Below are 229,082 nucleotides of genomic sequence, written 5' to 3'. Positions count from 1 at the left end.
CGGCCGGCGCACCGGACCGGGCGGGCACGTCGCGCCGGCCGGCCGACGACGACCGCCTGCCCCGCCTCCCTCGCGTCTACGTGCCGCGGCTGCGCCTGTGGCAGCGGCTCGACGCCGCGACCGAGGGCGCCGTGACGCTGCTGGTCGCCCCGGCGGGCGCCGGGAAGACCCTCGGGGTGACCGGGTGGTTGCGGCACGCGGCCCCGGCACACGCCGAGCACGCCGTGTGGGCGCGCGCCGACGCCTCGTGGGACCCCGAGCGGATCGACGCCGCGCTCGACGGCCCGGGCGCGCCTGACGAGCACGCGTCCGGCGAGCGGGAGCCGGGCGAGCCGCCGCGTCTGGTCGTCATCGACGACGCCCACCTGCTGCCGCCGTCGGCCCTGCGCCGCGTCGACGAGCGGCTCAACAACGCGCCGGAGGGCATGCGGCTCCTGCTGCTCAGCCACTGGGTGCTGCCGCTGACCCGTCTCGTGCCCGAGCTGCTCGGCAACTTCACGCTGCTGCGGGGCGACCTGCTGCGGTTGAGCGACGCCGAGGGCGCGGAGCTCGTCGCCGCGCACGCCCGCACCGAGGACCGGCAGGTGATCGACGCCGTGGCCCGGCACGCCGACGGCTGGTGCGCCGCCGCCGTGCTGGCCGCCCGCGACCTGAGCGCGGCGCCCGACCCGGCGGCCGTGGCCCGCCACCTGGCGCACGACGTCACGCCGATGGCCACGCGCGTGGCGGGCGAGGTGTTCAGCACCCTGACCCCGCGGCAGCGGCACCTGCTGCTGTGCATCGCCGGCGACGGCGTGGTCACGGTGGCCGCGGCGGCCCACCTGTCCCACGACCAGCACGCGGGCGAGATCCTCGCCGAGCTGGAGGACACCGGCCTGCTGGTGATGCGCGCGGACCACGGGTGCGACCCGGGGCCGACCGAGGGCACGCCGGCCGAGGGCGGCTTCCGCGTCCACCCGCTCCTGGCGGACGTGGTCCAGCGGCAGCTCGCCGTGGGGGGCGTCGACGCCGCGCGCGCCCGCGCCACCGTGATCCGCGCGGTCAGGCTGGACATGGCGCGCGGCAACCTGACCCGGGCGTTCGCGCGGCTCGTGCGGGTCGGGGCGCCCACCGAGGCGGCCGACGTGCTGGCGCAGGACGGCGTGCGCATGGTGCTGAACCAGTGCGAGCAGGACGAGGTGGGCGAGTTCGTCCGGGCCCAGCCCGAGATCGTGGACCGGCGGCCGGACATCTGGTTCGCCATCGCCCTCGACTGCTGGGTCCGGGACGACCTGGAGGGGGTGCGGCACTGGGGCGACCGGCTGCTGGCCGCCCAGCGGCGCTGGTCGCCGTCCTGGCTGGCGGGCGGGCCGGAAGGCCTGGACGCCTCGATCGCCTGCGTACGGCTGTGGCGCGCGGGGCTCGGGCTCGAGCCGGCCTACGCCGCCGTCGGCCACGCGAAGCGCGTGGTGGTCGCCTCCCAGAGCCGGCCGGCCGTGCGCGAGGCCAACGCCGACGTGCTGCCCGTGCTGGCGGCCGAGCTGGGGGTGACGCAGAACTGGCTCGGCGAGCTGACCGAGGCCGAGACGAGCCTCACCCTCGCCGTCAGCCTGTCCCGCAGCCAGGGCCTCGCGCCGCTCGGGGTCCTCGCCCTGAGCCACCTCGCCTTCACCCAGTACATGCGCGGCCGCGAGAACGCGTGCGTCGAGCTGGCCGGCGAGGTGCTCGTCGCCGCCGACGCCCCGGGGGCGCGCACGCTCCCGTTCGTCGTCGCGCGCGCCCGGCTGGCCCGGCTGCTCGCGCGGCTGCTGGACGTGCCCTCGCCCACGGGGCCGGTCGAGGCGCAGGTCACCGGCGCCGACTGGCACGGCGCGGACCTGTGCACCCGCTTCTGGTTCCGCGTCTGGGACGCCCGCCAGGCCGTCCTGGCGGGCGAGGTGGTCGAGGCCCGGCGGATCCTCACCACCCCGCGCGAGAGCCAGCGCCTGACCGATGACCAGCTCCCGGAGCACCTGCGGGTCGCCCTGCTCATCGAGCAGGCGTTCGTGGCGGTTCTCGCGAGCGACCGCGAGGCGCTCAAGTCGCTGCACGGCACCCTCGACGCGCTCGGTGCCGTGGGCGAGGCGGCGCTCGTGCAGGGCCTGCGCGCCGACCGCGAGGGAGACCGCCGCGGCGCCGCGGTCGCGTTCGAGGCCGCCGCCGCAGACGCCGCCTACTCGCAGCCGCCCACCCGCGCGCTCGCACTCGCGTGCGAGGCCCAGCTCCTGGACGCGCTGGGCGACCCGTCAGGCTCGGAGGAGCGGCTGGCGGAGGCGATCTCCGTCACCGAGGCCCGCCGGAACGCCGCACCGTTCCTGGGCTGGACGCGCCAGGGCACGCCCGTCGCGACGCTGCTGCGCCGCCTGGTCGAACGGCCGGCCGGATCCTGGGCGCGGGAGCTCGCCGCCGCCGCGGCCGAACGGCCCGACGTGACGGTGCTCTATGCGTCGATGACCGCGACGCCCCGCGAGCTCGGGGAGGTGAGCAAGGCCCTCGTCCCGCCGGCCCTGAGCCCGCGCGAGCGGGAGGTGCTCAACGAGCTGGCCCGCGGCGCGACGTACGCCGACATCGCCGCCGCGCTGTTCGTCTCGGAGAACACCGTCAAGACCCACGTCTCGAGCCTGTACACCAAGCTCGCGGCGTCCCGCCGCAGCGAGGCGCTCAAGATCGCGCGGAGCTTCCACCTGCTGTGACGACGGCGCCGCGGGGACGTCGCCGCCGTCCGGCGTGCCTCAGCAGTCGAGCTCGGCCACCACGTCGTCCTTGGCGTCCTTGACGCCCTGCCACTCGTCGCGGAGCGTGTTGATCGCGCCCTCGACCGTGGCCTCGCCCGCGACGTCGTCGACCGCCTTCTGCAGACCGTCCCAGGCCTGGTCGAGCTCCTCGGAACGGTCCGCGACGACGTCGGACGTGGCGGACTCGAACTCCTGCCACGACTGGCTCAGGTCGTCCCGCGCGGCGCGGACGTCGTCGACCGTGGCGTCAGGCGTCAGCGTGGAGCGGAAGTCGTCCAGCGCCGCCGTGAGGTCGTCGGCCGCGCCGCACGCCTGCTCCGTGTTCTGCTCCGGGGTGTCGCCGCCGGAGCACGCTCCCGTCGCCAGGAGCACCAGCCCCACCAGGACTCCTGCTGTCCGTCTCATCTCCGTACCCTCCTGCCTGCGAGAACTCGGTCCGTCAAGACCGGGCTCACGGGAACACGACCGCCCAGTCGTCCTTCATGCTGACGGTCGTCCAGCCGAGGCGGTCGGCCGTCGCCGTGACGGGCTCCGTCGTCTCGAAGCTCTGGGCCTGGCTGGCGTAGGCGAACTCCCGCTCGGGGTCGTCGTGGTCCACCAGCAGGGACAGGTGCGGCCCGTCGGCGGCCGCGGCCCACTCCAGGAGCTCGTGGTCCCCGGCGGAGTTGCCGGCCGCGAGCACCGGCTGCCTGCCGAGCTGGGCCTGGATGTTCGTCACCTTGGCGGCGCCCTCGTTGACGTCGCCCAGCACCCGGGCGGTGCGCCGCAGCGCGGGCCGGCCGTTCGCGTCCTGCCCGAGCTCGTACGCGATCATCGTCCCGACCACCCGCTCGGGCGGCACGCCGTACAGCTCCTGGCTGACCGAGCGGACGAACTCGGTACCGCCGCCCGTCACGACGCCGACGGTGAAGTCCAGCGCCCGCAGGGCGTCGAGAAGCTCCAGCATCGGCCCGTACCGCACCGCGCTCAGCGGCCGGCCCAGGGTCGGGTGGGCGCCGGTGCGCAGGAACTCGCGCACCTCCCGGGTGAACGCGCGCGGGTCGAGCCCCTGGAAGAGGCCCGCAAGGGCGAGCGCCACGCGGGCCAGCCCGATCTCGCCGACGGCGGCGCTGTCGCCCGCGAGCACGGCGCGGAACTCGGCCTCCCCCGCGAGCGACGGGTCCGCCTCGACCCGGCGACGCAGCGCGTCGACGTAGAACTCGTACTGCACGTAGGTGGGCCGCTCGCACCACAGCGTGCCGTCGTTGTCGAAGTAGGCGACGCGGTCCTCGGGCGGGATCGTGACGGCGTCGTCGAGGAACCCGAGCACGGCGTCGCGGGTGCGCCCGGGGCGCCAGGACGGAAGGCGGCCGGCCTCGTTCATCGGGGGCCTCCGGGCGGTCGGACGGCGTCGGGCAGCGCGCGGACGCACCGGAAGCCGATGTGGCTCATCCCGGTGTCGACCGCCTGTGGCCGGCGGGCGGCGGGCCGGTAGCGCCGGCAGTAGGTGTCGGCGCAGAGGAAGGACCCGCCCTTGACGACCTTGCGCGGCACGGCGAACTGCGGTTGGCGGGCGTCGCGGCTGGTGTCGGCGTCGCCGCCCCGGGGGTTGACGGGCGCACAGCAGTCGTGGGCGGCCGCGGCGGGGTGCCGGTCGGTCCACCAGTCCGCCGTCCACTCCCAGACGTTCCCCGCCATGTCGAACAGGCCGTACCCGTTGGGCGGGAACGAGCCGACCGGGGCGGTGCGCGTCCAGCCGGACCCGCCCGTGGACCGCCACGGGAAGTCGGGGCCGTCCCACGTGTTCGCCAGGACCCGCCCACCGGGCCGGGCCTCGTCGCCCCAGGTGAAGGCGGCGCCGTCGAGCCCGCCGCGGGCGGCGTACTCCCACTGGGCCTCCGTGGGCAGGCTCGCCCCGGCCCAGGCCGCGTAGGCGGCGGCGTCCTCGTGCGCGACCTGGACGACGGGGTGGTCGCCGCGATCGTCGATGCCCGAGCCGGGCCCCTCCGGCCGGCGCCACGACGCCCCGGGGACCCAGGCCCACCACTGGCTGAGGTGGCGCAGGTCCACCGGGCCGGGCGTCGGGGTGAACACCATGGACCCGGGCGCGAGGTTCTCGGGCGGGGCGCCCGGGTAGAGGGCGGCGTCCAGCGGCCGCTCGGCCACCGTCAGGTAGCCCGTGGCCGCGACGAAGGCGTCGAACCGTTCGTTCGTCACGGCGTACCGGTCGATCAGGAACCCGTCGACGCGCACGGAGTGGGCCGGCGCCTCCTCGGGGTAGTGGTCGTCGGAGCCCATCCGGAACAGCCCGCCGTCCAGCCGGACGGCATCCAGCCGGACGTCATCCGGCCCGACGGCGGGCGCGGCGCCGCCGGCGGCGCGTCGGTGGTCGGTGTACGCCGTCATGCGCTCGGCGCCCCCGACCTCAGCTTGGCGAGGACCTGGTCGACGCTGAACGACGCCGGCTTCTGGCGGGCGGGGAACTCGGCCAGCGTCGACGCCATCCTGGCCACGTAGGCCTGGGCGGGCACCGCCAGGTAGATGTGGTCCAGCATCCAGTCGTAATAGGTGTTGGACGTGATGTCCGCTCGTTCGAACGGGTCGGTCCGCAGGTTGAAGATCTTCGGGGCCCGGAGCTCGACGTAGGGCTCCAGCCAGATGTCGAGGGTGCCGGCCGCGCGCTGCTCCAGGAACACCATCTTCCAGTTGTCGAAGCGCAGGGCGGTCAGGTCGCCGTCGTCGGACACGTAGAAGAAGTGCTCGCGGGCGGACTTCTCGCTCTCCCCGGTCAGATAGGCGAGCTGGTCGTGCCCGTCGAGGTGCACCTTGTAGCGCGTGCCGCCGAGGTCGGTGCCCTCCCGGAGCCGGTCCGCGATGACGGGTTCCCCCGCCGCGGCCAGCAGCGTGACGAACCAGTCGGCGTGGCTGAAGAGTCCGTTGAGCACCGTGCCCGGCGGGATGTGGCCCGGCCAGCGCACCATCGCCGGCACGCGGTAGGCGCCCTCCCAGTTGGAGTTCTTCTCGTTGCGGAACGGCGTCATCCCGGCGTCCGGCCAGCTGTTCATGTGCGGGCCGTTGTCCGTGGAGTAGATGACGATGGTGTTGTCGGCGATGCCGAGCGCGTCGAGCTCGCCCAGCAGGCTGCCCACCAGGTCGTCGTGGTCGAGCATCGTGTCGTGGTACTCGGACTGCCACCGCCCGGCCCGGCCCTTGCTCTCGGGCTTGCCGTGGGTGCGGAAGTGCATGTGGGTCGAGTTGAACCACACGAAGAACGGCTGGTCGACGGCCGCCTTGTCGCGCATGAAGCCGAGCGCGGCGTCGCGGAACTCCTCGTCGACCGTCTCCATGCGCTTGCGGGTCAGGGGGCCGGTGTCCTCGATGCGCTGGGTGCCGTCGCCGTTCGCCCAGCAGTGGAGCACACCGCGCGGGCCGAACCGCTCGCGGAAGTCGGGGAAGTCCTCCGGCCGCGGGTAGTCGCGCTGCTCCGGCTCCTCCTCGGCGTTGAGGTGGTACAGGTTGCCGAAGAACTCGTCGAAGCCGTGCGCGGTCGGCAGGTGCTCGTCCCGGTCGCCGAGATGGTTCTTGCCGAACTGCCCCGTCGCGTACCCCCGGTCCTTGAGCGCGGTCGCGATCGTGGGATCCTCGGCCTGCAGCCCGAGCGCCGCGCCCGGCATGCCCACCTTCGTGAGCCCCGTGCGGTACGGGTTCTGCCCGGTGATGAACGCGGCCCGGCCGGCGGTGCAGCTCTGCTCGCCGTAGTAGTCGGTGAACCGTGCGCCCTCGTCCGCGATGCGGTCGATGTTCTGGGTGCGGTACCCCATCACGCCGTCGGAGTAGGCGCTGATATTGGTGATCCCGATGTCGTCGCCCCAGATCACGAGGATGTTCGGTGTGTCGGCCACGCTGCCTCCTACGACTCGGCGGCCCAGGCCGCGGTCTGCTCGGGTGCCCCCATGCTCGCCGCGGCGTCCCCGCACGGACTCCCCCAGAACGGGTGAGCCGCACCCTGGCCGGGGCCCGCGCCGTCAGATCGCGGACATCATCAGGGAGACGGCGAAACCGATCGCCACCAGGGAACCGGTCGCCACTCCCTCGACCTTGTACGACTCGGGCAGGAGCGTGTTCGAGACCATCGCGAGCAGCGCGCCCGCCGCGAACCCCTGGGCGGCCGCCCCCGTGCGCCCGGTGGCCGGGTCGAGCAGCAGGAAGCCGAGCGCGGCGCTCACCGCCGAGACCAGCACGACGACGGACCACATCCACAGCACCCGCGACCGCGCCCAGCCCGTGGCGCGCAGCCCGCTGGAGGACGACAGGCCCTCCGGGAAGTTGCTCAGGACGATGCCCGCCAGCAGGGCGACGCTGACGTCCCCCTGGAGCACCGTCAGGCCCAGCACGAACGACTCCGGGACGCCGTCGAGCACGGAGCCGAAGACGATGGCGAGCGGGTTCCCGTCCGCCTGGGCCCCGTCGGCGTCCTTGCGCCCGCCGCCGCCCTTGCGCCCCAGCCACCAGTCCCCGACGGTGAACGTGGCGGCGCCCAGCAGCGTGAGCAGCCCCACGAGGCCGACCGACGCGGTCTTGACCGCCTCGTCGACCAGCTCGAAGGAGACCGACCCGATGAGCAGCCCGGCGCCGAGCGCCATGACGACGGCGATGAACCGGCGGCTCGGCGCCCCGGCGTAGGCCACCAGGGCGCCGACGACCAGCGCCGCCGCGCCGACCGCGCCCCACAGCGCGGCTACGAGCATCGGGGCGCCGTCACGTGCACCGGACCGCGCCGGTCAGGTCGCTGCCGTCGTCTGACAGGTTCATGCACTGAAAAGTAGCCGGACGCCTGCCCCGCCGCTCGGCGAAGCCCGCCGCCCGCCCGTGTCAGACGTACAGGTCACGGAAGGGACCTGTACGTCTGACACGGCACGGGGGTGGGGTCACTCGTAACGCAGCGAGGAGATCGGGTCCTGCCGCGCGGCCCGCAGGGCGGGCAGCGTGCCGGCGAGGAACGCGATGGCCATGACCCCCAGCACCACGACGGCGACCGTCACCGGGTCGAAGGCGATGAGCGTGAGCCCCGGGAGGTTCGCCAGGAGGTCCCCGGAGATCCCGCCCACGAGCTGCCCGACGCCGACCGCCGCGAGCACGCCCAGGGCGCTGCCGACCAGGCCGATGACCACCGCCTCGATGCTGAACAGGGCGAAGACGCGCGGGCTGGACAGCCCCATCGCCTTCATGAGCCCCACCTCGCGGGTGCGCTCCTGGACCGCCATGAAGAGGGTGTTGACGATGCCGATCGCGGCCGCGACCAGCGCGATCACCGCGAACCCGTTGAGCACGAGCACGATGGCGTCGATCACGGAGGTGATCGTGCCGAGCTGGTCCTCCAGGGTGCTGGCCGTGTAGCCGGCGTCCGCCAGCCGGTCCTGGAGGGCCTGGGTCGCCTCGTCGCCCGCCGCGGCGTCGAACGAGACGGACGCCTGCGCGTACCGCGTGGTCTGCGCCTCCGGCGCCCCCGTGGTCTGCAGGTCGTAGAGCGTCCCGGCGAGCGTGTCGTTGGGGATCGCGCCGGCCATGCTGATGACGCCCGGCTCGGCGATGCCCACGACCTCCGCCTCGGTGGTCACCTGCGTGCCCGTGCCGTCGGTGACGGCCAGCACGACGGTCTGCCCGACGGCGTCGGCCGCGCTGCCCAGGCCCAGCGGGTCCAGGTAGCTCTCGGGCAGCACGACCTGCGGGTCGGCGGCGTCGAGGTCGACCTGGGCGCCGGACGCGAGCTCGACCTTCATCCCCGGCACGAACTGGGAGATCGAGAGCTGGAGCTTGTCGCCGCCGTCGTGCTGGACGTAGTCGGTCGTCACGTTCTTGACCGGCTCGACCGACAGCACGCCGTCGACGTCCGCGATCGTGTCGATGTCGTCGTCGGTCAGGGCGGTCGCCGTCGCCCCGGGAGGACCCTCGACGGCGATCTGGTCGGGGTCGTACTCGGCGGGGCCGCCGTCGGCCGGGGCGTCCTCGTTCGTCGCGGTGACGGTCATGACGTCGTCGACGCCCACCGACGCCACCGTGTCGTCGATGTACCGGTTGATGCCGGTGCCCAGGCCGTTGGTCACCGACAGCGTGAACGCGCCGATGAAGATGGCCAGCACGGTCAGGCTGGTCCGCAGCCGGGACCGGAACGCGTTCCGGAACGCCGTGGTGACGACGTCGAGCGCCCTCATGCCGCCACCCCCGCGGGAGCGGCGACCAGGCCGTCGCGGACATGGATGCTCCGGTCGCAGCGCGCGGCGAGCTCCTCGTCGTGCGTGACGACCACCAGGTTGATGCCCTGGCGCCGGTTCAGGTCGAAGAGGATGTCCTCCACGACGGCACCCGTGGCCGTGTCCAGGTTGCCGGTCGGCTCGTCGGCGAAGATCACGCGCGGCTCGTTGATCAGCGCCCGGGCGATGACCACGCGCTGCTTCTGCCCGCCGGACAGGTCGTTGGCCTTGTTTCCCGCCTTGTCGTCGAGCTCGAGCTGGGCCAGCGCCGCCAGGCCGCGGGCGGTGCGCTCGCGGCGCGGCACCCCGGCGATCTTCAGCGGCAGCGTCACGTTGTCCAGCACGCTGGCCTGGGCGTTGAGGAAGAACTGCTGGAAGACGAACCCGAAGGCGCTGTTGCGGGTGTGGTTGAGCTGCCGCGCGGACAGCCGCGACGTGTCGTTACCGTCCAGCGTGATGGTGCCGGAGGTGGGCCGGTCGAGCAGGGCGAGCAGGTGCATCAGGGTCGACTTGCCCGAGCCGCTCTTGCCGACGATCGCCAGGGACTCGCCCGGGGCGATGTCCAGGTCGAGGCCCTTGAGCGCCTCGAAGGCGCCGGGGCCGGACCCGTAGGTCTTGCGCAGGTCATGGACGGAAATCAATGGGGAGGCCACGTCGGCCGCCTCTCTCGTGGTGCCGGAGATGTTGACGTGACCGACTCTCGTCCACGGCGGGCGCGCGCGAATCGTCCCAGCGATGACTCCTGTGTACCCCCCTGGTACTGTTTACTCCCAGACGGCGATGCTGCGGCGCACGGGCACGGTCCCGTCGTCCGCGGCGAACAGCTCGGGCGAGCGCTGCCGGGTCTTCTCGATGTCGTCGAAGACGGCGCGCAGGTGGGCCCGCAGGCTGTCGCGGGCGCTGGAGATGTCCCCGGCGACCACGGCGTCGAGGATGGCATGGTGCTCGTCCACGAACCGGCCGACGCCGTTGGTCTCGTGCAGGCCGAGGCGTCGCGCGCGGTCCAGGTGCCCCTTGGCCGCCACCACCGTCGACCAGGCCCGGCCGTGCCCGCTCAGGCGCAGCAGGCCGTGGTGGAACGCCTCGTCGAGCGCGAAGAACTTCTCGATGTCGAGCCCGGGCTCGCGCTGCTGCTCCAGGTTGGCCCGGAGCTCCGCGAGCAGGTCGGGGTCGAGGGTCTCCGGGATGTCGTCGAACGCGGCCAGCTCGACCGCCTCGCGGAGGAACTGCGCGTCGGCGACACGCTCGGCGTCGACCCGGGACACGAAGGACCCGACCTTGGGGAAGACCCGGACCAGCCCCTCCTCGCCGAGCAGGATCAGGGACTCGCGCACCGGCGTGCGGCTCACGCCGAGGGACGCGGCCAGCTCGTTCTCCGACAGGGAGGCCCCCGGGGCGAGCTCCAGCGTGAGCACCTTGCGCCGCAGCGTCTCGTAGACGACGCTCCGGTTCGATCGGGTCGAGGCTTGCCCCATGCCCGGAGTCTAGACGAGACGACGCCCGGTCCCGCGCCCCGGACGGTTGACACGGACTTGTGGACGCTGCTTACATACAAGGCCTGCCACACATCGGCCGTCGCGGCCGTTCGGACAACGACGTCAGTCAGAGAAGTCAAGGAGCACCTCCCATGGCGGACACCGCTATGACCTCACCGGGCAACACCTCACCGGGCAGCTCGCCGGGCAACGCGGTGACCCGGTCCACCAAGGACCTCACCCGGGCCGCCGTCTCCGGCTGGCTCGGCACGGCCATGGAGTTCATGGACTTCCAGCTCTACTCGCTGGCGGCCGCGATCGTCTTCAACCAGATCTTCTTCCCCGGGGTCAGCCCCGCCATCGCCCTGATCGCCGCGATGGCCACCTACGGCGTGGGCTACGTGGCCCGGCTCGCGGGCGCCGTCTACTTCGGCCGCATGGGTGACCGGATCGGACGCCGCAAGGTGCTGTTCCTGACCATCGCGCTCATGGGCGTCTCGACGACGCTGATCGGCGTGCTGCCGACCTACCAGACGATCGGGATCGCCGCGCCGATCCTCCTGGTCGCACTGCGGCTGATCCAGGGCTTCGGCGCCGGCGCCGAGATCGCGGGCGCCACCGTGATGCTCGCCGAGTACGCGCCCGTGAAGCGCCGCGGCCTGGTCGCGTCGCTGGTCTCGCTCGGCACCAACTCCGGCACGCTGGCGGCGTCCGCCCTGTGGGCCCTGCTGCTGGTCGTGCTCAGCGAGGAGCAGCTCCTGTCCTGGGGCTGGCGCCTCCCGTTCCTGCTGAGCTTCGTGCTGATGATCTTCGCCGTCTGGATCCGCCGGAACGTCAAGGAGAGCCCGGTCTTCGAGGCCCGCCCCGACGTCGTCGACGGCGTCGCCCTGACCCGCGCCGAGGTCAAGAAGGCCGAGGCCGCACCCGTGCTGGAGGCCGCCCTCGCGCAGCGCAAGGGCAAGGCGTTCTTCCTGGCCCTGGCCCTGCGGTTCGGCCAGGCGGGGAACTCCGGCCTGGTGCAGACCTTCCTGGTGGGCTACATCGCCACCAGCCTGGCCATGGACCGGGCGCTGCCCACCGAGGCCATCATGTGGGGCTCCATCGCGGGCTTCGTGACCGTGCCCCTGGTCGGCATGCTCGGTGACCGGTTCGGCCGGCGCGCGATCTACACCGCACTGTCCCTGCTGACCATCGCGTTCGCCTTCCCGATGATGCTGCTCATCACCAGCGGCAGCACCGCAGCGCTCCTGTTCGGCATGATCGCCGGCCTCAACCTCGGCGTGCTGGGCCTGTTCGCCCTGGAGAGCGTGACGATGGCGGAGCTGTTCGGCGCCCGCACCCGGTTCACGCAGCTCGCCCTGTCCAAGGAGATCGGCGGCATCCTCGCCACGGCGATCGGGCCGGTCATCGCCGCGTCGCTGACCGCGGCGACCGGGAGCTGGTGGCCCATCGCGGCGATGCTCATCGTCTACTCGACGATCACCCTGGTGGCCGCACGCCTCTCCCCGGAGACCCAGGGCCGCGACCTGGTCCAGCTCGAGGACGCCGCATGAGGGCCGTCGTCGTCCACGGCGCCGGCGACCTGCGGGTCGAGGAGCGCCCCGACCCCATAGCCGGGCCCGGCGAGGTCGTCGTGGCCATGGAGTGGGGCGGCGTCTGCGGGTCCGACGTCGCCTACTGGCGGAACGGCGCGTCCGGCACCGCCGTGCTGCGCGGCCCGCTCGTGCTGGGTCACGAGGTGGCCGGTCGCGTCGTCGGCAGCGGGCCGGGCGTCACGGGCTGGGCGCCGGGCACGGCGGTCACGGTGCACCCCGCGCAGGCCACCGCCGAGTCCGTGCTGCCCGACCGGCTGGCCGGGCGCACCAACCTGCACTCGCAGGTCCGGTACTTCGGGTCGGCCGCCTTCCACCCCCCTACCGACGGCGGGTTCAGCGAGCTGCGGGCCGTCCCCGCCGCCCAGCTCCGCCGTCTGCCCGACGGCGTCGGCACCGAGCTGGGCGCGCTGGCCGAGCCGCTCGCCGTGGCGATGCACGCGGTACGCCGGGCCGGCGCCGTCACCGGGCGCGACGTGGTGGTCAACGGCGCGGGCCCCATCGGGTGCCTCGTCGTGGCCGCCGCGAAGCACGCCGGCGCCGCCTCCGTCACCGCGGCCGACGTGTCGCACGCCTCCCTGGCCGTGGCCAAGGAGCTCGGCGCCGACCACGTGATCGACGTGTCCGGCGGCGACGTGCTGCCGCCCGACAGCGAGCTCGTCTTCGAGGCCTCCGGCGCCCCCGCGGCGCTCGGCGGCGTGCTGCGGGCCACGGCCCGCGGCGGCACGCTCGTCCAGGTCGGCAACCTGCCCGGCGCCGCGGCGCCGGCCGCCCTCGGCGACCTCGTGACCCGCGAGATCACGTGGATCGGCGCCTACCGGTTCGTCGAGGAGATCAGCGACGCGCTCGACGCGCTGCGCGACGGGCTGGACGTGTCCGGCGTGATCACGCACCGGTTCGGCATCGAGGACGCCGGCGCGGCGCTGGCCGCCGCCGCGGGGCGGGACAGCAGCAAGGTGATGATCCGGCTGGCGCAGGACTGACCAGCCGCCGTCGGCGGGGCTGACCAGCCGCCGTCGGCGGCGCTGTGGCATCGTGGCACCGCAACGCGACGTCGACACCTGAGGGGGAACGATGCGGGGTACGGATCTGCTGGTGGACGCGTTCGGCCGGATCAAGGAGACGGTGCACGGCGCCGTCCGGGGGCTGTCCGCGGACGAGCTCGCCTTCCGGCCCGACGACGGGTCCAACTCCGTCGCCTGGCTCGTCTGGCACCTGACCCGGGTCCAGGACGACCACGTCGCCGACGCCGCCGGCACCAGCCAGATCTGGTCGGACGACGGCTGGGACCGCCGGTTCGGGCTGCCGTTCCCGGCGGAGGAGACCGGCTACCGGCACGACGCCGACCAGGTCGCCGCGGTCCGGGTCTCCTCCGGCGACCTGCTCACGGGCTACCACGACGCCGTGCACGACCAGACGCTACGGTACCTGGACCGGCTGTCCGACGACGACCTCGACCGCGTCGTCGACACGCGGTGGGACCCGCCGGTGACGCTCGGCGTCCGGTTGGTCAGTATCGTCAACGACGACCTGCAGCACGCGGGTCAGGCGTCGTACGTGCGCGGCCTCGTGCTGCGGCGGCGCTGAACCCCACCCGCTCCTCCGGCGGCCGCTCCCCGCGCGCGGGAGTGGCCGCCTGCTGCCTGTGAAGGACCCGCATGCCGTTCACGCTCTCGCACCCCGCCGCGGTGCTGCCCCTGCTGCGCCGCCCGTTCAGCGCGGCCGCGCTCGTGGCCGGGGCCGTCGCGCCCGACCTGCCGTACTTCGCCCGCAGCACGCCGGTCCCCGTGAGCGCCCAGTCCTGGTACGAGCCGTTCCTGAACGCCACGACGTCGCACTCCCTGGCCGGGGCCGTCACGGTGAGCCTGCCGTACGCGCTGGCGCTGTACGGGTTCCTCCGGGTGGCGCGACGGCCGGTCGGGGCGCTGCTGCCCGCCGTGGTGCGGCCCGGTGTCGGCGGGCCGGGTGCGGACGGGCGCGTCGAGCCCGGCCCGGCGACGGCGGGCGAGCTGCTCCGGCGCTCGGGGTGGGTGCTGCTGTCGCTGGTGATCGGCATCGCAACGCACCTGGTGTGGGACTCCTTCACGCACGGCGACGGGTGGGTGGTCACGCACGTGCCCCTGCTGAGCGCCACGGCGTTCGGCGACCTCACGTGGGCGCGGCTGCTCCAGCACGTGAGCACCGTCGTCGGCCTCGTGGTCATCGCGGGGTACCTGTGGCGGCGCCGGGGCCGGATGCCCGGGTGGGGCTCGGGCCGGCGCGGCTCGGCGGGGCGAGGCTCGCTCGCCTGGCGGACGACGCGGCGGGGACTGTGGGCGGTCGCCGGCGTCGCGGTCGCCGGCGCCGTGGTGAACACCCTCGGGTGGTGGTCCGCCGGCTCGTCGTCCGACAGCGTGGGGCTGGCGCCCCGGGACATGGTCGAGGGCGTCCTGTCCGACGTCGCGACCGGGGCCGGGGCGGCCCTGATCGGCGCGCTGCTGCTCTACGTCGTGGGGTGGTGGGCGGCGCGGGGCGCGCGCTCCGTCGCTCGGGGATGACGTCGCTCGGGGATGACGTCGCTCAGGGGTGATCCGCGGGGCGTGGCAGCGTCCCGTGGGCGATCAGCTGGTCGTAGACCCGCTCGAACGCGCTCGCGAGCTGCCGGGTCTGCGCGCCCGAGAGCGCGTCGAGGAAGACAGAGCGCACGAACGCGACGTGGCCCGGCGACGCCCGTCCGAGCAGGGCACGCCCCTCGTCGGTCAGGGTGACGTCCGTCGCGCGGCGGTCCCGCACGCTCGGGGTGACCTCGACCAGGGTCCGGCGAGCCATGCGCAGCACCTGGTGGGACACCCGGCTGCGTTCGGCGCCGATCCGCGTGGCCAGGTCGGAGACCGTCATCCGTCCGTCCGGGTCGCTGGTGAGGGCGACCAGGACGTCATAGTCCGCCAGCGAGATGTCGGCGTCGGCCTGGAGCTGGTGGTTCATCTCGTACCGCAGCCGCAGGTGCACCTTCATGTAGGCGTACCAGGCGCGCGCCTGGTCGTCGTCGAGGAACGCGAAGGGCGACTCCGGAGGGACGTCGTACCCGCCCATGCCGGTCAGCGGAACAGGACGGTGTAGACCTTCGCGAGCAGCCCGTCGCGGACGAAGCCCATGTCCGTCCCGCGGACGACCGGCGGCGCGCCCTCGGGTCCGAGCGCCCACGCCAGGTAGCCCATGTCCTGCACCTGGTAGAAGTCCCCGTCCGGGCGGAACACGAAGCCCGGCGCTCCGTCCAGGATCTCCCGCACCTTCGTGTCGAGCGCCTCGTGCCCCTCGACCTGGCCCTCCGCGTCAGCGAAGACGACGTCCTGGGTGTACGTCCGGCGGATCGCCTCCGCCCGGCGAGCAGGGTCGCGCTCGCCGAAGACCTCCAGCAGGTTGGCGCGCATCAGCTTCTCGAGCCGCGGGTCCGACATGGTTCCCTCCAGATTTACGTGAAGTTTCACTCAAAGTAGATGTCCCCGCACCGCGCGTCAAGCCGATCGTGCGTTGACGCACATTCTGCGGTTCATCGCGCGGCTTCCGCCCGACCTCGGTGGAATGGTCCCCGAACGGGAGGGGATGGACCGGTATGACTGCCGCACGCGCGGTGCAGCTCGACGACTGGGTGGTGCATCGCCCCAACGTCGTACGCTCCGTCGCAGCACGCGTACCCGGCATCGACGCCGAGGAAGCCACCAGCCGCGCCCTCGAGAAGATGGTCCGCATCGTCTCCACCGGCGCCACCATCGACGACCCCGCCCCCTACTGGCGCCGAGCCGCGGTCAACGAAGCCATCTCCATGACCCGCGAGGCCGGCCGCGCCCGCCCCGTCGAGGACGACACCCTGGAGCTGCTGACGCCCCCGGTCGCCGGTACCGAGCTGGGCGCGGAGCGGGCGGCGGATGTCTCCATGCTCCGTTCGGCCCTGTCCGACCTGGCCGACGAGGACCGCAAGATCCTCCTGGACCGCCACGTCCACGACATGGCCGTCGCCGACATCGCCACCGGCCTCGGCGTACGCCCCCACGCCGTGACCATGCGACTACGCCGCGCCGAGGAACGCCTCGCCGGCGCGTTCGCCGCCGCACACGCCCAGACCGTCAACGAACCCGAGTGCCGCACCACCCGCGCCGCCATGCACGACTACCTCAAGGAGCGCCTGCTCCCCCGGCGCCGCGCCCGGGTCGAGGCGCACATGGACGGCTGCGCGGAGTGCACGCGCGCGTTCGTCGATGTCCGCGAGGTCTCGTGGATGCTCCGTGACCTGGGGCAGCACCTCGTCGCCGGCGCCGTGGCCACGGGGGCGCTGGGCGCCGCGGTGGCCGGTGCGGCGGGTGCCGGTGCGGGGGCCGCCGGGGCCGCGGGCGCCCCGAAACCCGCGTTCGGCAAGAAGGAGGCCGCGATCGTCGCCGGTGTGCTCGCCGCGCTCGCGATCGGCGGCGGTGCCGCGGCACTGGTCGCCCACCAGCCCGACGACCCCCCGGCCACCGAGTCGGCCGCGAACCCGGGTACGGGTGAGGGTGCGGGCGGAGGCGCGGGCGACGGCAGGGCCGGGACCGGCGGCAGTGCCGGCGGTAGTGGTACGGACTCCGCGGGGACCGGTTCCGGCGGCGACTCCACGGCCGACGATGGTGCGGAGGGCGGCGGTGCGGAGGGCGGCGGTGCGGAGGGCGGCGGCACTGATTCCGGCACCGGATCCGACCCCGCCGACCTGCCGGGTGCGGACCTCACGGACACCGTGGCGGGGTGGCTGGCCGGCCTGGGGATCCCGGTCGGCACGTCCGAGGAGTCGGGCGGCGGCTCGGCCGACGGTGCCGGGGACGGCGCAGAGGACGGCACCGGGGACGACGGCGGTGACGGACCGAGCAGCGCCGACGGGTCGCGGCCGGGCCTCGGCGCCGAGATGACGAGCTGGTTCGCCCGGCTCGGCGTCGCGGGCGTCCCCGCGTTCCTGCTGCTCGTCTTCCTCCTGTGGCTCTGGGACCGCTGGTCCCGCGCCGACGACTGAGCGCCGCCGAAGGACGTCCACCCCGACGGCGCGGTCCCGGCGTCGGATGCCGGGCGAACGCGGGGGTGACGTGACGGGTGGAGGGGTGGTCGGGTGGGACGAATTTCGTTCGGCCGGGCCCTGCGTTTGCGGGCTCAGCCGGATAGTTCAGGCTGGGTGAACTGGACGGGGCCACGCCGAACGGAGTTCGGCCCACCCGGCACCCACGCCCCAGGTCAGGTGGCCTCCGGACGGTCGATCGACTCAGGCAGTCGGCCGGCTTGCGGGGGCGGCCGATCGACGGAGCAGACGAGAGAGCAAGGGGAAAGATGCGCATCGATCTGACCGGCAGGACCGCGCTGGTGACCGGTTCGACCCAGGGCATCGGGCGGGCGATCGCCGCGACGCTCGCCGACGCGGGCGCCCGGGTGGCGATCAACGGACGCCGCCCGGACGGCGTCGTCGCGACGATCGACGAGCTGCGGGAGGAGTCGCCGGACCGCGAGCTGGTCGCGGCGACCGGCGACGTGACCGACGCGGCGGGGGCCGCGCAGGTGCTCGCGGCCGTGGGCGACGTGGACGTGCTGGTCAACAACCTGGGCATCTTCGGCAGCGTGCCGGCCCTGGAGATCGACGACGACCAGTGGCGCCGGTACTTCGAGGTCAACGTGCTCGCCGCCGTCCGCCTGATCCGCGAGACGCTGCCCGGCATGACGGCGCGCGGGTGGGGGCGCGTGCTGAACATCGCCAGCGACTCCGCGATCGTCATCCCCGCCGAGATGATCCACTACGGCGTCTCGAAGACGGCGCTGCTGGGCGTCTCCCGCGGCTTCGCGAAGGAGGCGGCGGGCACCGGCGTGACAGTCAACTCCGTCATCGCCGGCCCCACCCACACCGGCGGCGTCGAGAACTTCGTCTACGAGCTCGTGGACGAGACCCTGCCCTGGGACGAGGCGCAGCGCGTGTTCATGCGGCTGTACCGCCCGCAGTCCCTGCTCCAGCGGCTCATCGAGCCGGAGGAGATCGCGAACATGGTCGCCTACCTCGCCTCGCCGCTCGCCTCCGCGACCACGGGAGCCGCCGTCCGGGTGGACGGCGGCTACGTGGACTCGATCGTGCCCTGAGCCGCGGCACCGGCTCGGGGGCCGACGTCGTCCACCGGCGATAGCCTGGACGGATCGCCACCACCGACGCCGGCACGACGCGCCCCGGGACCGCGGGCGAGCTGCTGACCCTCGCGGTCGGCGACCTGGTGCGCCGGATCCACGACGACGTCCCCGCCGCCCTGGCGGACGAGCCCGACGCCGTGCACCGGCTGCGCACGTCGGTGCGGCGCCTGCGCAACGTGCTGGCCGCGTTCCGCCGGTACCTCGACCGGGACGCCGCGGCCGCGCTCCGGTCCCGGCTCAAGGAGCTCGGCGACGTGCTGGGCAAGGCGCGCGACCTGGAGGTGCGGGCGCAGCAGGCCGCCGCGGCGGCCGATACCGCGGGGCTGGACGACGCCGCGCGCTCCGCGCTGGTCGACCCGCTGCGGGCGGCCCACCTGCACGCGCACGCCGAGGCGGTGCGCTGGGTCCGGTCTGAGCGCAGCCGGGACCTGGACCGGCTGCTCGCCGAGTGGGCGGCACTGCCCCGGCTCGGTGACCGGGCGGCGCAGCCGGCCAGGAAGGCGGCCCGTCGGACCGTGCGGCGGCAGGCCCGGCGCACCCTCGACGCCGCGCCCCGGCTCGCGGACCCCGAGGCCGCCCACGAGCTGCGCAAGGCGGCGCGGCGGCTGCGGCACACCTGCGACGCGATCACCCGCGAGCCCGTCGGCCTGCTGGGCCGGAAGACCAAGGAGCTGGGCGACGTCGGCCACCGGATCCAGTCCGTGCTGGGCGACCACCGCGACGCCCTGCTCCTCGCCGAGCACGTCCGCGACCACGCGCGGGTGCGCACGGACGACGCCCGCGCGTACGACGACGTCGTGGACCTGTGCCAGGGCCGCGCCCTGTCCGCGCTGGCGGACCTCCCGGCCACCCTGGGCGACCTGGCACGCCGGGCCCACGGCTCCTGAGCCGTTCCTGGCGTTCAGCCGGACGTCGTCGCAGCGCGCTCCACCGCCTCGACGAACTGGTCCACCGTCGTGGACGGGTTGTCGTCCGGAATCGTCGTTCCCGCCGACTCGTGGCCTGCCCGCAACCGAGCGGCCCGCGCCTCGCGCAGCCGGGGATGACTGGTCGGCGACTCGACGTCGAAGAGGCACCAGACCTCGTCCACGTCGTCGGCACCGGCCTTGGCAAGAGCCTTCTGCACAAGGGGGAACGGCACCACGTGGTCACGAGCGATCTCCACCACGATGCTCGTGCTCTCCCGCACGTGGTCGAGCTGCTTGAGTGCACGGACGTAGTCGGGCTCGGTCTTCTTGCCCTCGGTGAAGACCCAGATCGTCTTCTTCAGCCGCCGGGTCCCCGCCCGACGCGTGAGCGGCTTGCTCGGCCGCCGTCCGCGCCCGCGCTGTGCACCCACGCCCTCAGCCGATCAGGCCGAGCGACCGGAGGAACTCGGCCTGATCGACGTCAGGAAGGGCGCCGAACTTCCCGTGGAGGTACGCGCTCTCGAGCTTGACCGACGACCGGACCCGCTCGCCGGCGAAGTCCGAGAGGGCGCCGAGCCTCGTGGACCCGTCCTTGCGCTTCTCCGTGAGCCACACCTCGTCGCGGTTCAGGTGCGCCAGCAGGCTCGTGTCGTGCGAGCTGAAGATCAGTTGCGCCCCCTTGGGGTTGATCGCCGGATCGGCGAAGATCCGCAACAGGTGCGCCGCGAGCGTCGGGTGGAGGCTGGCGTCTAGCTCGTCGAACACGACGGGCGAACCGCTGTGGAGTGCCGGCAGCACCGTGCCGATCGCCGAGTACCAGGTCTGCGTGCCCGCCGACTCCTCGTGGAAGGGCAGCGGCCGACCGGTTCCGCCGTCGTCGTGAATGAGCTGGACGGCGCGATCAGCCTGCTCCGGACCGTAGAGCAGAGCCTCCGTCATCGAACGGAGGTCAAGCATCGGGTTGCGGACATCCACCACCGCGACGTCGCGGATCCCGAGGTCTGCCATCCGCAGCAGCGACCGGGCCTGCTCTCGCTGCCGCGCTCGTTCGTGCGCCGCGATCCGTGGATCCGGCCCGGGCATCGCGTCGTCGAACAACGCGCGCAGGTACCGTCCCGGAGCGAGGGTCCTGCGCACCACCCTCTCCATCCCCGCAGCCTCGAAGCTCGCCAGGCAGTCGACGAAGCTCTGCACCGGGTCGACCCGGAGGCGACTCAGGATCGTGACGGCCAGCGACGTCGGGGTGAGCAGCTCTCGCGTGCCGGCGGGCGAACCGAGAGTCCGATGGAGGCTCAGCTCCTCCGCCTCGCGCTCGAACAGCGTGCGCCGTCGCCGCTCCGGGTAGTGGTGGAGCGCCTCGTAGTGGACCCGCTCGGCATCGAGCCCGAGAACGTACTCGAACCGCACCCCGCCGACCAGCAGGTCGAGAACGAACTCGGTCGTTGTCTCGCCACCCTCGCCGAAGGCGAACGGGTCCACCGGGATCTGGTCGTCCCAGGCATGAAGCGAGTCCGTGACCGCATCTCGCAGCCAGATGAGCGCGACCAGCAGGTTCGACTTGCCGGAAGCGTTCGGACCGTAGATCGCGGCACGGGTCAGGAGGCTCTCGCCCAGCCGCTCGGCCGGGCGGGCTGCCTCCCGATCCTGGTCGATGGCGACCAGCGACAGCGTGACCGGTGCTGCGATGGACCGGAAGTTCTTGGCTTCGAACCGGATGAGCGTGAGACCGAGCCTACCTGGAATACGCAAACAGAGCCTTGTTTTCGTCGTATCACGACGAAAACAGTCATTTATCTGCGTCGATTGGCCCCGCTGCGGCCGCCAGCCGTTCCGCGAGCGTCGCGACCGCGGCGCGCAGCTCCGGGCCGTCCTCGACCCGGAAGGCGAACGGCACGCTCGCCAGCCACTCCTGCGCGTACATCGCGGGGTTGCGGGTGGTGCCCGTCAGCACGCACCGGTCCTCCCCCACGGCCTCGAGGCGCCCCATCTGCGCACCGACCCACGGGGCGACGTCGGCGAGCGGGGCGTCGAACACGACCCGCGTGCTGAACTGCCAGCCGGTGCCGAGATGCTGCTCCAGCGCCGCGACGGGGTCGAGATCGGCGGGCGGCTCGAACGGCCGGTCCGTGTGCTCGACGGCGAGCACCCGGTCCACGCGGTAGGTGCGCACGGCGTCGGCGCGGTGCGAGTGGCACAGGAGGTACCAGCGCCCGTGGCGGACGACGACGGCCCACGGGTCCACCTCGGCGGCCCACTCGCTGCCGGACTCGCCGCGGTAGGTGACCAGCACGCGCCGTCGGGCCGCGACGGCGGCGACGAGCTCGCTGGTGACGGCCGTGTCCGGGCGGGCCGCGTACCGGTCCGGGGCCGCGGACGCGTGCTCGCGCAGGGTGGCGGCCTGCCGGCCGACGTCCTCGGGCAGGGCGCGGATGACCTTGCCGAGCGCGGTGCTGACGAGGTCGTCGGCCTCGGGGTGGCTGTCGAGCACGGCCATGACCAGGCCGAGCGCCTCGGTCTGCGTGAACGTGACCGGCGGGAGGCGGGTGCCCCGCCCGAGCCGGTAGCCGCCGTGCGGCCCCCGGGCCGAGCTGACGGGGATCCCCGCCTCGCGCAGGATCTCGACGTACCGGCGGGCGGCCCGCTCGGTGACGCCGAGCCGGTCGCCGAGCTCGTCCGCCGTCGTGCCCGGGCGTGTCTGCAGGATCTCCAGGGCACGCAGGGCGCGGGCGGTGGGGCTGGTCTCGGACGGCACGTCTGCAGGCTAGACCTCGGCGAGCGAGTGGGCCGCGCCCGGGTGAGGGTGAAAAGACCCGACGGAAGGAGACTCTCGTGGCGAGCATCACGAAGTCGATCGACGTGGAGGTGCCCGTGCGCACCGCCTACAACCAGTGGACGCAGTTCGAGCAGTTCCCCCGGTTCATGGAGGGCGTGCAGGAGATCCGGCAGCTGGACCCGACCCATACGCACTGGAAGACCTCGGTGGGCGGGGTCGAGCGCGAGTTCGACGCCGAGATCACCGAGCAGCACCCGGACGAGCGGGTCGCCTGGGCCAGCAGGACCGGGCCGCAGCAGGCCGGCGTGGTCACGTTCCACCGGCTCCAGGACGACCAGACGCGCGTCACGGTGCAGCTCGACTGGTCGCCGGAGGGCGCCACGGAGAAGGTGGGCAGCGCGCTCAACTTCGACGAGCGCCAGGTCCAGGGCGACCTCGCCCGGTTCAAGGAGTTCATCGAGTCGCGGGGCGGCGAGACCGGAGCCTGGCGCGGCGACGTGAGCTGACCGAACGTCCGCGGCCGCACGCCGGCGCAGGCCGGCGCGCGGTCGCGCGGTCACCCCGTCAGCGCACGACGTCGAAGATCTGCTTCTGGATGCCGTTCTTATAGGCCTCGTGCTCGACCAGCCGGAGCTTCTGGGCGGGCTTGTCGGTGTCGCTGAACAGCGGCTTGCCCTGGCCGAGCAGCACGGGGAAGACGAGCAGGTGGTAGGAGTCGATCAGCCCCGCGTCGGCGAGCGCCCGGGTCAGCGACACGCTGCCGTGCACCTGGATCTCGCCGCCGTCGGTCTCCTTGAGCCGGGCGACGTCGTCCAGCGAGCGCAGGATGGTGGTCTCGCCCCAGCCGTCGGTCAGGTCGGCGTCGGTGAGGGTGGTGGAGACGACGTACTTGGGCAGCTCGTTGTAGCGCGTGAACTCGGCCATGTCGGGCCAGACCGGCGCGAACATCTGGTAGCTGGCGCGGCCGAGCAGCAGCGCGCCGGCCTCCTCCTGCTCCCGGCCCTTGAGCTCGTAGGCCTCGGGGACCATGTCGACGGTCTTGAAGGTCCACGCGGTGTCGTGCAGCTCGGGGTCGCCCCCGGTGGGGTCGACCTTGCCGTCGAGCGAGACGAAGTGCGTGGCGACGATGGTGCGCATGCGGTGGATCTCCTGTCGTGGTGGCCGCGCGGTGCGGCGTGCTGCGGTGCTGCGGGGCCTGCTTCTACGGGATGGACGGGAGCGTGGCAGCAAAGTCATCGGCTCCGCGCGCGATTTTTTATCCGGAAGCAGAACGTCCGGAACCGGTCCTACCGTGGTGGGCACGGGGAGAACGCACCGCCCCGTACCCACCCCCAGCACGACCATCCCGGGAGACGAGAATCATGGACATCCTGCTCATCGGCGGCCTCTGGCTCGACGGTTCGGCCTGGGACGACGTCGTCCCGCAGCTCGAGGCGCTCGGCCACCGGGCCGTGCCGATCACGCTGCCGGGCCAGGGCGACGGCCGGGCGGACGCCACGCTGGCCGACCAGGTGGCCACCGTGGTCGCCGCCGTCGACGCGGCGTCCGGCAGGCCGCTCGTCGTGGGGCACTCCGCGGCCTGCACCCTGGCGTGGCTCGCGGCCGACGCCCGGCCGGAGCGGGTGGCGGGCGTGGTCCAGGTCGGTGGCTTCCCGTGGGACGACGGCAAGCCCTACGCCGACCTGTTCGAGGTCGTCGACGGCGCGATGGCGTTCCCCGGCTGGGAGCCGTTCGAGGGGCCCGACTCGGCGGACCTCTCCGCAGAGGCCCGGGCCGCCTTCTCGGCCAGGGCCGTCCCCGTCCCCGAGGGGGTCGCCCGGGGCGTGGTGCACCTGAGCGACGAGCGCCGGTTCGACGTGCCGGTGGTGGTCGTGTGTCCCGAGTTCACGCCCGCCCAGGCGCAGGAGTGGATCGACGCGGGCGACGTCCCCGAGCTCGCCCGCGCCAAGCACGTCGACCTGGTCGACCTCGACTCGGGCCACTGGCCCATGTTCACGCGGCCGGCGGAGCTCGCGCGCGTCCTGGCGGACGCGGCCGCGACGGTGTGACGGCGGCGCCCTCACGGCGCGGTGACGAGCTCCTGCGGGAGCACCACCGCGTCGACGAGGGCGCCGTTGCGCCACACCGTCACCTCGGTGCGCCGGCCGATGGCGTCGCCCACCATGAGGCGCTGCACGGCCGTGGTCGTCACGACCGTCGCGCCGTCGATCGCCACGAGGATGTCGCCGCGCCGGATGCCCGCGAGGTCGGCCGGAGACCCCGCGATGACCTGCGCCACCTGCATGCCGGTGCGGGAGCCGACCCGTTCGGCGACCGGCTCGGGCAGCACCACCTGCGCGCCGGCGATGCCCAGCCAGGCGCGGCGCACCCGGCCGTCGCGGACCAGGGTGTCGATGATGGCCCGCGTCGTGACGTTGACCGGCACCGCGAGCCCCAGGCCGATGCCCGCCACGGCGGTGTTGACACCCACGAGCCGGCCCGCCGTGTCCGCGAGCGCTCCCCCGCTGTTGCCGGGGTTGAGCGCCGCGTCGGTCTGGACCACCTCGTCGATGATCCGGCCGGCCCCGGTGGGCAGCGAGCGGCCGAGCGCGGACACGATGCCCGCGGTGACGCTGCCCGCCAGCCCCAGGGGGTTGCCGAGGGCGACGACGAGCTGGCCGACCCGGAGGCGCGCCGCGTCGCCGAGGGTCAGGGCGGGTGGCACGTCGTCGTCCGCCCGGAGCACGGCGAGGTCGGAGAGCGGGTCCCGGCCGATCACCCGCGCGGCGACCTCCGCGCCGCCGGAGAAGGCGGCGCGGACGTCGGTGGCCGACTCGACGACGTGCGCGCTCGTGAGCAGCAGCCGGTCGCCCGGGATGACCGAGGCGCTCCCGGCCCCGGCCCCGCGCGCCGTCCGCACCGAGACCGCCGCGACCGACGGCAGCACGGTGTCGACCACGCGCACGATCGACGCCGAGTAGGCGTCCAGTGCCTCCTGATCGTCCATAGGTCCCATCACACACCGTGGGACGGGGGTCCCGGGAGGGGATTCGCCACGGGCAGACGACCTGCCGACGCCGCGGGCGGCGTCTCCGACGAGACGTGGGCCCGGGCCGCCGCGCACCACGACGAGGACCAGCTCGCGGCGCTGATCTCCCTGATCGCGATCATCAACGCCTACAACCGGATCAACGTCATCAACCGGCAGCCCGCCGGGGACTACGTGCCCGGCCAGTTCTGACGCGGAAGCCGATCCCCTTTGAGGCCCGGGTTTCTTCGCTCTGCGTACCGTCAGAGCGAAGAAACCCGGGCCTCGAAGGGGACCGGGCGGCCCCGGCGAGCCGGCCCCGCGCCTGCCCGGGCTTGACTCTGCCCCCGGGGCATGGTTTGGACTGCGCGAGTTCTACCACCCCGCCCGGCTCGAGGTGCTCTACCGCGCGCACCTGATCGTCACCGGAGAGACTGACGAACGGCTCGACGCCGGGGAGCTCGTCGTGGACCGGACACCCCGCCCCTGAGCACCGACCATCCGCAGGCCAGACGACCCCGACGAACGGACGAGACGTTGACCGCACCGACCACGCCCGAGCCCGAGCTGATCGCCGAGGACCTGCTCCTGCTGCTGTTCGACCCCCGGTCGGGCACGATCGCCGGCGAGAACACCCTCTTCTACACCCTGGCGGGCGCGGTGCTCACCGAGCTGGCGCTGGCCGGGCACGTCGAGATCGACGGCCGGCCCGCGCTGACCGGCCCGCGCGTGAGCGCCGTCGCGGGCAACCCGCCCGCCGACCCGCTGCTGCACGAGCCGTGGGACCGCCTCGCCGAGAAGCCGCGCGGCGCGCAGACGTTCCTCGCCGAGGTGGGCCCGCGGCTGCGCGAACCGCTGCTCGACCGGCTCGTCGAACGCGGCCATGTCGGCCGCGAGAAGCGCAAGGCGCTCGGGTTCATCCCCACCACGGCGCTGACCGACGGCGGCACGCCCCGCCGCGCGGAGCTCGTCGCCGCCGTCCGCCCCGTGCTGGCGGACGGCGCCGAGCCGGACCCGCGCACCGCCGTGCTCGCGGCCCTGCTCTCGGCCAGCGGCAGCCTGCCGACGCTGCACCGCGACATCCCCTGGTCGGGCGCCGTCTACACGCGCGGCAAGGCGCTGGAGCACGGCGACTGGGGCGCCGCCGCCGCCGGAGAGGCGGTCCTCCGGACCACCGTCGCGGTCACCACGGCGAGCGCGGCCATCGCGCTCGCCGCCGTCCAGAACAACCCCTGACCCCTCGTTGAGTGCGGGCTATTTGTTGCCCGAACGGCCGTTGGCCCACAAATAGCCAGCACTCAACGAAGGGGTGTGGTGAGGGGGCGGGGGCGGACGGCGTGCAGCTCCGCCGTGCGCACCTCCAACACCGGGGTGGCGGACGACGGGCGTACCCGCGGGTCGACGTGGACGCCGGACGACGGCGACCAGGCGAACGCGCGCAGCCAGAGGCCGCCGGCACGGATCTCGGCGCGATACGGCGCGAGGTCGACGTCGAACCCGCGGCCGGACCAGAACTGGTCGGCGATCAGCAGGTCGCCGGCGTGAACCCGGATCGCGTCGCCCGTCCAGTCGAGACGGAGCAGCACCCGCTCGGCGTCCTCGAAGATGTCGTCGGGTACCGGCACCTCGACGGGGGCGAGGGCCGCGAAGTCGGCGTCGGTCGGGGCGGACAGGCGGCCCGCGCTGCCGCCCGCGCGCACCGGCGCGGTGACGGCGGCGGCGAACCGGGGCACGGCGAGCGGCCGGGACAGGTCCTCGCCCGGGACCACGTACCGCGCGAACAACGACCCCTCGCCGGGCACCCGCGCGCGCCCGCCGGCGGGCAGCGTGGGCAACGCGGTCCCGGCGGGCAGCGTGGGCAGGACGTCCACGGTGCGGTCCTCGGCGTGCGGCACGACGCGGAACGTCTCGCCGTCGAAGTACCCGCTGCCGTCCCACAGCACGACGGAGTCGCGGCCGTCGACCGTGCCCCGCCACACCGTGTCCGCGAGGGCCGGCGGGAGGAAGACCAGGGTCGTGTCGCCGACGACGACCTCGGCGGCGAGCCCCGGCGCGGCCGTCGGTGTCGCGACGACGCGGGTGCCGACGACGCGGGTGCCCGCCGACGGAGGACCGGGCTCCAGCGGCTCCGTCCGGAGCACGTCGGCACCCCGGATCTCCGCGGCGTCGACCCCTTCGAGCTGCAGCTCGACGTCGACGCCGTCGGTGGTCGCGAACAGGAAGACCGGGCCGCGCCCGGTGTCCAGCCGCGTGATCGGCTGGGCCGGCGCCGTGAGCGCCGGGACCGACCCGAACCGCTGCCGCAACGGCCAGGCCGCCGACACCCCGGAGCGCAGGGTGCACGGCGCGGTCGGGACGGTCACGCGGTGCGGTCCGAGCTCGACGTCGAACCGCACCCCCTCGACGTCCGCGAGCGCCGCGACCGCGGGCTGGTGGTTGTTGACGAAGAGGTAGCCGCGCTCGCCGTCGCCCCGCACGGACCAGCGCACGGCGTCAGCCGGACCGCCGTCCGGCAGCACCGCGTCCGGCAGCACCGTCGGGTAGGTCGCGAGCTCCGGACCGAACGTCTCCAGGAACAGGTGCTGGCGGCGCAGCCGATGGTAGTGGGGGCGCTGCCGGCCCGCCGCGCCGATCGGCGCCCAGAAGTCGTAGTCGCGCACGGGCAGGTCGTTGGGGTAGCCCGTCGCGTGCGACTCCTGCGTGGTGGAGCGGTCGCCGAGCACCTGGGTGCCACCGTGGTAGAGGTAGTAGCCCTGCCACGCGGAGCCGCTGCCGAGCTTCGTCAGGGCGAGCGCCGCGACGTCGTCGGCGTCCACGTGGGGGCGCCGGTGGTAGGCGACCTGCATGCCGCCGCCGAGCTCGCAGGTGGCGAACGGCCACGGGTCGTCCGCGCCGTCGCGAGCCGGTTCCGTGGCCGGGCCGTGGCGCAGGTCGGCGCCGACCGTGAGGTCGTCCCGCACGGTGGAGAACGTGTAGTGCGTGGCGCCGAACGCGGGCCAGCCCGTGGTCGACTCCTCCCAGAAGCCGTCGGAGTACCCCGCGTACACGGGAAGCACCCGGCCGCGCGGCAGACGGGCGCCACCCCAGCCGGTCGCGAGCCACAGGGGCACGCGCAGGCCCGCGGACTCGGCGAGGTCGCGCAGCGTCGCGAGGTGCTCGGGCTGGTCGTAGAGCTCGTTGTCCACCTGGATGCCGATCACCGGACCGGGGTGCCCGGGTGCGTGCAGCAGGCCGCGCACCTGCTCCGCGATCGCCGCGTACCAGCCGCGGGCGAGCTCCACGTAGGCGGGGTCGTTGGTGCGGTGCGCCAGGGGCAGGGCCTGCAACCAGTCCGGGAAACCGCCGTTGCGCGTCTCGCCGTGCGCCCACGGGCCGATGCGCAGCACGACGTCGAGGCCGGCGCGGGCCGCGGTCTCCACGAACCGCCGCAGGTCGCGCGGGCCGTCCCAGCGCACCTGCCCGCGCACCTCCTCGTGCACGATCCAGAGAAGGTAGGTCGCGACGACGGTGACACCCCCGGACCGCATCGTGCGCAGCTCGGTCTCCCACCGTTCCGGGTTGTCCCGGCTGAAGTGGTACTCGCCCATGACGGGGAGCCAGGGCCGCCCGTCCCGCTCGACGTACCGGTCGGTCACACGGACGGCGTCCGGGGTGCCGGCGGGGTCGCCGAGGTCCAGCGGCGCCGGCCGCACGGCCGGTGCCGCCGGGACACGGACGCGGCGGACGGTCGGCTGCGCGGGGTTCGGGCTCACCCACGCGACCCTACGAAGCGGCGGCGCGCCGCGACATGCACAGATCGACGCCGCACCTGGACGATCGCGTGGCGACGCCGGGGACCGACCGGGGACCGGGAGGCCCGGTCAGCCCGCCGCGTCGGCCGGCGTCAGCCGCACGAGCGGCGCGGGGCTGTGCACGCCCCGCGGCCGGTAGCCGAGGGAGTCGGCGACGCCGAGGTAGTCGGCCAGGTACCAGACGATGCTCAGCCACATCTCGGTGCCCTGCAGCCCGGGGACGCCGTCGGGGCCGGCGGCGCGCGGGGCGAACGCGATACCCGCGCCGTCCGACCAGGCCTCCAGCGCCCGGTCGAGCTGCTCGCGCGCCCAGGCCTCGCCCTCGGCGTGCCGGTGCGCGGTCTGCTTCGCCGCGAGCCAGAGCGGATGCACGATGTCGAGCACGTTGCACGCGGTCCAGCCCTCGGGGGTCGCGAGCACGGGGTCGGCCGCGTGCTCCAGCACCGTGTCGACCGCCGCGTCCGGATAAGGCAGCGGCAGCCCGAGCTGCGCGTACGAGCCGCGGGTCAGGCGGTAGAACCCGTTGACCGCCTGGAGCCACCGCGGCGCGGGCTGCGGCGCGCCCCACAGGCCCGTCGCCGGGTTCGCCCGCGCGGTCAGCCAGCCGAGCAGCCCGTAGAGGGGGCCGACGCCGCCGTCGGGCAGCTCCTCGGCGAAGTCGGCGATGTTGAGGGCGCAGGCCGTGGCGAGGGAGTCGACGGCGGCGCCGCTCCCCCAGGCCTGCGCGCCCCAGTCGCGCGCCTCCAGGGCGGCGACGACGTCGCGGTCGCCGAGCGCGTGCACCGCGCGGACCGGGTGCGGCAGGCGCGCGCCGAGCAGGCGCACCGCGTAGCCGACGCTGAGCACGTGGTAGGCGGCGGCGCCGTCCGTGGGCGAGAGCGGCTCGCCCGACGCGCGGTCCTCGGACAGGCCAGCGTCGGACAGGTCGCCCTCCGGGATCAGCCCGGTCGCGGGGTCCTGGCGGGCGGTGAGCCGCCGGACCAGGTCGGCGGCCTCGAACCCGGGCGGCGGGGTGCCGAGCAGCAGGTCGGCGACCTCGACGGCGTCCGCCCAGGGCCGGACCGCCGGCGGCAGCGCGCCCGCCGCGGCGGACGGCCGGTCCACGAACCGCCCGTCCTCGTAGCAGCGGGCCAGCACGTCGCCGGCCTGCTCGCGGGCGCGGTCGCCGAAGGCCGCGAGGCGCGCGCCGAGGTCGGGCGCCGGAGCGCCCTTCGTCTCCGCGCGGCGGTCGCGCAGCACCCGGGCGGGGTTGCCCGCGACCACGGCCCAGTCGGGCACGTTCTTCGTGACGACGGCGCCGGCCGCGACGACGACGTGGTCGCCCACGGTCACGCCGTCCAGGATCGTGGCGTTCGATCCGATCCAGACGTCGTCGCCGATGGTGATGCCCTTGCTCCAGGTGCCCTGCTGGAAGACCGGCCGGTCGTTGGCCATCTGGTGGTTGAACCCGAGGATCGAGCTGTGCGCGCCGATCCGCACGCCGTCGCCCATCCGGATCTCCCCGCGGACGACGGCGAACGGGTTGACCGAGCAGTCCGCCCCGATCGTCAGGTCGCCCGAGAGGTAGGCGAGCGCCGCGACATAGGTGCGGTCGCCGAGGGCGAGCCGGTCGCAGTAGACCGCGGCGTTCGGGGCGACGAAGACGCCCGCGCCGAGCTGCGCCCCGGCGTCGACCAGCTCGCGCTGCCGGGCCACCTGCGCCGCGCCCTCCGCCGAGGCGGGGTCGTACTCCCAGGGGAGGAAGTCGACACGTCGGACGCCTGAGGCCGCTGAGTGATCCACGCCGCAAGCCTATCCACGCGCCGGCGCGCCCTCCGGGACCCGCAGCAGCGCGAGCGGGACGTGGTGCTGCCCGGCGTGCACGTCCCGGTCGCGCAGCGAGCCCTGCGAGACCGGGCGGGGGAACGAGATCTTGACGACGTCGAGCGACGGGATCCGGAAGATCCGCACCGAGCTCGCCTCGACCCCGTACAGGCCGGCGATCACGTCCTCGTTGACGAACGTCTCGTCGGCCACGACGCGGTAGCCCGCGGCGTCCCGCATGAAGAGCTCCATCGTGACCCAGAACGGGCCGGCGTTCTTGGACCGCACCTCGTGGGCGAGGTCGGCGATCGTGGGCGGCAGGGCGGGGGCGCCGGCCGCGGCGCCCGTCAGGGGCTCGGTCATCGCTGCACTCCGTACTCGATGCGGAACAGGCTGGTCGGCGTGGGGCTGTCCACCACGTGGTGGAGCACGAACTCGTAGGCGGCGCCGCGCTCGACCTCGGCGGGCGAGGTCGGGAACGCGAGGCTGGGCAGGTAGCCCATGGCGGGCGTCGGCAGGTGCAGCATCAGGGGGTTCACCAGCTTGGCGACCGCCGTCGCCGTGGTCTGGTCGGCGGCGTCGACCAGCAGCATCACGCCCACCTCGCGCGGCGGCCCGCTCTCCGGCTCCAGGTCGCCCAGCACCGCGTCGTGACCGTACAGGCGCAGGTCGAACGCGTACTCGTCGTCGGCGAGACCCAGGGTGTCGCGCACCCACTGGCGGATCATGGTGCGCATCAGGTCGGCCCAGGCGTCGATGTCCCGCAGGATCAGCGGGTCCCGGACCGCCGTGAACGACATGGTCTGGTAGCCCGTGATCCGGGCACCCTCCAGCTTGACCGTGTGCTGGTCGGCCACGTGGAAGCGCGAGCCCTCGACCCGGACGGTCCGCTCGTCGAGCGCCGTGTAGACGGCGTCGCGCACGTCGAGCGTGCCGGCGGGCTCGCGCATCTGGAACGGGTCCACCGTCTCGTAGAGCATGTGGGCCGCGACCGTCCGCGGCGTGCACGCGGTCCCGGGGTCCAGCGGCTCGATGGTGAACCCGGTGGCGTCGATCGTGGTGTACACCCCGCCCGTGCGCGGGTTGGTCGTGGCCTGCCCGCCGCACTCGACGATCTTCGCGGCGTGCCAGGTCGGCCCGGCGGGCATCCCCTGCAGCAGCGGGTACGCCGCGGCGAGCGCCGTGTCCGTGGCCCGGCCGGCCAGGATCACCTGTGCCCCGGCCTCCAGGGCCTCGACGATCGGCTCGTGGCCCATCATGCCCACGATGTGGGTGCAGCTCTCCAGGGTCTCCGCGCTCAGCGCGCCCAGGGGCGGCAGGGCGTGGACCCGCCCGGCGTCGAGGTGCTCCTTGAGGTCGGCGGCGTCCTGCTCGCTGTAGATGCGCGCGACCTTGAGGTCCAGCCCCTCCTCGGCCATCACCCCGGCGGCGAGCCCGGCCACCCAGTCGACGCCGGAGTCGGTGCCGCTGGTGCCGCACGAGCCGATGATCAGCGGCACGTCGGCGCGGGCCGCCGCCTTGAGCAGGCTGCGCAGGTCGCGGGCCACCGCCTGGGCGGCGGTCTTGGGGGTCGACGATCCCAGGTAGTAGGGGCCGGAGTCGGTGGAGCCGCCGTCCAGGGTGATCACGTCGACGCCGAGCGCGAGACCGCGCTCGATCGTCGACTCGTCCCAGCCCGCGCCGAGCATGCCGCTCGGCGTGAGGATCCGGACGGAGCCGGCGGGTGCGTTGTCCATGGTTCTCTTCTCTGTCACGCGCCGGTGGGCGCTGCGGGGATCGCGGCGAGGACGGCGTCGGTCATCTGCCGCGTGGTGGCGGTGCCGCCGAGGTCGGGGGTGCGCACGGCGCCGTCGGCCAGCACCGTCTCGATCCCGGTCATGAGGTCCCGGGCGGCACCGGGCTGCCCCAGGTGGTCGAGCATCATCGACGCGGACCACAGGGCGCCGACCGGGTCGGCGATGCCCCGGCCCGCGATGTCGGGCGCCGAACCGTGCACGGGCTCGAACATCGAGGGGAACTGCCGGGTGGGGTCGATGTTGCCGGCGGGGGCGATGCCGATGCTGCCCGCGACGGCGGCGGCGAGGTCGCTGAGGATGTCACCGAACAGGTTCGAGGCCACGATCACGTCGTAGGCAGACGGGCGCAGCACGAGCTTGGCGGCCAGGGCGTCGATGTGCTCCTGCCGCCAGGTGACGCCGGGGTGCCGGGCGGCGCGCTCGCGGACGATCTCGTCCCAGAACGGCATGGTGTGCACGATGCCGTTCGACTTGGTCGCCGAGGTGACGTCGCCGCGCCGGGTCGCCGCGAGCTCGAAGGCGTGGTCCACGATCCGGGTGACCCCCGGGCGCGTGAACACCGCCTCCTGGACGGCCAGCTCGTCGGGCAGGCCCCGGTTCAGGCGCCCACCGATCTCGCTGTACTCCCCCTCGACGTTCTCGCGCACGACGACGAGGTCGACGGCGCCCGCGTCGCGCAGCGGGCCGGGCAGCCCGGGCAGCACCCGGATGGGCCGCAGGTTGACGTACTGGCGGAACCGCCGCCGGATCGGGATGAGCAGACCCCACAGCGAGACGTGGTCGGGCACGCCGGGCCACCCCACGGCCCCGAGCAGCACGGCGTCGTGCCCGGCGATCCGGTCGAGCCCGTCGTCGGGCATCATCGCGCCGGTGACCAGGTAGCGGGTGCACGACCAGTCGAGGTGGTCGTAGCGCAGCGCGAACCCGTGCCGGACGGCGAGCAGGTCGAGGGCCTCCAGGGCGGGCGGGATCACCTCGGTGCCGATCCCGTCGCCCGGGATCACGGCGATGCGGTACTCCGCCGGGATCGTCATGAGGTCTCCTCGGTGGCCGTCTCAGTGGTCGCCGCCGGGACGGCGAGCAGGTGGGCGTTGACGGCGTGGCGGGCGCGGCCCGCGAGCGCCGCGACGAGCTCGGCCGCGCCCGCCAGGCCCGCGGCGGCGCGCGCCTGGGCGGTCTGCCCGGCGAGGTGGGAGTAGACGACGATGCCGTCCACGCCGCGCAGCGGGCTGTCGGCGGGGAGCGGCTCCTCGGTGACGACGTCGAGCGCGGCCCCGGCGATCTCCCCGTGGCGGACGGCGTCGGCGAGGGCCTGCTCCTGGACGACGGCGCCGCGGGCGGTGTTCACGAGCACCGCGGTGGGCTTCATCTGCCGCAGCTCGGCGGGTCCGACGAGGCCGCGGGTGCGGTCGGTCAGCGCGGTGTGGACGGAGACGTAGTCGGACCGGGCCAGCAGCTCGGGCAGGTCGACGAACTCGACGCGCCCCGCGGACTGCGCGGTGCGCTCCGGCTCCGGCACGCGCGTGGTGCAGAGCACCGTCAGGCCGAACGCCCGGGCCAGGGGGACGACGGCGCGGGCGGCCGCGCCGTAGCCGATCAGCCCCAGGGTGGCGCCGCGCAGCTCGTGGCCGTCGGCGCGCGGCCAGCCGCCGTCCGCCACGCCCCGGGCGCTCTGCACGAGGCCGCGGGCAGCGGCCAGGAGCAGGCCGAGCGTGTACTCCGCGACGGCGTTCGCGTTGATCCCGGGCAGGTTGCTGACCGTGATGCCGTGGCGGGCGGCGGCCACGACGTCGATCGAGTCGTGGCCCACGCCGGTGCGCACCACGACGCGCAGGTGCGGGGCCCGGGCCAGGACGTCGGCCGTCATCGGCTCGTTGGCGACGAGCGCCGCCGCCACGCCGTCGAGCGCGGCGACCAGCTCTGCCGGGTCGCGGCGGCCGACGAGCGGCCGGTGCGTCGTCTCCAGGCCGGCGGCCCGCAGGTAGTGGTCGACGTCGTCGCCGGGGCGCAGGTAGTCGGTGGTGATCAGCACGCGGGTCATCACTCACACCGCCTTCGTGAGGTCGGCGCGCCGCTGCAGGGCCTCGACGCGGGCGACGGCGAGCACGCCGAGCACCGCGACGACGGCGACGTCGACGAGCATCAGCGTCCAGCCCGTCAGGTCGACCATGCCGCCCACGAGCGCCGGGCCCACGAACCCTCCGCCGGCCCAGCCGACGGCGTAGAGCCCGGCGTAGGTGCCCATGACCCGCGCCGAGGGTGCGAGGTTCCAGAGCACGACGACCGCGTTGACCAGGAACGCGGCGGCGCCCGCCGCGCCGACGCAGAAGGCGACGACGGTGCCCGCCGGGGTCTGCGCCACGGTGCCGACCACCATTGCCGCCGCGAAGAGCGACATCCCGATCATCATGGTCCGCAGCCGGCCGATGCGTTCGGCGAGCAGCGCCGTCGGGTAGGCGGCCAGCAGGAACGCGACGCCGCTCGGCAGCAGCAGCCCGCCGGCGTCGCCGCGGGAGAGGCCGAGCGCCTCCATGCCGTACGGCGTGGCCAGGGCGCGGGACGCCGACCAGGCGCTGCCGAAGAGCAGGATCGCGACCATCATGAGCAGCCGGCTGCGGTCCGGGTCACGGACGATGTCGAGGACGACGCGGCGCACGCCCGGCCGCGCCGGTGCGGCGTCCGCGGGGCCGGCGGCGTCCGCGGCGTCCGCGGCGTCCTCGGCCAGGGCCGCCTGGTAGCCGGGCGAGCGGCTGTCGCGCACCGTGAGGCCGAGCACCACGATCGAGACGAGCATGAGCGCCGACGGGATCGCGAACGCCAGGGCGGGGTGCTCGTCGACGACCAGCAGGCTGATCAGCGCGGCGACGATCACGGTCAGGCTGGACGCGATCTTGACCGCGGCGTTGGCCCGGCTGCGCTTCTCGGGGGCCACGAAGTCGGGCACCAGCGACTCGGCGATCGGCTTGAAGGCGTTGGCGACCAGGGCGTAGCAGAACATGACCGCCACCAGCAGGGGCAGCGACGCGGCGGCGTGCGGGATCACCAGGAAGAGCAGGGCGGCGACCGGCATGCCGACCACCAGGTACGGCATGCGGCGGCCCCAGGCCGTGCGCGTGCCGTCGGAGCGGTTGCCGAGCCAGGGCTGGACGAAGACGCCGAGCAGGTTGTCCATGCCCATCAGGAAACCGACCAGAGCCGCGCTGGTGAGGTGCTCCCGCAGTAGCGGCGGCACCTGGGCGTCGTAGAAGTTCCAGGTCGACTCCTGGGCGAAGACGGCGAGCGCGACCAGCACCGTGATCCTGGTCTGCGCGTGCCGCACCGGCGGCGCGGTGGTGGACATGCAACCTTCTCCCTCTGCCACCTCGTCGTGGCCACGTCAGCGTGTGGCGCTCACCGTACTTTTGCTATAGCAAAACTGTCAATGGTTGCAAGCGTGCTCTGCGATAGCACGGGCTCTAGGATGGGCGCGTGACCTCCGAAGCCCTGGCCGCCCTGGCCGGCGACACGCTCGCCGACCGGTCCTACCGCGCCATCCGGGACGCGATCACGACCGGGGAGCTCCGCCCGGGCCAGAAGGTGACCGAGCGCGGGCTGGCCGAACGGCTCTCGGTGAGCCCCACGCCGGTGCGCGAGGCGATCCGACGGCTCGAGCAGGACGGCCTGCTGGAGCGGACCGGACCCCGCACGGTCAAGGTCTCGCCCATCGGCGACACCGCCGTCCAGGACCTGGCCGAGGTCGAGGTGGCGCTGCGCGGCATGGTCGCGCGGTTCGCCGCGCGGCACGCGACGCCGGGCCGGCTCGACCGGCTCGACGCGCTCCTGGACGAGGCCGACGACCTGCTGATCGTCGCCCGGCAGCGGCACGGGTCAGGCGAGGACGTCACCCGGCAGCTCCACCGGCTCCTGGACGTCATGCAGCAGTTCAACGACACGGTCGACGCCTGCGCGGACAACCCCGTGCTGGTCCGGCTGCTCGACCAGACCCGCGTCTTCTCCCGGCCCGAGCAGCGCGCGCGGCGGCTCGAGCGCGTCGCGCACGACGACGAGTTCGGCATGGAGCGCTACGCCACCCACCGGGCGCTCGTCAGCGCGCTGCGCGCGGGCGACGCCGCGGCCGCGGAGGCCCTCGTGATCGAGGACGCCCGCGGCGGGCTCAGCGACCTGCTCGCCGGGACGGACCGGCTGCGCGCCGCGCGGACCGCGCCCGCCTCCTGACGCCCTGCGCCCGGCGGCCCCGCCCGGCTACCGCTTCAGGCCGAGCGCCCGCAGCTCCAGGTCGGCCAGCCGCCGCACGACGTCGGGGTCGCCGTCCCGCCACGCGCGCACCGGGTCGGCGGAGATCCTGGTCAGGGCGCGCAGCGGCCGGTTCGTCAGCGCGCGCAGCGCCAGCAGCGCCGGGTCGGCCGCGACGAGCCGGCGGCCCGCGCTCGCGCGCCGCACGAACCGCACCCGCAGCGGCACGTAGACCACGGCCACGAGCAGCACCGGGACGAGGAAGACGGCGAGCCCGACGAGCAGCGCGACGTCGGCCACCGTCTCGGCCTGGGAGCGGCCCGCCTCGGCCAGGCTCTCCGCGGCGTCCGCGGCCCCGCTGAACGGCGCGGCCAGGTCGTCGCCCACGCCGGGGATGCCGTCGATCCGACCCTCGACGTCGTGGAACCGAGCGGCCATGTCGTCGGCGGCGGTGGCCGTCGCGCGGCCGGGCCGGCCGAGCTCCACGGTCGCCGCCCACACCTCGCGGCCGGCCCACGCCCAGGCCGCGATCCAGGCGAGCAGCAGCAGGTCACCGAGCACCTGGCGGGCACCCCTCGCCGGGGCGGCGGCGTACAACCTCATGGTGCGGACCTCCAGGTCTCGACGTTCGGCACGCCGCACCGTATCGGACTTACCGCCCAGCAATTCCACCACCGAGCACACCGACATGTGGTTGCATACGGTGCGAATTGTTTCCGACTCTGCGAGGTAACAGCATGGCTGCCGACGAGCTCACCCGGACCTTCGTCGAGTTCGACTCCGACGGCGACGGCCGCATCACCGCGGACGAGTTCCGCCAGGCGATGGCCACGCGTGGCGAGGAGACCACCGACCAGGACCTCGACCAGATCTTCGGCAAGGCCGACCACGACCAGGACGGCAAGATCGACCTGGCCGAGTTCACGATCGCCTGGGACGCCTGAGGCGGTCACCCGGCCGCCGCCCGGACGGCGGGGCGCCCCACGCGAGGCACCCCGCCGTCCGGATCCGCTACCCCTTGAGCCCGCCCGAGACGAGGTCGAGGCGCCAGTAGCGCTGCAGGAACAGCACGAGCGCGAGCAGCGGGATGATCGAGACCGCGGCGCCCGTGATCGCCACGGAGTACAGCGCCGGGGAGCTCGACCCCTTGGCCAGCAGGGTGAACAGCCCCACGGTGAGCGGATACCGGCTCTGGTCCGACAGCATGATGTACGGCAGCAGGAAGTTGTTCCAGGTGCCGATGAACTGCAGCAGGAACACCGTGACCATGCCGGGCACCATGAGCGGCAGCACGATCTGCTGGAAGATGCGCCACTCCCCCGCGCCGTCGATGCGCGCGGCCTCCAGGGTCTCCTGCGGCACCGCGGACATCGCGTACACCCGCGACAGGTAGATGCCGAAGGGGCTGACGATGCTCGGCAGCAGCACCGACCAGTGCGTGCCGACCAGCCCGAGCTGCGAGAGCAGCAGGTACTGCGGCACGGCCAGCACGATGCCCGGGATGAGCACGCCCGCGAGGATCGACAGGAACAGGAACGAGCGGCCGCGGAACTCGTACTTCGCGAGCCCGTACCCGGCCATCGTCGAGACGAGCACCGAGAGCAGCGACCCCACGCCGGAGTAGATCAGCGAGTTGAGGCACCACATCAGGTACTGCCCGCCCTCGTAGGCGAACAAGGCCGTGAGGTTCTCCCCCAGCCCGGTGCCGGGCGCGAAGGTGAACGTGGTGAACAGTTCGCCGCGGGTCTTGGTCGCCGCGACGTAGACCCAGGCCACCGGGATCAGGCAGTACAGGGCGCCGACCAGCAGCACGATCGTCGGCAGCACGCCCCAGCCGCCCCGGCGCGCCCGCGAGCGCGCGCGGTCGGAGGGGTCGCGCCGGGTCGACGCCGGGCCCGGGCGGGCGGTGAGCACGCTCATCGTTCGACCCCCGTGCGCTTGCGGTTGACGATCCGCAGGATGACCACCGAGACGAGCACGGTGCCGACGGCGAGGACGGTCGACGCGGCGGCCGCCTGGGGCAGGTCGTCGGTGCCGAACGCGTCACGGTAGATGGTCATCAGCGGCACCCACGTGTTCGAGATGGCGCTCGTCATGGGCTGCAGCGTCGCGGGCTCGCTGTACAGCTGGAGCGTGCCGATCAGCGAGAACACCCCGGTGAGCACGAGCGCGGGCACCACCAGCGGCACCTTGATCCGCAGCGCGATCTGCACCTCGCCCGCGCCGTCGAGCCGCGCGGACTCGTAGATCTCGCCCGGGATGGACCGCAACGAGGTGTAGATGATGATCATGTTGAACCCGACGCCGCCCCAGATCGCGATGTTCGCGAGCGAGCCGAACAGCCCCGGGCCGTCGAGGAACGGGATGGTCCCCAGCCCGAGCGCGCGAGTGACGTACGAGAACGGGCTCGTGCTCGGCAGGTACATGAAGCCCCACAGCAGGGCCGCGACGACGCCGGGCACCGCGTAGGGGATGAAGATCGCCGTCCGGCCGAACCGCTTGAGCCGCGCGGCGGGCGTGTCCAGCACGAGGGCGAACAGCAGCGCGAGGCCGAGCGTCAGGGGCACGGCGATCACGCCGTAGATCGCGAGCCGGCCGAAGCCGGCCGCGAACTCCGGGTCGGTCAGCACCGCGACGTAGTTGTCGAGGCCGACGAACACCTCCGTCTTGCGTCCCAGCAGCGCGCCCTCGATGCGGTAGGCGCGCAGGCTCAGCCAGACGGCGTACCCCACCGGGACGAGCATGAACGTGACGTACAGGATGACCGCCGGGGCGGTGAACAGGTAGGGCGCGACCTGCCGCCGTCGGGGACGGCGGCGGGCCGGCTGCAGGGTGGTCGACATCGCGGGCTCCGGGTCAGCCGTTGCTCACGGCGAACCCGGTCTCCGCCATGTCGGCGACCACGGCCTCCTGGGTGGCGACGAACGCGTCCCGCCAGGGGGTGCCGTTGCGGATGGCCTTGCCCAGCTCGTCCTCGAAGACCGACTTGGCGAGGTTGACGTTCGGCCCCCACGTCACCGGGACGGTCTCGGCGGAGATGTCGGCGGAGACGGAGTAGAAGTCCTTCTGCTGCGGCATGAGGGCCGGCGGGTCGTTGTTCTCCGCCATCTCCTGCCCCAGGCCGGACGCCGGGTACAGGCTCTGCTCGTCCAGGAGCAGCGTGTTGCCCTCCTCGGTGGAGTTGAGCCAGGTGGCGAACTTCGCCGCCTCCTCGGGGTGCTCGCTGTCCTTGGTCACGACCAGGGCGGAGCCGCCCTGGTAGGCGACCGCCGGGTCACCCGGCGTCCACTGCGGCAGCGGCGCCATCGCCCAGCTCCCCGCGGTGTCGGGCGCGACCGACTCGATGACGCCCGGCGCCCAGACGGCCGACGGCCACGAGAGCATGGTGCCCTCGTTGATCATGGCGTTGTACTCGGGGGTCAGCAGCGGCTCCGTCTGGATCAGGCCGTCGGCCGCCAGCTCCTCGAAGTAGTCGGCCACCTCCAGGGACGCCTCGTCGGCGATCCCGACGGTCCACTCCTCGCCGTCCACCCCCCACCACTGCCCGCCCGCCTGCGTGGCCACGCCGGCGAAGAAGCCGAACTCCGTGGGCGGCAAGCTGGCGATGACGGCGTCCGGGTCGGCCTCCTGCACGGCGGCCGCCGCGTCGCGGAACTCCGCCCACGTGGTGGGCACCGGCACGCCGAGCTCCTCGAAGCGGTCCTCGCGGTAGACCAGCGCCATCGGGCCGACGTCCTGCGGCACGCCGAAGACCGCGCCGTCGAACGTCGTCTGCGCCCAGGTGCCCTCGGTGAACGCGTCCTGCACGTCGCTCACGTAGTCCGTGATCTCCAGCGGCACGTCCGCGACGATCAGCGACGGCAGCGTCGTGTACTCGACGAGCGCCAGGTCGGGCGCGTTGCCGGCGCGCGACGCCGTGAGCAGCTTCTGGGACGACTCGTCCCCGCCGCCGGCGTCGGAGAGCTTCACCTGGATGTCCGGGTGGGCCGCGTTCCACGTGTCGACGACGGTCTTGCTGCCGGCCGGCCACGCCCAGTACTCGAGGGTGACGGGGCCCTCGGACTCGGCGCTCGCGGCGCCACAGCCGCTCAGGACGGTGACGGCGGCGACCGTGGCCGCACAGGCCACGAGGGGGCGGATGCGCATCGGGATCTCCTTTGATCGGTACTCGTCGGCGACCGGGCGCCAACTGGACCAGAGTCTGACGGCGCGCCTACCCTTTGTCAATTATCGAAACAAAGGGCTGGATGGATAAGATCCGAGCCCCAGAGACGAGGTAGTGATGTCACGAGGTCAGTCCGCGGCGTCGGAGGGTACGACGCCGGGCGGCGCGACACCGGACGGCGCGGCGGTGTGGCCGGCGCTCGCCGACGCCGAGCGCAGCGTGCTGCGCGAGCTGCTGATCCACGGCCCGCTCCCCCGCGCCGAGATCGCGCGCCGGCTCGGCGTGTCCCGCGCGAGCCTGACCCGCGTCACCCGCGCGCTCATGGACCACGGCCTGGTCACGGAGGGCCAGGTCGAGCTGCGCGGCGCGACCGGGCGGCCGAGCGAGCTGCTCCTGGTGCGGCACGACGCCCACCACCTCCTCGGGGTGAAGCTCACCGGCGACGCCGTGTTCGCCGTCGTGACCGACCTCGGCGCGCGCATCGTGGCCGCCCACGAGGAACCCCTCGCCGACCGGTCGCCGGACGCGGTGATCGAGCAGATCGCCGCCGCCCACGCCCGGTTCGCCGGGCGGTTCGGCTCGATCGTCGCCGGCGGCGTCGCGCTGGCGGGCGACCTCACCGTGGTGGACGGGCGCCAGGTGGTCAAGGACTCCCCGTTCCTGGGCTGGCGGGACGTGCACCTCGCGGAGCTGCTCACCGCACGGCTCGGCATCCCGGTGGGCGCGGAGAACGACGTGCGCGCGCTCACCGCCACCGAGCACTGGTTCGGCGCGGGCGTGGGCTGCTCCTCGCTCGCCCTGATCACCGTGGGCACCGGCGTCGGGTTCGGGTTCGTCGTCGACGACCGGGTGGTCACCGGGCACCACGGGCGTGCGGGCCGGCTCGACCACCTCCGCGTCGACTCGGCGGGACCCATCTGCGGCCAGGGCCACCGCGGCTGCGTCAGCGCGCTGCTGCCCAACCAGGCGATCGTCGACGCGCTGCGCATCCCCGGGCTCGACTTCGACGGCGCGGTGGCGCTGGCGCGCGGCGGCGACGCCGTGGCGCGGCGAGCCTTCGCCGACGCCGGGCAGGCGCTCGGGGTGCTGATCGGCACGGTGGCCAACGCGCTGGACCCGCAGAAGATCGTGCTCGCCGGGGACGGCCTCGTGGTCATGGAGCTCGCCGGCGACCACGTGCGGGCCACGATCGAGGAGGTGCGCTCCCCCGGCATCCCGCCGCTCGCGCTGGACGTCCAGCCGTTCGCGTTCGACGAGTGGGCCCGCGGCGGGGCCGTGGTGGGCCTACGGACGATGCTCCGGTTCTGAGGCCACGTTTGTTCCGCAGATTGACAAACAGTCGCAGGCTCGACAAGTCTGACGCCGGGGGCGCGCTCGTCCCCGCACCGACATCGAAGGAGATGCCCCGTGGCCCGTCGCGCGACCGGACGACCCCCCACCCGCCGTGCCCTGCCCGCCTGGCCGACCGACGGCCTGAGCTACGGCGGCGACTACAACCCCGAGCAGTGGGCGCCCGAGGTGTGGCGCGAGGACGTGCGGCTGATGCGCGAGGCGGGCGTCAACATCGTCACCCTCGGCGTGTTCTCCTGGGGCCTGCTCGAACCGCGCGAGGGCGAGTACGACTGGGGCTGGTTCGACGAGATCATCGGCCTGCTGCACGACGCCGGCATCGCCGTCGACCTCGCCACCCCGACGGCCGCGCCCCCGAGCTGGCTGCTGCACGAGCACCCCGAGGTGCTGCCGATCGACGCCCACGGCATGCGCGAGCAGCCCGGCGGGCGGCTCGGCTGGTGCGCCAGCTCACCGGTGTTCCGGGAGCACGCGCTCCGGATCACCACCGCCCTCGCCGAGCGCTACGGCGACCACCCCGCGGTGCGCCTGTGGCACGTGAGCAACGAGCTCGGCGGCGGCAACGGCCGCTGCTGGTGCGATGTCTCGGCGGCCCGGTTCCGCGAGTGGCTCCGCGCGGAGTACGGCACGGTCGAGGCGATCAATGCCGCCTGGGGCACCGCGTTCTGGGGGCACACCTTCACCGACATCGAGCACATCGAGCCGCCCCGCGGCGACCGGCACAAGGCGACCCCGGGCCTGTTCCTCGCCTTCGAGCGGTTCTCCTCCGACGAGCTGCTGGAGCACTACCTCGCCGAGGCCGAGGTACTGCGCGCGCACAGCGCCGTGCCGGTCACGACCAACTTCATGGTGGGCTCCGGCGGGCACGTCGTCGACTACTCCGACTGGGCCGGCCACGTCGACGTCGTGGCGAACGACCACTACACGATCGGGGCCGACCCGGCGCGCGAGCAGGACCTCGCGTTCGCGGCCGACCGGATGCGGGGGCTGACGCACGCCCGTCAGCCGTGGCTGCTCATGGAGCACTCCACCGGGGCGCCCAGCTGGCAGGAGCGCAACCGCGCCAAGACGCCCGGCGAGATCCTCCGCAACGCGCTCACCCACGTGGCGCGCGGGTCGGACGGCGCGATGTTCTTCCAGTGGCGGGCCTCGACCGCGGGGACCGAGCAGTTCCACTCCGCGATGCTGCCTCACGCCGGCACCGACAGCCGCGTCTGGCGCGAGGTCGTGCGGCTCGGCGCGGCGCTGCGGCAGCTACGCGGGATCGCCGGCGCGCCGGTGGAGCCCGCGAGGGTCGCGCTCCTGGTCGACGAGGAGTCCGCCTGGGCCTTCCAGCAGGGACTCAAGCCGCACCGCGCCCTGCGGTACGCCCACGAGACGCGGCTGTGGCACCGGGTCTTCTGGCAGCGGCAGGTGCTCGTCGACGTGCTCCCCGTCGACGCCGACCTCGACGGCTACGACCTCGTCGTCCTGCCCACGCTGTTCGTGGTCTCCGACGCGCAGGCGGCGCGGGTCGAGAAGTTCGTGCGCGACGGCGGCACGGTGCTCGTCACGTACCTCTGCGGCATCGTCGACGAGACCAGCCGGGTGCGCGGCGGCGGCTACCCGGGCGCGTTCCGTGACCTGCTCGGCGTCTCGACCGAGGAGTTCCGCCCGCTGCAGGCCGACGAGACGGTGCGCCTGTCCGACGGCGGCGAGGTCACCGACTGGAGCGAGGACACCAACCTCCGCGGTGCCGAGGCGGTCGTGACCTACGCCGACGGCGACTCCGCCGGCCGGGCGGCCGTGACCCGCCACGCCGTCGGCGACGGCGCCGCCTGGTACGTCTCCGCGCAGCTCCCGCTCGACTCGGCCACGCGGATCGCCGACCGGCTCATCGACGAGCTCGGCCTGCCCCGCGCGGTCGAGGCGAGCACGGGGATCGAGGCGGTCCGCCGGCGGACGCCGGACGGCGACGTCCTGTTCCTCGTCAACCATTCCGACGCCGACGAGACCGTGGCCGTGTCCGGCCGCTCGCTCCTCGACGACGCGACGTTCGACGGCACGGCGCTCGTGCCCGCGGGCCGCGTGGTCGTGCTGCGCGAGAGCGCCGCCGAGTGACGCTCGACGCGACCGAGGTGACCGGCACGGAGCCCGGCACCGACCCCGGCCCGCTCGTGCACGTGCTGCGGGCGGCCGGCGTCGGCGTCGTGATCGCCCTGCCGCAGGACGGGCTGCCGGAGGTGGTGCACTGGGGCCGGGACATCGGCCCGCTCGACGCGGACGACGCGCGGCGGCTGCTGCGGTCGGTGGCGCGGCCGGCGTCGCCGAGCGCCCTCGACGCGCCGTGGCCGCTCACGGTGCTCCCCGGCGAGCACGACGGCTGGGAGGGCCGCCCGGGTCTCGCCGGCCACGTGGGACGCCGGGCGCTGCTGCCGCGCTGGCGCCGCACCCTGGTGCAGGGCGACGAGCGGCACCTGCGGATCACCGCCGAGGCGGCGGGGCTGCGCGTCGTCGTCGGCCTCGTCCTCGACGCGTCGGGGGTGCTCCGGGTCGAGCACGAGCTGCACAACACGGGCGCCGAGCCGGTCGACCTCGCGATCCTGGAGGCGACGATGCCGGTCGGCGACGTCGCCGCGGAGGTGCTGGACTTCTCGGGGCGCTGGACGCGCGAGCGCACCCCGCAGCGCCGTCCGCTCACCCAGGGCAGCCACGCGCGCGAGTCGCGCCGCGGCCGCACCGGGCACGACTCCCCGCTGGTGCTCGTGCTCGGGACCGCCGGGTTCGACGACACCCGGGGCGAGGTGTGGGCGGCGCACCTCGCGTGGAGCGGCGACGCGGTGCACCGGGTCGACGCGCTGCCCGAGAGCCGCACGCTGCTGGGCGCCGGGCCGCTGCTGCGGCCGGGCGAGATCACGGTCGACCCCGGCGCCTCGTTCCGCACCCCGGCCGCGCTGTTCGTGTGGAGCGACGAGGGCTTCGACGGCGTCGGACGGCGGTTCCACCGGTTCGTGCGCGGCCGGGCGGGGCACCCGCGCCGTCCCCGCCCGGTGACGCTGAACACCTGGGAGGCCGTCTACTTCGACCACGACCTCGGCAAGCTGCAGCGGCTCGCCGGCCTCGCCGCCGACGTCGGCGTGGAGCGGTTCGTGCTCGACGACGGCTGGTTCCTCGGCCGCCGCGACGACTCGGCCGGGCTGGGCGACTGGCGCGTGGACCCCGAGCCGTGGCCGGACGGGCTGCACCCGCTGGTCGACGTCGTGCGCGGCCACGGCATGGAGTTCGGGCTGTGGCTCGAACCCGAGATGGTCAGCCTCGACTCGGAGCTCGCCCGCGAGCACCCGGACTGGCTGCTGCAGCCGATCGAGAACGAGGTGCGGCCCTGGCGCAACCAGTTCGTGCTCGACGTGTCGCGGCCGGAGGTGTTCGACCACCTGCTGGAGGCGGTCTCGGCGCTCGTGGCCGAGTACCGGCTCGACTACGTCAAGTGGGACCAGAACCGCGACCTCATCGAGGCCGTGACCGCCGGCCGCGCGAACGTGCACCGGCACACCGAGGCCGTGTACCGGCTGCTGGCGGCGCTCCGGGCGCGGCACCCGGGCCTGGAGATCGAGGCGTGCGCCTCGGGCGGGGCGCGCGTGGACCTCGGCGTCCTGGAGCACACGGACCGGGTGTGGGCCTCGGACACGAACGACCCGGTCGAGCGGCTCGCCATCCAGCGCTGGACCGAGCTGCTGCTGCCCCCGGAGCTCGTCGGCACGCACGTGGGCCCGCCCGTGGCCCACACCACGCGGCGCGCCACGGAGCTCGACCTGCGGATCGCCGTGGCGCTGACCGGGCACTTCGGCATCGAGTGGGACCTGACGGCGGGCACGCCGGAGGAGCTGGAGCGGCTGCGCGACGGCATCGCCGCGTACCGGCGGCTGCGGCCGCTGCTGCACACGGGCGACGTGCACCACCCGCCGACCGGCGACGCGGGGACGAGCGCGACCGTCGTCGTCGCGCCCGACCGGAGCCGGGCGGTGGTGCGCGTGGTGCGGTCGGTGACCGGCGACCGGGCGCTGCCCGCGCTGCTGCGTGTGCCCGGGCTGGACCCGGCGCGCCGGTACCGGGTGTCGCTGCCGCTGGCCGCCGACCCGCACCGCGACGCGCCGCCGCTGTTCGCCGCGACGGGCGAGGCGGCCGGCTCCGCGGACGGTGCCGCGGTGGTGCCCGGCGCGGCGCTCGGCGCGGTCGGGCTGCGGCTCCCGCTGCTGCACCCGGCGCACGCCGTCGTCGTCGAGCTCGACGCCGTGGACTGATGCCCGCCCCGGGGTGGTCAGGGTGGGTCGTACGACCTGGGTATGACCCAGGGACCGACCAAGACCAGCCCGGGGCGGGACGCGCCGGCGCACAGCCGCTCCGTAACGTCCTTCCCATGGACACCACCGTGTACGCGCCCGGGTCGTCACCCGCAGTGCGCGCCCGTTCCCTGACCAAGACGTACGGCAAGGGTGAGGCGATCGTGCGCGCCCTGGACGGCGTGGACGTGGACTTCGAGCAGGGCAGGTTCACCGCGATCATGGGCCCCTCGGGTTCGGGTAAGTCGACCCTGATGCACCTGCTGGCCGGTCTGGACTCCGCCACCGGCGGGCAGGCCTTCCTCGGGGAGACCGAGATCACCGGCCTGAACGACAAGGCCCTCACGCGTCTGCGGCGCGACCGGATCGGGTTCGTGTTCCAGCAGTTCAACCTGTTGCCGATGTTCACCGCCGAGCAGAACATCACGCTGCCCGTCGAGCTGGCCGGGGCGAGCCTGGACCGGGCGTGGCTGAACACCCTGGTGGAGACGCTGGGTCTGACCGGGCGGCTGACCCACCGCCCGGGTGAGCTCTCGGGTGGGCAGCAGCAGCGTGTCGCGATCGCGCGTGCGTTGATCGCGCAGCCGGACGTGGTGTTCGCGGACGAGCCCACGGGTAATCTCGACTCCCGGTCCGGTGCGGAGGTCTTGTCGTTCCTGCGTCGTTCGGTGCGGGAGCTGGGTCGCACGATCATCATGGTCACCCATGACCCGTCCGCGGCCGCGTATGCGGACCGGGTGGTGCTGATCGCCGACGGCCGGATCGCGGGTGACATCAGCGACCCCACGCCGGAGTCCGCGATGGCCGGGCTGGACGCCCTGCGCACCCTGGAGCCCGCCGTCACCACCGGTCCCGCCCGGACGGGTGCGTGATGTCGAACTCCTTCCCCACCGCACGCCTCACCCTGGGGCAGATGCGCCGCAGCACCGGCCGGCTCACCGCCGCCGGCGTGGCCATCCTGATCAGCACCGCCTTCGTCACCGTGACGCTGCTGGCCGGGGGCGTCATCAACGGCACCACCCACGACATGGTCGCGGCCGGGTACGCGCGGGCCGACGTCGTGGTGACCAGCCCGGAGGGCGACGCCGACGGGATCACCGACGGCGACGTCCGGGCCGTCGCCGCGCTCGACGAGGTCGCGGCCGTCCAGCCGCTCACCGCCTGGTTCGGCGACCTGCGCAACGGCGGCAAGGGCGGCTTCCAGGCCTTCGCCCCGGTGCCCGCCGACCCGCGCCTGTCCCCACTGGAGCTGACCGACGGCGCCTGGCCGGCGTCCGACGGCGAGGTGGCCCTGTCCACGACGGTCGCCGAGCGCATGGAGGTCGGCGTCGGCGACACGGTGACGCTCAACCGGACCGTCTACCCCGACGGATGGGCCGAGAGCGAGGCCGACGACCCGGCCGCGGAGCTCGGCGACCCGAAGGACGTCACCGAGACGCTGACCGTGACAGGCATCGCGGCCGACCCCTACGGCGCCTACACCTCCTACGGCGGCGCCGCCGCGGTCCCGGCCGCGACGCTCGACGCGTGGAACGCGGCCGAGCCCTACGCCGACCCGGTCACCGAGCTGCTCGTCGCGCTCGACACCCCGCTCGGCGGCGACGAGGTCCCGCCGGGGCTGAGCGACGCGCTCCAGGGCGCCTTCCCCGACGCCGCGGGCGACATGACCGTGCAGACGGTCGAGCAGGTGGCGACGGAACAGACCGCCGAGCAGACCGGCGGCCAGGACCTCGTCTTCCTGGTGTTCGTCCTGACGTTCGCCGCCATCGCCCTGCTCATCGCGGCCATGGTCATCACCAACACGTTCCAGGTGCTCGTGGCCCAGCGCACCCGCACCCTGGCGCTGCTGCGCTGCATCGGCGCGGGCGCCGGCCAGCTCTACCGCAGTGTGCTGCTGGAGGCCGCGATCCTCGGTGTCGTCGCGTCGGCGGCGGGCATCGTGGCGGGCGCCGCGCTGGCGCAGATCGCGCTGCTCGTCGCGCCGTCGTTCGACCTCGACGTGCCGCTGCCGACGACCATCGCCCTGACCTGGCAGGCGGTCGTGCTGCCGCTCGCCGTCGGCGTGGGCGTGACGGTCCTGGCGGCGCTCGCCCCGGCCCGCTCGGCCACCCGGGTCGCGCCGCTGGCCGCCCTGCGGCCCTCGGACGCGCCGACGCTGCGCGCCCGCACCGGCCGGGCCCGCCTGGTGATCTCGCTCCTGTGCGTGGTCGGCGGCTTCGCGGGGCTCGCGGTCGGCGTGACGCTCGGCATGAACGGGGCGCCGCAGTTCGGCCTGCTCGCGGCCGTGGGCGGCGGCTCGCTCGCGTTCTTCGGCGTGGTGCTGAGCGCCGTGCTGTGGCTGCCGCGCGTCGCGGCGGGCCTCGGTGCCCTCGTGTCCCGCTCCGGCCCGGCGGCCCGGCTGGCCGTCGCCAACACGCTGCGCAACCCGCGGCGGACGGCGGCGACCTCCACCGCGCTGCTCATCGGCGTCACGCTGGTCACCATGATGTCCACGGGTGCCGCGAGCGCCCGGATGTCGGCGGACAGCCTGCTCGACGAGACGTTCCCGTACGACGTGAGCGCGTCGCCGTCCGACCCGAGGTACGTCGACGACGTGCACGAGGCCGTCGCGGGCGCCGGCGGGGTCACCGACACCGTGCTGGTCACCAGCGCGCTCGTCACGCTCGCCGGGACGGAGGACCTGCAGGTCGCGGCCGCCGACCCGCAGGACCTCGCGGCCGTCGTGAACGTGGCCGAGGAGGCGGAACGGCTGGCCGACGGCTCGATCCTGCTCAGCCAGGACGCCGCGGACTCGCTGGACCTCGCCGACGGCGACCGCACCACCGTGGAGGGTCCCGGCGGCACCGTCGACCTGACGGTCGTCATCACCACGGCCGAGCCGCTCAGCAGCATGATCACGGCCGCGGACTTCGCCCGGCTCGACGCCGCGGACCCGTGGAGCGACGTCTGGGCGCACATCGACAGCTCCGACCCCACGGCGGTGCTCACGGACGTGCAGGACGCCGTGGCGGAGGTCGACGGCGGGGCGTTCGTGATGGGCCCGGCGGCCCAGGCCGCGCAGTTCCGCCAGGTCGTGGACGTGATCCTCGGCATCGTGGTGGGCCTGCTCGCCGTGGCCGTGGTGATCGCGCTGATCGGCGTCACCAACACGCTGTCCCTGTCGGTCATCGAGCGCACCCGGGAGTCCGCGACCCTGCGGGCGATCGGGCTGGGCAAGGACCAGCTGCGGGCCATGCTCGCGGTGGAGGGCATGCTCATCGCGGGTGTCGGCGCCGTGCTCGGCATCGTGCTCGGGCTGGTGTTCGGCTGGGCCGGGGCGGCGACCGCCCTGTCGCTGATGGGCGACGTGCGGTACGCCGTGCCGTGGACGGACATCGCGCTGGTCCTGGGTGTCGCCCTCGTCGCGGGGCTCCTGGCCTCCGTGGTCCCGGCACGGGCCGCCGTCCGCACCTCGCCGGTCGCGGCGCTCGGCGTGGAGTGACGGCATCGCTGGTCGAGCGTGTCGAGACCGTCTCGACACGCTCGACCAGCGCGCTGCCCGTCAGTCGTCCGGCATGCTGCGGCGGTCCCCCACCTGCCCGGCCGCGAGCGGGAACGCGAGCGAGCCGGCGGCGACCCACCACTCCAGCACGTCGTAGGCGAGCCGGCCGGCCGCGACGGACGGGTCGCCGTCGGACAGCCGGGCGGCCTCGTCCGGGGAGCACGCGAAGATCGACATCCCGCGGTACGAGGGGTCACTGCGCAGGTCGAACGGCCCGTTCACCACGAGCACGCCCCGGCGCCGCAGGTCGGCCCGGTAGGCGAGGTGGCGCGCCTGGAGCTCGATCAGGGCGTCGTCCGTGATGTCGGGGGCGTCGGGCGGACGCCGCAGGACCACGACCGTGTACACGTCGAAGGCGTCGGGGACGTCGGGGTCGCTCGCCATTCCCTCAGGCTACTGAGGCCCAGCGCTCCCGGCCTCCGGCGGAGCCCAGTCCCCACCGCACGCCCCGGACCGCGAGCGCCCCGGCGGGCCTGCCGAGGGTCCGGCTGAACCAGGTCTCGACGTCCAGCTCGGCGCGCGCCCAGGCGGGCAGCAGCGCCACGGACCCGGCGGCGAGCAGGCGGTAGGGCGCGCGGGCGACCCAGGGCAGCGGCGGCTCGCGCAGCAGGAAGTGCGCGGTGTCGAGCGCCTCGGGCGTGGCGACCAGCTCGGCGCGGTAGGACCGCAGGCACTCGGCCAGCTCGGCGACCGTCTCCGGGACCACCTCCGCCCCGAGCGCGCGGGCCACCCGGCCGGACTGGGCCACGTACTCGTCCGCCTCGGCGGGGCTCAGCGGCCGTTCGCCGTAGCGCTGGTGGGCGGCCAGGAACGAGTCGGCCTCGGCCACGTGCACCCAGGTGAGCAGGTGGGGGTCGTTCGCGCGGTAGGGGCGCCCGTCGGGTGCCCGGCCCCGCACGCGGTCGTGGACGGCGCGCACACGGTCGACCATCTCCTGGGCGTGCTCGGTGGTGGCGAACGTGGTGGTCGCCAGGAACGTGGAGGTGCGGGCCAGCCGCCCCCACGGGTCGCCGCGGTAGCCGGAGTGGCCGGCCACCCCCGCCATCGCGAGCGGGTGCAGCGACTGGAGCAGGAGCGCCCGGAGCCCGCCCGCGAACGTCGCCGAGTCGGCGTGCACGAGGCGGATCGGGCTGCCGGGCGGGAACCAGCGCGGGCCGGGGGTCAGGTGGATGCGGTCGCGCGCCTCGAACCCGTGGGGCCCGGCCACCTTCGTGAAGAGGGCGTTCCCCACCCGGGCACGCAGGCGTTCGACGGGACTCGTGACGACGGGCATGCCGCCAGTATCCGCCCGGAAGGGCGTCAGCCCGCCGCGAGGTGCGGCATGAGGTCCAGCCGCTCCAGGATCACGCCCTCGCGCAGCGCCCAGGGGCAGATCTCCAGCTCCGGCAGGTCGAACACGTCCATGCACGCCTCCGCGACCAGCGCGCCGGGCACGATCTGGTGCGAACGGCTCGGCGAGACGCCGGGCAGCCCGGCCAGGTCGGCGGGCGCGGTCCGGACCAGCTCGTCCATCCGGGCGCGCAGGTCGTCGAGCCGCAGCGTTCGCGGCACGAGCGGCCCGTCCCCCGCGGGCGCGGCGCCGCAGATCCGGGCGAGCGACCGGAAGGTCTTCGAGGTCGCGGCCGCGCGGTCGGGGCGGCCGGAGCGCAGCAGGTCGCCGGCGTGGCGTGCGATGTCGGCACGCAGGTCCCGGCGCAGGGCGCGCAGCGCGTCGTCGTCCGGCCCGGCGCCGTCGGGCGCGGCGCCGAAGTGCGTGCGGGCCAGGCGCGCCGCCCCGAGCGGGAGCGACCACGCGGCGTCGGGAGCCTCGTCGGCGCCGCCGGCGATCTCCAGGGAGCCGCCGCCGATGTCGAAGACGGCGAGCCGCCCGGCCGACCAGCCGAACCACCGGCGCACCGCGAGGAAGGTGAGCCGGGCCTCGTCCGCGCCGCTGAGCACCTCCAGGAGCACGCCGGTGCGCTCCTGCACGGTCCGCAGCACGTCCTCGGCGTTCACCGACTCGCGCACGGCGGACGTCGCGAACGCCAGCGTCTCGGCGCAGCCCCGGTCCTCCGCGACGCGCACGGCCTGCGCCGTGAACTCCACGAGGGCCTCGACGCCCGCCGGGCCGACGGCGCCGGCGGCGTCCAGGTGCTCCGCGAGCCGCAGCGGCTACTTGTACGACGACGCGGGCAGCGGCGCGGCGCCGCCGTGGGCGTCGACCACCAGCAGGTGACCCGTGTTGGAACCGATGTCGAGGACGCCCAGACGCATGGTCCGAACGCTACCCGGCGGTGCCGGCCGGAGGATCGGCGGTCCACCGGTCCGCGAGCGCCTCCGCACCGCGGGCCAGGAGGGCGACGTCGGCCCCGACGAGCACGAAGGAGGCGCCGTCGTCCAGGTAGGCCTGGGCGACGGCGGGGTCGAAGGCGTTGACGCCCACGGGCTTGCCCACGCTGCGCACGGCCTCGAACGTGCGGTGCACCGCGGCGGTGACGGCGGGGTGCGTCTGCTGCCCGAGCACGCCCATCGACGCGGCCAGGTCGGACGGGCCGACGAAGACGCCGTCCACCCCGTCGACGCCGGCGATGTGCGCCGCGTTCTCGACCCCGGTGACGGACTCGACCTGGACGAACAGCGACACGTGGCGTTCGGCCTCGGCCAGGTAGTCCGGGACCCGGTTCCAGCGGCCGCCGCGGGACAGGGCGCTGCCGACGCCGCGCACGCCGCGCGGCGGGTAGCGGACGGCCCGGACCACGTCGTGGGCCTGCTCGGCGGTGTCGACCATGGGCACCAGCACGTTCTGCGCGCCGAGGTCGAGGAGCTGCTTGAGCACCACGGGGTCGCCCGACGGCGCCCGGACCACCGGGGTGACCGGGTACGGGGCGACCGCCTGGAGCAGGGCCGTGGTGGTCTCCAGGCCGATCGGCGAGTGCTCGCCGTCGATCAGCAGCCAGTCCAGGCCGCCGCCCGCGCAGATCTCGGCCACCACGGGGCTGCCGGAGCACACCCACATGCCGGCCAACGGGCGGCCGGCGGCCTCGATGCGGTCCCGGAACGTGGGCGGGAGGGTCAGACGAATCGGCACGAGACGGTCCCCAGCTCTCGGTAGTCGGCCAGCACCGTGTCCCCCGGCTCCACCCACATCGGCCGTGTGAAGGAGCCGGCCAGGACGATCTCGCCGGGTTCCAGCGCCGCGCCGTGCCGGGCGAGCTTGTTGGCGAGCCAGGCGACGCCGGCCGCGGGGTGGTTCAGCACGGCGGCGGCGACGCCCGACTCCTCGATGACCTCGTTGCGGTACAGCAGCGCGGCGACCCAGCGCAGGTCGGTCTCCCCGACCCTGACCGGGTTGCCGCCGTAGACCATGCCGCCCATCGCGGCGTTGTCGCTGATCGTGTCGACGATGGTGCGGCCGGCCAGCTCGATGCGCGAGGACAGGATCTCCAGCGCGGGCACCACGTACTCGGTGGCCCGCAGCACGTCGAAGACCGTGGCGTCCGGCCCGGCGACGCGCTGGTTCAGCACGAAGGCGAGCTCCACCTCGACGCGCACGTTCGAGAACCGGGAGTGCTCGACGACCGCGCCGTTCTCGAACACCATGTCGGCGAAGATCGCGCCGTAGTCCGGCTCGGTGATGCCGGTGGCCGCCTGCATGACCTTCGACGTGAGCCCGATCTTGTGGCCCACCGGGCGGCGTCCGGCCTCGATGCCGCGCCGCCGCCAGGTGTTCTGCACGGCGTAGGAGTCCTCGATGGTCATCCCGGGGTACCGCGCCGTCAGGAGCGGGACGGTGGCGCGCTCGGCGTCGGCGCGAGCCAGCTCGTCGGCGATCGCGGTGACCGTCGCGTCGTCGAGCGTGCGGCCGTCTGCCGCGGCGCCCGGCTCCGGGCCCGTCACAGCTGGTGCCCCAGCTTGTACTCGCCCTGCTTCCACGACGGCAGCACGTCGGCGTCGTCCTCCGCGCGGGCGGCGTCCTCCGGGCGCGTGTACGAGAACCCGTCCGCGCCGATGGTCACGGCCATCTCGGACGTGTCGGTGCGGGCGACGACGGGCTGCGGGTGCCCGTCCAGGTCCAGCACGGGCGACGCCTCGGTGTACCAGGACGGCACCACCGGGTTGCCCCACCAGTCGCGGCGCTGGTTGTCGTGCACGTCCCAGGTGACCACGGGGTTGTCGGGGTCGCCCGTCCAGTAGTCCTGCGTGTAGATCTCCACGCGGTGCCCGTCGGGGTCGCGCAGGTACAGGTAGAACGCGTTGGACACGCCGTGCCGGCCCGGGCCGCGCTCGATGCGGTCGCTCAGGCGCAGGGCGCCGAGCTTGTCGCAGATCGCGATGATGTTGTGCTTCTCGTGCGTCGCGAAGGCGACGTGGTGCATCCGGGGGCCGTCCCCGCCGGTCATCGCCGTGTCGTGCACCGTGGGCTTGCGGCGCAGCCACGCGGCGTAGGTGGTGCCCTCGGCGTCCTGGATGTCCTCGGTGACGCGGAAGCCCAGGTCCTCCATGAACTTCACCGCGCGCGGCACGTCCGGGGTGACCTGGTTGAAGTGGTCCAGCCGCACCAGCGCGCCCGGGGTGTGCAGGTCGTACCGCCACGCGAGCCGCTCGACATGCTGCACGTCGTAGAAGAACTCGTACGGGAACCCGAGGGGGTCGATCACGCGCACCGAGTCGCCGACGCCGCGCGTGAAGCCCTCCGGCGCGCGCCGCACCTCGCAGCCGAGCTCGGTGTAGAACGCGACGGCGCGGTCCAGCTCCTGGGGGCTGCGCACCCGGTAGGAGAAGGCGGCGACGGCGGCCACCGGGCCCTGGCGCAGCACCAGGTTGTGGTGGATGAACTCCTCGATGCTGCGCAGGTACACCGCCCCGGCGTCCTCCTCGGTGACCACCAGGCCGAGCACGTCGACGTAGAAGTTCCGGGAGGCGGCCAGGTCGGTGACCACGAGCTCCATGTACGCGCAGCGCAGGATGTCCGGCGGGGGCGCCAACGGGGTGGGGATGGCATGGGTCATCGCGTCAGGCTCCCTTGCCGAACGTGGGGTGGTGCGCCGCGCCGAGCGTGACGTGCACGGCCTGCTGGTGGGTGTAGAAGTCGATCGAGCGGTAGCCGCCCTCGTGCCCGAGGCCGGAGGCCTTGACCCCGCCGAACGGCGTGCGCAGGTCGCGCACGTTGTTCGAGTTGAGCCAGACCATGCCCGCCTCGATCGCCTGGCTGAAGGTGTGCGCGCGGCGCAGGTCGTTGGTCCACACGTAGGCGGCCAGCCCGTACCGCACGCCGTTGGCCAGCGCGAGCGCCTCCTCGTCGGTGTCGAACGGCGTGATCGCGACGACGGGGCCGAAGATCTCCTCCTGGAAGATCCGGGCCGACGGCGGCACGTCCGCGAAGACGGTCGGCGCCACGTAGTTGCCGGTCTCCAGGCCCTCCGGACGCCCGCCGCCGGCGACGAGCCGGCCCTCGCCCTTGCCGATCTCCACGTAGCCCATCACCTTGGCGAAGTGCTCGGGGTGCACCAGCGCGCCCACCTCGGTGGCCGGGTCGTGCGGGTCGCCCACCACCACGCGCTTGGCCTGGTCCGCGTACCGCTCGACGAACTCGTCGTAGACGGCGCGCTCCACGAGGATGCGGCTGCCCGCGGTGCAGCGCTCGCCGTTGAGCGAGAAGACGCCGAAGATCGTCGCGTCGATCGCGGCGTCCAGGTCGGCGTCGGCGAAGACGACGGCCGGCGACTTGCCGCCCAGCTCCATCGACAGGCCCTTGAGGTACGGCGCGGCGTTGGCGAAGATCGTCTCGCCCGTGCGGCTCTCCCCGGTGAACGAGATGAGCGGCACGTCGGGGTGCTTGACCAGCGCGTCGCCCGCCTCCTCGCCCAGGCCGTTGACCAGGTTGAACACGCCCGGCGGCAGCCCAGCCTCCTCGAAGATGCCCGCCCAGAGCGAGGCCGACAGCGGCGTGAACTCGGCCGGCTTGAGCACCACCGTGTTCCCGGTGGCCAGCGCGGGCCCGAGCTTCCAGGACTCCAGCATGAACGGCGTGTTCCACGGCGTGATGAGGCCCGCGACGCCGATCGGCTTGCGGTTGACGTAGTTGAGCTGGCGGCCGGGCACCTTGAAGGCGTCGTCGGCCTGGGCCACGACCAGGTCGGCGAAGAACCGGAAGTTCTCCGCGGCCCGCCGGGCCTGGCCCAGCGCCTGGGTGATGGGCAGGCCGGAGTCGAAGCTCTCCAGCTCGGCCAGCCGCGCGTCGCGGGACTCGACGAGGTCGGCGATCCGGTGCAGCACCCGCGAGCGCTCGCGCGGCAGCATCCGGGGCCACGGCCCCTCGGTGAACGCGGTGCGCGCCGCGGCGACGGCGCGGTCGACGTCGGCGGCCTGCCCGGCGGCCGCGCGCACGTAGACCTCGTTGGACACCGGGTCGAGCACGTCGAACGTGCCGCCGTCGAGCGAGTCGACGAGCGCGCCACCGATGTAGTGCTGGATGTGGCCCGGCAGGTCGGCGGGAACGTGGCGGGTGGGCTGGTCGTTCGCTCGGTCGTTCATGGTGCCTCCGGGGTCGTTCGCGAGTCGAGGAACGCCTGCATGGTCGCCCAGCGGTGGTCGCGCGCGGCGATCTCGATCTCGAGCGGGTCTGCCTGGTCACGGATGAGGTCGAGGATGTGGGCGTGCTCGGCGACGGAGTCGTGCGCCCGCCCGGGCACGAACGCGAACGTGGAGTCGCGCAGCCCGGAGAGCTGGGCCCAGCCGCGGTGCACCATGTCGAGCAGCAGCGCGTTGGGGCACGACTCGAACAGCACCGAGTGGAACTGCCGGTTCAGGGCCGTGAACGCGTGCGGGTCGAAGTGGTCCAGCAGCGAGCGCAGCCGGTCGTTGACCTCGGCGGCCCGGTCGAGGTCCGCGGCCGAGATCGCCGGGGCCGAGAGGCCGGTCGCGGCGCCCTCGACCACGCCGAGGGCCTGCATGGCCTCGACGTAGCCCCGCTCGTCGATCATCGCGACGCGCGCCCCGACGTTGCGCTCGAACGTCACCAGGCCCTCGGCCTCCAGCCGCCGGATGGCCTCGCGGACGGGCACGACGCTCATGGCGAGCTCGTCGGCGATGGTGCGCAGCACGAGCCGGTAGCCCGGCCCGAGGTCGCGGCGCGCGATCCGGTCGCGCAGGTAGGTGTAGGCCACCTGGGACTTGCTGATCTCACCGGCGAACGCGGCCTCGACGGCCGAGCCGGCCACGCCGTCGAGCGTCATCGGGAGGCCCGCCATTCCTCGTAGCGGGCCCGCCACGTCGCGTCCGGCGGGAACAGCCCGTCGATCGGGTGGCCCGCGGCGACCTGTTGCGCCACCCAGGCGTCCTGCTCCTCCTGGGCGACGGTCGCGGCGGCGACCTCGGCGACCAGGTGCGGCGGGATGACGACGACGCCGTCGGCGTCACCCACGACGACGTCGCCGGGCAGGACCGTGGCGCCGCCGCAGGCCACGGCGACGTCGGTGTCCCAGGGCACGTGCCGGCGGCCGAGCACCGCGGGATGCGGCCCGCGGCTGAAGACGGGCAGCCCCGTGGCGGCGACGGCGTCGAAGTCACGCACGCCGCCGTCGGTGACCACGCCCGCGGCCCCGCGCACCTGGGCGCGCAGCGCGAGCACGTCGCCGAGCGTGGCCGAGCCGGTCTCGCCGCGCGCCTCGATGACGACGACCTCGCCGGGACCGACGGTGTCGAACGCGCGCTTCTGCGCGTTGTAGCCGCCGCCGTGGGAGGCGAACAGGTCCTCGCGGTGGGGCACGAAGCGCAGGGTGCGGGCGCGGCCCACGATCGTGGCGCCCGGGACGGTGGGGCGCACGCCCTCGATGATCACGTCGTCCAGGCCGCGCCGGCGGAGCTGGGCGGAGAGCCCGGCGACGGGGGCGCGGCGCAGCAGGTCGAGCAGCTCGTCGGTGAGCACGAACGGCTCGGGCTCGGGCTCCGGCTCCAGGCCCGCGGCCTCGGCGCTGCCCCAGGCGTCGGCCCGCTGGGCGTCGTCCACCTCCGGCCCCGCGCCAACCTCCGTGAACGGCACCTCGCCCTGCACCACCGTGGTGACCAGCCGGCCGGACGTCGGCGCGCCGGGCGCCGTCGGGGCGTCGACCTCGACCTCGACCACGTCTCCGGGCACCACCACGCTGGAGCCGGCGGGCGTGCCCGTCAGGATCACGTCGCCCCGCTCCAGCGTGAGGTGCTGGGACAGGTCGGCCACGATCTGCGCGAACGGGAACAGCAGCGCGTCCGGTCCGGTCGTGTCGTCCTGCACCAGGTCCCCGTTGACCCAGGTGCGCAGCCGCAGCGCCGCAGGATCCACCGCCCGCGCGTCGATCAACCCAGGCCCGAGCGGCGTGTAGCCGTCGCGCCCCTTGGAGCGCACGTTGGACCCCTTGTCGGCCCGGCGCAGGTCGTAGACGCCCAGGTCGTTCGAGGCGGTCACCGCGGCGACGTGCCCCCACGCGTCCTCGACGGACACGTGCCGGGCGGGCTCGCCGATCACCAGGGCGACCTCGCCCTCGAAGGCCAGCAGCTCGGTGCCCGCGGGCCGCTCGACCACGCCCCCGCTCACGCCGAGCGAGCTGGCCGGCTTGAGGAAGTACGAGGGGGCGGCGGGCCGTCGTCCGCGCTGGTCGGCGCGGGAGGCGTACGCGAGGTGGACGGCGACGATCTTGCCCGGCCGGCGCGCGAGCGGGCCGGCCGTGGACGTCGCCTGCGCTTCGGTTCCCATGAGCTCCCTTGCTCTCTGGTGCTTCGTATCACAGATCGTATATGGTCTGAGAGGGCCCGGCAACGTCGCCGACCACGGGCAGAACGGACGAACGATGCAGTTCCACCACCACGGCTACGTGACCGGAGACCCGAACGTCCAGCCGGCCGCCGGGTACGGGGTCGACCGGCCGGCCGAGCTGCCGGACGAGGTCGACGTGCTGATCGTCGGCAGCGGGCCCGCGGGCATGATCGCGGCGGCGCAGCTCGCGCAGTTCCCGGATCTGCGCACGCACGTCGTGGAGCGGCGGGCCGGGCGCCTGGAGATGGGCCAGGCCGACGGCATCCAGGCGCGCAGCGTCGAGACGTTCCAGGCGTTCGGCTTCGCCGAGCGGATCACCGCCGAGGCCTACCGCATCACCGAGATGGCGTTCTGGAAGCCCGACCCCGCCGACCCGCGCAACATCGCGCGCGCCGCCGTGCCGCCCGACGACCCCGACGGGATCAGCGAGTTCCCGCACCTGATCGTCAACCAGGCGCGGGTGCTCGACTACTTCGCCGAGGTGGCGGCCCGCGCGCCCGCGCGGGTGACCCCCGACTACGGCCTCGAGGTCACCGGCCTCACCGTCCCCGAGACGCCCGGCGAGCCCGTCACCGTGACCCTGCGGCACACGGCCGGGCCCCACGCGGGGGCCGAGCGCACCGTCCGCGCCCGCTACGTCGTCGGGGCCGACGGCGCGCACTCCGCCGTCCGGCAGGCGATCGGCCGCAAGCCGGTGGGCGACCGCGCCAACCACGCGTGGGGCGTGATGGACGTGCTGGCCGTCACCGACTTCCCGGACGTGCGCACCAAGTGCGCCATCCAGTCGCACGACGGCGGGTCCATCCTGCTCATCCCCCGCGAGGGCGGGTTCCTGGCCCGCTGGTACGTCGACCTCGGCGAGGTGCCGCCCGGCGAGGGCGCCCGCGTCCGCGCCACCACGCTGGACGAGATCGTCGCGCGCGCGAACCGCATCCTGCACCCCTACGCGCTGGACGTGAAGGACGTGCCCTGGCACAGCGTCTACGAGGTGGGCCACCGCGTCACCGACGGGTTCGACGACGTGCCCGCCGAGCACACCGGCACCCGCACGCCGCGGGTGTTCCTGACCGGCGACGCCTGCCACACGCACAGCGCCAAGGCCGGGCAGGGCATGAACGTGTCCATGCAGGACGGCTGGAACATCGCCTGGAAGCTGGCGCACGTGCTCACCGGTCGGGCCTCCGAGGCGCTGCTCGCCACGTACTCGGCCGAGCGGCAGGTCGTGGCCCAGGAGCTCATCGACTTCGACCGGGAGTGGTCCCGCCTCATGGCGACCCGGCCCGAGGACCTGCCCGACCCGACGTACCTCGAGGACTTCTACGTCAAGACCGCCGAGTTCCCGTGCGGGTTCATGACGCAGTACCAGCCGTCCATGATCGTGGCCGACGCCGCGCACCAGGGGCTCGCCACGGGCTTCCCGGTCGGCAAGCGGTTCAAGTCGGCCCCCGTCGAGCGCGTCGCCGAGGGCAACCCCGCGCACCTGGGCCACCACGCCCGCGCCGACGGCCGGTGGCGCGTCTACGCGTTCGCCGACGCCGCCGCGCCCGCCGAGCCCTCGGCCCTGCGCGACTGGGCGCACTGGCTGGGCACCGCGCCGGACTCGCCCCTGCTGCGGCACACCCCGGCCGACGGCGACCCGGACGCCGTGCTCGACGTCAAGGTGGTCTACCAGCAGGACCACTTCGCGGTGGAGTTCGCCGACGTGCCCGAGGTGTTCCGGCCGAAGGTCGGCCCGTTCGCCCTGGTCGACCACGAGAAGGTCTACGCGACCGACCCGGCCCACGACATCTTCGAGCTGCGCGGGATCGACCGCGGCGGCGCCGTCGTCGTGGTGCGCCCGGACCAGTACGTGGCCGCCGTCCTGCCGCTGACCGCGCGCGACGAGCTCGCCGCGTTCCTCGCCGGCGCGCTGCTGCCGAAGAATTCCCGCGGGTGAATTCCTCCCTCGATAGACGGAAAAATCAAGATTTGCTTTCTTTACCGGTCGATTTCCGGTAGGCATGCGGGCGCCGCGACTTTCCGTGGCCTTCTGCCCCTGCCGTCGCGCGACCCCTGTGGACGGCCTGATCTGGGAGAAAACATGAGAACTCCGTCACCCCGTGCCTTGCGGTGCACGATGGCCGCGATACCCGTCCTCGCACTCACCGTCGCCGGGCTCGCCGCGACCGGAGGAGCGACCACGGCGTCGGCCACCGGCAGCGACGCGCCCGCCGTCGAGAGCTCCGAGCACTACATCAACTACGCGGACGTCGCCGCACAGCCCGAGATCGACGACGACGTCGAGATCACGGCCGACGGCAGCACCGTCGTCCACCGGGCGAGGGGGAAGAACGGGGTCGGGGTGGACGCCTCCGTCCAGGCCGCCTCCGACGAGATCGACAAGAAGTTCGCCGGCGGCAACCCCACGGCGGCACGCAAGCTGGCGGAGCTCGAGAACGAGGCCGTCGTCACCGGCTCCAGTCCCAGGGACATCAAGCACTCGCGCTACAAGCGTGCTCCGCAGACCCAGGAGGCCAAGCTCCTGACGATCCTGGTCGAGTTCGACGAGAACGCGAACGACGACTTCACCGACCAGATGGTGCCCACCTACTGGGGCTCCTCGGAGTGCATGCCGGGTAACGTCCAGAACGGGCCGCTGCACAACAACATCCCGGACCCGGCCGACGCCTCGCAGCCGGACAACAACTCGATGTGGGTCGCGGACTTCTCGTCCGAGCACTTCAACAAGATGCTCTTCACCGACAGGGGCATCACCCAGCGGGTCCGCACCGACCTCCGGGGGCCGGACGGCCGGCGGGGCATCGACATCTCCGGCTACACCATGAAGAACATGTACGAGGAGATGTCGCGGGGCGCCTACACCGTCTCCGGCGAGGCCACGCCGTGGGTCACGGTGCCGCACTCCGAGGCGTACTACGGCGCCCAGCGCTGCTTCCTCAACGACGAGGGCGAGTGGGAGGCCGGCGCGTACCAGTCCATGAACGGCCACCCCGACAACCCGCTCGGGGCGGGGCAGCTCCCCATCGACGCCGTGGCGGCGCTCGCCGAGCTGCAGCCCGACTTCCCGTGGGCCGACTACGACATCGAGGACCAGTCCGACCGCGACGACGACGGCAACGTCTACGAGCCGGACGGCGTGATCGACCACGTCGTCCTCGTCCACGCGGGTGAGGACAAGTCGGGCGGCGGTGGCGAGCAGGGCACCTACGCCATCTGGGCCCACTCGTCGGCCGTCGCGGGCGGCGCCGACATCCCGGGCACCGACCTGAAGCTCTCCAACTACATCGTGCAGCCGGAGGACTCCGGCGTCGGCGTGTTCGCCCACGAGTACGGCCACGACCTGGGCCTGCCCGACCTGTACGACACGGGCAGCGGGGGCGACTCCGACGTCGACTTCTGGGACCTCATGAGCTCCGGCTCGCACGCGGGCCCCATCTTCCAGTCGATGCCCACGCACATGGGCATCTGGGACAAGTGGGTGCTGGGCTGGGTGGACCCGGTCGAGGTGAACCCGGGAGACGACCGGACCACGATCAAGGTGGGCCAGGCCTCCCGCCCGCTGAAGGGCACCGAGGACGGCGTCAAGGTCAACCTGCCGGACAAGGAGATCACCCTGGGCACGCCGCACAGCGGCGAGAACATGTGGTACTCCGGCGCCGACCAGGACTGGGCCGACGCGCGGCTCTCCCGCACCGTCGAGGTCCCCGACGATGCCACGTTCTCCTTCTGGGCCGACTACGTGATCGAGGCCGACTGGGACTACGGCTACGTCGAGGTCTCCACCGACGGTGGCGACACCTGGGCGGAGCAGAAGGTCTACGACGACGCCGGCGCCGAGGTCACCACCCCGGACGGGTACGCGGACCCGAACGGCCGCATGGCCGACTTCGGCGACAAGAGGTACGGCCTGACCGGCACCAGCGAGGGCTGGGCCCACCTCAACGTGGACCTGTCCGCCTTCGCCGGGACCACGGTCGACGTCCGCCTGCGGTACGCCACGGACGCGGCCTTCCAGGAGCGCGGCTGGTTCTCCGACGACTTCGAGCTCACGAGCGGTGACACCGTCGTGTGGAGCGACGACGTGGAGACGACCGACCCGGGCTGGACCGCCGAGGCGACGACGTTCGTCGACACCACCGGTGTGGGCTGGCAGACCACGTCCGGCTCGTCGGTCCAGGCGCAGTACTACCTGGTCGAGTGGCGCAACCTGGACGGCTTCGACAAGGGCCTGAGGTACGCGTACGACTCCACGTACGCGGCACCGCAGACCGACGCGTGGAAGGTCGAGAAGGTCGCGTACAACGCGCCCGGCATGCTCGTCTGGTACCGGGACACCACGTACGGCAACGCCAACCTGGTGCTGAGCAACCTCTCCGCGCTCCCGAGCACGGGGCCGAAGGGCGGTCTGCTGCTGGTGGACAGCCACTTCGACCCGCTGCGCCGCGACGACTCGGCCACGCCGGACACCTCCGCGCTGAAGAACGTCCCGTCCCGCGCGCAGTCGTCGAACGTGGCGTTCGGGCTCCGGCCGACGTACCCGTTCACCGAGTGCATCACCGGTGCGGACACCACCCAGGAGTTCTGCACGGACTTCGGGGCCCAGGCACCCGTGCGCACGTTCACCGACGACGCCGGCTGGTACCCCGGCCTCGAGCTGAACGACAACGGCAGCCTGTACTACCGCGACAACGACGCGTCGGCAGTCGTGCCGTCCGTCGGCAACTCGCCCTACACGGTGCGGATGGTCGACGAGCGCGGACAGCTCCTGCCGGAGCTGTTCGGGCAGGACTTCGGCATCGGCGCCGTCACGGGCACCGGGGACCCGGAGGACGACGGCGTCGGCTACGGCACCGTGATCCACCTCAAGAAGGCCCTGCAGGACAACACCTCGGCCCTCATCCAGGTCACGCCGCCGCTCTCGGGGCGGTGACACCCGCCGTCCTGAGCCGGTGACCCCGACGCGGGGTCACCGGCTCAGGGCGGCAGATATACTCAAGACCGTCAAGGCGGGCACCATCGGCAACACCGCCTGCGCTCGAAAAAGGGGCGCGCGACGGGTCCCTGGCCGGGCCCGCACGGGACACATACGGACCGCACCACTCATCCGTCACTGTTTCCCTGGAGGCCCCGTGCCCACCGTTTCCGCACACGTCGCCCGTACCGTCGCCCGCCACGTCGACCACGTCTTCGGGGTCATGGGCAACGGCAACGCCTGGTTCCTCGACGCCCTGGAGCGCTCGACCACGGCGCGGTTCACCGCCGTCCGCCACGAGGCCGGCGGCGTGGTCGCGGCCGACGCCCACTTCCGCGCGTCGGGCCGCATCGCCGCCGCCACCGCCACCTACGGCGCGGGCTTCACCAACGCGCTGACCGCGCTCGCCGAGGCAGCCCAGGCCCGTGTACCGCTGGTGCTCCTGACGGGTGACGAGCCGACGTCGGGCCCGCGCCCGTGGGACGTGGACCAGATCGCCCTGGCGGCCGCCGTCGGCGCGCGCACCTATACGGTGGGCCGCGCGGACGCCGCCGCCACCAGCGTGATCGCCATCGAGCACTCCCTGACCTACCGGGTGCCCGTGGTGCTGGCCATCCCCTACGACGTCGCCGCGCTGGACGCCGGGCCGATCCCCGACGCGCCCGAGCCGGTGCTCCCCCGGCCGCTCGCCCCCGCCGGACCGTTCGACGCCGCCGCCATCACCGACCTCGCCCGGCACCTGTCCGAGGCCGAGCGCCCGCTGCTGCTCGCGGGCCGCGGCGCCTGGCTCGCCGGGGCGGGCGGCGCGCTCGGCGAGCTCGCCGAGACCACCGGTGCGCTGACCACCACCACGGCGCTCGGCCGCGGCGTCTTCCCCGACGGCCGGTACGACCTCGGCGTCGCGGGCGGCTTCGGCGCCCACGACGCCATGGAGCTCGTGCGCCAGGCCGACGTCGCCGTGGTGCTCGGCGCGTCGCTGAACCAGTTCACCATGCGGTTCGGCGAGCTGTTCGCGCCCGGCACGCGTGTGGTCCAGGTGGACATCGCGCCCGCCGCCACGCACCGGCACGTCGGCGGGTTCGTCCGGGGCGACGCCGCCCTCGTGGCCCGCGCCCTGGTGGACGAGCTGCACGCCCTGGGCGCCAAGCCCTCCGGCTGGCGCGAGACGGTCGACGTCGCCGGCGCCCGCACCTACGAGACCGGCCCAGCGGACGGGATCGCGCCCGACGGGCGCCTCGACCCCCGCACCGTCGCGCACCGCCTCGCGGGCCTGCTGCCCGCCGACCGCGTGGTCGTCTCCGACGGCGGGCACTTCATCGGCTGGGCGAACATGTACTGGCCCGTCGCCGCCCCCGACCGCATGGTCATGGTCGGCACCGCCTACCAGTCCATCGGGCTGGGCTTCCCCAGCGTCGCCGGCGCCGCCGCGGCCCGGCCCGACGCCGCCGTCGTGCTCACCACCGGCGACGGCGGCGGGCTCATGGCGCTGGCCGACCTGGAGACCGCCGTGCGCACCGCGCGCGGCCGCGGCCTCGCCGTCGTCTGGAACGACGCCGCGTACGGCGCCGAGGTGCACGTGTACGGGCGGCAGGGCATCACCGAGGAGCCGATGCTCATCCCCGAGGCCGACTTCGCGGCGCTCGCCGGGGCCGTCGGCGCCGAGGGTGTGGTCGTGCGCTCGCTGGCCGACCTCGACCGGGTCGCGGCCTGGGCCGCGGAGCCCGTCACCGACCGCAGCTTCCTGCTCCTGGACTGCCGCGTGTCGGGGTCCGTCGTCGCGCCGTACCAGGAGGAGATCCTGGCCGCGAACCGCGCCCGCTGACCGCCTGACCTCAGGAAACGGGACCAAGGTCCCGTCCGCGCGGGGCGGGCGACTCTGCCGCGTTGCACCGCCCGGCGGGAGGGTGGAGACAGGCGCCGGAAGAGGTCCGGCGCATCCACCGGGAGGACATCATGAGCTCCGTCAGCCACAACCCCGCCGAGTGGGCGCACGGGTCGGGCGCACGGGAGGCCACGGCCGCCACCACCCACGTCACGAGCGAGGCCGTCGCCCGGTACTCCTTCGCGGGGGTCCGGCTGCTGCTCGCCGTCGAGTTCCTGTGGGCGTTCGGCGACAAGCTCTTCGGCTGGGGCATCGCCACCCCGTCCGACGCCGCCTGGATCAACGGCGGCTCCCCCACCGAGGGGTTCCTCGGCAGCGTCGAGGGCACCTTCGCCGGGTTCTTCAACCCGATGGCCGGCAACCCGGTCGTCGACTGGCTGTTCATGCTCGGGCTGCTCGGCATCGGCCTGGCGCTCGCCCTGGGCATCGGCATGCGGATCGCGGCCGGCACCGGCGCGCTGCTCATGCTGCTGATGTGGATGGCATCGCTGCCGCTCGAGAACAACCCCTTCGTGGACTACCACCTGGTGGACGCGGTCCTGCTCATCGGCCTGGCCGCCTTCCTGGCCGGCGACACCGTCGGCCTCGGCACGTGGTGGTCGCGCCGCCGCATCGTCGAGCGCTTCCCCGCGCTGCGATGACGACACGCCCCGCGGTGCCCGTCCCGGTCGCGACCGGGACGGGCACCGCGGCTACGGTGGGGCTCATGGACGTGCGCGTTTTCCTCGTGGACGACCACGAGGTGGTCCGCCGTGGCGTGGCCGACCTGCTGGAGTCCGAGCCGGGCGTCCGCGTCGTGGGCGAGGCCGGGACCGCCCGGGAGGCGCTGGCCCGGGTGCCCGCCGCCGAGCCCGACGTGGTGGTCCTGGACGTGCGGCTGCCCGACGGCGACGGCGTCACCGTCTGCCGGGAGCTGCGCTCGCAGATGCCGGACCTCGCCTGCCTCATGCTCACCTCGTTCGCCGACGACGAGGCGCTCTACGACGCGATCCTCGCCGGGGCCGCCGGCTACGTGCTCAAGCAGGTCCGCGGCACCGACCTGGTCAAGGCCGTGCTGACCGTCGCCGCGGGCGGGTCCATGCTCGACCCCCGCGCCACGGCCCGCGTCATGGAGCGGCTCCGGGCCGACGCCCACCACGAGCCCGACCCGCTGGCCCAGCTCACCGACCAGGAGCGGCGCATCCTCGCCCTGATCGGGCACGGCCTGACCAACCGGCAGATCGGCGGCGAGCTGTTCCTCGCCGAGAAGACCGTCAAGAACTACGTCTCCAGCATCTTCGCCAAGCTGGGCCTCGAACGGCGGGCCCAGGCCGCCGTGCTCGCCGACCGGCTGGAGCACGAGAAGCGCCACCACCCCTGACGGCGCACCGGCCCGGCAGCGGGGGGTCAGGGCTCCAGCGACGCGTCCCGCGGCAGCGATTCGTCCCGCGGCAGCGGCACCCGCCACTCCAGCCGGGTGCCGGTCTGCACCGCCTCGGGGTTCACCGGCGTCACGAGCAGCACACCGCCCGACTCCGCGGCGCGCCGGGCCAGGTTGAGCAGGCCGCTGCGGTTCGCGTCCGGCGGGATGCCCACGCCGTCGTCGCTCACCGTGAGCACCACGTCCTCCCCCACCGTGAGCCGCACCTCGGCCCGCGACGCGTGCGCGTGCCGGGCGACGTTCGACAGGGCCTCGCGCAGGACGGCGACCACGTGCTCGGCGACGTCGGGCGGGACCAGGGTGTCGACCGCCCCCTCGAACCGCAGCCGGGCCGTGAAGCCGAGCGCCGCCGCCGTCGCGTCGACCTCGGCGATCACGCGGGCGCGCAGCCCCACCCGGCGGGCGCCCGCGCCCCCGGGCTGCTCCCCCGACTGGAGCCGGTAGATCGTGGTGCGCACCAGCGAGATGGTCTCGTCCACGTCGTCGACCGTCCTGCTGAGCTGCTCGGCGACCCCTGGCGACGCGTCCCGGGCCACGCGCTGGAGCGACAGGCCCGTCGCGTACAGCCGCTGGATGGCCAGGTCGTGCAGGTCGCGCGCGATGCGCTCCCGGTCGCGCAGCAGGGCCACACGCTCGGCGTCGGCGCGCCCCTCGGCCAGCTCCAGGGCGACGGCGGCCTGCGCGGCGAACGCGCCCAGCGCCTCCACCACCACCGACGAGAACGGCATCCTGCCGCGGAGCCGGCCCGCGGCCAGGACGCCCCGGGCGCTGCCCGGCTGCCCGAGCGGCCAGACGGCGAGCGGGCCGAGCTCGCCGGGGAGGTCCAGCGCCAGGCGGGCGCGCTCGTCCGCGGTCGCGTCGTCCGTCACCATCAGCACGCCCGTGCGCAGCGTCAGGGTGGCGAACGTGCCGTCGGCGGCGAGCACCGACCCCACCTGCGCCTCCGTGCCGAGCCCCGAGGCCGACTGCAGCACCAGGCGCCCCGTCGTGGGGTCGGGCACCGCCGTCGTCGTCACGTCGGCGTCGGCCACCTCCCGCGCCTCGCTGGCGATCAGGGTCAGCACGTCGTGCGGCGACGACCCCGCCAGGACGTGCCGCGAGATCCGGTCGTTCGCCCGCGCCCAGCGCTCGCGCAGCCGCGCGACGTCGTACAGCCGGGCGTTCTCCACCGCCACGCTCGCCGAGGCCGCGAGCGCCTCCAGCACCCGCTCGTCCTCGGCGGTGAACTCGCCGCCGCCGCGCTTGTCCGTGAGGTAGAGGTTGCCGAACGGGGAGCCGTGCACCCGCAGCGGCATGCCGACGAAGCTGCGCATGGGCGGGTGGTGGGCGGGGAACCCGACGGACGCGACGTGCGCCGAGAGGTCGCGCAGCCGCAGCGGCACGGGGTGGCGGATCATCTCGCCGAGCACGCCCCGGCCCGTGGGGTACGGGCCGATGGCCGCCACCTCGTCGTCGGTCATGCCCACCGTGAGGAACCTGGCGATCCGGTTGTCGGCGCCCAGCAGGCCGAGGGCGCCGTACCGGGCATCGACCAGATCGACGGCGGCCTCGACGATCCGGTGCAGCACGGTCTCCAGGTCCAGGCCGCGGCTGACCCCGACGACCGCCTCGAGCAGCACGTCCGTGCGGTCCCGCGGAGCGTTCACGGGGTCCATCGGCACCTCCAGTGGACCCACGCTAGCGCGTGGGCGGGCGCCGTGGCACGCCAGGACCTTGGTCCCGGGCGGCGGGGCCTCCCGGCTCTGCCGGGCGCCACCGGCGGCTGGTGTGCTGGTGGTGAGCACAGGAAGTGCGTCGCGGGAGGAGCACGATCATGAGCATCACCTGGTACCGGGGCATCGTCGTCGGCGTGGACGGGTCGGGCGAGAGCCTGTCCGCGCTCGACTGGGCGGCCCACGCCGCCGACGTGCACGAGGCGCGCCTGACCGTGGTGGCGACCCACCCCACGCCGCCCGCGCCCGTGCCCGGGTTCGGCGACCCGATCCGGGACGGCCGCGACGAGGCGCAGCGGGCCGCGGGGACGGCCCGCACCCGGCTGGGCGGACGCCGGCCGGGCGGGCGCGACGTCGAGGTGGTGGTGCTGCCCGGCACCGCGGCGCACGTGCTGAGCCAGCGGTCGCGGACCTGCGACCTCGTGGTGGTGGGCCGCCGCGGGCTGGACGCGTTCGACCGGGTGTTGCTCGGTTCGACGTCGTCGGCGCTCGCGGCGTCGTCCCCGGGGGCCGTCGTGGTGGTCCCCGCGGGAGCGGCGACCGGCGACCCCCGGCGGATCCGGGTGGGCATCGCGCGGGACGACGAGCCGGACGTCCTGGGGGCGGCCTTCGCCGAGGCGGCCGCGCGCGGGTGCCCGCTGGAGGTGGTCCATGTGACGGGCACGGACCCGATCAACTCGGCCCTGTACGAGATCGACCCCGTCGCCGCGACGTGGCACGAGGCGGCGCGCGCCGAGGTGGCCGACCAGGTGGCCCGCTGGGCGGAGAAGTACCCGCAGGTCACCTGCACGACGGCGATCCGGCGCGGCGACCCGGCGGGCGTGCTGCTGGAGGACCTGGCCCCGGACGACATGGTCGTGGTGGGCGGGCGCCGGCACCCCACGGTGCTGGGCCGCATGCTGCGCAGCGTGCCCGACGCCGTGCTGCGGGCCGCGCCGTGCCCCGTCCTGGTGGTGCACGCTCCCGCGGCGGTGTGACCGGTGTGACCGGCGGGCCGGAGACGCGCACGTTTGCGGGAGGTCTTGTCACGGGCTACCGGATCGGCGCGAACCGGACGTAGCGTCAGCACCGTGAGAGCACGAGCTGGGGCCGTCGTCTGCGCGGCCGCGTTGCTGTTGACCGCCTGCGGCCCGGGCGAGCGGACGTGGCCCGAGTCGCTGGAGCTGGACTACCCGCCGGCGCCGGCGCAGCGCGTGCCCGCGACCGCCGGGAGCGACGGGTCCGACCCGGGCGAGGACGACGCCGTCCCGGTCGCCGACCTGGCCGACCCCGCCTGGCTGCGCGACACCGCGAAGCGCACGGGGATCCCGCGGCGGGCGCTGGCCGCGTACGCCGGGGCCTCGCTCCGGCTGGCCGGGACCCTCCCGGACTGCGGCCTCGGCTGGAACACGCTCGCGGGCATCGGCGCGGTGGAGTCGATCCACGGCAGCTACCTCGGGGCGAGCACGGACGCCGACGGGCTGGTGAGCCCGCCGATCATCGGCATCGCGCTGGACGGCAGCGAGGGGGTCATGGAGATCCTCGACACCGACGAGGGCGAGCTCGACGGCGACATGCGGTGGGATCGCGCCGTCGGCCCGATGCAGTTCATCCCCACCACCTGGGGCGACTACGCGCAGGACGGGAACCTGGACGGCCGGTCCGACCCGCACCAGATCGACGACGCGGTGCTGACGGCGGCGCACTACCTGTGCGAGAGCGGCGGCGACGTGACCACCGACGAGGGCTGGACGGCCGCGCTGGCCGCCTACAACCGCTCGGTGTCCTACGCCCACGACGTCGCGGACCTCGCCACGTCCTACGGCGCGGAGCCGGAGGACGGCACCGACCCCAAGGACGCCGCGGGGTCCGGCGCCTAGCGGCCCGGCGCTGCCGGCAGGTCGCGGCCGATCAGGCGGACGATCGCCAGCTCCGTGGCCTGCGTCATGTCGACCGAGCCGGGCTCCAGCAGCCACTGGAGCTGCAGGCCGTCCATGGTCGCCACGATCACCCGGGCGGTCGTCCCGGTGTCGACGTCGTCCGCGATCTCGTCCCGGTCCCGGGCCTCGTCGAGGGCGTCGACCACGAGGGCGAGGAGCCCCTGGTACCGGTCGCGGAAGTAGTCCTGCGCGGGGTGCTCGGCCGTCACGCTCTCCGCCGCGAGCACGGTGTACAGGCGCACGATCCCCTCGCGCTCGGTGTTGCGGCGCGTGGTCTCCACGAGGTGCCGCAGGAACGCGAGGCCGCGGGGGCGCTCGTTGCCGAGCTCCTCGATGTCGGTCGAGTCGCGCAGGTCGAGCACGCCGGTGAGCAGCCCCGCCTTGGACGAGAAGTAGTGCAGCACGCCCGCCTGGGTCAGCCCGACCCGCGCCGAGATCTCCGCGAGCGACGCGCTCTGGTACCCGCGCTCCGCGAACGTCTCCATGGCGATGCGCAGGATCTCCGCCCGGCGCTCCGCGGGCGGACGCCGCGTCCTGGCGCCCCCGGCTTGTCGTGTCATCCGAGGGAGTCTACGGGTACGTGGATCCACTACCTACCGAGTACTTGGTAGGTAGGAGTAGGGTGGCGCCCACATTCCACCCACCGAGGGAGTCGCAATGACGCGCACCACCCGCACCGGGCCCGTCCGGACGGCGCTCGCCACGCTCGGCGTGCTGGCCGTCGCCGCCGTCGGCGTCGGACCGGCCGTGAGCTCCGCCGCCGCAGCCCCGACCAGCGCACACGTCTGGGTCACCACCGCCGACGGCAGCCGCAGGCTGACGGACGGCGGCACCATCGCGTTCGGCACCGGCCCTCAGGCCACCGACATCCGGGTCAGCCCCGACCAGGTGTCCCAGCGCTTCACCGGCGCCGGCGCGTCGGTGACCGAGGCGTCAGCCGCCCTGATCAGCGGTCTGCCCGCCGGTACCCGGGACACGCTGCTGCGGTCGCTGTTCTCGCGCGGCGGCGACGGCATCGGGCTGAACTACCTGCGCCAGCCGCTGGGCAGCACCGACTTCAACTCCGGCGGCTTTTACACCTACGAGGACACACGCGGACAGTTCAGCATCGCCCGCGACCAGCAGCAGATCCTGCCCGTGCTGCGGCAGGCCCTGGCGGTCAACCCGAACATCCGGTTCATGGGCACTCCCTGGTCCCCGCCCGCCTGGATGAAGTCGGGCGGGTCGCTGAACGGCGGCAGCCTGCGCACCGAGAACTACGGCGACTACGCCGACTACCTGGTCCGCGCGATCCAGGCGTACGCGCAGCAGGGCGTGACGCTGAGCGACCTCACGGTGGCGAACGAGCCGCTGTTCGCCACGAGCTACCCGTCGACGAGCATGTCCGCGGCCGAGCAGGCGCAGTTCCTCCGGGTGCTCGACGCCCGGCTGACCAGCGCCGGCCTGGGCACGCAGCTCTTCGCCTACGACCACAACTGGGACCGGCCCGACTACCCGCTGGAGGTCTTCTCGGGCACTCAGGGCATCTCCCGGGTCGTCGGGGCGGCCTTCCACTGCTACGGCGGGCCGCCCGACAACCAGTCCCAGGTGGTGCAGGCCGGCAAGCGGGTCTACTTCACCGAGTGCTCCGGCACGGACAGCGACAACGTCGCGAACACCTTCGGGGACACGCTGCTCTGGCACGCCGAGAACCTCGTGGTGCGCAACATGCGCAACGGCGGGGAGACCACCCTCATGTGGAACCTCGCGCTGGACCAGAACGGCGGCCCGCACCAGGGGCACTGCGGCACCCGCTGCAACGGCGTCGTCGAGATCGCGGGCGGCACCGTGACCCGCAACGCCGAGTTCTACGTGCTGGGGCACCTCACCAAGTTCGTCGACGCCGGGGCCCGGCGCATCGGATCCACCAGCGAGCAGTCCGGCGGGCTGCAGAACGTCGTCTACCAGAACCCCGACGGCACCCGCGTGGCGTACGTCGTGAACGCCTCCTCCGGCAGCCGCACGTTCTCGATCACGGACGAGGGCCGCTCGCTGACCCACACGCTGCCCGGGCGCGCGGTGGCCACCTACACGTGGGACCCGCAGTCGACCACCACCCCGGCCGACCCGGACCCCGCCTCCTGGTACCAGGTCGCCTCGTCGGCGAGCGGCAGGTGCCTCGACGCCGCCGACTGGGGCACCGCCGACGGCACCGGCCTGCAGCAGTGGGCCTGCGGCGCCGCGAGCCAGGCGAACCAGCGCTGGCGCTTCACGCCCACCTCGGGCGGGTACTACCAGGTGGCCAACCAGCACGCCGGCAAGGTCTGGGACGTCGCCGGCGGGCCGGGCGCCGTGGCCGCCGGCACGGCCGTGCACCTCTGGTCGTACGTGGGCGGCACCAACCAGCAGTGGCGGCCGACGACGACGGGCGGCGGCGTCACCTTCACCGCACGGCACAGCGGCGCCTGCCTGACGCTCGGCGCCGCGACCGGCGTCGACGGGACCCGGTTCACGCAGCAGCCGTGCACCGGGTCCCCGGCGCAGACCTTCCGGCTCACGCGGGTCGGCTGAGCCGCCGCCGTCCGACCGCCCGTGCGGGGATCCGGCTAGGCCGAGGTTCCCGCACGGGCCACCGCGCGCACGCGGACGACGGCCGTCACGCCGAGCACGGCCACAGCCGCGGCGAGCGCCGCGGCGGCGGTCGGGGCCGAGTACGGCGTGCCGTCCCAGCGCTCGACGGCGATCCAGGACAGGCCCCACGCGATGGCCAGGGCCACCGCCACGGGCCCGTTGCCGCGCACGGCCAGGACGACGCCGATCACGCCGACCACCGCGAGGACGCCGACGGCCCACCAGTCGGCGGCGAGCCCGGCACCGTCGAAACCGGCACTGGTCAGCGCCGCGGCGATGTTGGCCGCCGTGGCCACGCAGACCCAGCCCAGGTAGATGCCGAGCACGCCGTCGACCAGGACCCGGTCGAGCACCCCGTGCGCGCGGGTGCGCAGCAGGATCAGGAAGACCCGCACGAGCAGCGTGAGCAGCGCCGCGATGACCAGCACGCTCACCCACAGCCACCCGGCCTGGACCACCAGGATCCACGCCGCGTTCAGCAGCATGGTGCCGGCGACGAGCAGCCGCAGGCGCCGCTGCCGGTCCCGGGCCGCGACGGACGGGGCCGGGAACCATTGGAGCACCGTGTACCCGGCGAGCCCGACGTAGACGACGGTCCACACCGAGAACGCGGCGGACGCCGGGGCGAGCAGCGTGGCGTCCGTGTCCAGCGCTCCCCCGGCCGCCGCGTTGACCGACGTGCCACCGAACACGCCGACGCCGATCATGGAACCGATGACGCAGACCACGAAGCTGACGGTGACGACGATCTGCTGGAACCGGTCGTGCGCCGTGTCGTGGGACCTGCCCTGAGCCATGGAGCCCTCCTCGGGACGGGCCGGGCGCCCCCCTGTACCTGCCCCAGCAGGCAAGCGCCCGGCGAATATGCCTAGCCTATCTAGTAAATCGCTCGGCTTCCTGTTCTGGAGAAAGGTGGGTGCCGTCCCATGTCCCGAGTCCTCGTGACCGGAGCCACCGGCTACATCGGCGGGCGGCTGGTGCCCGAGCTGCTCGCCGCCGGGTACGACGTGCGGGTGCTCGCCCGGCACCCCGAACGGATCGCCTCGCGCGAGTGGTCCGGCTCCGTCGAGGTGGTCGAGGGCGACGCCACCTCGCGCGACGACCTGCGCCGGGCGCTGGACGGCGTCGACGTCGCGTACTACCTGATCCACGCCCTCGGGGCCGGCCCGGGCTTCGCGGAACGTGACCGCGCCACGGCCCGCGGCTTCGCTGTCGTCGCGCGGGAGCTCGACGTCGGTCGAGTGATCTACCTGGGCGGCCTCTACCCCGAGGGCGAACAGCTCTCGCCCCACCTGGAGTCCCGCCGCGAGGTCGAGCAGATCCTGCTCGACGGCGGCGCGCCGACGGTCGTGCTGCGGGCCGCCGTGATCCTCGGCTCCGGCAGCGCGTCGTTCGAGATGATGCGCTACCTCACCGAGCGGCTCCCGGCCATGGTCGCGCCCCGCTGGATCAACAACCGGATCCAGCCCATCGCGGTGCGCGACGTGCTGCGCTACCTCGTCGGCGCGGCGCGCATCCCGGCCGACGTCAGCCGCGGCTTCGACATCGGCGGCCCCGACGTGCTCACCTACCGCGAGATGATGCAGCGCTACGCCGCCGTCGCCGGGCTGCGCCCGCGGGTGATCGGCGCCGTCCCCGTCCTGACGCCGCGGCTGGCCAGCCTCTGGGTCGGCCTGGTGACGCCCGTGCCGCCGGGCATCGCGAAGCCGCTGGTGGGGTCGCTCGTGCACGAGGTCGTGGCCCAGGAGGACGACATCAAGCAGTACGTGCCCGACCCGCCCGAGGGGCTCATCGACTTCGACGGCGCGGTGGCACTCGCGCTCGCCCGGATCCGGGACCTTGACGTGCGCACGAGCTGGCTGTCCGCCTCGGTGCCCGGCGCGCCGTCCGACCCGCTGCCCGACGACCCGGACTGGGCCGGCGGGAGCCTGCTCGTCGACGACCGGTCGAGCGTCGTCGACACCACGAGAGAGGCACTCTGGACCGTCATCGAGGGCATCGGCGGCGCCCACGGCTGGTACTCCTGGCGGCTGGGCTGGGTGGCGCGCGGCGCCATGGACCGGCTCTTCGGCGGGCCCGGCCTGCGCCGCGGACGCCGGCACCCGCACCGTCTCTCGCCCGGCGACGCGCTCGACTGGTGGCGCGTGGAGAAGATCGTGCCGGGCCGCCTGCTGCGGCTGCGCGCCGAGATGCGCCTGCCCGGGCTGGCCTGGCTGGAGCTGTCCGTCGAGGACGAGACCGCCGAGCGGCCGACGTTCCGCCAGCGCGCCGTCTTCCTGCCGCACGGGCTGCCCGGGCAGCTCTACTGGTGGGCGATCAGCCCGTTCCACGGCATCGTGTTCGGCGGCATGCAGCGCAACATCGCCCGCGCGGCGGCCCACGCCGCCGCGGGCAACGGGGAACCAACCCCCTGACTCGGCGGTCGGGGTTCGTCGAGTCAGTGGGTTGGTGTGCACCAGCCGACTGACTCGGCGGTCGGGTTTCGTCGAGTCAGCTCGCCGGCTCGGCTCGCTCCGGGGCCGCGCGGGAACGACGACGCCGGCCGCCGAGCCGCGACGTGCCGCCCGGCACGCTGGCGTCCCAGGCCCGGGCGATGCCGAGATGCCGCAGGTGGGCGTCCGTCACGGTGACGCCGTCGGGCCCGATCCAGTGCTCGACGCCGAAGCGCTCGTCGGTCGCGGAGTCCCAGCGGCGCATGAAGGGCGTGCCGTTGTCGGTGATGACGACCGACCCGTATGTGCCGGGCAGCGGCTCGGCCGGCAGGTGGATCACGGTGTAGACACCCGCGAGGTCGGACGGGCCGACGGACGACACGCTGTACCAGTTGCCGTCCCGGTCCCGTTGGATCGCGTAGCCGCTCGCGTCCAGGGCAACGCTGAGGTGCGGCAGGTCGGCGTCGAGAAGCTCCTGGCTGGTCTGGTAGACGGTGCCGACCTGGGCTGCCTGGGTCATCGCGCGGGTCTCCTTGACGTCGGATCGGTGATATTCACCCATCCAAGCGGATTAATCGCGATTTGGCTGGCCTCAGCCGGCGGCCCCGGGCAATCGGTCAGCCGATCAGCCGGAAGATGGGGAAGACGCGCCCCTCGGCCCTGTGCTCGTACGCGGCGAAACCGCTCGAGGACGCCTTGAAGCGCTCCCACATCGCGTCGCGCTCCTCGCCCACGAGCTCCTCGACCTTCGCCCGCACGGTCACGACCGGGTCGCCGGGCACCTCGACGTCGACCTCCTCGGCGCGCCGCAGCCCGTAGACCCACGCGGGGTTCCTGGGCGAGCCGCCGGCGGTGCCGACCACGTACCGGGCGCCGTCGTCCTGGATCGCGGCGAGCGGCGCGACGCGCACGCCGCCGTCCTTCCGCGGCACGTGCACGAGCACGAGACCCCTGCCGAACCGCACGGGCTCGTTGACCTCGCCCCCGTTGGCGCGGAAGGCGTCGACGATCTGCTGGTTGAAGTCCATTCCCGGGCAACACGGGCGCGGCCGGCCGCATTCCGCGCAGGGCGGTCCCGCGCCAGGTCAGCCGGCGGCGAACCCCTCAGCCCGCGTCGAACCGCTCCTCACCCTCCAGGTCCGGGTTGTCCTCCGGGTCCTCGCCGGGGGCCGCCTCACCCGTGGGGTCCTCGCCCGGGATCGCGGTGTCCGCCGAGCCCGCGGCCTCGGCCTTGAGGCGGTCGGCGTCCTCCTTCGACACCTCCACGTGGTCCCGGCGCTCCGGACCGTCGTCCGCCGTCGTGCTCCCCTGCTCGCCCTCGCTCATGCCGGCTCCTTCCGCGACCCGTCAGGTGGTCGGCCGGGCGCGGTGCGCCCGGCCGGTTCTCGACGCTACGGCAGGCGCCACCCACTCGCACCCACGAGGTCGCGCTACTCCCTCAGGGCGTCGGGGGGTTGCGTAGCGATATATCTTTGATCTATCTTTAGAACGTCGGTCGAGCGGAGACGCTCCCGGCGGGCGGGCCTGACGAGACGCCGTAGTGCGCGATCGCGCACCGCCTCGCCCCGCCGCGACACGGAGGAGACACACCATGCGTACTTACGACGACAACCCCCAGAACACCGGACGCCGCGGCCGCGGCCGCGGCTTCTTGCCCTCGTTCGAGCGCGCCCGGTTCGGCGTCCCCGGCTTCGGCCCCGCGTTCGCGATGGCCGGCGGGCCGGACCTGCCGGACGACCGCGACGACGCCGACGACCGCCGCGGACGGGGCCCGCGCGGCTTCGGCCCCGGCGGCTTCGGTCCCGGCGGCTTCGGTCCCGGCGGCCCGGGCGGCTTCGGCCCCCGCGGACCGCGCGGCGGCCACCACGAGGGCGGACGCCGGGGCCACCGGGGACCGCGCCGCGCCGGCCGCGGCGAGATCCGCGCCGCGATCCTGCTGCTCCTGGCGGAGCAGCCCAGGCACGGCTACCAGATCATCAGCGAGCTGGCGGAGCGGACGGACGGCCGCTGGCGCCCCAGCGCCGGCGCGGTCTACCCCGCGCTGTCCCTGCTCGCCGACGAGGGCCTCGTGGTCCTCACCGAGGACGGCGGCCGCAAGCTCGCCACGCTGACGGACGAGGGCACCGCCTACGTCGAGCAGCACAAGGACGAGCTCGGCACCCCCTGGGAGCAGGTCGGCCAGGGTCACGGCCGCCAGCTCCGGCACGAGCTGCGCGCGCTGGCCGACGCCGTCGAGCAGGTCGCCCGCACCGGGTCGGCCGAGCAGGTGGCCGGCGTCACCGCGCTGCTCGACAAGGCCCGCCGCGAGGTCTACCTGACCCTCGCCGGCGAGGCGCCCACCCAGGACCGCTGACCCTCACCACCGACCCCGACCCAGCACGGGCGGCACCGCGCGACAGCGCGGTGCCGCCCGTCTCCGCGCACCCCGGTAAACGCCTCGTGAACGACCTCTGCCCGGAGAGCGGTTATGCAGCACTCTTGACAGAATGTCCGCATGACCGCACTTGAGGACCTCCTCGACGACTACCTGCTCAGGTCGGAGTCGGAGACCGACCGGGACGAGAAGTTCGAGGAACTGATGAAGGCATTCCTGCGCTCCGACGCGGAGTGGGCGGCCGCCTTCGACACGGTCTGGTCCTGGGACGAATGGCCCGGCCACGAGGGTCCGGGCAACGGGATCAGCCTGGTCGCGCGGGAGCAGGACACCGAGAACCTGGTGGCCGTCCAGTGCGCGTTCCATGACCCGGCGCAGCCCTTGTCGACGCCGGATGTCGCCGCATTCCTCTCGGCGTCGAACACAACCACGTTCGCGACCCGGCTGGTGGTCGCGACGACCGACACCTGGGACACAGAGCTCGAGGAACTGGTCCGGGACGAGAAGATACCCGTCCACCGCGTCGGGCTGACCAGGATGCTGGACTCGTCCGTCGACTGGACCCGGTTCGGACCGGCAGCCGTGGCCGCCGGATAGCACCGGGCAGCACCACCGATCCACCCCGATCCAACCCCGGCGAAGCACCCCCCATGTATCGCTCCGCACGCAGGGTGAGAACTGACCAGATATCCATGTTTTTGCATGGAATTTTCACCCGGAACTCCGCGAGGAGATGTCCGGGCACATGCTATGTGAAGGAGCGATATGCCACTGATCACCACCGCACCCGACGCCGATGTCCTGACGCCCGTCTGCCGGGCCTACGACGAGGACGTCGCCGACGGCTGGTACGCCCGGACGGGCGGGGGCGGCGGAGAGTACGCGGCCGTCGTCGACCGGCCGGCCCTGCCCGGGGCCCTGGAGACCGCCGAGCTCCGCATCTGCCGTGGCGCCGCGGTCGACCTCACGGACCGGTGGGCGTTCTTCGACGACCTCGCCCCGGCCACGGCGTTCGTGCGTGCCGGCCGGCTGTCCAACCTGATGCCGTCGTGGGACCTCTTCGAGGCCGCGGAGGTCCGGGCGTACTGCCCCGAGCACGACCGCGAGGAGGCGGCCCTCCTCCTGGGGCGCCAGGTGCACGAACGGTCCGAGCTGCGCGACCTCGTCGCCCGGTTCGTCGCGTCGTTCACGGCGGGCGCACCAGCGTGCTGACTCGGCAGGAGCGGTCTGCCGAGTCAGCACGCCTGTCCGACCAGCTCAGCCGACCAGGTCGCCCGCGTGCCGCAGCACCGGTCCTCCGCCCTGGACCGTCCCCGCGATCGTCTCCGCGAGCCCCGGGTCCGCTCCCGCGATCCGGAAGGTCGCGGACTCCCCGGGCAGCAGCGTGACGAGGGCGTCGCCCGCCGAGGCCCCGGCGTCGAGCCGGTCGGCGTGCAGCGTCAGGTCGCGCACGAACGTGTCGGTGGTGACCGTGACCTCGACGTCGCCGCCGTCGAGCGGGACCGCCTTCAGGTCGAGCCGCGGGCGGGGGTACGCGAGGTCGCGGTCGACGGCGAAGTAGCGGAACGCCCGGGCCGTGCCGTCGACGTCGGCCACCAGGAGCTCGGCGGAGGCGTCGCCCGGCTCGGCCAGGCGCGGGTCGAGGGCGAGCGTCGTGCCGGCCACGGACCCGACCTCGAACGTGACGGCCTGCTCCGCGAGCACGCGGCCGTCCAGGCCGACGCGGCGCACGGTCGCCGACCCCGCCCACCCTTCGACGCCGTCGTTGACCAGCACGAGCGCGAGCCCCCCGTCGCGCGGCTGGATCGTCGCGAGGCGCGGGGCGAACGCGGCGCGCACCGCGAACCAGGCGGGCCGGCGGTGCCCGGCGGAGTCGACCACGGCCCAGGAGGCGACCGGCCAGCAGTCGTTGAGCTGCCAGACGATCGAGCCCATGTTCAGCGGGCGCAGCGACCGGAAGTGCTCGATCGCGAAGGTCAGGGCGCGCGCCTGGTTGAGCTGCATCGCCCAGTGCCAGTCGGCCATGTCCGCGGGTTCGTCGAAGTACGGCGCGAGGCCGCGCGACAGCTTGAGGGAGCCGTCGACCGCCTTCTGGTGGTGCAGCACGCCCGGCGAGCCCGGAAGCAGGGGGTCGTCGTGCACGGCGTCCGTCAGGGTGCGCCAGGCGGGTGGCCCCTGCCAGCCGAACTCGGAGACGAACCGCGCCCGGTCCTGGAGGAAGACCTGGTAGCCCTGTTCGTTCCAGCCGTCCCACAGGTGCACGACGCCGCGGGAGCGGTCGTTCGAGTACACCTCCGGGGTGCCGGAGTACGGGCTGCCGGGCCAGTAGAAGGCGTGCGGGCTGACGTCGGCGACCACCCGGGGCAGGACCTCCAGGTAGTACCGCTCGCCCCACGGCCGGTCGCCGAGGCGCTCCTTCCAGCCCCAGTCGTCCCAGCCGAGCCAGTTCTCGTTGTTGCCGTTCCAGATCACCAGCGAGGGGTGCGACATGAGGCGCACGACGTTCTCGCGCGCCTCGGCCTCGACCTCCGCCAGCAGCCACTCGTCCTCCGGGTAGGGCGCGCACGCGAACGCGAAGTCCTGCCAGACCAGGAAGCCGAGCTCGTCGCACTGCGCGTAGAAGTCGTCGGACTCGTACAGGCCGCCGCCCCAGACGCGCAGGATGTTGGCGTTCGCCTCGGCGGCGTCGCGCAGCCGGGCGGCGACGTCGTCGTGCGTCACGCGGTGCGGGAAGCAGTCGTCGGGGATCCAGTTGAAGCCGAGCGCGGCGACGGGGCGCCCGTTGACCACGAAGGCGAACGACTCGCCGTCGGCGTCCGGCTCCCGGCGCACCTCGACGGAGCGGAAGCCCACCCGCCGGTCCTCGCGGTCGAGCGACTCGCCCGTGACGTGGTCGAGCAGCTCGACCTCCAGGTCGTGCAGCGGCTGCGCCCCGGCGCCGCGCGGCCACCACAGGCCGGCGTCCGCCACGGGGACCTCGACCACGGCGCGCGCCGAGGTCTCGGCGGCGGGCACGACGACGACGGCCGCGGCGCCCGCGACCCGCACGACCAGCTCGACGTCGTGGGCCGTCGCGGTCCGTTCGAGCTCCACGCCCACCTCGACGACGCCGCGCCACCCGGCGCCGTCCCGCTCGGCGCGCGCCTCGACCCGCGTCTCGGCGAGCCGCGCGACCGACCAGGACTCGACGCGCACGGGGCGCCAGATACCGGCGGTCACCAGGGTGGGGCCCCAGTCCCAGCCGAAGTTGCAGGCCATCTTGCGGATATGGGCCGACGGCGAGTCGAACGCGCGCCGCTCCTCGTCGTCCAGCTCGTCGAAGGGGCCCCAGGGCGCGTCGAACACCACCGCGACGTCGGCGCCGTCCGCCCGGTCCAGCGGCACGCGGTAGGAGCGGAACATGTTGCGGGTGCGCAGTCGCTCGACGCCGTCGACGGAGACCGTGGCGAGCGTGTCGAGACCGTCGAGCACGAGGTCGGTGCGCTCGGCGTCCGGCGTCGTGACCGCCGGCAGCGTCGTCTCGTAGCGCCAGCGCGAGCGGCCGATCCACGGTGTCAGCAGCTCGTTGCGGTCGAGGTACGGGTCCTCGATGAGCCCGGCGGCCAGCAGGTCGGTGTGGACGGTGCCGGGGACCGTGGCCGGGACGGGCAGCCCGGCAAGGACCGTGGCGTCGGCGTCGGGTCCGGCGGTGTCGAGGTGCAGGGTCCAGGGACCGGGCGCGGCGGTGCGCGTGAGCATGGGGTGCCACCAGGGATTCTCGGAGCGGGCAGAGCGGGACGAGCGTTCCAGGAATTTCTTTCCGCTGTCAAGCAAGTGCCGCGCAGCCCTTGCGCGGAGGGTCCGGGCTGTGGTTATTTGATCGCGTCAAAAAAGGACGTATCGCCCGCCGGGCGGCGTCCCGCGCCTGGAACAGTGCCGTTCCGCACGTCGCCAACGCGCATCCTCGTCAAGGATGGAGAGCAGCACCCATGACAAGCCCCCGACGCCTGCTACGGCAGGCGCTGTGCGGACTCGCCCTCGTCGGCCTCGTGGCCGCCGGCTCCGCCGCTCCCGCGGTCGCCACGGCCCCCACGGCCGCCGCCGACCCCGCCCCCACTCCCCCGCCGGCCGTCCCCCGCGTCGAGCCCGGCGACCTCGCCACGGCCCCGTACCTGGGCTGGAGCAGCTTCAGCATGCAGGTCTACAGCGGCGACGGCCGCTGGATCGACGCGGACCAGCTCATCGCCCAGTCGGACGCCATGCACACCAAGCTGCAGCGTTACGGCTACGACCGCATCAACGTCGACGCGGGCTGGAACGACGGCGTCGACGAGTACGGCCGCCCGACCCCGAGCACGTCGCTGTACCCCGACGGCCTCCAGGCCGTGATCGACCACGTGCACGACAACGGCCAGAAGTTCGGGCTGTACTTCATCCCGGGCATCGGGCCCGAGGTGTACGAGGCCGACCTGCCCATCTGGGACGCGCCGGGCTGCAGCACCGGCGACATCGTCAAGCAGCCGCTGACCCGCGCCGACTACTGGGGCATCGGCTGGGCGCTCGACTTCGACAACCCCTGCACCACGAAGTACATCGACTCGATCGGCGCCCTGCTGGGCGACTGGGGCGTCGACTTCGTCAAGTTCGACAGCGTGACCCCCGGCTCCGGCATCTCCGACCTGTCGCTCGACGCGCGGCGCGACGTCGCCGCCTGGTCCGACGCGCTGCACAGCCGCGGCATCTGGTTCGAGCTGTCCTGGGCGCTCGACCCGGAGTACGCGGACTACTGGAAGGACAAGGCCGACGGCTGGCGCCTCGACTGGGACGTCGAGTGCTACTGCGAGAACGAGGCCCTGACCACGTGGCCGAACATCGCGCGCCTGTTCCCGAAGGCCGAGCAGTGGTGGCGGCACACCGGCCCGGGCGGGTTCGGCGACCTCGACTCGCTCAACGTCGGCAACGGCCGGATGGACGGCCTCACGCAGGACGAGCGCCGCACCGCGACCAGCCTGTGGGCCATCTCCGCGGCCCCGATGTACACCGGCAACGACCTCACGCAGCTCGACACGTTCGGCCTGAGCCTGCTCACCAACGAGGAGGTCATCGCGATCAACCAGGCCGCGATCCCGGCGCACCCGGTCTCGACGTCGGGCAAGCGGCAGGTCTGGTACTCGCTGCAGGACGACGGCTCGTACGTGGTCGGGCTCTTCAACCTCGGCTCCACCGACGCCGACGTCACGGCCGACTGGACGGACCTGGGGCTCACCGACGGCGGCCACAAGGTGCGTGACGTGTGGGCGAGGAAGAACCTCGGCACCTTCACCGAGGGCTTCACGGCCACCGACGTGCCGCCGCACGGCGTCCGGCTGCTGCGGGTCACGCCCGCCGCGCGCGCGGCGTCGACCGTGAACGACGACGTGCTCCAGGTGGGCTACGGCGGCGACTGGCAGCGCAACGGGAACCAGGAGGTCGCGGCGACGTCGCAGGACCTGACCGTCACCGTGGTGGCGGACGGCGACGAGCCGCCCGCGCCGGGCGACACCGACGCCCGGGTCCAGCAGCTCAACGACGACGCGGCCGAGATCTCCTACTCGGGGAGCTGGAGCCACAGCACCGGCCGCGGCCTGGGCGACCACGAGGACGACGTGCACTGGACCGAGAAGGACGGCGACGCCTTCGAGCTCACCTTCCGCGGCACCGGCGTGACCTACGTGACCGAGCGCGACGAGTCGCAGGGCGAGGTGGCGGTCCACCTCGACGGCGAGCTCGTCGAGACGGTGGACGCGTCGCTGCCCGCGGGCACGCCGCGCGAGAGCCGGCAGGCCGTATGGTCGACGTCGGACCTCCCGGACGGCGAGCACACGCTGCGGATCGAGAAGAAGAGCGGGCGGTTCATGCTGCTCGACCGGATCGACGTCGAGCAGGAGAACCTGGTGACGCCGAACGCGATCGTGGTGCCCGACGAGCAGGCCGAGGCGGCCCGCATCGAGCTGGCCCGCGACCCGGGTGAGCTCACGGCGATCCGGCACGGCGACACCGCGCTGGAGAAGGGCCGGGACTGGACCGTGGACGGCCAGGCCGTCGTGCTGTCGGCCGGGTTCCTCACGGGGCTGCCCGCGGGCGACACCGCCCTGACGTTCACGTTCCGCGGGGACGGCGCGGACGACGTGCACACGGCCACCGGCGCGGCCTGGACCGACCTCACGTTCACGGGCACCGGGGCGACGTGGATCGCGCCGACGGCGCCGGACCAGGGGCCCGTGCACGTCTACGTGGACGGGGTGCTCAAGCAGACCGTGGACACGAGCACGGCCACGCGCCGGACGCAGCAGGAGCTGTACTCCGTGTCCGGTCTCAAGCGGGGCAGCCACCGCATCGTGGTGGTGAACGGCTCGGACGCGCCGATCCGGAGCGACGGCTTCCGCTTCACGCGCTGAGGCCCCCCGCACGTGTCAGACGCTCAGGTCCCCGGAGGGACCTGGGCGTCTGACACGGTCACGCCGCGGTGAGCTCCAGCACCAGGCCCGACGCCGGCTGGAGCACCGGCAGCGTCAGGCCGGCGCCGGCGAGGATCGCGCCCGAGACCCGGAAGCCCTCGGCCCCGCGGGCCCGCGCGATCCACGCGGGTTCCTGACCGTGCGTCGCGGCCGGGCCGAACGCGTCCGGCACCCGCACCACGTAGTCGCGGTCGCGGTCGAGGCCCGGAAACGGCACCCGCGCGGTCTGCGGCCCGGCCGAGCTCGCCAGCCGCACCCACGCGAACAGCGCCCGCGCGCCGTCCTGCGCCACGGTGCCGTGCAGCAGCGTCTGCTCGTCGGCGAGGTCCGCGTGCACGCGCACTCCCCCGTGCAGCAGGTCCCGCCGCGCCGTGACGAACGCGGCCCAGGACGCCAGCCGCTCCATCTCGTCCTCGGTGCAGCCCGTGATGTCCCACTCGATGCCCGGCGCGGCGAACGCCGCCGTCACCAGCCGGAAGGACAGGTCGGTGACCCGGTTCGTGGTGTGCGCCCGTGCCGCGCCCACGTGCGAGCCCAGCAGCTCCGGCGGCAGCAGCAGCTCGCTCCAGAGCTGGATCTGCTGGCGCTCGACGGGGTCGTTGCAGTCCGACGTCCACACCCGCTCGGTGCGGTCCAGGATGCCGAGGTCGATGCGGCCGCCGCCCGACGCGCAGCTCTCGATCTCCAGGCCCGGGTGCCTCTCGTGCAGCTCGTCGAGCAGGGCGTACAGCGCCAGCGTCTGCCGCCGCACGCCTGGCCGGTCCCCGGCGGCGCCGCCGCGGACCACCGCCTCGTGCAGCTCCCGGTTGTGGTCCCACTTGATGTAGGCGATCTCGTAGCGCTCCACCAGCTTGGAGATCGACTCCAGCAGGTAGGCGTACGCGTCGGGGTGCGCGACGTCGAGCACGTACTGGTTGCGGAAGCTCGGACCCACGCCCGCCGACGGCGCCAGCAGCCACTCCGGGTGCAGCCGCGCCAGGTCGGAGTCGAGGTTGACCATCTCGGGCTCGAACCACAGCCCGAACTCCATCCCCGCCTCGCGCACCCGCGCGACGAACGGGTCGAGCCCGTCGGGCCAGACGTCTGCCTCGATCTCCCAGTCGCCGAGGCCGGCCGTGTCGTCGCGCCGGCCGCGGAACCAGCCGTCGTCGAGCACGATCCGCTCCACGCCCACACGGGCCGCGCGGTCCACGAGCTCGCCGAGCCGGCCCAGGTCGTGGTCGAAGTAGACGGCCTCCCACGTGTTGAGCACAAGGGGCTGCGGCGCCCGGCGCGGACGGCGCGCGCGGGTGCGGCGGTGGAACCGGTCGGCGAGGCCGTCCAGCCCGGCGTCCGACCACGCGAACAGCACGTCGGGCGCCGCGTAGCTCTCCCCCGGGGCCAGCCGCACCTCGCCAGGGCGCAGCAGCTCGCCGCCGCCGAGCACGGCCGCGTGCGCGCCCGCGCCCTCGGACAGGCGCTGCACGATCCAGCGCTGGTCGCCGCTCCACGCCACGTGGGCCGCCCAGACCTCGCCCGTCCGGTGCGCGAAGCCCGGTGTACCGACGGCGACCAGGTAGGGCGAGTCGAGCCCCGGCTTGCCCCGGCGCACCTCGCGCAGGTGTGTGCCGTCCACCAGCGGCTGCCGCTGCGGCTGGCGCTCCCGGCTCCAGCGCCCGCTGAAGTCGAGCACCTCCGTGGCACGCGCCGGCAGGGGCAGCAGCGCCACGACGTGCGCGAGGTCGTAGGGGTCGGCACCGTCCGCTCCGGCGCCGTCCGGCCCCGCGGTCACGGTCCACCGCACCCGCAGCACGCCCGTGGCCTCCAGCTCGACCTCGGCCGCCAGCACGAGGTCCGCGATCGGCTCGCGCACGTCCAGGCGTACCGTGCCGCCGACGCCGTCGGCCGGGACCTCGACGCTCGCCCCCACCAGCTCCGGGCGCGGCGTGGTCGCCGTCCCGCCGCGGTGGCCCTCGAGGCCCGGCAGCCCGGACCAGGTGTCCCGCTCCACGGGCAGGAGCGTGAGCGCGCGCGGCGCCTCCGGGGAGTTGGCGACCCGCGCCGTCAGCCCGGACTCGCGCAGCGCGGCGACGCCGTCGGGGCCGACGTCGCCGAGGTCCTCACCCCAGTGGAGCACCCGGGGCATCTCGCCCGCGAGATCGAGCACGAGCGACACCCCGGCCGCGCGCAGCACCGCGTATTCATCACCAGCAGACATCTTCACCACCCCGAATCGACTTTCTTGACAGCGGAAACTTAGTCGCCCTACGCTCTCGGCAGCAAGCGAGGTGCCTACCTCCTGCACTTCGACGACGAGGGATGAGGCCGATGGCGATCTCCACCACGACCCCGGCGCGCGAACGAACCGCGGCCGGGCGTGCACGCAAGACCGGGCCGGTGCGCCGCGCCGGCTCACCCGCCCACCGCGGGGACGCGCGGCTGGCCTGGGTCCTCATCGCCCCGGCCGTCATCGGCTTCCTGGCCTTCGCGGCCTACCCGACGCTGCGCGGGATCTACCTGAGCTTCACCGACTTCCGGGTGCTCACCCCGCCGGAGTGGACCGGCCTGGACAACCTGAGGCGGCTCGTGGCCGACGAGGTGTTCTGGCACTCGCTCGGCGTGACGGCGTACTTCGTGCTCCTGTCGGTCGTGATCGGCATGACGCTGTCGGTCACGACGGCCGTGGTGCTGCACCGGCTGACGGCCTCCACCATGCTGCGCGGCGTCATCATCCTGCCGTTCCTCATCTCCGGCGTCGTCGCCGCGACCACGTGGTCCTGGATGCTCGACGCGCAGCTCGGCATCGTGAACATCGCCATCCGGCAGCTCGGGCTCGACCCGGTCTTCTTCCTGGGCTCCAGCAAGTGGGCCATCCCCACCATCGCGCTGATCAGCGTCTGGAAGGGCATGGGCTACAACGCGATCATCGTGTTCGCCGGCCTGCAGACCATCCCGCCGACCGTCTACGAGGCGGGGCGGATCGACGGCGCGAACGAGATGCAGATGTTCCGCCGCCTCACGCTGCCCCTGCTGCGTCCCGTGCTGGCGATGGTGCTGGTGCTGACGGTGATCGGCTCGTTCCAGGTCTTCGACCTCGTGGCCGTGACCACGCAGGGCGGCCCGGCCCGCGCGTCCAACGTGCTGCAGCTCTACATCTACGACAAGGCCTTCGGCCAGTTCGAGTTCGGCTACGCCGCCACGATGTCGCTCGCGCTGTTCGCGATGCTCATCGCCATCACCTTCCTGCAGATGCGCCTGCTGCGCGCCGACGAGTCCGACACCGACTGACCCGTCGCCCGTCCGCGCCGCCCCGAAACCAGTGAGGAACCCCCGCATGTCCGCATCCGCATCCGCTGCACCGGCCACCGCCGTCCGGCCCGCCGCCCGTCCCACGAACCGTGCCGGCACCCGCCCGGCGCCGTCCCGCCGCCGCCCCAGCCTGGGGCGCGCCGTCGCCTGGATCTACCTCGGCGGCGTCGTGCTGGTGACGCTCTTCCCGTTCTACTGGATCCTGCGCACGTCGTTCTCGAACAACTACGCGCTGATCACGCACCCGTCGTCGCTGCTGCCGGTCGACTTCACGCTCGGTGCGTTCCGCCGGGTGCTCGGCATCGCCACGTCGGCGGAGTCGCTCGCCGAGGGCGGCTCGGGCGCCAGCATCAACATCCTGCACTTCGCGCTGAACTCGCTGATCTTCGCGACCCTCTCGACCGGCCTGGTCGTGTTCTTCTCGCTGATCGCCGCCTACGCGTTCGCCCGCCTGCAGTGGCCCGGGCGCGACCTGGTGTTCTCGATCCTGCTCACGGCGCTCATGGTGCCCGGCATCCTGACGCTCCTGCCGAACTTCGTGCTGATCAAGGACCTGGGCCTGCTCAACACGTTCGGCGGGCTGATCCTGCCCGGGGCGCTGTTCTCGGCGTTCAACATCTTCTTCCTGCGCCAGTTCATGCTCGGCCTGAGCGGCGAGATCGAGGAGGCCGCGCTGATCGACGGCGCGAGCCGGCTGCGCGTGCTGTTCCAGATCACGCTGCCGATGACGTCGGGCCCCGTGACCACGCTGTCGATCCTGGGCTTCATCGGCGCCTGGAACGACTACTTCTGGCCGCTGCTGGTCACCAGCGACGACAGCGTGCGCCCGCTCACCCTCGCCCTGGCCGTGTTCAAGCAGTCGTCGCCGCAGGCCGCGCCGGACTGGGCGGGCCTGATGGCCGCCACCCTGGTCGCGGCGCTGCCCATGCTGGTGCTGTTCCTCGCGTTCGGCCGCCGGATCGTGGACTCCATCGGCTTCTCGGGGCTCAAGTGAGTACCGCACCGCGCCCCGTCCGCCTGCGCTGGACCGCGCCCGCCGCGCGCTGGGGCGAGGCGACGCCCGTGGGCAACGGAGAGATCGGCGGCATGGTGCTCGGCGACGCCCGCGGGCGCATCGGGCTCAACGACGCGTCGCTGTGGTCGGGCACGCCCGACGGCCCGCGACGTGCGCTCGACGCCGTCGTCGCGGGCGGAGCGGGTCCCGAGCGCCTCGCCGAGGTGCGCGACGCCGTCGCCCGGCAGGACGACGACGAGGCCGAGCGCCTGCTGCGCACCTTCGAGGGGCCGTGGAGCCAGGAGTTCCTGCCGCTCGGCGACCTCGACCTGGACCTCGGCCGGATCGACGCTGCCGGGTACGAGCGGGTGCTCGACCTCTCGTCCGCGGTGGTCGACGAGACCTTCCTGCTGGACGGCGTGCCGGTGCGCCGCGCCACCTGGGTCTCCGCGGCCGACGGCGCGCTCGTCGTCGAGCTCGTGGCCGACTCCCCCGTCTCCGCCGTGGTGCGGCTGCGGTCGCCGCTGCGCGTGGCGGGCTCGGACCCCGGGGTGACCGACGCCGGCGTCGCGCATCTGTCGCTGCTGGTGGAGACGCCGGTCGACGGCGCGCCGAGCCACGAGCCCGACGCCGTCGCGCACGTGTGGCGCGAGGACGGGCCGGCAACCGAGGCCGCTGCCGACGGAGCGTCCGGGTTCGACCCGGCCGCCGCCGTCGCCGTCGCGGTGCGCACGGACGGCGCGGCGACCGTCGTACCGGCCGAGGGTGCCGGGACGCACGAGGTCGTGCTCACCGGGGCGCGCCGCGTCCTGCTCGCCGTCACGACCGAGACCAACGCGCGCCGCTGGTGGCGGCACGAGCCGCAGGCGCCACGCGCCGAGCTCGTCGCGCTCGCGGCCCGGCGCGCGCGGGAGGTCGCGGCGTCCGACGCCGGGGCGCTGCGCGCCCGGCACGAGGCCGCCGCGCGGGAGCTGCTGGGGCGGTCCGGCCTCGAGCTCGGCGTCCCGGGCGATGACGCGCCCGTCGACGTCGCCGCCCTCCTGGCCGACGCGGACGACCGCGCCCTGGCGCGGGTCATCTACGCGTACGGCCGCTACCTGCTCGTCTCGTCGTCGCGGCCCGGCTCGCCGCCGGCCAACCTGCAGGGCATCTGGAACGCGTCGATGCGGCCGCCGTGGTCGTCCAACTACACGATCAACATCAACACCCAGATGAACTACTGGCTCGCCGAGCGCACCGGCCTGGGCGAGCTGCACGAGCCGCTCCTGGACCTGATCGAGCGCGTCGCCGGCGAGGGGCGCGCCGTGGCCGAAGCGCTGTACGGCGCCCGCGGCTGGGTGGCGCACCACAACACCGACCCGTGGGGCTACGCGCTGCCCGTGGGCGCGGGGCACAGCCCCACGTCGTGGGCGTTCTGGCCGATGGGCGGCCTGTGGCTCGCGGACCACCTGTGGCAGCGCTGGGAGTACGGACGCGACCGCGACGAGCTCGCGGGGCGGGTGCTCCCGCTGCTGCTCGGCGCGAGCGCCTTCGCGCTCGACTGGCTGGTGGCCGGCGCGGACGGCACGCTCGGCACCTCGCCGTCGACGTCGCCCGAGAACTTCTTCCTGCGCGCCGACGGTACGTCCGGCGCCGTCTCGACGTCGTCCGCGATGGACCTCAGCCTGATCCGGGCGACGCTCGAACGCACGCTCGCGGCCGCGGAGGCCGTGGGCGGGGCGGACGTCGCTCTGCTCGACGAGATCCGCGCCGCGCTGCCCCGCATCGCGCCGCTGCGCGTGGCCGACGACGGCACCCTGTACGAGTGGGGCGACGACTCGGGCTCGCTCGAACCGCACCACCGCCACCTGTCGCACCTCATCGGGCTGCACCCGCTGCACGCCATCGACGTGGAGCGCACCCCGGAGCTGGCCGACGCCGCCCGCCGGACCCTGGAGGCCCGCGGGCCGGGGGCCATGGGCTGGTCCTGGTCGTGGAAGATCGCGATGCGGGCGCGCCTGGGCGACGGCGACGTCGCGCGCGACCTGCTGCGCGAGGCGACCACCCCCTACCCGGGGGACCCCGACCTCGACGCGCCGCCGGACGGCTCGGAGTGGGGCGGGCTGCTGCCGAACCTGCTCTCGACGCACCCGCCGTTCCAGATCGACGGCAACTTCGGCCTCGCCGCCGCCATCGCCGAGCTGCTGGTCGGCACCGGCGAGGGCACGTCCGACAGCCCGGTCCGCCTGCTGCCCGCGCTGCCGACGGCGTGGCCCAACGGCCGGATCACCGGCCTGCGCACCCGCGGGGGCGTCGCGGTCGACCTCGACTGGCGGGACGGCCGCCCGGTCGCGCTGCGCCTGCACGACGTCGTCGGGGCGGGTCCGCGCGACGTCGTCGTCCGCTTCGCGGGGCGGTCCCGGACCGTTCCCGTGGGCCCGGCCGTGGACGCCGCCGGCTTGTTCGGGGAGGCGTCATGACGACCGTGACCGCGGGCGCTCGCGCGTCCGTCGCGACCCCGGACCCCCGCGAGCCCGCCCTGCGCGCCTACCGCTCGACGCAGGAGCTGCCGGACGACTTCGCCGCGTTCTGGCGCGACACCCTCGTGCAGGCCCGGCGGCACGACGCCCCGCCGTCCGCCGTGCCCGTGGAGACCCCGCTGGCCGCGATCGACGTGCTCGACGTGACCTTCCCCGGGTTCGGCGGCGACCCGGTGCGCGGGTGGCTGCGCCTGCCGCGGCACCGCGACGGTCTGCTGCCCGCGGTGGTGCACTTCACCGGGTACGGCGCGGGCCGCGGGCACGCGATCGACGACCTGACCTGGGCCGCGGCGGGCTACGCCCACCTGGTCATGGACACCCGCGGCCAGGGCGACGGGTCGACGCCGGACGGACCGTGGGGCGACAGCACGGGGTACATCACGCGCGGCCTCGCGGACCCCGCCGGCTACTACTACCGGCGTGTGCTCACGGACGCGGCCCGCGCCGTCGACGCCGTCCGGCGCCTGCCCGGCGTCGACCCCGGCCGCGTGGCCGTGCTCGGCAACAGCCAGGGCGCCGGGATCGCGGTGGCCGCCGGGTACCTCGCCGACGACGTGTGGGCGGTGCTCGCGCAGGCGCCGTTCCTCGCGGACCTCCCGGGCGCGCTCACCCTGAGCGCGCAGGGGCCCTACCGCGAGCTCGCCGACCTGCTGGCCCGGGACCGGGCGCGCCGCGAGCGCGCCCTGGCCACGCTCCGCTACGTGGACGTGGTCAACTTCGCGCGCCTCGCGCGCACGCCCGCCTGGTTCTCCTGCGGGCTCGACGACGACATCACTCCCCCGCACACCGTGTTCGCCGCGCACAACGAGTACGCGGCGCAGCACGACATCACCGTCTGGCCGTCCAACGGCCACGACGCCGGCGGCAGCCTCGACCGGCTGGGCGCGCTCGACGTGCTCGGCCGCCTGCTCGGGACGACCGCCGGCCCTACCAACCCGAACCGAACCCACCCGGTCCCTTGATCGAAGAGGAATCATGAAACCGAAGCACATGCTGAGCATCGTCGCTGCAGCCGCTGTCACCGTCTCGCTGGCCGCCTGCGCGGGCGGCTCGGCCGGCGGAGCGGCCGAGGAGGGCGCCCACGCGGGCGCCGTCAACTGGTGGACCTGGGACGAGAAGCAGGCGGAGTCGTACAAGACCTGCCTGCCCGCGTTCCAGGAGAAGTACCCCGACATCACGGTCAACATCACCCAGTACGCGGTGGACGACTACTTCACCAAGCTCACGGCGGGCTTCGTGGCGGGCAACGCGCCCGACGCGTTCCAGAACAGCGTGGAGTTCCTGGACTCGTACGCCAAGCAGGGCCAGCTCGAGCCGCTGGACGACTACATCGCCGAGTCGGACTACGACCTGGGCGTGTTCAACGTGGGCGTCCCCGCCTTCACGTACACGGACGACAAGCAGTACGCCCTGCCGCTCGACTGGGCCGGGTCGGCGTTCTACTACAACAAGGACATGCTCAAGGATGCCGGCCTCACGGAGGACGACGTCCAGAACATGACCTGGAACCCCGAGGACGGCGGCACCTTCGACAAGGTGGTCGCGCGCCTCACCGTCGACGAGAACGGCAAGCGCGGCGACGAGAAGGGCTTCGACAAGGACAAGGTCGCCGTCTACGGCATCGGGGCGCTCGGCACGGCCGACTACCTGGGGCAGACCACCTGGTACCAGTTCGCCGCGGCGTCCGACTGGACGATGCGCGAGCCGGCGGCCTGGCCGACGTCCTTCGCCTTCGACGAACCGGCGTTCACCGACACCATGGACTACCTGCGTGGCCTGTCCGACCGGGGCCTCGCCCCGGAGTTCGGCCAGTTCACCGTCGGAGACACCGAGCAGCTCGGCTCGGGCTCGGTCGCGATGATCTCCGGTGGCTCGTGGTCGGCGACGACGTTCGCCAAGCTGCCCGACATGTCGGTCGGCATCGCGCCCAACGTGCTCGGCCCGGACGGCGAGACCCGCGTGGTGATGAGCAACTCCAACGGCAACATGCTCTGGTCGGGCAGCAAGGTCAAGCAGGCGGCCTGGGACTGGATGTCGTTCATGGGCACGGCCGAGTGCCAGGAGAGCGCCGCGCTGACGTCAGGCTCGTTCTTCCCGTCCATCCCGTCGGCCATGGACGCACTGGCCGCGGACCAGCTCGACAAGGGCGTCGACCTCAGCGTCTTCGTGGACTACGCGAAGAACGAGGAGCTCGAGCCGTCGCTGGCCTACCGCAACGGCGCGGAGCTCAAGTCGGAGCTGCAGCCGCTGTTCGAGGCGTACTACAGCCACCAGCGTGACGACGACGTGTGGCAGGAGGCCGCGGACAAGGCCCAGGAGATCCTTTCCAAGTAGTACCGGCCGGACTGGGCGCGGCGCCTCGCGCGCCGCGCCCGGTCCGAGGACGAGGTCTTTCATGAGTGCCATGCCGCCCCCGACGACGCCGCGCCGCCCCAAGCTGCGCACGACGACGTCGGCGGAGATCTTCACGCGCATCATCACGCACGGCCCGGTGAGCAGGATCGAGATCGGCCGGCTGACCGGCCTGTCGCAGGCGAAGGTGACCAAGACGGTCAGCCCGCTGATCCGCGACGGGTTCGTGACGGTCGGTGAGCACGCCGAGAGCTCGTCCCCGGGCCGCCCCGTCTACCCGCTGAGCGTGGTGCCCCGCTCCATGCTGGCCATCGGCGTCAAGGTCAACGCCGACGAGATCGTGGCCGTCGCGGTGAGCATCGGCAACGAGGTGCTCACCTCCACCCGGCGCCCGCTCGACCGGCACGACCCCGCGACGGTGGTGCGCGAGATCGTGCGCTGCGCGCGGCGGCTGGTCGACAAGCTCGGCGACACCGCCGACCGGCTCGTCGGCCTCGGCGTCTCGGTGTCGGGCGACATCGACACCGGCTCCGGCGTCGTCCGCCACTCCCCGCTCCTGGGGTGGGCCAACGTGCCCCTGGGCGAGCATGTCGCGCGGCAGATCGACCTGCCCGTGACCGTCGACAACGACGTGCGCGCGCTCGCCCGGTCCGAGCAGTGGTTCGGGCTCGGCGTGGAGGCGGAGAGCTTCGCCATCGTCACGATCGGCGCGGGCATCGGCTGCGGCATCTACGTCAACAGCGACGTCGTGGTCGGTGCGCACGGCGTGGTCGGCGAGATCGGCCACCTGCCCCTGGCCTCCCCCGACGCCGTGTGCGTGTGCGGCCGCCGGGGCTGCGTGGAGGCGGTGGCCTCCTCGGGCGCCATCCGCGACGCCGTGCGGGCGGGCCACGACGACCCCACGCTGACGCTCGCGGACGCCGTGGACCTCGCGCACGCGGGCGACCGCACCGCCGTCGACGCGTTCGACCGCGCGGGCACCGCCATCGGCGCGGCCCTCGCGGTCACCGCGAACCTCGTGGACCCGGAGGTGGTCGTGATCGCGGGCGAGGGCGTCATGGAGTACGACCTGTACGAGCGGCGGATCCGCGAGGAGTTCGCGGCGCACGCGTTCGGCGCGGCGGCGAACTGCCGCCTGGTGGTGCGGCGGCACACGTTCATCGACTGGGCGTGCGGGGCGGCGGTCGTGGCGTTCCGGGAGGCGCTGCTGCCCACGGCTGCCTAGGCGGGTGCGTGCCTTGGGGCGCCGCCCTGTCCAGGACATTCAGCCGGAGAGCTGGGGAAGCACCTGCACCCGCGAGGAGCGTCTGGCACGATCGACGCGACGGGCGGGCACATTCTGGTTGCTCGCCGCCGCATTCTTAGGGTTGTCCACAGGGCGAGCAGCCGTTTTCTGCTGTCGGCGGATCGGGTCGGTTGGACGAGCGATGCGAACGGGCGTGCCATATGTTGATGGCATGACGCGAACGGGTGAGGTGTTGACGGCGACGGGCGGGCGGCCTGTCGGGTCGGTGCTGCCCGGTGCGCTTGACGGAGTCGTTGACGTGGCGGCTGTGCGGGCGATGCGCCAGATGCTGGCGGGCATGATCCTGCCCGGTGCCGCTGACATCGGGTCTGGTGCTGTTGCCTCGAGTGCCGCCCAAGCCGAGTGGGTGGATCTGCTCGGTGAGCTGGAGGCGGTCAAGAACGCGATCACGGCGACCCAGGCCCGGCTCGCGGTCGCTCTGGACGAGGCCACGCGCGCCGACGAGGCCGCGCAGAGCATCCGGGCCGAGCGGCGGGGGCGCGGTGTGCCGAACCAGGTCGGTGCCGCGCTACGGATCAGCCCGCACGCCGGTGCCGGGTTCGTGTCCACGGCCCGGGTCTGGGTCACCCAGATGCCACATACTTTCGCCGCCCTGCAGGCCGGTGTGCTCTCGCCGTGGCGGGCCACGCTCCTGGTCCGGGAGACGTCGCACCTGTCGGTCGAGCACCGTGGCCTGATCGACGAGGAGATCTGCGGACCCGCGCACCTGGCCGAGCTGGCCCGGATGGGCACCCGGCGCCTCGTGGCCCGGATCAAAGAACTCGCGGCCCGGCTGGACGTGCACGCCTGCGTGAAGCGCAACGCGAAGGCAGTCTCCGAGCGGCGGGTCTCGATCCGCCCCGCACCCGACCTCATGGTCTACCTCACGGCCCTGGTCCCGATGGCCCAGGGTGTGCAGGCCTACGCCCAGCTCAAGACCCACGCCGAGACCACCAAGGCGGGCGGTGATGAGCGTGGGGTGGGTCAGATCATGGCCGACACCCTGATCGAACGCGTCACCGGACGCGAACCCGGCCACGCGAACGACGTGCCGGTCACGATCAACCTCCTGGTCTCCGACGACACCCTCCTGGCCGGCGGTGGCCAGCCGGCCGTGATGGTCGAGGGCGCCCCGGCCGGTGCGGGTGTTGTCCCGGCCCCGGTGGCCCGCCACCTCGTAGCGCACGCGATCGACACCGACACCGCCTGGGTGCGGTCGATCTACGTCAACCCCCACGGCCGCCTGCTGGCCACGACGTCCACGTCCCGGTTCCACCCCCAAGGACTCGCAGCGTTGTTGCGCGCCCGCGAGCAGGGCATCTGCGCCAGCCCGTGGTGCGACGCCCCATCCGACACACCGACCACATCACCCCACACGCCCAAGGCGGCCCCACCAGTCTCGACAACGGGCAGGGCCTGTGCGCCCGGTGCAACCACGCCAAGCAATCACCGGGCTGGTCACAGAAGACCACCCGGCATGACGGCCGGCACGCCGTCGAGACGGTCACCCCGACGGGACACACCTACGTCTCGATCGCGCCGACACCACCGACACCAGTCAGAGCAGACGTCACAGCGGTGGTTCGCGACGCGGACTCCGACAGAGCAACACCAGCGTCGACTCCGGCCGTCGGCATGACCGGCCCCGCTCCCGGCCGTATTCCACGTAGCCGCTACTCGATCGGCTGCTACACCACCCCCGCCCACGGCGCGATCGCCTACCGACCGAGCCCACCCCGCCGACCATCTGGTCGAGCCCGCGCCCGATCACGCCGACCCGACCTGTCCTGGACCCATTAGGACAGGCGCGTCGGCGGCGTGACCGCGCGCGCGAAGCACGCCGAGACCGCGACGAGCACCATGACCAGCAGGATCGCGAGCCGCAGGGTCAGGTGCTCGCCGACGAACCCGAGCAGGGGCGGCCCCACCAGGAACGCCGTGTACCCAGCGGTGGCGACGGCGCTGACGCGGCGCGCTGCGTTCAGCGGGTCGTCGCCGGCCGCCGACAGCGCCACCGGAAAGCCGAGCGAGGCACCGATCCCCCAGAAGAGCACGCCCACCGCGCCGAGCACCGCCGTCGGCGCGAAGGCCACCAGCGCGATGCCGGCGATCGCGAGCGCAGCGCTGACCACCATGACCGGCGCCCGGCCGAACCGGTCCAGGAAGAAGCCGCCGCTGAACCGCCCGATCGCCATGGACAGGCCGAAGAAGGAGTAGATCAGCGCGGCCGTGGCGGCCGACAGGTCGAAGCCGTCGACCATGATCAGCGGCAGCCAGTCGTTCGCCGACCCCTCGGCCAACGCCATGCCCAGCACGATCACGCCGATGGCAAGCGTGCGCCGCTCCCGCCAGACCGCGAGGAAGGCCCCGACGGTCTCGCCGAGCGGGCGACGGCGTTGCCCGACGGCGGCTTCCTCGCGGCCGACGGCGGGCGCCAGGTTGGCCACCAGCGCCGCCGAGGCGACTGCCGTCAGGGCGGCCACGGCCAGCAGGTGCGCCAGCACCGGCAGGCCCGCCGCGCTCGCGCCCAGGCCGACGAGCCCGCCCACGCAGACGCCGAGGCTGTAGCTGCCGTGCAGGCTCGGCACCACGGTGCGCCGCAGCGCCCGCTCGACGTCGACCCCCTCCACGTTCTGGCCGATCTCGCCCGAGCCCATGCCGTACCCGAACGACGCGAGGCCCACGGCCACGAGCCAGCCCTGCGCCGTCGCGGTGCCGAGCGCCACCACCGCGACCCCGCTCACGATCGCGGCCATGCCCCAGAGCACGACGAACCGGGCGCCGCGCCGGGCCACCAGCGTGCCGGCCACGGCGATGCCCACCATGGAGCCCGCGGACAGCCCCGCGATGATGAGCCCCATCTCGGCGGTGGTCGAGCCGGTCGCGTCGCGGATGGCGGGCGTGCGGGAGACCCAGGTCGCCATGGACACGCCGGTCATGAAGAAGGACACGAACAGCGCGGCCCGCCGGCGCTGAGCCGACGGCGCAAGGTGCGCGCTCACAGCACCCGGGCCAGTGCGTCGAGCGCCGCCAGCGGGTCGGGACCGGCGGGGATGAACACGCTGGAGGTCACGCCGGCACGCCCGAGCTCGTCGATCCGCGCCCGCACCTGGGCGGGCGTGCCCGCCAGCGCGAGTCGGGCGACCCACTCGTCGGGCAGACGCTCGACGAAATCCGCGCGCGACGCCGAGCCCGCCCGCAGCGCCGCGAACTGGTCGGCGAACGGCAGCGGCGCGACGTGCGGCGCCCAGTCGGGCTCGCCGATCCACTCCAGGCCGGACCGGGCGGTCCGGAGGGCGGCGGCCCCGTCGTCGTCGACGGCGCCGATGTTGTACGCGACCAGCCGGTGCCCGCTCCGCGCGGCGACCGCGCCCAGCGCCGCGGCCGCGTACTCGGGCGCGACGGGCTCCGCGAGCACGGTGCCGTCGGCGACCCGGCCGGATGCCGCCAGGGACCGCGGCCCGCGCACGCCCAGCAGCAGGGGCGGCACGGCGTCGGGCAGGGCCGAGGGGTCGAGCCGCAGGTCGCCGGCCTCCCCGCCGTCCAGCAGGGTCCGGAGCGTCGTCACGTACTCCGCGAGGTAGGTCAGGGGCCGGTCGGGCCAGGCGCCCGCCTGCCGCATCCAGCCCGGCATCCCGTGGCCGACGCCGACGTCGGTACGGCCGGGGTGGAGCTGCTCCAGCGTGGCGATCTCCATTGCCGCGAAGGCGGGGTTGCGCACCGCCGCGGGCAGGATCCCGATACCGACGCGGATCCGCTCGGTCGCGCCCAGCACGGCGGCGGCCTGCACCAGCCCGCCGCGGAAGCCCAGGTCCTCCACGACCCAGAGCTCGTCGAAGCCGAGTCGCTCCGCGGTGCGCGCGTACGGGAGCACCTGGGCGGCGGGCAGGTCGCGCGGGAGCACGACACCGATCTGGGGAGACGTCATGGCGCACGTTCTATCAGATCGATTCGAGGCGTGCCGAACCGCCCGCGGCAGTCGGCGCCCGCCCGCTCAGGTCGACCAGGGTGAGCATCATGCGGCGGCCCCGACGGTGAACCGGTAGCCGCGTCCCCACTCGGTGAGCAGGTAGCGCGGGAACCGCGGCTCGGGCTCGATCTTCTCGCGCAGCCGCCGCACGTGCACGGTCACGGTGGACACCTCGCCGAAGTTCCACCCCCACACCTCGCGCAGCAGGTCGTCCCTCGTCAGGGTGCGGTCCGGGTTCTGCAGCAGGAACAGGAACAGCTCGTACTCCCGGGACGTGAGGGTCATCTCGGCGTCGCCCGCCCAGATGCGCCGGCGCGCCGGGTCCACGCGGAACGGCCCCAGCGTGAACGGCGACGGCGCGACGTGCAGTCCGCGGCTGCGCCGGACCAGGGCGTCGATCCGGAGCTGGAGCTCCCGCAGCGCGAACGGCTTGACCATGTAGTCGTCGGCGCCGTGCTCCAGCCCGTCGATCCGCTGCTCCACGGCGTCCAGGGCGGTGAGCATGATGATCGGCGTTCGCGGCGCGGCCGCGCGGACCTGGCGGCACAGCTCGTCGCCGCTGACCCCGGGCAGCATCCGATCCAGGACCAGCACGTCGGGCCGCGCCGTACGCAGCGCGTCACGGGCCACGAGCCCGTCGCTCAGCGCCGTGACGGCATACCCGCGGCCGCCCAGGTAGTCGGAGACCACGGCCAGGACGGTCTCGTCGTCCTCGACGAGCATGACCTCGACGCGTGCTCCCATGTCCGGCAGCGTAACCGCGAGCGCCCCGGTCGAGAGCCCGGACACCGCCGGGCGCCCGGTCGCCCTCATCAAGTACCGGGCCGGGTTCGGGGCCGCTGCTGGCGACCGGTCTCGGCGTACCCGATAATGGTCAGCGGCCGACGGCGCGGCGGTACGGGTGCGGATGACATCGGTTCTCTCCCCGGGGCCGGAAATCGGTGCGGCCGCGCCGCTACGAGGCACGCGTGGCCGGGCCGTGGCCCCGAGGTGAACGCCGCCCGGGTTGATAGGTCGCATGATCACCTTGACCCTCGGACCGCGCACGCACGAGATTCGACCCCGAACGGCCCGAGCGGTATCCGCGCCGCCGCGCACTGGAGCGCGGCGACCGCCTGGCCTGAGCGGAGTCACCATGGATTCGGACCGAAAGCTCGTGCTCGACCGGCGCAGCCTGCTCGTGGGCTCGGCGGTGCTCGGCTCGGCGGCCGCCCTCGGCGTCGCCGCGCCGCCCCGCGCGGCCGCGGCGATCCCGGGCTTCCCCACCTTCAGCCGGGTCGGCGCGGCCCTGGACAAGTCGGCCCTGGCCTACAACCCGACGGGCGAGCTCATCTTCCCGTCGGTCCGCAACGTCGCGGGCCGGGTCCAGAACCCGCTGGGCAGCTGGTACATGTACTACGCGCCGCACGATGCGCCCGGCGGGATCTGCCTGGCCTACGCCGACTCCCTGGACGGCCCGTGGCGGGAGTACCCGGGCAACCCGGTGATCTCCCGCACCTGGTCACCGCACTACTCGGTGAGCCACGTGTCCAGCCCGCACGCCGTCTGGAACGCTGCGGACGGCCGCCTCTACCTGTACTTCCACGGGGAGAACACCACCACCCGCGTGGCCTCCTCGGCCGACGGGCGCAGCTTCACCTACGAGGGCACGGTGCTGACCACGGCGATGCTGCCCAGAGACGTCACCGAGACGTCGTACGCGCGGGTGTTCCCGCACCCCACGAAGTCCGACACGCAGATCATGCTGTTCATGGGCATGCAGGCCGGGACCCGCAAGATCTTCATCGGCTGGTCCACCCGGCTCACCTCGGGCTGGCAGTTCAAGCCCGAACCGCTGATCTCCCCGGCCGCGGGCGAGGGCGGGCAGCTCTCCGGCGCGCACTACTGGTCGCGCAACGGGGGCGGGCACGTGGTCTACCACGGCGGTTCCGGCAGCATCCACGTGGCCGACGTCGGCACGAGCTTCGACCGCGAGAACCACCTGGGTGTGCTCTACACGGAGCCGCAGGCCACGCGGGCCGCGGCGCCGAGCTTCGCCGAGGAGGGCGGCCGGCTGTACATGTTCTACGAGGCCGGCCAGCGCGGGAACACCAACATCGCGGTGGCCCGCGCCTAGGACGGCACCCGGGCCGGTTGAGCCCCGGCGCTCAGCCGGCCCGGGCGGGTTCGGCGGCCGCCCACCGTTCGGCCCGCAGCAGGAGGAACATCGGCGGGAGCATGAGCAGCACCCACGCGAGCTCCGTCCACCCGAAGAGCCACAGGGCGAGGTAGAAGACGATCACGCACCAGTACGCGAACCGGGTCAGCCGGCCGCCGCACATCGCGAGCACCCCGACCACCGCCTCGAACGCCGCCAGCAGGCCGATGAACAGGACCTGGTCGGGCGCCACGACCTGGTGCCACGTGTCGGTCACCCAGCCGAAGAGGGCCGGGTCCGCGAAGTCGGCGTAGTCGACGCCGGTGACGAGGTTGACCAGGTGCACCACCGCGCCGCCCAGGAGGAACAGGACGCCGACGGCGCCCCGCCCCACGTACCGCGCCACCGCGCTCCGGTACGCCAGCAGGCCGGCGACGACGGTCGCGACCCCGCACGTCACCCACAGGATGATCACGAGCATCTCGTCCTGCACGGCCCTCACCTCCGCCGGGCCCGTGCTGCGCCGTGCCCGTCCTGCGCTCCTGCGCCCAGTCTCCGCCGGTCGCCGCGGGCGGGCACGAGCCGAAGGTCCCGCCACCCGGCGGCATTGGTCCCTGGCCGGCCGGCATCCCCCGGGTGAAGGATCGAGACAGAGAGACGGAGGCGAGCACGATGATGTACTACGGGACCTACGGGATGGGCCTGTGGGGCATGCTGTTCATGCTGGTCGGCAGCGTGCTGCTCTGGGGACTGGTCGTGGGCGGGGCGGTGCTGCTGGCCCACTACCTGCGCAGCCCGGGCCCCCCGGCGCGGCCGGCGGGCGAGGACCCGACGGCCCGGCACCTGCTGGCCCAGCGCTTCGCCCGGGGCGAGATCGACGAGAACGAGTACCACCGGCGGCTGAGCGTCCTGGACGCCACCCCGCCGCGGCCGCCAGGTCGCTGAGCCCGTCAGTCGAGCCCGTCAGTCGAGCGAGCCCGTCAGTCGAGCGAGCCCGTCAGTCGAGCACGACGACGAGGGAGCCCGAGGCCCGGCCGGACCGGAGGTCCGCGAGCGCCGCGCCGGTCTCGCCGAACGAGTAGCGCGTCACGGTCGGGACGATCCCGAGCGCGTCCGCCAGCCGCAGGAGGGCCGCGCCGTCGGCCCGGGTGTTGGCGGTGACCGTCCGCAGGTCGCGCTCCCGGAACAGGTTCTCGGTGTAGGACATCGCGGGGATCTCGCTCATGTGGATGCCGGCCAGGACGACGGTGCCGCCCCGCTCGGTGGCCTGCAGCGCGCACGGGACCAGGGTGCCGGCGGGGGCGAAGACGATGGCCGCGTCGAGCCGCGTGGGTGGTACGGCCGTCGCTCCGCCCACGAACTCGGCCCCGGCCCGGCGGGCGAGCTCCCGGTTCGCCGTGCCACGGGTCATGACGGACAGCCGCGCGCCGCCCGCCACTGCCAGCCGGGCGGTGAGGTGGGCGCTGGACCCGAACCCGTAGATGCCGAGCATGCCGCCGGGCGGCAGGTTGGCCCGGGTCAGCGCCCGGTAGCCGATGATCCCTGCGCACAGCAGCGGCGCGACCGCGCCGGGATCCTGACCGGTGGTCAGGCGGTAGGCGTAGGCCTCGGGCACGGTGGTGTGCTCGGCGAACCCGCCGTGCGCGTCCCACCCGGTGTAGCGGGAGCCGGGGCAGAGGTTCTCCCGCCCCTCGCGGCACCACCGGCAGGTGCCGCAGGTGCTGCGGAGCCAGGCGATGCCGACCCGGTCGCCCCGGCCGAGCTGCCGGACGGCGGCCCCGGCGTCCTCCACCACGCCCACCACCTGGTGTCCTGGCACCACGTGCGGCAGGTGTACGGGGAGCTCGCGGTCGATCACGTGGAGGTCGGTCCGGCACACGCCGCACGCCTCGACACGCACCAGCACCTCGTCGGGTCCTGGCCGGGGCAGGGGGAGCTCGTGCAGCCTCAGGCTGCCCGCCGTGTCCCCCGTGGTCCAGGCCCGCATGGCGCCAGGGTCTCCCGCACGCGCCGCGTGGTGCCAGGGCCCAATGTCCCGGCGTCCCGGGACGGACGGCAGGGACCGCTCAGGACCCGGCGACAGGTTCGGTGCCGGGCCCCGCGGCGGGTTCGACGCCGGTCTCGACGACGACCGAGAGCATCGCGGTGACCTGCTCGGCGAGCAGCGCCGGCGGCGCGTCCCGCAGCGCAGGTGTGGTGAGGACCGTGCGCATCAGCCAGACGCCGGCCAGGAGCGCGAGGCCGAGCTCGGCCCGCTCGTCGGCGTCCGGCCCCTGGAGCGCGCCGGCGAAGCGGGCGCCGACGTGCCGCTCGATGCCGGCGCGGACGATCTCGGCGGCCCGCGGGTTGGCGGCCGAGCGGAGCATCAGCTCGAAGGGGCCGAGGTGCTCGGCGCCGGGTCCGGTCCGCTCGACCAGCGCCTCGGCCGTGGCGCGGGCCAGGTCGGCGGGGCGCCCGGGGTCGGCCGGGACCATCGTCGCCGGCTCGAAGGCGGCCTCGACGACCTCCGTGAACAGCCCCTCCTTGGACCCGAAGTAGCGGTTCACCAGCATCGCCGTGACGCCGGCGTCGGCGGCGATCTCCCGGACGCCCACGCCGTCGTACCCGCGGCGGGTGAACGCGACGAGGGCGGACGACAGGATCGCCTGGCGGGTGGCGGCGGCGTTGCGGGTGCGTGCGGGGCTCGTGTCCATGCGCCAAGTCTACGTGTGTATACTCGAAGCGTAAGTCTACGAGCGTAGACATACGGGGAAGGAACGAACTCATGGATCTGCACCTCGCAGAACGACGCGCACTGGTCACCGGCTCGACGTCGGGCCTGGGCGAGGCGACCGCCCGGATGCTCGCGGCAGAGGGTGCGGCCGTCGTCGTGCACGGCCGCGACGCCGGACGGGCCCGCGCGATCGCGGACGACATCGTCCGCGGCGGAGGCCGCGCGTCCGTCGCGATCGGCGACCTGACCACGAACGAGGGGGCCGACGCCGTCGCCGAGGCCGCCCTCGCGGGCGGGCCGGTCGACGTGCTGGTCAACAACGCGGGCGCCTACGAGCACCTGAGCTGGGCGGACGCGACGTCGGAGGCCTGGGCGGTCACCTACGACCAGAACGTGATCTCCGGCGTCCGGATGATCCAGCGCCTCGTCCCCGCGATGCGGGAGCGGGGCTGGGGCCGCGTCATCACGATCGGCGGCGGGCTCGGCGGCCAGCCGATGAACAGCCACCCGCAGTACAACGCCACCCTGGCGGCCCGGCACAACCTCGCCGTCTCGCTCGCCCGCGAGCTCCGGGGCACCGGCGTCACCTCGAACGTGGTGGCCCCCGGGGCGATCCTCGTCCCGGCCGTGCGGGAGCTGCTGACCGGCATCGCCGGGGCGCGCGGCTGGGGCGAGACCTGGCCGGAGATCGAGGCGGCCTCGGTGCGCGAGCTCGTGCCGAACGACACCGACCGGTTCGGCCGCCCCGACGAGATCGCCGGCGCCGTCGCCTACCTGTGCGGACCGCTGGCCGACTACATCAGTGGCGCGTCCCTGCGCGTCGACGGCGGGACCGTCCGCAGCGTGCAGTGAGCACGTGCGGTGGACGACGCGGGGCCCGCAGCGCACGGCTGCGGGCCCCGCGTCGTCTACCGCGACCTCAGCCGGCCCGGCACGACACGTCCCGCTTCGGCAGGGTGCCGTCCACGAGGAACTTCGTGGTGGTCTCCAGGCCACAGGCGTTGTCGTGCAGCACGTAGGCGCCGTGCCCGCTGCTGTCGACGGTCACCAGGCGCGACCGGTCGCCGAACTGCTCCCGTGCGAGCCGGCCGCCCCGCAGCGGGGTGGCCGGGTCCCGCTCGTTCTGCACGATCAGGATGTTCCGCTTGCCCTCCTGCGAGATCTCCGCCTGCTCGACGGGCTCGTACGGCCAGTAGGCGCAGGGCGTGATGTTGGCCCCCGCGGCACCGAACATGGGGAACTCCGCCCGGTCCGCGGCCGCGGTGTCCTTGTAGTGCTGCACGTCCTCGGCCCAGTCGGAGTCGTTGCAGCTCACCGAGAGGAACACCGTCAGGGCGTTGTCGAACTCCCAGGGCTCCTCGGCCTGCACACCCGGCAGCGCGCCGGTCGGCACGACCGCCGCCAGCTGCTCCGCCACCGCCTCGGTGTCGTCGGCCAGGACGGACTCCCAGAGCTCGGCGATCTTGGAGTACCCCGCCGGGCTGTAGAGGTACCCGAACGTGCCCATCCGGAAGATCACGCCGTCCACCCCGAGCACCGGGTGCTCCTCGAGCCGCTCGGCGAGCTCGAAGAAGGTGGCCCGCACCTGGGCCGGCGTCCGGCCGAACCCGTAGGTGCCGTGCCGCTTGGCGGCCCACTTCGCGAAGTCGGGGAACGTCTCCTCCATCCCCGGACCCCACAGGCGCAGGACGTCCTGGTTCAGGTGCGTGTCACCGATGTTGCTGTCCAGCACCACGCGGTCGGCCCGCTCGGGGAACATCGCGTCGTAGGTGGCGCCCAACCCGCTGCCGTACGAGTAGCCCAGGTAGCTGGCCGTCTCCTCGCCCAGCGCGGCCCGGATCTGGTCCAGGTCGCGCGCCGTGTTGGGCGTGTTCAGGTGCTGGATCAGCTCGGCGTCGGGCGACGCGGCGCACTGCTCCGCGACGTCCTGGACGATCTTCGCCTGCGCGTCCACCGCGGCGTCGTCCACCGCGTACGGCGGGAGGTTGCCGAAGTGCGGGGTCTCCGCGGTGAACCCGCAGCGTGCCGCCGTCGAGTGCCCGATGCCGCGGGTGTCCATCGCGATGATGTCGTAGGTGTCCCGCACGCCCTTGGGCAGGCCCTTGGAGGCCAGCACCGTGGACAGCGTGAGGCCCGAACCCGACGGGCCGCCCGGGTTCAGCAGCAGGATCCCGCGCCGCTTCTCCGGGTTGGTGCTGGCCATCCGGGAGATCATGAGGTCGATCTGCCGCCCGTCGGGCGCGGCGTAGTCCAGGGGCACCTGTACGGTCGCGCACTCCAGCACGTACGGGACGGCCGCCTTCGCGACGTCGGCGGGGCAGGCCTCCCACTCGGCCGGCGCCGGGGTGGGCGCCGGCGCCGTGGCAGCCGTCGCCGTCACCACCGCCGACGCCGACGGCTCCTCGGCCACGGCGGGCAGGCCCGCGGCGGCGCTCACCGAGGCCGTCAGGCCGACGGCCAGCAGCACGGCGATCCCACGCCGCGCTCTGCCGCTCGGCGGCCGGAGCCGTCGGACGCCGCGGGTGTCGCTCGGGTCGGGTACGGGCGCGGCAGACCCGTCATCGGTCGGGGACGGCTTCGCGTGGTGGGGCATCATGACCTTTCCTCCTGCGGAGCGGCTTCACCTCCGGGAGCAGCCGTCCGTGCAGGTCGACCAGCCCCCGAGGTCGGTCCAGCCAGTCTCCGGGCGGTCCCGGCACGCAGCACAGTGACGGGGCGTCACCCGCTCCTGGGAAGATGTCACCCGCGACCCGTGACTTGTGTCACGGGGGCCGGGCACGCCCTAGCATGTGGCCACCGACCGTCGTCGCCGACAAGGAGCCCTTCGTGGACGTCCCGTTCTACTGGGTGGACGTGTTCGCGGCCACGCCGCTGACCGGCAACCCCCTCGCCCTCGTCCCCGACGCCGACGCCCTGCCGGAGCGCACGATGGGCGCGATCGCCCGAGAGCTCAACCAGTCCGAGACGACGTTCCTGGTGCGGCCCGACCGCCCCGGCGCCGACCACCGGCTGCGCTCGTTCACCCCGGGCAGCGTCGAGGTCTTCGGCGCCGGGCACAATGCGATGGGCGCCTGGATCTGGCTGGCGCTGTCCGGCCGGCTGGAGGCGGACCGGGACACGTTCGTCCAGCAGATCGGCGCCGACCTGCTGAACGTGCGGGTGTCCGGACGGCCGCCGTCGGCCGTCGAGGTCACGATGGAGCAGTCCGCCCCGCGGTTCCTGCGCCGCGTCGAGGACCGGGCCGCGCTGGCCGCCGTCCTGGGCCTGGGCACCGAGGACCTCGACGCCGAGCGGGTCGCCGAGGTGGTCTCCACCGGCGCGGAGCACCTGCTCGTGCCCCTGCGGAGCGCCACGGCGGTCGACGCCGCCCAGCCGGACACGGCCGGGTTGCGCGCCCTGCTGGCCGACGCCGGGGCCGAGGGCTGCTACCTCTACACGGTGGCCGACGGCACGGCCGGAGTCAGCGCCTACACCCGGTTCTTCAACCCGACCGTGGGCATCGCCGAGGACCCGGCGACGGGCACCGCCGCCGGTCCCCTGGCCGCCGTCCTGGTCCGCGACGGGCTCGCGGCCGACCCCGCGCGGATCGTCGTCGAGCAGGGGCGCAAGCTCGGTCGCCCCAGCCTCGTCACGCTCGGCGTCGACGGGCCGCTGGTGACGATCAGCGGCTCCGGGATCGTCGTGGCCGAGGGGACGCTGCACCTCTGAGCCGCGGACCGGGGCCCGTCAGGGCACCTCGACCACGAGCTTGCCCAGGTTGTCCCCCGCCGCCAGCCGCGCGAACGCGGCGGGCGCCTCCTCCAGCGGGCAGACGGCGTCGATCGCGGGCACGACGGCGCCGTCGGCCACCAGGGCGGTGACCTCCTCCAGGTCCGCGCGCGACTGGGGCACCATCAGCACGCCCACCCGCTTGCCGGTGGCGCTGCGGAGCACGGGCGCGGCGGCGAACGTCGCCAGCAGCACGCGCGTTCGGCCGCCGACCATGAGGTAGGAGCCGCCCGTCCGGAGCGCCGCGTGCACCCGGTACGGCGAGCGGGAGGCGACCAGGTCCACCACCCGGTCGTACCGGTCGCGCTGGTCGGCCCAGTCGCAGCGCTCGTACGCGATGGTGTCGTCGGCGCCGAGCCGGAGCAGGTGGCCGGCCTTGTCCCCGCGGTCCACGGCCGTGACCCGGGCACCGACGTGCTTGGCCAGGCCGATCACGAACGCTCCGCCCGCGCCGCCCGCCCCGTTGACCAGGAGCCGGTCGCCCTTGTGCAGGCCCCGGGTGGCCCGCAGCGCGATGCACCCGGCCTGCGGGATCGCCGCGGCGTCCACGAAGGAGAGGGCGGCCGGCTTGCGGGCGAGCAGCCCCGGCGACGTCGCGACGTACTCCGCGAGCCCGCCGCGGTAGCCTGCCAGCTCCCCGAACACGTCCTCGCCCGGGGCGAACGCGGTGACGGAGCGGCCCACCGCGACGACGGTCCCGGCCACGTCCGACCCGGGCACCGGGTTGCGCGGCCGGCGCAGCCCGCCCACGCGAGCGTACGCGGGGCGGCCCACGAGGTTCTCGCGGTCCGACCCGTTCAGCGAGACCGCCCGGACGCGGACCAGGACCTCGTCGTCCGCCGGGACAGGATCGGGGAGGTCGCCCACCTCCACCACGTCGGCGCTGCCGTACCGGTCCTGGATGACGGCCCGCACGATGCCCTCCTGTCACGTGGTCGAGGGCCACCAAGGTAGCGGCGCGGGACGTCCGGCGCAGGTGGTCCGGGACGGGTTCACCCGGGTGGTTCGCCGGCCCTGCGGTCCGCTGCATCCTGGCAGTGGCCGCCGTCGAGGTTGCGCACGTCGGAGCCGGGATGGGTCGGCAGCCGTGTGGCCGCGCTGACCCACCTGGCAGTGCACGACGACGGGGCCGTCGGCCGTCTCGACGGTGCCGCGCGCGTGCTGTCAGGCGGTCACACCCTGTGCCGTCCGCAGCTCGTGCAGGCGCGAGCCGTCGGTGCTGATGTGCGCGGTGGCGGTCGCGACCGCCCCGATCACGCAGATCACCGCGCAGTACAGGACCACGGGCCAGATCTGCCCGCCCACCAGCGCGACCAGCGCGGTGCAGATGAAGGGCGCGAGCCCGCCGCCGAGCGTGTTGGAGATCTGGTAGCCGATGTTCACGCCGGTCGTGCGGGCCTCGGGGTCGAACATCTCGGCCAGCATCGTCTGGAGCGTGGCCTGCATGGCCACGCCGGGGATCACGAAGCCGAGGATCATCCCCGCCCAGATCAGCACGAGGTTGCTCGTGCCGAACAGCAGGAATGTGGGCCAGACCAGCAGCGCGAAGCCGATGCAGCCCCCGATGTACACCCGTCGGCGGCCGATCCGGTCGGACAGGGCGCCGTACGCCGGGGCGACGAACACCTGGAGGATCCCCACGATCATCGTCCCGGCGAACCCCTGCCAGGCGGGGACGTGGTTCTGGCTGACCAGGTAGGCGATGCCGAACGTGAGCACCACGTACCCGGCGATGCTCTGCGGCAGGCCGATGAGGATGCCCATGATCGCGTTCCTCGGGTGCCGGAAGACCTCGGCGATCGGGTTGCTGCGTACCCCGGCGTCGGCCTGCGCCCGCCGGGTGTCCTTGAACTCCTCGGACTCCTCCAGCTTGCTGCGCAGCACGACGGCGACGATGGCGAGCACGAGGCCGAGCACGAACGGGATGCGCCAGCCCCACGTCAGGAACCACGACTCCGGGCCGAGACCGAGGCCGGCCATCAGCCCCGCGGACGCGACGTTCGCGATGCCGGCGCCGCTGATGAGGAACGCGCCGTACATGCCGCGTCTCCCGAGGGGCGCGTGCTCGACCACCAGCGTGGCGGCGCCGCCCATCTCGCCGCCCACGAAGAAGCCCTGGCACATGCGGAAGAAGATCAGCAGCAGGGGCGCGGCGATGCCGATGGACGACTCCGCCGGGATCAGGCCGATCCCCGCGGTGGCGATGCCCATGCCGACGACCGTGATCAGCAGCGTCACCTTGCGGCCGAGGCGGTCGCCGATGGGCCCGAACACCAGGCCGCCCACGGGGCGCAGGAAGAAGCCGACCGCGAACGTCGCGAACGACGAGAGCTGCGCGACGATCGGGTCCTCGCCCGTGAAGAACACCGCGGGGAAGATCGCGGCCGAGGCCAGGCCGTACAGGTAGTAGTCGTAGTACTCCATGAGCGTGCCGATCGCGCCGCCGGCGATCGTGCGCTTCTGCGTACCGCTCAGTGGTGCTGGTGCCGTCCCTGCCACGGGGTACCTCCGGGTCGTCGGGTGAAATACCGGGGTGAAATGGTGCGATTATGGCGATCCCCGGACCCGGCGTCTATGCCCCGGGCCGCCGCCCCACCCATGCCTTCGCCGGGTCGGGCCGGCGGTACGGCCCTGCGGTGCTCGTCGTCTTGCCCAGCGCGACGAGGGATTCCGCGAGCCGCACCGCGCTGGTCACGCTGTCGAGCACCGGCACGCCGAGGCGTCGCTCCAGCTCGACGTCGAGCCCCGCGAAGCCGGCGCAGCCCAGCACCAGGGCGTCCGCGCCCGCGGCAACGAGCCGGGCGCCCGCGGACTCCAGGGCCCGGCCGGTCCCGGCGACGTCGCCGATGTCGAGCACGGCGACGTCGGCCGCGACCACGCCCGCGCACCGCCCGAGCACCCCGGCGGTGCGCAGGGAGTCCTCGATGCCGGGCACGGCGGTGGCCACCGTCGTCACCACGCCGAACCGGTGGGCGACGAGGCACGCGAGGAAGGCGGAGGCCTCGGTGATGTCGACGACCGGCACCTCGATCGCCTGCCGCAGGCCCTCCCGGCCGTGCTCGCCGTAGCCGGCCATGATCACGGCGTCGTACGGGTCCGGGTGGGCGAGCACGGCGTCCAGCACCGCGAGCGCCGTCACGTAGCTCTCGAAGTAGCCCTCGGCGGAGGCGGGGCCCCAGGACGGCGTGAGGCCGACGACGGTGGTGCCGGGCGAGGCGGCGCCCGCGGCGACCGCGGCGATCGCCTCGGTCATGGCGCGCGTGGTGTTGCAGTTGACGACCAGGAGCGTCGGGCCCGGCGGGCCCGCGGGGGGCGCGGTCACACGAGCTCGCCGTCGGCGGCCACGACGCGGCCGGCGTGGATCACCGTGCGCCCGGGGAGGCGGTCCATGACCGCCGACGACGGCGTCTCGCCGCGCAGGATCACGAGGTCGGCCGGGTCGCCGACGGCGATCCCGGGGTGGTGGCCGACGCCGGTGAGCCGCGGCGTCCGCACGTCGATGACGGACGCCCCGCCCCAGGTGGCGACGGCGAGGCCGAGCTCGATGAGGTCGTCGCGCGACCAGCCCTGCGAGTGGGCGAGCAGCCAGGCGCGCTCCAGCATGTCGGCGTTGCCCCACGGGGACCAGTAGTCGCGCTGGCCGTCCATGCCGAGGCCCACGCGTACGCCCGCGGTGACCAGACGTTCGAGGGGCAGCTCGAGGCGTCCGCCGGGGGCGATGGTGGTGATCGCGACGTCCAGCTCGGCGAGCTCGTCGATCGTCCGCTCCACGGCCGGGAGCCCGGAGCCCAGGGCGAACGCGTGCGAGACGGTCACGCGGCCCTGCATGCCGAGCGCGCGCACGCGCTCGGTGACCAGGCTCATCGAGAAGAGGCCGAGCTCGCCGGGCTCGTGCAGGTGGAGGTCGATCCCCTTCTGGTGGCGTTCGGCGAGCTCGAACACCGTGTCGAGGTGGCGCCGCGGGTCGCGGTCGATCTCGCAGGGGTCGATGCCGCCCACGAGGTCGCCGCCGGCGCGCAGCGCCTCGTCCATCAGCTCGGGCACGCCGGGTTCGAGGTGGATGCCGACCTGCGGGAACACGACGATCTCGACCGACGCCGACGCGGAGTGCGCCGCGCGCGCGGCGAGCACGCCCTCGAACTTCTCCAGCTTGGAGTCGGCGTCGACCTGGGCGTGCGAGCGCACGCGGGTGGCGCCCAGGGCGATCATGCGGCGGAGCGTCTCGGTGGCCCGGTCGGCCACGGGTGCCTCGGCCGTGCGCCAGTGCGCGCGGTCGTTCATGATCCGGTCCCACCGGGTGGGGCCCGCGGTCAGCGGGCGGAACGGCAGGCCGAGGCGCGTGGAGTCGAGGTGCACGTGCACGTCGGAGAAGGACGGCACGAGGATGCCGTCGTCGCCGGTGACCTCGGCCTCGCCGGCGGCGGCCGTGCCCGCCGGGACGACCTCACTGACGAGGCCGTCGGCGAGCACGACGTCGGCGGGGGCGCCGCCCCACGGGCGGACGGAACGGATGACGGTGCGGGGCATGGGGTTCCTCCGGGGTGACGGTTCGGGAGGTGTCACTGCTGCGCGAAGGTGACGTCCTTGAGCACGTACTCGCCGTCCACGCGGGGCTCCCAGGTGATGTCGGGGCTCACCGCGTAGTCGGCCATCGGGGTGTAGAGCGGGATGAGGTAGGCGTTGTCCCAGTTCACCTCGGAGAGCTCGGCGAACACGGCCTCGCGCTCGGCGCCGTCGACCGTCCGCTGCTCCTCGACCAGTGCCTGCGTCTCGGGCGACCTGGCGTAGTCGTTCTGGCCGCCCGCGAAGAAGTTCGTGGCGGGCATGTCGGCGTCCATCGTGGTGGGCGCCCACGTGTTGAGGAACAGGCCCTCCATGTTCACGGTGCCGTAGATCTTGTTCGACAGGCTGGCCTGGTCCATGCCGACGAGCTCGACCGTGATGCCGACGGCGTCGAGGTAGCCGGCGATCGCCTGCGCCACCTCGGAGCTGAGCGGGATGCGGCCGTCGGTCGCGTACTCGAAGGGGATCGCCTCGCCGTCGTACGAGGACTGCGCGAGCAGCTCCTTCGCGGCCTCGGGGTCGAAGCCGGGGGCCTCGGCGTCCGCCGCGTGGCCGGTGACGTTCGGCGCGACGGGCTGGTCGTTGGCGACGGCCCGGCCGCCGAGGGCCTGCGCCACGAGCTCCTCCTTGTCGATCGCGAGCTGGATCGCGCGGCGCACGAGCGGGTCCTTGAGCGCGCCCTTCGTGGAGTTGGTACCGAGGAAGATCACGCCGTTCGACTCCCGCGACGCGACCTCGGCGCCCGAGCCGTCGAGGGCCGAGACCTGGTTGGGCGAGACGAGCGCGACGTCCAGGCTGCCCGCGATGACGCCGTTCAGGCGCGCCTCCTCGTCGGCCACCGTCTGGAAGGTGAGGGTGTCCACCTCCGGGGCGCCGCCCCAGTAGTCGTCGTTGCCCTCCAGCACGTACTCGACGCCGCGCGTCCAGCTCACGTAGGTGAATGGGCCCGAGCCCACCGGCGCCTCGACGAAGCCCTCCGGCCCGAGCTCGGTGTAGACGTCCTCGGGCACGATCGAGACCGCGGTGGTGATCGACGGCCAGGGCGAGAACGGGGAGCTGAGCGTGAACACGACGGTCGTGTCGTCCGTCGCCTCCGCAGACTCGAGCATGCCCATGTAGCCGCGGATGTCGGAGTCGGGCGTGGCGAGCACCTGGTTGTAGCTGAACGCGACGTCCTCGGCGGTGAGGGGTTCGCCGTTGTGGAAGACGACGTCGTCCCGCAGCGTGAACGTCCACTCGGTGAAGTCGTCGTTCGGCGTCCAGGCGGTGGCCACGGACGGCTCGATCTCGCCGTCGGCATTGAGCGTGGTGAGCTGGTCGTAGAGGTTGTAGTAGTAGTTGAAGCCGGCCAGCGAGCCCTCCACGAGCGGGTCGGGCTGCCGCTCGGGCTCGGTGACGGCGCCGACCGTGAGGTCGTGCGAGACGGCGGTGGAGCCGCTGTCGGCGGAGCAGCCGCTCAGGGCGAGGGCGGCCACGACGGCGATCGCGGCGGCGGGTCGGGTGCGGTGTCGGAGCATGATCTGTTCCTTACGGTTCGGGAGTCAGGGGCGGGGCGGCGCGCCGGGGCGCAGGTAGGGGTCCGGGTGCGGGATCGACGCCAGGAGGGACGCGGTGTACGGGTGCCGCGGCGCGTCGAAGATCTGGTCGCGGTCGCCGGTCTCGACGATGCGGCCCTGCCGCATCACCGCCACCCGGTCGGACAGGTGCCGCACGACGGCGAGGTCGTGGGCGATGAACAGGTACGACAGGCCGAGCCGCTCCTGGAGGTCCATGAGCAGGTTCACCACCTGCGCCTGCACGGAGACGTCGAGCGCGGAGACGGGCTCGTCGAGCACGAGGATCTCGGGGCGCAGCGCGAGCGCCCGGGCGATGCCGATGCGCTGCCGCTGGCCGCCGGAGAACTGCGCCGGACGGCGGTGCTGCACGTCGGCGTCGAGGCCCACCTCGGCCAGCAGCTCCACGACCCGCTCCGGCTCGTACCGGCCGGCGATGCGCAGCGGTTCCGCGACGATGTCGTGCACGCGCATGCGCGGGTCGAGCGACGAGTACGGGTCCTGGAAGACGAGCTGGACGCTGCTGAGCACCCGGCGGCGCGCCGCGGGCGCGAGCCCCTGCATGCGCTGCCCGAGGATCGAGACCGATCCCGACGCCGGGGTGTTGAGCCCGAACACCGTGCGCACGAGGGTGGACTTGCCGCAGCCCGACTCCCCCACCAGACCGAGCGTCTCGCCGCGGCCGAGCGTGAGGCTCACGCCGTCCACGGCGTGCACCACGCTGCGGCCGCGCAGGCCGCGCCGGGAGGTGAACCGCACGTGCAGGTCGTCGATCTCGAGCACGGGGCTCATGCGGTCACCGCCCGGGCGAACTCGCGCGTGCGGTCGGCGTGGTGGCACGCGGACTCGTGCGTGCCGTCGTCCGCCGTCGGCCGCAGCTCCGGGCGCGTCGTGCCGCACAGCTCGGACCGGGCCGGGAGCTCGCAGCGGGTCGCGAACGCGCACCCGGGCGGGCGCCTCGTCGGCGCGGGCGGCGACCCGGGGATGGCGTAGGCACGCGACCCGGCCCGCTCGGCCGACAGCAGGCTGCCGAGCAGCCCGGCGGTGTACGGGTGGTGCGCCTCGTCGAAGACGGTCCACACGCTGCCGCGCTCGACGATCCGGCCGGCGTACATGATGCAGATCTCGTCGGCGACCTGCGCCACGAGGCCGAGGTCGTGCGTGATGAGCACCATCGCGGCGCCCGCCGTCGCCCGCGCGTCGGCGAGCACATCCATGATCTGCGCCTGGATGGTCACGTCGAGCGCGGTGGTCGGCTCGTCGGCGATGAGCAGCGCGGGCCGGTTCGCCATGGCCATCGCGATCACGGCGCGCTGGCGCATGCCGCCCGACCACTGGTGCGGGTAGCTCCGGGCGCGTTCGGCGGGGTCGGGCACGCCCACCTCGGTGAGCAGCTCCTCGACCCGGGCCAGCACCTGGGCACGTGGCGTGCGCGGGTGGTGGGCACGGACGGCGCGGGCGATCTGCGCGCCGACCCGCTTGACCGGGTTGAGCGCCGTCATCGGGTCCTGGAAGACCATCGCGAGCTCGTTGCCGCGCAGCGCCCGTAGCTCGCGCTCGGGCAGCGTGAGCAGGTCGCGGCCGCGGAACCGCACGGTGCCCGAGAACACCTCGAGCCCCTCGGGCAGCAGGCCGAGCACGGCGGCCATCGTCAGGCTCTTGCCCGACCCGGACTCCCCGACCAGGCAGAGCACCCGCCCTTCGTGCACGGTGAAGCCGACGCCGTCGACGAGGCGCACCTCGGCGCCGTCGGCGTCGCGGTAGCCGACGGACAGGTCGTCGACGCGGAGCAGCACGGGCGTGGTCATGTGGTCCTCACTTCCGTCGCCGGGCCGAGCGCAGGTCGCGCTCCGCCGTGAATCGCTGGCTGATCAGGTTGGTGCCGATCACGACCAGGAAGATCGCGATGCCGGGCACCACCGAGAGGTACGGGGCCTGCCGGATGTACTTCTGGCCCTCGCTGATGAGCAGGCCCCAGCTCGGCACGGGCGGCTGCACCCCGAGGCCGAGGTAGTCGAACGAGCTGGTCAGCAGCAGCACGGCCCCGATGTCGCTGGACGCGAGGATGAGCATCTGCACCGCGACCCCCGGGGCGATGTGCCGGCTGATCGTCCAGGTGCCGGAGGCGCCCTGGATGCGCGGGACGAGCACGAAGTCGCGGTCGCGCAGCGTCATGGCCGTGCCACGCGCCACGCGGGCATAGCCCACCCAGTAGGTGGCCGCGAGCGTGCCGACCATGAGCCACACGCTCGGGCCCACGGCCGCCGACAGCGCGATGAGCACGAGGATCACGGGCATCGCGAGCTGTACGTCGGCCCAGCCCATGAGCACGTTGTCGAGGCGGCCACCGTGGTAGCCGGCGAGCAGGCCGACGACCATGCCGATGATCGCGTTGACGACCACCACCAGCAGCACGATGCCGAGCGAGACGAGCCCGCCGAGGGCCAGGCGGCTCGCCAGGTCGCGGCCGAGCATGTCGGTGCCGAGCGGGTGCGCGGCGTCGGCCAGCGGCGGCACGAACGCGCGCGACAGGTCCTGCGCGTACGGCGCGTAGAGCGGCAGGAACGGGGTGACCACGCAGAAGAGCACGACGGCGGCCACGAGCGCGACGCCCGTGCGCTCCAGCGGGGTGAGGCGGGCGGTGACCTGGGCGGTGTGCGTCGTCATGCGCGCCTCACTCTCGGGTCGATGAGCGCGCTCGCGGCGTCGACCAGCAGGTTGGACAGGATGAACAGGCCGGCGACGACGATCAGCCCCGACTGCACGACCGGGAAGTCGCGCGAGTAGACGGCGCTGAGCATGAGCTGGCCCATGCCCGGCCAGGCGAAGACGTTCTCGACGATCACCAGCCCGCCGAGGAACGAGCCCAGGTTGATCGCGGCGATGGTCAGCACCGGCAGGGACGCGTTGGGCAGCAGCTCGCCCACCACCACGCGGAACCGGTTCTCGCCGCGGGCCACCGCCGTGCGCGCGTAGTCGAGCCGCCCCTGCTCGGACAGGGAGTTGTCGAGCAGCCGGGTGTAGACCACGAACTGGCCGGTGGCGATGGTCAGCGCCGGCATGACGATCGCCAGCGGGTCGCGGTTGCCGAGCGAGGGCAGCCAGCCCAGCGTCACCGAGAACACGAGCACGAGCAGCAGCCCGAAGAAGAAGTCGGGGATCGCCTGCCGCGCCGAGCCGAGGCCCAGGAACGTGGTGCGCAGCGTGCGGCTGCGCGCGAGGTGCGTGGTGATCGTCGCGGCGAACGCCAGCACGAGCCCGAGCGCGAGCCCGATCGCGCCGAGGCCGAGCGACGCGGGCAGCCGCTCCAGCACGAGGTCCATCGACGAGACCCCGGCCTGACGGTACGAGTCGCCGAAGTCGCCGCCGAGGATGCCGCGCAGGTACTCGACGTACTGCACCGGCAGCGGCTGGTCGAAGCCGAGCCGCGTGTTCAGCTCGTCGATCTGCTCCCGGGTCGCGTTCTCGGTCAGGAGCAGCGCGGCGGGGCTGCCGCTGAGGCGGCCGAGCAGGAAGGCCACGGTGACGACCACGAAGATCGTCGCGAGCGCCTGCAGCGTTCGGGTGACGAGAAATCTCGCCATGGAGCACTCACCCCCTTCGAGGTTGTTCGAAGTGATCTGTATACAGATTGGGCCGAGTTTGTTTCATCTGCGTATCGGTCGGTTTCGGGTGAGTGAAACCTCCGGAGGGGGTTCGAAGGGCTTGTGACCTCGGAGAATCCCTGGAATTATGCGAGAGTTTCCGGCCCTTCGGCGTGCGGGAGACTGGCTGTGCGGGCGCGCGAACCGGGCCGGCAGAGATCAGGCTCGGCCGAGGGTTGGGCTATCTGGGATACAGAAACGAGTTCAGGAGGTCGCATGACCACACGCGTGCTCACGTCGGAGCAAGTGGAAGGACTGGTGGAGCCGGCAGGGCTCCTCGCCTCGCTCGACCAGGCGCACCGCTGGCTCGCGGCCGGGCTGGCGGTCCAGCCCGCCCCCCACGCCCTCCGGGCGCCGGACGACCGCACCGCGGACGGGCCGGCGGTCGTGCCCATGACCTCGTTCGCCCCGGAGCTCGGGCTGTTCGCGATCAAGGTGCTCGCCGACCGCCCCCGCAACCGGGCCGCCGGGCTGCCCGCGCAGCGCTCCACGATCTCGGTCTACTCGGCCGAGACCGGCGAGTGCGTCGGCCTCCTCGACGGGCGCGCCGTCACCCGGCTGCGCACCGCCGCCGTCACCGCGCTCGCCACCCGCGCGCTGGCCCGGCCCGGCGCCGGCACCGTCGCCCTGCTCGGGGCGGGGGCGCTCGCCCGCGAGCACGCCCTCGCGCTGGCCCAGGTGCTCGACCTCGACGAGGTGCGCGTGTGGTCCCGCTCGGCGACCCGCGGCGCCGAGCTCGCCGACTCGCTCCAGGCGGCCGGCCTGCCCGCCGTCTCGACCGTCGACGCGCGCGCCGCCGTCGACGGGGCCGACGTGGTCTGCACGCTCACCCCGGCAGAGGCGCCGATCCTGCGGGCCGGCTGGCTCTCCCCCGGCACCCACGTGAACGCCGTCGGCTCGCCGCCGCGGCCCGAGTTCTCGGAGGTGCCGCCCGAGGTCTTCGCCCGCGCCGCCGTCACCGTCGTCGACGCACGGGCCGTGGCGCTCACCGACTCGGGCAACGTCCGCAACGCGATCGCGGCGGGCGCGCTGCGGGAGGCCGACCTCGTGGAGCTCGGCGAGGTGTTGGTCGGCCATGCCCCGGGGCGCACGGACGCATCCGGCGTCACGGTGTTCAACTCCGTCGGGATCGGGCTGCAGGACCTCGCCGCCGCCGACCACGTGCTGCGGCGGGCGGCGCAGGCCGAGGCTGGGACGATGGTGCGCACACGGGCGTGAGCCCATCCCCACCGCAGCCCGTCCCCACCCCTGTCCTGGAGGAGCCGCCCCATGACCGAACCACAGCCCGGGCTCGGCGAGCCGCTGTCGGCGCAGATGTACCAGACGCTGCGCCGCGGCATCATCCTGGGCGACTACCCGCAGGGGTCCGCGCTCAAGGAGGCCCGCCTCGCCGACGAGCTCGACGTGTCGCGCATCCCCATCCGCGCGGCGATCCCGCACCTGGAGAACGAGGGGTTCCTGACGACGGCGCCGCGGCGCAGCGCCCGCGTCACGACCTGGACCGGGCGCGCCGTCAACGAGCTGTTCGACGTGCGCCTGTCGATCGAGTCGCTGGCCGCCCGCCAGGCGGCCACGGCGGTGCGCGAGGGGGCGAGCACGGCCGCGCTCACCGCGTCCCTCGACCTCGCGCACGCGGCCGTGGCCGGCGGCGACCGCCTGGAGATCGCCGAGGCGCACACGACGTACCACGAGCGGGTCGTGGAGCTGGCCGGCAACGAGCTGCTGGCCTCGATCATGCGCGGCGTGCTGGGGCGCATGACGTGGCTGTTCTACCTCACCGCGGAGCGCGACCCGGCCGGGCAGTCGCACGAGCACGACGAGCTGCTGGAGGTCATCGCGTCCGGCAACGACCGCCTCGCCGAGTCGATCGCTTTCGCGCACATCGAGAAGGGGCGGGCGCCCTCGCTGGGGATCCTGCTGCACGGCGAGTGAGGCCCGTTTCGGGCGGCGCCGAACCGGATTGAGGGACCGGCGGAGCGGTGCGACAGTGGCACGAAGGAGGGAGCGTATGACCGACACGCTCGCTGTCGAGGCGCGAGGCCTCGTCAAGCACTTCACCAGCCGCAAGTCCGTCACCAAGGCCGTCGACGGGATCGACCTCTCGATCGCCGAGGGCAGCGTCTTCGGCCTGCTGGGCCCGAACGGCGCGGGCAAGACCACCGTGGTCCGGATGCTCGCCACCCTGCTGCGACCCGACGCCGGCACCGCGACCGTGCTGGGCCACGACGTGGTGCGCGACGCCGACGCCGTCCGCTCCGCCGTCGGCCTGACCGGGCAGTACGCGTCCGTGGACGAGGACCTGACCGGCACCGAGAACCTGCTCATGCTCGCCCGGCTCTACGGCTTCACGCCGGCCGCCGCCCGGCGGCGCGTGGCGGGTCTGCTGGAGGCGTTCGACCTGGCCGACGCCGGGTCCCGGCAGGTCAAGACCTACTCCGGCGGCATGCACCGGCGCATCGACCTCGCCGCGTCGCTCGTGCTCGCCCCGCGCGTGCTGTTCCTGGACGAGCCGACCACCGGCCTGGACCCGCGCAGCCGCAACCAGGTGTGGGACATCGTGCGCGTGCTCGTGGACGACGGCGCCACCGTGCTGCTCACCACCCAGTACCTCGACGAGGCCGACCAGCTCGCGGACCGCATCGCCGTCGTCGACCACGGGCTCACCGTCGCCGAGGGCACTGCCAGCGACCTCAAGCGGTCGGTCGGCGAGGGCGCCGTGCACCTGCGCGTCGCCGAGGTGTCCGAGCGCGCACGGGCCGCCGAGATCACGGAGCGCGTCCTGCGCACCGAGGCCACGTTCGGCTCCGACCCGCACACCATCGCCGCGCGCGTGCCCGACGACGGCGCCGACGCCGTCCCCCGGCTGCTGCCCGCGCTGGCCGAGGCCGGGATCAGCGTGCCCGAGTTCACGCTGGGCCAGCCGAGCCTGGACGAGGTGTTCCTCGCCCTGACCGGCCAGCCCCTGCCCGACGATGAGGCGTCCACCGACGGAACTCCCGCCGAACCGGGCGCGCGCAGCACCACGGAGGTGTCCCGATGACCACGACCACCCTCCGCGAGGCCGTCGCCCTGACGGACCGCCCCTCCCGCCCGTCCGCGATGGGGACCACGCTGACGTTCGGCTGGCGCGCGCTGCTGAAGATCAAGCACGTGCCCGAGCAGCTCTTCGACGTGCTGGTCTCCCCCGTCATCTTCACCCTGATGTTCACGTACCTGTTCGGCGGGGCCCTGGCCGGCTCGACGCAGGCGTACGTCCAGTTCCTGCTGCCCGGCATCCTCGTGCAGACCATCCTGTTCGTGACGATCTACACCGGCTACACGCTCAACAACGACATCTCCAAGGGCGTCTTCGACCGGTTCCGGTCGCTGCCCATCTGGCGGCCGTCACCCGTCGTCGGCGCGCTGCTGGGCGACACCGTGCGCTACACGATCGCCTCGGTCATCACCATCTCGCTCGGCCTGCTGCTCGGCTTCCGGCCCGACGGCGGGTTCCTGGGCGTGGTGCTCGGGGTGCTGCTCCTGCTGGTGTTCGCCTTCGCGCTGAGCTGGACCTTCATCATCCTGGGGCTGCTGGTGCGCTCGCCCAACGCCGTGATGGGCATCTCGATGCTGGTGCTCATGCCGCTCACGTTCGCCTCCAACGTCTTCGTGGACCCCGCCACCATGCCGTCGGGCCTGCGCGCGTTCGTCGAGGTCAACCCCGTGAGCCACCTGGTCACCGCGGTGCGCGGCCTGATGGCGGGCAGCGCCGACACCTCCGAGATCATGTGGGTGCTCATCGCGTCCGCCGCGCTCACGGCGGTGCTGGGCCCGATCGCGATGCACATCTACCGCACCAAGTCCTGACTCGTTGACGTGCGCGGACACCGGTAACTAGCCTCCGGGATGGCCGGTGGTGTGCTCCACGGCGACTGCCGGCTCCTTGGCCCCGAACAAAGGAGTTCCGCCATGAGCACCCCGATCTCCCGCCGCACCGTCCTCGTCTCCGGCGCCGCCGTCGGCGCCTCCGCCCTACTGGGCGCGCCCGTCGCCGCCGCGAGCGCCCCGGTCTCCACGGGGCGCGGTCACAAGGACGCCCTGGTGACGCCCGTCGCCGAGGTGCTCGACGGCGGCGAGCAGGTGACCTCGCTCGTCGTGTCCTCGCCCCGGCTCGGCCGCGTGGAGCGGTCGTCGCTGACGGCGTCGACGTTCACGGTGCACGTCACCGCGACCAACCCGCTGACCGGGCTGGTCGCCTACGAGCAGGACCGGGTGGTCACCGCCGCGGGCTGGACGCGCCGCGGCGAGATCCTCCTGGAGCTGGAGCACGGGTGGGGGGTCGGCGGCGGCAGCACGCTGCAGTACCTGGGCGCGTACGGCCGCAACGTGGTCCTCGACCTCGACCACGCCGTGACGCAGGTCGAGCCGCTGCGGGCCCGGGGCGGGGGCGGGGCGGTCGTGCTGGACTCGTTCCGCCAGGGCCGCGTGTCCGACCCGGAGGTCGACGCGTTCGGCTACCACGCGACCGCGTCGGGCCTGAACTACCGGCTGTTCGCCCCGTCGCGGCGGCGCGGCCGGGACCGCGCGGCGCTCGTCGTCTGGCTGCACGGCGGCGGCGAGGGCGGCCTGATCAACGACCAGTACCACTACTACGACAACGAGACGCAGCTGCGGGCCAACCGGGGCGCGCTCGGTTTCGCCACGCCGGAGGCCCAGGAGATCTTCGGCGGCGCCTACGTGCTCGCGCCGCAGGCGACGTCGGCCTGGATGCAGGACGGCGACGGCTTCGCGCCGCTCGTCCTGGAGGCGATCGAGGAGGTCGCCGCGGCGCACCGGATCGACCCGAGCCGGGTCCACGTCGTGGGCTGCTCGAACGGCGGGTACATGTCGCTGAAGATGGTCGCCGAGTACGGGGACGTGTTCGCGACCTCCGCGCCGATCTGCTGCGGCATCGGCCCCCGCGACGGCTCGGGCACCTACTTCATCTCCGACGCCGAGCTCGCCGCGACGACCACGCCGACGTGGCTCGTGGCCTCGGCCGACGACACCACGCTGAACGCCCAGGCGAACACCGTGTACGCCCACGAGCGGATCGACGGCTCGATCATGAGCCTGTACGAGAACGTCACGTGGGACGGGAACACCTATCCCGGGCACTGGTCGTGGATCTACGTGGCCCGGAACGACCCGCACCACGACGGCACGAGCATCTGGGAGTGGATGGCGTCCACGCGGCGCTGACACCTGATTGACGAGTGGGCGTGCGCCCACTAATAATGGGCACATGGTCACTATCGGGTCGTCGCACGACGAGCTGCCCAGGGAAACCGCAGGACCGACCGAGGTCCTCGTCGTCGGCGCGGGGCCCGTGGGCCTCGCGCTGGCGTGCGACCTCGCCCGCCGCGGCGTCGGCGTGCGGATCATCGACCGCGCCGCCACCCACCCGGTCGGGACCCGCGCCCGCGGCGTCCGGGCCCGCACGCAAGAGGTGTTCGAGGACCTCGGCGTGCTCGGCCGCCTGACCGAGCACGCCGAGGCCCCGACCCCCACCCGCTTCTACGACACGGCCGGGAACGTGGTGCGCGAGGCCGTGCTGTACGACGCTCCCCCGGTGCCGGGAGCGCCCTACCCCGGCAGCCTGATGGTCGGCCAGCAGCACACCGAGGCGGCGCTGCGCGAGCGCCTCGCCGCGCTCGGCACCCGGGTGGAGCTCGGCACGGAGCTCGTCGCGCTCGACCAGGACGGCGCCGGGGTGACGGCGTCCGTCCTGGTGGACGGGCGCGTCGACGGAGCCCGGCAGGAGATCCGCGCGCGGTACCTGGTCGGCTGCGACGGCGGCGGCAGCACCGTGCGCAAGCGGGCGGGGATCAGCTTCCTGGGCGAGACGTGGGACCGGCAGCGGATGCTGTTCGGCAACCTCGCCGTCGACGGGCTGGACGACTCGGTGGCGCACATGTGGGCCCAGGGCCCCGACGGGATGCTGACCCTGTCGCCGATGCCGCGGAGCGGTACGTGGTTCTTCACCGCGCCGCTGCCCGCGGACGACGACCAGGAGGCGTCCGCCGCGTCGGTGGAGACCTTCGCCGAGATCTTCGCGCAGCGGGTCGGGCTGCCCGGGGTGCGGTTCCACGACCCTGTCTACCTCTCGGTGTACCAGGCCAACATCCGGATGGTGGACCGGTACCGGGAGGGCCGGGTGCTCCTGGCGGGCGACGCCGCCCACGTGCACACGCCCGCCGGCGGCCAGGGGATGAACACGGGCGTGCAGGACGCGTACAACCTGGGCTGGAAGCTCGCCCGGGTGCTGCGCGGCGCACCCGAGGCGCTGCTGGACACCTATGAGGAGGAGCGCCTGCCGGTCGCCGAGCACGTGCTGGCCTCGACCACCGCCCGGGGCAGGTCCTGGGCCGGCACCGACACCGCGCGCGTGTCGGAGCGCATGGTCGGCGCGTTCCAGGGCCGGGACCCGTTCAGCGACGTCAGCCAGCTCGGTGTGACCTACCGGGGCAGCAGCCTGGCTCGCGACCTGGACGAGGCGCTGGGCGTCCGCGCCGGCGACCGCGCCCCGGACGCCCGGGTCGTCGACCCGGCGACCGGGGACAGCGTGCGGCTCTTCGACCTGTTCCGCGGCACGCACCTCACCCTGCTGGTGTTCGGCTCCCGGCCGGTGCCCCCGGTGGACGACGGCGCGTACGGCGAGGTGCACGTGCACCGGATCCCGCCCGGCGGGGAGGCGCACGACCTCTACGGGGTCGATCGCGACGGCCTGGTGCTGGTGCGCCCGGACGGCTACGTCGCCCTCGCGGGAGGCGACTGGGACGACCGCACGGTGTCCGACTACCTCGGACGCCTGAGCGGCAGCTAGATCGCCGGGCGGTGCCGGCGATACAGTGACCCCGCGCCCACACCCCGTGGTCGAACCCGCCGCGACAGCCGCCCGGAGGTGGACCCATGCCGACCGGTGTCGCACTGCCGGACGCCCGCGCGCAGCTCTTCGCCGCCGTGGAGCGGGTCCTCGTGCGGGACGGCGCCGGCGGGCTGACCAGCCGCTCGGTGACGGAGGAGGCGGGGGTCGCCAAGGGCGTGCTCTACCGGCACTTCGCGGACTTCGACGACTTCCTGGCCGGGCTCGTGCGCAGCCGCGTCGCGCAGGTCGAGGCCGACCTCGGCGCGCTGACCGACGACACCGGCCCGGACGCCGGTCCGGCCACGCTCGTCGACGGCCTGTCCGAGGCGCTGACCCGCATCTTCACGCCGGTGAACCTGCGGCTCGTGAGCGTCGTGATCGCCCGCGACGACCTCCGCGCCCGGCTGCGGGCGGCGGGCACGCCCGGCATCCCGCTCCTCACCGAGGCAGGCACGTCCCTCAGGGCCTACCTGGAGGCCGAGCAGCGCCGCGGCCGGATCACGGCGGGGGCCGACGTCGCCACGCTCGCGCTCACCCTGATCGGTACCGGCCACCTGCTGTTCGCCGGCGAGATCGGCGCGCCGCCCGACGCCGCCGCCCTCCGGGAGGTCGTCGAGGCGATCACGGCCGGCGTGGAGCCGGGCGTCGGGCCCTGAGCGATCAGCCGGCGCCGTCGGCGTCCGCGCCGTCGGCCGGCACGGTGACGACCACCGTGAACGTCTCGTCCCCGCGCCGCACGTCGAGCGCGCCGCCCGCCTCCGCCGCCCGACGCGCGATCCCGTCCAGCCCCGCGCCGGACCGGTCCTCCGCGACTCCCCCGTCGTCGACGGCGGCGCCGACGTCGTTCGAGATCTCGTAGCGCCACACCCCGTCCGCCCGCGTGAGGCTGAGACGGGCCCGTCGCCCGTCGCCGTGGCGCAGCACGTTCGTCGTCGTCTCCCGGATCACCGGCCCCAGGGCGGTGGCCGGGGCCGACGCCGCGTCCGGGTCGACCGTCGCCTCGGCGTCCGTGCCCGCGGCGCGCAGCAGGTCCACGGCGTTGGCGAGCTCGTCGGGCAGCGGGACGGAGCGGAAGCGGGTGGCCAGGTCGCGCGTGCCCTGCCGGGCTGCGTCCACGCTGACGCGCGCGGCGCGCAGCTGCTCCTGGCCCGCCTCGGGGTCGTGCGGCATGAGCCGCTCGGAGAGCTCGAGCTGGAGCGCGATCACCTGGAGGTGGTGCCCCTGCAGGTCGTGCACGTCGGTGGCGACCCGCAGCCGCTCCTGCGTCGCGGCGAGCCGCGCCTCCGATGCCCGGGCGCGGTCGAGCGCGACCAGCACGTCCCACCACCACAGCGACGACACGGTGACGGCCGGCAGCGCGGCGCCCAGGAAGACCAGCTGGGCCCAGCCCGCACCACCCGTCTCCTCCAGGACGACGGCGGAGTCGATCAGGGCCAGCGCCACAAGGAGGGCGGTCGCGGCCAGCACCACGCGGAACCGCACGCCCGGCGGCCAGTTCAGCAGCATCGCCGCCTGGATCACGGGCAGCGCGCCCAGCACCCACAGGTCGGTGACGAGGCCGACGGCGAGGCCGTAGGCCAGGCCGATCAGCAGCGCCGGGAGGTGGCGTCGCCAGACCAGCAGGGGCGCGGCGGCGGTCCGGCGGCGGTAGTCGGCCACGGGGACGAGCGTGGCCAGCCACCACAGCAGCCCTCCGACAGCGACGGCGGCGACCTCGAGGGCGCCCACGTCGTCCCGGACGAGGGTGTCCACCGAGACGACGACGATGATCAGCTCGAAGGCCACGATCGCGACCGCCATGTACCACCACGTCGCGGACACGCTCCGGGTCAGCCGCACCTCGGCGGCCGCCGACGCCGCCGTCACGGCGCCCGCCGACGCGGCCGCGTACCCGGGCTGGATGCTCATCGCGCCAGGCTACGGGCATGACACATGTCATGGACCGGGCCTGCGCTCGGCGTCGACGGCGGGGCCGTTGCCGGGGGCGGGGCCGGGGTCAGGAGACGGGCGCCCCGAGCACCTGGTGCACCGACGCGACGGCGCTGGATCCCTCGCCGACGGCGGCGGCGACCCGCTTCATCGAGCCCCGGCGGACGTCGCCGACCGCGAAGACGCGCGGCACGGAGGTCTCGAACGGGAGCGGGCCGCGGCCGAGCGGCTGCCAGTGCGCGAGCGCCTCCGGCGTGACGTCGGCGCCGGTGCGGATGAACCCCGCCTGGTCTCGGTCGAGCGCAGGGAGCCAGGACGTCGCGGGCTCGGCGCCGATGAAGCAGAACAGGCCCCGCGCCTCGACCCGGCCTGCGGTGTCGATCGCGACGGACTCCAGGTGCCCGTTGCCGTCCAGCCCCACGATGTTCGACTCGCGGTGCACCTGGATGCGGGGGTCCTCGACGAGCCGGTCGACCAGGTAGGAGGACATCCGGGCGCCCAGGTCGCTCCCCCGGACGACGAGGTGCACCGGGCACCCGTTCGCGGCGAGGTACAGGGCGGCCTGACCCGCGGAGTTCGCCCCGCCCACGACGACCACGGGCGACTCCGTGACCTGCTTGAGCTCCAGGGGTGTGGCCGCGTAGTGGATGCCGGCGCCCTCGAAGTCCGCCCAGCGCTCCAGGCGCAGCCGGCGGTAGGCCGCCCCTGACGCGACGATCGCGGCGCGGGCGCGGACGACCCGGCCGTCGGTGAGCGTCACGGCGAGCTCGTCGCCGGCCGGGGCGAGCGCGGCCGTCTCGCACGGGGCGCAGACGCGCACCCCGAACTTGATGGCCTGCAGCGTCGCCTGCCCGATCAGGGCGCCCCCGCTGACCCCGAAGGGGAAGCCGAGGAAGTTCTCGATGCGGGACGTCGACGCGGCCTGCCCGCCGGGGGCGATCGCCTCGAGCAGCAGCGTGCTCAGCCCCTCCGACGCCGCGTAGATCGACGCCGCGAGGCCGGCCGGGCCGCCGCCGATCACGACGAGGTCCACGACGTCCTCGTCGGTGGCCTCGTAGCTCAGCCCGAGCTGCTCGGCGATGATCCCGGGCGTCGCCCGGAGGATCGGCTCGCCCTGGACGAAGGCGATGGGCAGGTCCTCGACGGCGTAGTCGTGCAGCGGGTGCGTCAGGGCGGCGTCCGGGTCGAGGGGGACAGCGGTGTGCACCAGGTCGAGGCGTTCCGCGAAGCGGCGGAGCGCGAGGAACTCGCCCGAGGCCTCCAGCCCCACGAACTTGAGGGTCAGCGCCGCCGGGCCGCGCCGCAGCAGCTCCCGCCGGGCCCACAGGGCGTGCAGCACGGCGTCGCCGAGCTCGTCCTCCTGGGCCAGGATGCGGCGCAGGTCCGGGCGGCCGAGGAACCAGACGCGGCCCGACCCGGTCGCCCGCGCCGAGAGGAACGCGCTCTGGCCGTTGAGCAGCCCCAGCTCGCCGACGAACGAGCGCGGCCCCATGGTGGCGACGACCTCCTCGCCGACCCAGCGCAGCGCGTCGCGGACCACCTCGATCTCACCGGACTCGACCAGGACCATCGGGTAGTCGCGCTCGCCGGACCGGAAGACGTAGTCCCCACGCACGACGTCGCGCGGCGTGGCGTGGGCGACGAGCTTCTGCCACTGGGCGTCGGTGAGCCGCAGGTCGAGAGCCGGATCGGTGAGCTGCTGGTGGGTCGTCGTCATCTCAGCCTTCCTCCGCGGGGCAGGGGGCCATGATATCGCCGGCTCCCCGCCCCCGGCGGGGCGCTCGGGAGGGCCGCCGTCAGGCCCGCCGCTCATTCAGCGACGTCGCCAGCGCGGCGAGCGACCGCCCGGCGACGGCCGGGACCGTCACGCCGGACAGCACGTCCAGGTCCGCCGCCGCCGGGGCGCTCCCCGCGGCGCCGCACAGCGCGCCGACCAGCGCGGGCAGGCTGTCCTGGTGCCGGGTGACCGACAGCGCCAGGGGCAGCGCCGTCTCGTGGTCACCCTCGGCGAGCACGAGGACGGCGACGGCGAGCGGCAGGGTCTCCGCGACCGTGCCGGGGTGGCTGTAGGTGCGCGGGGCGAACCGGGCCACGAGCGGCGGGACCGCCGCGAAGGGCGAGCGCGCGTCGCCCGCGATCCGCAGGGCGTCGCGCACGCCGTCGGCGAGCCAGTCGTCGGCCGCGAGGTCCTCGTCGACGGCGCCCAGGGCGTCACCGACCGGCGCGCCCTGGAGCAGGTGGCCCAGGAGGCGGGCGAACGCGGCGGCCGCGTGCACCCCGACGGCGTCGTGCGTGATCGTCGCGTAGGTGCGGGCCAGCCCGGCTGCCGACGCCGGGTCGGCGGTGGCGATCGCCACGGCCAGCGCCCCGGGCAGCGCCGTGTCGTCGTAGAACGCCGGGTTGTCGGCCCCGGTGTGGGGCGGGCGCAGGCCGGCCGCCGCGTTGAGCAGCGCCGAGCGCTGCGCGGCGCCGGTCCAGGTGTCGGGCGTGTCGAGCAGGGCGCGCCAGGTGTCGAACAGGCCGTCCTGGTCCCACCCCGGAGCCTCCAGCAGCACCCGGGCGGCGACCGCGAACGTCTCGGCGTCGTCCGTCGCCACGAGCGACGGCGAGTCCACGGCGGTCAGGACGAACGGCACCACCGGCCGCAGCACCCTGGACTCGTCCAGCTCCAGCGCCCCCTTGCGCAGCATCTGCCGCACCCACGGGTCGCGGACGGTCCGGTGCTCGCCGGCCGGCGCCCCGAGGGCGTCGCCCAGCGCCAGCCCGTGCACGGCGCCGACGGCGCGGTCGAGACGGTGGGTCATGCTCGGTCCTCCTTGTCCGCGGCCGCGCGCTCGGCCAGCGCGTCGGCCAGCTCTACCAGGTCGGTACCGGCCGTCGCGGCGATGCACTGGCCCGTCACGGACCGCACCTGGGCGACGTGCGCCGGTTCGAACGCGCTCTGCCCGTGCAGCGCGCCGGCGACCGCACCGGCCATCGCCGCGATGGTGTCTGAGTCGCGGCCGATGTTGACGCCCGACTCGATGACGCCCGGCGTCCCGTCGTTCGCCCGCAGCAGGCCGATGGTCAGCGCGACGGCCTCGGGCGCGACGTCGGCCCACATGTAGTGCCGCAGCGGGATCGTCTCGAACAGGGCCTCCTCGGCCTCCTCCGGCGAACCGGCGCGGGCCGCGATGTCGAGCGCGCGGCGGGCCGTGCGGGCCGACCAGGAGTCGGCGGGCATGGCGGCGAGCATCGCGTCCAGCACGGGGTCGACGTCGTCCTCCACCATGGCGACGGCCACGCCGGCGGCGATCGCCTGGGCGCACCAGATGCCGTCGCGCGAGTGGCTGACCTGCGCGTCGGCGCGGGCCATCCGGATCGCGAGGGCGGGGTCGCCGGCGGCGTAGACGCCGATCGGGGCGACCCGCATGGCGGCGCCGTCGCTCCAGGTCTCGGCGTTGCGCTGCCCGCTGGCGGGCGGCGCCATGCCGGCGTGGAGGTTGGCGATCGCGATCATCTCGCTGAAGCCCGCGCGGTTGAACCCGGTGCGCTGCGCCTCCAGCGCCTCCAGCCACGTGTCGGCCACCACCTCGGACGTGAGGTCCGCGCCGGCGCGGAGCACGCCGCGGGCGCACAGGACGGCGTACTCGGTGTCGTCCGTCCCGGCGGCGTCGGGGTCGACGAAGCCGCGCACCCGGCCCCACTTCTCGCGGATCGCGGGAAGGGTCATGCCCTCGGTCGGTGCGCCCATCGCGTCGCCGATCGCCAGGCCGAGCAGCGCTCCGCGCGCACGGTCGTTGTTCATGCTCCTCCGGTCCTCGGCTGTCATTTCTCCGGCGTCGTTGCCGCAGAACGCAACGTTTTGCATGCGGCAAGCAGGCTGAGCATGCGGGGCACCGAGGTGTTTGCGCACCTATTTGCGCTTGTGTCTTGCATCACAGGGTGACTTTGCAGGATGCTACTCCAAAACCTTTTGCGCATGCTGAGGCGAACGACGGGTCGACGAGGAGCGGGTGATGGTCGGAATACGCGAGGTGGCCGAGGTCGCGGGCGTGAGCATGTCGACGGTCTCGCAGGTCGTCTCCGGGAACCGGCCCGTCTCCGCGGCGACCCGGGCCCGGGTCGAGGCCGCGATCACCCACCTCGGGTACCGCGCCCACCCCGGCGCGTCGCAGCTCCGCGGCGGGCGCACCGGCACGATCGCCCTGATCGTCCCGACCCTGGAGAACCCCTTCTACCCGCTGGTGGCCGCCGGCATGCAGGACGTGCTCGTGCCCCGCGACATCCTGCTGACCGTCACCGACGCCAGCGGCATGGACCGGTCGGCGAGCGCCATCCACCGCCTCCTGTCGCGCCGCGTCGACGCGATGGTCGCCGCGCCGTTCGGCATCCCCGCGGCCGGCCTGGCCGAGCTGCACGACGCCGGGATCCCGTTCGTCACCCTCGGCGAGGAGCCGCCGGGCGGCGGCGACTACGTGCACAGCGACGACGTCCGCGGCGCCCGCGAGGTCACGGCGCACCTCGTCGCGCGCGGCCGGCGGCGCATCGCCTTCCTCGGCGGCGAGGAGTCGGTGATCCCCACCCAGCAGCGCCTGGAGGGGTACCGGAAGGCGCTGGCCGAGGCGGGTCTGCCGTTCCGCGACGACGACGTGGTGTTCACCCGGTACACGCGGCAGGGCGGGCGCGACGGCGCCGCCGCGCTGCTGGACCGCGACGAGAAGCCCGACGCCATCGTCGCGGCCAACGACCTGATCGCCATCGGCGTGCTCGACGCGACCCGGGCCCGCGGGCTGCGCGTGCCCGAGGACCTGGCGCTGACCGGCTACGACGACATCGACGCGGCGTCCCTGGTGAACCCGCCGCTGACGACCATCGAGAACCCCGCCCGCGAGATCGGGCGCGCCTGCGCGCGCCTGCTGCTGGAGCGGCTCGACGGCGAGGTCACCGAGGTGACGCGCGCCGTGGGCCTGTCCAACCGTCTGATCGTGCGCGACTCGACCTGACCGCACCCCGCAGTTCGTTCCACCTGCTCTATCCGCCTGGCACCATCCACCCTCGCGAGAGAGACACGAGAACCTTGAGAATCACCCAGCACGTACTGGCCCCTGTCGGCTTCGCCGCCGCGCTGTCGGTCGCCCTGGCCGGCTGCGTGAGCGGCGGCGGCAGCAGCGGCAGCGGCGGCGAGGTCACCTACTGGGGCGCGTTCTACGCGCCGGCCACCGAGGAGGCGTTCCAGGAGATCTTCGTCGACTCCTTCAACGCGGAGAGCGACGTGCAGGTCGACATGGAGGTCAAGGAGCTGACCACCATCGGGCAGCTCACCGACACCGCGGTCTCGGCCGGCCAGGCCCCCGACATCGTGTACTCGGACGGCCCGTCGTCGGCCTCCGACTTCGCCCGCGCGGACCGGACGATCGCGCTGGACGAGTACGCGGACGAGTACGGCTGGAAGGACACGTTCCTGCCCTGGGCCTACGAGCTCAGCACCGTCGACGACAAGGTCTCGTCGGTCCCGGCCAGCTACGGGTCGATGGTCCTGTACTACAACACGAAGGTCTTCGAGGAGCACGGCTGGACCCCGCCGACCACGCTGGCGGAGTTCGAGCAGATCGCCCAGGAGGCGGACGAGGCGGGCATGGTGCCGCTCGGTGGCGGCAACGCCGGCTACCAGGGCATGAGCGAGTGGCTCGTGACGGCCGTCCTTAACGCGGCGGTCGGGCCCGAGAAGATCCACGACGTGCTGACCGGCGAGGCCAAGTTCACCGACCCGGAGTTCGTCTCCGCGATCGAGCTGATCCAGGGCTGGATCGACAAGGGCTGGCTGGCCGGCGGCGCCGAGTCGTACTTCACCACCGACGACACCGCGAACGTGACCGGCCTGGCCAACGGGACCACGGCCATGTACCTGAGCGGCACCTGGTCGTTCAACTCGCTCTCCGAGGTGTTCGAGGACCCGTCGGTGTGGGGCTGGGCGCCCCTGCCGTCGCTGAGCGACGCGGTCGAGCCCGGCGTGTTCCCCCTGGCGATCGGCACCGCGCTGTCGGTCAGCGCCGACTCGGCCGACCCCGACGCCGCGGCCGCGTTCATCGACCACGTGGCCGGCGACGTCGACCGGGCGCTGTCCTACACGGCGGCCACGGGCGAGAACCCGCCGCCGCTGGCCGTGAGCGCCGACCAGTTCCCCGAGGAGGTCGACGAGCGCACGGTCCAGCTCTACAGCCAGATCCCCGAGTCGACCAACGTGGGCTACGCGACCTGGACGTTCTTCCCGCCCAAGACCGACTCCTACCTGATCACCGAGTTCGACAAGGTCGTGACCGGTGACAGCACCGCCGAGCAGTACCTGTCCGGGATGCAGGACGTGTTCGACGAGGAGTTCGAGGCCGGTGCCACCCTGACCCCGTTCACCCCCCAGACCGGGGACTGACGGGTGACCACCGAGACGGCGACCACCGGGACCGCGCTGGCGGCGGCCCCGGTGCGTCGCGGACCGCGGCCGGCCCTCCGGGGCCGGCCGCTGGGGGCCAGGAGGCAGCGCCGGCTGCTCGCCTGGGTGTTCGTGGCGCCGCTGCTCGTGGTCAACCTCCTCGTGATCACGGGGCCGGGACTGGCCTCCGTGTACTACTCGTTCACCGACTGGGACGGGCTGAGCACGCCCCGGTTCGTGGGCCTGGCGAACTACGCCGAGATGCTCCGCTCGGGCGCCGTCGGCGGCGCGCTGGTGCACAACGTCGTGTGGACCCTGTTCTTCCTGGTGGTCCCGATGACGATGGCGCTGGTCGGCGCGTTCCTGCTGTCCCGGCTGCGCCGGCACCAGGCGTTCTTCCGCGTCCTGTACTTCGTCCCGTACGTGCTGGCCACCGTGGTCTCGGCCGCCGTCTGGCGCCAGATCATGGACCCCGACGGCGGGATCGGCGCGGCCCTGGCGACCCTGGGCATCCCGTTCCTCGCCGACGTGAACTTCCTCGGCGACCCGTCGCTCGCCCTCGGCTCGGTGGCCTTCGTGAACACCTGGCAGTGGTGGGGCTTCCTGCTGGTGATCTTCCTGGCCTCGATGCAGTCGGTGGACCCGGCGCTCTACGAGGCCGTGCGGCTCGACGGCGCCGGCCCGGTGCGCGAGTTCTGGCACATCACGCTGCCGATGATCCGGCCGACGCTCGTGTTCCTGGGCCTGATGACCGTGATCTGGTCGTTCCTCGTCTTCGACTACGTGTACGTGCTGACGCAGGGCGGCCCGGCCGGCTCCACGGACGTGCTCAGCACGGTGCTCTACCGCGAGGCCTTCCAGAACCAGCGCCACGGCTACGCCTCCGCCGTCGCGATGCTGCTCTCGGCCATCAGCGCCGCGACCGTGCTCGGCTACCTCGCGCTGCGCCGACGACTGCGATGGGACATCTGATGGTCGCCACCACCGCTCGCCGCGCCCAACCCGTCACCTGGGTCGTCCTCGGGCTGCTCGGTGTCTACGCGCTGGGTCCCCTGCTCGTGTTCGCGTCGAACTCGCTCAAGTCCGCCCGCGAGATCGACGCCAACCCGCTGGGCCTCCCGCAGTCCTGGAGCTGGAGCAACTTCGCCGTGGCCTGGGAGCGTGCCCACATGGGGGGTGCGCTCCTGAACAGCCTGGTCATCGCGGTGGCCACCGCGGCGGGCGTCGCACTGATCGCCACCATGGCCGCCTACGCGATGACCCGGCTGGACCTGCCCGGCGGGGGCGGGTGGATCCTGTGGCTGCTGGTGTCCTCGTCGCTGCCGATCCAGCTCTTCCTGGTCCCGCTCGTGAGCTGGTGGTCGACGCTGGGCCTCTACAACCAGCCCATCGGCCTGATCATCATCTACTGGGCCGTGTACAGCCCGTTCGCCACCCTGCTCGTGCGGGCGTTCCTCATCGGCATGCCGCGAGAGTACGAGGAGGCGGCCCGTCTGGACGGCGCCGGCGAGCTCGGCGTGTTCGCCCGGATCGTGCTCCCCATGATCCGGCCCGCCGTCCTGACCGCGGCCCTCGTGTCCGGGCTGCAGGCCTACAACGAGTTCATGCTCGCGGTCACCTTCATCCAGGACCGCGACCTCCAGCCCGTCGCACTGTCGCTCTACTCGTTCCAGCAGGGGTTCACGACCGACTGGTCCCTGGTCAGCGCGGCCGGCCTGATCATGGCCCTGCCCGTCGTCGTGCTCTTCCTGACCATGCAACGCACCTTCATCGACGGCTACGTCTCCCGCGGAATCGCCGTATGAGCCGCCCGTCAACGCCTCAAGAGCCCCGACCAGCCCAAGGAGTGTCCATGCCTTCCGCGAAGGAAATCCTGCGCACCACCGCGGCCGACCAGATCGACCTCGGCCTGGTGGACCTCGTCACCGTCGAGAACTACAACCGCCTGGTCGGCGCCATGCTGGTGGCCAGCGACAACCACCGCCTCATGATGGAGGACCTCGGCGACGAACGGATCCACCTGTGGTCGTGGACCCCGTGGGTCGACGGCCAGTTCGGCGAGACCGGCATCACCCGGGACGAGGTGGTCGCCCGGTTCGCCGTCCAGCAGTGGCTCACCGACGCGCCGCCGATCCAGCGCGAGCAGGAGTTCGACATCTCGTCGGTGCTGTCGGCCGACGAGGACTGGCGCTGACGGCACCGCGACCCCTGGTCGGTCAGGACTGACCGACCAGGCGCCGGACCAGCAGTGCCGTCTCGTGGGGGACCTCGCCGGCGTACGTCCCGGCCGCGTTTGCACGCAGCTCCGCCGCGGACCGCTCGGCCGCCCGGGCGTCCGCCTCCTCGCCCAGCCGGTCGAGGACGGGCGCGCTCCGGTCGAGCGTCCGGGCCAGGGCGAGCTGCGGCCGCACGTCGTGCTCGTCCGCGAGGCAGGCGTGGTAGGCGAGGCCGACGGCACGGCCCAGCAGCTGGGACGCGTCGTCCCGGTCGCCGGCCCGGGCCTTGAGCCCGGCGAGGTCCAGCAGGGTCGCGCACAGGGGGGCCGTGAAGGACGGGTCGTCGTCGCGCATGACCTCGCCGACGACCATCGCGGCGCCGTGGCAGAACAGGGCCCAGTTCGGCGCACCGCCGCGGTCGAGCTCCCGGCCGGCCTCGTCGCACCAGTGCGTCAGCTCGCGGAGCAGACCGCGCTCGTCGGGGTCGATCGCCTCGCGGACCAGGTCGAGGTGGCCGTGCCGGAACCAGGCGCCGTACGGCGAGTCGATCCCGACCGTGGCGGCGAGGAGCACGCCGGCAACCGTGTCGAGCGGAACGATCAGGCGGGCACCGTCCCGCTCCGCCCGCGCCGAGACGACGAGCGCCTCGGCGAGATAGCGGGCAGCCGCGAACGGGAGCCCCGCCTCGTTGCACAGGTCGCCGAGGGACGCGAGCGCCAGCGCCAGGTTCGGCACGCCCGCCCGGTCCTGCGCCGCGCCGACGCGGGCGACCGCCAGGGCCTCCTCGGCCGGGCCCCTGGCCGCGCGAGGCCCCTCCCGGTCGAGCAGCCGGCGTGACTCGTCCTGGAGGGCCACGAGCCGGCTCGTCATCCGCTCGACGTCCGCGGCAGGCGCGGCGTGGTCGGCGTGGTCGCTCTCCGCCGTCGAGGGCGCGATCTGCCCGGCGGTCAGCAGCGCCCGGGCCTCGTCGACCCGCCCGAGCACGCTCCAGCAGTCGGCCAGGTCATGGAGGGCCCTCCGGGTGCGAGGAGCCCCCGCGCCGTCGAGGTTGGACCTGATGCGCAGGTCGAGCCTCAGCAGCGGCTCGGCGTCGCGGTGCCGTCCGACGAGGTACGCCGACCGGACCGTGCCGGCGAGCGCGTGCAGCTCGTCCTGCACACGGTGCCGGAACTTTCGCAGCCGCACCCGCTCCTCGGCCGTCACCCCCGGGTCGGGGAGGTCGAGCAGGGCGACCGACCGGGCGATCGCCGCGGCGTCGGACGACGTGTCGCTCGCGGTGCCCGGGTCGGCCCCGCGGACGATCGTGCGGTCGACCTGACGGCGCAGCTCCCGGCGGGCGAGCTCGGCGTCGAGGAGGCGCAGCCACGGGGTGCCGACGCCCTCGGCGCCGTCGCCGACCTCGAGGTCGGTGCCCGTCCCGGCGGGCGCGGCGCCCTCCGGCGTGCCGGTGTCGAGGGGCGCGCCCTCGGCGGGCAGCTCCAGCTCCCGGTCGAGCACCCAGTCCCGCAGCCGCCCCAGGCCGTCGATTGTGGTCAGCCCCGCGCCGTCGGGGGCGAGCACGAGGTCCTCCGCCGGGTGCGGCGCCAGGTCGACGGACCCGACCAGCTCGCCTGTGGCCAGGTCCCACAGGTCGACCTGGTGGTCCCGGGCGACGGCGGCCAGGTCGAAGCCGGGCGTGACCGTCACGGCGGTCACGTGGACCACCCCCTCTGCCAGCGTCGTCGTGCACCGTCCGCTGTCGAGGTCCCAGGTGCGCAGGGCGCCCGCCCGGTCGACGGTGAGCGCCCAGCGTCCGTCGGCGCTGATCGCGACCCGCCCGCCCTGCTGGTCGAGGTCCCAGAACTCGGCGCGGCCGGGCTCATGAGTGGTGACGTACCGGGAGTGCGTGCCGGAGCTGGTCGGCCGACCCCCGCGGGGTGCGCTCAGCACGGCGAGCGTGGCACCGTTGCGTGGGCTCCACAGGCGCAGCTCGTCGTCGGTCGTCCAGAGCACGGCGCGGTGCCCGGTGCGGCTCAGAGCGGCCCGGTGCGCCCACGCGTCGTCGAACCGAAGGGTCTGCAGAACCGCCCCGGACGTGAGGTCCCAGGAGCGGACGCTGCCGTCCTCGGCGCTGGAGAGGCCGATCTCGCCACCGGGGGCGATGGCCAGTGCTCGAACGGAACCGGTGTGCGCGTCGCCGAGGGCGAGCAGCCCGCGGCCGACGTCGATGATGCCCACCTCGCCGGCCGGTGAGCCGGTCATCACCACGCCCCGGCCCGCCGCGACGACCCGCGGGGCGCTCCTGTGGGCCTCGACCAGGTGGCGCACCGAGCCGTGCGCCGCGTCCCACACGACCACGCGCGCGTCGGACGCCGCGGACACGGCGACGGCGCCGTCCGCACTGAGGGCGGCGGCGGTGACGGGTCCGGCATGGAGACGCAGCGGCCGGACGGACTCGGGCGTCGTGGTGCGGTCCACGACCCACGGGGTCCGGTACCGGGGGCTGTGGGCGAGGACCAGCGGTCCCTCGGACACGGCGCCCAGCAGCCAGTCGTGGCCCGGCGGCGTCCGCAGCTCCCTGACGGGCCAGGCGTCCTGGACGCGCAGCCGCCGGGCGTTGGTCCCGAGGCGCCGCCACCGTTCGGTGAGCCGCGGGTCGCGGCGCAGGCCAGGGAGCTCGCGCACTTCCCGGACGACCTGGGCCGCCTCCTGGAGGCGGCCGGCGGCGGCGAGGCTCGCGGAGCGTGCGAGTGCCCGGCTCGCCGCGTCGGACTCGGTGGAGAGCAGGACGGCGTCCCGGGGGCGCGTGTAGCTCCAGGGTGCCCGGACCGGCTCCGGCCGGCGCTCCACCGTCGCGCTGCTGCCGGATGCGGTCAGCGCCACCCGCCCGGCGTCGTCGACCGCCGACAGGTCGCCGCGGTGCGTTCCCGTGTGCAGACACCGCCCGACACCGAGGTCCCACCACGCCCCGGACCCGTAGGCGTACCGGCCGTCACCGCTCGGGGTGAGCGGCCAGCGCGCACCCCGGAGCTCGGCCGTCGCCCGCCGGGATGCGGAGCCGTCGGCCTCGCCCGCCGGTGCGAACACGCGCACCGACCCGTCGTCGGCCACGGCGAGCACCGTGCTCCCCGCCGCGGTGAACCGAACGTCGGCGTTCCAGCCGTGCAGCACCTGGCGGTCAGCCGGGTCGCGGATCGTGGAGAGCACGACGCGGGCACCCTCGTGCAGGTCGGCGCGCCGGGTGCCGGTCGGGTCCAGCGCGAGGGGCCGGGCGTCACCGGTCGGAGCGGGCGGCTCCCACGTGTCCTCGAGCGATCCGGTGGCCGGGTCCCACGCGCCGACCCGGCCGTCGACCCCGAGCGTCACGACCCGCGCCCCGCCGGGCGCGACGGCCACGTCGCGGACGCGATCGAGCCGCGACCCGAGGCGCACGGGCGCCGTCGGCGCGGCGAGGTCCCAGACCCTGGCGTACCCGATGCCGTCGACCACGACCGCGTAGGTGCCGTCGGGCGCCAGCACGACGGTCCCGCCGCCGTTCTCGGCCGCCGGGACCGCCGTGCGACGGTCGCCCGTGGCGAGGTCCCAGACGCGCAGCACGCCGCTCCCGTCCAGGGTCGCACCGACGGCGCCGTCCGCACTGACCGCGACCGACACGATGGCGGAGGAGTGCCCCTCCAGGGTCAGTGCGGGGGGCGCGTCGCCGCGTTCCTGGTGCAGCAGACCGAGCAGCTGCTCGAACGTCCCGTCGTCGTCGCCCGGTCCGGCGGCCAGCAGCTCCTGGCGCACCTCGACGTCGTCGGCCCGGCCGTCCCGCCACCGGTGGAGCCCGCGGTTGTACAGCGTGTGCAGGTGCCGCGGGTCCGCGTCGAGCGCCTGCTCCCAGAGCCGCTCGGACTGGTCGGGGCGCCCGAGGTCGAGCATGGACAGTGCGCGGTTCGAGAGCCCGTCGGCCAGCAGCCGCGCCGCCGACGGCAACCGCCGCGCGTACGTGCGGCCCGTCAGCTCGGCGTACAGGGCGACCAGCCGCTCGGCCAAGGCCCCGAGATCGGCCGGCCGTCCGGCGGGATCCGGGTCGAGGCACTCGGCGAGCAGGTCGGCCACCGGTCCGGGCAGCGCCGGCAGCCCGTCGACGGCGTCCCGGCGGCGAAGACCGGCCAGGAGCGCACCCGCCTCCTCGCCGTTCCGGTCCGGGCGCTCGCCCCGGAACATCTCGACGACGGTCACCGCCCAGGACCACGCGTCGGTCGCCGGGGTCAGCGTGGTACCGGCGTCGGCCGCGGCCTGCTCGGGCGAGCGGTACGGCATGCTGAACCCGGCCGGGCGGACGGCGGCGCCGGCCACGCCGTCCGCGGCGCCTGCGCCGTCCGGGGTCTCGCCAGCGAGGCGACGCATCCTGGCGAGGCCGAAGTCCGTCACCTTGACCGTGCCGTCCGCGGTGAGCATGAGGTTGGCGGGCTTGACGTCCTGGTGGACCATGCCCTGGCCGTGGGCGAACGCGAGGCCCCAGGCGGACTGGATCGCGACGTCGAGCACGGACCCGACCGGGTCGTCCGCGTACAGCCTGCCGGAGCGCACGGCCTCCGCGACGCTGCCGCCGGAGGCCCACTCCGCGAAGACGGCGGGGGTGCTGCCGATGCGGCGGACGTAGGCGCAGTTCACGACATGGGGATGGACCCCCAGGCCGGCCCAGGTCTCCGCCTCGGTCTCGAACTGGCGCACCGCCGCCGGGGAGTGCAGCAGGGCCGCGCGCGGCACCTTCACGGCCAGGTCGATCCCCCAGACCGGGTGGTGCACCCGGTAGACCACGCCCATGGCGCCCTTGGCCTTCCCCCGCACCACCTCGTACAGGTCGAGGACGACGTCGCCCGGCCGCCAGTCGGACGAACCGCCGGCAGCGGGCATGTCGTCGCCGGGCACGTCGGCTCAGTCCACCAGGGCGACGTACAGGGGGGTGCCGAGCAGCACCGGCCGCTCGGCGCCGGGGCTGCCGGGGTCGCCGTGCAGCAGGCGCTTGGCGACGAACTCGAACGTCTGTGCCGGGCCGCGCAGGCCCGCCACCGCCCTTCTGACGGTCTCGAGCGCGTCGAGGTCACCGTCGAGCTCGCCCTCGACGGCGTCCACGACGAGCTCGTCCTCCAGCTCCGACGAGGCGATCCCGTCCAGGATCCCCGGGGTGATCGAACCGGCCGAGAACCCGGCGTCCGCGGCACCCCCGCTGAGGAGGTGGCGGCTCGACCCGCCGAGACCGACCGCCATGCCCTCCCAGGTGCCGCCGAAGAAGGCCAGCGGACCGCTGAACTCGGTCGGGATCAGCCGCGAGCGCATCGGCATCATCCCCCAGAAGTAGCTCTCCGGGGCGTCCAGGGACCCGACAGACCGCGTGTCGCTCAGGTAGCGCAGGACCTGTTCCAGCCGGGCGATCTGGGCTGCCCCCGCCTCCGACACGACTGTCCGCCGGCCACCGAACATATGGAGCCCGAAGGAGAGCTCGGTCTGGTGCCCGTCGGTCGAGCCGGGATCGATCTGCTGCAGCAGCATGTCGATCTTGGCGTCCGACACGTACACGTAGTAGCTGGCTGACACCGTGGCTCCTCGTTCGGGTTTCGGGCGCGCTCGGTCAGTGGACCTCGACAACCTCGGCATGAGCGTCAGCGGATCATGCTATCGGCTGCCTCTCCCCCGCGACCTGCGGGAACGGGGGCTGACAACGGCGGGATCTGCGGGATGATAGGGCGCATGCCCTTCGGGACGCGAGGACGCGACGCCGGTGCCAGCCGCCCTGTTCTGCGGACCGACTACCGTCCCGCCGCGGCCTTCGGCCCTCCCGGCGGGGACGGCGCCCCGTACGACGAGCTCTCCCGCTTCGTCGACCACGCGCTCGCCGCGGGCAGCGGCCTCCTGCTGGTGTCGGACGCCGCGCAGGCGGAGCAGCTCGGGGCGCTCGCGAGCGCCCCGATGCACCTGGCCGCCGACCTCTGCGACGGCCCAGGTCGTGAGGGGATCGTCCGGGGGCTGGCCGCGCACGGGACGGACGAGGCCCAGGCGGTCCTGTACGCGATGGCGGCCGCCAACGACGGCGAGACCGAGGAGCTGGCCGGGGCGGCCGCGCAGTCGTTGGCCGCTCCTCCCCTGGACCCGCCCTGGCTGGTCGAGGCCCGGGCGCCGATCCGGCTGATGCGCGTCGTCGGCCTCGTCGGTCGTCGCGACCCGGCCGAGCAGGCCGTGCTGTACGTCTTCCGGCGCGCAGGCCGGACGCACGGCTTCCTGGTCGAGGTCGAGGAGGGCGTCGAGCTGCCCCGCGAGATCACGTGGTCCCCGGACAAGGGCGCGTCGGAGTGGCTCCGGGAGCTCAGGAAGGGGACGTGGACCAACGGGATCCCCTACCGGGTCAGCTTCGACGATGTCGGCCGGGGCGCCGAGCTGCTCGAGGGCATGATGCACAACACCGTCCTGGCCCAGCTCCGGGAGCTGGACGACTGGCCGCTCGCCGCCGACCTGGTGCGCTCCGGGACGTTGCCGAGCCTCCCGTCGCTCTTCGTGCTCCTGCGAAAGTCGCTGACCGCGGCGCTCGGGCTGGACGAGTGGGCCTACCTGCCCGGGACGCCGTGGGCGCCGTGGCGGCCCGTCGGCTCGGCGCGGTCCCGCCCGGCCACCCATACCGCCGAGGGCCGGGTGCTCACCACCGTCTCCACCGAGAAGGGCCTAGGTCCGGTCCGGGAGCTCGCCCGCTCCTCCGCACCGCTCCGGCAGGCCGTGGACGACCTGTACGACGCCGAGGCGCTGGCCCTGGCCGGCGGCGACGGTCCGGCGGCCGCCGACGCGGCGCTCCGGGTGGTGCGGTTCGAGACGCTCGACCAGCCCGACCTCGTTCCCGTGCTGGCCTGGGCGTTGGCGTCCGCGGGGCAGACGGCGCTGGTCCGGTCGTCGTCCGTGGAGGCCGCTGCGCGGTTCACCGAGGCCGAGGAGCTGGTCGCCGGCGACGAGGACCCGGTGGTCGACCGGAGCGAGCTGCGACGTGGGACCAGCGTCGCCGCCCAGCTCCTGCACCTCCGGCTGCAGGGCATGCTGTCGCAGGTCGGACCAGCCGAGGTGCTGGCACGCATGGCCGACCCGGAGGTGGAGCAGGCGCCTTCGCTCATGGACCGGCTCCGGCGGATCGGCGGCGCGTTCGTGGAGTCCCGCCAGTGGGAGCCCGCGACGCTCTGCCTCGACGCCGCGGGGATGCTCGGCTTCGTCACCCGCGACGTCAGCCCCGTGCACCGCCTCGCCTACGTCCAGGTGATCGGCGCGGTCGCCGACTCGAAGGCCCGCCGGGGGGACCTCCTGCTTGGACTGCGGGCGACGTCGGACGGCCTCGGCGAGGCGGTCGAGGCGCTGACGACCGAGCCGGGCCCGGAGAGCATCCGGATCCTGCGTGCCTCGCTGGGCATGGAGGCCCTGATGCCCCTGATCCTTGCCGCACCGACCCGGCTGCCGATCGTCGCGGAGTGCGAGGACCTCCGGCACCGCGTGGACCTCGCCGGCCTCGAGACGGGTCCGGGGCTCGACGAGTCGGCGCGCCGTCTGCTCCACGACGCCAGGGCCCTCAAGGCGACCTTCGACCAGATCATCGCGAACAACGAGCGCCGCTGACGCGGCCGCACCGGCTGCCGGCCCGAGGCGGCCTCAGCGCGCCAGCGCGGCCGCCGTGAACTCCTCCGGGTACGGCGAGCGGGCCAGGGCCTGCTCCCGGCCGAGACAGCCGGCGGCCACCTCCCGGCAGAGCTCGGCGACCAGCGCCAGCTCCGCGCGCTGGGCCCGGACGAAGTCGCGGTCCACCGGGTCGCCGTGGCCCGGCAGGACGATCGCCGCGCCCAGGGCGAGGACGCCGTCCAGCGCCGCGGGCCAGCCCTGCGGGAAGGCATCGCCGAACTGGGGCGGCGCGCCGTGCTCCACGAGGTCGCCCGCGAACACCACGTCTGCGTCCGGGACGTGCACCACCAGGTCGTGGTCGGAGTGTGCGGGCCCGAAGTGCCGCAACCCGACCCGGCGGCCCCCGAGGTCCAGCTCGGCGCCGTCGTCGACCAGGTGATCGGGCAGCACCAGGCGCACGGCGCCGATGCGGTCGGCGAGGTCCGGCTCGCCGCGCTCGCGGTAGCGCCGCGCCCACGTCTCACGTTGCTGGTCGCCCGTCGCCACCAGGTCGGCGCGGCAGCGGCGGTGCGCCCAGACGGCGCAGGGCGCGAAGGCCTCGGTGCCGAAGCTGTGGTCGAAGTGGGAGTGGGTCAGGACCACCTGCCACGGCAGCGGCGTCACCTCGCGGACGGCGGCGGCGAGCTCGGCGCCCTGCCCCGCGTCCCCGCCCGTGTCCACGACCAGGCACGACTCGCCGCCCACCACGAGCCCGACCGAGAGGTCCAGCTCGGTGTACCGCCGCACCAGCACGCCGTCCGCGACCTCGATCCACCGTCCCATGGCCCGACCCAAGCAGACGGACCGGGCCGGATCAACCGGCGCCCCCCCGGGCCACGGTCGGTCGCGTAGGGTCCCGGCCATGAACGAGACCCATCTCGTCGAGCCCGAGGGTGTGCGCTTCAGGCCCGACCGCCCGAACGGGGTCGGGGTGCTCGTCCTGGCCGGATCGAGCGGAAGAGTCGATGCGGCCCGCGCTCGACTGCTCGCGGAACGGGGCGCGCTGTGCGAGTCGATCCAATGGTTCGGCGGCCCAGGGCAGAACCCCGGCCCCTGGGAGATCCCCCTCGAGGTCTTCCTTGAGCGCATCGACTCCCTGGCCGCCGAGAGCGACCGGATCGTGATTGTCGGCACGTCGTTCGGGGCGGAAGCCGCGCTCCTCCTCGGCGCGGTCCACCCACGTGTCAACGCAGTCGGCGCGTTCGCTCCGACCGACGTCGTCTGGGCCGGCGTCAGCCCCAAGGGGCGACAGACGTCGCACTGGACGATGGCGGGCACGCCGCTGCCCTTCGTGCCGTTCGACCCCTCCTGGACGCCCGGGACGGACCCGCCCGAGTTCCGCGGTCTGTATGCCGCGTCCCGCGCAGCCCACCCGGACGCGGCGGCCGCGGCCGCCGTCCCCGTCGAGCGGATCCGTGAGCTTCTCGTGGTGGCAGGTGGAGACGATCGAGTCTGGGACTCGGTCGACCACGCCCGTCGGATCGCGGCGCGGCGCGACCAGGCCGGGCTGGTCACCACGGTCGTCGAGCACCCACCTGCCGGCCATCGAGCGGTCCTTCCTACCGAGTCCGCTCCGGCCGCCGGGCTGCGCATGGCCCGGGGCGGGTCCGCGTCTGCCGATGCCCGGCTCGGCGCGATGGCGTGGCCTGAGCTGGTCCGCATGCTCGACGGCTAGCCGCTCCCGGGGTCGGCGTTCGCCCCAGGGGGTCCGGAATCTCGGTCTACTGGCCGGAGGCACCCCAGCCGCCCTCGATCAGGTGGTACCGCGTGATCAGCTCCCGCGGGTCGACGGCGACGTCCAGCACGAAAGCGCCCGCCACCCCCAGACCCGTCGCGCGAACGGTGGCTTGGACCGTGCCCGTCACCACGGCCCGGTGACCGGAGGCCCGGATCGTCACGAGATCGAACTGCTCGAGATCAACTGCCTCGCGGAGCCGGGCGAAGTGCTCGGCGGCCCGCGCACGGCCGGACCCGCAGCTGCCCCCGGGCGGGTCGCCGTCGCCCCCGCGGACCGTCAGGTCCACGTCCACGTCGAACCGCTGCGCCAGGTCGCGCGGCGAGGCGCCCGCGATCCTGGCCGCGAACAGCTCGATCACTGCCACGCGGACCGCGGACCCGTCAGGTGCTTCCGGCTGCATGGAGGCTGTCTAGCGACCGCCGCCCGCCCGGGGCAAGAGCCCGCCGGACCGGCCCCGGCCACTGGCCGGAACCGGCCACGACTGTTTACCTGCGCGTCACGCGACGGGGCACACGGGCGACCATCCCCATACCTGGACTTGTCCGAATCGTCCGAACTGATCTACCGTCAGAACTCCAAGTCATGAAGTGGCTTTCCGATCCCCGTCGGAGACGAGTACCTCATGATGCCTGCACACCGACAGTCCTGGACCGCGGACGAGCGCGGCCACGAGCCCCAGCCGGCCGTGCAGGACGACCGCGTCGAACCACCCCAGGCCGGCCGGACGGCGGCGCCCGGCCTCGTCGGACAGGTGATGATCGAACGGGCCAAGAGCGTCGTCGTGGTGGCGCGGCGCGTCGACGAGGAGACGGCCGCCCAGATCCTGGCGGACGCCGCCGACGACGCCGGGATCCCCGTGCGGTTGGCGGCCGACCAGATCGTGACCGCGCTGCAGGCCCCGGACAACCGGGAAGGGATCACCCAGGACGCCCTGGCGCACGCCGTGGAAGCCACCCACCCGGTGGGCCCGACCCCGGTCATCCCGGCCCCCACCGACTCGGCGCCGGCCGGCTGACACGCGAAGTGCCCGACACGGAGACCGCGCCGAGCACCGCGCGAGCCCCGTCCCGCACCACGTCACGGAGAACCCTTGACCGATTTCTCCCTGAACAGCCCGGAAGGTGGGAGCCATCTCGCCGCGATTCCCGCCCAGAACGGGAATCGTTAATGTCAAACGTATCAGGCTCGCATTCCATCGCCCTCAGGAAACACCTCAGAGCCCTTCGAGCCACTGCACATTTCAAAAGCCCGATCGCCCGAAATGCCAGCATCCGCAGCGCTCGGAGGGTGCCGGCCAGGAGATTTTCACTGTTTCTTCTCTTCAGCCCAGTAAATATCTCCCCAGCGGGCGGATTCAGCAAGACGGCACGCGTTCCTCATTTCCTCCCATGAAAGCAACGCCCCGCGAGGAACTTCATCCAGTGCGGACCACCCCCGTCCGGACGCGGTGGGTGACAACTGCGGCTGCCGTCCTCGGCGAACGCCTGTAGCACGCCATGCCTACGAGTGAGACCGACTCACGGGGGTCGTGGTCCGCTCGGGCCCTCTCTGCCGCTTCCTGCCGATGTGTCAGCACGGGTCTAGTCAGGCTAGGGTTACCGCGGGTCAGGACGCGGCTCGTCGGCGCACAGCGCACGAGGAGGCTTGCCGTTGACCGCAGAACCGATGGAAGTGGAGCGCGCGCTCACTGTCGGGACGATCCACACCGTAGGGCGCTACCGCTACGACGTCGCCACGGACGAGTGGTGGTGGTCGGACGAGATGTACCGGATCCACGGTTTCGAACCCGGTGACGTGGTGCCCACCACGGCACTGATCCTCGCGCACAAGCACCCCGACGACCTGCCCGCCGCCCGGCAGGCCCCGGCCGGCGTGGTCGCGGCGACGGGTCAGCCCTTCAGCAGCGTCCACCGCATCATGGACGCCCGGGGCCAGGAGCGGACGGTCGCCGTCGTCGGGCAGGGCCGCCGCGACCCGGAGACACGCCGCGTCGTCGAGCTGGTGGGGTACTTCATCGACGTGACCGCCGGGATCAAGGCCCAGGCGAACCGGGCGGCGAACACCTCCATCCGGGCCGCCGCGGCGACCCGCGCCCCTATCGAGCAGGCCAAGGGCATCATCGCCTTCGCCCTGGGGATCGACTCGGCCGAGGCGTTCCAGCGGCTGCGCAGCGCCTCGAACGACACGAACGTCGCGGTGCGGGACGTCGCCCGCCAGATCGTCGAGCTGACCAGCACCAAGAGCGCGGCGGCGGACGTCGTCGCCGTCCTGACCGCGCCCCAGCCGCCCGAGCCGTCGGAGCCGTCGGAGCCGTCCGAGCCGTCCGCGTGACCCCCGCTGCCGGCGGCGACGGGGTCGCGCCGGCCGCCGGCCGTCTCAGGACGGGCTGAAGGACCTCAGGAACTCGTCGACCCGGGCGCGGTTCTCCGCGGTGGCCGGCACGGACGACGACACGAACTCGACCATCGCGTCCGCGATGTCGCGCACGGGGACGTTCGTGTCGTTGGACACCCGCCGCAGCAGCTGGAACGCCATGTCGTGGTCGACGGAGTAGACCATCATCAGCATCCCCCGGGCCTGGTCGATCACCGCCCGGCGCTCCGCGGACGCCTTGATCGAGAGGGTGGCCTCCCGCGCGGCCGCCGCCCGGTGGGAACCCGTCACGTCGATGAAGTACCCGTACAGCTCGGCGACCTGGCCGGTGCTCGCGTCGCGCCGGCCCTGTCCGGTGATCACCAGGACGCGGGTGGCGCCCTTGGCGTCGATGATCCGGTGCACCGAGCTGAACGTCTCACCGGACTCGGCCGCCTGCTTGAGCACGCCGTCGGTCTGCCCCAGGTCGTCAGGATGCTTGTGGGAGAGCATGAGCCCCGTGGTGGGCACCACCTCGCCGGGCTCGAACCCGTGCATCTTGTACACCTCGTCGGACCACGACCACTTCTCCGTGACCAGGTCGAGCAGGTAGCGGCCGACCGGTGGCATGTCGCCCCCGTCGAGCACTTCCTCGATCTTCCCTTCCATCTGCGGCTCCTCACAAGGCGGTGGGGCGGGACGGGCGAGCCCTCGGGGTGCCCACCGCAACTCTCGTCACGCTACTCCGTCACTCGCACCCTAGGCCCGTGCGGCGCCCCGGGGCCGTCGCGCCGCACCCGGCCTAGTCGCGCCCCGCCGTCCGGTAGCGGTGCTCCGGGCGGCCCGTCGAGCCGTACCGCAGCTCGACCACGAGGTGCCCCTGATGGGCGAGCGCCGAGAGGTAGCGCTGGGCCGTCGCCCGCGAGACCCCCACCCGGTCGGCGACCATGGGCGCCGACAGCGCCGACCCGGCCTCGGCGAGCGCCCCCAGCACCGCGGTCTCCGTGGGTGAGCGGCGGGAGGCGCCGTCCCGGGCACCCGCGCCGTGGAGCACCCGGCGGGCGCGGTCGACCGCCTCCTGGTCGAGCTCCGCCTGCGAGTCGACCAGGTTGCGGTAGCGGCCGTACGCGCGGAGCAGCTCGGTGAGGTCGTCGTCGGCGAAGGGTTTGATGAGGTAGCCGAACGCTCCGCGCTGGAGGGCCTTGCGCACTGCGGCGGTGGCGACGGCGGCCGAGAGCACGATGGCGTCGACGTCCCGCCGGGCGACGACGTCGAGCCCGGAGCCGTCGGGCAGGTAGATGTCGGCCAGCACGAGGTCCGGGTCCTCGGCGTCGATCACCGCGGCCGCCTGCGCCGCCGTGCCCGCGGTCGCGACCACCCCGAAGCCCTCGACCGACTCCACGATGCGTGTGTGCAGCCGGGCCACGTGGAAGTCGTCGTCGACCACGACGACGCGGAACCGCACCGCGGAGCCGTTGTCCTTCGTCGTGCTCATCGGCCGTCCTCCTGTTCGAACTGACGCTCCAGGCGGGCCACGAAGACCGCGCCGTGCCGCTCGGTGCGGCCCATCGCGAGCCGCAGCTCGCCGCCGTGCCGACGCGCCACCTCGGCCGACAGGCGCAGCCCGATGCCGTGCCCGTGGGCGGCCCCGGCGGCGCCGGCCTCCTCCCCCGCCCCGGTCTCGCCCACGCCGGTCTCCCCCGGGCCGGGAACCCTGGTCGGCAGCGCCTCCGGCGTGAACGGGTCGGCCGCCGCGCCGTCCCCGGAGTCCATGACGGAGAGGTGGAGCTCGTCGCCGTGCCGGAGCGCCTCCACCTCGACCCAGCGCGGGGTGCGCTCCGAGGCCACGGCCGCCGCGATGCCGTTGTCCACGAGGTTGCCGAGCACGGTGGTGACGTCCTCGGGGTGCAGCAGCGACCCGCTGACGTCGGCGTCGGGCCCGACGCGCAACGTCACGCCCTGGCGCTCGGCCTCGAGCGCCTTGGCCCCGAGGAAGGCCTGCAGGTAGGGCTCCCGGACGAGGCCCGCGTCGTCGATCGGGAAGCGCACCGGGCCGTGCTCGCCGATGCGGCCGAGGTAGTCGAGGGCCTCGGCCGTGTCGCCGGCCCGCACCAGCCCCGTCACCACGTGGATACGGTTGGCGAACTCGTGCCGCTGCTCCCGGAGCGCTCCGGCCAGGGTGCCGACGGCAGTGAGGCGACGGGACAGGTCCTCGACAGCCGTCACGTCCCGCACGATCACCACGCGCCCGAGCAGCCGGCCCTCGCGTCGCACCTCGTGCACGTCGACGTAGACGAGCCGCCCGTCCACGACGAGGGGCGGGTCCGGCGGCGCGTCGGGTCCGGCGGCGGGGCCGCCGTCCGCCGTCTCCGTCGTCGTCGCGGCCGCCCGGGCGCCCTCGATCCGCGCGAGGACGCCGGCGTGCCCGATCGCCTCCTCGACCCGGCGTCCCACGGGGTGGTCCAGGCCCAGCAGGGCGACGGCGCGGTCGTTGCACACCGTGACGACGTCGTCGCCCGACAGCCCGACCACCCCGTCGTCGACCCCCTGGAGCACGGCCTGCTGGTCGTGCACCAGCTCGAGCAGCTCCTCGGGCTGGAGCCCGAGCGTGCGCTCGCGCAGCCTGCGCGTGATGAAGCGGGCGAGCAGCCCGCCGACGCCGAGCGCGAGCGCCGTCGAGAGCACCACCGGGACGGCGTCGGCCAGGACGGTGGACCACACCTCGGTGGGCGGGAGCCCGACGCTCACCTCCCCCACCACGGTGCCGGGGCGGTCGAGCCCGTACACGGGGACCTTGGCCCGCGCCGAGACGCCGAGGGTGCCGCGCTCCCAGCTCACCGTCTCCTCGCCCCGCAGCGCGGCGTCGGGGCTGGTGGACACCGGGTCGCCGATCTCGTCGGGGCGGGGGTGCGCGAGGCGCCGCCCCGTGTCGTCGGTGATGACCACGAACAGGGCGCCGGTGCGGTCCTCGACCTCGCGGGCGTAGTCGTCGAGGGTGCCGGCCACGAGCTCGGCGTCGGTCGACGGCGGCTGCCGCCCCGACTCCTCCTCGGCGCCGGCCCGCACGCCGGGGGTCTGCGCCACGGTCTGCGCGATGCGCAGCGCGGACTCCTGGGTCTGCTGCACGAGCCGGTTGAACCCGGTGAGGGCGAACAGCCCGAGCGTGAGGAGCGACACCACGATCATCGCGGCCACGATCGACCGGTTGACCTGGGTGGTGAACGTCGTCGCCATGCTCGCATGCTTACCACGCGGAAGGCCCCGGCAGCGGCGTGAGCAGAATGCGCACAACGAGTTCTGTGCGGTATTCCGCCAGAACGCGCAGTAGCGCGCGGTGGGGGCCTACCCGTTCCTAGGGTGACCGGGTTATCGCACCTGCCGCCCCCAGCCGGCCAGACGAAGGAGTCTCCCGTGCTCGTCCTGCTCGGATTCGGAATGGTCGCCACCTTCATGGTGCTGATCATGACCAAGCGCATGACCCCGGTCCTCGCGCTGATCATCGTCCCCACGGTCTTCGGGCTCTTCGCCGGCGCCGGCCTCGGGATCGGCGACATGGCGCTGGACGCCATCGGTGGCCTCGCCCCCACCGCCGCCCTGCTGATGTTCGCCATCATCTACTTCGGCCTGATGATCGACGTGGGGCTGTTCGACCCGCTCGTGCGCGTCATCCTGCGGGTGGTGGGCCACGACCCGGTGAAGGTCGTCGTGGGGACCGCCCTGCTGGCGGCGGTGATCTCGCTCGACGGCGACGGCTCCACCACCTTCATCGTGGTGACGAGCGCCATGCTGCCGATCTACCTGCGGCTCGGCCTGAGCCCCGTGGTACTCACCTGCGTGGCGGGCCTGGCGAACGGCGCCATGAACATCCTGCCCTGGGGCGGCCCGACCGCCCGCGCCGCGGCGGCCCTCGACCTGTCGCCGAGCGAGGTGTTCGTGCCGATGGTGCCGTCCTTGGTGGCCGGGCTCGTCGTGATCTTCGCGTTCTCGTGGCACCTCGGGCTGCTGGAGCGGCGCCGTCTCGGCACGATCGACCTGCCCGGGGAGGGCGCGGCCTGGTCCGTGGGCCCGGCCGGCGGCACTGCCACCAGGACGGTCGGCCCGCGCGGCGGTGGAACCGCGACCCGCGTCCGGCCCGTCTCGACCGCCGCCGTCCAGACGCTCGTGCGGCCGGACGACACCGCCATGGCCGACAGCATGCTCGACCCGCAGCGCTCCACCCTGCGGCCGAGGATGTTCTGGTTCAACCTCGTGCTCACGGCCGCCGTGATGGTGCTGCTGGTGGCCGACGTGCTGCCGCTGGCCTACGTGTTCATGGCCGGGAGCGCCATCGCGATCATCGCGAACTTCCCGCGGGTCTCCGACCAGGCACAGCGCATCGTGGCGCACGCCCCGTCGATCGTCGGGGTGGTCTCGATGGTGCTCGCCGCCGGCGTCCTGATCGGCGTCCTGGAGGGCACGGGCATGGTCGACGCCATGGCCGCGTGGGTGTCGGGCAGCATCCCCGACCAGCTCGGCGCGTTCTCGGCGGTGATCACGGGGCTGCTGAGCATCCCGATGACCTTCTTCCTCTCGAACGACGCCTTCTACTTCGGCATCCTCCCGGTCCTCGCGGAGAGCGCCGCGGCCTTCGGCATCGACCCCGTCGACATGGCCCGCGCGTCCATCACGGGCCAGGTGGTGCACATGCAGAGCCCGCTGGTGCCCGCCATCCTGCTGCTGATCTCGCTCGCGGGGGTCAACCTGGGCGACCACCACAAGAAGGTCCTGTGGCGGGCCGTCGTGGTGGCGCTGGTCATGCTCGTGGTCGGCATCGCGGTCGGCTCGATCGGCATCGGCTGACCGTCGGTGTGCGCCCTCCCGGCGCCGGGACCGGAGGACCCGACCCGGGTCGTCACGGCGCTCGCCGACCTGCGCCAGGCATGACAGATGTCATGGACCGGGTGTGCACAACGCCCCGGGAGCTGGTGACAGCCCGGCACTTCTGAGGGACGCGCCCGCGCGGTGGACTGGGGTCAGCGTCGAGGAGACACCCCGGCGGCCGTACTGACAGGAGCACCCCATGGACCTCGTCGACACCCTCCAGAACCTGATCGGGCAGGTGCCCGAGCTTCTGCAGCCGCTGATCGTCGCGCTCGCCGGAGCCATCCCCTTCATCGAGGGCGAGGGTGGGGTGGCCATCGGCATCCTGGGCGGCATCCCGCCGGTCGTCGCCGCCGTGGCCGCGATGATCGGCAACTTCCTGACCGTCGCCGTGCTCGTGCTGCTCAGCACCGGGGCCCGCAACGCCGTCGTGACCCGCCACCGCGCGAAGGTCCAGGCCCGCGACGCCGTGACGGTCGGCGGCGGCACCACCCTGCGGACGGCGTCGGAGGTCCGCGAGAACGACCGCAGTACCGCCCGCCGGGCCAAGTTCCAGCGCGCCTACGAGCGCTACGGCGTTCCCGGCGTGAGCCTGCTCGGCCCGCTGCTGCTGCCGACCCACTTCACCGCGACCATGCTCGCCGCGTCCGGCGTCGGCAAGGCCCGCATCCTCGTCTGGCAGGCCGTCGCGATCGTCGGCTGGACCACGCTGACCGCGCTCATCATCAGCGGTGTGCTCCAGGCCGTCCGGTGAGGCCGGGCCGCCCGGCGCCCGGGACGGGCGGGGGCGGGTACGAGGTTCGCCTCGCACACCGCCCCCGCCCGTCCGGGGACGGACGTCCGGTACGGGTCAGCCGGTGACGACGAGGCCCTGCTCGGGCTCGCCCGGGACCGTCGGGACGGGCCGCGGCTCGCCCTCGTCGGTCGGTTCGGTCTCGGCCGGAGCGGCCGGCGCGGCCGGGGCAGGCGTGGGCCCGCCCTCGTCGGAGGGCCCGGACTCGCTCGGGGCGGCCGGGACGGGCGACGGCTCCCCCTCGTCGGCGGGGGCCGGTGCCGGTGCCGCCTCCGCGGGCTCGGTGTCGGCGGCGACCGACGGCACGGCCGACGGCTCGTCCGGGACGGCGGCGCTGGCCTGCGTGCAGGCCGTGGCCAGCAGCGCGACGGCGAGCGCCCCGCCCGCGGCGGTGACGCCACGGACGACGGAGCTCCAGGTGCCGCGACGGCGAGGGGCCGTGGCGGGGGTCGATGGGACGTGAGTTTTCGGGTTGAGAGTCACGCAGCGGTCAGTGTGCGCCGGGGCGCATCCCGTCACCGTCCCGGGGTGTGGCGTGGTCCACACCGGCAGACTGTGACGACGGGGGTGTTGCCGGACACCGACCCTTGTGCAGACCCGCGCCCGCCATCGCACCGCCACTGGAGACCCACACTGTCCACTCACGCCGAGCCGCGCGACCTCGCACGGGGCACGCTGACACCGGAGCAGACCGAGGCACTGGTCGACGAGCACGCGCGCGCCGTGCACCGTTACGCGCGCACGCGGCTGAGCGCCGCGGAGGCGGAGGACGTCGTGGCCGAGGTGTTCCTCATCGCCTGGCGCAAGGGCGAGGTTCCCGACGAGCCGCGCACCTGGCTGCTCGCCATCGCCCGGCGGGTGCTGGCCAACCAGGTCCGCGCCAACCGGCGGCGGGCCGCGCTCGCGGACCGGGCGATGCGGCATCCCGCGCCGCCCGGCCAGGACGACGCGCGACTGGTCGACGAGCTCGACCTGCTGCACCGCGCCCTGGCGCTCCTGCGCCCGGCCGACCGCGAGGTGGTCGAGCTGCTGGCGGCCGCAGAGCTCAGCACCACGGAGCTCGCCCGCGTGCTCGGCTGCACGGCGACGACCGCCGCCACCCGCGTGTACCGGGCCCGACGGCGGCTCCGGGCCGCCTACCGCACCGTGACCGAAGGCCAGGAGGACTGAGATGAGAGCGCTGAAGAGAGCGCAGGGCGACCCCCTGGCACGTGCCCGCCGGGCGCTGGACCAGGTCGACGACGAGCTGGACCTGGTCCGCGTCCACGCCGTGACAAGCCACGGCGCACCGGGCGCGGAGCCGGATCCGCTGGACGGGGATGCCGAGCCCCGGGTGGAGATCATCCGGTCCGGGCAGCGGCCCACGCACCCCCGCCGCCGGGCGGCCGTCTGGGCCCTGGCCGCCTCGGTGGCGCTGCTGTGCGGCGCGGGCGTGGGCGCGGCCGCGCTGTGGTCCGGTCCCGGCGAGACGGTGCCCGGGACGACGCCGCCCGCGTCGCCGGCACCCGCGCAGACCGGACCGACCCAGCCCCCGGCGCTCGCCCCGAGCACCAACCCTCGCGAGTGCTCGCCGGCGCACCCGACGCCGTCCGCCACCCCGGAACCGTCGGCGGACGAGCAGCCCTCCGACGCCTGCGGCGCGCCCGCCCCGTGACCACCTGCTTGCCTCTGCCCCTCGGGCACAGTGTCCACTCGGAGGTGGACCGCTCCGGTCCGCCTCCGAGAGAAAGATCGTTGATCGTGCGCACCTCAGAACCCGGCGTCGACAGCTCCCGGCCGTTCGGCGCCCACCTGCGGATGAGCTGGTGGAAGCCGCTGCTCGTCCTCGTCGTGCCGGCGCTGGCGATGGTCGCCCTCCAGGTCGCCTTCTACCAGGTCGTCGGCGTCATCGAGGGCAGCGACGACCCGATGTCTCCCACCTTCACGCCGCTCAAGCTCCTCGCGATCAACCTGAGCGTGGCATTGTCGGGCGTCCTGGCGGTCCTGCTGCTGGCCCGGCTGGCCCGGGCGCCGTGGCGCAGCCTCCTCAGCTTCCCCCGGGCGTTCGACGTCCGGCGTCTGGCGCAGTACCTGCTCGGCGCCGCCGTGCTGGTCGGGGCCGGGATCGGCGTCGTGGCGCTGGTCGCCCCCGAGTCCCCGGGCTGGGTCGCGTTCGGCGTCTCCGGGACCACGGTCCTCATGCTGGTGATCACGCTCGTCAGCACCCCGCTCCAGTCCGTGGGCGAGGAGCTCATGTACCGCAGCGCCGTCCTGCCCGCCGCCGCGTCCTGGGTGCGCGCGGTGCGCCCGGCGCTCGCCGTCGGCCTCGTGGTCTCCAGCCTGGCCTTCGCGGTCGTCCACGGCTCCAGCGACCCCTGGCTGTTCGGCTACTACACGTTCATCGGCGCCGCCACGGGCCTGATGGCGATCATCAGCCGCGGCATCGAGGCGCCGGCCGCTTTCCACGTCGCCAACAACGTGCTGTTCTCCAGCGTCAACACCCTGATGGCGGACGGCGAGGGCTACACCATCGACCGCTCCACCGACACCGGCGACCCGTCCCTCCTGATCCTCGCCGCGGTCAACGTCGCCATGGTCGTCCTGGTCTGGGCGCGGGAGCGCCGGGCACGATGAGCGGGAGCACACGATGAGCTGGAGCACGCGTGAGGTCGCCGAGCTGTCGGGCACGACGGTGAAGGCCGTGCGCTACTACCACGAGATCGGCCTGCTGGCGGAGCCCGAGCGCGAGCCCAACGGCTACAACAAGCGCTACGAGGTGCGCCACCTGACCCGGCTCCTGCAGATCAAGCGGCTCACCGGCCTCGGCCTGTCGCTGGCGCAGGTCGCGGACCTGGGGACGGCGGGCGACGGGCACCCGTCGGTGTTCCAGGAGATCGACGCCGAGCTCGCGGCGACCGTCGAACGGATCCAGGGCATCCGGCAGGAGCTGGCCACGCTCGCCCAGCCGGGCGCGACACCCGACGTCCCCACCGCGTTCCACGGCGTCGCGCGCCGGCTGCGCGACAACGACCGTGCGCTCCTGACGATCTACGCCCAGCTCTTCACGCCGGAGTCGATGGACGCACTGAGCGAGCTCCTGCGGGCCAACCCCCACGAGGAGGTCGACGAGGCCTTCCGCGACCTGCCCGCGGACGCGGACGACGCCACGCGGCAGGCGCTCGCCGAGCGGATGGCCCCGTTCGTCGGCGCCAACCGGTCGGTGACCATGGAGCCCCGGGCCACGACGCCGCGCCAGGCCGAGGCCGCGCGGAACGCGGTGGGCCAGGCCCTGCGGGCGCTGTACAGCTCGGCCCAGCTCGACGTGCTGCGCCGGGCGGACGAGCTCAGCGCGGCACGGGCCGACGGCTCGCCTCCCGAGCCGGCGTAGCGTCGGGAGAACGTCGTCGCCGCGGCGCGGCGTCTGGCCGATCCCGCGTAGGCCCGGCTGCCCGCCCCGAGCGGGAGCCGCCGGGTCAGTGTGAGCAGCAGCGCCCCCGCCGGTCCCGTCACCGTCACGTCGGCCGGCTGGCTCCCGTGCTGCCAGACCGCGCCGTCCGGCCGCCGCTCGACGAACCACGCGCCGTCGCCGTCCGCGGTGTCGGTGGCCTGGAGCTGGAGCACCTGCCCGGTGCCCTGGATGGCGTGTGCGGACTCGGGCCGCATCGCCTCCCACGTGGGCGAGGTGAGCATCGCGAGGTGGTGGCCGATCAACTCGGCCGCCACGCCGGCGTCGATGTCGACCCGGTGCGGCCCGCCGGCCGCACCGGCGCCGTCGAACGCGTGCACGACCGACTCGTTGACCTCGTTGATCAACCAGAACCGCGCCCCGGACCGCTCGTCCCCCGCGGCGTTGAAGACCTCCGCGTCGAGCGCGTCGTCGGAGAACGCGGACGCGACCCGCACCGAGGACTCCGCCAGCCACCGGGTCCACTCGCCCGGATCGGCCGGGAGGTCCGGCACGTCCGTGGGCAGCTCCGCGGGGTCGGTGACGCGCCGCTCGATGATCTCCGCGGTCCAGTGCTGGGTCTGGCCCACGTGCGCGACCAGGTCGGTGACGGACCATTCCGGGCCTGGCTGACGGCGGACGCCGGCCGAACTCATCGGTCCGGGTTCGGCCGGCGTACCGGACGGTCAGAGCTCGACGGCCGCCTCGGCGTCGCGCATGTCGAGGCGGTCCAGCAGCCGGTTGTACGGGGCGAAGGTCTGCTCGACCTCGGCGGGGTCGAGGTAGTGGGACAGGTCGTACCGGTGCGAGGGGGTGCCCTTGGGCTTGGCGATCACGTCGGCCAGGTTCTCCTGGTCGCGGGTGGTCCAGGTGGCCCCGATCGCGGCGTACAGGCGCGGCACCTCGGTGAAGGGGTCGGCGGACAGCTTGTGGTACGGCACGTCCACGATGGAGGCCGGGGGCAGGCTCCGGCGCAGCTCCAGGCCCCGCTCGACCTGCGTGAACAGGTGGTCCAGGGCGAACCGCCCGATCTCCGTGCGGTCGGTGTCGTGCTGGTACATCCCCCAGAAGGTCTCCACCAGGCTGCAGAACGACCCGATGACCGTGACCGGGTCGCGGTGGGTCCACACGAACGTCGCGTCCGGGAACACCTTCCGGATGACGTCCATGTCCTCCAGGTGCGCCGGGTACTTCAGGACCCACCGCTTGGCCGGCCGGCCGTGCTGCAGCACCTGCAGCGCCCGCTTGAGGTACTCGTAGTCCCCGGTCACGTCCCGCTCGGCCGCCCACTCGGTGTAGGCGGGCATGAGGCCGTGCAGGATCGGCCAGTGGCTGCCGTGCGGCAGGATGAACATCGACTCCTCGGGCTTGTCGATGTTGATCGGGTGGATGTGCGGGATGTCGGGCGCGAACTTCTCCATCATGGCCGCGCCCTGCTGGAGCTGCTTGATCAGCTTCCGGGCGGACCGCGGGTCGTCCAGTCCGGTGTTCTGCATCTCCCACAGCAGCGGGGCGCGGTGGTCGGGCGAGGCGGACAGGACCCGGTGGGCCAGCGTCGTGGCGGTGCGCGGCAGCCCGCACACGATCACCGGAGCCGTGATCTCCTCCTCCGCGATCCGCGGATGCTCGGCCAGCAGGCGGTCGATCCGCAGCCGGTTGACGTACCGGGCCTTGACGTCGGCGGTGATGAGGTACCAGCCCAGCGGTGACAGCCGGGGCATCTCGGCCGCCGCCCGCACGACCACCGCGAGCTCGGCGGCGAACCGGGGGTCCGCCGTTCCGGCCTCCTTCTCGACCTGCGCGACTGTCCTGGCCCAGGACGCGTCCGGGTCCTGGTAGCCCTTGACGACCGGGGCCAGCACGGTGTTCAGCACGCGGGTCGTGCGGGAAGTGCGACTCACTGATCCTCCGGGGATGAATGTAGATGTGCTCGATGGGGACGTGCTCGGGTCAATCGGCCAGGCCGGTGGGGCGCAGCGTGACCGGGAGCGCCGCGGGGCGGCGGAAGCGGAAGTCGGGCGCCCAGCGGATCTGGTCGGCGCCGGTCGTGAGCACGGGCTCGACCTGGCGCAGGAGGGTCTCGACGGCGGTGCGCACGATGAGCCGGGCCTGCCGGGGTGCGGGGCACCGGTGGGCGCCCGCGCCCCAGGCCAGGTGGGCCCGGTTGCCGAGCCCGTCCCAGGTGTCGTCGCCCCGCACGCTCGGGTCCGAGGCCGCCGCGCCGACGGCCAGGAGCACGGCGTCCCCGGGCTCGACGTAGGCGCCGTCGCCGAACAGGTGCCCCTCCTTGACGGCGAACCGGGGCGCCAGGACGGTCACCGGCGAGGCGTCCCACAGGACCTCGTCCAGCGCCTCGTCGGTCCCGAGCCGGCCGCCGGCCAGCCGCCGGGCGAACTGCTGGTCGCTCAGGGCGAGCAGCAACGCCTGCCCCAGCCACGCCTGCATGCCCAGGCTCGCCCCGGTCACCACCGAGAGCATCCCCGCCACCGCCTCGTCGGTGCCCTCGTAGGCGGCATGCTGCGCGAGCAGGCCGGACGGCGTCGGGGCACCGTGGGCGTCGCGTCCCATGACCTGCCCGCCGAGCACGAAGCTCAGCTCGTCGACGCTCGCGGCATCGACCTCTCCCGCGGCGAGGTCGTCGGCGATCTCGAACACCTGGCGACCGGTGACGGGGTCCAGCCCGAGGACGGTGCCGAAGGCGAGACGCGTCACCGGAACCACGTAGTGGCGCATCAGATCGACCTCCCGGTCGGCCCCGCCGCCGAGCTCGCCGAGCACCTCGTCGCACGCCGCCCGGGTGACCCGGCCGACCTCGGCCGCGTCGACGGCCTCGAGCATCTCGTCCAGGGGTCCGCGCAGCCGGGCGTGGACCGGCCCGGACGCCGTCTCCACCCGCTGCCCGACCCGGGGCCGGAACAACGACCGCAGCGGGGCGGGCAAGGACCCGGCCTCTCCGTTCCAGACGCCGGTGTCGGTCGTGACCATGCCGGAGTCCCGGGCGAGCATGACGATGGTCTGGTACCCGCTCACCAGCCAGGCCCGCGTGCCCGTCCCGAGGTCGACGGGAAGGGCCTCGCCCCACTCCTGCCGCAGGCCGGACCACGCCGCGTCGATGTCGCGCGCCGAGAGCACGTCGCCCAGCACCGGGACCGTCTCGGGGTCGTACAGGCGCATCCGGTACGCGCCGGAGGCCGCCCCGGCCAGCACCGGGCCCGAGCCGCGCGCCGCCACAGTCACGTTCGGATCCGTCATCGTCCTCTTCCGCCAAGGGCCAGGGCGAGATTTCCCAGACGACAGAGACGATAGCGACATATAGGCCGTATCGGGCCTTTTTCACCACCCCCGGTTTCCCTCCCGCACTCCAGGCTGTGGAACCGCCCCGCGGGGCCGTGCGCGTACCGTGGAAGGACGACGGCGACGAAGTCAGGTGTCATGTCCATCTCGGCATTCCCACGTGAGCTGGCCCTCCGGGCAGCCTCCACGCTCGCCCCGGGGATCGACGTCAGCATCACCGTGCGCCAGCTCGGGGTGACCGTACGTGCGGGGAGCAGCTCCGACGCGGCCGCCCGGTGCGACCAGGCCGAGTCCCTCGCCGACGACGGTCCGTGCATCGACGCCATGGACACCCAGGTCACGTGCGTGGTGCCGTCGGTCACCGACGGGCAGGGCTGGAAGGCCTGGCGTCGCCAGGCCGCCCGTGAGGGCTTCGTCTCCGCCCTCGCCGTGCCGGCGAGCCTGGACGAGAGCATCGCCGTGGCGGTGAACCTCTACTCCGGGACACCCGCGCGCTGGACAGCCGAACAGCAGGCCACGGCCGGCGGTTACGCCCGGATCGGCGCGGACATGGTCCGCCTGTGCCTGGCGCGCGCGGAGCTCGACGACGGCACCTCGGGACACTACCGGCGCATGTCCGACCTGGTGGTGACCGAGCACGCCATCGGCGCCATCATGCAGGCGAACGACTGCCCCGAGCACACGGCGAGGCACGTCCTGGAATCGGCGTCCCTGCGCCGCAACATCTCGCGACGCCGGATCGCCGAGACCATCCTGCGCACCCTCGTCGTGAGCGACGATCCCGTCCCCACCGGAGAGGGCCACGAGCATCCCGGGAGCGACGGGCTCAACGCCTGAGCCGAGTGCCATGGAGGGATCGCACGAAACGCTCACGATGCGCGAACCACCCGAGAGCAGCAGGAGCACGTCCTGGCCGTCATGGGTACCGTTCGGTGACGCATTCACCCGGGCCGCCAAGCGCGCAGCTCGGGCGCGGATGGAAGGATCGGCAGCATGACCGACAGCGATCACCGCGACTGGATCGATGTGGTCCAGGCCGACCTCGACGACCCCGAGCTGTTCGATTTCGACGGCAGCCCGGCAGCCCAGCGGGTCATCGGAATGCATGCGCCGGCAATGGCCCGAGCGCTCGCCGCCGTGCTCGACTGGATTGACGACACATCGCTCGAGTACGACGGCATGCCGGTCGTGTTCGTCGACAACATCCGTGACGTCATCGACGAGGCAAGGCGCCAGGAGGAGTGATACGTCCCCGTGGCCTGATCGACACCGTCCGGCAGCCCTGCGCAGCGCAGTTCCAACGCCCGGTCGGCCGGCGAGACCGATGCCGGCCCTCGGTCCCGGACAGGCAGCGGAACGGACAGCCGATCAATGTCCGACCTGCCGGCGTACCCGTAGGCTCGGGGCGATCTGCCGTTGTTCCGCCGTCTCCCTGGGGGTCTCCGATGCGTCCGGTCGTGCCTGCCGCAGCCGTCCTGTTCGACAACGACGGCGTGCTGGTGGACTCCACGGCCGCGGGCGAGGCGGCCTGGCGCGAGTGGGCTGTCCGTCACCGGCTCGACCCTCGTGCCGTCCTGACCGGCGTGCACGGGCGCCGGTCGCGGGAGACGGTGGCCCGGTTCCTGCCCGCCGACGAGGTCGATCCTGCGACGGCCGAGATCGATGCCCTGGAGCTCGACACGGCCGACCAGACCGTGGCGATCAAGGGGGCGAGCGACTTCGTCGCCTCGGTCCCGGGACACCTGAGGGCGGTCGTCACCTCGGCCTCGCGGGCCCTGGCGGTCGCCCGCCTGGCCGCGGCCGGGATCCCGCTGCCCGACGTGCTCGTGGCGGCCGAGGACGTCACGGCGGGCAAGCCCGCGCCCGACCCCTATCTCCGTGCGGCGGAGCTCCTCGGGGTGCCCTCCGCGGAGTGTGTCGTGCTCGAGGACAGCGCCAACGGCATCCGCTCGGCGCGAGCGGCGGGTGTCGGTGCTGTGTTCGGGATCGGCGACGTGGCGGTCGAGCTGGGATGCGATGTCGTCGTCCCCGACCTCACCCGGGTGCGCTGGACGCCGGCGGGGATCGTCCCTGCCGCGGGTCACGAGGTCGGCCCGGGCGCCCCTCCCGGCCGGTAGGACGCGAACCTCGGCAGCCGCTCCAGGTACAGCTCCGCGAGCCGCCTGCGGTTGCCGGGATCGCGTGACGCCGCGCTGGTCGGGACCACCCGGTCACCCTCCAGGTAGGAGCCGGAGGGGACGTCAGCAGCGGCTGCGAACAGCACGCGTTCCGCGCCCGCCGTCGGCGGGCCCCCGGTCGGTCCCGCCATGGCCGTGCTGAGCGGCGTGTCGTTCAGGCCTGGACACAGCGCGACGACCGTGACCGGCTCGGTGCCGAACTCCTTGGCCAGGAGCGAGGACCAGGTCACCATCGCCAGCTTCGCCCGCGAGTACGCGGCGACCGGCGTGTACCCGTACTCCAGGTCGGGGTCGGCGAGGTCGGGATCGGCGACACGGTGTGCCGACGACCCGACGTTGACGATGCGCGCACCCTCCGCGAGGGAGGGGGCCAGCAGGCGCGTGAGTAGCGCGGGCGCGAGGGCGTTGACCTGCAGCGTCCGCTCGAACCCGTCCGTCGTGACCTGCCGCTCCGGAGCCCCGGGTACGCCGGCGTCGTTGATCAGCAGGTCGATGGTCGACACCGCCCCGCGGACGGCACGGGCGGCCTCGGCGACGGCCGTGAGGCTCGTGAAGTCGACCGAGAGGTACCGGACGTGCGCGGTGCCGGACGCGCGGATCCCCGCCAGGACGTCGGCGACCTCGTCCTCCGACTCCGGGCCCTGCACGATCAGGTGGTCGGCCAGGCCGGCGAGCCGCCGCGCCGTCGCCTCGCCGATCCCACTCGTGGCGCCTGTGAGGACGACCGTGCCCCAGCGCGCCTGCCGTGCAGTCATGAGGCACTCCTTGTTCCCAGCGCGTTGCCCAGCACGGTTCCCGGCGCCGTCCCCAGCACCCGGCCGAGCCAGTCGGTCCGTGTCCGCCGCGCCGCCGTCGAGACCCGCGCCCCGGGCACGAGCGCGTCGAATCCATGGAAGCCGCCGGCCCACACGTGCAGCTCCGCCTGACCTCCGGCCGCCCAGATGCGGCTCGCGTAGGTGACGTCCTCGTCCCGGAACACCTCGGCCGAACCGACGTCGACGTAGGTCGGCGGCAGGCCGGACAGGTCGTCGGCCCGAGCCGGCGACACGTACGGTGACACCTCCGGCGCGGGCCCCTCGCCCAGCACGGCCCGCCAGCCGAACGCGTTCATGGCCCGGCTCCACGTGGCGGGGCCGTCGGCGAACTCGTGGCTCGACCCGGTGTCGTTGCGATGGTCGAGCATGGGGCAGACCAGCACCTGCGCGGCGACGGCCGGCTCCCCGCGATCCCGCGCGAGCAGGGTGACGCCCGCGGCGAGGCCACCGCCCGCGCTGGTCCCTGCCACGACGAGCCGGGCGGGGTCCACACCCAGGTCGGCGGCATGCTCGGCGACCCAGGTCAGCCCCCGATAGCAGTCCTCGACCAGAGTCGCGCCGGTCGCCTCCGGCGCCAGCCGGTAGTCCACCGTCACCACCACGACGCCGAGCTGGTCGAGCCACTCCAGCGGGATGTCGATGTTCGAGAACCGGTCCCCCATCACCATCCCGCCGCCGTGCACCCAGTAGACGCAGGGCACCGGGTTCGAGCGGTCCAGGCCCGGTGGGCTCAGGACGGTGAGCGGGACCGGGATCCCGTCCGGTGTGGTGACACCGACGTCACGCCGGCCGACGGTCCGACCGGCGGTGAGGAGGCTCTCGACGCTCTCCGCCGTGGGCGCGGCGAGGTCGCGCACCTGCGGCAGAGTGCTGGCGCTCAGGGTCGTGGCGGGCAGGAGGTCGAGCAGCGGACGCAGCTCGGGATCGATCTCGGGACGGGTACTCGTCATGGCATGTTCCTCTCGGCAAGGGTTCGGGGTCGTCGGCGGGCTCGGCTGCTCGGCTGGGGCATGCGCCTCAGAGCTCGGCCTTGCCGCCGACGGGCACCTGGTCGGTGTACTCGGACTCCCCCGCCAGCAGCTGTTGCAGCTCGGCGACGAGGGCCTGCGCCTCTGCGCTCGCGAAGAACGCGGCGTGCGCCTCCTTCGAGGTCCAGCCCTCGGTGACGTGCACGACGTCGGCGTTGCCCGCCGAACGGCTGATCAGGAAGACAGGGCAGTCGTCGCGGGACAGCGACGGGGCGCTCAGCAGCAGGTCGACCAGGGCGTCGCCCTTGCCGGGCTGCGCGGTCATGGTGGCCTGGAATCCGTGGCGGACGGTCATGCGGGTCTCCTCGGTACGGGGGCTCCGAGGAGCCCGTGTGCTGTGCGTCCATCACACCGTGCGGGCACTCGCCGCCGACAGACCGATCGTCCCGAGCGCTTGCACGATCCTCTCGTCACCGCGAGCATCGTGAATGTGCCATGATCGAGCCATGGACGGTGTGGACCTCGGAGAGCTACGCGCCCTGCTCGCCCGGCACGCGCGGCGCGACAACAGCGCGACGGCGCTCGACGACGTCCTGGTCTCGGCGGTCCACAACACCGCGCCGCCCGCACCGTCCATGTCGGGCGTGGTCATGGCGCTGATCGCCCAGGGCTCGAAGCGGATAGCGCTCGGCGACCGGATGTACGAGTACGGTCCCGGGCAGTACCTGGTGGCGTCCGTCGACCTGCCGGTGACCGGGCTCTTCACGAGGGCCCGCCCCGACGAACCCGCGCTCGGCTTCGGGCTCGTCCTGCGGCCGGCGCTGATCGCGGAGATCCTGCTGCAGGCCGCACCCGGCGACCTCCCGCCGGCCGGCGCCGCGGCCGCTCCCGGCATGGTGGTCAGCGACGCCCCCGCACCCCTGGTCGACGCCGTCGTGCGACTGCTGCGGCTCCTGGACAACCCCCGCGACGCGGCGGTCCTGGCGCCGCTCGTCAAGCGCGAGATCCTCTGGCGACTGATCACCGGGGAACAGGGCGCCACCGTGCGTCAGCTCGGCCTGGCCGACAGCGGGCTCGCCCACGTCGCCCGGGCCGTCCGCTGGATCCGCGAGCACTACGCGCAGCCCTTCCGCGTCCAGGACGTCGCAGCACTGTCGGGCATGAGCGTCTCGGCGTTCTACCGCAACTTCCAGGCCGTCACGGCGATGAGCCCCATCCAGTTCCAGAAGCAGATCCGGCTCCAGGAGGCACGGCTGCTGCTCGCCACGCGACCCGGCGACGTGACGGGCGTGGGACTGCGGGTCGGGTACGACAGCCCGTCACAGTTCAGCCGTGAGTACCGACGCCAGTTCGGCCTGCCGCCCAGCCAGGACGCCGTCCTGCTGCGCGACGCGGCGGCCGACCGCGCTCCGACCCTCGTGTAGGCCGTCGTACCGGCGCCGCCGAACGTCAACCGCGTGGCAGGACACCCAGCAGCGCCGAGGTGAAGGAGATCCGCAGAGCCTCGCGCAGCTCCAGGTGGAGGACGGCGAGGGCGGGCTCCTCCGCGTAGGCCGCGAGCAGGCTGGCCGGCGGTGGGACATACGACGACAGGGCACCCGCCGAGACCAGGCACATGAGGCAGAAGAGCTGCGCGTCGTCGGCCAGCTCCGGTAGATGCCGGCGAACGAGCGCGGACATGGTCTCGAGCCTCGCGAGCGAAGCCCGCTTGTGCTGCTTGACCACCTCGACCGAGACGTTGTGCTCAAGGACGCCGCCCTGTGCGCCGAAGAGATCGCACAGCACAGGACGACTCGCGAGCGACCGGCTGAGGATCTCGGCCAGCTGGGTGGCCCGCGTCTCCGGCGCCGCGCCCCGCTCGATGCCCGCAGCGAGCTCATTCTCCAGCTCGGCGAGCCAGCTCTGCAGGAAGTCGTCCAGCAGCTCCAGCAGCACCGCCTCACGCGACTCGAAATATCGCAGCACGTTCGACTTCGCCAGACCCACACGCCGGCTGAGCTCGTTCAGACTCAGCTCGGCCACTGGCATCTCGTCGAGCATCGCCGTGGCCGCATCCAGGATCGCGCGGCGGCGAATCTCACGCTGCTCCTCGCTACGCGCCCGCTGAAATGTCACGGCTCCACTCTAGCCGACGTTAGAGACCGTCGGTCCCTTGACAGAAGACCGTCGGTCTCTTACGTTCCACTCAAGAGACCGTTGGTTCCTTAGGAGGACGTCATGAGCGAAGTCTGGACAGAGCAGCACATCCCCGACCAGCGCGGCCGGGTGGCGATCGTGACGGGCGCCAATACCGGGCTGGGCTTCGAGACCGCGCGGATGCTCGCCGCGCGGGGCGCGACGGTGGTCCTTGCCGTCCGCGACGTCGAGAAGGGCAAGCAGGCGGCCGGTCGCATCGACGGCGACGTCACCGTCCAGGCGCTCGACCTGGCGTCCCTGGACTCGATCAGGTCTGCGGCGGCAGATCTGCGCGTCGCCCATCCGCGCATCGATCTGCTCATCAACAACGCCGGCGTGATGCACACACCGCGGCGGACCACGGCCGACGGCTTCGAGCTGCAGTTCGGCACCAACCATCTCGGCCACTTCGCCCTGACCGGCCTCCTCCTGGAGCACCTCCTGCCCGTACCCGGCTCCCGTGTCGTGACGGTCAGCAGCACCGGCCACCGCATCCGCGCGGCCATCCACTTCGACGACCTGCAGTGGGAACGGTCCTACAACCGCGTCGCCGCGTACGGCCAGGCCAAGCTCGCCAACCTGATGTTCACCTACGAGCTGCAGCGCCGCCTCGCAGCACACGGCACCACTCTTGCCATGGCCGCCCACCCCGGCGTGTCGAACACCGAGCTGGCCCGCAACCTGCCCGCGCCGCTTCGCCTGCCTGTCACCTGGCTCGCACCGCTGCTCATCCAGGAGGCCGCCATGGGCGCCCTACCCACCCTGCGCGCCGCCACCGATCCGGCAGCCGTCGGCGGGCAGTACTTCGGGCCCGGCAACCGGACCGAGACCCGTGGCTACCCACGACTCGTCAGCTCCAGCCCCGACTCCCACGACCAGGCTGCCCAGCAGCGGCTGTGGACCGTCTCCGAGGAGCTCACCGGCGTGACGTTCCCCCTCGGACGAAGCCGGCCGTAGCAGGGCCGGGGCGCGCACGGGGCCTCGTCGTCGAGAGCTTCTCGCCACCGACTGCGAGGATCGGGATGGTCAGCTTGCCTTCGGCCTGGAACCGCGTGTTCTGCTCCACGTTCTCGTGCAGCGCCCGGTACACCTTCAGCCAGGCGTCCCAACGGCCGGGCTCGCGCTCATCCGCGCGGAGCATGCACGACTGACCGTGTCCGTTCAGCTCGCGAGAGGGTCGCCCGTCGGCGGCAGGTCCCCGCGGTGTGCGCCCCGGTCGAGCGTGCGGTCGGGCAGCCAGATCGTGAAGGTGCTGCCGCGCGCGCCGTGGCCGGTGTGGAGCAGGTGTCCGTCGTGGCTCTCCGCGACCTGGCGGGCGATCGCCAGCCCGAGCCCGGACCCGTCGGGATGGTCCCTGGGGCCGGGGGCGGCGTCGGTGCCGTCACCCTCGTGCTCACCCCGGTAGAAGCGGTCGAAGATGCGGTCCCGGGACCCGGGAGGCACGCCGGGGCCCTCGTCGGCGACCGCGATCCAGGCCCAGCCCTGGTGGCTGCCGACCCCTACCGTGACGACGCTGCCCGGCGGGGCGAGACGGACCGCGTTGGACAGAAGGTTGTCGACGGCGCGCGCCAGCGAGCTCGCGTCGCCGTACGCGACCGGGCCGGAGTGGGTGCGCTCGGCGATCGAGAGGTCGCGCCGCTCGGCGACGGCGCGGTTCTCCCGGGCGGCCGCGGCGGCCACGGCCGCGAGGTCGACCTCGCGGTCGGTGAAGGCTTCGGAGCGCAGCCGAGCCGTGGCCAGCAGGTCCTCCAGCAGCCGGGACATCCGGCTGGTCGCACCGAGCACTGCGGCGGCCGCCTCGGCCCGCTGGGCCGGGTCGGCCCGGTCGTCGGCGAGCACGGCCTCGACGTTCGCCCGCACCACCGTCACGGGGTTGCGCAGCTCGTGGGACACGTCCTCGATGAGCCGACGCTCGGCGCTGAACGCGCGGTCGAGCCGGTCCAGCATCCCGTCGATGGTGTCGGCCAGGGTGCGCAGCTCGTCGTGCGGTCCCGTCGCGCCGATCCGGCGCGAGAGGTCGGTGGCGCCGATCTCCTGGGCGGTGCGGGTGATGGCCTCGACCGGTCGGAGGGCGCGCCCGGAGACCCACCAGCCCACGGCCACGCTGAGCAGGAACATCACCACCAGCGCGATGGCCGAGTAGTCCCGCAGCGTCTGCAGCGCGGTGTAGTTGACGGCGTGCTGCACCGTGTCGAGGTCGGCGGCCTGGAACTGCTCGCCGGGCTTGTAGGCGATGCTGCCGTCGGCCTTCTTCTCGAACCGCTTGACCGTCACGGGGTCCAGCGGCGCGGCCACGATCGTCTGCGACAGCGCGAAGTAGACCCCGGCGAGAATGAGGGCGGTGATGCCGAAGAGCGTCGCGGAGTAGGTCAGGGCCAGCCGCATCCGCACGGTTCGCGCCCACCCGGGAAGCCCCCGGATGGTCATGCGGGAACGCCCTCGACGGGCGTAGGCAGCTCGCGCAGTCGGTAGCCCCGGCCGATGACGGTCTCCAGCGCGGGTTCCTCGGCGTCGACCGTCAGCTTGCGCCGCAGCGTGCCGACCGTCACCCGGACGGTCTGGGTGAACGGGTCGGCGTTCTCGTCCCAGACGTGCTCCAGGAGCTCCTCGGCGGGCACCACGTAGGCGGGCCGGTTCATCAGGTAGCGCAGGACGGCGAACTCCTTGCGGGTCAGCGCCAGCTCGCGGGCACCGCGCCAGGCGAGCTGCCGGGCGGCGTCGAGCCGGATGGGGCCGTGGACCAGGACGGCGGACGGCTCCCGCGTCTCGCGGCGCAGCAGGGCGCGGATGCGCGCGGAGAGCTCGATGATGGCGAAGGGCTTGACCAGGTAGTCGTCGGCGCCCACGTCGAGGCCGGTCACCCGGTCGGTGAGCCGGCCCCGCGCGGTGAGCATCAGGATGCGCGGCGGGTCGCCCTCGGCCAGCGGGACCTGGCCGGCCCGGACCGCGCGGGTCAGGTCGAAGCCCGTCCCGTCGGGCAGGGTCACGTCCAGCAGAACGACGTCGTAGGGGTTCAGCCCGAGCTTCTCGCGCGCCTGGGCGACGGTGCGCGCCTGGTCGACGGCGTAACCCTCCCGGCGCAGTGCCACCTGCAGGGCACTCACCAGGCCAGCCTCGTCCTCCACGATCAGCAGCCGCACAGCAGCACCGTAACCGCCCGGCGCCGGTCCTGACAGGCCCTGCCGGTCCACCCCTTTCGGTCCGCTTTCGCTCCGGTTTCCCGCAGTTTTCTCCCCGGTCGGGTGGAGTCGGTGCCATGGACGACCACAAGCCCGCCACCCAGGACATCCCCGCCGTCGCCAAGCATCCGCCCCTGCGCCCGCCAGCCGCACTCCTGGAGCGCGCCCTGTTCGAGGTCAAGCGCGTGATCGTCGGACAGGACCACATGGTCGAACGGATCATGGTCGGCCTCCTCGCCCGCGGGCACGTGCTGCTCGAAGGCGTGCCCGGCGTCGCCAAGACGCTCGCCGTGCGCACCCTGGCCACCGTGGCCGGCGGATCGTTCGCCCGCCTGCAGTTCACCCCGGACCTGATGCCATCGGACATCGTCGGCACCCGGGTCTGGCGGCCCTCCCGGGAGGAGTTCGACGTCGAGCTCGGCCCGGTGTTCGCCCACCTCGTGCTGGCCGACGAGATCAACCGGGCCCCGGCCAAGGTGCAGTCCGCGCTGCTGGAGGCCATGGCCGAGCGCCAGGTCAGCATCGGGGGCCGCACCTACCCGCTGCCCGACCCGTTCCTCGTCCTGGCCACCCAGAACCCGATCGAGAGCGACGGCGTCTACGCCCTGCCGGAGGCACAGCGGGACCGGTTCCTGCTCAAGGTCGGCGTCGACCACGCGAACGAGCGGGAGGAGCTGACCATCGTGCAGCGCATGAGCAGCGCTCCCCCGCGCGTCGAGGCGCTGCTCGACCCTGCCACGCTCCGGCAGCTCCAGCAGGAGGCCGACCTCGTGTTCGTCCACCACGCCGTCGCGCAGTACGCCGTGACCCTGGTGATGGCCACCCGCCGGCCGCACGAGTACGGCCTGCACCACCTCGACGGGGTGCTGGAGTACGGCGTCAGCGCCCGCGGCAGCCTCGGCCTGATCGCCGCCGGGCGCGCGCTCGCCCTCATGCGCGGCCGGGACTACGTGCTCCCGTCCGACCTGGTCGACCTGGCGGGTGACACGCTCGCGCACCGGCTCGTGCTCACGTTCGATGCCTCGGCCGACGGCGTCGACCCGCGCACCGTCGTCGACGCCGTCCTGGCCGCCGTGCCCCAGCCACGCGTGGCGCCGGCCGAGGCCGAGGTCATCACGCCATGACCGACGCCGCACGCCGGTTCCGCCGGCTCGAGCTCACCGTCCGCCGCCGCGTCGACGGGCTGCTGCAGGGCGACGCCGACGGACACGCGCTCGGCCCCGGCGCAGACCCGGAGGAGCTCACCCTCTACCGGCCAGGCCAGGACGTGCGCCGGATCGACTGGAACGTCACCGCCCGCACCGGGCAGGCACACCTGTGGCGCACCCGCGCCCAGCACGAGCTGGACACCTGGCTGCTCGTGGACCGCAGCCCCAGCATGACCTTTGGCACGGCCCTGGCGGAGAAGGTCGACGTGGCCGAGCAGGTCGCCGCCGCCGTCGGGCTGCTCACGGCAGCGCCCGGCAACCGGGTCGGCGTCGGCCTGCTCGACGCCGCAGGGCTGAGCTGGATCGCGCCCCGCCCTGGCCGGTCCGCCGCAGGCACCCTGGCCAGGCTGGCCGACGCCGGACGGCAGGGCGGTGCGGCACCGCCGCTGGCTGACGCGCTGCGCGGCCTCGGGGCCCGGGCGCGACGGCGCGGGCTGTGCGTGGTCGTCACCGACCTGGTGGACCCCGACGGCGGCATCGACCGGCCGTTCGCATGGGAGGAGCCGCTCCGGCGGCTCACGGCCCGGCACGACGTGGTCGTGGTCGAGGTGGACGACCCGCGCGAGCACGAGCTGCCCGACGTCGGCGAGGCCGTCTTCGTGGACCCCGAGTCCGGGGCGCAGCGCGAGGTGTCCACCTCCGACCCCGCGCTGCGCCTCGCCTACGCCATCGTCGCCGCCCGCCACCGCGACGAGACCGCCGCGGCCGTGCGCGCCTGCCGCGCCGAGCACCTGCGCGTGAGCACCGACCAGGACTGGTCCGCCGCGCTGGCCCGGTTCGTCAGGGACCGGCGACGGCGCCCCGCACGACGCACGAGGAGGACACCATGAGCTTCACCGACCCGCTGATCCTGCTCGCCCTCGTCCCCGTGGCCGGGCTCGCGGCCGCCTACCTGGTGATCCAGCGCCGCCGCACCCGCTACGCCGTCCGCTTCGCGACGCTGCCCATGCTCGACCGTGTCGCGCCCGCCCGGCCCCGCTGGCGGCGCCACCTGGCCACGGGTCTGGTCCTGCTCGCCCTGGCGGCGTTCGCCACCGCCGCCGCCGGACCACAGATGCAGCTGCGCGTGCCCTACGAGCGCGCCACCGTGATCGTCGCCATCGACGTCTCCGGCTCCATGGAGGCCCAGGACGTCATGCCCGACCGCCTCACCGCGGCGAAGCAGGCCGCCGTCGAGTTCGTCCGCGAGCTGCCGCCGACCGTCCAGGTCGGGGCGGTCGCCTTCTCGGGCGAAGCGGATCTGGTCGCCCCCGTCACGTCGGACCGGGCGCTGGTCGAGGACTCCATCGCCGCCCTCCAGGCCCAGGGCGGCACAGCGATCGGCGAGGCGGTGTTCGCCTCGGCGGCAGAAGTCGTCCGCCAGGCGACGGCCGACGCGACGGCACCCGACGACGGCCCGTCCGGCCCGGGCGAGGTCCTTGACGACGCGCCCGCCGACCCCGTCCCGGCCCGGCTGGTGCTGCTCTCCGACGGGTACAACACGGCCGGACGCAGCCCCGCCGAGTCCGTCCGCGCGGCGCTCGACGCCGAGATGCCCGTCTCCACGATCGCCTACGGCACACCCACCGGCGTCATCGACAACGGGATGCGCACCCAGTCGGTGCCGGCCGACGACCAGTCCCTGCGCACCCTGGCCGAGCAGACCGGCGGGCACTTCTACCGCGCGGAGAGCGGCGCCGAGCTCGACCAGGTCTACGAGGACATCGGCTCGGCGATCGGCTGGCGCACCGAGACCACGCTCGTGACCACCCCGCTGGTCCTCCTGGGCCTCGCCCTCACGATCACCGCCACCGCGCTCTCCCTGCGCTGGTTCTCCCGCCTGGTCTGACCCCGTTCGTCCCCACCGTCCCAGCTGTCCGACCCGTTCGAAGGAGCATGCCCGTGAACACCGCCGCCCCGGGGACGAACGACGTCCCGCACGGAATCGGCCGGCCCGCCGGACCGCGACGCTTCGTCCTCGGTGGGCCGGCCACGCCGCCGGCCGTACCGGCGCCCAGGGTGCCGGGCGTGCCGAGCCCCGCGTCGGGCCCCGTACCCGCCCGCCCGATCCGCACGCCGGACACCACGCCTGCCGGCCCCGCTCGTGTGTCTCGCGCAACGCCCCGTCGTCCTCGTCCGCTGCTCACGCTGGCAACCGCCCTGGCCCTGGGTGCTCTGGCCGGTTCGGCGACGACCGGGTTGGTGACCGGGCTCGCCGCCGCACAGCAGGACGTCCCGGCACCCGCCGTCGCCGCTCCCGGTGCCGTCACGACGACCGCGAGCGCCGCCGAGCGGGTGCTGCCGAGCGTGGTGCAGGTGCGTGCGGGGTCGCGTGGCGGTTCGGGGGTGATCATCGACGGCAGCCACGTGGTGACCAACGGTCACGTGGTGGTCGGTAGCGACTCGGTCGATCTTCTGCTCGGCGACGGTCGTACCGTGACCGGGCGGGTGCTGGGCACGGACGAGCGCAGCGACATCGCGGTGGTCGAGGCGGACCTCGGCAGCGCTCCTGCGGCGACGCTGGGCAGCAGCGCCGCGCTGCGGATCGGTCAGCCCGTCATCGCCGTCGGGTCCCCGCTCGGGCTGACCGGAAGCGTGACCGCGGGGGTGGTCAGCGCGGTGGATCGCGATGCGGGCGGCTCGGCCGAGCCGATGGTGCAGACCGATGCGTCGATCAACCAGGGCAACTCCGGTGGGCCGCTGGTCGATCTCGCCGGGAGGGTGGTCGGGATCAACACGTCGATCGCGACGGTGGGCAGCTCCGGGAACATCGGCATCGGCTTCGCCGTCCCGATCGATCGCGCGGCCGAGGTCGCCGGGCGGATCATCAGCCGGTCCTGACCGGCCTAGGTGTCAGCCGACGGGCCGGTCCTGGTGTCGACGCCGGCGGCGATCTCCGAGGCCTGCGCCCGCCACCACGGGGTCTCGACGAACCCGCGTTTGAGGTAGAGCACCTCGAGGGACGCGTTCCAGCCCTCGACGCCGTCGAGCCGGGCGAGCGACCCGGTGATGAAGGCGTACAGCTCCTCGACCGTGGGCGTGATGATCTCGCACAGGAGGGAGTTCTCGTCGAGCAGCGCTGCGAGGTACCGCACGAACGGGTACCGGGCCAGCTCGTGGGCCACGGCGTCGATGCGGGACGGCGCCACCTTGACCGTCATCAGGGCCTCGGAGCTCATGCCGAGCGCGGCTGACGGGACGAGGGTGAGCAGGCTGATGCACTGGGAGGCGCGCAGGCGCTCGAAGCGGCGGCGCACGCTGGACTCGTTCATCCCGATCTCGTCGGCGATGCTCTGGAAGGTGCGGCGGCCGTCGTCGCGCAGGGCGGCGACGATCTGCCGGTCCGCGTCGTCGAAGTGTTCGGGCACGCAGATGACCGGCTCGGCGGCCTCGGCCTCGTCGCCCTCGGCGGGCGGGCCGAGGAGCTCCCGGTAGAGCTGACGGCCCCAGTCGAAGCTGACCTTGTAGACGTGCAGGATCAGGTCGCTGCGCCAGCGTTCCACGCCCGGTACCGACTGCACCTCCTGGAGGACGCGGGCGTGGTGCGCCGCACCGCCGCGCACCACGAGCTCGAGGATCACGTCGTAGCCGCCGGTGACGATGGTGCAGAACCGGACGTCGGGGTTGGCCGCGAGCGCAGCGGCGACCTGGACCTGGGTGCCGGTGGCGCAGTTGATGCGCACCCAGAAGGAGTCGAACGGTCCGTCGGCGCCGAGGGCGGGGACGGCGGCGACGCGTACGACGCCGTCGGCGATGAGCTGTTGGCCGCGGCGGGAGACGGTGGTGACGGAGGCGTCGACGGCTTCGGCGACGGCGCGCCAGCTCGCGCGGCCGTCGTGCTGCAGCGCGACGACGATGCGCTTGTCGAGGTCGTCGAGGTCCTCCAGCGTGGCGAGGTTCATGCGCGGCCGGCGGCTGTCGTCGGGCCGGCTGCGGGGGCCGGTGGGTACGTCTCGTGCAGGAAGTTGCGCACTACCCGGGTCCACTCCTCGGCTTCTTCGATCTGGGGTGAGTGCCCGGAGCGCTCGAAGACCACGAGGCGGGCGTCCGGGATCAGCTCGGTGATGGTCTGCGAGCACGATACCGGGGTGATCCAGTCGGTTCTGCCGACCGTGACCAGGGTGGGGGCCGTGATTCCGGGGAGCTGCGGCTTGAGGTCGTAGGCGGGCAGGTTCACGGAGAACGCGTAGTTGTGGGCCTCGTACCGGTAGGGGGTGGCGGCGACCTTCCGCTCGACGGCGTCGGGGTCGTAGACGAAGTCGTACAGGGGCAGGATCTCGCGCCAGCAGTCGCGCAGGTCGTCGTCGTCCCGGACGCGGCCCTGGTCGATGCGGTCGAACTTCTCCATGTCGACCGTGACGCGGTCGGAGGCCAGGGCGTTGTCCCGGGCCAGGTGGGCGTTGCCGTGGTCGGGTGAGGTGTCGCGCAGCACGACGGCGGCCACCCGTTCGGGGTAGCGGACGGCGTACTCCATGGCCATGAACCCGCCGTAGGAGCCGCCGGCGATGGCGACGCGCTCGGCGCCGGCCCATTCGCGCAGGGCGTCCAGGTCGGCGGCCCACTGCTCGTGGCTGAACGTGCCGGAGCCCTCGGACGCGCCGCTGCCTCGCGCGTCGAACACGATCACACGGTACTCGTCGGCCAGGCGACCGAAGCTGGCGCGCGGCTCGGCGCGGGAGCCGAGGCCCGGCGCGCCGTGGTGGGTGAGGATCACGGGGGCGCCCTCGGGTCCGAGCACCTCGACGGCGAGCTCGTTGCCGTTGATCGTCACGCGCTGGGCGGTGCTGGTGGCGGCGGCGAACTCGGGCGAGACGTCGTCGGTCGCGGTCATGGCGGGTCCTCTCGTGAGGGCAGTCGTGGGGTGGGACGGTCAGCTCAGACCGGGATCACGCAGTCGTCGAGCGAGCGCGGGTAGGTGGTGAGCGGCTGCGAACCGGTGGCGGTGACGACCATGCTGTCGCTGATGCGGTAGCCGGCGTGGCCGGGCACGTAGAGGCCGGGCTCGTTGGAGACCACCATCCCGGGCTCCAGGGGCGTGTGGTCGCCGTCCTCCAGCCACGGGGGCTCGTGCATGCCGAGCCCGATGCCGTGGCCCTGCCGGTGGCGCAGGTACTGGCCGAGCCCGGCGTCCCGGATGACGTCGAGGCAGCGGGCGTTGCTCTCGGCACAGGGCACGCCGGGCGCGATGGCCCGACCGCCCTCGGCCTGCGCGAGCCGCACGGTGTCGTGGTAGCGGCGCTGGTCGGCGGTCGGCTCGCCGAGCACGAACGTGCGCTCGCCCTCGACGAACCGTCCGCCGACGGCGCAGCCGAGGGAGAGCATGAAGGTGTCGCCGGGGCGCAGCCGGTAGCCCGAGGGCAGGCCGTGCGGGATGGCCGAGTTGGGGCCGGCGTACACGAGCCCGCCGGCCAGGGGCGAGACCACCACGACGTCGTCGTGGTCGGCGTACATGGTGGCCGTGCCCACCGAGGTGACGTGCCGTGCGAGCTCCTGCTCGCTGGGCAGGTCGCCGCCCGCCGCGACGGCCTCGGTCACCAGGGTGACGCCGGCGGCGAGCATGAGGTCGGTGATCCGCGCGGCCTCCTGGTGCAGCGCGAGCTCCTCGGGCAGCTTGCGGTACCGGGCCCGGGTGACGAGCTCGGTCGGCACCCACTGCGTCGCCGTCAGCGCGCCCTGGGCGAGGGCGAGCCGGTGCTGCGTGACGAGCGTGGTCACCCCCAGCCGCCCCCGGACGCGCCCGGCGGCCCGGGCCAGGGCCGCGAACGGGTTCTCCACACCGGGGTACTCGGCGTAGGACACGATGTCGGCGCGGGCGTGCTGCTCCTGCGCGTGCTGCCGCTCCAGCTCCGGGACCAGCAGGAGCGCGGGGCCCTCGGGCCGCAGGAGCACGGCCACGGGCCGCTCCCCCGGGTGGTGGAAGAAGCCCGTCAGGTAAGCGACGTCCTCCGGGTCGTCGGTCAGCACGGCGTCGAGGTCCTCGGTGCCGAGCCGTTCCCGGACGCCGTCCTGCAGGCGGTCCAGGACGTCGGCGGGCAGTCGCTGCGGGAAACGGGCCGGGGTGTCGGTCGAGGTGGTCATCGGTCCTGGTTCCTCGGGTTGCGGGCGTCGTTGTAGGCGATCGACAGGAGGGTTGCGGACAGGACGAGCGCGAGGATTGCGAGCGACGGGAACAGGGTGAGCCACCAGGCGCTCACCATGGCCCCGGACTGTTGCGCCTCGTAGAGGATGCGGCCCCACGACCAGGTGGTCGGGTCGCCCAGGCCGAGGAACGCCAGGCCCGCCGCGGAGAGCACGGCGCGCGACGCCGTGACCACGACGGACACCACGACCACCGGGGTGACGGCGGGCACCACGTGCCGGCCGATGATCCAGGCGGCGTTGCGGGTCATCAGCCGCGCGGCGTCGACGTACGGCAGGCCGACGACGGCCAGGGCCTGCGAGCGGACCAGCCTCGTCACCTCGGGCCAGGAGAACGCGGCCACGACCAGGATGATCGTGGTGGTGCTCGGGCCCGCGAGGGCGGCCACGAGGATCATCAGCGGGAGCACCGGGAGCGAGAGCGTCAGGTCCACGAGCACCCCGACCACGGCGTCGACCCGGCGGAAGTACGCGCCGACGACGGCGGCCAGCGTGCCGAACGCGATGGCGATGGCGGAGGCCGCGACGGCGACCAGCACAGACTGGCGGGTGCCCCAGACCACCTCGGCCAGCACGTCGCGGCCCAGGGCGTCGGTCCCGAACGGGTGCGCCCCGCTCGGCGGCTGGAGGACGTCGGGGCTGTAGCTCGCCGGGGGCTGCGACAGGAGCGGGGCGAGCACGCTGACCAGGACGATCAGCGCCAGCACCGCGAGCGAGAAGACGCCCAGCGGCTGGCGCCGGAAGGCACGCCAGGTGGCGCTGCCGGCGCGGCGGGCCCCGCGAGGTCCGTCGCTGCCCGGCGCGGGCGGCGGGGCCGCGGGATTCACGAGGGGCGTGTCGGCGAGGGGCGCTCCGGCGAGGGCCGGGTCGGAGATCGGTGCGGTCACGATGTCTTCACTCTCGGGTCGAGGAAGCCGTAGGCGATGTCGGTGAGCATGTTGGCCGCCACGACAGTCACCGCCAGCAGCAGGAACGCACCCTGCAGCACGGGGAAGTCGAGCTGGGTCACGGCCTCGTAGATGCCGCGGCCGATGCCCGGGTAGGCGAACACCGTCTCGGTCAGCACGGCCCCGCCCACGAGGAACCCGAGCTGCAGGCCGATGAGCGTGGTGGTCGGCAGCAGGGCGTTGCGCAGCGCGTGCTTCCACAGGATCCGGCGGGGCGAGAGGCCGTTGGCCCGCGCCAGGGTCACGTAGTCGTCGCCCAACGCGTCCACCAGCGCGGCCCGCATGGTCAGCACGTACGGGCCGAGCTGGACCAGCGTCAGCGACAACGCGGGCAGCACGAGGTGCGACAGCACCGACCCGTACCACTGCACCCCGTAGACGTCCTGGTCGTAGGCACCTCCGATGGGGAACCAGCCGAGCGCCAGGCCGAACAGGAACAGCAGCACGATGCCGACGCTGGGCACGAACAGGGACTGGCCGGTGACGCCGACCACCTGGACCACGCGGTCCCAGGTGCGCCCCTTGGCCGAGGCGGCCAGCGCGCCCAGCGGCACGCCGACCACCACGGTGAGGGCCAGGGCGGTGAACGTCAGGAGCAGCGTCCACGGCAGCCGGTGCAGGAGCACGTCCAGCACCGGCACCGACTGCGTGAACGACGTACCGAGATTGCCCTGCAGGAGCTGGCCCAGGTACAGCACGTACTGGACCGGCAGGGGCTGGTCGAGGCCGTACTGCACGAGCAGGGCCGCCCGCGCCTCCTCGGTCATGTTCGTGCTCGCCACGGCGAGCGCCGGGTCGCCCGGCAGGAGGCGCAGGAGCAGGAACGTCACGGTCACGGCGAACCAGATCGTCAGCACTCCCCGGCCGAGACGGCGCAGGACGAACAGGGTGAGAGACACGCGGGCGGCCTTTCTTGTCGGTACGTCTGGTCGGTACGGGGTCTACTCGCCGGAGACCCGATGGGCGGACGCGACGGACGGCGCGCTCACGATGGACAGCAGCTCGCTGGGCTTGACCACGAAGCCGTCCCAGTCCGAGCTGTAGGCCATATAGAGGTTCTGCGTGTACATGATGTTGTCGTAGACCTCCTCGTGGACCAGGGCCGCGGCCTCCTGCATGAGCGCGACCTTCTCCTCGGCGTCGGCCGTGACGGCCGCCTGCGCGACCAGGTCGTTGAGCTCGGGGTCGTCCACGTGGGTGTAGTTGATGGCCCCGCCCGGCAGGTACGAGAGCGTGAAGTTGGTGACGGGGTCGTCCATGATGGCGAAGTTGCCGGCGTAGATGTCGTAGTCGCCTTCGTCCGTGCGGGCCAGGTAGGTGTTGCGCTCCAGGCCCTCCAGCTCGATGGCGATGCCGGCCTCGGCCGCGCTGTCCTTGACGAGCTGGGCCCACTGGCTGGTCACGCTGTCCTGCAGCGAGTACAGCAGCCGGAAGGTGACGGGGAACATGCCGTCGGCGTCGGCCTCGTACCCGGCGTCCTCCATGAGGGACCTCGACAGCTCCGGGTCGAACTCGTACTCGGTCAGCGAGTCGTCGTGGTACTGCGACAGCACGGGCATCAGCGGGCTGGAGCCCGTGGAGACCGCCTGTCCCTGGAGCACCACCTGACGGATGGTCTCGTAGTCGGCCGCGTGCGCCAGCGCCTGGCGCACCTCGGTCTTCGCCAGGTCCGGCTGGTCCATGTTGTAGACCATGTGGGCATAGCCCAGCCCGGGCACCTCGGCCACCTCGATGCCCTCGGCGGCGCGCAGCTGCTCCACCTGCGCCGGCGGCAGGGCGTTGGCGATGACGTCGACCTCGCCGCTCTGCAACGCCAGGATCTCGGTGTTGACGTCGGGGTAGACGCGGTAGACCACCCGCGCCGGGACCGGCGTGCCACCCTCGACCAGCGGGTACGGCTCCTCGGTGCGCTCCAGGGTGTAGCTCTGCCCGGCCTGCACGTCGGTGAGTACGTACGGCCCGGCGCTGACCCAGCCGTCCTCGCCGTCGTTCGCGAACTCGGCCACGGACCCGGCCGGCTCGAACACGTGCTGCGGCACGACGTTGCCCCAGAACCCGATCTCCTCGATCACGGACGTGTCGGGCTCACTGAGCGTGACCTCGACCCGGGTGGGCGAGACGGCCTCGGCCGACTCGACGTGGCCCATCTGCCCGAAGAACGTGCCCGCGGGCGCGTCCTGCTTGACGGCGTTCAGGGTCCAGGCCACGTCGTCCGCCGTGAGCGGCTCACCGTCGCTCCAGGTGAAGTCGTCACGGATCTCGTAGAACCCGGTGGTCTCGTCCACGTAGCCCCAGTCGGTGGCCAGTGACGCCTCCTTGCTGCCGTCGTCCGCGATCGACAGCAGGTGCGGGTACATCAGGTTGGTGACCCAGTAGTCGCTGCGGCTGTTACCGATCAGCGGGTTGTAGTTGACCACGTCGGTGGTCGTGGCGATCGTCAGGGTGTCGTCGCCCGCCTCGGCGGGCGCGCCGCTCCCCTCCCCGTCGGACGACGGCGCCTGCGGCGCGCACGCCGCCAGCGCAAGCGCCCCTGCGGCGGCGGTGGCCGCCAGGCTCAGTCTTCGCAGCTTCATCAGATCCAGACCTCCTCAAGAACGCGCAGGGTGTTGCCGCCGACGACGGCGCGGATCTCGTCGTCGGACCAGCCGTGCTTGACCAGCCAGCCGATGATGTTGAAGAACTCCTCGGCCGGGTTCTCGACCCCGTCGACGTACTGGACCTTCTCGTAGTCCACGTGGCCGTGGGCCTGGGAGATGGAGAGGTTGGACGCGAAGGCGTCGTGCAGGCCCACGTGGTCGCCGAACAGGGTGTCGGGACCGAACGTGACGTGCTCCAGACCGACCAGGTCCACGCAGTACTGGAAGTGGTCCATGACCGACTCCAGGGAGTGCCGCGGGTGGTTCGGCGACAGGGTCGTGTGCGGAGCGGCCTCGATGCCGATGACGCCGCCGCGCCGGGCGCACTCGACGATGGTCTCGTCGGTCTTCATCCGGTTGGTGGGCCACAGGCCACGGGCGCCGGCGTGCGTGATGAACACCGGCTTGTCGGAGGTCTTGATGACGTCGAGGCAGGTCCGGTCACCGGAGTGCGAGATGTCGATGGCGATGCCGAGCTTGTTCATCCGCTGCACGGCCCGCTCGCCGAAGTACGTCAAGCCGCCGTCGCCGCGCTCCTTGAGGCCGGAGCCGAGGGTGTTGGCCTCGGAGTAGGCGATGCCCATCATGCGCACGCCGAATCCGTAGAGCACGTCCAGCCGGTCCACCTCGTTCTCGATCATGGTGGCCGCCTCCAGCGAGAAGACGTGGGCGATCCGCCCGGTCTCCTGGGCGTAGCGGATGTCCTTGAGCGTCTCGCCCTTGATCACGAAGTCCTGGTGGGCCAGGTCGGCCATGCGGACGCCCAGGTCGAAGAGCACGTCCTGGTACTTCCAGCCGGCATCGCTGGAGATGCAGCAGGTGCCGTCCATGCCGTTGTCGAACACCGCCGTCAGGCCGGAGCGGCTCAGGCCCTGGTAGCCGGTGCTCTCCCGGCCCTGGCGGATGTAGCCGCGCAGGTCGGTCATGTCCTGCGGGAAGACCTGGAGGTGGTCGTGCAGCGAGATGACGGTCTCCTGCTCCAGGAGGCGCGTGGTGCGCTCGGTCTCGCTCGTGCTCAGGTCGAGCCCGGCGTAGGCAGGGACACGGCCGACCTCCTGCGCGAGCTCGAAGGCGCGGTAGTCCACGCCCGGCTCCAGGTAGTCGTAGGCCCGGTATCCCGCGTAGTGCTTCGCTGGCTCCAGCACTGTTGCCTCCTCGGCATGTCGTTGCATCGGACGGCCGCACCCTCCGACACCCGAGAGAACGGGACGAGAATTCGGCGTGGTGGACCTCACGGTCGCGACTATTCGGCGCACGTGTCAATGCGCATGGGTTAATCCGGCTCCAGAATTCACGTGTGTGAAACATCGGGCATCGGTCCGCAGGGCACCATGGACGGCATGGCACCCCTCTCCGACAGCCCCGCCCCCGTGCTGCGCGTCCGCGGCCTCGACATCGGCTTCCGGTCCGGCACCCAGGTCACGCCGGTCGTGCGGGGGCTCGACCTGGACGTGCGTCCTGGCGAGCTCATGGCCCTGCTGGGCGAGTCCGGCTCCGGCAAGACGGTGACCGCACGCGCCGTCCTCGGCATCCAGGACCCGGCCGCGACGGTGACGGCCCGCGAGCTGAGCGTGGGCGGCACCGACCTGCTCGCCTGCACGGAGCAGGAGCGGCGTGCACTGCGGGGCGAGCGCATGGGCATGGTGCTGCAGGACGCCCTCTCCAGCCTGAACCCGGTGCTCACCGTGGGTGACCAGGTGGGCGAGATCTTCCGGGTGCACCGCGGGCTGAGCCGGCGGCGGGCACGCGAGCGTGCGGTCGAGCTGCTCGACCTGGTGGGCATCGCGGCCGCCCGTACCCGCGTGGACGACTACCCGCACCAGTTCTCCGGCGGCATGCGGCAGCGCATCCTCATCGCCATGGCCATCGCTCTGGAGCCCGAGCTGCTGGTCGCCGACGAGCCGACCACGGCTCTCGACGTGACCGTGCAGGCTCAGATCCTGCGACTGCTGGACGACCTGCGTGGCCGGCTCGGCATGGGGGTGCTGCTCATCACGCACGACATCGGCGTGGTCACCGAGGTGGCCGACCGGCTCGCGGTGATGCGGGACGGCGTGGTGGTGGAGGAGGGGGACGCCGACGCCGTCTTCGCCGCGCCGGCCGAGCCCTACACGAGGATCCTGCTGGGCTCCGTGCCGCGTGCCGGGGCGGCGCGGGTGCTGGAGCCGGCTCCCGCCGGGACCTCTTCGGCGGGGGCTCCGGGGGCGGGCGCCGGCCGCCCGGACGACGTCGTCCTGGAGGTGAGCGGGCTGGGCCGGACGTTCCACGGCGGTTCGCCACTGGCCCGCCGCACGGTCCGCGCGGTGGACGGGGTGGACCTCCTGCTCCGCCGCGGCGAGACGCTCGGGATCGTCGGCGAGTCCGGGAGCGGCAAGTCGACGCTCGCCCGGATGGTCGTGGGGCTGGAGAGCGCCGACCAGGGTACGGTCGCCTACCACGGGCACGACGTCACCCGCCGCACCCGGGGCCCGCGCCCTGTGCCGCGGACCGGCACGCAGATGGTGTTCCAGGACCCGTACACCTCGCTCGACCCGCGCATGCGGGTGCGCGACATCATCGCCGAGCCGCTGGTCGTGACGCGCACCGGCACCGCCGCGTCACGGCGGGAACGGGTGGCCGAACTCCTGGAGCTGGTCGGCATGCGCCCGGAGGTCATGGACCGGTTCCCGCACCAGTTCTCCGGCGGCCAGCGGCAGCGCATCGGGATCGCCCGCGCGCTGATGCGCGACCCCGACGTCCTGGTCTGCGACGAGCCCGTCTCCGCGCTCGACGTGACCATCCAGGCGCAGGTCACCAACCTGCTCGTCGACCTCCAGGAGCGACTCGGCCTGTCGATCCTGTTCATCTCGCACGACCTGTCGGTGGTGCGTAACCTCGCCCACCGCGTGCTCGTGATGTACCGCGGCGAGGTCGTCGAGACGGGCGACGTCGAGCAGATCTTCGACAAGCCCGGCCACGCCTACACCCGCGAGCTGCTCGCCTCCATGCCGCCACTCACCCGCGCCGAGCGCGGACGACTGACCGCGGACGCCGCATAGCCGGGCGTTCTTCGGCGACCGGGCGCCGCCGTCACGACGCCACTGGTTTCAGCAGATGCTAAAGTGCTTCGGTGGACGCACAGCCCCTCTATGCGATCAAGGCGGAACTCTTCAAGAGCCTGGCGCACCCCGCGCGGATCCAGGTACTCGAGGTACTCGCGGCCGCCCCTGACCTGACGGCGCCGGTCTCCCGCCTGCTGAAGGTGACGGGCGCGGAACCGTCTGCGCTCTCCCAGCACCTCGCGGTCCTCAAACGCGCAGGAGTGGTCGTCTCGACACGGTCAGGCAACGCGGTGCAGTACCGGCTCGCCGAACCCCTGGTCGCGGAGCTGCTCCTGGTCGCGCGCGCCTTCCTGCTCCGGCGCCTGGCCGGCCTCGACGCCGACGACGAGCGGCTCACCATCGCGCGCCGCCTGCCCACCCTGCCTGGGGCAAGCGCCCGGGCAGTGCTGGAAGTGGCCCTGACCGAGACGGCCCCGAACCAGGTCGCGGAGTGATGACGGTCCGCGACGCGCTCGTCGGGCTGGACGTCCGTGACCTGCTTCCCCGGCGGCGCGACTACGACCTGCGACCCCGGACGCTCGGAGCCGACCTGCTCGCCGGCACGACCGTGGGTGTCGTCGCGCTGCCGCTCGCGCTCGCCTTCGGCGTCAGCTCCGGCGTCGGAGCGGCCGCCGGCCTGGTCACGGCCGTCATCGCCGGCATTGTCGCGGCGGTGTTCGGCGGTTCCCGGTTCCAGGTCTCCGGCCCGACCGGTGCCATGGCTGTCGTGCTCGCGCCGATCGTCGTCGACCATGGACTCGGCTCTGTCGCCCTGGTCACCGTGCTTGCCGGGCTCCTCGTGCTCATGGCGGGACTGCTCCGGCTCGGGCGGGTGGTGACCTTCATCCCGTGGCCGGTGGTGGAGGGGTTCACGCTCGGGATCGCCACGATCATCTTCCTGCAGCAGGTTCCCGCTGCCGTCGGGCAGGACACAGGAGTCGGAGGAAACACCCTGGTCACGGCGGTACGTGCGATCGGCGACGCGGCCCTGGCCCTCGACTCACTCGCGCTGGACGCGACCACGCTCTGGTCGCTCGGGATCGTGGCGCTGGTCGCCACGTCGATGGTGGTCCTGCGCCGCCTGCACGACGCGATCCCCGCCTCCCTGGTGGCCGTTGTGGTCGCGACCGTGCTCGCCGAGGCCACCCGGGCACCTCTCGCCCGCATCGGGAACCTGCCCGACACTCTTCCCGTCCCGGTCCTGCCCGGTGTCAGCGCGTCCGCCGTCGGAGACCTGCTGAGTGCGGCCGTCGCGATCGCGGCGCTGGCCGCCATCGAGTCTCTGCTGTCCGCGCGGGTCGCCGCGTCGATGGCGCCAGGCGGCTCGGTCTACGAACCCGACCGGGAGCTTGTCGGGCAAGGCCTCGCCTCCCTGGCATCTGGCTTGTTCGGCGGCATGCCCGCCACCGGCGCGATCGCGCGCACCGCGGTCAACGTCCGTTCCGGAGCCCGCACCCGGCTGGCCGCCGTCGTGCACGCACTGGTCATCCTCGCGGTGATCTACCTCGCCACCGGACCCGTGGGGCGCATACCGCTCGCTGCTCTGGCAGGCGTGCTCATGGTGACGTCGTTTCGCATGATCGGTGCCGGGACCATCCGCTCCGTCCTGCGCTCGACCCGGTCCGACGCCACCACCTTCATCGTCACGGCCGTCATCACCGTCGGGTTCGACCTCATCGAGGCCGTGCAGATCGGGCTGGTCGTCGCAGCCTTCTTCACCCTGCGGCGTCTGGCACGCGCCTCGTCCGTGCACCGCGAGCCACTACCGGGCGTCGCGCACGAGGGCGACGAGCATGTTGCGCTGTTCCGGCTGGACGGCGCCATGTTCTTCGGAGCGTCCGACCGGATCCTCGGCGAGGTCACCGACGCCTCGGTCCGCGAGAACGTCCTGGTCGTCATCCTCCGCCTCTCCCACCTGGGCATGGTCGACGCCACCGGGGCGAAGGCCCTCGCGGAACTTGTCACGGCACTCGAACAGCGGGGCATCACGGTGCTGGTCAAGGGCGTGCAACCCCGGCATCGCAAGCTCATGGTCACGGTCGGCGTGCTGGACGAGCTACGTCACGAGAACCACGTGTTCAACACCTTGGCCGACGCCGTCGCGCACGCACGCTCCCACGTGCTGCGCTCCGCGCAGGGCACCGACATCCCACAACTCGACGGACGACGGTGAAGGCTGCCTGATCTCGCCTTCGCCGCCCGTGGCGCCGAGCACGTGCGCAAGCGCAGGTGCCCACGTGCACGAACGCCCCGGATCCCGTGGGAGGACGGGTGGCCTCACCTGGCCACCCCTGTCCACCGCAGTCCCACGGGACCCGAGGCGAAACCACAGGTCAAACTGCCTTTCCGCTGATCAGCCGATCAGCGCGAGCCGTCAGACGTTGAAGCCCAACATCCGCAGCTGCTCCTTGCCGTCGTCCGTGATCTTCTCCGGACCCCACGGCGGCATCCAGACCCAGTTCACGCGGAAGCCGTCCACGAGGCCCTCGAGCGCCTGGGCGCTCTGGTCCTCGATGACGTCCGTCAGCGGGCAGGCCGCCGACGTGAGGGTCATGTCGATGGTCGCGTGGTTGTTCTGGTCCACCTGGATGCCGTAGATCAGGCCCAGGTCCACGACGTTGATGCCCAGCTCGGGGTCGATCACGTCGCGCATCGCCTCCTCGACGTCCACCACGGTGGTGGGCGAGGGGCCCACGCCCTCGGCCGGAGCGGCCGGGGCGTCCTGCCCGACGTCGGTGCTTGCCTCAGTCATCGGTCTCTCCTCAGCTCGTGGCCAGCGCGCCGCTGCGCGCCAGCGAGTCCTTGAGCGCCGCCCAGCCGAGCAGCGCGCACTTGATCCGGGCGGGGTACTGCGACACGCCGGTGAAGGCGGTCGCGTCGCCGAGGGCGTCCTCGGCGTCGTCGTCGCCCAGGCCCTTGCCGCGGGACGACATCAGGTCGTGGAACAGGCCGTCCAGCCGCGCCACCTCGGCGAGGTCGGCGCCCTCGACGAGCCCCGTCATGACCGACACGGACGCCTGCGAGATGGAGCATCCCTGCCCCTCCCAGGAGACGCCCGCCACGGAGCCCTCCGGCGTGACGTCGACCCGGAGGGTCACCTCGTCACCGCACGTCGGGTTCACCTGGTGCGACTCCCCCGCGAGGTGTCCCTCCACCGACGCGACGTCGACGAGCCCGCGGCCCACCGGATGCTTCGCGTGGTCCAGGATCACCTGCTGGTACATCTGCTCGAGCGTGCTCACGACGCTGCCTTTCTAGATCTCACCGAAGAAATCACTCTGCTCCGAAGAACGCCCGGACCCCTGCCAAGGCTTCCCGGAAGGCGACAACTTCTTCGACCGTCGTGTAGACCGACGCCGACGCGCGCGCCGTGGCGGCCACGCCGAACCGGCGGTGCAGCGGCTGCGCACAGTGGTGCCCCACCCGCACGGCGATGCCCTTGTCGTCCAGCACCTGCCCGACGTCGTGCGCGTGCACGCCGTCGACCACGAACGAGACCACGGCGAGCCGGTCGGCCGTGTCGAGGGGGCCGATCACCCGGACGCCCGGGATGTCGGCGATCTTCAGCATCTCGGCGGCCAGCTCGGTCTCGTGCCGGGCGACGCCCGCCATGCCGAGCTCCCCGAGGTACTCCGCCGCGCAGCCCATGCCGACGGCCTGGGCCACCATCTGGGTGCCGGCCTCGAAGCGCTGCGGCGGCGGCGCGTAGGTGGTGGACTCCATGGTCACGACCTCGACCATGGACCCGCCGGTGACGGTGGGCGGCATGGCCTCCAGCAGCTCGCGCCGCCCGTACAGGGCGCCGACGCCGGTGGGGCCGAGCATCTTGTGCCCGCTGAACGCGGCGAAGTCGACGCCGAGCGCGTGGAGGTCCACGGGCATGTTCGGCACGGACTGGCAGGCGTCGAGCACGGTGAGCGCACCGACCCGCCGCGCCGCCGCGACGAGCGTGGCGACGGGCGCGATCGCGCCGGTCACGTTCGACACGTGCCCGAACGCCAGCACGCGGGTGCGCTCCGTGACGATCTCGTCGAGGGTCGAGAGGTCGAGCCGGCCGTCGTCCGCCACCGGGATCCAGCGCAGGACGGCGCCCGTCCGGGCGGCCAGCTCCTGCCACGGGACAAGGTTGGCGTGGTGCTCCGCCTCGGTGACGACGATCTCGTCGCCCGGCGCGAGCCGGAACCGCGCCGCGGCCTCTCCCCCACGACCCAGGGTCGCGTTGGAGAAGGCATACGCCACGACGTTGATCGCGGCGGTCGCGCCCGGCTGCCAGACGATCTCGCCCTCGTCGGCGCCGACGAACGCGGCGACCGCCGCGCGCGCCTGCTCGAACGCCTCGGTGGCCTCCTCGGCGAGCTGGTGCGCGCCGCGGTGGACCGCGGCGTTGCGCTGCTCGTAGAAGTCCACCTCGGTGTCCAGCACCACCTGGGGTTTCTGGGAGGTGGCGGCGGAGTCCAGGTACACGAGGGGTTGACCACCCCGCACCGTGCGCCCGAGCAGCGGGAAGTCCGCCCGGACGGCGGCGAGCTCGGTGGTGGAGAGCGAGCCGCTCTCCGTGGCCTGCGGCGCCGGGTCGCCCGGTCGCACGGTGGTGGTGGTCATCATGTCCCCTCGAAGTGCCTCAGCGGTCGGTCAGGCCGTGGCCGTCGCGCTCGCGCCGACGTACTTGTCGTAGCCCTCTTCCTCGAGGCGGTCGGCCAGCTCGGAGCCGCCCTCCTCCGCGATCCTGCCGTCGACGAAGACGTGCACGAAGTCGGGCTTGATGTAGCGCAGGATGCGCGTGTAGTGCGTGATCAGCAGGATGCCGACCTCGGTGTTCTCCTTGGCGCGGTTCACGCCCTCCGAGACGATGCGCAGCGCGTCGACGTCGAGACCGGAGTCGGTCTCGTCGAGGATGGCGAAGCGCGGCTTGAAGAGCTCCATCTGCAGGATCTCGTGGCGCTTCTTCTCACCGCCGGAGAAGCCCTCGTTCACGGAGCGCTCGGCGAAGGCCGGGTCCATGCGCAGGTTCTCCATCGCGCCCTTGACCTCCTTGCCCCAGGTACGCAGGGCGGGGGCGGTGCCGTCGATGGCGGTCTTGGCGGTCCGCAGGAAGTTCGCGACCGAGACGCCGGTGACCTCGACCGGGTACTGCATGGCCAGGAACAGGCCGGCGCGGGCGCGCTGGTCGACGGTCATCGCCAGCAGGTCCTCGCCGTCGAGCGTGACGGTGCCCGAGGTGACGGTGTACTTGGGGTGGCCGGCGAGCGCCGAGGCCAGGGTGGACTTGCCCGAGCCGTTGGGGCCCATGATCGCGTGGGTCTCACCGCTGGCGATCGTCAGGTCGACGCCGCGCAGGATCGGCTTGGGGCCTTCCTTGGTCTCGACGCTGACATGCAGGTCGCGGATCTCGAGGGTGGGCATATCTGTTACTCCAGGGTTGCGAAGTCAGTGGTTTCAGGAGACGGGGACGGTCACGTCGATGTCGACGAGCACGCGCTCGCCGTCGACGGTCACCGGGTAGACGGGCACGGGGCGCACCGCCGGGAGCTGGACGGGCATGCCGGTCCGCAGGTCGAACTGGGAACCGTGCAGCCAGCACTCCACGAGGCAGCCCTCGACCTCACCGTCGGACAGCGAGACGGCGCCGTGCGAGCAGACGTCCGAGATGGCGTGGAAGGTGCCGTCGGCGTCACGGGCCACCGCGACCGCGACCGGGGCGCCGTCGGCGCCGTCGAGCTCCACGAGCATCGCCTCCTCCGGTCCCAGGTCGTCGGTCATGCAGGCCAGCTGCGCGGTCATGCGGTCGGAGCCTCGGCAGCCGGCGCCCCGGTGATGACGCTCATCGACTTCTCCAGCTCGGCCTCGATGGAGGCCAGCAGGCGCTCCTCGACCGACGGGACGCCGATCTCGTGGATGAGCTCGGCGAAGAAGCCGCGCACGACGAGACGGCGGGCCTCGATCTCGGGGATGCCCCGGGCCTGGAGGTAGAAGAGCTGCTCGTCGTCGAAGCGGCCGGTGGCGCTGGCGTGGCCGGCGCCGGCGATCTCGCCGGTCTCGATCTCGAGGTTCGGCACCGAGTCCGCGCGCGCGCCGTCCGTGAGGACCAGGTTGCGGTTGAGCTCGTAGGTGTCGGTGTTCTCGGCATTCGCGCGGATCAGCACGTCGCCCACCCACACGGTGTGCGCGCCGGAGCCCTGCAGGGCTCCCTTGTAGGTCACGCGGGACTTGCACTCCGGCACCGCGTGGTCCACGAAGAGGCGGTGCTCCTGGTGCTGGTCGGTGTCCGCGAAGTAGAGGCCCACCATCTCGACGTCACCGCCCTCGGCGGTGAACTCGGCGTCCGGCGTGATGCGCACGACGTCGCCGCCGAACGTCACCACGACGTGCTTGAGCTTCGCGTCGCGGCCCAGGCGGGCGCGGTGCGACGAGGCGTGCACGGCGCCCTCGGCCCAGTCCTGGACGCTGACGACGGTCAGGTGCGCGCCGTCCTCGACCACGATCTCGACGGTCTCGGCGAGCGAGCCGACGCCGTTGTGGTCGATGACCACGACGGCCTCGGAGTGGCGCTCGGCGCGGACCAGCACGTGGGCGGCGGTCGCGTCCGTGGACACGCCCTCCAGGCGCACGGAGGTGACGTCGGACGCCACGGCCTCGGCCGGGATCGTCACGACGGTGGCCTGCTCGAAGGCGTTCCACGCGGTGACGGCGGTACGGTCGCCGGGCTTGCCGGCGGTGCCCAGGCGGGCGTCGTCGCGGGCGACGGTCTCCACCTTGACCTCGGGGGCGGCGGTCACCTGGACCGTGACGCCCGCGGAGCCCAGGTCGGCCTGGAACAGCGGCTGGAGGCGGTCGGCCGGGGAGAAGCGCCACTCCTCCTCGCGGCCGTTGGGCACGGGGATGTCGTCCAGGGAGAAGGACGTGAGGCGCTCCGCACGTGAGCCCTGGGGCTTGACGGCGCCGTGGGAGTGGGCGCCGTCGGCAACAGCGCGCGAGTGATCGGTCGTGAGAGTCATGTCAGCCGACGGACCCTTCCATCTGCAGCTCGATGAGGCGGTTGAGCTCGAGCGCGTACTCCATGGGCAGCTCGCGCGCGATGGGCTCGACGAACCCGCGCACGATCATGGCCATGGCCTCGGTCTCCTCCATACCCCGGGACATGAGGTAGAACAGCTGGTCCTCGCTCACCCGCGAGACCGTGGCCTCGTGACCCATGGACACGTCGTCCTCGCGGACGTCCACGTACGGGTAGGTGTCGCTGCGGGAGATCTGGTCCACCAGCAGCGCGTCGCAGAGGACGTTGGACGCGGAGTGGGAGGCACCCTCGAGCACCTGCACCAGCCCGCGGTACGACGTGCGGCCGCCGCCGCGCGCCACGGACTTGCTGACGATCGACGACGACGTGTTCGGTGCCGCGTGGACCATCTTGGCGCCGGCGTCCTGGTGCTGGCCCTCACCCGCGAAGGCGATGGACAGCGTCTCGCCGCGGGCGTGCTCGCCCAGCAGGTAGATCGCCGGGTACTTCATGGTGACCTTCGAGCCGATGTTGCCGTCGACCCACTCCATGGTGGCGCCCTCGGCGGCCGTGGCCCGCTTGGTCACGAGGTTGTACACGTTGTTCGACCAGTTCTGGATCGTCGTGTAGCGCACGCGGGCGTTCTTCTTGACGACGATCTCGACGACGGCCGAGTGCAGGGAGTCCGACGTGTAGATCGGCGCCGTGCAGCCCTCGACGTAGTGCACGTAGCTGCCCTCGTCGGCGATGATCAGCGTGCGCTCGAACTGGCCCATGTTCTCGGTGTTGATCCGGAAGTAGGCCTGCAGCGGGATCTCCACGTGCACGCCCGGCGGCACGTAGACGAACGAGCCGCCCGACCAGACGGCCGAGTTCAGCGCGGCGAACTTGTTGTCGCCCGACGGGATGACCGTGCCGAAGTACTCCTGGAACAGCTCCGGGTAGTCGCGCAGGCCGGTGTCGGTGTCGACGAAGATGACACCCTGCTCCTCCAGGTCCTCGCGGATCTGGTGGTAGACGACCTCGGACTCGTACTGGGCGGCGACGCCCGCGACGAGGCGCTGCTTCTCCGCCTCCGGGATGCCGAGCCGGTCGTACGTGGCCTTGATGTCCTCGGGCAGCTCCTCCCAGGAGGTGGCCTGCTTCTCCGTGGACCGCACGAAGTACTTGATCTTGTCGAAGTCGATGCCCGACAGGTCGGAGCCCCAGCTCGGCATCGGCTTCTTGCCGAACAGGCGGAGGGCCTTGAGGCGCTGGTTCAGCATCCACTCGGGCTCGTTCTTGAGCGCCGAGATGTTGCGGACGACCTCCTCGCTCAGGCCGCGCTGCGCGGACATGCCGGCGGCGTCGCTGTCGTGCCAGCCGTACTCGTAGGCGCCGATGCTGGCGATGATCTCGTCGTCGGAGCGCTGCTCTGGCGCTTGCGTTTCTGCGCTCATCACTTTCCTTCGGTGGGGGTCGTCGCGGGGAACGTTCGCGGGACGCCTGCGCCTGGGTGGGCAGAGACGTTCACGGGGATGTTGGTCGTGCAAGCATGTGCGCCGCCGGCGATGGTCGCCAGCCGCTGGACGTGCGAGCCCAGCAGCTCGCTGAACGCGCGGGCCTCCTGCTCGCACAGCTCGGGGAACTCCTCGGCCACGTGCTGCACCGGGCAGTGCCCCTGGCAGAGCTGGACCGCCGGCGCCACGACACCGGCCGTGGGGCCGGTCAGCGGGGCCGGCACCGGCCGCACGGAGGCGGCGTAGCCGTCCGCCGACAGGAGCTGGACGAGCTGGGCGGCGCGGCCCTCGGCGTCGGGCGCCGTGAGGTGCGGTGCGTAGCTGCGCGCGACGGCGTCGAACCGCTCCTTGGCGAAGCCCGCCACCGCCTGGCTGCCGCCGGTCTCCTTGAGGAACCGCAGCACCTGCCGGGCGATCTCCTGGTAACCGCCCGCCAGCTCGGACTGGCCGCCGCTCGTGACGACGTACCGCCGCGCGGGGCGCCCGCGCCGGGGGGTGCCCGACGGCGTGGCCTCGTGGACGGTGATCTTGCCGTCCTCCTCCAGGAGCGTGAGGTGCCGGCGCACGGCCGGGGCGGTCAGGCCCAGGACGGCGGCCAGCGCGCCCGCCGTGACCGGACCGCGGGAGGCGACGAGCTCGAGCACGCGCCGTCGCGTGGTGCCGTCGGTCTCGTGGCTCGCCGGATGGCTCACCGCGTGGCCGGCGGACACCTGTGTCGGTGCGCTCATGCTGGTCACCTCCTCCTCCGTCGGTCCGGGGGCAGACCTCACCCGGTGGGCACGCCTTCGTAGGCGCCAATGCTTTTGAGAACATCCTTGTTCCCTAATTCGAGATGCGCAAGGAAGGCGACCCTCAGTTGTGGTGGATCGCGACACATCTCACACGGGAGGTCCACCCCCAGGTCACGCCGGACGACCTCGGCCGCGCGCGGTGCCGCCTACGATTGTGCGGTGCCCCTGTCCGACGCGACCGCGATCGACCCCGCCCAGGCGGCCCCCGCGGACGCCGCCACAGCCAGCCCCGCCGGTGCCGACCACGAGGTCGCCGTCCAGGTGCGCGGGCTCGTCAAGCGCTACGACGGCCGCGCCGTCGTCGACGGCCTGGACCTGACCGCCCGCCCGGGCGCCGTCACCGCCGTCCTCGGCCCCAACGGCGCGGGCAAGACCACCACCATCGAGTGCTGCGAGGGCCTGCGCTCCCCCGACGGCGGCACCGTCCGCGTGCTGGGCCACGACCCCGTGGCCGACGCCCGGGCGCTGCGCCCCCGCGTGGGCGTCATGCTGCAGGACGGCGGGCTGCCCACCGGGGTGCGCGCCCTGGAGCTGCTGCGGCACGTCGCCGCCATGTACGCCACGCCCCGCCCCGTGGACGAGCTCGCCGAACGCCTCGGCCTGCACGGTTTCGCGCGCACCACGGTGCGTCGCCTGTCCGGCGGGCAGCGCCAGCGGGTCGCGCTCGCGGCGGCCGTGGTCGGGCGGCCCGACGTCGTCTTCCTCGACGAGCCCAGCGCCGGCATGGACCCCCAGAGCCGGCGCGCCGTCTGGGACCTGGTGCGCGAGCTGCGGTCCGACGGCGTCGCGATCGTGCTGACCACCCACCTCATGGACGAGGCCGCCGACCTCGCCGACCACGTGCACGTCGTGGACCACGGCCGGGTGATCGCGTCGGGTACCGTCCGCGACCTGACGTCCGGGAGCGGTGCGGGTCCGGGCTCGATCCGGGTCGAGGCCACCCCGAACCTGGACCTCACCCCGCTCCGCACCGCCCTGCCGGGTTCCTGGGTGGTCAGCGAGGGCGAGGCCGGGGTGTACACCGTGACGGGACCGGTGGACCCGGCCGCCGTGGCCGCCGTGGCCGCGTGGCTCGCCGGGCAGGGCGTGCTCGCCCGGTCGGTCACCACCGGCAGCCGCACCCTCGAGGACGTCTTCCTCGACCTCACCGGAAGGCACCTGCGATGAGCGCGCCCACCTCGCGGGTCGAGCCCGCCGGAGCCCGGGTCGAGCCCGCCGCCGCGCCGGCGGTGCGCCGGATCGCCGCCCAGGCGTCGTTCGAGACCCGCGCGATCCTGCGCAACGGCGAGCAGCTCCTCGTGACGATCGTGCTGCCCGTCCTGGTGCTCTTCGCGCTGGTGCGCACGTCGTTCATCGACCTGGACACGCACGGCTTCTCGCGCGTCGACTTCGTGACGCCGGGCGTGCTGGCGCTCGCGGTGATGTCGACGGCGTTCACGTCGCAGGCGATCGCGACGGCGTTCGACCGGCGCAACGGCGTGCTGCGCCTCATGGCCACCACGCCGCTCGGCCGGTCCGGGCTGCTGGCCGGCAAGGTGCTCGGCGTGCTCGCCGTCGAGGTGGTGCAGGTCGTGGTCATCTGCGGCGTCGCGGTGACGCTCGGCTGGCGGCCGGAGCTGGGCGCGCTGCCCGCCGTCGTCGGCGCCGTGCTGCTCGGGACCGCCGCGTTCACCGCCCTGGCCCTGCTGCTCGCGGGGACCCTGCGCGCCGAGGGCGTGCTGGCCGTGGCCAACCTGGTGCTCGTGCTGCTCACGGTGGGTGGCGGCGTGCTGCTGCCCGCGCAGCAGCTCGCGGGGCCGTTGGCGCACGTGGCGGTGCTGCTGCCCTCCGGTGCCCTGGGCGAGGCGATGCGCGGCGCGCTGCTGTACGGCTCGGTGCCCCCGTTCTCCGTGGTGGTGCTGCTGGCCTGGACCACGGCGCTCGGCGCGGGCGCGGCCCGCCTGTTCCGCTGGCACTGATCGCTACCTGGGCCTGACCGGGGAACTACCTACCACACACGCATATCTGGGCGGTATGACCTTTTCGAGAGGTTGTCGGGTGAAATTTGCCCCTTTAGGGTCCATTTCACCTACATTCCCCAGGGAGGCAGCGTGACTTCCACTCACAGCAACCGTCGCCGGCTGATCGTCGGTGCCGGTATCGCGATCGCCCTCGCGGCGGCCCCGGCCGCAGCGGCCGTGGCCTCGGCGACGCCGGACGAGGCACCCGCACCCGTCGCGGGCGCGGTCGTCGAGGACTCCTACATCGTGGTCCTCAAGGACAGCGACGTCACCAAGAAGCAGGTCCGGAGCGCCGCGAGCGGCCTGGTGCAGGAGTACGGCGGCGAGGTGCAGCGCTCCTACACCAACGCGGTGCGCGGCTTCTCGGCGTCGATGTCGGCGGCGCAGGCCGAGCGGCTCGAGGCGGACCCGTCCGTCGCGTACGTGGAGCAGAACCGGGTCATGACCGCGACGGACACGCAGTCGCCGGTCCCCTCCTGGGGTCTGGACCGCATCGACCAGGAGGGCCTGCCGCTCGACGACTCGTACACGTACGGGAACTCGGGCTCGGGCGTGACGGCGTACATCGTCGACACCGGCATCCTGACCACCCACGAGGACTTCGGCGGCCGCGCGGTCAGCGGCACCGACACCGTGGACAACGACGACGACGCCACCGACTGCGCGGGCCACGGCACGCACGTCGCGGGCACCGTGGGCGGCTCGTCCTACGGCGTCGCCAAGGACGTCTCGCTCGTCGCGGTCCGCGTGCTGGACTGCGGCGGCTCCGGGACCTACGACGGCGTCATCGCCGGCATCGACTGGGTGACGGCCGACCACCAGGCCGGGGAGCCGGCCGTGGCCAACATGTCGCTCGGCGGCGGCTTCTCGCAGGCCGTGAACGACGCCGTGTCCGAGGCCGTCGCGGACGGGGTCACCTTCGCCCTGGCCGCCGGCAACGACTACGCCGCCGACGCCTGCGACGGCTCGCCGGGCTCCACGCCGGAGGCCCTCACGGTGGGCGCGACCGAGGACACGGACGCCCGTGCCGTGTACTCCAACATCGGCACCTGCGTGGACATCTTCGCGCCCGGTACCGACATCACGTCGGCCTGGTACACCGGCGACACCGCGACGAACACCATCAGCGGTACCTCGATGGCGACGCCGCACGTGGCGGGCGCCGCGGCGCTCGTGCTGGGCGGCAACCCGGGCGCGACGCCGGCCGAGGTCGGCGACGCCCTGACCGGCGCGGCCGTGCCGGACGTCGTGTCCGACCCGGGCACCGGCTCGCCGAACCTGCTGCTGAACGTCAGCGGCCTCTGAGGGTTCCTCCCGCACGTGTCAGACGCTCAGGTCACCGGGGTGACCTGAGCGTCTGACACGTTCCTGACAGGTGGTCCGCAAAGAATCACACCCGGTCCGGGACCGGCACGGGAGGCAGTGCCGTCGTCGGGCACTAGCGTGGGACCCGTGACCGCACCCGCCGCCCCTGTCTCCTGGCTCGACGCGCTCCCCGGCCGCGTGGACCGCTTTCGCCACTGGACCCGCGCGGTCCTCGTCGCGAACCTGATCGGCCAGATCGGCATCATCGGGACGGGCGGCGCCGTGCGCCTCACCGACTCGGGCCTGGGCTGCTCCACGTGGCCGCAGTGCGAGCCCGGCAGCTTCACGCCGCAGTTCCACGAGGCGACGACGCTGCACCCCTACATCGAGTTCGGCAACCGCACGCTGACGGGCGTGCTCGGGGTCGTCGCGGTGCTGCTCGCGGTGCTGGTGTGCACCGACCTGAAGCGCACGGCGTCCTACCGCATGCTCGGCCTGGCGCCCGTCGTGGGCGTGCTGGCGCAGGCCCTGATCGGCGGCATCGTGGTGCTGCTCCACCTGCACCCGGGCTGGGTGTCCCTGCACTTCGCGGTCTCCGGCGCGCTGGTCGCCCTGTCCCTGTACCTGGTGCACCGACACGACGAGGGCGACGGGCCCGCGCGGCTCGTGGTGGCCCCGCGCGTGCGGACGCTCGCGTGGGCCCTGGCCGGCCTCACCGCCGTCGTCGTCGTGCTCGGCGTGCTGACGACCGGTGCAGGCCCGCACAGCGGCGACTCCGAGGTGGGCTACCGGTTCGCCATCGACCCGGCGCTCCTGACCAGGTGGCACGCCGCCGCGGTGTGGGTGTTCCTCGCCGCCCTGGTCGCGTTCCTCGTGGCGGTCCGGCGCGGACCGGCCGAGGTGCGCCGCGCGGCCGTCATCCTGCTCGCCATCACGCTGGCGCAGGGTCTCATCGGGTACGTGCAGTACTTCACCGACCTGCCCGAGCTGCTCGTCGGGCTGCACATGATCGGCGCAGCCGCGCTGATCGCGGGGACCACGCGTGTGTGGCTGACGACGCGGGTGCGGTGAACCGCGGGGTGAGCGCGCCGTGACAGCGGTCTGACAGTCCCGTGCGAGCGGGCCCCCGCACGCTGGGGGCATGAACACGAACGCGATCGAGGCACAGGGCCTCGTCAAGATCTTCGGCGACAACCGCGCCGTGGACGGCGTCGACCTCACCGTCCGCACCGGGACCGTCTACGGGGTGCTCGGGCCCAACGGCGCGGGCAAGACCACGACCATCCGCATGCTCGCCACCCTGCTGCGACCCGACGGCGGCGAGGCCCGCATCTTCGGCCACGACATCGCCCGCGAGGGCGCCGCCGTCCGCTCCCTGATCGGGGTCACGGGCCAGCACGCGTCGGTCGACGAGACACTGAGCGCCACCGAGAACCTCGTGGTCTTCGGGCGGCTGCTCGGGCTCTCCGCACGCGCCGCGCGGGCCAAGTCGGCCGAGCTCCTGGAGGAGTTCTCGCTGACCGACGCCGCCAAGCGGCCGCTGCGCAACTACTCGGGCGGTATGCGGCGCCGGCTCGACCTGGCGGCGAGCCTGATCGCCCGGCCGCCGCTCATCTTCCTGGACGAGCCCACCACGGGCCTCGACCCGCGCACCCGTAACCAGATGTGGGACACGATCCGCCGCCTCGTCGCGGACGGCTCCACGGTGCTGCTCACCACCCAGTACCTCGACGAGGCCGACCAGCTCGCCGACCGCATCGCGGTCATCGACCGCGGCACCGTGGTCGCCGAGGGCACCGCCGACGAGCTCAAGTCCACCGTCGGCGCCCAGTCGCTCCAGGTCGGGCTCGCCCACGCCGACGACCTCGGTACCGCGCTCAGCCTGGTGCAGCAGGTCTTCGGCGCCGCGGGCGTCGTCGCACCCGAGGGTCTGCGCATCACCGTGCCGGTCCCCCACGCCGAGGCCGTCGCCGACCTGCTGGTCCGGTTCCGGGACGCCCGGGTGCCGATCGACTCCGTCAGCCTCGACAAGCCGAGCCTGGACGAGGTCTTCCTCACCCTCACCGGCCACGCGGCGTCCGACGACGCCCCCGCCGGCGGCAGCACCGACAACACCCGGAACGACACCGAGAAGGTGACCGCATGAGCACCGCAGCCCTGGCCCCGGCGCCGCACACCGCCACGATCCAGCCCGCCCGGGTCGGCCTGGCCGCCACCGTGTCCCAGTCGTTCACCATGGCCTACCGCGGCCTGCTCAAGGTGCGCCACACCCCCGAGCAGCTCATCGACGTGACCTTCCAGCCGATCATCTTCACGCTGATGTTCACGTACCTGTTCGGCGGCGCGGTCTCCGGCAGCGTCGGTGCCTACCTGCCGCTGATCATCCCCGGCATCCTGGCGCAGACCGTCATCACGGCCTCCGTCGTGACCGGCGTCCAGCTCCGCGAGGACATGGACAAGGGCGTGTTCGACCGGTTCCGCTCCCTGCCGATCGCGCGCATCGCGCCGCTGGCCGGCGCGCTGCTCGCCGACACGGTCCGCTACCTCGTGGCGACCACCATCACGTTCCTGACCGGACTCGTCATGGGCTGGCGGCCCGGCGGCGGTTTCGGCGGCGTGGTGCTCGCCGGGCTGCTCGTGATCGTCTGCGCGTGGGCACTGAGCTGGATCTTCGCCTACATCGGCGTGATCGCGCGGTCGGCCACGTTCGTGCAGGGCGTCTCGTTCATGGTCCTGTTCCCCCTGACGTTCCTGTCCAACGCGTTCGTCGAGGTCGACACCCTGCCGGGCTGGATGCAGGCGTTCGTCCAGGTCAACCCGGTGTCCCACCTGGTGTCGGCCGTGCGCTCCCTCGCGAACGAAGGCCTGGTCACGGCCGACGTGGGCTGGACGCTGCTGAGCGCGGCGGTGGTCGTGGTGATCTTCGCCCCGATCGCGGTCCGCAGCTACCTCCGCAAGGCCTGAGTCCCGCCCGCCACCCTCCAGCACTGCCTCGCGCGGCGTCGAACGTAGGGTTGGTCGCTCCATGAGCGTTCATGGGGCGACCACCCCTACGTTCGACGCTGCGTCAGCCCGCGGGATCGGGGCCTCCAGAGAACTGAGGGCGTGCTCCGCCAGGTCCGCGCGGGGGACCGCCGCGATCCTCGCCCGCGCCGCGGCCACCGCTTCGGCCCCGTGCCGTTCGGCGGCCGCGGCGAGGACGGGCTCGCGCCGCAGCGCCAGGAAGTCCTGCCGCGAGCCCAGCACCTCGGCCAGGGCGAGCAGCTCCAGCCCGTCGACCGGGCCGGACCGCCCCGGGCCGGACGACCCCGCGTCGGAAGCCGCGGCCCCGTCTGTCCGTGGCCCCGCCGCGAGCACCGCGCCCACGGCGAGGCACACCGTGCCCAGCACGGGGTGGTCGGCCACGTGGCGCATCCACTCCCGGTACAACCGCACGGCCCGACGCCGGACGACGTCGGCCACCTGCCGCGCCCGCGCGACCTGCCCGGCGTCGACGAGCCGCACGACCCAGGCGGACCCCACGATCACCGCCCAGGGCGCAGCCGGGGAGGCGTCGCCGCGGCCGGCCGGGGGCGGCCCGACGGCGGGCGCCGCGGGCGAGCCCTGGCCGACGGGCGGCGCGCCGTCGTCGGCGACGCCCGGCAGGTCCGCGAACACGGCCACCGCCTGCTCGTACAGGTCCAGCGCTCCGGCGACGTCGCCTCGCACCCAGGCGATCTCGGCCCGGCCGACCCGGACCACGGCGCGCGACTCGTCTCCGCCGCGCTCGGACTGGTCCGCGTCCTGCGCGGACCGCTCGACCCGCGCGCAGATCCGTTCGGCCCCGGCCAGGTCGCCGTCGGCGACGGCGGTGCCGAGGTCCACCCAGTCGAGCTGCCGCATCGCGCCGTCGGCCCCGATCACCGTCAGGCCCTCCCGCGCCACGCGCGACCAGTGCTTCGCGGTCCGCGTGTCCCCGGCCCCGAACGCCGTGGTCGCCAGGAACATCGCGGCGCCCGCCCGGCTGGCCACGTCGCCGATGCCCTGGGCCAGGTGGTAGGCGCGCTCCGCACCGTCGAGCGCCTCGGCCAGCCGCCCGGCGTTCTCCGCCTCCTGCGAGGCGACCAGGTGGGCGAGGAACGCGATGAGCGGGTCGTCCGAGTCGCGCAGGTCCAGGACCGCGCCCGGTGCGGACGCCAGCAGCATGTTCGCCACCGCACGCGTCCGCGGGCCCACCGCGTCGCCGTGCTCGCGCAGCACCCGCCGGAGCCGGGCCAGCGCCCGCAGGTTTCCCGTGATCCCCGAGAACGCCGTCGTGGCCGCCGCGTAGGCCAGGGCGAGCGCGGTCACGTCGGCGTCCTCGGCCGGGACGGTCCGGCCGGTGACCGCGTCGAGGACGGCCGGCGCCAGGTCGGCCGCCCGCTCCTCCGCGCCGCGCAGGGTCCACGCGCCGCCGAGCGCGACGAAGCCGTGCACGACGACGTCGGGCCGGTCCGCTCGCGCCGCCTCCCGGATCGCGAACAGCAGGTTCTCGTGCTCGCGCCGCAACAGGTCGACGGCGGCCACCTGCTCCGGCCCGAGCAGCCGGGACGTGCACCACCGCGCCACCCCCTTGCCCCAGCTCAGCAGCGCGTCGCGGACGGCGTCCTCCTCGCCCGCCTCGGCGAGCCGCAGCAGGCCGAACTCCCGGACCGTCTCGAGCATCCGGTACCGCACCGGGGCGGGCCGGGGCGCTCCCCCGGAACCGTCCGCGCCGGGCAGCCCGGGGTCTTCCTCCACGACGAGCAGGGACTGCGTCACCAGACCGTCGACGTCGTCGAGCACGTCGAGCGGCACCACCCCGTCGGGGGCCGTCCCCTCGGGGTGCGTGTCGAGGCGGCCCAGGGCCGCGGCCGCGTGGGCGGACAGCCCGTCGGGCAGCACGCAGACACGGCGCCACACCTCGCGCTGCGACGGCTCCAGCAGGTTCCAGCTCCACTCGATGACGGCCTCGAGCGTGCGGTGCCGGTCGGGCACGGTCCGGTCGCCGCCGCGCAGCAGGGCGAACCGGGCGTCGAGGTGCCGCTCGATCTCCTCGACCGACAGGGTGCGCACGCGCGCGGCGGCCAGCTCGATCGCGAGCGGGAGCCCGTCGAGCCGGTCGCAGAGCCGGGCGACGACGGCGTCGGGCAGCTGCGCCCCGGGCCGGGCCGCGAGCGCCCTCTGCCGGAACAGCTCGACGGCCGGGCCGCGTCCGGTGCCGGACGAGTCCGCGCCGTCGCCAGGTGCACCCGGAGCGCCGGCGCCGTCCGCGGAGCTCCCGCCGCGCGCACCGCCCGAGGCGAGCGGCGCCAGCGGGTACACCTGCTCGGCGGCGACCTGCAGGGGCGCGCGGCTCGTGGTCAGGATCCGCAGGCCGGGAGCGGCGGAGAGCAGGACGTCCGCCCAGCGCGCGGCGCCGTCGGGCACGTGCTCGCAGTTGTCCAGCACGAGGAGGGTGCGGGCGGTGCGGGCGCGCTCCACGATGCGGTCGTGCAGGTCGCCGGCGAGCAGCCGGTCGGACAGACGCGCGGAACCCACCGCCGACACCCCGAGGCCGTCGGCGATCGCGAGCGCCACGTCGTCGTCGGTGCGCACGCCCGCGAGCTCGGCGACCGCGATCGAGAGCCCGTCCAGCGGCCCCGACGCCGTCGCGGTCCGGTCCTCCGCGACCGTGCGCGCCACCTCCTGGGCCAGCCGGGTCTTGCCGAGCCCACCCGCGCCGAGGATCGTCACGAGCCGGTGCCGGGTCAGCTCCCCCACGACGGCGCGCACGTCGTCCGCGCGCCCGATCAGCGGTGTCGCGGCGGCGCGCAGCCCGCGCACGAACCGGCCGGCGCCGGGCCGGGGTGCGGCTTCCGGCGCGCCTTCCGACGGGACGACGGTCGGGCCGTCGCCCCGCGCGGTGCTGCCGTCCGGGGTGTCGGACGGCGGGGTGCCGACCGCCGCGGCGCGGCGGGCCGCGGCAGTCTCGGCGATGCGCGCGTGCAGCGCCACGAGGTCCGGCGCAGGGTCGGTGCCGAGCTCCGCGACCAGGGCGTGCCGCAGCCGTCCGAACACGCGCGCCGCCTCGTCGGGACGCCCCGCCGCCGCGAGCGCCGTCATGAGGTCGCGCGCCGCGTCCTCGTCCAGTGGGTCGGCGGCCAGGGCCGCGTTGGCGAGGACGGTCGCGGTCGCGGCGTCCCCCGCGGCCACGGCGGCCCGACGACGCAGGGCGGTCAGCTCGTCCCGGAGCCGTCCGGCGGTGTCGCGCAGCTCCTGCGCGAGGCCGGGTGTCGCGTCGTCCAGCCCGTCTCCCGGTTCACCGCGCCAGAGCGCGAGGGCGGTATCGACGACGGCGGCGGCCGCCGCGGCGGCCCGGGTGCCGCCGTCGGCCGCATCGTCGCCGGGCAGGCCGGGCACGCCCGCTACGCCGGGCAGGCCGGGCACGCCCGGTACGCCGGGCAGGCCGGGCTCGCCGGGCAGGCCGGGTACGCCCGGTACGCCGCCCGCGCCGTCGGTATCGCCCGGGCGGCGCGGCAGCCCGCCGCCCGGCCCCGCGACGCCGCCCGGACCCGGGACCCGTCCGGGCCCGAGGAGCTCGCGCGCCTCGGTCAGGGCCGCGCGCGCTCGGTCCAGGTCGCTCGGACCCCCGAGCGCGTACCCCGCGGACGTGAACCGCACGACGTCGGGGCCCAGCGAGCGCAGCCGGGAGACGAGACTCTGGAGCGCCGCACGCGGGTTGGCCGGCAGGTCGTCGGCCCACAGGGCGTCGACCAGGGCCGACACCGTGACGGTCCGGGGCGCGGCCATCGCGAGCAGCACCACGAGGGCGGCGGCGCGGGTACCGCGCGGCGCGACCGGACCGGCGTCGGACAGCACGGCCACCGGCCCGAGAACCGCCACGACCGGGTCCGCCCCGGGCGCTCCGGTCGGGCGGCCGGAGTTGACGTGCTGCATGCGCGCCACTCTAGGCGGTGCACCTGGGCCGACGCCGCTGTAGTCGCGCCCGGAGCCCGACGGCGTCAGGTCGCCGAGGTCAGGTCGGCAGCCCCCTGCGAGGTCGGCAGTCCCCTGCGAGGTCGGCAGTCCCCTGCGAGGTCGGCAGTCCCCTGCGAGGTCGGCACAGGCCTGTGCCGACCTCGACGCAGACTGCCGACCTCTTTGCCGATCCCGCAGCCAACCCCGCAGCAAGGTGCCGACCGCAAACAGCCAACTGCCGACGCAGCAGGGCACCGGCCGGCCGTCACCCCACCGGCAGGGTCGGCAGCGCCGGCGGCGTCCAGCTCGCGAAGCGCGACATGCCGTCGAGCATGACCCGGGCGGGGAGCGCCCGCAGCGCCGCGTTCCGCAGCCCCACCAGCGCGGGGCTGGCGAGCTGCTCACCGATCCGGGCGCTCGCCCAGGCCGCGCGCAGCACGCCGGAGGTCCGCGGCCGGCGCACCCGGTCGTAGGCCGCCAGCCCGTCGACCACGGAGTTGCGGCCTGAGCCGTCCGACCCGGCGGAACCACCCGAACCACCCGAACCACCCGTACCGCCCGACACCGACGCGGCCAGCACCACGGCGTCCTCGATGCCCTGGCACCCGCCCTGTCCCACGTTGGGCGGCATGGCGTGCGCGGCGTCGCCGACCAGGGCCACCCGGCCACGGGCCATGCGCGGGACCGGCTTCCGGAACCCGTACAGGTCGAGCTGCTGCGCCTGCTCGGGCGTGGTCGCCGCCAGGACCTGCGGGATCGGCTGGTGCCAGCCGGCGAACGCAACGCGGGCGGCGGCCAGGTCGGCGGCGGCGTCCCCGGTGGGCCGGCCCGCCGGGCCCACCTGCGTGGCGTACCAGTACAGGCGCCCGTCACCGAGCGGGATCAGGCCGACCTCGCCGCCCGGCCCCCAGGTCTGGGACATCTCGGTGATCCCGGGGTTGTCGAGCACGGCGAGCCATGTCGTCGACCCGACATAGACGGGTTCCGCGACGTCCGGGGCGACGGCGGCGCGCAGTCGCGACCGGACGCCGTCGGCCGCCACCACGAGGTCGGCGCTCAGCGTGGTCCCGTCGTCCAGCGTGACCACGGCGGGGTGTGCGGCGTCGCCCGGGTCGACCGCCGCTGCCGCCGCGCCGTAGGTGACCTGCCCGTCGCCGAGCCCGTCGAGCAGCGCCTCCTGCAGCCGGGGGCGGTGGAAGGCGATCGCCACCGTGCCGAGCCGCGCCGCGATCTGCTCGGCCGAGACGTGCACCAGGGCGCGTCCCGCGCCGTCGCGGAGCGTGCCGGGATAGGCCTGCTGACCGACGGCGCGCACGGCGTCACCCACCCCCGCCGCGTCGAGCCCGCGCAGCGCGTTGGCGAGCAGCACGATGCCCGCGCCGGTGGTGCGCGGCTCGGGCGACCGCTCCAGCACCCGCACGTCCCACCCGCAGCGTGTCAGCGCGTTGGCGGCGGTCAGTCCCGCGATCCCTGCTCCGACGACGATCGCACTCCTGCTCATGAGCCCTCCTCGACAGGCCGACGGCGATACCACTACGCTCGTTGTAGTACGCATGATGCCATACTCGGACGATGCCTCGGAGCAACCCCGCACGACGCCGCGACCTCACGGACGCCGCCATCTCGCTGCTCGCGGCGGACGGCGTCCACGGGCTCACCCACCGCTCCGCCGAACGGGCTGCTGGTCTCCCGTCCGGGACGGCCTCCAACTACTTCCGCAACCGCGAGGAGCTGCTGGTCGCCGCCGCCGAGCGGATCGTGGAGCTGCATCTGTCGGACATGGATCGCGCCGACGCCGCGGCGCTCCGGCAGGCTCCGGGCGCAGCCGCACCCGGCATGGTCGAGCTCCTCGCCGCGTCGCTGGAGACCGCGGCCTCGGCGCAGCGCGACCGCTACCTCGCGATCTTCGAGCTGACGCTCGAGGCCCGCCGCCGCCCGGCGCTCCGCGACGCGCTGGCTCGTCTCGCCGGCGGGGCGACCACCTTCACCGCCGACCAGCACGCGGATCTCGGGATCGACGTCCCGCCCGGGGCCGTTCCCCTGCTCGTCACGCTCTACGGCGGCGCGCTGTTCTCCCTGGTCACCGCGCCTGCCGGCCCCGGCACACCGACGGCCCACGACCTGGCACGGGCGATCGTCGCCGGCGCCGTGGCCGCCGCCCCCTCGCCGCCCCCCAACGTGTCAGACCCTCAGGTCACCGGGGTGACCTGAGGGTCTGACACGTTCGGCGAGGCGAGGAGATCAGACCTCGGGCACCCAGAGGTCCTCGCCGTTCGCGGGCGTACCGACCGCGCCGACCCCCACCGGGACGGCGTCGGGCACGTCGCCCAGGGCGCGCTGCGCCACGGCGCCCGACGAGAAGTTCGCGTAGCACTCCGGGCAGTACCAGTCCGGCGTCGGCACCGGGGTGTCGAAGCCGCCGTACACGACGTCCGGCTCCAGCTTCATGTTGTCGTGGATCGCCTGGCCCCACACGATGCGCTTGGTGGCGCCGCGCTGACCGCACGACGGGCACGCCGGGCGCATCTGCGCGCGCTGCGACAGCACCGCGTGCGGGTGCAGCAGGGCGTGGCACGGGCCGCACACCAGGAAGGTCTGCTCGATGAGGTCCGCCAGGGGGCGCTCGCCGGTCTGGCCGGTGTGGGCGCCGTCGTCGTGCGGGCGCAGCTGCATCACGTCGACGAACCGCTCGCACGACGCGCAGCGCTCCTCGCGGCGCAGGTCCGTGCCGGAGACCTGCTTGTGGCCCAGCAGGCGCAGCACGTGCAGGTTGGGCGACAGCTCGTCGGTCTCACAGTTGCCGGCGTCGAGCGTGCCGGTGGCGCCGTGCTTGTACTGGTGGGCGATGCCGTCGAGCACCAGGCGGGCGTGCTCCTGCGGCAGCCAGCCGGACGAGCGCGCGTAGGCGGCCGCGCCGTTGAAGAGGTCGTCCCAGACCACGGGCTTGTCCGGGCCGAAGACCTCGTCGCTGACCCAGTCCTCGCCCTGGCTGGCGCCCATGAGCTCGACCGCGGCGACGATGCCCGGCTCGGAGCCCACGACGGTGACGACGACGTCGCCGCGCTGCGGGCCGTCCGCGCCGCCGGGCAGGCGGTGCTCGTGGCTCCGGCTCGCGATGGCGACCGCCTCGCCCAGCCAGTCCTCGGACCAGTTGAGGTAGACGGACGGAACGAGCCACGCCGGAAGGGACGAAACGTTGGGAAGCATGTCGGGTTCGCTGGTCACGCGGGGAGAATAGCGCAGCCCGGTGACGCCGTTATGACACGCCCGGTAAGCGGCCTTCGGGACTTACCCGGACACTTACCCGAACTCGACCACGACCTGGTCGAACCCCAACGGGGACAACATCGCCTGGAGGGTCGAGGTGGTGTTCGCACGGGCCCGTTCATCCAGGTCGGAGTCCGCCGCGGCGTCCGAGATCCGGTCCTGGGCCGTCGCGAGCGCCTCCTGCCGGGCGTCGGTGTCGGACGCGAAGAGATCACCCACGCGGTCGACCAGACCCCGGTCCTCGGTCAGGGCGCGGCTGGCGTCGAGGTCGATGCGTGGCTCGGCGAGCTCCGGCTCGGGCAGGGTGACCGTGACGGTCGTGCCGTCGTCAGAGATCTCGATCGCGTCCTCGTCCAGGTCGCGGAAGTCCACGTACGCGTCGACCGACCCGTTCACCGCGAGCACGATCCGCTCCCCCGCGAGCCAGCTCGGCACGTACTTCACGTCGTTCTCCAGGTCGACGAGCACCTCGTACTGCGCCTCGGCCGCCACGAAGCGCGCCAGGTCGTGCATGCTGACCAGCACCGGTGTCTCCGACCGGTCGACCTGGCCGGTCGTGAACGGGTTGAGCCCGTCGAGCAGCGTCCGCCAGATCGCGTCGCGGAAGTCGTCGCGCAGCGCGGAGACGGCGCCCGCGACCAGCCCGGCGGTCAGCGCCGCACCCAGCACGAACCCGAGCACCCCCGCCAGCCCGGCGGGCATCCGGCGCCGCGGCGCGGCTCCTCCGCCCGGCGTCGTGCCTTCGCTGCCCGACGGCGCCCGGGCCGGCTCGGACCTGGAACCCACCTGCTGAGTCTGTATCTCGGTGCCCGTCATCGCCGCGCCCCTTCCCGGGGAGATACCCGACATATCTCCCACCCAGGTCTCCCACGCTAGCCCCCACCACCGACACTCGCCCAGAACTGACTCGCGCTCAAGGGGTGCGCCGGAAACGACTTCGGTCGGTTGCTTCGAGATCGGTCCGTCGACGGACCGATCTCGAAGCAACCGACCGAAGTCAGCAACACATGCGGCCTGAGTTTTACCTCAGACCAGCCTCAGTTCTTGCGGTACTCCCACGGGGAGTCCACCGGCCGAAGCGTCTCCCAGTCGGAGGCCCGGCCGATCGCCGCCGCCAGCACGCCCGCGATCGTCGCCGCGTTGTGCAGCCGGCCCGCGAGCGCCAGCGCCGCGGCCTCCTCCAGCGGCACCGGGACCACGACCATGTCGGCCTCCTCGGCCTCGCGCGTGTGCCGCTCGTCGTCGGGCACGGGCGTGAGGTCGCGGGCCAGGTACACGCGGACGGCCTCGTTGCTGCCGCCCGGCGTGGGCAGCAGGTCGAGCAGCACGTCCCAGGAGCCGGCGTTCATGTCCGCCTCCTCGGCCAGCTCGCGGGCCGCGGCGACGTGCGGGTCCTCGCCGTCCAGGTCGAGCAGGCCGGCGGGCGCCTCCCAGAGGAAGGCGCCGACCGGGTGCCGGTACTGGCGCAGCAGCAGCACGTTGCCGTCGTCGGTCAGCGCCACGACCACCACCGCGCCCGGGTGGTCGACGTACTCGCGCCGGACGATGCCGCCGGCCTCGCCGAGGTCGACCTCGTCGGAGACCATGTCGACCACAAAACCCTGGAACGGTACGTCGAGCCGCCGCGCGGGGCGGGGGTCGATGACGTCCGTGACCTCGTCGCTGCTCATGCTGTCCCTCCGCCGCACCGGCCGGCGATCCCCAGCTTCATGAGGACTGCTTCTCGAGCGCCGCCGCGATCAGACCCGCGAACAGCGGGTGTGCCCGCGTGGGGCGCGACTTGAACTCGGGGTGTGCCTGCGTGGAGACGAAGTACGGGTGCGTCTCGGCAGGCAGCTCGACGAACTCCACGAGCGACGAGTCGGGCGACGTGCCGGAGATCAGCAGGCCCGCCTCCTCCAGCTCGACGCGGAACGCGTTGTTCACCTCGTACCGGTGCCGGTGGCGCTCGGTCACCTTCTCGCTGCCGTAGGCCTTGGCCACGACGGAGCCGGCGGCGAGCTGCGCCTCGTAGGCACCCAGGCGCATGGTGCCGCCCATGTCGCCCTCGCCCTCCACGATCGACTTCTGCTCGGCCATGGTCGCCACGACGGGGTGGCTGCTGGTCGGGTGGAACTCGGTGGACGACGCGTCGGCCCAGCCCAGCACGTTGCGCGCGTACTCGATGACCATCGACTGCAGGCCCAGGCAGATGCCGAGCGTCGGCACCAGGTTCTCGCGCGACCAGCGCAGCGCCCCGACCTTGCCGTCGATGCCGCGCACGCCGAACCCGCCGGGCACCAGCACGGCGTCGACGCCCTCGAGGGAGGCCTGGGCGCCCTCGGGCGTCTGGCAGTCGTCGGCCGCGACCCAGCGGATCGCCACCTTCGCGTCGTTCGCGAACCCGCCGGCGCGCAGCGCCTCGGTCACGGACAGGTACGCGTCGGGCAGGTCGATGTACTTGCCGACCAGCGCGACCTCGACGTTGTGCTCGGGCTCGTGCACGCGCTCCAGCAGGCGGCTCCAGCCGTCCCAGTCCACGTCGTGGAAGGGCATGCCCAGGCGGCGCACCACGTAGGCGTCCAGGCCCTCGGCGTGGATGACGCGCGGGATGTCGTAGATCGACGGCGCGTCGGCGCAGTTGATCACTGCCTCGTTGTCGACGTCGCACATGAGGGCGATCTTGCGCTTGATGCTCTCGGGCACCACGCGGTCGGAGCGCAGCACGATCGCGTCCGGCTGGATGCCGATCGAGCGCAGGGCGGCCACGGAGTGCTGCGTCGGCTTGGTCTTCAGCTCGCCCGACGGGCCGATGTACGGCACCAGCGAGACGTGCAGGAAGAACACGTTGTCGCGGCCGAGCTCGTGCCGCACCTGGCGCGCGGACTCGAGGAAGGGCTGCGACTCGATGTCGCCGACGGTGCCGCCGATCTCGGTGATGATCACGTCGACGTCGTCGGACGCCTGCTCGCGCATCCGGAACTTGATCTCGTCGGTGATGTGCGGGATGACCTGGACGGTGTCGCCCAGGTACTCGCCGCGGCGCTCCTTGGCGATGACACGCGAGTACACCTGGCCGGTCGTCACGTTGGACGAGGCGGGGAGCTCGACGTCGAGGAAGCGCTCGTAGTGCCCGATGTCCAGGTCGGTCTCGGCGCCGTCCTCCGTGACGAAGACCTCACCGTGCTGGAACGGGTTCATCGTGCCGGGATCCACGTTGAGGTAGGGATCCAGCTTCTGCATCGTGACCCTGAGGCCACGGGAGCGGAGCAGGCGGCCGAGTGACGACGCCGTCAGACCCTTGCCGAGAGAGGACGCCACACCACCGGTGACGAAGATGTGCTTGGTCGGCGTGGAGGCGCCGGACCGATGACGGGACTGGAGACTGCTTCGGTGTTCGACCACGGAACTCCATCCTAAACGAGGTACGGCGTGCTGGTGGTGTAACGACCAGCACACGCGCGCGTCGCGCGGGAACTATCGACCGGTTTTGGTCGAGTCTGCCCCTGCTGCGCCCTTCGCGCTCGCTAAGTCAGGCCTTCCGGGAGAACTTCCTCCGCACCTTCCCGAGCAGCGGTCCGACGGCGGCGCGCAGGTCCCGGTCGAGCAGCACCGCCACCGCCAGCGCGACCAGCGCGGCCAGCAGCCCGAAGGCGAGCCCGAGGCCCAGCTCGGCGGCGAAATCGCTGCCGTCGAAAGGCAGTTCCTGCAGGGTCCCGCCCGACGACGGGAAGAAGCCGACCTCCGACAGCCCGAGCCGCCACGGCAGCCAGAGCCCGGCGGCGGCGCCGACGGCAGCCGCCCCGAGCACCACGAACAGCGCCCGCCAGACGCCGTCCAGCGCGGGCGCGCCCAGGTGCCGCCGGACGGCCAGGAGCAGCCCCAGCCCGGCCACGACCATCCCGGCCGTGCCCACGGCGCCCAGGGCCGCCATGACGTCCGTCCGCAGCGCGAGGTCCACGCACGACGTCGCGGCGCAGGCCGGCTCGCGCCCGGCGAACAGCACCGGCACCAGCGCCGCGCCGACCGCCGCGACGCCCCACCCGCTCGCCGTCGCGGTCACGGCGGCCCGCCCGTGGTCGACGGCGTACAGGGCGCGCGACAGGTGCAGGATCAGCGCGAACCCGATCAGCCCGGGGGCCAGCGTGATCAGCCCCGCGGCCAGGCCGGGGGCGTCGCCGAGCACGATGAGGTCGAAGACCTGCTCGACGAACGGGGCGGCCGCGATCAGCGCGGCCATGCCCAGGGCCGTCACGAGCAGCAGCGTGCGCGTCGTGCGGGCCACCAGGGCGCGCAGCTCGCCCGTCCGGCCGGCCGAGGCGTGCTCCGCGAAGTGCGGGAACGCGCTCGTCGCGATCGGGAAGGCGAGCACCGCGTACGGCAGCAGGTAGACCTGCTGGGCGTACAGGTAGACCGAGAGCGTGCCGTCGCCGCCCGCGGCGTTGGCCGCCCGCAGCGTGAGGAACACCGAGAGCTGCTGGGCCACCAGCGCGCCCACCCCCGCGAACGCCAGACGCGCGGCGCGCGGCCCCTCGCCGGACGGGAACCGCAGCGTGGGCCGCAACCGCAGGCCGGTGCGCCACACGGGCACCACCAGCGGCAGCGCCAGGAACAGCACGCCCACCGTGGTGCCCCACGCCAGCCAGACCAGCGCCTGCGACGAGAGCGCGGCGACGTCCCGCTGGTCGCCGTCGGCCAGCAGGTAGAAGACCCCGTAGACCGCGATGACCACAAGGCTGGAGACCAGCGGCGCGAACGCCGGCCAGAAGAACCGCTTGTGCGCCTGCAGGATGCCGCCCAGCACGACGGCGATCCCGTACAGCGGCACCTGCACGGCGAAGACCCGTAGGAACGCCGTGGCGACGTCCACCTGCACCGGGTCGTCCAGCCCGGTCAAACTGATGATCGGCCGCGCGAGGAGCGCCGTCAGCCCGGCCAGCGGCACCAGGACCACCAGCGTCCAGCCCAGCAGCGCCGACGCGATCCGGGAGGCCTGCCCCTTCGAGGCCGCGGTGCCGTCGGCGGTGAACGCCGCCCGGGCCAGGGGCCCGGCGAGCAGCGGCACGACGGCGCCCGCGAGCGCACCGCCGGCCGCGACCTCGAACAGCAGGTTGGGCAGCTGGTTGGCCGAGTTGAAGACCGTGCCGACGCCGTCCGACCCGAGCCACGCGCCCTGCGCGAGCCAGCGGCCGAAGCCGACCAGGCGGCTGGCGAGGGTGACGACGGTGACGAGCAGCGCCGCGCTCGCCAGGGACTGGGTGCGGCTCACGCGCCCGGGGTGGCCACGGGCTTGGTCTGGGCGAGCTCGGCGACCGACTCCTCGACCGCGGCCGAGGGGCGCCGGCCGAGCATGTCGGCCTTGTTCAGCCACTCGTTGTCAGCGATCACCTTCGAGAAGCTCACCTTCTCCGACGCCAGCATGAGGCCGACGACGCCGGCGAGCGCCGCCCACCGCACCGCGCGGGGCGCGTTGAACGCGACCTGGCTGCCGACCAGCGCGCCGAGGGCGTTGGCGCCGCCGTCGCCCAGCATGTCCTTCTCCCCCAGGTCGCCGGGGGCCGCCGCCGTGGCGGCACCCAGCACCGCGCCCGCCGCGCCCGTGCCGGCGAGGGCGAACGGCAGGCTCGCCGCGACGCCGGCCTTCAGGGCCCGGCCGGGGCGCAGGTCGAAGAGGTTGATCAGGTTGGCGGTGCCGCCGATGAGCGCGCCGTTGAGGCCGACGTCGACCACGTGGCCGAACGCGCTGCGCGCCGTGCGGGGCGTGCCGACGGCGGACGCCAGCAGCGCGGAGCCGGAGATGCCGAGCACCTTGAGGCCACCCGTGGTCAGGCGGCCCTCCTTGAGCGCGCCGAGGTGGCCGCGCAGGCCCTTGGTGCGGGTCGCGGTGTCCTCGGCGAGGTCGTCGTAGAGGCCGAACCCGCCCGCGGCGGCCGTGGCGAACGCCGTGGCACCGGGGGCCGTGCCTCCCCCGACGGCCGCGCCGGCGACGAGGCCGGCCGTGACCGCCGGCCCCTCCAGCAGGCTGATCGGCTCGCCGCGGTGGTTGGTCCGCGTCCACGTGTCGTCCCCGCCGAGGGCGCCCCCGGCGACCTTCTCGTCGAGCTTGCGGCGCGCGAACGCCGTCGCGATCCCGGCCACGACGCCCGCGACGATGAACCTTCCTGCACCCATGACTACCCCTTGGTCTGTGTGTCGGTCTTTTCGCTGCTCGTACCGTCCGGCCTCGGCTCGTGACCGGTTCAGCCCCCGGTGGTGCCGGCCGGATCGCCGGTCGGGTCGCCGGTCGGGTCCTCGGCGGCGGGCGGCAGCACCGCCGTCGCGTCGTCCTCCAGCCCGTACTGCCCCACGACGCCGCTCAGGCGCGACGCGACCGCGAGCGGCACGTTGATCCGGCCCGCGAGCCGGTCGACGCCGCTGACGGTCGTGACCACCGCGGCGATGTCCTCGTCGTCGCGCACCGCCTGCACCGCGTCGCCGGGGTCGTCGGTCGGGCCGGCGAGGATCGCCGCCCCGGAGACCTCCTGGGCCGCCAGCGTCACGGCCGCCCACACGTCCGGCGTCGGCTCCGACTCCTCGGTGGCGCCGCCCGCCGTCTCCTGCGGCTGTCCGGCCGGCCCCACGAGCAGCACGAGCGCCTGCGCGGCCTCCGTCTGCTCGTCGCCCGGCTCCGCGAAGCCGAACCGCTCCAGCTGGGCCTCCAGGTCGGTGGCCTGCGAGCTGCGGTCGGTGCCGCCGTCGCTGCCGGTGAGCGACAGGGCGAGCGCCGCGCCGAGCAGGGCGTTCGGGTCGTCCGTCTCCGGGACCGCGGAGTCGAGGTTGGCGCGCAGCCCCTCGGCCACGGTCTCGCGGGTCGACTCCTCGGCCGGGTCGGTCCACGCGTCCGTGAGCTCCGTCTTGGCCACGACCGAGGCGCCCGAGGTGTCGAGCTGGTTCAGCACGCCGTCGTGCACCTCCTGCGACACCTCGCCGAGCTGCACCACCGCCACGCGCTCGCCCTCGAGCGAGCCGGGGACCAGCCGCGTGCCGACCGCCTCGATGTAGCGCTCGTCGCCGTCCAGCGCGGTCTGCGTGGCATCCAGCTCGGTGCGCAGGTCGGAACGCTCGGCGCGCAGTGCGTCCACCTGCTCCGTCAGCGTCTCGCCGATCGCCCCCTGCAGGGGCCCGGCACCGAGGATGATGCCGACCGCGAGGGCGAGGAAGACGGAGATGAGCGAGACGAGGTGGTATCGGAAGTCGATCACGGTGGGAAGGAGTCCTTAAGCATGTTCCGGGCGTGAGAGGCCCGGTGTCAGGTCGGGGCGGCGTACGTGCGGGACGGTATCCCCGCAGGTCAGCCGCCGAACAGGTTACCGATCCAGGACACGACGTCGTCGAACCGCGCCCCCATCAGTCCGAAGAAGGTCTGGCCGGCCGAGGTCGACGCCAGGGCCGCGAGCACCGCCGCGACGCCGGCGCCCGACAGCAGCGTGAGCTGGGTGTTCGAGATCCGCGTGCGGTACAGCCGGGACACGCCCTTGGCGTCGACCAGCTTGCCGCCGACCCGGAGCCGGGTGAGGAAGGTGGAGGCCATGCCCGAGCGCCCCTTGTCGAGGAACTCCACGAGGGTGGCGTGCGTGCCGACCGCGACGATGAGCTCGGCGCCCTTGTCGTCGGCCAGCAGCATGGTGATGTCCTCGCTGGTCCCCGTGGCGGGGAAGACGACGGGCTCCACGCCGAGCGCCTTGACGCGCTCCAGCCCGGGCGCCTTGCCGTCGCGGTACGCGTGCACCACGATCTCCGCGCCGCAGGCCAGCGCCCGGTCGGAGACGGAGTCCATGTCGCCCACGATCATGTCGGGCTGCCAGCCCGCGTCGATGATCGCGTCGGCGCCGCCGTCCACGCCGATCAGCACGGGCCGGTTCTCCCGGATGTAGGACCGCAGCTGCGCCAGGTCCTCCCGGTAGTGGTAGCCCCGCACCACGATCAGCACGTGCCGGCCGTCGATGTGGGTCCGGATGTCGGGCACGCCGACGCCGTCGAGCAGGAGGTCCCGCTCGCGGCGCAGGTACGTCATCGTGTTCTCGGCGAACCGCTCGATCTCGGCCGACAGGCCCTCGCGAGCGGCGGCCATGTTCGCCGCCACCGTGCGCGGCGTCTGGAACGTGCCCGTGGCCACGACCTCGCCGTCGACGACGACCTCGCCGCCCACGATCTCGACGTCGGCGTGCTCGTCGATCTTCATGACCGCCGGCCCCAGGTCGTCCACCAGGACGATCCCCGCCTCGACCAGGATGTCCGGGCCCGTGTTGGGGTACCTGCCGGACGTCGACGGGGCGGCGTTCAGGACGGCGACGGGCGCGGCCGCGACCAGGGCGTCGGCCGCGACCCGGTCGATGTCCACGTGGTCGATCACGGCGACGTCGCCGTGGTTCAGCCGGGACGTGAGCTCCTTGGTGCGCGCCCCGATCCGGGCGGGACCGTGCGCCACGGTCTGCGGCAGCACCGGGGCCTGGTCGGCGGCGCTCTTCGCTGCGCCCTTGTCGGCGCGCTTCTCTGGTCGGGAGATCAGCTTCATCCGCTCTATCGTCCCACGACCGAGGACTCCAGGAGCTCCAGCGCGTGGGTACGCGCCGTCTCCGAGTCGTCCTGGCCGGACAGCATGCGCGCCAGCTCGCGGACCCGGGCGTCCGCGGTGACCTCGCGCACGCCCGTGACGGTGATCATCCCGTCGTCGCCGTCGCTCGCGCCGGCCTCGCCGTCCGAGCTCTTGGTGACCACGAGGTGGGCGTCCGCGAACGCGGCGACCTGCGCCAGGTGCGTCACGACGACCACCTGCGTGCTGCGCCCGAGCTGCGCCAGCCGGCGGCCCACCTCGACGGCCGCCCGGCCGCCGACGCCGGCGTCGACCTCGTCGAACACGAACGTGCTGCGCGGGGTGTCCGCGGTGCGCGCCGCGGCCGCGCCGCCCGACGTCGCCAGGGCGACCTCCAGGGCGAGCATCACGCGGGAGAGCTCACCGCCGGACGCGCCCTTGCCGAGCGGGCGCTCCGGGGCGCCGGGGTGCGGCACCAGCAGGAACGTGACCTGGTCGGCGCCGAACGGCCCCGGCTGGTCGAGCCCGTCGACCGTGACCACGAGGTGCGCGCCGCCCATCGCCAGGCCGTGCAGCTCGTTCGTCACGGCCTCGGCCAGCTCGGACGCGCCCCGGCTGCGCTCGGCCGTGAGGATCTCCGCCAGCCGGTCCAGCTCGCCGTCCAGCTCCGCCACGCGGGCGCGCATCGAGGTGAGCCGGTCGCCGCCGTCGTCCAGGTCGAGCAGGCGCAGGCCCGCGTCGCTGGCCCACTGCAGCACCTCGTCGATGGTCTCGCCGTACGACCTGGTCAGGCCGTTCAGCTCCGCCATCCGGTTGTGCGCCGTCTCCAGCCCGGCCGGGTCGGCCTGCAGGTCGTCCACGTAGGCAGCGACGTCGGTCGCCACGTCCGAGAGGAGGTAGCCCACCTCGGCGAACCGGGTCGCGAGCGCGCCGAGCGCGGCGTCGGAGTGCGCCGCCGCGTCCAGGGCGCGCCGCGCCCGCTCGACCAGCGCGATCGCGTTCTCCCGGGCGCCGTCGGCGTCCTCGCCCGCGACGGCCTCGTGCGCCTCGGTGGCCGCCGTGCGCAGGCCCTCCGCGTTGGACAGGCGCTCGATCAGCGCCTGCAGCTCGACGTCCTCGCCGCTGACGGGGTCGACGCGCTCGATCTCCTCCAGGCCGATGCGCAGCAGCTCCACCTCGCGGGCCCGCTCGGCGCCGCGCGCCTCCAGGTCCGCGATCTCGGTCAGCAGGCCGCCGCGCTCGCTCCACGCGGTGCGGTACGCGGCCAGCACGCGCTGGTGGGCGGGGCCCACGAACGTGTCCAGGGCGTCACGCTGCTTCGCGGAGGTGCGCAGCCGGAGCTGGTCGGCCTGGCCGTGCACGGTGAACAGGTCCTCGGCGATCTCCGCGAGCACACCCTGCGGCACGGCGCGGCCGCCCAGGTGCGCGCGGGAGCGACCGTCGGCGATGGTGCGCAGGATCACGACGGTGCCGTCGTCCTCCACCTCGCCCCCCGCCTCGTCGACGCGGTCCAGCACGGCGTCCCGTCCGGAGACGCGCACCCGCCCCTCGACCGCGGCCGACGACGCACCCGGGCGCACCGACTGCGGGTCGGCCTTGGCGCCCATGAGCAGGTTCAGCCCCGTGAGCACCATCGTCTTGCCCGCGCCCGTCTCGCCCGTGATGACGGTCAGGCCGTCCGACAGGGGTACCCGGGCCGAGCGGATGACGCCCAGGTTCTCGATAGCGATCTCCTCGAGCACCTGACTCCTTAATTCTCTGGTGTGGTGTCGGCTGGGTCAGAAGGTACATCCTGCCCTGCTGCCTGCCCCGACCCGACTCGGTCCCGCCAGCCCGAGACGGGCAAGCTGAACTTCGACACGAGGCGGTCCGCGAAGGGCGCGTTCGACAACCGTGCGAGCCGCACGGTACCGCCCTGGCGCACGACGACGCGAGACCCGCGGGGCAGCCGGATCTCCCGGCGCCCGTCACACGTCAGCACGCCCTCGACCGTGGACTGCGGCAGCACGTCGACCGTGTACCGGGAGTTCGGCCCGATCACGAGCGGCCGCGCGAACAGCGCGTGCGCCGACAGCGGCACCATGAGCACGGCGTCGACGTCCGGCCAGATCACCGGCCCGCCGCCCGAGAAGGCGTGCGCCGTCGAGCCCGTCGCGGTGGACATCACCACGCCGTCGCAGCCGAACGACAGCAGCGGGCGGCCGTCCACCCCGATCGCGACCTCGAGCATGCGGTCGCGCGACGCCTTCTCGACGGTCGCCTCGTTCAGCGCCCAGCCGACCACCGGCTCCGCCGTGCCCGGCAGGTGCACCGTCACGTCGACCGTGGCGCGCTCCTCCACGTCGTAGTCCCGGGCCACCAGCCGCCGGACGGCGGCGCCGAGGTCCTCGCGCTCCGACTCCGCGAGGAAGCCGACGTGCCCGAGGTTCACGCCGAGCAGCGGCACGTCCGTACCGCGGGTCAGCTCCGCCGCGCGCAGGATCGTGCCGTCGCCGCCCAGCACCATCACCGCCTCGGCGTTGTGCACGCCCTCCGCGAGGCGCTTGGCCGCCATGTGGTCGCCGAACTCCTCCGCGAGCGCGTCGTCGTGCAGCGTGTACTCGAAGCCGGCGGCCTTGAGCTCGCGCAGCGCCTCGGCCAGCGCTGCGACCGCCTGGGGACGGCCGCCATGGGTCACGATGAGGACGCGCCGGGTCACGGTCGGGGCTCCTTCTTGTCGGTGTGCTGTTCCTGTTGTTCCTGCGGGTGGTGCGGTTCCTGCTGGTCCTGCTGCTCTGCCGGCCGGTCGGCCGGGGGTGCGTCGTCCTGCCGCCCGTGCACGACGACGGCCGGCGGCTCGGGCGGGTGGCCGGGCCGCGTCGCGGGCTCGCCGTGCGCCGGGTCCCAGGCCACCGCCGTCTCGACGGCCGCCGCGAGCGCCAGGTCGTCCCCAGGGGTCCAGTCGGTCGCGCCTGCCGGCGTGAGCCACACGAAGAACTCGCGGTTGCCGCTCGGGCCAGGCAGCGGGCTCGGCACCACGGCGCGCGCCAGCAGGCCCAGGCCCTCGGCGGCGCGCAGCACGGTGGTGACCGCCTCGGCGTGCAGCGCGCGGTCGCGCACCACGCCGCCGCTGCCCAGTCGCTCGCGCCCCACCTCGAACTGCGGCTTGACCATCAGCAGCGCCTGCGCCCACGGGCGCAGCACGGCCGCGACGGCGGGGAGCACGACGGTCAGGGAGATGAACGAGAGGTCGGCGACCACGAGGTCCGGGGCCTGGGCGAGGTCGCCCGGCGTCAGGTCGCGGACGTTGAGGCCCTCGACCACCGTGACCCGGTCGTCGGCACGCAGCGCCGGCACGATCTGGTCGTGGCCGACGTCGACCGCCACCACGTGGGCGGCGCCGCGACGCAGCAGCACGTCCGTGAAGCCGCCGGTCGAGGCACCGAGGTCGGCGCAGAACGCGCCCTCGACCACCGGACCGCCCGGCACGCGCGCCAGGCCGTCGAGCGCCCCGACCAGCTTGAGGGCGGCGCGCGACGCGAACTCGTGCTCCGGGTCGGCGCCGGGGGCGACCGACACCTCGTCGCCGTCGGACACCGCCGACGACGGCTTGACCACCGCCCGCCCCGCCACCGTGACCCGGCCGGATGCGACGAGCTCCGCGGCATGGCGCCGCGAACGGGCCAGCCCGCGCCGGACCAGCTCCGCGTCCACACGCGTGCTCACAGTCGTCGTCACCACCGTCAGGCGTCACCGCTCAGATGCGCGCGCAGGGCGTCGTGGACCGCCTCGAACCGGGCGACGTGCTCGGCCGGGGGCAGGTCGTCGAGCCCGTCGAGCGCGTCGAGCGCATGCCGGACGCCCGCCTCGGGATCGGCCGGGCCGGTCGCGGGTTCCTCGATCTCGTAGAACTCGTCCATCGTGCGTCAACGCTCCACTGTGCTCGGCCGTAGGGTGCTCGTCCGTAGGGTGCTCGTCCGTGACGGTGCTCGTCCGTGACGGTGCTCGTCCGTGCTGGTGCCTGCTCGTGCCTGTTCATCCTGTTCCTCGGCGACGACCCGCCGCGCGCGGACCGTCGGCATGCTGCAAGACACGGTACCTGTCGCCTCCGACAGAACCTGGGAGAATTCCGTCAGGTTCTCTGCGAGGAGAAGCCGGGGCGCCGCGAGGAGACGCCAGGTTCGCCACGCGAAGAAGCCAGGGCGCCGCGGGGAGACGCCGGGCTCGCCGTGGGAAAAAGCCAGGGCGCCGCGGGAAAAGCTGCACGGACCGCCCACACCGACGCACCGCCCCGGGCCGGGCGCCGCCCGCGGCGCCCGCCACGCCCCCGCCTGGTGCCACCCGCGGCGCCCACCATCCCCCCGCCCGGTACCGCACTGCGTACCCGCCATGCCCGCCCGGTACCGGTGTCCCGGACTCCGCCCCGCTCCCCACCGAGGTGCGCTTCTACCCCGCCATTGCGCCCGAAACACAGCTGATTCCGGGCCCGATGACGGGGTAGAAGCGCACCTCCGTACATCGCGTGTGGCCACGGCAAGGTGCGCTTCTGCCCCGCGATTGGGCCCGGAAACAGCGTGTTTCCGGGCCCAATCGCGGGGTAGAAGCGCACCTTCGGGATCAGAGTGCGACCGCGGACGAGAGCGCGACAGGGATCAGAGCGTGAAGTCCGGGACCGACGCCGGGTCCACCGACTCGCCGGCGTCTGTCGCAGCCCAGGACGCGGCGCACGCGGCACGGACCAGGTCGATGCCGGCGCCGTCGAGCCGCAGCTCGCCGTCGGACACACGGGCCGCCGCGCCGCCGGACACGTACCAGCCGTCCGCGAGCTCCGGCGCCGTGTGCGGCTCCAGCAGGGCCCGCAGGTCGGCACCCACGAACGACGGGCGCTCCCCCGGCACGGCCAGCACCGCGTCGCGCGCCGTCGAGACGCCCGTCAGCACGTGCAGCCCCGGGTACCCGCCGCCGCGCGCACCGGCGAGATCCGTGTCGAGCCGGTCCCCGATCACCAGCGGCCGGCTCGCCCGGGCCCGCTCGACCGCGAGCCGGTACATCGTGGGCGAGGGCTTGCCGGCGCTGTCCGGGGTGACCCCCGTCGCCGACACCACGGCACCGACCAGGGCGCCGTTCCCCGGCGCGAACCCGCGCGCCGTCGGCAGCGACAGGTCCAGGTTGCTCGCCACGTGCCAGGCGCCGCGGCCCACCGCGTACGCGGCCTCCGCGAGCTGCGTCCAGCCCACCTCGGGGGCATAGCCCTGCGCGACGGCGTCCGGCTCGTCGTCCGCCGACTCCACCACCGTGAAGCCCGCAGCGCGCACCGCCGTGACCAGGCCCTTGCCGCCGACGACGAGCACCTTCGCGCCCTCGTCCAGCCGCGTGGTGAGCAGCGCCGCGCAGGCCTGCGCGGCGGTCATCACCTCGTCCGGGTCGGTCGGGATGTCGAGGCCGGTGAGCTGGCCGGCGACGTCCTCCGGCTCGCGCGACGCGTTGTTCGTCACGAACAGCAGCCGCATCCCGCCCGTCCGCGCCGCAGCCAGGCTCGCCGACGCGTGCTCGATCGGCAGGTGCCCCCTGTACGCGACGCCGTCCAGGTCGACGAGCGCGAGGTCGTAGGCCTCGGCGAGCGGGACGTCGCTCGCCAGCAGCCCGGCGGTCGCCGTCACTCCTTCTCCTGCCCGACGTCGGACCGGTCGCCCTCGGCGGCCGGCTCACCCTCGGTGTCGGCCGCGTCGGTGTCGGCCGCGTCGGGCGCGGACGTCGTCACCTCGGTCTCCGTCACCTCGGTCGCGGGCGACACGTCGTCGGCTCCGGTCGACGGAGCGTCGGACGCCTCGTCGGACTCGGCGACACTCGGCTCGTCGACGGCGTCGGCCTCGGGCTCGTCGGCACCGTCCTCGTCGCTGTCGGACTCGGCATCGTCGGACTCGTCCTCGGACCCCTCGTCGTCGTCCTCGTCGTCCTCGTCGTCCTCGTCAGCAGAGTCCGCGGAATCTGCTGAATCCGGTGAGTCGGCGGAGTCTGCGGAGTCGGCCGAGTCCGGGGAGTCCCCGGAATCGGCCGAGTCTGCAGAATCCTCGTCCTCGTCGTCACCCGCGAGGTCCTCGTCATCATCCGAGTCGTCCTCGTCGTCCGAGTTCTCGTCGTCGTCCGAGTTCTCGTCGTCGTCCGCGAACTCCTCCGGGTGGTCCGCGGCGTACTCCTGCTCGGCGATCGCCGCGTCCTCCTCGACGTCGAACACGGTGATGTCCTCGTCCGGCGTCTGCGCGCCGATCGCCCGCTCGAGGGCCTCGCTGTCGACCGACGCCAGGAGCGCAGCGGCCTCGTCGGCCCGGCCTGCGGCCTCGAGCGCCACGGCCCGCGCCTGGATCACGCGCAGCCCGAGGTCGCCCTGGGCGTCCTCGGCCGAGACCTTGTCCAGCACGGCCAGGGCGGCGTCGTGCTCACCCAGGTCCGAGCGGGCACCGCTCGCCACGATCGCGAGCTCGATCCGGCCGGTCGCGTCCAGCGTCGCCGCCTCCTCCGAGGCCGCGAGCGCCAGGGCGCGCTCCGGACGGCCGAGGCCGCGCTCGGCGTCCGCCATGATCGGCAGGTGCTCCGACGAGCCGTTCAGCCGGCGGACGGTGCGCAGCTCGCGCAGCGCCTCCGCGTACCGGTTGGTGTGGTACGCGGCGAGGCCGGCGGCCTCGCGCACGATGTCGATGCGGCCGGCGCCGCGCACCGCGGCCTGGGTGTGCTCGTAGGCGCGCTCCGGGTCGACGTCGAGCAGCCGGCCCGCCATCACCAGGTGCAGCCCCACGTACTCGGCGTGGTCCTTGCTCAGTCCGCGCAGGCGCGAGCGCACGTCACGGTCGAGCTGGCTGAACGAGGCATCCTCGGCGATCTCCGGCTCCGGGACGCGCGGTGCGCGCTCCTCGCCGGCGTCCTGCCGCGGACGGTCGTCACGGTCGGCGAAGGGACGGCTCGCGCGGTCGCCGCCCCGCTCGTCGCGCCGGGGGCGGTTACCGCCCCGGTCGTCGCGACGGGGCCGGTCGCCCCCACGGTCGTCACGACGAGGCCGGTCGTCATTCCCGCGGAACGGACGAGCACCCCCGTCGCGCCCGCCGCGGTCGTCGCGCCCGCCACGGGCATCACGGCCGCCACCGGCATCACGGCTGCCGCGGTCGTCACGGTCGCCGTACGACCGACGCGGCCGGTCGTCGTCGTTGCGCCGGAACGGACGGTCACCCTCGTCACGACGGGGGCGGTCGCCCCCGCGGTCCTCGAAGGAGCGGCGCGGCCGGTCGTCGAACGACCGCTGCGGCCGGTCGTCCCGCCCGCGGCCGTCGCGCGCAGCCCGGTCGTCGCGGTCGCCGTACGACCGACGCGGACGGTCACCGCCGCGGTCGTCGAAGGACCGACGGGGCCGGTCGTCGTCACGGCGCGGGCCGCGGTTGTCGCGGTCCTCGAAGGAACGGCGGGGACGCTCGTCGTCGTTGCGCCGGAACGGACGGTCGCCCTCGGTACGACGCGGACGGTCGCCGCCGCGGTCGTCGAAGGACCGACGAGGGCGGTCGCCGCGGTCGTCGAAGCTCCGGCGGGGCCGGTCGTCGTCACGGCGCGGGCCGCGGTTGTCGCGGTCCTCGAAGGAACGGCGGGGACGCTCGTCGTCGTTGCGCCGGAACGGACGGTCACCCTCGGCGCGACGCGGACGGTCGCCCCCGCGGTCCTCGAACGAACGCCGCGGACGGTCGCCGTCGAACGACCGCTGCGGGCGGTCGTCCCGGTCGAAGCTCCGGCGGGGCCGGTCGTCGTCGCGACGCGGCCCGCGGTTGTCGCGGTCGTCGGAGCGACGCGGACGGTCGTCGTTGCCCCGGTACGAACGGTCGTTCCGCGCGCCGCGGTCGTCGCGGCCACCGCGGTCGTCGCGACCGCCCCGGAAGTCGCTGCCCCGGTTGTCCCGGTCGCCGTACGGACGGCGCGGACGGTCGTCGCCACCGCTCCGGTACGGGCGGTCGCCCCCACGGTCGTCCCGACGCGGGCGGTCGCCGCCGCGGTCGTCGAAGGACCGGCGCGGACGGTCGTCGTCGCGCCGGGGCGCGCTGCCTCCGCGGGCGCCGTCATACCGGCGGCCCCGGTCTCCACCGCGCTCACCGCCCCGGTCGTCGCGACGCGGGCCGTCGCTGCGGTAGGCGCCCTTGCGCTCGCCGCGGCGGTCGCCCTCGCGGTCGTTCCCCTGGTCACGGGGCGTTTCGTTCACGGTGTTCCCTTCGATGACAGATGCCCGAACATTCTCCCACGGGAGCCGTCGTCCCCCGGGGTCGAAAGGATGTGACGTGCGCGTCCGCGGCCCCACGACGAGTTCGGTCGGTTGCGCTGAGACCGGTCGGTTGACCGACCGGTCTCAGCGCAACCGACCGAACTCAGTGGCCCGCGCGCCAGGCTCAGCCCAGCAGTTCCTCCGGGCCGGCGCCGCGCAGCGATGCGTCCAGCACCAGCACCATGTGCGCCGTCGGCATGGCGCGCCCCTGCCGCGACAGCGCGTCGGTGATCTGCAGCAGGCACCCCGGGTTGGACGTGACCAACAGCTCGGCGCCGGTCGCCGTCACGTGCGCGGCCTTGCGGTCGCCCAGCTCACGCGCCGGCTCCGGGTTGGTCAGGTTGTAGATGCCGGCCGACCCGCAGCACATGTCGCCCTCGGCGATCTCCTTGACCACGAGCCCCGGGATCGTCGCGAGCACCGCGCGCGGCTGGGCCTTGACGCCCTGCGCGTGCCGCAGGTGGCAGGCGTCGTGATAGGCCACGGTCAGCGGCAGCGGATGTCGCGGCGCGACGGGCTCCAGCTCCGCCAGCACCTCGGAGACGTCCCGGGTCCGCTCCGCGAAGGCGGCCGCGCGTTCGGCGTACTCCGGGTCGTCCGCCAGCAGGTCCGCGTAGTCCTTCATCGTGGAGCCGCACCCCGCCGAGTTCGCCACGATCCGCTCCACGCCGGCGTCCGCGAACACGTCGATCAGCGCCCGCGCGTAGTCCAGCCCCTCGGCCTCGCGCCCGGCGTGCACGGACAGCGCACCGCAGCACCCCTGGTCCTGCGGCACGACGACGTCGCAACCCTCCGCCGCGAGCACCCGCGCCGTCGCCGCGTTGACGCCGGGGTAGAACTCCCGCTGCACGCAGCCCAGCAGCAGCCCGACCGTCAGCCGCCGCTCCCCGACGGCGGGCACGAGCGCCGGCACCGGGATGCGCGGGCCCACGGGCGGCGCGATCGCCTCCATCGTCGCCAGCGTCGGCGACATCCGGGCCAGCGCCGGACGCACCAGCCGCGACAGTCCCGTGCGCTGGTACGCGGCGAGCAGCGGGAGCACGCGCCGCAACCGTTCGGGCCTCGGGAACAGCGCGAAGATCGCCGACCGCAGCAGCCGCTGCCCCCGCGTCCGGTGCTCGGCCCCGCGCCGCTCGACCTGCTGCCGGGTCGCCTCGACGAGCTTGTCGTACCGCACCCCCGACGGGCACGCCGTCACGCACGCCATGCAGCCGAGGCACGCGTCGACGTGCTGGACGAGCGAGGGCGACATCGGCTCGCCCTCCAGCCCCTGCTTCATGAGGTGGATCCGGCCGCGCGGGGAGTCCATCTCCTCGCCCCACAGGGAGTAGGTGGGGCACGCCGGGAGGCAGAACCCGCAGTGCACGCAGTCGTCCACCAGCTCGCGCTCCGGTGGATGGTGCCCGTCAAAGGCACCTTGCCCGGTGAGCCCCGGCCCGTCGGACCCCGCGCCGTCGAACGAGCCCAGCAGGTCCGGCTTCGCCTCGGTCATCAGATGCCTCCCACGAATCGGCCCGGCGCCAGGTTCCGCCCGGGATCGAGCTGATGTTTGATCGCGCGCATCAGGTCGATCCCGCCCACGGGACCCCACGCGTCGAGCACCTCCCGCACCTCGCGCGACGCCCGGAGCACGGTCACGGTCCCCTCCCGCGGACCGGGTGCGGCCGCACGCAGGTGCCCGATCGCGAGCGCGGTCGCGTCGGGCGAGCCCGTCACGGCGACGTGCAGCACCCCGGCGGCGGTCCCGCGCACCGCGATCCCGGCGTCGTACCGCTGCTCGGCGTCTCGCGCCGCCGCGAGCAGACCCGTCACCCCGGTGAGCGTGGCGGTCGCCTTGGCGAGCGTCACCTCACGGGTTTCGACACTGCCACCGGTCGAGCCTCTGCGGGTCGAGCCGGTCGAGACCCCCGGAAGTTCCGCCCACCACGGCGGCGGCCCGGCCTGGACCCGCCCGCCCAGCAGCGCGGCGGCCGCCGCGGCCCGCTGCCCGACGGCGTCCGCCGTCCCCTCCAGCAGCACCGCCACCTCGGCGACGTCGCTCCCCGCGGCCCGGTCGAGCTCGACCGCCGCGGGCGCGAGCTGTGAGGCGACCACGTCCCGCGCCCGCGCGGCGACGTCGGCCAGAGGACCGGAGCCGGTCACGAAGGCCCGGTCCGGCCGGGCCGGATGCAGCCGGAACGCGACCCGGACCACGACGCCGAGGGTGCCGTACGCGCCGGTCAGGAGCTTGGCGAGGTCGTACCCGGCGACGTTCTTGACCACCTTGCCGCCTGAGGAGGCACGGGTGCCGTCGGCGAGCACGACCGTGGCGCCCAGCACGAGGTCGCGGACGGCTCCGCGCTGCAGGCGGCGCGGCCCGGAGGCGCCGGTCGACAGCAGACCGCCCACGGTGGAGCCGCCCGCGAGCCGGCCCGGTGGCAGGTCCACCACCAGCTCCTGGGCGGCCCGACCGACCGTCTCCGACAGCGCGGTGACAGGCAGCCCGGCTTCGGCGACCACCACGAGGTCGCCCGCGCCGTGCTCCACGAGCCGGTCCAGGCCCGTCGTGTCCAGGATCAGGTCGACCCGCTCGGGCGGCGCGCCCCAGTCGAGGGCCGTGCCGGCCCCGCGTGGCACGGTGACGAGTCCCTGCGCGGTCGCCTCGCGCAGCACGGCGGCCACCCCCTCCGCCGACGCCGGCCGCGCGACCGCGGTAGCGGGCACCCCGTCGACGGCGTCCCCCGGACCCGCCTCCCGCACCTCTCCCCCGTGCTGCCGCAGCACGTCGCCGAACCGCTGCAGGTCCGCCATCAGAAGATCTCCGCCACGCCGGACTCCGCCAGCGGGTGCGCACCCTGGTGCCGCCCCGGCCGCTCCCCGCACAGCCGCGGCGTGGGGAACACCTTGCCGGGGTTGGAGATGCCGTCGGGGTCGAACGCGCAGCGCACCGCCTGCATCGTGTCGAGGTCGTCGGCGGTGAACATCCGCGGCATGTGCTTGGCCTTGTCGGCGCCCACGCCGTGCTCGCCCGTGATGGACCCGCCGTGCTCCAGGCACAGGTCGAGGATGCCGCCCGCCACGGCCTCCGCACGCTCGACGGCGCCCTCGACCGCACCGTCGAACAGCACGAGCGGGTGCAGGTTGCCGTCGCCCGCGTGGAAGACGTTCGCCACCCGCACGCCGGCGCTCTCGCCGAGCTCCGCGATCCGCCGCAGCACGACCGGCAGCGCCGTCCGTGGGATCACGCCGTCCTGCACGATGTAGTCCGGGCTGATCCGGCCGACCGCCGCGAACGCGGACTTGCGGCCTTTCCAGATCAGGGCGCGCTCGTCGTCGTCCGCCGCGACCCGCACCTCGAACGCACCGGCGGCCTCGCACAACCGCACGACGTCGTCGAACTCCCCCGCGACGTCCGGCGCCGGACCGTCCAGCTCCACCACGAGCACGGCGCCCGCCCCGTGCGGGTAGTCGCAGTGCACCGCGGCTTCCGCGGCCTCGATCGCGAGCGCGTCCATCATCTCGATCGCCGCCGGGATCACGCCCGCCGCGATGATCGCGGAGGTGGCGGCCCCGGCGTCGTCCATGGTGCGGAAGGCCGCGAGCAGGGTGCGGACCTCCTGCGGCAGCCGGGTCAGGCGCACCGTCGCCGCCGTGACCACGCCGAGCGTGCCCTCGCTGCCCACGAGTGCGCCGAGCAGGTCGTAGCCGGGCGCGTCGGGCGCCTTGCCGCCGATCTCGACCAGCTCGCCGCCCGGCGTCACCAGGTCCACGCCGGTGACGTGGTTGGTGGTGAAGCCGTACTTGAGGCAGTGCGCCCCGCCGGAGTTCTCGGCGACGTTCCCGCCGATCGAGCACACCGACTGGCTCGACGGGTCGGGTGCGAAGTAGTAGCCGTCCGGGCTGGCCGCGGCCGTGAGGTGCAGGTTGATCACGCCGGGGTCGACCACGGCGCGCTGGTTGTCGGCGTCGATCTCCCGGACCGCCCGCATCTGCGACATGACCACGAGCACGCCCTCGGCGTGCGGCAGCGCCCCGCCCGACAGTCCCGTGCCCGAGCCGCGGGCGACGAACGGCACGCCGTGCCGGGCACAGGCCCGCACCGTGGTCGCGACGTCAGCGGCGTCCCGAGCCAGGACCACCACCCCGGGGATCACCCGGTACGCGGCGAGCCCGTCGCACTCGTACGTGCGCCGCTGCTGCCGGTCTGTGACGACCTGCTCGCTCCCGAGCGCCCCGACCAGCTCGCTCACGACACCGGACAGTCCTGACTCGCCTGACTCGCTGGCACCCAAGGCAACCTCCTCGTTGCACGGTCCTCGCCCCCGTCCTTCGTTGAGTGCTGGGTATTTGTTGCCTCCGGGGCCTGGAGGCAACAAATACCCAGCACTCAACGAGGAAGGTCAGGGCATGCGGGCGTAGGCCGGGAGGGTCAGGAAGTCGGCGTAGTCGTCGGCGACCGCCACCTCCAGGAACGTCTGCTTCGCCTCCGCGTAGTCTGCCGGGTCGCCCGGCAGCTTGGCGATCTCTTCCTCGACGATCCGGTCGATCAGCTCGCGCGTGACCTGGTGCCCGCTGTCTGCGAGCGTGACGTCGTTGTGCAGCCACTGCCACACCTGCGAGCGGGAGATCTCCGCCGTCGCGGCGTCCTCCATGAGGTTGAAGATGGCGACGGCGCCGAGCCCGCCGAGCCACGCCTTGAGGTACTGGATGCCCACCGAGATGTTGTTGCGCAGCCCCGCCTCGGTGACGTCGCCGGGGGTGGACGCGACGTCCAGCAGCTGCGCCGCGGTGACGTGCACCTCCTCACGGGTGCGGTCGATCTGGTTCGGCCGCTCGCCCAGCACCGAGGTGAAGACCTCCGTGCAGAGCTCGACCATGCCGGGGTGGGCGACCCACGACCCGTCGAAACCGTCGTTCGCCTCGCGGGTCTTGTCGTCGCGCACCTTGGCGAACGCGGCCGCGTTGACCTCCTCGTCGCGGCTCGGGATGAACGCGGCCATCCCGCCGATCGCGTGCGCGCCCCGGGTGTGACAGGTCTTGACCAGCAGCTCCGTGTAGGCGCGCATGAACGGCACGGTCATCGTGACGGCGTTGCGGTCAGGCAGCATGAAGTCGGTGCCCCGGGTCCGGAACGACTTGATCACGGAGAACATGAAGTCCCAGCGGCCGGCGTTCAGGCCCGCGCTGTGCTCCCGCAGCTCGTAGAGGATCTCCTCCATCTCGAACGCCGCAGGGTAGGTCTCGATGAGCACGGTGGCCCGGATGGTGCCCTGCGGGATGCCGAGGAAGTCCTGGGCCAGCACGAACGCGTCGTTCCAGAGCCGCGCCTCCAGGTGCGACTCCATCTTGGGCAGGTAGAAGTACGGGCCCTGGCCCTTCTCGATCTGCCGCCGGCCCGCCGTGGCCAGGTAGAGCGCGAAGTCCACCAGGCTGCCCGACGCCGGACGACCGTCCACGAGCAGGTGCTTCTCCGGGAGGTGCCAGCCGCGGGGACGCACGATGATCGTCGCCAGCTCTTCGTCCGGCTTGAGCGCGTAGTGCTTGCCGTTGTCGCCCGTGAAGTCGATGTTCCGGTTGATCGCGTCGAGCAGGTTGAGCTGCCCGCCCACCACGGCGCTCCACTGCGGCGTGTTGGCATCCTCGTGGTCGGCGAGCCACGCCTTCGCGCCCGAGTTGAGTGCGTTGATCGTCATCTTGCGGTCGGTGGGGCCGGTGATCTCGCAGCGCCGGTCCTCGATCCCGGGCGCCGCGGGCGCGACGCGCCACGTCGGGTCCTCGCGGATGTGCCGGGTCTCGGGCAGGAAGTCCAGGGTGCCGCCGGCCGCCAGGTCCTCGACCCGCCGTCGCCGCGCCTCCAGCAGCTCGAGGCGCCGGCCGTCGAGCCCGCGGTGCAGGGCGACGATCAGCCCCAGCGCCTGCGGGGTCAGCACCTCCTCCGCGCGGGGTGCGATGTCGCCGGTGATCGTCAGGCCGTCCGGAGTGTCCACGTCGAGTTCCTTTGGTCGATCGGCTAGGCTCCGCGAATTCCACGATGCGGAAACCAAATACTTCCTAGTGAAAACACTAGGTGCCCGACGACGCCCGGTCAACGCGGCCGTCTGGCTCAGCCCCCGGACAGCTCCGCGGCGATCTCCCGGGCGACCTCGTGCAGCACCGGAACAGCACGCTCCCCGAACTCGAACGACACCCGCGCGGCGGGCCCGGACACGGACAGCGCGGTGGGTACGGGCACCCCCGGCACGACGACGGCGAAGCACCGCACACCGACCTCCTGCTCACCGTCGTCCACGGCATACCCGCGCCCACGGATCTCCCCGACGGCGGCGAGCAGCGCGTCGACGTCGGTGATCGTCCGGTCGGTCGCGGGGGCGAGCCCCGCACGTGCGGCGATGTCCCGCACCGCGGCCTCGGGCAGCTCACCCAGCAGCGCCTTGCCCACGCCGGTGCTGTGCAGGTGCACGCGCCGCCCCACCTCGGTGAACATCCGCATCGAGTGCGACGACGCCGCCTGCGCCACGTACACCGCCATCTCGCCGTCGAGCATGGCCAGGTTCGCGGTCTCGCCCAGCTCTCGCGCGACGCGGGCCAGGTGCCGGCGGGCGCCGGCGCCGAGCTGACGACCGGCCGCCTCACCGAGGCCCATCACTCGCGCCCCGAGCGCATAGCGTCGCGAGGGCAGCCGACGGGCGTAGCCGCGGGCGACGAGGGTGCGCATCAGCCGGTGGATGGTCGGCAGCGGCAGCCCGGACTGCTCGGAGAGCTCGCTCAGGCCGGTGTCGCCGTCGAGCGACGCCATGATCTCGAGCAGGTCGAGCGCCCGCTCGACGGACTGCACACCAGGTTCTGCCACGTCGCCCTCCCCGCCGGAACGCCAGACCTGTCGCCTGACGGAACCAGCATTCCACAGGGCGGAAGACGGGACGCGTTTCTGGGCATGCAGGAAGGGGGTGGGATGCTCGACCATCTCTGGTCGGGCATCCCACCCCCTTGCTGGGAATGGTTGTCCGGCGGCGTCCTACTCTCCCACCCCGTCACCAGGGCAGTACCATCGGCGCTGTAGGGCTAAGCTTCCGGGTTCGGAATGGGACCGGGCGTTTCCCCCACGCTATGACCACCGTAACACTATCGAGAACCAGGCAACCCCACACATCCAACACCCCACCAGCGATGAAACCAGTGGTGTTAGAAGGGGTTGGTGCCCGTGACTCGGGAACCGCATAGTGGACGCGTAGCAATCAATCAAATCTTGTTATTACACATGATGTAGGTGATGAAGTTATCGGCAGGTTAGTACCGGTCAGCTCCACAGGTCTTCAGTCCCTGCTTCCACATCCGGCCTATCAACCCAGTGGTCTGCTGGGTGCCT

At 73.6% G+C, this 229,082-nt stretch carries 197 protein-coding genes, 2 rRNA genes and 2 pseudogenes (1 of these 201 running past the window's edge); 83 read left to right on the top strand and 118 right to left on the bottom strand.

Features of this window, described 5'->3' with window-relative positions; all coding sequences use genetic code 11:
- Window positions 1–2,711: the 3' portion of a LuxR C-terminal-related transcriptional regulator gene (locus ACH45N_RS12580; RefSeq protein WP_397394249.1), read on the top strand. 82 nt of this gene lie to the left of the window's left edge; only the last 2,711 of its 2,793 coding nucleotides appear in the window; its start codon lies off the left edge, out of view; it ends in the stop codon at window positions 2,709–2,711.
- 39 nt (window positions 2,712–2,750) lie between these two features.
- Here the strand turns inward: ACH45N_RS12580 and ACH45N_RS12575 are convergent, their stop codons facing one another.
- The 8 genes from ACH45N_RS12575 to ACH45N_RS12540 all read right to left on the bottom strand — a co-directional run bounded on the left by ACH45N_RS12575 (window position 2,751) and on the right by ACH45N_RS12540 (window position 10,458).
- The gene (locus tag ACH45N_RS12575) at window positions 2,751–3,158 is read right to left on the bottom strand and encodes a hypothetical protein (RefSeq protein WP_397394247.1); all 408 of its coding nucleotides are present in this window, start codon (window positions 3,156–3,158) and stop codon (window positions 2,751–2,753) included.
- Window positions 3,159–3,204: 46 nt separating this feature from the next.
- Window positions 3,205–4,116 (bottom strand): haloacid dehalogenase-like hydrolase, encoded by a 912-nt coding sequence (locus tag ACH45N_RS12570; protein WP_397394245.1) that lies wholly within the window; start codon window positions 4,114–4,116, stop codon window positions 3,205–3,207.
- A complete protein-coding gene (locus tag ACH45N_RS12565) occupies window positions 4,113–5,138 on the bottom strand; it encodes a formylglycine-generating enzyme family protein (RefSeq protein WP_397394243.1) in 1,026 nt (341 codons plus the stop codon). The genes ACH45N_RS12570 and ACH45N_RS12565 overlap by 4 nt, the downstream gene beginning before the upstream one ends.
- The gene (locus ACH45N_RS12560) at window positions 5,135–6,634 is read right to left on the bottom strand and encodes an arylsulfatase (protein WP_397394241.1); all 1,500 of its coding nucleotides are present in this window, start codon (window positions 6,632–6,634) and stop codon (window positions 5,135–5,137) included. Before ACH45N_RS12560 ends, ACH45N_RS12565 begins: the two co-directional genes overlap by 4 nt.
- 123 nt (window positions 6,635–6,757) lie before the next feature.
- Window positions 6,758–7,480, bottom strand: coding sequence for a ZIP family metal transporter (locus ACH45N_RS12555; protein WP_377233374.1), 723 nt, complete (start codon window positions 7,478–7,480; stop codon window positions 6,758–6,760).
- Between the two features lie 180 nt (window positions 7,481–7,660).
- Window positions 7,661–8,944 carry an ABC transporter permease gene (locus ACH45N_RS12550; protein WP_397394239.1) on the bottom strand — a complete coding sequence of 428 codons (1,284 nt, stop codon included), beginning with the start codon at window positions 8,942–8,944 and terminating at the stop codon, window positions 7,661–7,663.
- Window positions 8,941–9,636 carry an ABC transporter ATP-binding protein gene (locus ACH45N_RS12545; protein ID WP_397394237.1) on the bottom strand — a complete coding sequence of 232 codons (696 nt, stop codon included), beginning with the start codon at window positions 9,634–9,636 and terminating at the stop codon, window positions 8,941–8,943. The genes ACH45N_RS12550 and ACH45N_RS12545 overlap by 4 nt, the downstream gene beginning before the upstream one ends.
- A 111-nt stretch (window positions 9,637–9,747) precedes the next feature.
- Entirely contained in the window at window positions 9,748–10,458 is a 711-nt protein-coding gene (locus tag ACH45N_RS12540; protein WP_397394235.1) for a GntR family transcriptional regulator, read from the bottom strand.
- Between the two features lie 167 nt (window positions 10,459–10,625).
- Between ACH45N_RS12540 and ACH45N_RS12535 the strand changes: the two genes are divergently transcribed.
- The 4 genes from ACH45N_RS12535 (at window position 10,626) to ACH45N_RS12520 (ending at window position 14,587) form a co-directional block, all read left to right on the top strand.
- Window positions 10,626–12,011: an MFS transporter gene (locus tag ACH45N_RS12535; protein WP_397397437.1), complete on the top strand. Its 1,386-nt coding sequence runs from the start codon at window positions 10,626–10,628 to the stop codon at window positions 12,009–12,011.
- The gene (locus ACH45N_RS12530) at window positions 12,008–13,033 is read left to right on the top strand and encodes an L-idonate 5-dehydrogenase (RefSeq protein WP_397394233.1); all 1,026 of its coding nucleotides are present in this window, start codon (window positions 12,008–12,010) and stop codon (window positions 13,031–13,033) included. The genes ACH45N_RS12535 and ACH45N_RS12530 overlap by 4 nt, the downstream gene beginning before the upstream one ends.
- 91 nt (window positions 13,034–13,124) lie before the next feature.
- Window positions 13,125–13,637, top strand: coding sequence for a DinB family protein (locus tag ACH45N_RS12525; protein ID WP_397394231.1), 513 nt, complete (start codon window positions 13,125–13,127; stop codon window positions 13,635–13,637).
- A gap of 71 nt (window positions 13,638–13,708) precedes the next feature.
- The gene (locus tag ACH45N_RS12520; protein WP_397394229.1) at window positions 13,709–14,587 is read left to right on the top strand and encodes a DUF4184 family protein; all 879 of its coding nucleotides are present in this window, start codon (window positions 13,709–13,711) and stop codon (window positions 14,585–14,587) included.
- A gap of 22 nt (window positions 14,588–14,609) precedes the next feature.
- Here the strand turns inward: ACH45N_RS12520 and ACH45N_RS12515 are convergent, their stop codons facing one another.
- The gene (locus ACH45N_RS12515; RefSeq protein WP_397394227.1) at window positions 14,610–15,122 is read right to left on the bottom strand and encodes a MarR family winged helix-turn-helix transcriptional regulator; all 513 of its coding nucleotides are present in this window, start codon (window positions 15,120–15,122) and stop codon (window positions 14,610–14,612) included.
- Between the two features lie 5 nt (window positions 15,123–15,127).
- Entirely contained in the window at window positions 15,128–15,487 is a 360-nt protein-coding gene (locus tag ACH45N_RS12510; RefSeq protein WP_397394225.1) for a nuclear transport factor 2 family protein, read from the bottom strand.
- 155 nt (window positions 15,488–15,642) lie between these two features.
- Here ACH45N_RS12510 and ACH45N_RS12505 point away from each other — a divergent pair, with 155 nt between their 5' ends.
- From ACH45N_RS12505 to ACH45N_RS12495, 3 genes are all read left to right on the top strand, one after another.
- Window positions 15,643–17,061 carry a zf-HC2 domain-containing protein gene (locus tag ACH45N_RS12505; RefSeq protein WP_397394223.1) on the top strand — a complete coding sequence of 473 codons (1,419 nt, stop codon included), beginning with the start codon at window positions 15,643–15,645 and terminating at the stop codon, window positions 17,059–17,061.
- 308 nt (window positions 17,062–17,369) lie between these two features.
- Window positions 17,370–18,164 carry an SDR family NAD(P)-dependent oxidoreductase gene (locus ACH45N_RS12500; RefSeq protein ID WP_397394221.1) on the top strand — a complete coding sequence of 265 codons (795 nt, stop codon included), beginning with the start codon at window positions 17,370–17,372 and terminating at the stop codon, window positions 18,162–18,164.
- 128 nt (window positions 18,165–18,292) lie between these two features.
- On the top strand, window positions 18,293–19,096 hold the full coding sequence (locus tag ACH45N_RS12495) for a CHAD domain-containing protein (protein ID WP_397394219.1): 804 nt from the start codon (window positions 18,293–18,295) through the stop codon (window positions 19,094–19,096).
- A 14-nt stretch (window positions 19,097–19,110) separates the two neighbouring features.
- Here the strand turns inward: ACH45N_RS12495 and ACH45N_RS12490 are convergent, their stop codons facing one another.
- The 3 genes from ACH45N_RS12490 to ACH45N_RS12480 are packed head-to-tail and all read right to left on the bottom strand — an operon-like array spanning window position 19,111 to window position 21,869.
- Window positions 19,111–19,548: an RloB domain-containing protein gene (locus ACH45N_RS12490; RefSeq protein ID WP_397394217.1), complete on the bottom strand. Its 438-nt coding sequence runs from the start codon at window positions 19,546–19,548 to the stop codon at window positions 19,111–19,113.
- A 4-nt stretch (window positions 19,549–19,552) separates the two neighbouring features.
- Window positions 19,553–20,866: an ATP/GTP-binding protein gene (locus tag ACH45N_RS12485; RefSeq protein WP_397394215.1), complete on the bottom strand. Its 1,314-nt coding sequence runs from the start codon at window positions 20,864–20,866 to the stop codon at window positions 19,553–19,555.
- A gap of 37 nt (window positions 20,867–20,903) precedes the next feature.
- Complete coding sequence (locus ACH45N_RS12480) at window positions 20,904–21,869, bottom strand: helix-turn-helix transcriptional regulator (protein WP_397394213.1); 966 nt, start codon at window positions 21,867–21,869, stop codon at window positions 20,904–20,906.
- Window positions 21,870–21,946: 77 nt separating this feature from the next.
- Between ACH45N_RS12480 and ACH45N_RS12475 the strand changes: the two genes are divergently transcribed.
- Window positions 21,947–22,396, top strand: a complete 450-nt coding sequence (locus ACH45N_RS12475) for an SRPBCC family protein (RefSeq protein ID WP_397394211.1) — start codon at window positions 21,947–21,949, stop codon at window positions 22,394–22,396.
- A gap of 58 nt (window positions 22,397–22,454) precedes the next feature.
- On the opposite strand, the gene ACH45N_RS12470 is transcribed toward ACH45N_RS12475, so the two are convergent.
- Window positions 22,455–23,027 carry a dihydrofolate reductase family protein gene (locus ACH45N_RS12470; protein WP_397394209.1) on the bottom strand — a complete coding sequence of 191 codons (573 nt, stop codon included), beginning with the start codon at window positions 23,025–23,027 and terminating at the stop codon, window positions 22,455–22,457.
- A 224-nt stretch (window positions 23,028–23,251) separates the two neighbouring features.
- Between ACH45N_RS12470 and ACH45N_RS12465 the strand changes: the two genes are divergently transcribed.
- On the top strand, window positions 23,252–23,938 hold the full coding sequence (locus ACH45N_RS12465) for an alpha/beta fold hydrolase (protein WP_397394207.1): 687 nt from the start codon (window positions 23,252–23,254) through the stop codon (window positions 23,936–23,938).
- Window positions 23,939–23,949: 11 nt separating this feature from the next.
- On the opposite strand, the gene ACH45N_RS12460 is transcribed toward ACH45N_RS12465, so the two are convergent.
- On the bottom strand, window positions 23,950–24,876 hold the full coding sequence (locus tag ACH45N_RS12460) for a S1C family serine protease (RefSeq protein ID WP_397394205.1): 927 nt from the start codon (window positions 24,874–24,876) through the stop codon (window positions 23,950–23,952).
- A gap of 558 nt (window positions 24,877–25,434) precedes the next feature.
- Here ACH45N_RS12460 and ACH45N_RS12455 point away from each other — a divergent pair.
- A complete protein-coding gene (locus tag ACH45N_RS12455) occupies window positions 25,435–26,133 on the top strand; it encodes a GPP34 family phosphoprotein (RefSeq protein ID WP_397394203.1) in 699 nt (232 codons plus the stop codon).
- Window positions 26,134–26,195: 62 nt separating this feature from the next.
- Here the strand turns inward: ACH45N_RS12455 and ACH45N_RS12450 are convergent, their stop codons facing one another.
- From ACH45N_RS12450 to ACH45N_RS12420, 7 genes are all read right to left on the bottom strand, one after another.
- The gene (locus ACH45N_RS12450) at window positions 26,196–28,649 is read right to left on the bottom strand and encodes a beta-galactosidase (RefSeq protein WP_397394201.1); all 2,454 of its coding nucleotides are present in this window, start codon (window positions 28,647–28,649) and stop codon (window positions 26,196–26,198) included.
- Between the two features lie 108 nt (window positions 28,650–28,757).
- Window positions 28,758–30,470, bottom strand: a complete 1,713-nt coding sequence (locus ACH45N_RS12445; RefSeq protein WP_397394199.1) for an acyltransferase — start codon at window positions 30,468–30,470, stop codon at window positions 28,758–28,760.
- 9 nt (window positions 30,471–30,479) lie between these two features.
- A complete protein-coding gene (locus tag ACH45N_RS12440; protein ID WP_397394197.1) occupies window positions 30,480–30,854 on the bottom strand; it encodes a DUF4387 domain-containing protein in 375 nt (124 codons plus the stop codon).
- Window positions 30,851–32,227, bottom strand: coding sequence for an acyclic terpene utilization AtuA family protein (locus ACH45N_RS12435; protein ID WP_397394195.1), 1,377 nt, complete (start codon window positions 32,225–32,227; stop codon window positions 30,851–30,853). Before ACH45N_RS12435 ends, ACH45N_RS12440 begins: the two co-directional genes overlap by 4 nt.
- A 14-nt stretch (window positions 32,228–32,241) precedes the next feature.
- Complete coding sequence (locus ACH45N_RS12430; RefSeq protein WP_397394193.1) at window positions 32,242–33,321, bottom strand: tartrate dehydrogenase; 1,080 nt, start codon at window positions 33,319–33,321, stop codon at window positions 32,242–32,244.
- Window positions 33,318–34,328 carry a phosphoglycerate dehydrogenase gene (locus ACH45N_RS12425; protein WP_397394191.1) on the bottom strand — a complete coding sequence of 337 codons (1,011 nt, stop codon included), beginning with the start codon at window positions 34,326–34,328 and terminating at the stop codon, window positions 33,318–33,320. Before ACH45N_RS12425 ends, ACH45N_RS12430 begins: the two co-directional genes overlap by 4 nt.
- Before the next feature lie 3 nt (window positions 34,329–34,331).
- Window positions 34,332–35,627, bottom strand: coding sequence for an MFS transporter (locus ACH45N_RS12420; RefSeq protein ID WP_397394189.1), 1,296 nt, complete (start codon window positions 35,625–35,627; stop codon window positions 34,332–34,334).
- A 128-nt stretch (window positions 35,628–35,755) separates the two neighbouring features.
- On the opposite strand from ACH45N_RS12420, the gene ACH45N_RS12415 reads away from it, so the two are divergent.
- The gene (locus ACH45N_RS12415) at window positions 35,756–36,502 is read left to right on the top strand and encodes a GntR family transcriptional regulator (protein ID WP_397394187.1); all 747 of its coding nucleotides are present in this window, start codon (window positions 35,756–35,758) and stop codon (window positions 36,500–36,502) included.
- A 27-nt stretch (window positions 36,503–36,529) separates the two neighbouring features.
- On the opposite strand, the gene ACH45N_RS12410 is transcribed toward ACH45N_RS12415, so the two are convergent.
- The gene (locus ACH45N_RS12410; protein ID WP_397394185.1) at window positions 36,530–37,123 is read right to left on the bottom strand and encodes a hypothetical protein; all 594 of its coding nucleotides are present in this window, start codon (window positions 37,121–37,123) and stop codon (window positions 36,530–36,532) included.
- Between the two features lie 134 nt (window positions 37,124–37,257).
- On the opposite strand from ACH45N_RS12410, the gene ACH45N_RS12405 reads away from it, so the two are divergent.
- Complete coding sequence (locus tag ACH45N_RS12405) at window positions 37,258–37,464, top strand: EF-hand domain-containing protein (RefSeq protein ID WP_397394183.1); 207 nt, start codon at window positions 37,258–37,260, stop codon at window positions 37,462–37,464.
- 67 nt (window positions 37,465–37,531) lie between these two features.
- Here ACH45N_RS12405 and ACH45N_RS12400 read toward each other — a convergent pair whose 3' ends face one another.
- The 3 genes from ACH45N_RS12400 to ACH45N_RS12390 are packed head-to-tail and all read right to left on the bottom strand — an operon-like array spanning window position 37,532 to window position 40,666.
- On the bottom strand, window positions 37,532–38,440 hold the full coding sequence (locus tag ACH45N_RS12400) for a carbohydrate ABC transporter permease (protein ID WP_397394181.1): 909 nt from the start codon (window positions 38,438–38,440) through the stop codon (window positions 37,532–37,534).
- A complete protein-coding gene (locus ACH45N_RS12395; protein WP_397394179.1) occupies window positions 38,437–39,363 on the bottom strand; it encodes a carbohydrate ABC transporter permease in 927 nt (308 codons plus the stop codon). Before ACH45N_RS12395 ends, ACH45N_RS12400 begins: the two co-directional genes overlap by 4 nt.
- A gap of 13 nt (window positions 39,364–39,376) precedes the next feature.
- Window positions 39,377–40,666 (bottom strand): ABC transporter substrate-binding protein, encoded by a 1,290-nt coding sequence (locus ACH45N_RS12390; protein WP_397394177.1) that lies wholly within the window; start codon window positions 40,664–40,666, stop codon window positions 39,377–39,379.
- Window positions 40,667–40,802: 136 nt separating this feature from the next.
- Here ACH45N_RS12390 and ACH45N_RS12385 point away from each other — a divergent pair, with 136 nt between their 5' ends.
- The 5 genes from ACH45N_RS12385 (at window position 40,803) to ACH45N_RS12365 (ending at window position 49,835) form a co-directional block, all read left to right on the top strand.
- The gene (locus tag ACH45N_RS12385) at window positions 40,803–41,993 is read left to right on the top strand and encodes an ROK family protein (RefSeq protein ID WP_397394175.1); all 1,191 of its coding nucleotides are present in this window, start codon (window positions 40,803–40,805) and stop codon (window positions 41,991–41,993) included.
- A 99-nt stretch (window positions 41,994–42,092) separates the two neighbouring features.
- Window positions 42,093–44,135 carry a beta-galactosidase gene (locus tag ACH45N_RS12380; protein WP_397394173.1) on the top strand — a complete coding sequence of 681 codons (2,043 nt, stop codon included), beginning with the start codon at window positions 42,093–42,095 and terminating at the stop codon, window positions 44,133–44,135.
- On the top strand, window positions 44,132–46,315 hold the full coding sequence (locus ACH45N_RS12375; protein WP_397394171.1) for an alpha-galactosidase: 2,184 nt from the start codon (window positions 44,132–44,134) through the stop codon (window positions 46,313–46,315). The genes ACH45N_RS12380 and ACH45N_RS12375 overlap by 4 nt, the downstream gene beginning before the upstream one ends.
- A 116-nt stretch (window positions 46,316–46,431) precedes the next feature.
- Window positions 46,432–47,226, top strand: a complete 795-nt coding sequence (locus ACH45N_RS12370; RefSeq protein ID WP_397394169.1) for an ABC transporter ATP-binding protein — start codon at window positions 46,432–46,434, stop codon at window positions 47,224–47,226.
- Window positions 47,226–49,835 carry an ABC transporter permease gene (locus tag ACH45N_RS12365; RefSeq protein ID WP_397394167.1) on the top strand — a complete coding sequence of 870 codons (2,610 nt, stop codon included), beginning with the start codon at window positions 47,226–47,228 and terminating at the stop codon, window positions 49,833–49,835. The genes ACH45N_RS12370 and ACH45N_RS12365 overlap by 1 nt, the downstream gene beginning before the upstream one ends.
- 60 nt (window positions 49,836–49,895) lie before the next feature.
- On the opposite strand, the gene ACH45N_RS12360 is transcribed toward ACH45N_RS12365, so the two are convergent.
- The 9 genes from ACH45N_RS12360 to ACH45N_RS12320 form a co-directional block, all read right to left on the bottom strand.
- Window positions 49,896–50,279, bottom strand: coding sequence for a YciI family protein (locus ACH45N_RS12360; RefSeq protein WP_397394165.1), 384 nt, complete (start codon window positions 50,277–50,279; stop codon window positions 49,896–49,898).
- Between the two features lie 4 nt (window positions 50,280–50,283).
- Window positions 50,284–51,168, bottom strand: coding sequence for an oxygenase MpaB family protein (locus ACH45N_RS12355; RefSeq protein ID WP_397394163.1), 885 nt, complete (start codon window positions 51,166–51,168; stop codon window positions 50,284–50,286).
- Window positions 51,169–51,194: 26 nt separating this feature from the next.
- Window positions 51,195–52,043, bottom strand: a complete 849-nt coding sequence (locus ACH45N_RS12350; protein WP_397397435.1) for a Ppx/GppA family phosphatase — start codon at window positions 52,041–52,043, stop codon at window positions 51,195–51,197.
- A gap of 115 nt (window positions 52,044–52,158) precedes the next feature.
- Window positions 52,159–52,962, bottom strand: a complete 804-nt coding sequence (locus ACH45N_RS12345; protein ID WP_397394161.1) for an HpcH/HpaI aldolase/citrate lyase family protein — start codon at window positions 52,960–52,962, stop codon at window positions 52,159–52,161.
- The gene (gene hpaH / locus ACH45N_RS12340) at window positions 52,947–53,771 is read right to left on the bottom strand and encodes a 2-oxo-hept-4-ene-1,7-dioate hydratase (protein ID WP_397394159.1); all 825 of its coding nucleotides are present in this window, start codon (window positions 53,769–53,771) and stop codon (window positions 52,947–52,949) included. Before hpaH ends, ACH45N_RS12345 begins: the two co-directional genes overlap by 16 nt.
- A complete protein-coding gene (hpaD, locus tag ACH45N_RS12335) occupies window positions 53,768–54,883 on the bottom strand; it encodes a 3,4-dihydroxyphenylacetate 2,3-dioxygenase (protein WP_397394157.1) in 1,116 nt (371 codons plus the stop codon). Before hpaD ends, hpaH begins: the two co-directional genes overlap by 4 nt.
- Window positions 54,884–54,887: 4 nt before the next feature.
- Entirely contained in the window at window positions 54,888–56,408 is a 1,521-nt protein-coding gene (hpaE, locus tag ACH45N_RS12330) for a 5-carboxymethyl-2-hydroxymuconate semialdehyde dehydrogenase (RefSeq protein WP_397394155.1), read from the bottom strand.
- Entirely contained in the window at window positions 56,405–57,109 is a 705-nt protein-coding gene (locus ACH45N_RS12325; protein ID WP_397394153.1) for a GntR family transcriptional regulator, read from the bottom strand. The genes hpaE and ACH45N_RS12325 overlap by 4 nt, the downstream gene beginning before the upstream one ends.
- Complete coding sequence (locus ACH45N_RS12320) at window positions 57,106–58,605, bottom strand: fumarylacetoacetate hydrolase family protein (protein ID WP_397394151.1); 1,500 nt, start codon at window positions 58,603–58,605, stop codon at window positions 57,106–57,108. The genes ACH45N_RS12325 and ACH45N_RS12320 overlap by 4 nt, the downstream gene beginning before the upstream one ends.
- 94 nt (window positions 58,606–58,699) lie before the next feature.
- Here ACH45N_RS12320 and ACH45N_RS12315 point away from each other — a divergent pair, with 94 nt between their 5' ends.
- The 5 genes from ACH45N_RS12315 (at window position 58,700) to ACH45N_RS12295 (ending at window position 66,879) form a co-directional block, all read left to right on the top strand.
- Entirely contained in the window at window positions 58,700–60,601 is a 1,902-nt protein-coding gene (locus tag ACH45N_RS12315; RefSeq protein WP_397394149.1) for an FAD-binding monooxygenase, read from the top strand.
- Window positions 60,602–60,781: 180 nt separating this feature from the next.
- Window positions 60,782–63,595 carry an immune inhibitor A domain-containing protein gene (locus ACH45N_RS12310; RefSeq protein WP_397394147.1) on the top strand — a complete coding sequence of 938 codons (2,814 nt, stop codon included), beginning with the start codon at window positions 60,782–60,784 and terminating at the stop codon, window positions 63,593–63,595.
- Window positions 63,596–63,794: 199 nt separating this feature from the next.
- Window positions 63,795–65,459, top strand: coding sequence for a thiamine pyrophosphate-binding protein (locus ACH45N_RS12305; protein WP_397394145.1), 1,665 nt, complete (start codon window positions 63,795–63,797; stop codon window positions 65,457–65,459).
- A gap of 131 nt (window positions 65,460–65,590) precedes the next feature.
- Window positions 65,591–66,160 (top strand): hypothetical protein, encoded by a 570-nt coding sequence (locus ACH45N_RS12300; protein WP_397394143.1) that lies wholly within the window; start codon window positions 65,591–65,593, stop codon window positions 66,158–66,160.
- A gap of 65 nt (window positions 66,161–66,225) precedes the next feature.
- Window positions 66,226–66,879 (top strand): response regulator, encoded by a 654-nt coding sequence (locus tag ACH45N_RS12295; RefSeq protein ID WP_397394141.1) that lies wholly within the window; start codon window positions 66,226–66,228, stop codon window positions 66,877–66,879.
- Between the two features lie 26 nt (window positions 66,880–66,905).
- Here ACH45N_RS12295 and ACH45N_RS12290 read toward each other — a convergent pair whose 3' ends face one another.
- Window positions 66,906–68,594, bottom strand: a complete 1,689-nt coding sequence (locus tag ACH45N_RS12290) for a GAF domain-containing protein (RefSeq protein ID WP_397394139.1) — start codon at window positions 68,592–68,594, stop codon at window positions 66,906–66,908.
- Between the two features lie 158 nt (window positions 68,595–68,752).
- On the opposite strand from ACH45N_RS12290, the gene ACH45N_RS12285 reads away from it, so the two are divergent.
- A complete protein-coding gene (locus tag ACH45N_RS12285; protein ID WP_397394137.1) occupies window positions 68,753–69,628 on the top strand; it encodes a universal stress protein in 876 nt (291 codons plus the stop codon).
- Window positions 69,629–69,721: 93 nt separating this feature from the next.
- Window positions 69,722–70,510, top strand: a complete 789-nt coding sequence (locus ACH45N_RS12280) for a lytic transglycosylase domain-containing protein (RefSeq protein WP_397394136.1) — start codon at window positions 69,722–69,724, stop codon at window positions 70,508–70,510.
- Here the strand turns inward: ACH45N_RS12280 and ACH45N_RS12275 are convergent.
- On the bottom strand, window positions 70,507–71,130 hold the full coding sequence (locus ACH45N_RS12275) for a TetR family transcriptional regulator (RefSeq protein ID WP_397394134.1): 624 nt from the start codon (window positions 71,128–71,130) through the stop codon (window positions 70,507–70,509). The two genes, ACH45N_RS12280 and ACH45N_RS12275, sit on opposite strands and share 4 nt — an antisense overlap.
- 97 nt (window positions 71,131–71,227) lie before the next feature.
- On the opposite strand from ACH45N_RS12275, the gene ACH45N_RS12270 reads away from it, so the two are divergent.
- Window positions 71,228–73,120: an RICIN domain-containing protein gene (locus ACH45N_RS12270; RefSeq protein WP_397394132.1), complete on the top strand. Its 1,893-nt coding sequence runs from the start codon at window positions 71,228–71,230 to the stop codon at window positions 73,118–73,120.
- Window positions 73,121–73,155: 35 nt separating this feature from the next.
- On the opposite strand, the gene ACH45N_RS12265 is transcribed toward ACH45N_RS12270, so the two are convergent.
- Entirely contained in the window at window positions 73,156–73,977 is an 822-nt protein-coding gene (locus ACH45N_RS12265) for a tryptophan-rich sensory protein (RefSeq protein WP_397394130.1), read from the bottom strand.
- Between the two features lie 129 nt (window positions 73,978–74,106).
- Here ACH45N_RS12265 and ACH45N_RS12260 point away from each other — a divergent pair, with 129 nt between their 5' ends.
- Window positions 74,107–75,594 (top strand): SDR family oxidoreductase, encoded by a 1,488-nt coding sequence (locus tag ACH45N_RS12260; RefSeq protein WP_397394128.1) that lies wholly within the window; start codon window positions 74,107–74,109, stop codon window positions 75,592–75,594.
- 76 nt (window positions 75,595–75,670) lie between these two features.
- Here the strand turns inward: ACH45N_RS12260 and ACH45N_RS12255 are convergent, their stop codons facing one another.
- The 3 genes from ACH45N_RS12255 to ACH45N_RS12245 all read right to left on the bottom strand — a co-directional run bounded on the left by ACH45N_RS12255 (window position 75,671) and on the right by ACH45N_RS12245 (window position 76,938).
- Window positions 75,671–76,132 carry a hypothetical protein gene (locus ACH45N_RS12255; protein ID WP_397394126.1) on the bottom strand — a complete coding sequence of 154 codons (462 nt, stop codon included), beginning with the start codon at window positions 76,130–76,132 and terminating at the stop codon, window positions 75,671–75,673.
- 97 nt (window positions 76,133–76,229) lie between these two features.
- A complete protein-coding gene (locus tag ACH45N_RS12250) occupies window positions 76,230–76,640 on the bottom strand; it encodes a nitroreductase family deazaflavin-dependent oxidoreductase (RefSeq protein WP_397394124.1) in 411 nt (136 codons plus the stop codon).
- Between the two features lie 76 nt (window positions 76,641–76,716).
- Entirely contained in the window at window positions 76,717–76,938 is a 222-nt protein-coding gene (locus tag ACH45N_RS12245; protein ID WP_397394122.1) for a hypothetical protein, read from the bottom strand.
- Window positions 76,939–77,203: 265 nt separating this feature from the next.
- Here ACH45N_RS12245 and ACH45N_RS12240 point away from each other — a divergent pair, with 265 nt between their 5' ends.
- The 3 genes from ACH45N_RS12240 to ACH45N_RS12230 all read left to right on the top strand — a co-directional run bounded on the left by ACH45N_RS12240 (window position 77,204) and on the right by ACH45N_RS12230 (window position 79,198).
- Entirely contained in the window at window positions 77,204–77,965 is a 762-nt protein-coding gene (locus ACH45N_RS12240; RefSeq protein WP_397394120.1) for a PadR family transcriptional regulator, read from the top strand.
- Between the two features lie 141 nt (window positions 77,966–78,106).
- On the top strand, window positions 78,107–78,583 hold the full coding sequence (locus ACH45N_RS12235; protein WP_397394119.1) for a hypothetical protein: 477 nt from the start codon (window positions 78,107–78,109) through the stop codon (window positions 78,581–78,583).
- Window positions 78,584–78,751: 168 nt separating this feature from the next.
- Window positions 78,752–79,198, top strand: coding sequence for a hypothetical protein (locus tag ACH45N_RS12230; protein ID WP_397394117.1), 447 nt, complete (start codon window positions 78,752–78,754; stop codon window positions 79,196–79,198).
- A gap of 45 nt (window positions 79,199–79,243) precedes the next feature.
- Here ACH45N_RS12230 and ACH45N_RS12225 read toward each other — a convergent pair whose 3' ends face one another.
- Window positions 79,244–81,724, bottom strand: a complete 2,481-nt coding sequence (locus ACH45N_RS12225; protein ID WP_397394115.1) for a glycoside hydrolase family 2 protein — start codon at window positions 81,722–81,724, stop codon at window positions 79,244–79,246.
- Window positions 81,725–81,954: 230 nt separating this feature from the next.
- On the opposite strand from ACH45N_RS12225, the gene ACH45N_RS12220 reads away from it, so the two are divergent.
- A complete protein-coding gene (locus ACH45N_RS12220) occupies window positions 81,955–84,402 on the top strand; it encodes a X2-like carbohydrate binding domain-containing protein (protein WP_397394113.1) in 2,448 nt (815 codons plus the stop codon).
- Between the two features lie 58 nt (window positions 84,403–84,460).
- Here the strand turns inward: ACH45N_RS12220 and ACH45N_RS12215 are convergent, their stop codons facing one another.
- Window positions 84,461–86,659 (bottom strand): alpha-galactosidase, encoded by a 2,199-nt coding sequence (locus tag ACH45N_RS12215; RefSeq protein WP_397394111.1) that lies wholly within the window; start codon window positions 86,657–86,659, stop codon window positions 84,461–84,463.
- Between the two features lie 110 nt (window positions 86,660–86,769).
- On the opposite strand from ACH45N_RS12215, the gene ACH45N_RS12210 reads away from it, so the two are divergent.
- From ACH45N_RS12210 to ACH45N_RS12180, 7 genes and pseudogenes are all read left to right on the top strand, one after another.
- Window positions 86,770–87,729 (top strand): carbohydrate ABC transporter permease, encoded by a 960-nt coding sequence (locus ACH45N_RS12210; RefSeq protein WP_397394109.1) that lies wholly within the window; start codon window positions 86,770–86,772, stop codon window positions 87,727–87,729.
- A gap of 46 nt (window positions 87,730–87,775) precedes the next feature.
- Window positions 87,776–88,744 (top strand): carbohydrate ABC transporter permease, encoded by a 969-nt coding sequence (locus ACH45N_RS12205; protein WP_397394107.1) that lies wholly within the window; start codon window positions 87,776–87,778, stop codon window positions 88,742–88,744.
- Window positions 88,741–91,203 carry a glycosyl hydrolase family 95 catalytic domain-containing protein gene (locus ACH45N_RS12200; RefSeq protein ID WP_397394105.1) on the top strand — a complete coding sequence of 821 codons (2,463 nt, stop codon included), beginning with the start codon at window positions 88,741–88,743 and terminating at the stop codon, window positions 91,201–91,203. Before ACH45N_RS12205 ends, ACH45N_RS12200 begins: the two co-directional genes overlap by 4 nt.
- A complete protein-coding gene (locus tag ACH45N_RS12195; protein WP_397394103.1) occupies window positions 91,200–92,225 on the top strand; it encodes an acetylxylan esterase in 1,026 nt (341 codons plus the stop codon). The genes ACH45N_RS12200 and ACH45N_RS12195 overlap by 4 nt, the downstream gene beginning before the upstream one ends.
- Window positions 92,226–92,238: 13 nt before the next feature.
- Complete coding sequence (locus ACH45N_RS12190; RefSeq protein ID WP_397394101.1) at window positions 92,239–93,597, top strand: ABC transporter substrate-binding protein; 1,359 nt, start codon at window positions 92,239–92,241, stop codon at window positions 93,595–93,597.
- 61 nt (window positions 93,598–93,658) lie between these two features.
- The gene (locus ACH45N_RS12185) at window positions 93,659–94,840 is read left to right on the top strand and encodes an ROK family protein (RefSeq protein WP_397394099.1); all 1,182 of its coding nucleotides are present in this window, start codon (window positions 93,659–93,661) and stop codon (window positions 94,838–94,840) included.
- A gap of 358 nt (window positions 94,841–95,198) precedes the next feature.
- Window positions 95,199–96,700 (top strand): annotated as a pseudogene (locus ACH45N_RS12180) (DUF222 domain-containing protein).
- Here the strand turns inward: ACH45N_RS12180 and ACH45N_RS12175 are convergent.
- The 3 genes from ACH45N_RS12175 to ACH45N_RS12165 form a co-directional block, all read right to left on the bottom strand.
- Window positions 96,697–97,902, bottom strand: coding sequence for an MFS transporter (locus tag ACH45N_RS12175; RefSeq protein ID WP_397394095.1), 1,206 nt, complete (start codon window positions 97,900–97,902; stop codon window positions 96,697–96,699). The pseudogene ACH45N_RS12180 and the gene ACH45N_RS12175 sit on opposite strands and share 4 nt — an antisense overlap.
- Window positions 97,899–98,828 carry an LLM class flavin-dependent oxidoreductase gene (locus tag ACH45N_RS12170; protein ID WP_397394094.1) on the bottom strand — a complete coding sequence of 310 codons (930 nt, stop codon included), beginning with the start codon at window positions 98,826–98,828 and terminating at the stop codon, window positions 97,899–97,901. The genes ACH45N_RS12175 and ACH45N_RS12170 overlap by 4 nt, the downstream gene beginning before the upstream one ends.
- Before the next feature lie 87 nt (window positions 98,829–98,915).
- Window positions 98,916–99,614, bottom strand: coding sequence for a response regulator transcription factor (locus ACH45N_RS12165; protein ID WP_397394092.1), 699 nt, complete (start codon window positions 99,612–99,614; stop codon window positions 98,916–98,918).
- Window positions 99,615–100,005: 391 nt separating this feature from the next.
- Here ACH45N_RS12165 and ACH45N_RS12160 point away from each other — a divergent pair, with 391 nt between their 5' ends.
- Window positions 100,006–100,986 (top strand): hypothetical protein, encoded by a 981-nt coding sequence (locus tag ACH45N_RS12160; RefSeq protein WP_397394090.1) that lies wholly within the window; start codon window positions 100,006–100,008, stop codon window positions 100,984–100,986.
- A 31-nt stretch (window positions 100,987–101,017) separates the two neighbouring features.
- Here the strand turns inward: ACH45N_RS12160 and ACH45N_RS12155 are convergent, their stop codons facing one another.
- Complete coding sequence (locus tag ACH45N_RS12155; RefSeq protein WP_397394088.1) at window positions 101,018–101,500, bottom strand: hypothetical protein; 483 nt, start codon at window positions 101,498–101,500, stop codon at window positions 101,018–101,020.
- A 179-nt stretch (window positions 101,501–101,679) separates the two neighbouring features.
- Here ACH45N_RS12155 and ACH45N_RS12150 point away from each other — a divergent pair, with 179 nt between their 5' ends.
- A complete protein-coding gene (locus ACH45N_RS12150) occupies window positions 101,680–101,952 on the top strand; it encodes an SHOCT domain-containing protein (RefSeq protein WP_397394086.1) in 273 nt (90 codons plus the stop codon).
- A 52-nt stretch (window positions 101,953–102,004) separates the two neighbouring features.
- Here the strand turns inward: ACH45N_RS12150 and ACH45N_RS12145 are convergent, their stop codons facing one another.
- Both ACH45N_RS12145 and ACH45N_RS12140 read right to left on the bottom strand, forming a co-directional pair.
- Window positions 102,005–102,994, bottom strand: a complete 990-nt coding sequence (locus tag ACH45N_RS12145; RefSeq protein ID WP_397394084.1) for a zinc-binding alcohol dehydrogenase family protein — start codon at window positions 102,992–102,994, stop codon at window positions 102,005–102,007.
- 79 nt (window positions 102,995–103,073) lie between these two features.
- Window positions 103,074–103,700: a TetR/AcrR family transcriptional regulator gene (locus tag ACH45N_RS12140; protein ID WP_397394082.1), complete on the bottom strand. Its 627-nt coding sequence runs from the start codon at window positions 103,698–103,700 to the stop codon at window positions 103,074–103,076.
- A gap of 71 nt (window positions 103,701–103,771) precedes the next feature.
- On the opposite strand from ACH45N_RS12140, the gene ACH45N_RS12135 reads away from it, so the two are divergent.
- The gene (locus ACH45N_RS12135) at window positions 103,772–104,572 is read left to right on the top strand and encodes an SDR family NAD(P)-dependent oxidoreductase (protein ID WP_397394080.1); all 801 of its coding nucleotides are present in this window, start codon (window positions 103,772–103,774) and stop codon (window positions 104,570–104,572) included.
- A 67-nt stretch (window positions 104,573–104,639) separates the two neighbouring features.
- Here the strand turns inward: ACH45N_RS12135 and ACH45N_RS12130 are convergent, their stop codons facing one another.
- Window positions 104,640–106,316: an alpha/beta hydrolase gene (locus ACH45N_RS12130; RefSeq protein WP_397394078.1), complete on the bottom strand. Its 1,677-nt coding sequence runs from the start codon at window positions 106,314–106,316 to the stop codon at window positions 104,640–104,642.
- 230 nt (window positions 106,317–106,546) lie between these two features.
- Between ACH45N_RS12130 and ACH45N_RS12125 the strand changes: the two genes are divergently transcribed.
- Entirely contained in the window at window positions 106,547–107,428 is an 882-nt protein-coding gene (locus tag ACH45N_RS12125) for a PhzF family phenazine biosynthesis protein (RefSeq protein WP_397394076.1), read from the top strand.
- An 18-nt stretch (window positions 107,429–107,446) separates the two neighbouring features.
- Here ACH45N_RS12125 and ACH45N_RS12120 read toward each other — a convergent pair whose 3' ends face one another.
- The 9 genes from ACH45N_RS12120 to ACH45N_RS12080 all read right to left on the bottom strand — a co-directional run bounded on the left by ACH45N_RS12120 (window position 107,447) and on the right by ACH45N_RS12080 (window position 117,188).
- On the bottom strand, window positions 107,447–108,403 hold the full coding sequence (locus ACH45N_RS12120) for an NAD(P)-dependent alcohol dehydrogenase (protein WP_397394074.1): 957 nt from the start codon (window positions 108,401–108,403) through the stop codon (window positions 107,447–107,449).
- A 249-nt stretch (window positions 108,404–108,652) separates the two neighbouring features.
- Window positions 108,653–109,987, bottom strand: a complete 1,335-nt coding sequence (locus tag ACH45N_RS12115; RefSeq protein ID WP_397394072.1) for an MFS transporter — start codon at window positions 109,985–109,987, stop codon at window positions 108,653–108,655.
- A gap of 73 nt (window positions 109,988–110,060) precedes the next feature.
- On the bottom strand, window positions 110,061–110,810 hold the full coding sequence (locus ACH45N_RS12110; protein WP_397394070.1) for an aspartate/glutamate racemase family protein: 750 nt from the start codon (window positions 110,808–110,810) through the stop codon (window positions 110,061–110,063).
- Window positions 110,807–112,015 carry an amidohydrolase gene (locus ACH45N_RS12105; protein ID WP_397394068.1) on the bottom strand — a complete coding sequence of 403 codons (1,209 nt, stop codon included), beginning with the start codon at window positions 112,013–112,015 and terminating at the stop codon, window positions 110,807–110,809. The genes ACH45N_RS12110 and ACH45N_RS12105 overlap by 4 nt, the downstream gene beginning before the upstream one ends.
- A 32-nt stretch (window positions 112,016–112,047) precedes the next feature.
- Window positions 112,048–113,568 carry an ABC transporter substrate-binding protein gene (locus ACH45N_RS12100; RefSeq protein ID WP_397394066.1) on the bottom strand — a complete coding sequence of 507 codons (1,521 nt, stop codon included), beginning with the start codon at window positions 113,566–113,568 and terminating at the stop codon, window positions 112,048–112,050.
- A 24-nt stretch (window positions 113,569–113,592) separates the two neighbouring features.
- A complete protein-coding gene (locus ACH45N_RS12095; protein WP_397394064.1) occupies window positions 113,593–114,396 on the bottom strand; it encodes an ATP-binding cassette domain-containing protein in 804 nt (267 codons plus the stop codon).
- Window positions 114,393–115,412, bottom strand: coding sequence for an ABC transporter ATP-binding protein (locus ACH45N_RS12090; RefSeq protein WP_397394062.1), 1,020 nt, complete (start codon window positions 115,410–115,412; stop codon window positions 114,393–114,395). Before ACH45N_RS12090 ends, ACH45N_RS12095 begins: the two co-directional genes overlap by 4 nt.
- Window positions 115,413–115,419: 7 nt before the next feature.
- Entirely contained in the window at window positions 115,420–116,271 is an 852-nt protein-coding gene (locus ACH45N_RS12085) for an ABC transporter permease (protein WP_397394060.1), read from the bottom strand.
- The gene (locus ACH45N_RS12080; RefSeq protein WP_397394058.1) at window positions 116,268–117,188 is read right to left on the bottom strand and encodes an ABC transporter permease; all 921 of its coding nucleotides are present in this window, start codon (window positions 117,186–117,188) and stop codon (window positions 116,268–116,270) included. The genes ACH45N_RS12085 and ACH45N_RS12080 overlap by 4 nt, the downstream gene beginning before the upstream one ends.
- Window positions 117,189–117,464: 276 nt before the next feature.
- Here ACH45N_RS12080 and ACH45N_RS12075 point away from each other — a divergent pair, with 276 nt between their 5' ends.
- The 7 genes from ACH45N_RS12075 to ACH45N_RS12045 all read left to right on the top strand — a co-directional run bounded on the left by ACH45N_RS12075 (window position 117,465) and on the right by ACH45N_RS12045 (window position 124,790).
- Window positions 117,465–118,466 carry an ornithine cyclodeaminase family protein gene (locus ACH45N_RS12075; protein WP_397394056.1) on the top strand — a complete coding sequence of 334 codons (1,002 nt, stop codon included), beginning with the start codon at window positions 117,465–117,467 and terminating at the stop codon, window positions 118,464–118,466.
- A 51-nt stretch (window positions 118,467–118,517) separates the two neighbouring features.
- Entirely contained in the window at window positions 118,518–119,180 is a 663-nt protein-coding gene (locus ACH45N_RS12070; protein ID WP_397394054.1) for a GntR family transcriptional regulator, read from the top strand.
- A gap of 76 nt (window positions 119,181–119,256) precedes the next feature.
- Window positions 119,257–120,288, top strand: coding sequence for an ATP-binding cassette domain-containing protein (locus tag ACH45N_RS12065; RefSeq protein WP_397394052.1), 1,032 nt, complete (start codon window positions 119,257–119,259; stop codon window positions 120,286–120,288).
- The gene (locus ACH45N_RS12060) at window positions 120,285–121,094 is read left to right on the top strand and encodes an ABC transporter permease (RefSeq protein ID WP_397394050.1); all 810 of its coding nucleotides are present in this window, start codon (window positions 120,285–120,287) and stop codon (window positions 121,092–121,094) included. The genes ACH45N_RS12065 and ACH45N_RS12060 overlap by 4 nt, the downstream gene beginning before the upstream one ends.
- Before the next feature lie 102 nt (window positions 121,095–121,196).
- Window positions 121,197–122,468 (top strand): prolyl oligopeptidase family serine peptidase, encoded by a 1,272-nt coding sequence (locus tag ACH45N_RS12055; RefSeq protein WP_397394048.1) that lies wholly within the window; start codon window positions 121,197–121,199, stop codon window positions 122,466–122,468.
- A gap of 43 nt (window positions 122,469–122,511) precedes the next feature.
- Entirely contained in the window at window positions 122,512–124,092 is a 1,581-nt protein-coding gene (locus ACH45N_RS12050) for an FAD-dependent monooxygenase (RefSeq protein WP_397394046.1), read from the top strand.
- A gap of 86 nt (window positions 124,093–124,178) precedes the next feature.
- The gene (locus tag ACH45N_RS12045) at window positions 124,179–124,790 is read left to right on the top strand and encodes a TetR/AcrR family transcriptional regulator (RefSeq protein ID WP_397394044.1); all 612 of its coding nucleotides are present in this window, start codon (window positions 124,179–124,181) and stop codon (window positions 124,788–124,790) included.
- Between the two features lie 4 nt (window positions 124,791–124,794).
- Here the strand turns inward: ACH45N_RS12045 and ACH45N_RS12040 are convergent, their stop codons facing one another.
- The 4 genes from ACH45N_RS12040 to ACH45N_RS12025 all read right to left on the bottom strand — a co-directional run bounded on the left by ACH45N_RS12040 (window position 124,795) and on the right by ACH45N_RS12025 (window position 129,850).
- Window positions 124,795–126,042, bottom strand: coding sequence for a sensor histidine kinase (locus ACH45N_RS12040; protein ID WP_397394042.1), 1,248 nt, complete (start codon window positions 126,040–126,042; stop codon window positions 124,795–124,797).
- Between the two features lie 88 nt (window positions 126,043–126,130).
- The gene (locus tag ACH45N_RS12035; RefSeq protein ID WP_397394040.1) at window positions 126,131–127,780 is read right to left on the bottom strand and encodes an FAD-dependent oxidoreductase; all 1,650 of its coding nucleotides are present in this window, start codon (window positions 127,778–127,780) and stop codon (window positions 126,131–126,133) included.
- A gap of 79 nt (window positions 127,781–127,859) precedes the next feature.
- Window positions 127,860–128,867: an ADP-ribosylglycohydrolase family protein gene (locus ACH45N_RS12030; RefSeq protein ID WP_397394038.1), complete on the bottom strand. Its 1,008-nt coding sequence runs from the start codon at window positions 128,865–128,867 to the stop codon at window positions 127,860–127,862.
- Complete coding sequence (locus ACH45N_RS12025; protein ID WP_397394036.1) at window positions 128,864–129,850, bottom strand: ADP-ribosylglycohydrolase family protein; 987 nt, start codon at window positions 129,848–129,850, stop codon at window positions 128,864–128,866. The genes ACH45N_RS12030 and ACH45N_RS12025 overlap by 4 nt, the downstream gene beginning before the upstream one ends.
- Before the next feature lie 211 nt (window positions 129,851–130,061).
- On the opposite strand from ACH45N_RS12025, the gene ACH45N_RS12020 reads away from it, so the two are divergent.
- The 5 genes from ACH45N_RS12020 to ACH45N_RS12000 all read left to right on the top strand — a co-directional run bounded on the left by ACH45N_RS12020 (window position 130,062) and on the right by ACH45N_RS12000 (window position 134,666).
- Window positions 130,062–131,048: a LacI family DNA-binding transcriptional regulator gene (locus ACH45N_RS12020; protein WP_397394034.1), complete on the top strand. Its 987-nt coding sequence runs from the start codon at window positions 130,062–130,064 to the stop codon at window positions 131,046–131,048.
- A gap of 74 nt (window positions 131,049–131,122) precedes the next feature.
- Window positions 131,123–132,472 (top strand): ABC transporter substrate-binding protein, encoded by a 1,350-nt coding sequence (locus ACH45N_RS12015; RefSeq protein WP_397394032.1) that lies wholly within the window; start codon window positions 131,123–131,125, stop codon window positions 132,470–132,472.
- Between the two features lie 3 nt (window positions 132,473–132,475).
- Window positions 132,476–133,444, top strand: a complete 969-nt coding sequence (locus ACH45N_RS12010) for a carbohydrate ABC transporter permease (RefSeq protein WP_397394030.1) — start codon at window positions 132,476–132,478, stop codon at window positions 133,442–133,444.
- Entirely contained in the window at window positions 133,444–134,277 is an 834-nt protein-coding gene (locus ACH45N_RS12005; protein WP_397394028.1) for a carbohydrate ABC transporter permease, read from the top strand. Before ACH45N_RS12010 ends, ACH45N_RS12005 begins: the two co-directional genes overlap by 1 nt.
- Before the next feature lie 47 nt (window positions 134,278–134,324).
- Window positions 134,325–134,666 (top strand): hypothetical protein, encoded by a 342-nt coding sequence (locus tag ACH45N_RS12000; RefSeq protein ID WP_397394026.1) that lies wholly within the window; start codon window positions 134,325–134,327, stop codon window positions 134,664–134,666.
- Between the two features lie 22 nt (window positions 134,667–134,688).
- On the opposite strand, the gene ACH45N_RS11995 is transcribed toward ACH45N_RS12000, so the two are convergent.
- Window positions 134,689–139,584 carry a protein kinase gene (locus ACH45N_RS11995; RefSeq protein ID WP_397394024.1) on the bottom strand — a complete coding sequence of 1,632 codons (4,896 nt, stop codon included), beginning with the start codon at window positions 139,582–139,584 and terminating at the stop codon, window positions 134,689–134,691.
- A 6-nt stretch (window positions 139,585–139,590) separates the two neighbouring features.
- Window positions 139,591–140,250: a DUF7019 family protein gene (locus ACH45N_RS11990; RefSeq protein ID WP_397394022.1), complete on the bottom strand. Its 660-nt coding sequence runs from the start codon at window positions 140,248–140,250 to the stop codon at window positions 139,591–139,593.
- A gap of 153 nt (window positions 140,251–140,403) precedes the next feature.
- On the opposite strand from ACH45N_RS11990, the gene ACH45N_RS11985 reads away from it, so the two are divergent.
- The gene (locus tag ACH45N_RS11985) at window positions 140,404–142,299 is read left to right on the top strand and encodes a hypothetical protein (protein ID WP_397394020.1); all 1,896 of its coding nucleotides are present in this window, start codon (window positions 140,404–140,406) and stop codon (window positions 142,297–142,299) included.
- Between the two features lie 33 nt (window positions 142,300–142,332).
- On the opposite strand, the gene ACH45N_RS11980 is transcribed toward ACH45N_RS11985, so the two are convergent.
- Window positions 142,333–143,121 (bottom strand): MBL fold metallo-hydrolase, encoded by a 789-nt coding sequence (locus tag ACH45N_RS11980; RefSeq protein WP_397394018.1) that lies wholly within the window; start codon window positions 143,119–143,121, stop codon window positions 142,333–142,335.
- Between the two features lie 79 nt (window positions 143,122–143,200).
- Between ACH45N_RS11980 and ACH45N_RS11975 the strand changes: the two genes are divergently transcribed.
- Window positions 143,201–144,013, top strand: coding sequence for an acyl-CoA thioester hydrolase/BAAT C-terminal domain-containing protein (locus ACH45N_RS11975; protein ID WP_397394016.1), 813 nt, complete (start codon window positions 143,201–143,203; stop codon window positions 144,011–144,013).
- A gap of 46 nt (window positions 144,014–144,059) precedes the next feature.
- Here ACH45N_RS11975 and ACH45N_RS11970 read toward each other — a convergent pair whose 3' ends face one another.
- A complete protein-coding gene (locus ACH45N_RS11970; protein ID WP_397394014.1) occupies window positions 144,060–144,476 on the bottom strand; it encodes a nuclear transport factor 2 family protein in 417 nt (138 codons plus the stop codon).
- A 222-nt stretch (window positions 144,477–144,698) separates the two neighbouring features.
- On the opposite strand from ACH45N_RS11970, the gene ACH45N_RS11965 reads away from it, so the two are divergent.
- Window positions 144,699–145,091: an ANTAR domain-containing protein gene (locus ACH45N_RS11965; RefSeq protein WP_397394012.1), complete on the top strand. Its 393-nt coding sequence runs from the start codon at window positions 144,699–144,701 to the stop codon at window positions 145,089–145,091.
- Between the two features lie 635 nt (window positions 145,092–145,726).
- Window positions 145,727–146,407, top strand: a complete 681-nt coding sequence (locus tag ACH45N_RS11960) for a PAS and ANTAR domain-containing protein (RefSeq protein ID WP_397394010.1) — start codon at window positions 145,727–145,729, stop codon at window positions 146,405–146,407.
- Window positions 146,408–146,452: 45 nt separating this feature from the next.
- Here ACH45N_RS11960 and ACH45N_RS11955 read toward each other — a convergent pair whose 3' ends face one another.
- The 3 genes from ACH45N_RS11955 to ACH45N_RS11945 all read right to left on the bottom strand — a co-directional run bounded on the left by ACH45N_RS11955 (window position 146,453) and on the right by ACH45N_RS11945 (window position 149,662).
- Window positions 146,453–147,097, bottom strand: coding sequence for a PAS and ANTAR domain-containing protein (locus ACH45N_RS11955; protein ID WP_397394008.1), 645 nt, complete (start codon window positions 147,095–147,097; stop codon window positions 146,453–146,455).
- Window positions 147,098–147,230: 133 nt separating this feature from the next.
- Window positions 147,231–147,923, bottom strand: a complete 693-nt coding sequence (locus tag ACH45N_RS11950; RefSeq protein WP_397394006.1) for a response regulator — start codon at window positions 147,921–147,923, stop codon at window positions 147,231–147,233.
- Window positions 147,920–149,662 (bottom strand): ATP-binding protein, encoded by a 1,743-nt coding sequence (locus ACH45N_RS11945; RefSeq protein ID WP_397394004.1) that lies wholly within the window; start codon window positions 149,660–149,662, stop codon window positions 147,920–147,922. Before ACH45N_RS11945 ends, ACH45N_RS11950 begins: the two co-directional genes overlap by 4 nt.
- A 201-nt stretch (window positions 149,663–149,863) precedes the next feature.
- Between ACH45N_RS11945 and ACH45N_RS11940 the strand changes: the two genes are divergently transcribed.
- Both ACH45N_RS11940 and ACH45N_RS11935 read left to right on the top strand, forming a co-directional pair.
- Window positions 149,864–151,267 (top strand): CitMHS family transporter, encoded by a 1,404-nt coding sequence (locus ACH45N_RS11940; RefSeq protein ID WP_397397433.1) that lies wholly within the window; start codon window positions 149,864–149,866, stop codon window positions 151,265–151,267.
- 220 nt (window positions 151,268–151,487) lie between these two features.
- The gene (locus ACH45N_RS11935) at window positions 151,488–152,042 is read left to right on the top strand and encodes a small multidrug efflux protein (protein WP_397394002.1); all 555 of its coding nucleotides are present in this window, start codon (window positions 151,488–151,490) and stop codon (window positions 152,040–152,042) included.
- 96 nt (window positions 152,043–152,138) lie between these two features.
- Here the strand turns inward: ACH45N_RS11935 and ACH45N_RS11930 are convergent, their stop codons facing one another.
- Window positions 152,139–152,564, bottom strand: coding sequence for a hypothetical protein (locus ACH45N_RS11930; RefSeq protein ID WP_397394000.1), 426 nt, complete (start codon window positions 152,562–152,564; stop codon window positions 152,139–152,141).
- Between ACH45N_RS11930 and ACH45N_RS11925 the strand changes: the two genes are divergently transcribed.
- The 4 genes from ACH45N_RS11925 to ACH45N_RS11910 all read left to right on the top strand — a co-directional run bounded on the left by ACH45N_RS11925 (window position 152,541) and on the right by ACH45N_RS11910 (window position 155,448).
- Window positions 152,541–153,251 (top strand): RNA polymerase sigma factor, encoded by a 711-nt coding sequence (locus ACH45N_RS11925; protein ID WP_397393998.1) that lies wholly within the window; start codon window positions 152,541–152,543, stop codon window positions 153,249–153,251. The two genes, ACH45N_RS11930 and ACH45N_RS11925, sit on opposite strands and share 24 nt — an antisense overlap.
- Window position 153,252: 1 nt before the next feature.
- Complete coding sequence (locus tag ACH45N_RS11920; RefSeq protein WP_397393996.1) at window positions 153,253–153,735, top strand: hypothetical protein; 483 nt, start codon at window positions 153,253–153,255, stop codon at window positions 153,733–153,735.
- A gap of 86 nt (window positions 153,736–153,821) precedes the next feature.
- Complete coding sequence (locus tag ACH45N_RS11915; RefSeq protein WP_397393994.1) at window positions 153,822–154,694, top strand: CPBP family intramembrane glutamic endopeptidase; 873 nt, start codon at window positions 153,822–153,824, stop codon at window positions 154,692–154,694.
- Window positions 154,695–154,707: 13 nt separating this feature from the next.
- Window positions 154,708–155,448, top strand: a complete 741-nt coding sequence (locus ACH45N_RS11910) for a MerR family transcriptional regulator (protein ID WP_397393992.1) — start codon at window positions 154,708–154,710, stop codon at window positions 155,446–155,448.
- A 443-nt stretch (window positions 155,449–155,891) separates the two neighbouring features.
- Here ACH45N_RS11910 and ACH45N_RS11905 read toward each other — a convergent pair.
- From ACH45N_RS11905 to ACH45N_RS11895, 3 genes and pseudogenes are all read right to left on the bottom strand, one after another.
- Window positions 155,892–156,161 (bottom strand): annotated as a pseudogene (locus tag ACH45N_RS11905) (maleylpyruvate isomerase N-terminal domain-containing protein); the annotation flags it as partial.
- Between the two features lie 30 nt (window positions 156,162–156,191).
- Window positions 156,192–157,406 (bottom strand): sulfotransferase family protein, encoded by a 1,215-nt coding sequence (locus ACH45N_RS11900; RefSeq protein WP_397393990.1) that lies wholly within the window; start codon window positions 157,404–157,406, stop codon window positions 156,192–156,194.
- Between the two features lie 49 nt (window positions 157,407–157,455).
- Window positions 157,456–158,757 carry a hypothetical protein gene (locus tag ACH45N_RS11895; protein ID WP_397393988.1) on the bottom strand — a complete coding sequence of 434 codons (1,302 nt, stop codon included), beginning with the start codon at window positions 158,755–158,757 and terminating at the stop codon, window positions 157,456–157,458.
- A gap of 180 nt (window positions 158,758–158,937) precedes the next feature.
- On the opposite strand from ACH45N_RS11895, the gene ACH45N_RS11890 reads away from it, so the two are divergent.
- From ACH45N_RS11890 to ACH45N_RS11880, 3 genes are all read left to right on the top strand, one after another.
- Window positions 158,938–159,636: an ANTAR domain-containing protein gene (locus ACH45N_RS11890; protein WP_397393986.1), complete on the top strand. Its 699-nt coding sequence runs from the start codon at window positions 158,938–158,940 to the stop codon at window positions 159,634–159,636.
- A gap of 156 nt (window positions 159,637–159,792) precedes the next feature.
- Window positions 159,793–160,044, top strand: a complete 252-nt coding sequence (locus ACH45N_RS11885) for a hypothetical protein (protein ID WP_397393984.1) — start codon at window positions 159,793–159,795, stop codon at window positions 160,042–160,044.
- 212 nt (window positions 160,045–160,256) lie between these two features.
- Window positions 160,257–160,916: an HAD-IA family hydrolase gene (locus ACH45N_RS11880; protein WP_397393982.1), complete on the top strand. Its 660-nt coding sequence runs from the start codon at window positions 160,257–160,259 to the stop codon at window positions 160,914–160,916.
- On the opposite strand, the gene ACH45N_RS11875 is transcribed toward ACH45N_RS11880, so the two are convergent.
- The 3 genes from ACH45N_RS11875 to ACH45N_RS11865 all read right to left on the bottom strand — a co-directional run bounded on the left by ACH45N_RS11875 (window position 160,880) and on the right by ACH45N_RS11865 (window position 163,114).
- Window positions 160,880–161,731 carry an SDR family NAD(P)-dependent oxidoreductase gene (locus ACH45N_RS11875; protein WP_397393980.1) on the bottom strand — a complete coding sequence of 284 codons (852 nt, stop codon included), beginning with the start codon at window positions 161,729–161,731 and terminating at the stop codon, window positions 160,880–160,882. The two genes, ACH45N_RS11880 and ACH45N_RS11875, sit on opposite strands and share 37 nt — an antisense overlap.
- On the bottom strand, window positions 161,728–162,741 hold the full coding sequence (locus ACH45N_RS11870; RefSeq protein ID WP_397393978.1) for an alpha/beta hydrolase: 1,014 nt from the start codon (window positions 162,739–162,741) through the stop codon (window positions 161,728–161,730). The genes ACH45N_RS11875 and ACH45N_RS11870 overlap by 4 nt, the downstream gene beginning before the upstream one ends.
- A 67-nt stretch (window positions 162,742–162,808) precedes the next feature.
- Complete coding sequence (locus tag ACH45N_RS11865) at window positions 162,809–163,114, bottom strand: putative quinol monooxygenase (RefSeq protein WP_397393976.1); 306 nt, start codon at window positions 163,112–163,114, stop codon at window positions 162,809–162,811.
- Between the two features lie 151 nt (window positions 163,115–163,265).
- Here ACH45N_RS11865 and ACH45N_RS11860 point away from each other — a divergent pair, with 151 nt between their 5' ends.
- Window positions 163,266–164,183 (top strand): AraC family transcriptional regulator N-terminal domain-containing protein, encoded by a 918-nt coding sequence (locus ACH45N_RS11860; RefSeq protein ID WP_397393974.1) that lies wholly within the window; start codon window positions 163,266–163,268, stop codon window positions 164,181–164,183.
- 25 nt (window positions 164,184–164,208) lie between these two features.
- Here the strand turns inward: ACH45N_RS11860 and ACH45N_RS11855 are convergent, their stop codons facing one another.
- On the bottom strand, window positions 164,209–164,874 hold the full coding sequence (locus tag ACH45N_RS11855; RefSeq protein WP_397393972.1) for a TetR family transcriptional regulator: 666 nt from the start codon (window positions 164,872–164,874) through the stop codon (window positions 164,209–164,211).
- A gap of 102 nt (window positions 164,875–164,976) precedes the next feature.
- Between ACH45N_RS11855 and ACH45N_RS11850 the strand changes: the two genes are divergently transcribed.
- A complete protein-coding gene (locus tag ACH45N_RS11850) occupies window positions 164,977–165,891 on the top strand; it encodes an SDR family NAD(P)-dependent oxidoreductase (RefSeq protein ID WP_397393970.1) in 915 nt (304 codons plus the stop codon).
- Between the two features lie 204 nt (window positions 165,892–166,095).
- Here the strand turns inward: ACH45N_RS11850 and ACH45N_RS11845 are convergent, their stop codons facing one another.
- Together ACH45N_RS11845 and ACH45N_RS11840 are read right to left on the bottom strand one after the other, a co-directional pair.
- Window positions 166,096–167,361: a sensor histidine kinase gene (locus ACH45N_RS11845; RefSeq protein WP_397393968.1), complete on the bottom strand. Its 1,266-nt coding sequence runs from the start codon at window positions 167,359–167,361 to the stop codon at window positions 166,096–166,098.
- Entirely contained in the window at window positions 167,358–168,074 is a 717-nt protein-coding gene (locus tag ACH45N_RS11840; protein ID WP_397393966.1) for a response regulator transcription factor, read from the bottom strand. The genes ACH45N_RS11845 and ACH45N_RS11840 overlap by 4 nt, the downstream gene beginning before the upstream one ends.
- Window positions 168,075–168,190: 116 nt before the next feature.
- Between ACH45N_RS11840 and ACH45N_RS11835 the strand changes: the two genes are divergently transcribed.
- The 4 genes from ACH45N_RS11835 to ACH45N_RS11820 are packed head-to-tail and all read left to right on the top strand — an operon-like array spanning window position 168,191 to window position 172,141.
- Window positions 168,191–169,237, top strand: a complete 1,047-nt coding sequence (locus ACH45N_RS11835; protein WP_397393964.1) for an AAA family ATPase — start codon at window positions 168,191–168,193, stop codon at window positions 169,235–169,237.
- A complete protein-coding gene (locus ACH45N_RS11830; RefSeq protein ID WP_397393962.1) occupies window positions 169,234–170,151 on the top strand; it encodes a DUF58 domain-containing protein in 918 nt (305 codons plus the stop codon). The genes ACH45N_RS11835 and ACH45N_RS11830 overlap by 4 nt, the downstream gene beginning before the upstream one ends.
- Window positions 170,148–171,149, top strand: coding sequence for a VWA domain-containing protein (locus ACH45N_RS11825; RefSeq protein WP_397393960.1), 1,002 nt, complete (start codon window positions 170,148–170,150; stop codon window positions 171,147–171,149). The genes ACH45N_RS11830 and ACH45N_RS11825 overlap by 4 nt, the downstream gene beginning before the upstream one ends.
- Window positions 171,150–171,202: 53 nt before the next feature.
- On the top strand, window positions 171,203–172,141 hold the full coding sequence (locus ACH45N_RS11820; protein WP_397393958.1) for a S1C family serine protease: 939 nt from the start codon (window positions 171,203–171,205) through the stop codon (window positions 172,139–172,141).
- A 5-nt stretch (window positions 172,142–172,146) separates the two neighbouring features.
- On the opposite strand, the gene ACH45N_RS11815 is transcribed toward ACH45N_RS11820, so the two are convergent.
- The 7 genes from ACH45N_RS11815 to ACH45N_RS11785 are packed head-to-tail and all read right to left on the bottom strand — an operon-like array spanning window position 172,147 to window position 180,166.
- Window positions 172,147–173,202, bottom strand: a complete 1,056-nt coding sequence (locus ACH45N_RS11815; RefSeq protein ID WP_397393956.1) for an Lrp/AsnC family transcriptional regulator — start codon at window positions 173,200–173,202, stop codon at window positions 172,147–172,149.
- The gene (locus tag ACH45N_RS11810; RefSeq protein WP_397393954.1) at window positions 173,199–174,131 is read right to left on the bottom strand and encodes an alpha/beta fold hydrolase; all 933 of its coding nucleotides are present in this window, start codon (window positions 174,129–174,131) and stop codon (window positions 173,199–173,201) included. Before ACH45N_RS11810 ends, ACH45N_RS11815 begins: the two co-directional genes overlap by 4 nt.
- 44 nt (window positions 174,132–174,175) lie before the next feature.
- A complete protein-coding gene (locus tag ACH45N_RS11805; protein WP_397393952.1) occupies window positions 174,176–175,378 on the bottom strand; it encodes a M24 family metallopeptidase in 1,203 nt (400 codons plus the stop codon).
- Window positions 175,375–176,325 carry an ABC transporter permease gene (locus tag ACH45N_RS11800; protein WP_397393950.1) on the bottom strand — a complete coding sequence of 317 codons (951 nt, stop codon included), beginning with the start codon at window positions 176,323–176,325 and terminating at the stop codon, window positions 175,375–175,377. The genes ACH45N_RS11805 and ACH45N_RS11800 overlap by 4 nt, the downstream gene beginning before the upstream one ends.
- A complete protein-coding gene (locus ACH45N_RS11795; RefSeq protein ID WP_397393948.1) occupies window positions 176,322–177,284 on the bottom strand; it encodes an ABC transporter permease in 963 nt (320 codons plus the stop codon). The genes ACH45N_RS11800 and ACH45N_RS11795 overlap by 4 nt, the downstream gene beginning before the upstream one ends.
- Before the next feature lie 42 nt (window positions 177,285–177,326).
- Window positions 177,327–178,958 carry an ABC transporter substrate-binding protein gene (locus ACH45N_RS11790; protein ID WP_397393946.1) on the bottom strand — a complete coding sequence of 544 codons (1,632 nt, stop codon included), beginning with the start codon at window positions 178,956–178,958 and terminating at the stop codon, window positions 177,327–177,329.
- Complete coding sequence (locus ACH45N_RS11785) at window positions 178,958–180,166, bottom strand: dipeptidase (protein ID WP_397393944.1); 1,209 nt, start codon at window positions 180,164–180,166, stop codon at window positions 178,958–178,960. Before ACH45N_RS11785 ends, ACH45N_RS11790 begins: the two co-directional genes overlap by 1 nt.
- A gap of 195 nt (window positions 180,167–180,361) precedes the next feature.
- On the opposite strand from ACH45N_RS11785, the gene ACH45N_RS11780 reads away from it, so the two are divergent.
- The 3 genes from ACH45N_RS11780 to ACH45N_RS11770 all read left to right on the top strand — a co-directional run bounded on the left by ACH45N_RS11780 (window position 180,362) and on the right by ACH45N_RS11770 (window position 184,274).
- The gene (locus tag ACH45N_RS11780; RefSeq protein ID WP_397393942.1) at window positions 180,362–182,059 is read left to right on the top strand and encodes a dipeptide ABC transporter ATP-binding protein; all 1,698 of its coding nucleotides are present in this window, start codon (window positions 180,362–180,364) and stop codon (window positions 182,057–182,059) included.
- A gap of 71 nt (window positions 182,060–182,130) precedes the next feature.
- Window positions 182,131–182,556 (top strand): ArsR/SmtB family transcription factor, encoded by a 426-nt coding sequence (locus tag ACH45N_RS11775; RefSeq protein ID WP_397393940.1) that lies wholly within the window; start codon window positions 182,131–182,133, stop codon window positions 182,554–182,556.
- The gene (locus ACH45N_RS11770) at window positions 182,556–184,274 is read left to right on the top strand and encodes a SulP family inorganic anion transporter (protein ID WP_397393938.1); all 1,719 of its coding nucleotides are present in this window, start codon (window positions 182,556–182,558) and stop codon (window positions 184,272–184,274) included. The genes ACH45N_RS11775 and ACH45N_RS11770 overlap by 1 nt, the downstream gene beginning before the upstream one ends.
- A 201-nt stretch (window positions 184,275–184,475) precedes the next feature.
- Here the strand turns inward: ACH45N_RS11770 and ACH45N_RS11765 are convergent, their stop codons facing one another.
- The 8 genes from ACH45N_RS11765 to ACH45N_RS11730 are packed head-to-tail and all read right to left on the bottom strand — an operon-like array spanning window position 184,476 to window position 191,322.
- Entirely contained in the window at window positions 184,476–184,853 is a 378-nt protein-coding gene (locus tag ACH45N_RS11765; protein WP_020012947.1) for a metal-sulfur cluster assembly factor, read from the bottom strand.
- 10 nt (window positions 184,854–184,863) lie between these two features.
- The gene (gene sufU, locus ACH45N_RS11760; RefSeq protein WP_397393936.1) at window positions 184,864–185,343 is read right to left on the bottom strand and encodes a Fe-S cluster assembly sulfur transfer protein SufU; all 480 of its coding nucleotides are present in this window, start codon (window positions 185,341–185,343) and stop codon (window positions 184,864–184,866) included.
- Window positions 185,344–185,374: 31 nt separating this feature from the next.
- On the bottom strand, window positions 185,375–186,703 hold the full coding sequence (locus tag ACH45N_RS11755; RefSeq protein WP_397393934.1) for a cysteine desulfurase: 1,329 nt from the start codon (window positions 186,701–186,703) through the stop codon (window positions 185,375–185,377).
- A 30-nt stretch (window positions 186,704–186,733) separates the two neighbouring features.
- Entirely contained in the window at window positions 186,734–187,504 is a 771-nt protein-coding gene (sufC, locus tag ACH45N_RS11750) for a Fe-S cluster assembly ATPase SufC (protein WP_397393932.1), read from the bottom strand.
- 33 nt (window positions 187,505–187,537) lie between these two features.
- Window positions 187,538–187,882, bottom strand: coding sequence for a non-heme iron oxygenase ferredoxin subunit (locus ACH45N_RS11745; RefSeq protein WP_397393930.1), 345 nt, complete (start codon window positions 187,880–187,882; stop codon window positions 187,538–187,540).
- Window positions 187,879–189,096 (bottom strand): Fe-S cluster assembly protein SufD, encoded by a 1,218-nt coding sequence (sufD, locus tag ACH45N_RS11740; RefSeq protein WP_397393928.1) that lies wholly within the window; start codon window positions 189,094–189,096, stop codon window positions 187,879–187,881. Before sufD ends, ACH45N_RS11745 begins: the two co-directional genes overlap by 4 nt.
- Before the next feature lies 1 nt (window position 189,097).
- A complete protein-coding gene (gene sufB / locus ACH45N_RS11735) occupies window positions 189,098–190,534 on the bottom strand; it encodes a Fe-S cluster assembly protein SufB (RefSeq protein WP_036960043.1) in 1,437 nt (478 codons plus the stop codon).
- Window positions 190,534–191,322: a helix-turn-helix transcriptional regulator gene (locus ACH45N_RS11730; protein ID WP_397393925.1), complete on the bottom strand. Its 789-nt coding sequence runs from the start codon at window positions 191,320–191,322 to the stop codon at window positions 190,534–190,536. The genes sufB and ACH45N_RS11730 overlap by 1 nt, the downstream gene beginning before the upstream one ends.
- A gap of 222 nt (window positions 191,323–191,544) precedes the next feature.
- Here ACH45N_RS11730 and ACH45N_RS11725 point away from each other — a divergent pair, with 222 nt between their 5' ends.
- The 6 genes from ACH45N_RS11725 to ACH45N_RS11700 all read left to right on the top strand — a co-directional run bounded on the left by ACH45N_RS11725 (window position 191,545) and on the right by ACH45N_RS11700 (window position 197,654).
- Window positions 191,545–192,552, top strand: coding sequence for an ABC transporter ATP-binding protein (locus tag ACH45N_RS11725; protein ID WP_397393923.1), 1,008 nt, complete (start codon window positions 191,545–191,547; stop codon window positions 192,550–192,552).
- Window positions 192,549–193,343, top strand: coding sequence for an ABC transporter permease (locus ACH45N_RS11720; protein ID WP_397393921.1), 795 nt, complete (start codon window positions 192,549–192,551; stop codon window positions 193,341–193,343). The genes ACH45N_RS11725 and ACH45N_RS11720 overlap by 4 nt, the downstream gene beginning before the upstream one ends.
- A gap of 132 nt (window positions 193,344–193,475) precedes the next feature.
- The gene (locus ACH45N_RS11715) at window positions 193,476–194,690 is read left to right on the top strand and encodes a S8 family peptidase (RefSeq protein ID WP_397393919.1); all 1,215 of its coding nucleotides are present in this window, start codon (window positions 193,476–193,478) and stop codon (window positions 194,688–194,690) included.
- Between the two features lie 147 nt (window positions 194,691–194,837).
- Entirely contained in the window at window positions 194,838–195,761 is a 924-nt protein-coding gene (locus ACH45N_RS11710; RefSeq protein WP_397393917.1) for a heme A synthase, read from the top strand.
- 70 nt (window positions 195,762–195,831) lie between these two features.
- Window positions 195,832–196,836 (top strand): ATP-binding cassette domain-containing protein, encoded by a 1,005-nt coding sequence (locus tag ACH45N_RS11705; RefSeq protein WP_397393915.1) that lies wholly within the window; start codon window positions 195,832–195,834, stop codon window positions 196,834–196,836.
- Window positions 196,833–197,654: an ABC transporter permease gene (locus tag ACH45N_RS11700; protein ID WP_397393913.1), complete on the top strand. Its 822-nt coding sequence runs from the start codon at window positions 196,833–196,835 to the stop codon at window positions 197,652–197,654. Before ACH45N_RS11705 ends, ACH45N_RS11700 begins: the two co-directional genes overlap by 4 nt.
- A gap of 69 nt (window positions 197,655–197,723) precedes the next feature.
- On the opposite strand, the gene ACH45N_RS11695 is transcribed toward ACH45N_RS11700, so the two are convergent.
- Together ACH45N_RS11695 and ACH45N_RS11690 are read right to left on the bottom strand one after the other, a co-directional pair.
- Window positions 197,724–201,626, bottom strand: a complete 3,903-nt coding sequence (locus ACH45N_RS11695; protein WP_397393911.1) for a BTAD domain-containing putative transcriptional regulator — start codon at window positions 201,624–201,626, stop codon at window positions 197,724–197,726.
- A 286-nt stretch (window positions 201,627–201,912) separates the two neighbouring features.
- Complete coding sequence (locus ACH45N_RS11690) at window positions 201,913–203,148, bottom strand: FAD-dependent monooxygenase (RefSeq protein WP_397393909.1); 1,236 nt, start codon at window positions 203,146–203,148, stop codon at window positions 201,913–201,915.
- Window positions 203,149–203,219: 71 nt separating this feature from the next.
- Between ACH45N_RS11690 and ACH45N_RS11685 the strand changes: the two genes are divergently transcribed.
- Entirely contained in the window at window positions 203,220–203,858 is a 639-nt protein-coding gene (locus ACH45N_RS11685) for a TetR/AcrR family transcriptional regulator (RefSeq protein ID WP_397393907.1), read from the top strand.
- Between the two features lie 30 nt (window positions 203,859–203,888).
- On the opposite strand, the gene ACH45N_RS11680 is transcribed toward ACH45N_RS11685, so the two are convergent.
- The 21 genes from ACH45N_RS11680 to ACH45N_RS11580 all read right to left on the bottom strand — a co-directional run.
- Entirely contained in the window at window positions 203,889–204,872 is a 984-nt protein-coding gene (locus tag ACH45N_RS11680) for a hypothetical protein (RefSeq protein ID WP_397393906.1), read from the bottom strand.
- A 75-nt stretch (window positions 204,873–204,947) separates the two neighbouring features.
- Entirely contained in the window at window positions 204,948–205,700 is a 753-nt protein-coding gene (locus tag ACH45N_RS11675) for a DUF4230 domain-containing protein (protein WP_397393904.1), read from the bottom strand.
- Between the two features lie 251 nt (window positions 205,701–205,951).
- The gene (locus ACH45N_RS11670) at window positions 205,952–206,584 is read right to left on the bottom strand and encodes an NUDIX domain-containing protein (RefSeq protein ID WP_020012930.1); all 633 of its coding nucleotides are present in this window, start codon (window positions 206,582–206,584) and stop codon (window positions 205,952–205,954) included.
- Between the two features lie 37 nt (window positions 206,585–206,621).
- On the bottom strand, window positions 206,622–208,298 hold the full coding sequence (locus ACH45N_RS11665; protein ID WP_397393901.1) for a CTP synthase: 1,677 nt from the start codon (window positions 208,296–208,298) through the stop codon (window positions 206,622–206,624).
- A gap of 127 nt (window positions 208,299–208,425) precedes the next feature.
- Entirely contained in the window at window positions 208,426–210,162 is a 1,737-nt protein-coding gene (gene murJ / locus ACH45N_RS11660; protein ID WP_397393899.1) for a murein biosynthesis integral membrane protein MurJ, read from the bottom strand.
- A complete protein-coding gene (locus tag ACH45N_RS11655; RefSeq protein ID WP_397393897.1) occupies window positions 210,159–211,064 on the bottom strand; it encodes a hypothetical protein in 906 nt (301 codons plus the stop codon). Before ACH45N_RS11655 ends, murJ begins: the two co-directional genes overlap by 4 nt.
- A gap of 68 nt (window positions 211,065–211,132) precedes the next feature.
- Window positions 211,133–212,134 (bottom strand): copper transporter, encoded by a 1,002-nt coding sequence (locus tag ACH45N_RS11650; RefSeq protein ID WP_397393895.1) that lies wholly within the window; start codon window positions 212,132–212,134, stop codon window positions 211,133–211,135.
- Between the two features lie 89 nt (window positions 212,135–212,223).
- Window positions 212,224–213,447, bottom strand: coding sequence for a putative cytokinetic ring protein SteA (gene steA, locus ACH45N_RS11645; RefSeq protein WP_397393893.1), 1,224 nt, complete (start codon window positions 213,445–213,447; stop codon window positions 212,224–212,226).
- 5 nt (window positions 213,448–213,452) lie between these two features.
- A complete protein-coding gene (gene recN / locus ACH45N_RS11640) occupies window positions 213,453–215,207 on the bottom strand; it encodes a DNA repair protein RecN (protein ID WP_397393891.1) in 1,755 nt (584 codons plus the stop codon).
- Window positions 215,208–215,215: 8 nt separating this feature from the next.
- Window positions 215,216–216,163 (bottom strand): NAD kinase, encoded by a 948-nt coding sequence (locus ACH45N_RS11635; RefSeq protein WP_397393889.1) that lies wholly within the window; start codon window positions 216,161–216,163, stop codon window positions 215,216–215,218.
- Window positions 216,160–217,170 carry a TlyA family RNA methyltransferase gene (locus tag ACH45N_RS11630; protein ID WP_397393887.1) on the bottom strand — a complete coding sequence of 337 codons (1,011 nt, stop codon included), beginning with the start codon at window positions 217,168–217,170 and terminating at the stop codon, window positions 216,160–216,162. Before ACH45N_RS11630 ends, ACH45N_RS11635 begins: the two co-directional genes overlap by 4 nt.
- 17 nt (window positions 217,171–217,187) lie before the next feature.
- The gene (locus ACH45N_RS11625) at window positions 217,188–217,364 is read right to left on the bottom strand and encodes a hypothetical protein (protein ID WP_397393885.1); all 177 of its coding nucleotides are present in this window, start codon (window positions 217,362–217,364) and stop codon (window positions 217,188–217,190) included.
- 732 nt (window positions 217,365–218,096) lie between these two features.
- Complete coding sequence (locus ACH45N_RS11620) at window positions 218,097–219,104, bottom strand: HAD-IIA family hydrolase (RefSeq protein WP_397393883.1); 1,008 nt, start codon at window positions 219,102–219,104, stop codon at window positions 218,097–218,099.
- A complete protein-coding gene (locus tag ACH45N_RS11615; protein ID WP_397393881.1) occupies window positions 219,101–221,677 on the bottom strand; it encodes a hypothetical protein in 2,577 nt (858 codons plus the stop codon). The genes ACH45N_RS11620 and ACH45N_RS11615 overlap by 4 nt, the downstream gene beginning before the upstream one ends.
- 184 nt (window positions 221,678–221,861) lie before the next feature.
- Complete coding sequence (locus ACH45N_RS11610) at window positions 221,862–223,229, bottom strand: (Fe-S)-binding protein (protein ID WP_397393879.1); 1,368 nt, start codon at window positions 223,227–223,229, stop codon at window positions 221,862–221,864.
- Window positions 223,229–224,527, bottom strand: coding sequence for an FAD-binding oxidoreductase (locus ACH45N_RS11605; protein WP_397393877.1), 1,299 nt, complete (start codon window positions 224,525–224,527; stop codon window positions 223,229–223,231). The genes ACH45N_RS11610 and ACH45N_RS11605 overlap by 1 nt, the downstream gene beginning before the upstream one ends.
- On the bottom strand, window positions 224,527–225,966 hold the full coding sequence (locus tag ACH45N_RS11600; protein WP_397393875.1) for an FAD-linked oxidase C-terminal domain-containing protein: 1,440 nt from the start codon (window positions 225,964–225,966) through the stop codon (window positions 224,527–224,529). Before ACH45N_RS11600 ends, ACH45N_RS11605 begins: the two co-directional genes overlap by 1 nt.
- Window positions 225,967–226,116: 150 nt before the next feature.
- Entirely contained in the window at window positions 226,117–227,703 is a 1,587-nt protein-coding gene (gene aceB / locus ACH45N_RS11595) for a malate synthase A (protein WP_397393873.1), read from the bottom strand.
- Between the two features lie 116 nt (window positions 227,704–227,819).
- Window positions 227,820–228,566 (bottom strand): IclR family transcriptional regulator, encoded by a 747-nt coding sequence (locus ACH45N_RS11590; protein WP_397393871.1) that lies wholly within the window; start codon window positions 228,564–228,566, stop codon window positions 227,820–227,822.
- Window positions 228,567–228,718: 152 nt separating this feature from the next.
- Window positions 228,719–228,835: ribosomal RNA gene (gene rrf / locus ACH45N_RS11585) — 5S ribosomal RNA — on the bottom strand.
- 148 nt (window positions 228,836–228,983) lie between these two features.
- Window positions 228,984–229,082: ribosomal RNA gene (locus ACH45N_RS11580) — 23S ribosomal RNA — on the bottom strand; the annotation flags it as partial.

The sequence above is a fragment of the Promicromonospora sp. NPDC019610 genome (assembly GCF_044389365.1).
GTDB lineage: Bacteria > Actinomycetota > Actinomycetes > Actinomycetales > Cellulomonadaceae > Promicromonospora.
This window is presented reverse-complemented; position numbering and strand designations above follow the sequence as displayed.

Coding starts and splice junctions, on each gene's coding strand:
- ACH45N_RS11625 (WP_397393885.1), bottom strand. CDS start 217,364: ATGGACGAGTTCTACGAGATCGAGGAACCCGCGACCGGCCCGGCCGAT.
- ACH45N_RS12535 (WP_397397437.1), top strand. CDS start 10,626: ATGACCTCACCGGGCAACACCTCACCGGGCAGCTCGCCGGGCAACGCG.
- sufB (WP_036960043.1), bottom strand. CDS start 190,534: ATGAGCGCAGAAACGCAAGCGCCAGAGCAGCGCTCCGACGACGAGATC.
- ACH45N_RS12440 (WP_397394197.1), bottom strand. CDS start 30,854: ATGACCGAGCCCCTGACGGGCGCCGCGGCCGGCGCCCCCGCCCTGCCG.
- ACH45N_RS11790 (WP_397393946.1), bottom strand. CDS start 178,958: ATGAAGCTGCGAAGACTGAGCCTGGCGGCCACCGCCGCCGCAGGGGCG.
- ACH45N_RS11690 (WP_397393909.1), bottom strand. CDS start 203,148: ATGAGCAGGAGTGCGATCGTCGTCGGAGCAGGGATCGCGGGACTGACC.
- ACH45N_RS11610 (WP_397393879.1), bottom strand. CDS start 223,229: ATGACCGAGGCGAAGCCGGACCTGCTGGGCTCGTTCGACGGCGCGGGG.
- ACH45N_RS12145 (WP_397394084.1), bottom strand. CDS start 102,994: ATGCGGGCCTGGACCACGGGGGACACGGCGGGCAGCCTGAGGCTGCAC.
- ACH45N_RS11885 (WP_397393984.1), top strand. CDS start 159,793: ATGACCGACAGCGATCACCGCGACTGGATCGATGTGGTCCAGGCCGAC.
- ACH45N_RS12365 (WP_397394167.1), top strand. CDS start 47,226: ATGTCGAACTCCTTCCCCACCGCACGCCTCACCCTGGGGCAGATGCGC.
- ACH45N_RS12395 (WP_397394179.1), bottom strand. CDS start 39,363: ATGTCGACCACCCTGCAGCCGGCCCGCCGCCGTCCCCGACGGCGGCAG.
- ACH45N_RS12295 (WP_397394141.1), top strand. CDS start 66,226: ATGGACGTGCGCGTTTTCCTCGTGGACGACCACGAGGTGGTCCGCCGT.
- ACH45N_RS12575 (WP_397394247.1), bottom strand. CDS start 3,158: ATGAGACGGACAGCAGGAGTCCTGGTGGGGCTGGTGCTCCTGGCGACG.
- ACH45N_RS11975 (WP_397394016.1), top strand. CDS start 143,201: ATGAACGAGACCCATCTCGTCGAGCCCGAGGGTGTGCGCTTCAGGCCC.
- ACH45N_RS12460 (WP_397394205.1), bottom strand. CDS start 24,876: ATGGACGATCAGGAGGCACTGGACGCCTACTCGGCGTCGATCGTGCGC.
- ACH45N_RS12500 (WP_397394221.1), top strand. CDS start 17,370: ATGCGCATCGATCTGACCGGCAGGACCGCGCTGGTGACCGGTTCGACC.
- ACH45N_RS11755 (WP_397393934.1), bottom strand. CDS start 186,703: ATGACCACCACCACCGTGCGACCGGGCGACCCGGCGCCGCAGGCCACG.
- ACH45N_RS12250 (WP_397394124.1), bottom strand. CDS start 76,640: ATGGACTTCAACCAGCAGATCGTCGACGCCTTCCGCGCCAACGGGGGC.
- ACH45N_RS12435 (WP_397394195.1), bottom strand. CDS start 32,227: ATGGACAACGCACCCGCCGGCTCCGTCCGGATCCTCACGCCGAGCGGC.
- ACH45N_RS12100 (WP_397394066.1), bottom strand. CDS start 113,568: ATGCTCCGACACCGCACCCGACCCGCCGCCGCGATCGCCGTCGTGGCC.
- ACH45N_RS11670 (WP_020012930.1), bottom strand. CDS start 206,584: ATGAGCAGCGACGAGGTCACGGACGTCATCGACCCCCGCCCCGCGCGG.
- ACH45N_RS11830 (WP_397393962.1), top strand. CDS start 169,234: ATGACCGACGCCGCACGCCGGTTCCGCCGGCTCGAGCTCACCGTCCGC.
- ACH45N_RS12420 (WP_397394189.1), bottom strand. CDS start 35,627: ATGTCCACCACCGCGCCGCCGGTGCGGCACGCGCAGACCAGGATCACG.
- ACH45N_RS11870 (WP_397393978.1), bottom strand. CDS start 162,741: ATGACGAGTACCCGTCCCGAGATCGATCCCGAGCTGCGTCCGCTGCTC.
- ACH45N_RS12230 (WP_397394117.1), top strand. CDS start 78,752: ATGCCACTGATCACCACCGCACCCGACGCCGATGTCCTGACGCCCGTC.
- ACH45N_RS11935 (WP_397394002.1), top strand. CDS start 151,488: ATGGACCTCGTCGACACCCTCCAGAACCTGATCGGGCAGGTGCCCGAG.
- ACH45N_RS12265 (WP_397394130.1), bottom strand. CDS start 73,977: ATGGCTCAGGGCAGGTCCCACGACACGGCGCACGACCGGTTCCAGCAG.
- ACH45N_RS12525 (WP_397394231.1), top strand. CDS start 13,125: ATGCGGGGTACGGATCTGCTGGTGGACGCGTTCGGCCGGATCAAGGAG.
- sufC (WP_397393932.1), bottom strand. CDS start 187,504: ATGCCCACCCTCGAGATCCGCGACCTGCATGTCAGCGTCGAGACCAAG.
- ACH45N_RS12075 (WP_397394056.1), top strand. CDS start 117,465: ATGACCACACGCGTGCTCACGTCGGAGCAAGTGGAAGGACTGGTGGAG.
- ACH45N_RS12045 (WP_397394044.1), top strand. CDS start 124,179: ATGCCGACCGGTGTCGCACTGCCGGACGCCCGCGCGCAGCTCTTCGCC.
- ACH45N_RS12310 (WP_397394147.1), top strand. CDS start 60,782: ATGGCCGCGATACCCGTCCTCGCACTCACCGTCGCCGGGCTCGCCGCG.
- ACH45N_RS11720 (WP_397393921.1), top strand. CDS start 192,549: ATGAGCGCGCCCACCTCGCGGGTCGAGCCCGCCGGAGCCCGGGTCGAG.
- steA (WP_397393893.1), bottom strand. CDS start 213,447: ATGAAGCTGATCTCCCGACCAGAGAAGCGCGCCGACAAGGGCGCAGCG.
- ACH45N_RS12465 (WP_397394207.1), top strand. CDS start 23,252: ATGGACATCCTGCTCATCGGCGGCCTCTGGCTCGACGGTTCGGCCTGG.
- ACH45N_RS11860 (WP_397393974.1), top strand. CDS start 163,266: ATGGACGGTGTGGACCTCGGAGAGCTACGCGCCCTGCTCGCCCGGCAC.
- ACH45N_RS12385 (WP_397394175.1), top strand. CDS start 40,803: ATGTCACGAGGTCAGTCCGCGGCGTCGGAGGGTACGACGCCGGGCGGC.
- ACH45N_RS12360 (WP_397394165.1), bottom strand. CDS start 50,279: ATGGCGAGCGACCCCGACGTCCCCGACGCCTTCGACGTGTACACGGTC.
- ACH45N_RS12510 (WP_397394225.1), bottom strand. CDS start 15,487: ATGTCGGACCCGCGGCTCGAGAAGCTGATGCGCGCCAACCTGCTGGAG.
- ACH45N_RS12520 (WP_397394229.1), top strand. CDS start 13,709: ATGCCGTTCACGCTCTCGCACCCCGCCGCGGTGCTGCCCCTGCTGCGC.
- ACH45N_RS11850 (WP_397393970.1), top strand. CDS start 164,977: ATGAGCGAAGTCTGGACAGAGCAGCACATCCCCGACCAGCGCGGCCGG.
- ACH45N_RS11895 (WP_397393988.1), bottom strand. CDS start 158,757: ATGACGGATCCGAACGTGACTGTGGCGGCGCGCGGCTCGGGCCCGGTG.
- ACH45N_RS12235 (WP_397394119.1), top strand. CDS start 78,107: ATGACCGCACTTGAGGACCTCCTCGACGACTACCTGCTCAGGTCGGAG.
- ACH45N_RS12060 (WP_397394050.1), top strand. CDS start 120,285: ATGACCACGACCACCCTCCGCGAGGCCGTCGCCCTGACGGACCGCCCC.
- ACH45N_RS12025 (WP_397394036.1), bottom strand. CDS start 129,850: ATGAACAACGACCGTGCGCGCGGAGCGCTGCTCGGCCTGGCGATCGGC.
- ACH45N_RS12405 (WP_397394183.1), top strand. CDS start 37,258: ATGGCTGCCGACGAGCTCACCCGGACCTTCGTCGAGTTCGACTCCGAC.
- ACH45N_RS12505 (WP_397394223.1), top strand. CDS start 15,643: ATGACTGCCGCACGCGCGGTGCAGCTCGACGACTGGGTGGTGCATCGC.
- ACH45N_RS12290 (WP_397394139.1), bottom strand. CDS start 68,594: ATGGACCCCGTGAACGCTCCGCGGGACCGCACGGACGTGCTGCTCGAG.
- ACH45N_RS12515 (WP_397394227.1), bottom strand. CDS start 15,122: ATGGGCGGGTACGACGTCCCTCCGGAGTCGCCCTTCGCGTTCCTCGAC.
- ACH45N_RS12390 (WP_397394177.1), bottom strand. CDS start 40,666: ATGCGCATCCGCCCCCTCGTGGCCTGTGCGGCCACGGTCGCCGCCGTC.
- ACH45N_RS11770 (WP_397393938.1), top strand. CDS start 182,556: ATGACGGTCCGCGACGCGCTCGTCGGGCTGGACGTCCGTGACCTGCTT.
- ACH45N_RS12080 (WP_397394058.1), bottom strand. CDS start 117,188: ATGGCGAGATTTCTCGTCACCCGAACGCTGCAGGCGCTCGCGACGATC.
- ACH45N_RS12260 (WP_397394128.1), top strand. CDS start 74,107: ATGTCCCGAGTCCTCGTGACCGGAGCCACCGGCTACATCGGCGGGCGG.
- ACH45N_RS11765 (WP_020012947.1), bottom strand. CDS start 184,853: ATGACTGAGGCAAGCACCGACGTCGGGCAGGACGCCCCGGCCGCTCCG.
- ACH45N_RS12095 (WP_397394064.1), bottom strand. CDS start 114,396: ATGAGCCCCGTGCTCGAGATCGACGACCTGCACGTGCGGTTCACCTCC.
- ACH45N_RS11890 (WP_397393986.1), top strand. CDS start 158,938: ATGTCCATCTCGGCATTCCCACGTGAGCTGGCCCTCCGGGCAGCCTCC.
- ACH45N_RS12105 (WP_397394068.1), bottom strand. CDS start 112,015: ATGCCCCGCACCGTCATCCGTTCCGTCCGCCCGTGGGGCGGCGCCCCC.
- ACH45N_RS12255 (WP_397394126.1), bottom strand. CDS start 76,132: ATGACCCAGGCAGCCCAGGTCGGCACCGTCTACCAGACCAGCCAGGAG.
- ACH45N_RS12130 (WP_397394078.1), bottom strand. CDS start 106,316: ATGATGCCCCACCACGCGAAGCCGTCCCCGACCGATGACGGGTCTGCC.
- ACH45N_RS12055 (WP_397394048.1), top strand. CDS start 121,197: ATGAGCACCCCGATCTCCCGCCGCACCGTCCTCGTCTCCGGCGCCGCC.
- ACH45N_RS11655 (WP_397393897.1), bottom strand. CDS start 211,064: ATGGGTGCAGGAAGGTTCATCGTCGCGGGCGTCGTGGCCGGGATCGCG.
- ACH45N_RS11965 (WP_397394012.1), top strand. CDS start 144,699: ATGATGCCTGCACACCGACAGTCCTGGACCGCGGACGAGCGCGGCCAC.
- ACH45N_RS12040 (WP_397394042.1), bottom strand. CDS start 126,042: ATGAGCATCCAGCCCGGGTACGCGGCCGCGTCGGCGGGCGCCGTGACG.
- ACH45N_RS12185 (WP_397394099.1), top strand. CDS start 93,659: ATGAGTGCCATGCCGCCCCCGACGACGCCGCGCCGCCCCAAGCTGCGC.
- ACH45N_RS11730 (WP_397393925.1), bottom strand. CDS start 191,322: ATGAGCGCACCGACACAGGTGTCCGCCGGCCACGCGGTGAGCCATCCG.
- ACH45N_RS12065 (WP_397394052.1), top strand. CDS start 119,257: ATGACCGACACGCTCGCTGTCGAGGCGCGAGGCCTCGTCAAGCACTTC.
- ACH45N_RS11945 (WP_397394004.1), bottom strand. CDS start 149,662: ATGGCGACGACGTTCACCACCCAGGTCAACCGGTCGATCGTGGCCGCG.
- ACH45N_RS11980 (WP_397394018.1), bottom strand. CDS start 143,121: ATGGGACGGTGGATCGAGGTCGCGGACGGCGTGCTGGTGCGGCGGTAC.
- ACH45N_RS12195 (WP_397394103.1), top strand. CDS start 91,200: ATGACGACCGTGACCGCGGGCGCTCGCGCGTCCGTCGCGACCCCGGAC.
- ACH45N_RS12275 (WP_397394134.1), bottom strand. CDS start 71,130: ATGACACGACAAGCCGGGGGCGCCAGGACGCGGCGTCCGCCCGCGGAG.
- ACH45N_RS12425 (WP_397394191.1), bottom strand. CDS start 34,328: ATGACCCGCGTGCTGATCACCACCGACTACCTGCGCCCCGGCGACGAC.
- ACH45N_RS12000 (WP_397394026.1), top strand. CDS start 134,325: ATGCCTTCCGCGAAGGAAATCCTGCGCACCACCGCGGCCGACCAGATC.
- ACH45N_RS12005 (WP_397394028.1), top strand. CDS start 133,444: ATGGTCGCCACCACCGCTCGCCGCGCCCAACCCGTCACCTGGGTCGTC.
- ACH45N_RS12020 (WP_397394034.1), top strand. CDS start 130,062: ATGGTCGGAATACGCGAGGTGGCCGAGGTCGCGGGCGTGAGCATGTCG.
- ACH45N_RS12085 (WP_397394060.1), bottom strand. CDS start 116,271: ATGACGACGCACACCGCCCAGGTCACCGCCCGCCTCACCCCGCTGGAG.
- ACH45N_RS12225 (WP_397394115.1), bottom strand. CDS start 81,724: ATGCTCACGCGCACCGCCGCGCCCGGTCCCTGGACCCTGCACCTCGAC.
- ACH45N_RS11910 (WP_397393992.1), top strand. CDS start 154,708: ATGAGCTGGAGCACGCGTGAGGTCGCCGAGCTGTCGGGCACGACGGTG.
- ACH45N_RS11825 (WP_397393960.1), top strand. CDS start 170,148: ATGAGCTTCACCGACCCGCTGATCCTGCTCGCCCTCGTCCCCGTGGCC.
- ACH45N_RS11835 (WP_397393964.1), top strand. CDS start 168,191: ATGGACGACCACAAGCCCGCCACCCAGGACATCCCCGCCGTCGCCAAG.
- hpaE (WP_397394155.1), bottom strand. CDS start 56,408: ATGAACGACCGAGCGAACGACCAGCCCACCCGCCACGTTCCCGCCGAC.
- ACH45N_RS12140 (WP_397394082.1), bottom strand. CDS start 103,700: ATGGACACGAGCCCCGCACGCACCCGCAACGCCGCCGCCACCCGCCAG.
- ACH45N_RS12170 (WP_397394094.1), bottom strand. CDS start 98,828: ATGACGTCTCCCCAGATCGGTGTCGTGCTCCCGCGCGACCTGCCCGCC.
- ACH45N_RS12400 (WP_397394181.1), bottom strand. CDS start 38,440: ATGAGCGTGCTCACCGCCCGCCCGGGCCCGGCGTCGACCCGGCGCGAC.
- ACH45N_RS11875 (WP_397393980.1), bottom strand. CDS start 161,731: ATGACTGCACGGCAGGCGCGCTGGGGCACGGTCGTCCTCACAGGCGCC.
- ACH45N_RS11985 (WP_397394020.1), top strand. CDS start 140,404: ATGCCCTTCGGGACGCGAGGACGCGACGCCGGTGCCAGCCGCCCTGTT.
- ACH45N_RS12570 (WP_397394245.1), bottom strand. CDS start 4,116: ATGAACGAGGCCGGCCGCCTTCCGTCCTGGCGCCCCGGGCGCACCCGC.
- ACH45N_RS11940 (WP_397397433.1), top strand. CDS start 149,864: ATGGTCGCCACCTTCATGGTGCTGATCATGACCAAGCGCATGACCCCG.
- ACH45N_RS12470 (WP_397394209.1), bottom strand. CDS start 23,027: ATGCGCACCATCGTCGCCACGCACTTCGTCTCGCTCGACGGCAAGGTC.
- ACH45N_RS11705 (WP_397393915.1), top strand. CDS start 195,832: ATGAACACGAACGCGATCGAGGCACAGGGCCTCGTCAAGATCTTCGGC.
- ACH45N_RS12530 (WP_397394233.1), top strand. CDS start 12,008: ATGAGGGCCGTCGTCGTCCACGGCGCCGGCGACCTGCGGGTCGAGGAG.
- ACH45N_RS12320 (WP_397394151.1), bottom strand. CDS start 58,605: ATGGGAACCGAAGCGCAGGCGACGTCCACGGCCGGCCCGCTCGCGCGC.
- ACH45N_RS12220 (WP_397394113.1), top strand. CDS start 81,955: ATGACAAGCCCCCGACGCCTGCTACGGCAGGCGCTGTGCGGACTCGCC.
- ACH45N_RS12370 (WP_397394169.1), top strand. CDS start 46,432: ATGGACACCACCGTGTACGCGCCCGGGTCGTCACCCGCAGTGCGCGCC.
- ACH45N_RS12540 (WP_397394235.1), bottom strand. CDS start 10,458: ATGGGGCAAGCCTCGACCCGATCGAACCGGAGCGTCGTCTACGAGACG.
- ACH45N_RS11810 (WP_397393954.1), bottom strand. CDS start 174,131: ATGACCGCGACCGACGACGTCTCGCCCGAGTTCGCCGCCGCCACCAGC.
- hpaD (WP_397394157.1), bottom strand. CDS start 54,883: ATGACCCATGCCATCCCCACCCCGTTGGCGCCCCCGCCGGACATCCTG.
- ACH45N_RS11845 (WP_397393968.1), bottom strand. CDS start 167,361: ATGACCATCCGGGGGCTTCCCGGGTGGGCGCGAACCGTGCGGATGCGG.
- ACH45N_RS12035 (WP_397394040.1), bottom strand. CDS start 127,780: ATGACGACGACCCACCAGCAGCTCACCGATCCGGCTCTCGACCTGCGG.
- ACH45N_RS11700 (WP_397393913.1), top strand. CDS start 196,833: ATGAGCACCGCAGCCCTGGCCCCGGCGCCGCACACCGCCACGATCCAG.
- ACH45N_RS12135 (WP_397394080.1), top strand. CDS start 103,772: ATGGATCTGCACCTCGCAGAACGACGCGCACTGGTCACCGGCTCGACG.
- ACH45N_RS11950 (WP_397394006.1), bottom strand. CDS start 147,923: ATGAGCACGACGAAGGACAACGGCTCCGCGGTGCGGTTCCGCGTCGTC.
- ACH45N_RS11695 (WP_397393911.1), bottom strand. CDS start 201,626: ATGCAGCACGTCAACTCCGGCCGCCCGACCGGAGCGCCCGGGGCGGAC.
- ACH45N_RS12430 (WP_397394193.1), bottom strand. CDS start 33,321: ATGACGATCCCGGCGGAGTACCGCATCGCCGTGATCCCGGGCGACGGG.
- ACH45N_RS12270 (WP_397394132.1), top strand. CDS start 71,228: ATGACGCGCACCACCCGCACCGGGCCCGTCCGGACGGCGCTCGCCACG.
- ACH45N_RS12410 (WP_397394185.1), bottom strand. CDS start 37,123: ATGAGGTTGTACGCCGCCGCCCCGGCGAGGGGTGCCCGCCAGGTGCTC.
- ACH45N_RS11815 (WP_397393956.1), bottom strand. CDS start 173,202: ATGAACCTCGCCACGCTGGAGGACCTCGACGACCTCGACAAGCGCATC.
- ACH45N_RS11955 (WP_397394008.1), bottom strand. CDS start 147,097: ATGGAAGGGAAGATCGAGGAAGTGCTCGACGGGGGCGACATGCCACCG.
- ACH45N_RS11605 (WP_397393877.1), bottom strand. CDS start 224,527: ATGGCGGACCTGCAGCGGTTCGGCGACGTGCTGCGGCAGCACGGGGGA.
- ACH45N_RS12070 (WP_397394054.1), top strand. CDS start 118,518: ATGACCGAACCACAGCCCGGGCTCGGCGAGCCGCTGTCGGCGCAGATG.
- ACH45N_RS11970 (WP_397394014.1), bottom strand. CDS start 144,476: ATGCAGCCGGAAGCACCTGACGGGTCCGCGGTCCGCGTGGCAGTGATC.
- sufD (WP_397393928.1), bottom strand. CDS start 189,096: ATGACTCTCACGACCGATCACTCGCGCGCTGTTGCCGACGGCGCCCAC.
- ACH45N_RS11745 (WP_397393930.1), bottom strand. CDS start 187,882: ATGACCGCGCAGCTGGCCTGCATGACCGACGACCTGGGACCGGAGGAG.
- ACH45N_RS12315 (WP_397394149.1), top strand. CDS start 58,700: ATGCAGTTCCACCACCACGGCTACGTGACCGGAGACCCGAACGTCCAG.
- ACH45N_RS11780 (WP_397393942.1), top strand. CDS start 180,362: ATGGCACCCCTCTCCGACAGCCCCGCCCCCGTGCTGCGCGTCCGCGGC.
- ACH45N_RS12555 (WP_377233374.1), bottom strand. CDS start 7,480: ATGCTCGTAGCCGCGCTGTGGGGCGCGGTCGGCGCGGCGGCGCTGGTC.
- ACH45N_RS12205 (WP_397394107.1), top strand. CDS start 87,776: ATGTCCGCATCCGCATCCGCTGCACCGGCCACCGCCGTCCGGCCCGCC.
- ACH45N_RS12215 (WP_397394111.1), bottom strand. CDS start 86,659: ATGTCTGCTGGTGATGAATACGCGGTGCTGCGCGCGGCCGGGGTGTCG.
- ACH45N_RS12090 (WP_397394062.1), bottom strand. CDS start 115,412: ATGACCACGCCCGTGCTGCTCCGCGTCGACGACCTGTCCGTCGGCTAC.
- ACH45N_RS11685 (WP_397393907.1), top strand. CDS start 203,220: ATGCCTCGGAGCAACCCCGCACGACGCCGCGACCTCACGGACGCCGCC.
- ACH45N_RS12565 (WP_397394243.1), bottom strand. CDS start 5,138: ATGACGGCGTACACCGACCACCGACGCGCCGCCGGCGGCGCCGCGCCC.
- ACH45N_RS12160 (WP_397394090.1), top strand. CDS start 100,006: ATGGATTCGGACCGAAAGCTCGTGCTCGACCGGCGCAGCCTGCTCGTG.
- ACH45N_RS12150 (WP_397394086.1), top strand. CDS start 101,680: ATGATGTACTACGGGACCTACGGGATGGGCCTGTGGGGCATGCTGTTC.
- ACH45N_RS12325 (WP_397394153.1), bottom strand. CDS start 57,109: ATGACGCTCGACGGCGTGGCCGGCTCGGCCGTCGAGGCCGCGTTCGCC.
- ACH45N_RS12190 (WP_397394101.1), top strand. CDS start 92,239: ATGAAACCGAAGCACATGCTGAGCATCGTCGCTGCAGCCGCTGTCACC.
- ACH45N_RS12550 (WP_397394239.1), bottom strand. CDS start 8,944: ATGAGGGCGCTCGACGTCGTCACCACGGCGTTCCGGAACGCGTTCCGG.
- ACH45N_RS12245 (WP_397394122.1), bottom strand. CDS start 76,938: ATGAGCGAGGGCGAGCAGGGGAGCACGACGGCGGACGACGGTCCGGAG.
- ACH45N_RS12355 (WP_397394163.1), bottom strand. CDS start 51,168: ATGCCCGTCGTCACGAGTCCCGTCGAACGCCTGCGTGCCCGGGTGGGG.
- ACH45N_RS12210 (WP_397394109.1), top strand. CDS start 86,770: ATGGCGATCTCCACCACGACCCCGGCGCGCGAACGAACCGCGGCCGGG.
- ACH45N_RS12050 (WP_397394046.1), top strand. CDS start 122,512: ATGGTCACTATCGGGTCGTCGCACGACGAGCTGCCCAGGGAAACCGCA.
- ACH45N_RS12030 (WP_397394038.1), bottom strand. CDS start 128,867: ATGACCCACCGTCTCGACCGCGCCGTCGGCGCCGTGCACGGGCTGGCG.
- ACH45N_RS12300 (WP_397394143.1), top strand. CDS start 65,591: ATGAGCTCCGTCAGCCACAACCCCGCCGAGTGGGCGCACGGGTCGGGC.
- ACH45N_RS12285 (WP_397394137.1), top strand. CDS start 68,753: ATGAGCATCACCTGGTACCGGGGCATCGTCGTCGGCGTGGACGGGTCG.
- ACH45N_RS11805 (WP_397393952.1), bottom strand. CDS start 175,378: ATGACCACCTCGACCGACACCCCGGCCCGTTTCCCGCAGCGACTGCCC.
- ACH45N_RS12240 (WP_397394120.1), top strand. CDS start 77,204: ATGCGTACTTACGACGACAACCCCCAGAACACCGGACGCCGCGGCCGC.
- ACH45N_RS11920 (WP_397393996.1), top strand. CDS start 153,253: ATGAGAGCGCTGAAGAGAGCGCAGGGCGACCCCCTGGCACGTGCCCGC.
- ACH45N_RS11865 (WP_397393976.1), bottom strand. CDS start 163,114: ATGACCGTCCGCCACGGATTCCAGGCCACCATGACCGCGCAGCCCGGC.
- ACH45N_RS12165 (WP_397394092.1), bottom strand. CDS start 99,614: ATGGGAGCACGCGTCGAGGTCATGCTCGTCGAGGACGACGAGACCGTC.